The organism is uncultured Maribacter sp., from assembly GCF_947495965.1.
Taxonomy (GTDB): domain Bacteria; phylum Bacteroidota; class Bacteroidia; order Flavobacteriales; family Flavobacteriaceae; genus Maribacter_B.
Genome location: NZ_CANMBB010000001.1, coordinates 1 through 230,686, shown reverse-complemented (window position 1 = coordinate 230,686; position 230,686 = coordinate 1). Strand labels below are relative to the sequence as shown.

General features: G+C 32.1%; 202 protein-coding genes, 3 tRNA genes and 1 pseudogene (1 of these 206 cut by a window edge). 129 read left to right on the top strand and 77 right to left on the bottom strand.

Annotated features, from left to right (window positions below):
• Both rpsI and rplM read right to left on the bottom strand, forming a co-directional pair.
• Positions 1-4, bottom strand: partial view of a 30S ribosomal protein S9 gene (rpsI, locus tag Q0820_RS01025; protein ID WP_121063121.1) — the beginning only. Its footprint begins 383 nt before the window's first position; the window shows 4 of its 387 coding nt (coding positions 1-4); the start codon lies at positions 2-4; its stop codon lies beyond the left edge, outside the window.
• On the bottom strand, positions 4-459 hold the full coding sequence (gene rplM / locus Q0820_RS01020; protein ID WP_298484345.1) for a 50S ribosomal protein L13: 456 nt from the start codon (positions 457-459) through the stop codon (positions 4-6). Before rplM ends, rpsI begins: the two co-directional genes overlap by 1 nt.
• A 253-nt stretch (positions 460-712) precedes the next feature.
• On the opposite strand from rplM, the gene Q0820_RS01015 reads away from it, so the two are divergent.
• Positions 713-1,198: a hypothetical protein gene (locus Q0820_RS01015; RefSeq protein WP_298484344.1), complete on the top strand. Its 486-nt coding sequence runs from the start codon at positions 713-715 to the stop codon at positions 1,196-1,198.
• 60 nt (positions 1,199-1,258) lie between these two features.
• On the opposite strand, the gene Q0820_RS01010 is transcribed toward Q0820_RS01015, so the two are convergent.
• The 3 genes from Q0820_RS01010 to polA form a co-directional block, all read right to left on the bottom strand.
• Entirely contained in the window at positions 1,259-1,594 is a 336-nt protein-coding gene (locus Q0820_RS01010; RefSeq protein ID WP_298484343.1) for a T9SS type A sorting domain-containing protein, read from the bottom strand.
• A gap of 170 nt (positions 1,595-1,764) precedes the next feature.
• Complete coding sequence (locus Q0820_RS01005; protein ID WP_298484342.1) at positions 1,765-3,399, bottom strand: hypothetical protein; 1,635 nt, start codon at positions 3,397-3,399, stop codon at positions 1,765-1,767.
• Between the two features lie 109 nt (positions 3,400-3,508).
• Entirely contained in the window at positions 3,509-6,349 is a 2,841-nt protein-coding gene (gene polA, locus Q0820_RS01000) for a DNA polymerase I (RefSeq protein ID WP_298484341.1), read from the bottom strand.
• 304 nt (positions 6,350-6,653) lie between these two features.
• On the opposite strand from polA, the gene Q0820_RS00995 reads away from it, so the two are divergent.
• Together Q0820_RS00995 and Q0820_RS00990 are read left to right on the top strand one after the other, a co-directional pair.
• Entirely contained in the window at positions 6,654-7,883 is a 1,230-nt protein-coding gene (locus Q0820_RS00995) for a metallophosphoesterase (protein WP_298484340.1), read from the top strand.
• Between the two features lie 92 nt (positions 7,884-7,975).
• Positions 7,976-8,272 (top strand): thioredoxin family protein, encoded by a 297-nt coding sequence (locus Q0820_RS00990; protein WP_121063107.1) that lies wholly within the window; start codon positions 7,976-7,978, stop codon positions 8,270-8,272.
• Positions 8,273-8,353: 81 nt separating this feature from the next.
• On the opposite strand, the gene Q0820_RS00985 is transcribed toward Q0820_RS00990, so the two are convergent.
• Entirely contained in the window at positions 8,354-11,662 is a 3,309-nt protein-coding gene (locus Q0820_RS00985) for a DUF2723 domain-containing protein (RefSeq protein ID WP_298484339.1), read from the bottom strand.
• Positions 11,663-11,827: 165 nt separating this feature from the next.
• Between Q0820_RS00985 and Q0820_RS00980 the strand changes: the two genes are divergently transcribed.
• Positions 11,828-11,899, top strand: a tRNA-Gln gene (locus Q0820_RS00980).
• Between the two features lie 81 nt (positions 11,900-11,980).
• Here Q0820_RS00980 and Q0820_RS00975 read toward each other — a convergent pair.
• Positions 11,981-12,442, bottom strand: coding sequence for an RNA methyltransferase (locus tag Q0820_RS00975; RefSeq protein WP_298484338.1), 462 nt, complete (start codon positions 12,440-12,442; stop codon positions 11,981-11,983).
• 4 nt (positions 12,443-12,446) lie between these two features.
• Positions 12,447-13,778, bottom strand: a complete 1,332-nt coding sequence (locus Q0820_RS00970) for a cation:proton antiporter (protein ID WP_298484337.1) — start codon at positions 13,776-13,778, stop codon at positions 12,447-12,449.
• 234 nt (positions 13,779-14,012) lie between these two features.
• Here Q0820_RS00970 and rimP point away from each other — a divergent pair, with 234 nt between their 5' ends.
• Genes rimP through infB form a run of 3 tightly spaced genes read left to right on the top strand, consistent with a single transcriptional unit; the run spans position 14,013 to position 18,585 of the window.
• Positions 14,013-14,474, top strand: coding sequence for a ribosome assembly cofactor RimP (gene rimP, locus Q0820_RS00965; RefSeq protein ID WP_298484336.1), 462 nt, complete (start codon positions 14,013-14,015; stop codon positions 14,472-14,474).
• 13 nt (positions 14,475-14,487) lie between these two features.
• Positions 14,488-15,720: a transcription termination factor NusA gene (nusA, locus tag Q0820_RS00960; RefSeq protein WP_298484335.1), complete on the top strand. Its 1,233-nt coding sequence runs from the start codon at positions 14,488-14,490 to the stop codon at positions 15,718-15,720.
• Positions 15,721-15,762: 42 nt separating this feature from the next.
• Positions 15,763-18,585, top strand: a complete 2,823-nt coding sequence (gene infB, locus Q0820_RS00955) for a translation initiation factor IF-2 (protein ID WP_298484334.1) — start codon at positions 15,763-15,765, stop codon at positions 18,583-18,585.
• Positions 18,586-18,621: 36 nt separating this feature from the next.
• On the opposite strand, the gene Q0820_RS00950 is transcribed toward infB, so the two are convergent.
• A complete protein-coding gene (locus tag Q0820_RS00950; protein ID WP_298484333.1) occupies positions 18,622-19,005 on the bottom strand; it encodes an SPOR domain-containing protein in 384 nt (127 codons plus the stop codon).
• Between the two features lie 227 nt (positions 19,006-19,232).
• On the opposite strand from Q0820_RS00950, the gene Q0820_RS00945 reads away from it, so the two are divergent.
• The 9 genes from Q0820_RS00945 to Q0820_RS00905 all read left to right on the top strand — a co-directional run bounded on the left by Q0820_RS00945 (position 19,233) and on the right by Q0820_RS00905 (position 31,851).
• Positions 19,233-20,573, top strand: a complete 1,341-nt coding sequence (locus Q0820_RS00945; RefSeq protein ID WP_298484332.1) for a cytochrome c3 family protein — start codon at positions 19,233-19,235, stop codon at positions 20,571-20,573.
• 34 nt (positions 20,574-20,607) lie between these two features.
• Positions 20,608-23,721, top strand: coding sequence for a TAT-variant-translocated molybdopterin oxidoreductase (locus tag Q0820_RS00940; RefSeq protein WP_298484331.1), 3,114 nt, complete (start codon positions 20,608-20,610; stop codon positions 23,719-23,721).
• A 35-nt stretch (positions 23,722-23,756) separates the two neighbouring features.
• Positions 23,757-25,493 (top strand): NrfD/PsrC family molybdoenzyme membrane anchor subunit, encoded by a 1,737-nt coding sequence (gene nrfD / locus Q0820_RS00935; protein ID WP_298484330.1) that lies wholly within the window; start codon positions 23,757-23,759, stop codon positions 25,491-25,493.
• Positions 25,494-25,497: 4 nt separating this feature from the next.
• On the top strand, positions 25,498-26,028 hold the full coding sequence (locus Q0820_RS00930; RefSeq protein ID WP_298484329.1) for a DUF3341 domain-containing protein: 531 nt from the start codon (positions 25,498-25,500) through the stop codon (positions 26,026-26,028).
• Between the two features lie 2 nt (positions 26,029-26,030).
• Positions 26,031-26,591: a cytochrome c gene (locus Q0820_RS00925; protein ID WP_298484328.1), complete on the top strand. Its 561-nt coding sequence runs from the start codon at positions 26,031-26,033 to the stop codon at positions 26,589-26,591.
• Between the two features lie 15 nt (positions 26,592-26,606).
• Positions 26,607-27,941 (top strand): quinol:cytochrome C oxidoreductase, encoded by a 1,335-nt coding sequence (locus Q0820_RS00920; protein ID WP_298484327.1) that lies wholly within the window; start codon positions 26,607-26,609, stop codon positions 27,939-27,941.
• Positions 27,942-27,969: 28 nt separating this feature from the next.
• Positions 27,970-29,028, top strand: a complete 1,059-nt coding sequence (locus Q0820_RS00915) for a cytochrome c oxidase subunit II (RefSeq protein WP_298484326.1) — start codon at positions 27,970-27,972, stop codon at positions 29,026-29,028.
• 44 nt (positions 29,029-29,072) lie between these two features.
• Positions 29,073-30,899 carry a cbb3-type cytochrome c oxidase subunit I gene (locus Q0820_RS00910; RefSeq protein WP_121063077.1) on the top strand — a complete coding sequence of 609 codons (1,827 nt, stop codon included), beginning with the start codon at positions 29,073-29,075 and terminating at the stop codon, positions 30,897-30,899.
• Between the two features lie 127 nt (positions 30,900-31,026).
• Positions 31,027-31,851: a DUF2807 domain-containing protein gene (locus Q0820_RS00905; RefSeq protein ID WP_298484325.1), complete on the top strand. Its 825-nt coding sequence runs from the start codon at positions 31,027-31,029 to the stop codon at positions 31,849-31,851.
• Positions 31,852-31,887: 36 nt separating this feature from the next.
• On the opposite strand, the gene Q0820_RS00900 is transcribed toward Q0820_RS00905, so the two are convergent.
• The gene (locus Q0820_RS00900; protein WP_298484324.1) at positions 31,888-34,149 is read right to left on the bottom strand and encodes an acyl-CoA dehydrogenase; all 2,262 of its coding nucleotides are present in this window, start codon (positions 34,147-34,149) and stop codon (positions 31,888-31,890) included.
• Positions 34,150-34,268: 119 nt separating this feature from the next.
• Between Q0820_RS00900 and ruvB the strand changes: the two genes are divergently transcribed.
• The 32 genes from ruvB (at position 34,269) to tsaB (ending at position 76,943) form a co-directional block, all read left to right on the top strand.
• Entirely contained in the window at positions 34,269-35,291 is a 1,023-nt protein-coding gene (gene ruvB / locus Q0820_RS00895; RefSeq protein ID WP_298484323.1) for a Holliday junction branch migration DNA helicase RuvB, read from the top strand.
• 21 nt (positions 35,292-35,312) lie between these two features.
• A complete protein-coding gene (gene queG / locus Q0820_RS00890) occupies positions 35,313-36,233 on the top strand; it encodes a tRNA epoxyqueuosine(34) reductase QueG (protein ID WP_298485436.1) in 921 nt (306 codons plus the stop codon).
• 118 nt (positions 36,234-36,351) lie between these two features.
• Positions 36,352-39,096, top strand: a complete 2,745-nt coding sequence (locus tag Q0820_RS00885; RefSeq protein ID WP_298484322.1) for a substrate-binding domain-containing protein — start codon at positions 36,352-36,354, stop codon at positions 39,094-39,096.
• Positions 39,097-39,454: 358 nt separating this feature from the next.
• Positions 39,455-40,771 carry a sugar porter family MFS transporter gene (locus tag Q0820_RS00880; protein WP_298484321.1) on the top strand — a complete coding sequence of 439 codons (1,317 nt, stop codon included), beginning with the start codon at positions 39,455-39,457 and terminating at the stop codon, positions 40,769-40,771.
• 10 nt (positions 40,772-40,781) lie between these two features.
• A complete protein-coding gene (locus tag Q0820_RS00875) occupies positions 40,782-42,386 on the top strand; it encodes a glycoside hydrolase family 32 protein (protein WP_298484320.1) in 1,605 nt (534 codons plus the stop codon).
• A gap of 15 nt (positions 42,387-42,401) precedes the next feature.
• Positions 42,402-45,563: a TonB-dependent receptor gene (locus Q0820_RS00870; RefSeq protein WP_298484319.1), complete on the top strand. Its 3,162-nt coding sequence runs from the start codon at positions 42,402-42,404 to the stop codon at positions 45,561-45,563.
• Positions 45,564-45,576: 13 nt separating this feature from the next.
• Entirely contained in the window at positions 45,577-47,322 is a 1,746-nt protein-coding gene (locus Q0820_RS00865; protein WP_298484318.1) for a RagB/SusD family nutrient uptake outer membrane protein, read from the top strand.
• 90 nt (positions 47,323-47,412) lie between these two features.
• Positions 47,413-48,297: a carbohydrate kinase gene (locus Q0820_RS00860; RefSeq protein WP_298484317.1), complete on the top strand. Its 885-nt coding sequence runs from the start codon at positions 47,413-47,415 to the stop codon at positions 48,295-48,297.
• 300 nt (positions 48,298-48,597) lie between these two features.
• The gene (locus Q0820_RS00855) at positions 48,598-50,892 is read left to right on the top strand and encodes an NADP-dependent malic enzyme (protein WP_298484316.1); all 2,295 of its coding nucleotides are present in this window, start codon (positions 48,598-48,600) and stop codon (positions 50,890-50,892) included.
• A gap of 27 nt (positions 50,893-50,919) precedes the next feature.
• Positions 50,920-51,501: a Holliday junction branch migration protein RuvA gene (gene ruvA, locus Q0820_RS00850; RefSeq protein ID WP_298484315.1), complete on the top strand. Its 582-nt coding sequence runs from the start codon at positions 50,920-50,922 to the stop codon at positions 51,499-51,501.
• Between the two features lie 5 nt (positions 51,502-51,506).
• Positions 51,507-58,685: a cell surface protein SprA gene (gene sprA / locus Q0820_RS00845; RefSeq protein WP_298484314.1), complete on the top strand. Its 7,179-nt coding sequence runs from the start codon at positions 51,507-51,509 to the stop codon at positions 58,683-58,685.
• A gap of 101 nt (positions 58,686-58,786) precedes the next feature.
• Complete coding sequence (gene gcvH / locus Q0820_RS00840; protein ID WP_298484313.1) at positions 58,787-59,167, top strand: glycine cleavage system protein GcvH; 381 nt, start codon at positions 58,787-58,789, stop codon at positions 59,165-59,167.
• Positions 59,168-59,204: 37 nt separating this feature from the next.
• Positions 59,205-59,558 (top strand): VanZ family protein, encoded by a 354-nt coding sequence (locus Q0820_RS00835; RefSeq protein ID WP_298484312.1) that lies wholly within the window; start codon positions 59,205-59,207, stop codon positions 59,556-59,558.
• 56 nt (positions 59,559-59,614) lie between these two features.
• Positions 59,615-60,319 carry an energy transducer TonB gene (locus Q0820_RS00830; protein WP_298484311.1) on the top strand — a complete coding sequence of 235 codons (705 nt, stop codon included), beginning with the start codon at positions 59,615-59,617 and terminating at the stop codon, positions 60,317-60,319.
• Positions 60,320-60,437: 118 nt separating this feature from the next.
• Positions 60,438-61,241, top strand: coding sequence for an energy transducer TonB (locus Q0820_RS00825; protein WP_298484310.1), 804 nt, complete (start codon positions 60,438-60,440; stop codon positions 61,239-61,241).
• 217 nt (positions 61,242-61,458) lie between these two features.
• The gene (cyoE, locus tag Q0820_RS00820; RefSeq protein WP_298484309.1) at positions 61,459-62,361 is read left to right on the top strand and encodes a heme o synthase; all 903 of its coding nucleotides are present in this window, start codon (positions 61,459-61,461) and stop codon (positions 62,359-62,361) included.
• A gap of 2 nt (positions 62,362-62,363) precedes the next feature.
• On the top strand, positions 62,364-62,945 hold the full coding sequence (locus tag Q0820_RS00815; RefSeq protein ID WP_298484308.1) for a cytochrome c oxidase subunit 3: 582 nt from the start codon (positions 62,364-62,366) through the stop codon (positions 62,943-62,945).
• 99 nt (positions 62,946-63,044) lie between these two features.
• A complete protein-coding gene (locus Q0820_RS00810) occupies positions 63,045-64,019 on the top strand; it encodes a cytochrome c oxidase subunit 3 (protein ID WP_298484307.1) in 975 nt (324 codons plus the stop codon).
• Between the two features lie 49 nt (positions 64,020-64,068).
• Positions 64,069-64,452, top strand: coding sequence for a cytochrome C oxidase subunit IV family protein (locus Q0820_RS00805; protein WP_298484306.1), 384 nt, complete (start codon positions 64,069-64,071; stop codon positions 64,450-64,452).
• Positions 64,453-64,535: 83 nt separating this feature from the next.
• Entirely contained in the window at positions 64,536-65,162 is a 627-nt protein-coding gene (locus Q0820_RS00800; RefSeq protein ID WP_298484305.1) for a hypothetical protein, read from the top strand.
• A gap of 5 nt (positions 65,163-65,167) precedes the next feature.
• The gene (locus tag Q0820_RS00795; protein WP_298484304.1) at positions 65,168-65,875 is read left to right on the top strand and encodes an SCO family protein; all 708 of its coding nucleotides are present in this window, start codon (positions 65,168-65,170) and stop codon (positions 65,873-65,875) included.
• Between the two features lies 1 nt (position 65,876).
• The gene (locus Q0820_RS00790) at positions 65,877-66,410 is read left to right on the top strand and encodes a DUF420 domain-containing protein (protein WP_298484303.1); all 534 of its coding nucleotides are present in this window, start codon (positions 65,877-65,879) and stop codon (positions 66,408-66,410) included.
• A gap of 10 nt (positions 66,411-66,420) precedes the next feature.
• Positions 66,421-66,630 (top strand): hypothetical protein, encoded by a 210-nt coding sequence (locus Q0820_RS00785; RefSeq protein WP_298484302.1) that lies wholly within the window; start codon positions 66,421-66,423, stop codon positions 66,628-66,630.
• Positions 66,631-66,738: 108 nt separating this feature from the next.
• Positions 66,739-67,983: an ABC transporter permease gene (locus Q0820_RS00780; protein WP_298484301.1), complete on the top strand. Its 1,245-nt coding sequence runs from the start codon at positions 66,739-66,741 to the stop codon at positions 67,981-67,983.
• A gap of 3 nt (positions 67,984-67,986) precedes the next feature.
• On the top strand, positions 67,987-69,246 hold the full coding sequence (locus Q0820_RS00775; protein ID WP_298484300.1) for an ABC transporter permease: 1,260 nt from the start codon (positions 67,987-67,989) through the stop codon (positions 69,244-69,246).
• A gap of 34 nt (positions 69,247-69,280) precedes the next feature.
• Entirely contained in the window at positions 69,281-70,393 is a 1,113-nt protein-coding gene (locus Q0820_RS00770) for an efflux RND transporter periplasmic adaptor subunit (protein WP_298484299.1), read from the top strand.
• 103 nt (positions 70,394-70,496) lie between these two features.
• Positions 70,497-71,198, top strand: coding sequence for an ABC transporter ATP-binding protein (locus Q0820_RS00765; RefSeq protein WP_298484298.1), 702 nt, complete (start codon positions 70,497-70,499; stop codon positions 71,196-71,198).
• Positions 71,191-72,420 carry an ABC transporter permease gene (locus tag Q0820_RS00760; RefSeq protein WP_298484297.1) on the top strand — a complete coding sequence of 410 codons (1,230 nt, stop codon included), beginning with the start codon at positions 71,191-71,193 and terminating at the stop codon, positions 72,418-72,420. Before Q0820_RS00765 ends, Q0820_RS00760 begins: the two co-directional genes overlap by 8 nt.
• A 1-nt stretch (position 72,421) precedes the next feature.
• On the top strand, positions 72,422-73,684 hold the full coding sequence (locus Q0820_RS00755) for an ABC transporter permease (RefSeq protein WP_298484296.1): 1,263 nt from the start codon (positions 72,422-72,424) through the stop codon (positions 73,682-73,684).
• A gap of 32 nt (positions 73,685-73,716) precedes the next feature.
• Positions 73,717-74,874, top strand: a complete 1,158-nt coding sequence (locus Q0820_RS00750; RefSeq protein WP_298484295.1) for an efflux RND transporter periplasmic adaptor subunit — start codon at positions 73,717-73,719, stop codon at positions 74,872-74,874.
• A 32-nt stretch (positions 74,875-74,906) separates the two neighbouring features.
• Entirely contained in the window at positions 74,907-76,244 is a 1,338-nt protein-coding gene (locus Q0820_RS00745; RefSeq protein WP_298484294.1) for a TolC family protein, read from the top strand.
• Between the two features lie 18 nt (positions 76,245-76,262).
• Positions 76,263-76,943, top strand: coding sequence for a tRNA (adenosine(37)-N6)-threonylcarbamoyltransferase complex dimerization subunit type 1 TsaB (gene tsaB, locus Q0820_RS00740; protein ID WP_298484293.1), 681 nt, complete (start codon positions 76,263-76,265; stop codon positions 76,941-76,943).
• Positions 76,944-76,985: 42 nt separating this feature from the next.
• On the opposite strand, the gene Q0820_RS00735 is transcribed toward tsaB, so the two are convergent.
• Together Q0820_RS00735 and Q0820_RS00730 are read right to left on the bottom strand one after the other, a co-directional pair.
• Positions 76,986-77,186 (bottom strand): dodecin family protein, encoded by a 201-nt coding sequence (locus Q0820_RS00735; RefSeq protein WP_298484292.1) that lies wholly within the window; start codon positions 77,184-77,186, stop codon positions 76,986-76,988.
• Between the two features lie 64 nt (positions 77,187-77,250).
• A complete protein-coding gene (locus Q0820_RS00730; RefSeq protein WP_298484291.1) occupies positions 77,251-78,153 on the bottom strand; it encodes a NifU family protein in 903 nt (300 codons plus the stop codon).
• 123 nt (positions 78,154-78,276) lie between these two features.
• Here Q0820_RS00730 and Q0820_RS00725 point away from each other — a divergent pair, with 123 nt between their 5' ends.
• The gene (locus Q0820_RS00725) at positions 78,277-79,293 is read left to right on the top strand and encodes a type IX secretion system membrane protein PorP/SprF (protein WP_298484290.1); all 1,017 of its coding nucleotides are present in this window, start codon (positions 78,277-78,279) and stop codon (positions 79,291-79,293) included.
• Positions 79,294-79,357: 64 nt separating this feature from the next.
• On the opposite strand, the gene Q0820_RS00720 is transcribed toward Q0820_RS00725, so the two are convergent.
• Positions 79,358-80,527: a VWA domain-containing protein gene (locus tag Q0820_RS00720; protein ID WP_298484289.1), complete on the bottom strand. Its 1,170-nt coding sequence runs from the start codon at positions 80,525-80,527 to the stop codon at positions 79,358-79,360.
• A gap of 32 nt (positions 80,528-80,559) precedes the next feature.
• The gene (locus Q0820_RS00715) at positions 80,560-81,408 is read right to left on the bottom strand and encodes a DUF4349 domain-containing protein (RefSeq protein WP_298484288.1); all 849 of its coding nucleotides are present in this window, start codon (positions 81,406-81,408) and stop codon (positions 80,560-80,562) included.
• A 205-nt stretch (positions 81,409-81,613) separates the two neighbouring features.
• Here Q0820_RS00715 and Q0820_RS00710 point away from each other — a divergent pair, with 205 nt between their 5' ends.
• The 7 genes from Q0820_RS00710 to Q0820_RS00680 all read left to right on the top strand — a co-directional run bounded on the left by Q0820_RS00710 (position 81,614) and on the right by Q0820_RS00680 (position 92,815).
• Positions 81,614-83,809, top strand: a complete 2,196-nt coding sequence (locus Q0820_RS00710) for a histidine kinase (protein ID WP_298484287.1) — start codon at positions 81,614-81,616, stop codon at positions 83,807-83,809.
• Positions 83,809-84,537: a LytTR family DNA-binding domain-containing protein gene (locus tag Q0820_RS00705; RefSeq protein WP_298484286.1), complete on the top strand. Its 729-nt coding sequence runs from the start codon at positions 83,809-83,811 to the stop codon at positions 84,535-84,537. The genes Q0820_RS00710 and Q0820_RS00705 overlap by 1 nt, the downstream gene beginning before the upstream one ends.
• A 12-nt stretch (positions 84,538-84,549) precedes the next feature.
• Positions 84,550-85,065, top strand: coding sequence for a gamma carbonic anhydrase family protein (locus Q0820_RS00700; RefSeq protein WP_298484285.1), 516 nt, complete (start codon positions 84,550-84,552; stop codon positions 85,063-85,065).
• Positions 85,066-85,112: 47 nt separating this feature from the next.
• A complete protein-coding gene (gene fabD, locus Q0820_RS00695; protein WP_298484284.1) occupies positions 85,113-85,997 on the top strand; it encodes an ACP S-malonyltransferase in 885 nt (294 codons plus the stop codon).
• A gap of 161 nt (positions 85,998-86,158) precedes the next feature.
• Positions 86,159-89,875, top strand: coding sequence for a Calx-beta domain-containing protein (locus tag Q0820_RS00690; RefSeq protein ID WP_298484283.1), 3,717 nt, complete (start codon positions 86,159-86,161; stop codon positions 89,873-89,875).
• 5 nt (positions 89,876-89,880) lie between these two features.
• On the top strand, positions 89,881-90,885 hold the full coding sequence (locus tag Q0820_RS00685) for a type IX secretion system membrane protein PorP/SprF (RefSeq protein WP_298484282.1): 1,005 nt from the start codon (positions 89,881-89,883) through the stop codon (positions 90,883-90,885).
• Between the two features lie 13 nt (positions 90,886-90,898).
• Positions 90,899-92,815 carry an OmpA family protein gene (locus tag Q0820_RS00680; protein ID WP_298484281.1) on the top strand — a complete coding sequence of 639 codons (1,917 nt, stop codon included), beginning with the start codon at positions 90,899-90,901 and terminating at the stop codon, positions 92,813-92,815.
• Between the two features lie 4 nt (positions 92,816-92,819).
• On the opposite strand, the gene Q0820_RS00675 is transcribed toward Q0820_RS00680, so the two are convergent.
• The 5 genes from Q0820_RS00675 to mutS form a co-directional block, all read right to left on the bottom strand.
• Positions 92,820-94,079 (bottom strand): divalent metal cation transporter, encoded by a 1,260-nt coding sequence (locus Q0820_RS00675; RefSeq protein WP_366941643.1) that lies wholly within the window; start codon positions 94,077-94,079, stop codon positions 92,820-92,822.
• A 54-nt stretch (positions 94,080-94,133) separates the two neighbouring features.
• Positions 94,134-94,769 carry an ElyC/SanA/YdcF family protein gene (locus tag Q0820_RS00670; protein WP_298484280.1) on the bottom strand — a complete coding sequence of 212 codons (636 nt, stop codon included), beginning with the start codon at positions 94,767-94,769 and terminating at the stop codon, positions 94,134-94,136.
• Between the two features lie 113 nt (positions 94,770-94,882).
• Positions 94,883-94,969 (bottom strand) — tRNA-Leu (locus Q0820_RS00665).
• 41 nt (positions 94,970-95,010) lie between these two features.
• Positions 95,011-95,082: transfer RNA gene (locus tag Q0820_RS00660), tRNA-Gly, on the bottom strand.
• Positions 95,083-95,181: 99 nt separating this feature from the next.
• Entirely contained in the window at positions 95,182-97,764 is a 2,583-nt protein-coding gene (mutS, locus tag Q0820_RS00655) for a DNA mismatch repair protein MutS (RefSeq protein ID WP_298485434.1), read from the bottom strand.
• A gap of 180 nt (positions 97,765-97,944) precedes the next feature.
• On the opposite strand from mutS, the gene Q0820_RS00650 reads away from it, so the two are divergent.
• Positions 97,945-98,490, top strand: coding sequence for an RNA methyltransferase (locus Q0820_RS00650; RefSeq protein WP_298484279.1), 546 nt, complete (start codon positions 97,945-97,947; stop codon positions 98,488-98,490).
• 99 nt (positions 98,491-98,589) lie between these two features.
• On the opposite strand, the gene folK is transcribed toward Q0820_RS00650, so the two are convergent.
• Entirely contained in the window at positions 98,590-99,735 is a 1,146-nt protein-coding gene (gene folK, locus Q0820_RS00645) for a 2-amino-4-hydroxy-6-hydroxymethyldihydropteridine diphosphokinase (protein WP_298484278.1), read from the bottom strand.
• Between the two features lie 71 nt (positions 99,736-99,806).
• Between folK and sppA the strand changes: the two genes are divergently transcribed.
• The 3 genes from sppA to Q0820_RS00630 all read left to right on the top strand — a co-directional run bounded on the left by sppA (position 99,807) and on the right by Q0820_RS00630 (position 105,145).
• Positions 99,807-101,567, top strand: a complete 1,761-nt coding sequence (sppA, locus tag Q0820_RS00640) for a signal peptide peptidase SppA (RefSeq protein WP_298484277.1) — start codon at positions 99,807-99,809, stop codon at positions 101,565-101,567.
• A gap of 77 nt (positions 101,568-101,644) precedes the next feature.
• A complete protein-coding gene (locus Q0820_RS00635) occupies positions 101,645-102,358 on the top strand; it encodes a queuosine precursor transporter (RefSeq protein ID WP_298484276.1) in 714 nt (237 codons plus the stop codon).
• Positions 102,359-102,403: 45 nt separating this feature from the next.
• Positions 102,404-105,145: an AsmA-like C-terminal region-containing protein gene (locus Q0820_RS00630; RefSeq protein ID WP_298484275.1), complete on the top strand. Its 2,742-nt coding sequence runs from the start codon at positions 102,404-102,406 to the stop codon at positions 105,143-105,145.
• Position 105,146: 1 nt separating this feature from the next.
• On the opposite strand, the gene Q0820_RS00625 is transcribed toward Q0820_RS00630, so the two are convergent.
• Positions 105,147-105,941, bottom strand: a complete 795-nt coding sequence (locus tag Q0820_RS00625; protein WP_298484274.1) for a DUF2797 domain-containing protein — start codon at positions 105,939-105,941, stop codon at positions 105,147-105,149.
• A 113-nt stretch (positions 105,942-106,054) separates the two neighbouring features.
• Between Q0820_RS00625 and Q0820_RS00620 the strand changes: the two genes are divergently transcribed.
• The gene (locus Q0820_RS00620; RefSeq protein ID WP_298484273.1) at positions 106,055-107,569 is read left to right on the top strand and encodes a GH3 auxin-responsive promoter family protein; all 1,515 of its coding nucleotides are present in this window, start codon (positions 106,055-106,057) and stop codon (positions 107,567-107,569) included.
• 73 nt (positions 107,570-107,642) lie between these two features.
• Positions 107,643-108,200 (top strand): hypothetical protein, encoded by a 558-nt coding sequence (locus Q0820_RS00615; RefSeq protein ID WP_298484272.1) that lies wholly within the window; start codon positions 107,643-107,645, stop codon positions 108,198-108,200.
• A gap of 79 nt (positions 108,201-108,279) precedes the next feature.
• Here Q0820_RS00615 and clpX read toward each other — a convergent pair whose 3' ends face one another.
• The 6 genes from clpX to Q0820_RS00585 all read right to left on the bottom strand — a co-directional run bounded on the left by clpX (position 108,280) and on the right by Q0820_RS00585 (position 113,782).
• Positions 108,280-109,515 (bottom strand): ATP-dependent Clp protease ATP-binding subunit ClpX, encoded by a 1,236-nt coding sequence (clpX, locus tag Q0820_RS00610; protein WP_298484271.1) that lies wholly within the window; start codon positions 109,513-109,515, stop codon positions 108,280-108,282.
• 90 nt (positions 109,516-109,605) lie between these two features.
• Entirely contained in the window at positions 109,606-110,286 is a 681-nt protein-coding gene (gene clpP, locus Q0820_RS00605; RefSeq protein WP_298484270.1) for an ATP-dependent Clp endopeptidase proteolytic subunit ClpP, read from the bottom strand.
• A gap of 89 nt (positions 110,287-110,375) precedes the next feature.
• Positions 110,376-111,698: a trigger factor gene (gene tig, locus Q0820_RS00600; protein WP_298484269.1), complete on the bottom strand. Its 1,323-nt coding sequence runs from the start codon at positions 111,696-111,698 to the stop codon at positions 110,376-110,378.
• Between the two features lie 198 nt (positions 111,699-111,896).
• The gene (locus tag Q0820_RS00595) at positions 111,897-112,241 is read right to left on the bottom strand and encodes a phage holin family protein (protein ID WP_298484268.1); all 345 of its coding nucleotides are present in this window, start codon (positions 112,239-112,241) and stop codon (positions 111,897-111,899) included.
• Positions 112,242-112,295: 54 nt separating this feature from the next.
• Positions 112,296-113,072 carry an alpha/beta fold hydrolase gene (locus tag Q0820_RS00590; protein ID WP_298484267.1) on the bottom strand — a complete coding sequence of 259 codons (777 nt, stop codon included), beginning with the start codon at positions 113,070-113,072 and terminating at the stop codon, positions 112,296-112,298.
• Positions 113,069-113,782 (bottom strand): pyridoxine 5'-phosphate synthase, encoded by a 714-nt coding sequence (locus Q0820_RS00585; protein ID WP_298484266.1) that lies wholly within the window; start codon positions 113,780-113,782, stop codon positions 113,069-113,071. Before Q0820_RS00585 ends, Q0820_RS00590 begins: the two co-directional genes overlap by 4 nt.
• 92 nt (positions 113,783-113,874) lie before the next feature.
• Between Q0820_RS00585 and Q0820_RS00580 the strand changes: the two genes are divergently transcribed.
• From Q0820_RS00580 to Q0820_RS00550, 7 genes are all read left to right on the top strand, one after another.
• The gene (locus tag Q0820_RS00580; RefSeq protein WP_298484265.1) at positions 113,875-114,531 is read left to right on the top strand and encodes a CBS domain-containing protein; all 657 of its coding nucleotides are present in this window, start codon (positions 113,875-113,877) and stop codon (positions 114,529-114,531) included.
• Positions 114,532-114,534: 3 nt separating this feature from the next.
• Entirely contained in the window at positions 114,535-115,416 is an 882-nt protein-coding gene (locus tag Q0820_RS00575) for an NAD kinase (RefSeq protein WP_298484264.1), read from the top strand.
• Positions 115,417-115,531: 115 nt separating this feature from the next.
• Entirely contained in the window at positions 115,532-116,218 is a 687-nt protein-coding gene (locus Q0820_RS00570; protein WP_298484263.1) for a DUF6089 family protein, read from the top strand.
• Between the two features lie 103 nt (positions 116,219-116,321).
• A complete protein-coding gene (locus Q0820_RS00565) occupies positions 116,322-117,062 on the top strand; it encodes an isoprenyl transferase (RefSeq protein ID WP_298484262.1) in 741 nt (246 codons plus the stop codon).
• A gap of 4 nt (positions 117,063-117,066) precedes the next feature.
• Positions 117,067-119,694 carry a POTRA domain-containing protein gene (locus Q0820_RS00560; protein ID WP_298484261.1) on the top strand — a complete coding sequence of 876 codons (2,628 nt, stop codon included), beginning with the start codon at positions 117,067-117,069 and terminating at the stop codon, positions 119,692-119,694.
• A 92-nt stretch (positions 119,695-119,786) separates the two neighbouring features.
• Positions 119,787-120,602 (top strand): OmpH family outer membrane protein, encoded by an 816-nt coding sequence (locus Q0820_RS00555; protein WP_298484260.1) that lies wholly within the window; start codon positions 119,787-119,789, stop codon positions 120,600-120,602.
• A 57-nt stretch (positions 120,603-120,659) separates the two neighbouring features.
• Positions 120,660-121,169 carry an OmpH family outer membrane protein gene (locus tag Q0820_RS00550; protein WP_121062938.1) on the top strand — a complete coding sequence of 170 codons (510 nt, stop codon included), beginning with the start codon at positions 120,660-120,662 and terminating at the stop codon, positions 121,167-121,169.
• Between the two features lie 62 nt (positions 121,170-121,231).
• On the opposite strand, the gene Q0820_RS00545 is transcribed toward Q0820_RS00550, so the two are convergent.
• The 4 genes from Q0820_RS00545 to gcvP all read right to left on the bottom strand — a co-directional run bounded on the left by Q0820_RS00545 (position 121,232) and on the right by gcvP (position 126,770).
• Positions 121,232-122,083, bottom strand: a complete 852-nt coding sequence (locus tag Q0820_RS00545; RefSeq protein ID WP_298484259.1) for a glycosyltransferase family A protein — start codon at positions 122,081-122,083, stop codon at positions 121,232-121,234.
• Between the two features lie 11 nt (positions 122,084-122,094).
• Positions 122,095-122,625 (bottom strand): methyltransferase, encoded by a 531-nt coding sequence (locus Q0820_RS00540; RefSeq protein WP_298484258.1) that lies wholly within the window; start codon positions 122,623-122,625, stop codon positions 122,095-122,097.
• A gap of 64 nt (positions 122,626-122,689) precedes the next feature.
• Positions 122,690-123,751, bottom strand: a complete 1,062-nt coding sequence (locus Q0820_RS00535) for a 3-oxoacyl-ACP synthase III family protein (RefSeq protein WP_298484257.1) — start codon at positions 123,749-123,751, stop codon at positions 122,690-122,692.
• Positions 123,752-123,920: 169 nt separating this feature from the next.
• Entirely contained in the window at positions 123,921-126,770 is a 2,850-nt protein-coding gene (gene gcvP / locus Q0820_RS00530; protein ID WP_298484256.1) for an aminomethyl-transferring glycine dehydrogenase, read from the bottom strand.
• A gap of 140 nt (positions 126,771-126,910) precedes the next feature.
• Between gcvP and Q0820_RS00525 the strand changes: the two genes are divergently transcribed.
• Positions 126,911-127,729, top strand: coding sequence for a hypothetical protein (locus Q0820_RS00525; RefSeq protein ID WP_298484255.1), 819 nt, complete (start codon positions 126,911-126,913; stop codon positions 127,727-127,729).
• Here Q0820_RS00525 and Q0820_RS00520 read toward each other — a convergent pair.
• Both Q0820_RS00520 and Q0820_RS00515 read right to left on the bottom strand, forming a co-directional pair.
• Entirely contained in the window at positions 127,712-127,939 is a 228-nt protein-coding gene (locus Q0820_RS00520) for a hypothetical protein (RefSeq protein ID WP_298484254.1), read from the bottom strand. The genes Q0820_RS00525 and Q0820_RS00520 overlap by 18 nt on opposite strands.
• A 3-nt stretch (positions 127,940-127,942) precedes the next feature.
• Positions 127,943-128,497 carry a sigma-70 family RNA polymerase sigma factor gene (locus tag Q0820_RS00515; RefSeq protein WP_298485432.1) on the bottom strand — a complete coding sequence of 185 codons (555 nt, stop codon included), beginning with the start codon at positions 128,495-128,497 and terminating at the stop codon, positions 127,943-127,945.
• A gap of 81 nt (positions 128,498-128,578) precedes the next feature.
• Here Q0820_RS00515 and Q0820_RS00510 point away from each other — a divergent pair, with 81 nt between their 5' ends.
• On the top strand, positions 128,579-128,929 hold the full coding sequence (locus tag Q0820_RS00510) for a rhodanese-like domain-containing protein (protein WP_298484253.1): 351 nt from the start codon (positions 128,579-128,581) through the stop codon (positions 128,927-128,929).
• 20 nt (positions 128,930-128,949) lie between these two features.
• Here Q0820_RS00510 and Q0820_RS00505 read toward each other — a convergent pair whose 3' ends face one another.
• The 3 genes from Q0820_RS00505 to Q0820_RS00495 form a co-directional block, all read right to left on the bottom strand.
• Entirely contained in the window at positions 128,950-129,339 is a 390-nt protein-coding gene (locus tag Q0820_RS00505; RefSeq protein WP_298484252.1) for a response regulator, read from the bottom strand.
• Positions 129,340-129,353: 14 nt separating this feature from the next.
• A complete protein-coding gene (locus tag Q0820_RS00500; protein ID WP_298484251.1) occupies positions 129,354-131,609 on the bottom strand; it encodes a PAS domain-containing protein in 2,256 nt (751 codons plus the stop codon).
• Positions 131,610-131,805: 196 nt separating this feature from the next.
• Positions 131,806-132,801, bottom strand: a complete 996-nt coding sequence (locus Q0820_RS00495; RefSeq protein ID WP_298484250.1) for a hypothetical protein — start codon at positions 132,799-132,801, stop codon at positions 131,806-131,808.
• Positions 132,802-133,028: 227 nt separating this feature from the next.
• Between Q0820_RS00495 and Q0820_RS00490 the strand changes: the two genes are divergently transcribed.
• Complete coding sequence (locus tag Q0820_RS00490; RefSeq protein ID WP_298484249.1) at positions 133,029-135,581, top strand: hypothetical protein; 2,553 nt, start codon at positions 133,029-133,031, stop codon at positions 135,579-135,581.
• A gap of 64 nt (positions 135,582-135,645) precedes the next feature.
• Here Q0820_RS00490 and Q0820_RS00485 read toward each other — a convergent pair whose 3' ends face one another.
• The 3 genes from Q0820_RS00485 to Q0820_RS00475 all read right to left on the bottom strand — a co-directional run bounded on the left by Q0820_RS00485 (position 135,646) and on the right by Q0820_RS00475 (position 139,425).
• The gene (locus tag Q0820_RS00485) at positions 135,646-137,661 is read right to left on the bottom strand and encodes a M3 family metallopeptidase (RefSeq protein WP_298484248.1); all 2,016 of its coding nucleotides are present in this window, start codon (positions 137,659-137,661) and stop codon (positions 135,646-135,648) included.
• 119 nt (positions 137,662-137,780) lie between these two features.
• On the bottom strand, positions 137,781-138,266 hold the full coding sequence (gene purE, locus Q0820_RS00480; protein ID WP_298484247.1) for a 5-(carboxyamino)imidazole ribonucleotide mutase: 486 nt from the start codon (positions 138,264-138,266) through the stop codon (positions 137,781-137,783).
• A 4-nt stretch (positions 138,267-138,270) separates the two neighbouring features.
• Positions 138,271-139,425, bottom strand: a complete 1,155-nt coding sequence (locus Q0820_RS00475) for a 5-(carboxyamino)imidazole ribonucleotide synthase (RefSeq protein WP_298484246.1) — start codon at positions 139,423-139,425, stop codon at positions 138,271-138,273.
• Between the two features lie 116 nt (positions 139,426-139,541).
• Here Q0820_RS00475 and Q0820_RS00470 point away from each other — a divergent pair, with 116 nt between their 5' ends.
• From Q0820_RS00470 to Q0820_RS00460, 3 genes are all read left to right on the top strand, one after another.
• Positions 139,542-140,654: an adenylate kinase gene (locus tag Q0820_RS00470; protein WP_298484245.1), complete on the top strand. Its 1,113-nt coding sequence runs from the start codon at positions 139,542-139,544 to the stop codon at positions 140,652-140,654.
• A 26-nt stretch (positions 140,655-140,680) separates the two neighbouring features.
• A complete protein-coding gene (gene obgE, locus Q0820_RS00465; RefSeq protein WP_298484244.1) occupies positions 140,681-141,682 on the top strand; it encodes a GTPase ObgE in 1,002 nt (333 codons plus the stop codon).
• Positions 141,683-141,748: 66 nt separating this feature from the next.
• Positions 141,749-142,279, top strand: coding sequence for a DUF4136 domain-containing protein (locus Q0820_RS00460; RefSeq protein WP_298484243.1), 531 nt, complete (start codon positions 141,749-141,751; stop codon positions 142,277-142,279).
• A gap of 53 nt (positions 142,280-142,332) precedes the next feature.
• Here the strand turns inward: Q0820_RS00460 and Q0820_RS00455 are convergent, their stop codons facing one another.
• The 7 genes from Q0820_RS00455 to Q0820_RS00425 form a co-directional block, all read right to left on the bottom strand.
• Positions 142,333-142,707, bottom strand: coding sequence for a DoxX family membrane protein (locus Q0820_RS00455; protein WP_298484242.1), 375 nt, complete (start codon positions 142,705-142,707; stop codon positions 142,333-142,335).
• Between the two features lie 78 nt (positions 142,708-142,785).
• A complete protein-coding gene (locus tag Q0820_RS00450) occupies positions 142,786-143,796 on the bottom strand; it encodes a transglutaminase domain-containing protein (RefSeq protein WP_298484241.1) in 1,011 nt (336 codons plus the stop codon).
• Positions 143,796-144,515, bottom strand: coding sequence for a carboxypeptidase-like regulatory domain-containing protein (locus Q0820_RS00445; RefSeq protein WP_298484240.1), 720 nt, complete (start codon positions 144,513-144,515; stop codon positions 143,796-143,798). The genes Q0820_RS00450 and Q0820_RS00445 overlap by 1 nt, the downstream gene beginning before the upstream one ends.
• Positions 144,516-144,628: 113 nt before the next feature.
• The gene (locus Q0820_RS00440; RefSeq protein ID WP_298484239.1) at positions 144,629-150,688 is read right to left on the bottom strand and encodes an MG2 domain-containing protein; all 6,060 of its coding nucleotides are present in this window, start codon (positions 150,686-150,688) and stop codon (positions 144,629-144,631) included.
• Between the two features lie 195 nt (positions 150,689-150,883).
• Entirely contained in the window at positions 150,884-153,049 is a 2,166-nt protein-coding gene (locus tag Q0820_RS00435) for an OmpA family protein (protein ID WP_298484238.1), read from the bottom strand.
• Between the two features lie 8 nt (positions 153,050-153,057).
• Positions 153,058-153,999 (bottom strand): type IX secretion system membrane protein PorP/SprF, encoded by a 942-nt coding sequence (locus Q0820_RS00430; RefSeq protein WP_298484237.1) that lies wholly within the window; start codon positions 153,997-153,999, stop codon positions 153,058-153,060.
• Positions 154,000-154,035: 36 nt separating this feature from the next.
• Entirely contained in the window at positions 154,036-156,924 is a 2,889-nt protein-coding gene (locus tag Q0820_RS00425) for a gliding motility-associated C-terminal domain-containing protein (protein ID WP_298484236.1), read from the bottom strand.
• A 230-nt stretch (positions 156,925-157,154) separates the two neighbouring features.
• On the opposite strand from Q0820_RS00425, the gene Q0820_RS00420 reads away from it, so the two are divergent.
• On the top strand, positions 157,155-158,513 hold the full coding sequence (locus Q0820_RS00420; RefSeq protein WP_298484235.1) for a Mur ligase family protein: 1,359 nt from the start codon (positions 157,155-157,157) through the stop codon (positions 158,511-158,513).
• Positions 158,514-158,580: 67 nt separating this feature from the next.
• Entirely contained in the window at positions 158,581-158,763 is a 183-nt protein-coding gene (locus Q0820_RS00415) for a hypothetical protein (RefSeq protein WP_298484234.1), read from the top strand.
• On the opposite strand, the gene Q0820_RS00410 is transcribed toward Q0820_RS00415, so the two are convergent.
• A complete protein-coding gene (locus Q0820_RS00410; RefSeq protein ID WP_298484233.1) occupies positions 158,764-159,207 on the bottom strand; it encodes a DUF1569 domain-containing protein in 444 nt (147 codons plus the stop codon).
• Between the two features lie 61 nt (positions 159,208-159,268).
• Between Q0820_RS00410 and radC the strand changes: the two genes are divergently transcribed.
• The 6 genes from radC (at position 159,269) to Q0820_RS00380 (ending at position 164,923) form a co-directional block, all read left to right on the top strand.
• A complete protein-coding gene (gene radC / locus Q0820_RS00405; protein WP_298484232.1) occupies positions 159,269-159,967 on the top strand; it encodes a DNA repair protein RadC in 699 nt (232 codons plus the stop codon).
• 12 nt (positions 159,968-159,979) lie between these two features.
• Positions 159,980-161,275 (top strand): polysaccharide deacetylase family protein, encoded by a 1,296-nt coding sequence (locus tag Q0820_RS00400; protein WP_298484231.1) that lies wholly within the window; start codon positions 159,980-159,982, stop codon positions 161,273-161,275.
• Positions 161,268-161,957 (top strand): YjjG family noncanonical pyrimidine nucleotidase, encoded by a 690-nt coding sequence (locus Q0820_RS00395; protein ID WP_298484230.1) that lies wholly within the window; start codon positions 161,268-161,270, stop codon positions 161,955-161,957. Before Q0820_RS00400 ends, Q0820_RS00395 begins: the two co-directional genes overlap by 8 nt.
• A gap of 60 nt (positions 161,958-162,017) precedes the next feature.
• A complete protein-coding gene (locus tag Q0820_RS00390; protein WP_298484229.1) occupies positions 162,018-162,563 on the top strand; it encodes a hypothetical protein in 546 nt (181 codons plus the stop codon).
• Positions 162,560-163,993: a DUF5723 family protein gene (locus tag Q0820_RS00385; RefSeq protein WP_298484228.1), complete on the top strand. Its 1,434-nt coding sequence runs from the start codon at positions 162,560-162,562 to the stop codon at positions 163,991-163,993. Before Q0820_RS00390 ends, Q0820_RS00385 begins: the two co-directional genes overlap by 4 nt.
• A gap of 90 nt (positions 163,994-164,083) precedes the next feature.
• Positions 164,084-164,923: a hypothetical protein gene (locus Q0820_RS00380; RefSeq protein ID WP_298484227.1), complete on the top strand. Its 840-nt coding sequence runs from the start codon at positions 164,084-164,086 to the stop codon at positions 164,921-164,923.
• Here the strand turns inward: Q0820_RS00380 and Q0820_RS00375 are convergent.
• A complete protein-coding gene (locus Q0820_RS00375) occupies positions 164,920-166,197 on the bottom strand; it encodes a replication-associated recombination protein A (RefSeq protein WP_298484226.1) in 1,278 nt (425 codons plus the stop codon). The two genes, Q0820_RS00380 and Q0820_RS00375, sit on opposite strands and share 4 nt — an antisense overlap.
• Positions 166,198-166,277: 80 nt before the next feature.
• Between Q0820_RS00375 and Q0820_RS00370 the strand changes: the two genes are divergently transcribed.
• Complete coding sequence (locus Q0820_RS00370) at positions 166,278-167,009, top strand: rhomboid family intramembrane serine protease (RefSeq protein ID WP_298485430.1); 732 nt, start codon at positions 166,278-166,280, stop codon at positions 167,007-167,009.
• On the opposite strand, the gene rlmB is transcribed toward Q0820_RS00370, so the two are convergent.
• The 7 genes from rlmB to Q0820_RS00335 form a co-directional block, all read right to left on the bottom strand.
• The gene (rlmB, locus tag Q0820_RS00365) at positions 167,010-167,744 is read right to left on the bottom strand and encodes a 23S rRNA (guanosine(2251)-2'-O)-methyltransferase RlmB (protein WP_298484225.1); all 735 of its coding nucleotides are present in this window, start codon (positions 167,742-167,744) and stop codon (positions 167,010-167,012) included. It lies immediately after the preceding gene.
• An 80-nt stretch (positions 167,745-167,824) separates the two neighbouring features.
• Positions 167,825-168,322 carry a lipid-binding protein gene (locus Q0820_RS00360; protein ID WP_298484224.1) on the bottom strand — a complete coding sequence of 166 codons (498 nt, stop codon included), beginning with the start codon at positions 168,320-168,322 and terminating at the stop codon, positions 167,825-167,827.
• Between the two features lie 13 nt (positions 168,323-168,335).
• Complete coding sequence (locus tag Q0820_RS00355) at positions 168,336-169,046, bottom strand: hypothetical protein (RefSeq protein ID WP_298484223.1); 711 nt, start codon at positions 169,044-169,046, stop codon at positions 168,336-168,338.
• 58 nt (positions 169,047-169,104) lie between these two features.
• On the bottom strand, positions 169,105-170,565 hold the full coding sequence (locus tag Q0820_RS00350; protein ID WP_298484222.1) for a SusD/RagB family nutrient-binding outer membrane lipoprotein: 1,461 nt from the start codon (positions 170,563-170,565) through the stop codon (positions 169,105-169,107).
• Between the two features lie 15 nt (positions 170,566-170,580).
• Complete coding sequence (locus Q0820_RS00345) at positions 170,581-173,832, bottom strand: SusC/RagA family TonB-linked outer membrane protein (RefSeq protein WP_298484221.1); 3,252 nt, start codon at positions 173,830-173,832, stop codon at positions 170,581-170,583.
• Positions 173,833-174,171: 339 nt separating this feature from the next.
• A complete protein-coding gene (locus tag Q0820_RS00340; RefSeq protein WP_298484220.1) occupies positions 174,172-175,629 on the bottom strand; it encodes a SusD/RagB family nutrient-binding outer membrane lipoprotein in 1,458 nt (485 codons plus the stop codon).
• 9 nt (positions 175,630-175,638) lie between these two features.
• A complete protein-coding gene (locus tag Q0820_RS00335; RefSeq protein WP_298484219.1) occupies positions 175,639-178,683 on the bottom strand; it encodes a SusC/RagA family TonB-linked outer membrane protein in 3,045 nt (1,014 codons plus the stop codon).
• A gap of 393 nt (positions 178,684-179,076) precedes the next feature.
• Here Q0820_RS00335 and rpsL point away from each other — a divergent pair, with 393 nt between their 5' ends.
• The 38 genes from rpsL to ctlX all read left to right on the top strand — a co-directional run bounded on the left by rpsL (position 179,077) and on the right by ctlX (position 204,037).
• Positions 179,077-179,451: a 30S ribosomal protein S12 gene (gene rpsL / locus Q0820_RS00330; RefSeq protein ID WP_013305196.1), complete on the top strand. Its 375-nt coding sequence runs from the start codon at positions 179,077-179,079 to the stop codon at positions 179,449-179,451.
• Positions 179,452-179,472: 21 nt separating this feature from the next.
• Positions 179,473-179,949: a 30S ribosomal protein S7 gene (gene rpsG / locus Q0820_RS00325; protein ID WP_121062855.1), complete on the top strand. Its 477-nt coding sequence runs from the start codon at positions 179,473-179,475 to the stop codon at positions 179,947-179,949.
• 6 nt (positions 179,950-179,955) lie between these two features.
• A complete protein-coding gene (fusA, locus tag Q0820_RS00320; RefSeq protein WP_298484218.1) occupies positions 179,956-182,088 on the top strand; it encodes an elongation factor G in 2,133 nt (710 codons plus the stop codon).
• 10 nt (positions 182,089-182,098) lie between these two features.
• The gene (gene rpsJ, locus Q0820_RS00315) at positions 182,099-182,404 is read left to right on the top strand and encodes a 30S ribosomal protein S10 (protein ID WP_121062851.1); all 306 of its coding nucleotides are present in this window, start codon (positions 182,099-182,101) and stop codon (positions 182,402-182,404) included.
• 389 nt (positions 182,405-182,793) lie between these two features.
• Positions 182,794-183,411, top strand: coding sequence for a 50S ribosomal protein L3 (rplC, locus tag Q0820_RS00310; protein WP_298484217.1), 618 nt, complete (start codon positions 182,794-182,796; stop codon positions 183,409-183,411).
• Entirely contained in the window at positions 183,411-184,040 is a 630-nt protein-coding gene (rplD, locus tag Q0820_RS00305) for a 50S ribosomal protein L4 (RefSeq protein ID WP_298484216.1), read from the top strand. Before rplC ends, rplD begins: the two co-directional genes overlap by 1 nt.
• Before the next feature lie 5 nt (positions 184,041-184,045).
• Positions 184,046-184,336: a 50S ribosomal protein L23 gene (gene rplW / locus Q0820_RS00300; RefSeq protein ID WP_121062845.1), complete on the top strand. Its 291-nt coding sequence runs from the start codon at positions 184,046-184,048 to the stop codon at positions 184,334-184,336.
• A 9-nt stretch (positions 184,337-184,345) separates the two neighbouring features.
• Complete coding sequence (rplB, locus tag Q0820_RS00295) at positions 184,346-185,170, top strand: 50S ribosomal protein L2 (protein ID WP_298484215.1); 825 nt, start codon at positions 184,346-184,348, stop codon at positions 185,168-185,170.
• A gap of 13 nt (positions 185,171-185,183) precedes the next feature.
• A complete protein-coding gene (rpsS, locus tag Q0820_RS00290; protein ID WP_121062841.1) occupies positions 185,184-185,462 on the top strand; it encodes a 30S ribosomal protein S19 in 279 nt (92 codons plus the stop codon).
• A 3-nt stretch (positions 185,463-185,465) separates the two neighbouring features.
• On the top strand, positions 185,466-185,873 hold the full coding sequence (rplV, locus tag Q0820_RS00285) for a 50S ribosomal protein L22 (RefSeq protein ID WP_121062840.1): 408 nt from the start codon (positions 185,466-185,468) through the stop codon (positions 185,871-185,873).
• A 1-nt stretch (position 185,874) separates the two neighbouring features.
• The gene (rpsC, locus tag Q0820_RS00280) at positions 185,875-186,594 is read left to right on the top strand and encodes a 30S ribosomal protein S3 (RefSeq protein WP_298473311.1); all 720 of its coding nucleotides are present in this window, start codon (positions 185,875-185,877) and stop codon (positions 186,592-186,594) included.
• A gap of 20 nt (positions 186,595-186,614) precedes the next feature.
• Entirely contained in the window at positions 186,615-187,040 is a 426-nt protein-coding gene (gene rplP, locus Q0820_RS00275; protein ID WP_121062836.1) for a 50S ribosomal protein L16, read from the top strand.
• Positions 187,041-187,051: 11 nt separating this feature from the next.
• Positions 187,052-187,243, top strand: a complete 192-nt coding sequence (gene rpmC / locus Q0820_RS00270; RefSeq protein ID WP_121062834.1) for a 50S ribosomal protein L29 — start codon at positions 187,052-187,054, stop codon at positions 187,241-187,243.
• A 13-nt stretch (positions 187,244-187,256) separates the two neighbouring features.
• On the top strand, positions 187,257-187,514 hold the full coding sequence (gene rpsQ, locus Q0820_RS00265) for a 30S ribosomal protein S17 (RefSeq protein ID WP_121062832.1): 258 nt from the start codon (positions 187,257-187,259) through the stop codon (positions 187,512-187,514).
• A 1-nt stretch (position 187,515) separates the two neighbouring features.
• Positions 187,516-187,884, top strand: a complete 369-nt coding sequence (gene rplN, locus Q0820_RS00260; RefSeq protein ID WP_013993867.1) for a 50S ribosomal protein L14 — start codon at positions 187,516-187,518, stop codon at positions 187,882-187,884.
• Positions 187,885-187,897: 13 nt separating this feature from the next.
• Positions 187,898-188,212 carry a 50S ribosomal protein L24 gene (rplX, locus tag Q0820_RS00255; protein ID WP_298484214.1) on the top strand — a complete coding sequence of 105 codons (315 nt, stop codon included), beginning with the start codon at positions 187,898-187,900 and terminating at the stop codon, positions 188,210-188,212.
• Between the two features lie 2 nt (positions 188,213-188,214).
• Positions 188,215-188,766, top strand: coding sequence for a 50S ribosomal protein L5 (rplE, locus tag Q0820_RS00250; RefSeq protein ID WP_298484213.1), 552 nt, complete (start codon positions 188,215-188,217; stop codon positions 188,764-188,766).
• A 1-nt stretch (position 188,767) separates the two neighbouring features.
• Positions 188,768-189,037 carry a 30S ribosomal protein S14 gene (gene rpsN, locus Q0820_RS00245; protein WP_121062826.1) on the top strand — a complete coding sequence of 90 codons (270 nt, stop codon included), beginning with the start codon at positions 188,768-188,770 and terminating at the stop codon, positions 189,035-189,037.
• Between the two features lie 68 nt (positions 189,038-189,105).
• Complete coding sequence (rpsH, locus tag Q0820_RS00240) at positions 189,106-189,504, top strand: 30S ribosomal protein S8 (RefSeq protein WP_121062824.1); 399 nt, start codon at positions 189,106-189,108, stop codon at positions 189,502-189,504.
• A gap of 18 nt (positions 189,505-189,522) precedes the next feature.
• Entirely contained in the window at positions 189,523-190,065 is a 543-nt protein-coding gene (gene rplF / locus Q0820_RS00235) for a 50S ribosomal protein L6 (protein ID WP_298484212.1), read from the top strand.
• 10 nt (positions 190,066-190,075) lie between these two features.
• The gene (gene rplR / locus Q0820_RS00230; protein WP_121062820.1) at positions 190,076-190,429 is read left to right on the top strand and encodes a 50S ribosomal protein L18; all 354 of its coding nucleotides are present in this window, start codon (positions 190,076-190,078) and stop codon (positions 190,427-190,429) included.
• An 8-nt stretch (positions 190,430-190,437) separates the two neighbouring features.
• Positions 190,438-190,962 (top strand): 30S ribosomal protein S5, encoded by a 525-nt coding sequence (rpsE, locus tag Q0820_RS00225; protein ID WP_121062818.1) that lies wholly within the window; start codon positions 190,438-190,440, stop codon positions 190,960-190,962.
• Between the two features lie 11 nt (positions 190,963-190,973).
• Complete coding sequence (gene rpmD, locus Q0820_RS00220; protein ID WP_121062816.1) at positions 190,974-191,153, top strand: 50S ribosomal protein L30; 180 nt, start codon at positions 190,974-190,976, stop codon at positions 191,151-191,153.
• A 14-nt stretch (positions 191,154-191,167) separates the two neighbouring features.
• A complete protein-coding gene (gene rplO, locus Q0820_RS00215) occupies positions 191,168-191,620 on the top strand; it encodes a 50S ribosomal protein L15 (RefSeq protein ID WP_298484211.1) in 453 nt (150 codons plus the stop codon).
• A 16-nt stretch (positions 191,621-191,636) separates the two neighbouring features.
• A complete protein-coding gene (secY, locus tag Q0820_RS00210; protein ID WP_121062812.1) occupies positions 191,637-192,980 on the top strand; it encodes a preprotein translocase subunit SecY in 1,344 nt (447 codons plus the stop codon).
• A 3-nt stretch (positions 192,981-192,983) separates the two neighbouring features.
• Positions 192,984-193,199, top strand: a complete 216-nt coding sequence (gene infA / locus Q0820_RS00205) for a translation initiation factor IF-1 (protein WP_013751343.1) — start codon at positions 192,984-192,986, stop codon at positions 193,197-193,199.
• Between the two features lie 11 nt (positions 193,200-193,210).
• A complete protein-coding gene (ykgO, locus tag Q0820_RS00200) occupies positions 193,211-193,327 on the top strand; it encodes a type B 50S ribosomal protein L36 (protein WP_013621733.1) in 117 nt (38 codons plus the stop codon).
• Between the two features lie 2 nt (positions 193,328-193,329).
• A complete protein-coding gene (gene rpsM, locus Q0820_RS00195) occupies positions 193,330-193,704 on the top strand; it encodes a 30S ribosomal protein S13 (RefSeq protein ID WP_121062810.1) in 375 nt (124 codons plus the stop codon).
• Positions 193,705-193,716: 12 nt separating this feature from the next.
• The gene (gene rpsK / locus Q0820_RS00190; protein ID WP_121062808.1) at positions 193,717-194,109 is read left to right on the top strand and encodes a 30S ribosomal protein S11; all 393 of its coding nucleotides are present in this window, start codon (positions 193,717-193,719) and stop codon (positions 194,107-194,109) included.
• 85 nt (positions 194,110-194,194) lie between these two features.
• Positions 194,195-194,800, top strand: a complete 606-nt coding sequence (gene rpsD / locus Q0820_RS00185; RefSeq protein ID WP_121062806.1) for a 30S ribosomal protein S4 — start codon at positions 194,195-194,197, stop codon at positions 194,798-194,800.
• Positions 194,801-194,816: 16 nt separating this feature from the next.
• Positions 194,817-195,809: a DNA-directed RNA polymerase subunit alpha gene (locus Q0820_RS00180; protein WP_121062804.1), complete on the top strand. Its 993-nt coding sequence runs from the start codon at positions 194,817-194,819 to the stop codon at positions 195,807-195,809.
• A gap of 54 nt (positions 195,810-195,863) precedes the next feature.
• Positions 195,864-196,361 carry a 50S ribosomal protein L17 gene (gene rplQ, locus Q0820_RS00175; RefSeq protein WP_298484210.1) on the top strand — a complete coding sequence of 166 codons (498 nt, stop codon included), beginning with the start codon at positions 195,864-195,866 and terminating at the stop codon, positions 196,359-196,361.
• 97 nt (positions 196,362-196,458) lie between these two features.
• Entirely contained in the window at positions 196,459-197,562 is a 1,104-nt protein-coding gene (gene carA, locus Q0820_RS00170; RefSeq protein WP_298484209.1) for a glutamine-hydrolyzing carbamoyl-phosphate synthase small subunit, read from the top strand.
• 140 nt (positions 197,563-197,702) lie between these two features.
• Positions 197,703-198,995, top strand: coding sequence for a phosphopyruvate hydratase (eno, locus tag Q0820_RS00165; protein ID WP_298484208.1), 1,293 nt, complete (start codon positions 197,703-197,705; stop codon positions 198,993-198,995).
• Positions 198,996-199,118: 123 nt separating this feature from the next.
• Positions 199,119-200,660 carry a glycogen synthase gene (locus Q0820_RS00160; RefSeq protein WP_298484207.1) on the top strand — a complete coding sequence of 514 codons (1,542 nt, stop codon included), beginning with the start codon at positions 199,119-199,121 and terminating at the stop codon, positions 200,658-200,660.
• Between the two features lie 142 nt (positions 200,661-200,802).
• A complete protein-coding gene (locus Q0820_RS00155) occupies positions 200,803-202,092 on the top strand; it encodes a citrate synthase (RefSeq protein ID WP_298484206.1) in 1,290 nt (429 codons plus the stop codon).
• A gap of 94 nt (positions 202,093-202,186) precedes the next feature.
• Positions 202,187-203,098 carry a dimethylarginine dimethylaminohydrolase family protein gene (locus tag Q0820_RS00150; protein WP_298484205.1) on the top strand — a complete coding sequence of 304 codons (912 nt, stop codon included), beginning with the start codon at positions 202,187-202,189 and terminating at the stop codon, positions 203,096-203,098.
• Positions 203,099-204,037, top strand: a complete 939-nt coding sequence (gene ctlX, locus Q0820_RS00145; protein WP_298484204.1) for a citrulline utilization hydrolase CtlX — start codon at positions 203,099-203,101, stop codon at positions 204,035-204,037.
• A gap of 48 nt (positions 204,038-204,085) precedes the next feature.
• Here ctlX and Q0820_RS00140 read toward each other — a convergent pair whose 3' ends face one another.
• The 4 genes from Q0820_RS00140 to Q0820_RS00125 all read right to left on the bottom strand — a co-directional run bounded on the left by Q0820_RS00140 (position 204,086) and on the right by Q0820_RS00125 (position 208,529).
• Positions 204,086-204,778, bottom strand: a complete 693-nt coding sequence (locus tag Q0820_RS00140; protein WP_298484203.1) for a nitroreductase family protein — start codon at positions 204,776-204,778, stop codon at positions 204,086-204,088.
• Between the two features lie 22 nt (positions 204,779-204,800).
• A complete protein-coding gene (locus Q0820_RS00135) occupies positions 204,801-206,318 on the bottom strand; it encodes a sulfatase (protein WP_298484202.1) in 1,518 nt (505 codons plus the stop codon).
• 63 nt (positions 206,319-206,381) lie between these two features.
• A complete protein-coding gene (locus Q0820_RS00130) occupies positions 206,382-207,908 on the bottom strand; it encodes a BCCT family transporter (RefSeq protein ID WP_298484201.1) in 1,527 nt (508 codons plus the stop codon).
• A 243-nt stretch (positions 207,909-208,151) separates the two neighbouring features.
• The gene (locus tag Q0820_RS00125; protein ID WP_298484200.1) at positions 208,152-208,529 is read right to left on the bottom strand and encodes an ester cyclase; all 378 of its coding nucleotides are present in this window, start codon (positions 208,527-208,529) and stop codon (positions 208,152-208,154) included.
• 66 nt (positions 208,530-208,595) lie between these two features.
• Between Q0820_RS00125 and Q0820_RS00120 the strand changes: the two genes are divergently transcribed.
• Complete coding sequence (locus Q0820_RS00120; protein ID WP_298484199.1) at positions 208,596-209,567, top strand: LD-carboxypeptidase; 972 nt, start codon at positions 208,596-208,598, stop codon at positions 209,565-209,567.
• A 12-nt stretch (positions 209,568-209,579) separates the two neighbouring features.
• Here Q0820_RS00120 and Q0820_RS00115 read toward each other — a convergent pair whose 3' ends face one another.
• From Q0820_RS00115 to Q0820_RS00075, 9 genes are all read right to left on the bottom strand, one after another.
• Positions 209,580-210,059, bottom strand: a complete 480-nt coding sequence (locus tag Q0820_RS00115) for a GNAT family N-acetyltransferase (protein WP_298484198.1) — start codon at positions 210,057-210,059, stop codon at positions 209,580-209,582.
• A gap of 819 nt (positions 210,060-210,878) precedes the next feature.
• Complete coding sequence (locus Q0820_RS00110) at positions 210,879-211,832, bottom strand: 2OG-Fe(II) oxygenase (RefSeq protein WP_298484197.1); 954 nt, start codon at positions 211,830-211,832, stop codon at positions 210,879-210,881.
• A 423-nt stretch (positions 211,833-212,255) separates the two neighbouring features.
• A complete protein-coding gene (locus Q0820_RS00105; protein ID WP_298484196.1) occupies positions 212,256-213,092 on the bottom strand; it encodes an NmrA family NAD(P)-binding protein in 837 nt (278 codons plus the stop codon).
• A 105-nt stretch (positions 213,093-213,197) separates the two neighbouring features.
• On the bottom strand, positions 213,198-213,740 hold the full coding sequence (locus tag Q0820_RS00100; RefSeq protein WP_298484195.1) for an NAD(P)H-dependent oxidoreductase: 543 nt from the start codon (positions 213,738-213,740) through the stop codon (positions 213,198-213,200).
• Between the two features lie 4 nt (positions 213,741-213,744).
• Complete coding sequence (locus Q0820_RS00095) at positions 213,745-214,197, bottom strand: DoxX family protein (RefSeq protein ID WP_298484194.1); 453 nt, start codon at positions 214,195-214,197, stop codon at positions 213,745-213,747.
• Between the two features lie 22 nt (positions 214,198-214,219).
• Positions 214,220-214,858 carry a hypothetical protein gene (locus Q0820_RS00090; RefSeq protein WP_298484193.1) on the bottom strand — a complete coding sequence of 213 codons (639 nt, stop codon included), beginning with the start codon at positions 214,856-214,858 and terminating at the stop codon, positions 214,220-214,222.
• A gap of 53 nt (positions 214,859-214,911) precedes the next feature.
• A complete protein-coding gene (locus tag Q0820_RS00085) occupies positions 214,912-215,415 on the bottom strand; it encodes a Crp/Fnr family transcriptional regulator (protein ID WP_298485429.1) in 504 nt (167 codons plus the stop codon).
• A gap of 840 nt (positions 215,416-216,255) precedes the next feature.
• Positions 216,256-216,735: a DUF1772 domain-containing protein gene (locus tag Q0820_RS00080; RefSeq protein ID WP_298484192.1), complete on the bottom strand. Its 480-nt coding sequence runs from the start codon at positions 216,733-216,735 to the stop codon at positions 216,256-216,258.
• 480 nt (positions 216,736-217,215) lie between these two features.
• Positions 217,216-218,067 (bottom strand): AraC family transcriptional regulator, encoded by an 852-nt coding sequence (locus tag Q0820_RS00075; protein WP_298484191.1) that lies wholly within the window; start codon positions 218,065-218,067, stop codon positions 217,216-217,218.
• Positions 218,068-218,341: 274 nt separating this feature from the next.
• Between Q0820_RS00075 and Q0820_RS00070 the strand changes: the two genes are divergently transcribed.
• Positions 218,342-219,397: an IS110 family transposase gene (locus Q0820_RS00070; protein ID WP_298484190.1), complete on the top strand. Its 1,056-nt coding sequence runs from the start codon at positions 218,342-218,344 to the stop codon at positions 219,395-219,397.
• A gap of 325 nt (positions 219,398-219,722) precedes the next feature.
• On the opposite strand, the gene Q0820_RS00065 is transcribed toward Q0820_RS00070, so the two are convergent.
• From Q0820_RS00065 to Q0820_RS00055, 3 genes are all read right to left on the bottom strand, one after another.
• Positions 219,723-220,145 carry a hypothetical protein gene (locus Q0820_RS00065; protein WP_298484189.1) on the bottom strand — a complete coding sequence of 141 codons (423 nt, stop codon included), beginning with the start codon at positions 220,143-220,145 and terminating at the stop codon, positions 219,723-219,725.
• Positions 220,146-220,304: 159 nt separating this feature from the next.
• Positions 220,305-220,811: a hypothetical protein gene (locus Q0820_RS00060; protein ID WP_298484188.1), complete on the bottom strand. Its 507-nt coding sequence runs from the start codon at positions 220,809-220,811 to the stop codon at positions 220,305-220,307.
• A gap of 50 nt (positions 220,812-220,861) precedes the next feature.
• Positions 220,862-221,710, bottom strand: a complete 849-nt coding sequence (locus Q0820_RS00055) for a hypothetical protein (protein WP_298484187.1) — start codon at positions 221,708-221,710, stop codon at positions 220,862-220,864.
• Positions 221,711-221,875: 165 nt separating this feature from the next.
• Between Q0820_RS00055 and Q0820_RS00050 the strand changes: the two genes are divergently transcribed.
• From Q0820_RS00050 to Q0820_RS00040, 3 genes are all read left to right on the top strand, one after another.
• Positions 221,876-222,883 carry an AraC family transcriptional regulator gene (locus tag Q0820_RS00050; protein ID WP_298484186.1) on the top strand — a complete coding sequence of 336 codons (1,008 nt, stop codon included), beginning with the start codon at positions 221,876-221,878 and terminating at the stop codon, positions 222,881-222,883.
• Between the two features lie 583 nt (positions 222,884-223,466).
• Positions 223,467-223,610 carry an IS3 family transposase gene (locus tag Q0820_RS00045; protein ID WP_298484185.1) on the top strand — a complete coding sequence of 48 codons (144 nt, stop codon included), beginning with the start codon at positions 223,467-223,469 and terminating at the stop codon, positions 223,608-223,610.
• A gap of 142 nt (positions 223,611-223,752) precedes the next feature.
• Positions 223,753-223,887, top strand: a complete 135-nt coding sequence (locus Q0820_RS00040; RefSeq protein WP_298484184.1) for a hypothetical protein — start codon at positions 223,753-223,755, stop codon at positions 223,885-223,887.
• Between the two features lie 461 nt (positions 223,888-224,348).
• On the opposite strand, the gene Q0820_RS00035 is transcribed toward Q0820_RS00040, so the two are convergent.
• The 6 genes from Q0820_RS00035 to Q0820_RS00015 form a co-directional block, all read right to left on the bottom strand.
• Complete coding sequence (locus tag Q0820_RS00035) at positions 224,349-225,137, bottom strand: SGNH/GDSL hydrolase family protein (protein WP_298484183.1); 789 nt, start codon at positions 225,135-225,137, stop codon at positions 224,349-224,351.
• Between the two features lie 78 nt (positions 225,138-225,215).
• Positions 225,216-225,821 (bottom strand): Crp/Fnr family transcriptional regulator, encoded by a 606-nt coding sequence (locus tag Q0820_RS00030; protein WP_298484182.1) that lies wholly within the window; start codon positions 225,819-225,821, stop codon positions 225,216-225,218.
• A 298-nt stretch (positions 225,822-226,119) separates the two neighbouring features.
• A complete protein-coding gene (locus Q0820_RS16950) occupies positions 226,120-226,266 on the bottom strand; it encodes an integrase core domain-containing protein (RefSeq protein ID WP_366941642.1) in 147 nt (48 codons plus the stop codon).
• Positions 226,267-226,387: 121 nt separating this feature from the next.
• Positions 226,388-227,026: a helix-turn-helix domain-containing protein gene (locus Q0820_RS00025; RefSeq protein WP_298484181.1), complete on the bottom strand. Its 639-nt coding sequence runs from the start codon at positions 227,024-227,026 to the stop codon at positions 226,388-226,390.
• A 320-nt stretch (positions 227,027-227,346) separates the two neighbouring features.
• Positions 227,347-228,024: a M23 family metallopeptidase gene (locus tag Q0820_RS00020; RefSeq protein ID WP_298484180.1), complete on the bottom strand. Its 678-nt coding sequence runs from the start codon at positions 228,022-228,024 to the stop codon at positions 227,347-227,349.
• A gap of 804 nt (positions 228,025-228,828) precedes the next feature.
• Positions 228,829-229,662 carry a PIN domain-containing protein gene (locus Q0820_RS00015; RefSeq protein ID WP_298484179.1) on the bottom strand — a complete coding sequence of 278 codons (834 nt, stop codon included), beginning with the start codon at positions 229,660-229,662 and terminating at the stop codon, positions 228,829-228,831.
• 424 nt (positions 229,663-230,086) lie between these two features.
• Here Q0820_RS00015 and Q0820_RS00010 point away from each other — a divergent pair, with 424 nt between their 5' ends.
• Entirely contained in the window at positions 230,087-230,365 is a 279-nt protein-coding gene (locus Q0820_RS00010; protein ID WP_298484178.1) for a hypothetical protein, read from the top strand.
• Positions 230,301-230,686, top strand: a pseudogene (locus Q0820_RS00005) (group II intron reverse transcriptase/maturase); the annotation flags it as partial. The gene Q0820_RS00010 and the pseudogene Q0820_RS00005, both read left to right, overlap by 65 nt.

Below are 230,686 nucleotides of genomic sequence, written 5' to 3'. Positions count from 1 at the left end.
CCATTATTTAAATTCGTTTAAGTTAATAACAGTTGGTTTTTGTGCTTCTTGACCGTGGTTAGGACCTACATTAACTTTAAGGTTTCTAAATAGTTCAGCACCTAATCTAGTTTTTGGAAGCATTCCTTTTATAGCCTTTTCCACAATACGCTCAGGTGTCTTAGCTAACATATCTTTTACAGATGTGTGGCGTTGACCTCCTGGATATTCTGTATAACGGCTATAAGATTTAGTATCCCATTTGTTACCAGAAAGGGTAATTTTTTCTGCATTAATAATAACTACGTTATCTCCACAATCAACATGAGGAGTGTAATTTGTTTTATGCTTTCCTCTAAGTATTTTTGCTACTTTAGAAGCAAGTCGCCCTAACGTTTCTCCTTCAGCATCAACCAATACCCATTGCTTGTCTACGGTTGTTCTATTTGCTGAAACAGTCTTATAACTTAATGTATCCACTACTGCTATTTTTTTCTATTATACACTTCTTTCCCTTTAAGAGGGCTGCAAATGTACAACTATTAAGTTGAAATACAAATGGTTGTTTCTTATTATTTTTTATTTTTTTATTCCAGTTTGTGAATTTATTGATTTTCCTTTGTTTTATGTCTAGTTTGTTGTGGCTTTTATATAGTTCTGACAGTACAATATTGTTTGTTAGTTTACGTTTTGTTCTAATTACCAGTAAAATAAATAACCAAATACTAAACCAATGAAAAAATTAACATTTATTATAATTGCAATCGGAATTCTTTTTTCTTCTTGTTCCAAAGATGCACTATCTAACAAAGATTCTATTGTTGGAAAATGGGAACTTGTAGAATTTAATGTAGATGCAGAGGCTGCAGGTACATATATAAACTTAGCAGAAGATGCTTTAGAGAAACTTATAAAGGAAGATTGCGCTATCGTAACTTTTGAGTTTAAGGAAGATGCAACTTTAGTTAGTGAAAATGCAGTTAATTATCTTGAGATCAATGCGGGTGTTACAGGGTTAATAGTTGAATGCCCAAGTGCTAAGGATATAGAAACTACAGTATATACCTATAAAGATGGCGTTTTACAATTTAAAGATGAAAACGGAAAAGATATTAGTGCAAAAGCTTCCATAGAAGGAGATGTGATGACAGTAGATGCAGAAGGCTTGGATATACCTAATTTTAATACTAAAGGAGAGCTTATATTTAATAGAAAATAAGCAAGTTTATTTTAAAATATAAAAAAGCCGTTAAGTATTTTCTTAACGGCTTTTTTATGGTTACTTTTTTAAAAATTTTGTTTGTACATGCTCTTCATTGGAATGTATAGTAATCCTATATATGCCTGACGAAAGGGATGAAATAGGAATATTTATAGCGTTATTTTTTATTTCCCAGTTATGTTTTAATACGGTAGTGCCATAAGTATCTACTACTGTTATATTAGCGTTAGTTGCATTTTTTAGACCTAACACGTTTACTACATTTGTTGCAGGGTTGGGGAATACTTTTAAATTTTGTGTGTGTTTTTGTATCCTATGTTCAATAGTATTCTGTGCATTTGTATTAGAGTAAATGCATAAGAAAATAGTTGTTAGAATTAAGAATAGTCTCATTGTGTAAGTAATCGTAAAAGAAATTTAGAACCTTGAAGTTACAAATTCTGGATGTTTACATTAGCTATAGTTTATTTTTTTAAGTGAGATTTAACTTTTGTTATAAATAAAAGAGCCATATTATATTATAATATGGCTCTTTGTGCTTCTTAAAAATAAATCGAAGTTATTTACTTTTCGCAATTTTCATATGCTTTTATAAACTCTACTATGCTATTAGCATTATTCTCAAATTCTTTTTCTTTTACACGCTCTTTTAGTTCAGGACAGTCTTCTCCTAATAAGTTGCCAAGTTTTTTTCTAAATGCCATTAACCAACCAGAGCTTGAAGTAGAATACCCTTTTTTGTCAGTATTCTTTTTAATTATTAACTCTCTAGATTGGTATTCATAAAGATTAATTTTTTTAGATGCATAAATACGCTTTACATATTTGTAACTAGCTCTATCAAAAGAAGACATTGTTACTGCATCATCTGCTTCTTTAAATGGTAAAGTGTATCTTTTTTCTCCATTTCCTAAGACCAAAGTATTTACTTCGTGAGCGCCAAAATTTCTAAGTACAGGTTTCCCTTCTAAATCTTTTACATAGGTTTTTAAAATTCCAGCTAATTTGTCAATCTTTTTCATGTTAATATAGCCTGGTATGGTATCTCCTGAGTTAGTTATAACAAAAGAGAGAGAGTAGTCCGGGTCTGTTTTGGGGTCAAAAGGTTTGTCAGGGTCATTAGTATCTATAAATTGATTTGAAGATGCTCCGTAATAATCTGTTTTGTCTTCTGTTAAAATTTTAAGATGACGTGTATTGGTTTTGTTTATGGCAAATACATCTCTTAGTTCTATTGCTTTTTTGTCTAAAGACTTTCCGTCTGCTTTGTCGTAATCGTTTTCAATTATTTTTGCACCATAGGTAGCAGTTTCGTCTGGATTATCTAAATAATAATTTATCCAACCTATATTATAAAGCGAGGCGTATCGTAGTTTTTTAGATTTCCTATCCTTGCCTTCATATTTAGAGAGAATACTTTTATAGTATTCCAAGGCAGGCTTCACTTCTAATTTTAAATTATCTAGAGATTCATAGCTTTTCATTTTAGAAAAAGCCTCTTCTACTATTTTAAAATTAGTTTTATGGTCCTCGTACTCTGGGTGTTTTTTAGAGTCCAAAACCCATAAATTCTTTTTGGACTTTATTTCTTTATAACCAAAAAGACTTGATATTCTAGAGTTAACAGTGCTTATTACGTTTTTAATAAAGTTTATGCGTAGTGTTTTTATAGCGTTACTGTTTCTAAAAGCCCTAGCACTTTCATAATTATCAAATACTTTACTGCTTTTTGTTTTATTTCCATTAAATGTAAAAACTTCATTTATAGATTGGTCTGCAGAGGTAACTGTAACACTGCCTTCTGTTCTGTATTTAATGATTGTTTTATATTCTGTCCAGCGAGTAACTTTTCCATCTTTATCTGTTCTGCTCTTTGGTGTAGAATCTATATCATTGCTAATTAAAGTAACATCTATTAATTTGCTTTGAATGGCTATAAAAGCATCATTGTTTAATTTGGTGAAGCCAGATAATTTTATTTCACTTTCAAAGTATAATTCGGGCAAAGATTGTGTAAGTACTTCCGAGTTTAAAGATAGTACTGAAAAAGTGCGATTAGCATCATTTAAAACTGGTTTTTCGGGTAATCTTACGTAATTTATTTCAATTGGTTCTTTGTCTATATCTGTGCTTTGCGCTTGTGCAGAATAAAAAGATAAAAGGAATGTGAATGCTAAAAAAAAGGAACTTTTTTTCATAAAAACGTTGGTTAATGGTTACAATGTTGTAACGTAAATTTAACACTTTGCATTGCAAACCTTACTATTTTTCGATGAAATGATGTAATTCTCTAATGTTTTATGAATGTTAATGCGCCTCCAGCCAATTATCTCCTAAGCCAACTTCAACATCTAAAGGAACCGCTAATGTATAAGCATTTTCCATTTCTTCTTTTATTAAAGACTTTAAATTATCAAGTTCTGGCTTATAAACATCAAAAACCAATTCATCATGTACTTGCAGTAGCATTTTGGATTTGTAATTGCCCTCTTCAAGTTTTTTGTAAATATTAATCATGGCAATTTTAATAATATCTGCTGCGCTACCTTGTATTGGTGCATTTACTGCATTACGTTCTGCTGCGCCACGAACTATGGCGTTACTGCCATTAATGTCCTTTAAATATCTACGACGACCTAAAACAGTTTGTACGTAGCCATTATCGCGAGCAAAATTTACTAATTCGCTCATGTAGTTACGTAGTTTAGGGTAGGTTTTGTAATACGTATCTATAAGTTCTTTTGCTTCTCCTCTAGATAAATCTGTTTGGTTACTTAACCCAAAAGCAGATACACCATATATTATCCCAAAGTTTACAGTTTTTGCATTACTACGTTGTTCTCTTGTAACTTCTTCTATGGGAACATTAAATACTTTTGAAGCAGTAGATGCATGAATATCTTCTCCATTTTTAAATGCTTCAATCATTGTGGTTTCTTCACTTAAAGCAGCAATAATACGAAGTTCTATTTGCGAGTAATCTGCTGCTAGTATAGTGTAATCTTTATCTCTAGGTATAAAAGCTTTACGTACTTGTCTTCCTCTCTCTGTTCGGATAGGAATATTTTGTAAGTTAGGATTGTTACTACTTAATCTGCCTGTGGCGGCAACTGTTTGCATATAATCTGTATGCACGCGACCAGTACTTTCTTCAATCTGTTCTGGTAAGGCATCTACATAAGTGCTTTTTAATTTAGCAAGACCTCTGTAATCTAAAACATTTTGAATTATTTCATGGTCTTTTGCTAAATATGATAAAACATCTTCTGCGGTAGAAAATTGACCTGTTTTAGTTTTTTTAGGTTTGTCTACTAGTTTTAATTTATTAAATAAAATTTCTCCTAGTTGTTTTGGGGATGCAATATTAAATTCTTCGCCAGCAGCTTCATATATTTTTGAAACCAGAATATTAATATCATTATCTAAATCTTTAGAAAGAGAGTTTAAGAATGTCTTATCTAAGTTTATGCCTTCTAATTCCATTTTTGCTAAAACATGTAAAAGTGGAATTTCAATATCTTTAAAAAGACCATCTGTTTTAGCTTCAGAAAGTTCTGGTCTAAAGTGTTGTGCTAATTGGTAGGTAATATCTGCATCTTCAACAGCATATTCCGTTTGTTTTTCTAACGGAACCTCTCGCATGGATAACTGATTTTTACCTTTTTTTCCAATTAACTCGGTTATAGAAACTGGCGTATAGTTTAAATAGGTTTCTGCTAAAACATCCATATTATGACGCATATCTGGGTTAATTAGATAGTGAGCTAACATGGTGTCAAAACAAGGGCCTTTAACTTTTATATTGTATTTATCAAGAACCTTAATGTCATACTTTAAATTTTGTCCTATTTTTTCAATAGCCTCAGATTCAAAAAATGGACGTATCTCCTCTATAAGTTTTTGAGCTTCTTCTTTATTTTCGGGAAAAGGAATATAAAAGCCCTTTGTGGCTTCCCAAGAAAAAGCAATACCTACTAACTCAGCAGTTAGCGGGTTTAAGCCAGTTGTTTCTGTATCAAAACATACAGAAGTTTGCTTCATTAAATTTTGAACAAAAAGTTTCATGGCCATTCCTGGAGCAATACTTTGGTAAGAATGCGCAATATCTTTAATTGTTTTTCTGCTAGATACGGTTTCTAATGTTGCAGGAGAATCTCCGTCGTTGCCAAAAAGAGAAAACTGGCCTTGACCAGCTGGGTTGGCTTTTTTAGGGGCTGTTTTTTCTGTTTTTGATGGGGTTTCTGTGAGGTTTTCTTCTTCTTTTGGGGCAAAAAGCTTTAAGAACTGGTCTCTAAGTCTTCTAAATTCTAGTTCTTCAAAAATTTCTTGAACTTTTTCGCTATTGGGAGTAGAGAGCTTATAATCATCTGCTTTAAAAGTAACATCACAATTAATGTCTATTGTTGCAAGTTTTTTAGAAAGTAATCCTAATTCTCCATTGGCTTCTACTTTCTCTTTCATTTTGCCTTTTAGCTTATCGGTATTTGCTAAAAGACCTTCCATAGAGTCAAACTGTTCTATAAACTTTTTTGCAGTTTTATCGCCTACGCCTGGCAATCCTGGAATGTTGTCACTGGCATCTCCCATCATCCCTAAATAATCTATAACCTGTTCTGGTCTTTGTACGCCAAATCGTTTTTGAATTTCTGGAATTCCCCAAATTTCAATACCATTACCCATGCGAGCAGGTCTGTACATGAAAATATTTTCGGAAACCAATTGCCCAAAATCCTTATCAGGAGTAACCATGTAGACTTTGTAATTTTCTTTTTCGGCTTGTTTTGCTAAGGTTCCTATAATATCATCGGCCTCGTAGCCTGGTAAAACAACAACAGGAATATCCATAGCATTTAAAATATCTTGAATATAAGGTATGGCTATACGAATAGCATCTGGCGTTTCGTCTCTATTGGCTTTATATTCTGGAAATAATTCGGTTCTTTCTACGCTTCCGCCTTTATCAAAACATACCGCTAGGTGATCGGGTTTTTCTCTTCGGATAACATCTAACAAAGAATTCATAAACCCCATAATAGCAGAAGTGTCCATTCCTTTAGAATTTATTCTAGGGTTTTTAATAAGTGCGTAATATCCTCTAAAAATTAATGCAAATGCGTCTAGTAAAAAAAGTCTTTTTTGTTCTGCCATTAGTGTTATTGTTGTAGAATTTCAAAACTACGAATTAATGTGGTAAGGTATAAAATATTGTGTTTTTAATGTAAATTTTCATGTCTATTTTAAGAATGGTGTAGATAAAAATGAGGAATGTTTTTAAGGAGCGGAAAGGGTTTTCGACAAAAAATATGCTTATGTTACTTTCTTATAAAGTTTTACAAAGTGGGGAACACGAGTTTAAGTGTTATAGGAATAGGAGTGTAAAGCGTTAAATAAAAGGTAAAATATTAATAAAGAGTATTCTAATCAAATACATTTGCAAAAAAAAATAATAAGAATGATTCGTATAGTACTATTTACATTACTCTATTTAATTTTAGGATTATATGTTGTACAAGGCTTTAAAACTATAACAAAAAATCCGTGGATAGTTTACTTGTATATTGGTTTGTCTGTATTGGTGTTGCTTAATTTTTTATTTCAGTTTGTAGTTGTAGAGGGTTCCGGTGGGGCTTTAACTAGGGTGAAAACGTATGCCTTTAGTTTTTTTATAATTCTATTAGTGTTTAAGCTAGTGACAGTTATTTTTCTGTTTTCTGAAGATATTTTTCGTTTTTTATTTGCTGCTTATAATAAGTTTTTTGGTGGAGATAAAGTATTTAATATGCCTGATAGGCGTAAATTTATAAGTACACTGGCATTAGGTATAGCGGCAATTCCTTTTGGAGCATTGCTGTATGGAATGTATAAAGGAAAATATAATTTTAAGGTTTTAAAGTATGATTTAGAGTATGATGATTTACCGGATTCTTTTGATGGATATCAAATTACCCAAATATCCGATGTGCATAGTGGAAGCTTTGATAATCGTGAAAAAATTGAATATGCTATAAATTTAATTAACGAGCAAAAAAGTGATGTTTTATTGTTTACAGGGGATATGGTAAATAATAAAGCAGAGGAAATGCATCCTTGGAAGGACCTTTTTTCTACTTTGGAAGCTAAAGATGGAAAGTTTTCAGTTTTAGGAAATCATGATTATGGAGACTATGTTCAGTGGCCTTCTAAAGAGGCTAAAGAAGAAAATCTTAAGGAATTAAAAAAAATACAAAAGGAGATGGGGTTTCATCTTTTGTTGAATGATAGTAAGTATATAACTAAAGGAGAGGATAAGATAGCATTAGTAGGAGTTGAAAATTGGGGAAAAGGTGGATTTAAAAAAGCGGGAGATTTACATGAGGCTGCTTCAAAAATTAATAATAACGATTTTAAAATATTAATGAGTCATGACCCTTCGCATTGGGAGCAAAAGGTTATAAAAGACCCATACCACTATCATTTAACTTTAAGCGGGCATACACACGGAATGCAATTTGGAATTGAGATTCCTGGATGGATAAAATGGAGCCCAGTTAAATGGCGCTACACCTATTGGGCAGGTATTTATAAGGAGGCAGGACAGTTTATAAATGTAAACCGTGGGTTTGGATTTTTAGGGTACCCTGGTAGGGTAGGAATATGGCCAGAAATAACTGTAATAACCTTAAAGAGGAAAAAGTTAACATGAATTTAACCTATTGTATAGCTTGTAAATACCTATGTATTAGCGGTATTTTAACATTTTTTATTACATTTGGCTAATAATGCAAAGTTAAATATATGTCTAAATTTGGTGAACTAATAGATTTAAACGTTCCTGTACTGCTTGATTTTTACGCAGAATGGAATGATCAATCTACTGCCATGCATGCTATATTAAGAGATGTGGCCGCTGCCTTAGGAGATAAGGGAAAGGTTATAAAAATTGATGTAGATAAGAATAAAGAGCTAGCTCAGGCTTTAAGAGTAAAAGGCTTGCCTACTTTAATGATATACAAAAAAGGAGAAATGGTTTGGCGACAAAGTGGTGAGCAAGATGCTAATACACTTATTGGTATTTTAAACGAGTATTTATAAATTCTTCTATTTATTAAAAACAAAAACAAGGTGCATGTACACCTTGCTTTTTTATGCTTTTATTTAAGAGTAATGCATTAGTTATTGGCTAATGGTTTGTAAAGTGCTGTCTTTTATTTGTACAGTATCTTTTAAATCAGGGTTAGTTGTGTTAGGCTCTATAATAGGTTCTTCTACTATTTCATCCTTATAAAAGTGCTGAAACTTATCTATATATTCATTAAATATTAGAGTTTCTTTTTCAGCCATCTCGCGATCGTTATTAGAGATAAGAATATCTATATTCCTTCTATAAGCTTCCATGTCAGTAATGATTTCATCAATCTTACTATATTGTTCATCTAGCGTGGTGCCTGCATAATAGTCTAAGCGTTCTTGGTATTTAGTTTTTAGCTTATTAAATAAATCTCTAGCTTTTGTTGTTTCACCTACTTTATAGTAACCATCTACAAAAGGTTCTACAAAAGTGTAATACCCAAAGTAATCTACAGGCATTTGCGTAATAGAGAGGTCTATTATTTCTTTTGCTTTATCAATTTTATTTTCTTGTAATAAAGCTTCCGTAAGACGTGCTAAATTTCCTCTAAAGGATAGGCCTTGAATCCTTGTTTGCGTATCATGATAAATGTTTGCGCCAGAATTTCCCCAGTCCCAACCTTTTACTATAGAATACATTAAATCAGTATCAATGCGTCCCATGTCAAAAGAATTTTTTCTTTCTGTTTTAATAGGAACTAATTTATAGGCAAGGCCATCTAATTGTAAATAGTCTTTCATCCAAATAAATTCTGCATCGTCAAAACTTCCTCCAGAAAAATAGATAGGCCTTTTCCAATCATTATTTGCTAGAATGTCTAGCATCATCATACTCTTTTTGGTAATAGCAGAAGGTAGTTCAATATCAATATAATCAACTATTAATGCGCTATCTTTTGCTTTTACAAGTCCATTTTCAAGAACATTCTTTTTGTTTACAGGTATGCGTATTTTATTAGTTGGGTAATACACCATATTCTGTGTGTTTTCAGAATAAGCACTTAGGTCTCCACCTTGTTGTTGTAAAATGTATTTTAGTTTAGTACGTGGTTTGTCACTATCTATCCAGTTTATAAAATCTTTTACAGACCACCTGTTTTCTGTCATGCTTTGGTGGTATAATACATCTCTTGATCCCCAACGGTATTTGTTGTGGGTAATTTGTGATGGTATAGGGTCACTTTCATAAGCTTTCCTTTTCATTTGATCTACATACCAATCTGTTTCGAAAAGACTTGTACATATTATGCGAACATCGGTACGATACTTTTCAATTTCTTGCGCATACCATAGCGGAAAAGTGTCATTATCTCCTATGGTAAATAATATTGCTCCAGCATCTTTTTGGCAAGAATCTAAATAAGCTTTAGCAGAAGAATTTGCTGTAAATTTTCCGGATCTGTCATGATCATCCCAGTTTTGATATGCCATTAATGTTGGTACTGCTAAGAGACAAATAATGGTTATTGCGGGAGCTAAAATTTTTGGGGTTATTAATTTTTTAAGTTCAAAGAATAAGCCATATACACCTATACCTACCCAAATTGCAAAAATATAAAATGAGCCTACAAGGGAATAGTCTCTTTCTCTTGGCTGAAATATATATGGGTTTGTATAGAATTGGATAGCTAAACCAGTGAATAAGAAAAATACTAGTAAAGCCCAAAAATGTTTTGGATTTTTAGAAATCTGAAAAAACAAACCTACAATACCAAGAATTAGTGGTAAAAAAAAGTATGTGTTTCTTCCTTTGTTATTTAAAACATCAGAAGGTAGGTTTTCTTGACTTCCTAGTCGCCAGCTATCTATAGGAGTAAAGCCGCTAATCCAATTTCCATTGTCATTATATCTACCTTGAATATCATTTTGCTTACCCACAAAATTCCACATAAAATAACGTGTATACATGTAGTTAAATTGAAACTCTATCATGTATTTAATGTTTTGCCAAACAGTTGGTGGTTGCACCTCTATATATTCACTAAACCTTCTTAGGAAACTAATATATTGTTCTGTATCTATTTCTCCAGTCCTTAATCCTTCTTTAACTTGACTTACGGCTTTTCTTAATTCATCATTAGATTTTGTCATTTTAAAATCTAATGGTCCAAAATAGCGCATGTAATTTTCGGCGTGTTGTGTACTCCACATTCTGGGTAAAAAGCCAATATGCTTTTCATTTGGCCCAGGTAGTGCATTTTTGTAATGATTTACAATTACATATTTACCTAAGGCGTAGTCTTTTTCGTATTTTGGTTTTTCATCTCTTTCTGGACCAGCTTCTGCAAAAGCGTCGGAGTAGTATCCTCCAAAAAATGGGCTATCTACACCTGGATACTGTTCTCTATTGTAATACGCTAATAATGATCTAGCGTCTGATGGGTTATTCTCATTAATAACAACATTTGCATTAGCTCTTATGGGTAGCATTAACCATGATGAAAATCCTAAGAATAAAAATAAAAGACATAAAACTATGGTGTTTGCTGTTTTAAAGTTGTTTTTTCTAGTATAGTTTAATCCAAAATAGAAAGCTGCAACAAATAGTATTCCTATTATTATAGAGCCAGAGTTAAATGGTAGTCCTAAATTATTTACAAAGAAAACTTCTCCCCAACCAAAAACTTTTAAAACATAGGTTAAAGAAAATTTATAAACCAGCATTAAAATGGCAATAACAACCGCATTGGCAATAAGAAAGTTTTTTACAGTAGTTTTTTTATACTTTTTAAAATAATAAAGTAGGCCTATAGATGGTATAGCTAAAAAGCCCATAAATTGTATTCCAAAAGTTAAGCCAACTACAAAAGAAATAAGAATAATCCATTTACTTCCTCTGGGGTTTTCTAAATCATCCGTCCATTTAAGTCCCATCCATAGTAATAAAGCCATTATAAAACTAGCCATAGAATAAACCTCTGTCTCTACAGCATTAAACCAAAAACTATCAGAATAAGTAAAAGTTAAAGCGCCAACTAAACCACTTCCCAAAACTGCAATAGCTTTGCTATTTGTAAATTTTTTATCGGGATTAATTAATTTTTTAGTTAAGTTGGTTATGGTCCAAAACATAAACAATATAGTAAAGGCGCTAGATACACCAGATACAAAGTTTACCATACGAGCTATTTGTTCTGGTTCAAATGCAAACATAGCAAAGAAAGCACCTATCATTTGTAGTAATGGAGCTCCAGGAGGGTGACCAACCTGTAGTTTAGCAGATGTAGCTATATACTCTCCTGCGTCCCAGAAACTACTTGTAGGTTCTACGGTTAAAAAATATGTAATAAGTGCTATAGAGAAAACTACCCATCCTAAGATGGTGTCCCATTTTTTGAAGTTTTTAGAAAACATGTAATTCTAAGTTTTACCTGATGGCGAATTTACTAATTAATATAGATACAAAGGAATAATTTTTATAAACCTTAACAGGCTTTTTATGTATTTTTTAAATTATTATTTAAAAAATGCTTGTGCAAATGAAAGTTTGTTTTAAATTTGCACGCTCTTAATGATTATTGGCCCATGGTGTAATTGGCAACACTCCGGTTTTTGGTACCGTCATTCAAGGTTCGAGTCCTTGTGGGCCAACTAAAGTTTAAGATTAAATCCTAACATCCTAGATGTTAGGATTTTTGTTTTTTTATAAATACACTTTTTTAGCGGAATTTTTTACTGCATAGGTTTATTTCTGCTTCTGTCATAGAGTACTATGCTTCCTGCTACAGCTACGTTTAAGCTAAATTCAGAATTAAATTGAACTAGAAAATGGCAGCGTTCCATGGCTTCAATTGTTAGTCCATTGTCTTCTGCGCCTAATAAGTATACACAACGTTTGGGGTGAGAAAAGGTTTCTAGGTTTGCTGCATTTTTGGTTTTTTCTACGCCAACAATGCGTACTCCTTTTGGTAAATGTTCAAAAAAATCATTAAAATCTTTGTAATGGTAGTAAGGAAGTGATTTTACTGCATTATGGGTGTCGCAGGCTTGATTAGCATACCTTTTTCCGATTGTAAATATAAAACTGGCTCCTAAATTTTGAGCAGTACGCCATAAAACTCCTAAGTTTTCAGGTGTTTTTCCGTTTTGAATGCCTATTCCAAAAAAGGTGGTTGTAAAATTATTTGGTTGCATTTTATTATAGGGGTTGTTCTCCTTTAGGGGTTTTAAGTGTATTATCTTGGGATTCCATGTTTTCAATTGCATGGTCATCTGTATTGTTTAGTATGTCTTCAGCTTCATTTCTCTCCATAACTTCTTCATCTATCTCATCTAAAAGCGTATTCATTTTTCGTTTGTCTTTAATCATTGCCCAGGTCATAACTAAGCTAGTTGCAATTATTACAAAAAGTAAAATTCCAGACTCAAAAGTTGCCACTTGAGCTTCTTTGGGTATGTTGTAAAATAAGAGAACAGTAATAAGGCCTCTAGGAGCAATAAAAAGTTGAGGAGTTATATCTTTACCTAAGAAAATTTTCAAAATTATAAATCGGATAATATATATAGATGCTATAATTAATAAACTTACAAATACTACAGTAAGGTTAAATAATGAGGATAGGACAATTGTTATTCCAAAGATCACAAAGAAAAATGTACGAACTATGAATGCTGTTTCCAGGGTTATGATATGGAGTTCATGATAAATCTGGTGTATTCTCTCGCTTTCTAGAAATACTTTTGTTTTACCAGGAAAAAACAATTTTACATTAGCAATAACTAATCCAAAAATTAATATTATAATTAGAGAAGATAAGTGCATTTTTTTTCCAATAGCATAAAGAAGTAGTAGTACTGCAATCAATAAAAATTGTTTAGCTTGACTTTTTATGCGTTGAAAAACAAGGATTATCGCGTAACTAGCTATAAGCGCAATACCAATAGTTAAGGCAATGTTTCCTGCAAATGCTGTAACACCAGCATCCTCGGAAGGATTTAAGCCTCCAATTAAGAAATAGAACATCATTATACCCATAATATCAGAGAATGTACTCTCGTAAATATGAAATTCTTTCTTGTGTTCAGATAGTCCGCTAACACTAGGTATAATTATGGCGCTAGAAAGTATGGATAGTGGCGTGGCGTAAAGCCAAGCAGACTGCATACTCATGTCTTCAATAAAATAATGTAGTATTAGTGCTGCTACCCATGCAGAGCCTATTAATCCTAGTAAAGCAATGGCGGTAGCTTTTAGTATGGGTATTATTTTGCTTTTTTTAAGTTCTAATTCTAATGCGGCTTCTAGAACAATCATAATAAGCCCTACAATTCCTAGGAGTTCTAATGCGCCATCAAAATTTGGTAGATTGGGCATAAAAGATTTTAGGGCGTATTGTAAAATAATCCCAAGTACAATTAACATAAGTACAGATGGGATATTGGTTTTTTTAGAAATTCCGTTAAACCAAAAGGAAAGGACTACAATAAGAGAGGCTCCTATAATTAGGTTATAAGAAGAAAATATTTCCATAAAGTCAGGTGTAATGGTTAGTTAATGTTGGTTTAAAAATAGTATTTCTAAATTGTAATTTTAAAATAAATAACAAAGGATTGTAATATTTTACTAGTTATCTTGTTTTTAGGGTGTTAATTTAGTGCCTTTAGCATGTGTAAGAAAATAAAATTATTTGTATATTTGCAAAACTGAAAGGATATAAAGTATTCATGAGGGGACATTTTGTCCCCTCTTTTATTACTTAAAATTATGCTTAAACATAGAGTTAAAGAGTTATTAGAGGTTGCTTTGCAAGAAGACGAGTCTATTTTTTTGATAGATTTAGCAATTACATTAGACAATAAAATTAATGTGGTTATTGATGGAGATAACGGAGTTACAGTTAAGGATTGTGTAAGAGTAAGTAGAGCAATTGAGCATAATTTAGATAGAGAAGAAGAAGATTTCTCTTTAGAAGTAGCTTCGGCAGGAGCAGCTTCTCCACTGGTTATGCCTAGGCAGTATAAAAAAAATATAGGAAGAAAAGTAGAGGTAGAAACCGAAAATTCTTCTTATGAGGGTAATTTGACTGTTGCAAATGACGAGTCTATTACGCTAGAATGGAAAGCAAGAGAACCTAAGCCTATTGGTAAAGGTAAAGTTACAGTTCAGAAAAAAAAGGAAATTCCTTTTTCTGAAATTAAGAAAGCAAAAGTTGTATTAAAATTTTAATAGATAAGTAAAAATGGAAAATATTGCGCTGATTGAATCTTTCTCGGAATTTAAAGATGATAAATTTATAGACCGAGTAACGCTAATGGCGATTTTAGAGGATGTTTTTAGAAATGCTCTAAAAAAGAAATTCGGTTCGGATGATAACTTTGATATTATTATAAATCCAGATAAAGGAGATTTAGAAATTTGGAGAAATAGAATCGTAGTTGAAGATGGTGAGGTAGAAGAGCCTAATGAAGAAATATCTTTAGCAGAAGCTCGTAAGATTGAACCAGATTTTGAAGTTGGAGAAGATGTATCTGAAGAGGTAAAGTTAATAGATTTAGGAAGAAGAGCAATTTTAGCATTACGTCAAAATCTTATTTCTAAAATCCATGAGCACGATAATACTACTATATATAAGCAATTTAAAGATTTAGAAGGCGAAATATATACGGCAGAAGTACATCATATTAGGCATAAAGCAATTATTATGTTAGATGATGAAGGGAATGAAATAATTTTACCAAAAGACAGGCAAATACCTTCAGACTTCTTTCGTAAAGGAGATAATGTAAGAGGTATTATAGAAAGTGTAGAATTAAAAGGTAGTAAACCAACCATTATAATGTCTAGAACTTCTCCTAAGTTTTTAGAGCAATTATTTTTCCAAGAAATACCAGAAGTTTTTGATGGTTTAATAACAGTTAAAAAAGCAGTTCGTATTCCTGGAGAAAAAGCAAAAGTTGCTGTAGATTCTTATGATGACCGTATAGATCCTGTAGGAGCTTGTGTGGGGATGAAGGGTTCTCGTATTCATGGAATTGTTAGAGAATTAGGTAACGAGAATATAGATGTTATTAATTTTACAACAAATCCGCAATTATTAGTTACAAGAGCGTTAAGTCCTGCAAGAGTCTCTTCTGTTAAGTTAGATGATGAGAAAATGACTGCTCAAGTTTACTTAAGACCAGAAGAAGTTTCAAAGGCAATTGGTAGAGGGGGTCATAATATTAGATTGGCTGGTCAATTAACTGGTTATGAGATAGATGTGTTCCGTGAAGGAGTGGAAGAAGATGTGGAATTAACAGAGTTCTCTGATGAGATAGATGCTTGGATTATTGAGGAATTCAAGAAGATTGGAATGGACACTGCAAGAAGTGTTTTAGAGCAAGATGTTAATGATTTGGTAAAAAGAACCGATTTAGAAGAAGAAACAATTGTAGAAGTTGTTCGTATTCTAAAAGAAGAATTAGAAGATTAACTATATATTAGCAGTAATTTTTAAGAACGGCAATCAGTATTTATGGCAGATAATGCAAAAATAAGACTTAATAAAGTTCTTCGTGAACTTAATATTTCATTAGACAGGGCGGTAGATCACCTTAGTTCTAAGGGGCATTCTATAGAAGCAAGGCCTACTACTAAAATTTCTGATGAAGTTTATCAAGTCCTTCTGGATGAGTTCCAGACGGATATGAGTAAAAAAGTTGCGTCTAAGGAAGTAGGAGAAGAGAAAAGGAAAGAGAAAGAGGCAATTCGTGTTCAGTTAGAGCAAGAGCAAGAGGAAAGAAGACTTGTTCGGGAAAAGAGAAATGCTTCAGAGCGTATCATAAAAGCTAAAGTAGAGCTTTCGGGGCCCAAGACTGTTGGTAAGATAGATTTAAACCCTAAAAAGAAAGTTGCAAAAGTTGAGCCTGTTGAAGAAAAGTCAATCCCAGAAAAACAACCAGAAGCTCCAGTAAAGGAAGAGCCGGTAGTAGAGAAAAATGTTGAAGCTACTGAAGATAAAGTTGCAATAAAAGAAGAGGTTAAGCCTGTTGAGGTTGTAAAGGAAGAGGAAAAACCTCTGGCAAAGAAAGAAGAAGTAAAGGAAGTGGTTGCTCCTAAGGTAGAAGATAAAGAAGCGGCTACAGAAGAAACTGCATCTCCAGAAAATGAGAAAATAACCACGCAGTATAAAAAACTTAGTGGACCAAAAATTACTGGTGATAAAATAGATTTATCCAAATTTCAAAAACCAAAGAAAAAGAAGGAGGATACTAAAGATTCTAATGCAGGAGGAGATAAGAAAAAGAGAAGAAGAAGAATTGTAAGTAATAATTCTGGTGGGTCTGGTTCTAATAATAGAGGTCCAGCAAGACCAGGAGCTAGAGGAACAGGGCCAAGAGGTAACAATAACAAGGGTGGTAAGCGTTTTGCTCCTGTTGCTAAAGTGGAGCCTACAGAGGAGGATGTTCAAAAACAAGTGCGTGAAACCTTAGAGAAACTTCAAGGGAAGTCTAAAAAAGGTAAAGGTGCTAAGTATAGAAGAGATAAAAGAGATCAGCACCGTCAACAAACAGAGAAAGATCTTGAAAAGCAAGAACAGGAAAGCAAAGTATTAAAAGTAACAGAGTTTGTTACGGCTAGTGAAGTTGCTACCATGATGGAGGTTAGTACAACGGAAATTATTTCTGCGTGTATGTCTTTGGGTATGATGGTTACCATGAATCAAAGGTTAGATGCGGAAACATTATCTATTGTTGCTGATGAGTTTGGTTATGAAGTAGAGTTTATAACTGCAGACATTGAAGAAAGTATTGTTGAAGAGGTAGATGCTCCTGAAGATTTAGAAGCAAGAGCTCCTATTGTTACGGTAATGGGACATGTGGATCACGGTAAAACTTCGTTATTAGATTATATCCGTAAGGAAAATGTAATTGCAGGAGAAAGTGGTGGTATTACCCAGCATATAGGTGCTTATGGAGTTAGTTTGGAGAATGGTCAAAAAATAGCATTCTTAGATACTCCTGGTCACGAGGCCTTTACGGCAATGCGTGCTAGAGGTGCTCAAGTAACAGATATTGCTATTATTGTTGTTGCTGCAGATGATGATATAATGCCGCAAACTAAAGAAGCAATTAGTCATGCACAAGCTGCTGGTGTACCAATAGTTTTTGCAATAAATAAGATAGATAGGCCAACGGCTAATCCGGATAAGATTAAAGAAGGTCTTGCTCAGATGAATTTATTAGTAGAAGATTGGGGGGGTAAAATACAATCTCATGATATTTCTGCTAAAACAGGTACTGGAGTTAAAGAACTTTTAGAAAAAGTATTATTAGAAGCGGAGTTGTTAGAATTACAAGCAAATCCTAAGAAGTTGGCAAATGGTACTGTTGTAGAAGCTTTTCTGGATAAAGGAAAGGGGTATGTGTCTACTATTCTAGTACAGGCGGGAACTTTAAAAATTGGTGATTATGTATTGGCTGGTACCACTAGTGGTAAGATAAAAGCAATGCATGATGAAAGAGGGAATAGTATTAAGACTGCTGGTCCTTCAACTCCAATATCTATTCTTGGTTTAGATGGAGCTCCTCAAGCAGGGGATAAATTTAATGTTCTAGAAGATGAGCGTGAAGCTAAACAAATAGCTACAAGGCGTTCTCAGTTACAAAGAGAGCAGTCTGTAAGAACACAAAGACATATTACTTTAGATGAAATTGGTCGAAGAATTGCACTTGGAGACTTCAAGGAACTTAATATTATTCTTAAAGGGGATGTGGATGGTTCTGTGGAGGCTTTAACAGATTCTTTCCAGAAATTATCTACGGATGAAATACAAGTAAATATTATTCATAAAGGAGTTGGACCAATAACGGAGTCAGATGTGTTGCTTGCATCGGCATCAGATGCTGTTATAATAGGGTTTAATGTTCGTCCAATGGGTAATGCTAGGCAAGTTGCAGAAAAAGAAGAAATAGATATCAGAATGTATTCTATCATTTATGATGCTATTAATGATCTTAAAGATGCAATGGAAGGAATGTTGTCTCCTGAGATGAAAGAAGAAATTACAGGAACAGCAGAAATTCGTGAAACCTTTAAGATTTCTAAGATTGGAACAATTGCTGGTTGTATGGTTACAACAGGTAAGATATTTAGAAACTCTAGTATCAGGTTAATTAGAGATAGTGTGGTAATTTATACTGGAGAGTTTGCTTCTTTAAAGCGATTTAAAGATGATGTTAAAGAAGTAGCTAAAGGGTATGATTGTGGTCTTCAAATTAAAAACTACAATGATATAAAAGAAGGAGATATAGTAGAAGCTTTCCAAGAAGTAGCAGTTAAGAAAAAGCTTAAATAAGTAGCTTAATATCTTAAGAGAACAAAAAAAATCGACCTATTTGGTCGATTTTTTTGGTTTCAAAAGTATTGCTTCTGGATATTTTTTTCGTACCTCTTTAAATTTCCTTTCTGCTTCTAGTTTAGATTTAAATCTTCCTAATCTTACTCTGTATGTCGGGGAGTCAAAATCTATTTTAGAAGACAAAGTTGGGAAGTCTACTTCAACATTAGATTTTATTCTTTGTGCTCTAGCGTGGTTTCCAAAACCAACTTGAATCCTATAGTAATTAGAGCTAGAGTTGGCATCAGAGTTTGATGATTTGTAGAGGTCAAGAAGCTCGGTAATCTTATTGTCTTGAGTTATAGTTATTTGACCGTTTTGGCCAAATGTAGCTGTTGTAATAGATGTAAAAGCTATAATTGTTAGTAATGTTTTCATATTGATTTGTTTAGCGTAAATAGTAGCTTTGCAAAAGTAATTTTTAAATATGATTTATGTGTTTTTTCTCTTTATTTAGAATTGTTATAAATTGCGAATTATAAATACCTTAACATTTTCAAAATAAAGTCTATGTTGTATTTTTGCCATCGATTTAGGTAAAGATATGGTTATTCTAAAATGATAAAGCCATTATCATGCCAAATACCGATTGAAACATTCTATATATGAAAAAGGTTACATACCGCAATCAGATTTGTAAAGTATTAGGAGTAAGTTTTGTATTCTTTCTATTTTTTTCTGTTTCTCTTTTAGCTCAAGATGATGCTTCTGTGTCAGGAGGAGATGCTGTAAAAGGTAAGGCATTGTTTAATCAAAATTGTGCTGCTTGTCATTCTTTAACTCGTAAAATGACTGGTCCTGCTTTGGAGAAAGTGGAATCTCGTTTATCTGAGGATGAAGGGTTAGATAAGGAGTGGCTTTACGCTTGGATTAAGAATAGTCCTGGGGTTATTAAGTCTGGAGATGCTTATGCTAATAAAATTTATGCAGAGTATAATAATGCTGCAATGACAGCTTTTCCTACACTTTCAAATGCTGATATTGATAATATTTTAGCGTATACTGCTGCTGCTCCTGCTGCACCAGTTGTTCCGGCTGCAGGTGCTGCTGTTTCTACAGTGAGTTCTCAATCTTCTAGTATTTCTAATAATGTAATATTAGGGGCGCTTGTTTTTGTGTTTGCTCTTTTAGTAGTTATGTTGTTCTTGGTGAATAAGACTTTAAAACGTATAGCTAAGGCAAATGGTGTAGAATTAGAGGCGGAAAATTCAAAAAAGAAATTGCCTATTTGGAAAGCTTTTGCTCAAAATCAATTTTTGGTTTTAGTGACTGTTATTTTTATGATGTTAGGAGGGGCTTATTTTGTCTATGGTTATTTAATGCAAGTGGGTGTGGATCAAGGTTATGCTCCAATACAGCCTATTCATTATTCTCATAAAGTCCATGCTGGAGATAATAAGATTGAATGTAAGTATTGTCACTCATCTGCAAGAGTGTCTAAAACTTCAGGTATTCCTGCTTTAAATGTTTGTATGAACTGTCATAAGTCTATTTATGAGTATAAAGGTAATCCGGAAGGGCCATCTCCAGAAGATATTGCAAATGGGTATACTAATGAATTTTACACTGGGGAAATTAAGAAGTTGTATGCTGCTGTAGGCTGGGATGAGGAGTCTCAGAAATATACAGGAGAGAGTAAGCCTGTAGAGTGGGTTCGTATTCATAATCTTCCTGATTTTGCATATTTTAATCACTCGCAGCACGTAAGTGTAGCAGGGGTAGAGTGTCAAACATGTCACGGTCCTGTAGAGGAGATGGAAATCATGGAGCAATTTGCGCCATTAACAATGGGGTGGTGTGTAAATTGTCACAGAGAAACTAATGTTAAAGTGGAAGGGAATGCTTATTATGAAAAAATACATTCAGAACTTTCAAAAAAATATGGTGTAGATAAGCTTACTGCTGCTCAAATGGGTGGTTTGGAATGCGGAAAATGTCACTATTAATCTTAAGTAAAAGAAGCTAATTACATATATAAGTATGGCATCAAATAAAAAATATTGGAAAAACGAAGCGGAGTTAAATCCTAACGATTCCATTGTTGAAACCTTAAAACAAAATGAATTTGCAGAAGAAATTCCTGTAGATGAGTTTTTGGGTGATAAAGAGAATTTGTCTGAAACAAATACAAATAGAAGGGATTTTCTAAAGTATGTTGGTTTTAGTACAGCGGCAGCATCGTTAGCGGCGTGTGAAGGTCCTGTTGTTAAGTCTATTCCTTATGTAGTGCAGCCAGAAAATATTGTTCCTGGTGTAGCTAATTACTATGCTACTACTATTGCAAACGGATTTGATTTTGCAAATATCTTGGTAAAAACAAGAGAAGGTAGGCCAATTAAGGTTGAAAATAATACCGATGCTAAGGTTGGTGGCTTTGCAAATGCAAGGGTGCAAGCTTCTGTTTTGTCTTTATATGATAGTACAAGATTGCAAGGTCCTTCTAAAGGAGGAGAGGCTGTTGCTTGGGGTGCTTTAGATTCAGAAGTTACTTCTAAAATAAATGGTTTAAAAGATTCTGGGAAGCAGGTTGTGTTTTTGACGCAGTCTTATGCTAGTCCGTCTACTTCTAGATTAATAGAGCAATACAAGGTTACTAATCCAAATATTAACCATGTAGTGTATGATGCTATTTCTCAAGATGCTGCTTTAAATGCATTTGAGAAAAGATATGGTGAAAGGGCTCTAGTAGATTATGATTTTGAAAAAGCAGATATTATAGTTTCTTTCGGTGCTGATTTTATTGGAGATTGGCAAGGTGGAGGATATAATTCTGGTTATTCTAAAGGACGTGTTCCAAAGAATGGAAAAATGTCTAAGCATGTGCAGTTCGAGGCAAATATGTCTTTATCTGGTGCAAATGCGGATAAGAGAGTTCCTTTAACGCCTATGCAGCAAAAAGTTGCTTTAGCAAAACTATATGCTAAGTTATCTGGAACATCTGCAGGTGGAGAAATTCCTGCTTACGCAGAACAGGCTCTGGAGAGTATTGCTTCTGCAATTAAAAAGAATAAAAAAGGATCTGTTGTAGTAACAGGTTTGGATGATGTTAATGCGCAAGCTGTTGTTCTTGCTATTAATGAAATGTTAGAAAGTAGAGCTTATGATGCTCTAGCTCCTAGATATGTTAGACAAGGAAGTGTTAAGGCATTAAATACTTTAATTTCTGATATGAATTCTGGAAAAGTTGGTGTTTTGGTAATGGATGGGGTTAATCCTATGTATTCTTTACCTAATGCGGCTGAGTTTAAATCTGGTTTAGAGAAGGTTTCGTTATCTGTTGCTTTTTCAACAAACTGGAATGAAACTACAGAGTTAACTACATATATAGCTGCTTCAAACCATTATCTGGAGTCTTGGGGTGATGTTGAAATTAAAAAAGGGCATTATGGTTTAATGCAGCCTGCAATAAAAGAATTATTTGATACAAGACAATTTCAGAGTTCTTTATTAAAGTGGATGGGTAGTGATGTTACTTATTATGATTTTATTAAAGAAACTTGGACTTCTACTGTTTTAAACGGCGCTGATTGGAACAAGGCATTGCATGATGGTGTTTTTGTTGTGGATGCAGATATTGAGGCTATTGTTGTGCCTACTGCGGCTGTAGAGGGAGAAGAGCAGGTAGATGTTTTTGGTATAGGTTCAGCGGTTAGGAGTTTGTCTAATGCTACAAGTGGTGGAGATTTTGAATTAACACTATATTCTAAAACAGGAATGGGTGATGGGCAACAAGCTAGTAACCCATGGTTACAAGAATTTCCTGATCCAATTACAAGAGTTTCTTGGGATAATTATGTTACTGTATCTAAGGCAGATGCTGAGGCATTGGGATTAGAAAATCATAATGTTGCTAATGGCGGTATGGATGGTAGCTATGCAAAAGTAACAGTTAATGGTGTTGCTATTGATAGGGTTCCTGTTGTTGTGCAACCGGGTCAGGCTAATAAGTCTATTGGTCTTTCTTTAGGGTATGGTAAAAAAGTAGGATTAAAAGAAGAGATGCAGACAGGAGTTAATGCTTTTGCTTTGTATCAAGGGTTTAGTAATATTCAGTCAGTTTCTATTGAAAAAGTTGCTGGTAATCATGAGTTTGCTTGTGTTCAATTACACAAAACACTTATGGGAAGAGGGGATATTATTAAAGAAACTAGTTTAGAGATATTTAATACTAAAAATCATAAAGAGTGGAATCCTCAGCCAGTGGTGTCGTTAGATCACCAAGAGGTTCCTGCTACATCTGTAGATTTATGGGATAGTTTTGATAGGTCTATTGGGCATCATTTTAATATGTCTATAGATTTAAATGCATGTACTGGATGTGGTGCTTGTGTTATTGCCTGTCATGCAGAAAATAACGTTCCTGTTGTTGGAAAACAAGAAGTTCGTAAATCTAGAGATATGCATTGGTTGCGTATTGATAGGTATTATTCATCAGAAGAAAGTTTTGAAACTGATGATACTAAGAAGGAAGAATTTGATGGTCTTTGGGGAGATAAAGGGTCTCTTGGAGGTTTTGGAGAGTTAGAAGATCCTTCTGCAAATCCGCAAGTTGCTTTTCAGCCTGTAATGTGTCAGCATTGTAACCATGCTCCTTGTGAGACTGTTTGTCCTGTTGCTGCAACATCACATGGTCGTCAAGGTCAAAACCAAATGGCTTATAATAGATGTGTGGGTACAAGATATTGTGCAAACAATTGTCCTTATAAAGTGAGAAGGTTTAACTGGTTCTTGTATAATAACAATGATGAGTTCGATTACCATATGAATAATGACTTAGGTAAGATGGTTCTTAATCCAGACGTTAATGTTAGATCTAGGGGTGTTATAGAAAAATGTTCTATGTGTATTCAAAAAACACAAAAAACTATTCTAGATGCTAAAAGAGATGGACGTGTTATTAAGGATGGAGAATTCCAAACTGCTTGTTCTTTAGCATGTGGAGACGGAGCAATAGTCTTTGGTGATGTTAATGATAAGGAAAGTGAAGTGGCTCATTTAAAAGAGAGTAACCGTATGTATCACTTATTAGAACATGTGGGAACTAAGCCAAACGTATTTTACCATGTACAGGTAAGAAATACAAACGAAGCATAATCAAACAAATAAGAAAGTAACTATAATTAAAGTCTATGGCGTCGCATTACGAAGCACCTATAAGAAAAGCCCTAGTTGTTGGTGATAAAGGTTACCATGATGTAACAGTGGATATTGCTGCTCCTGTAGAGGGAAGAGCTAATAAGCATTGGTGGATTGTTTTTTCCATTGCATTGGTAGCATTCCTTTGGGGATTAGGTTGTATCATTTATACCATATCTACGGGTATCGGAACTTGGGGACTTAATAAGTCTGTAAACTGGGCATGGGATATTACTAACTTTGTTTGGTGGGTAGGTATTGGACATGCAGGAACATTAATTTCTGCGGTACTTTTACTTTTTAGGCAGAAATGGAGAATGGCAATTAACCGTTCTGCAGAAGCAATGACAATATTTTCAGTTGTTCAGGCAGGTTTGTTTCCAATTATACACATGGGTCGTCCATGGTTAGCATATTGGGTATTACCTATACCAAATCAATTTGGTTCTTTGTGGGTAAACTTTAATTCCCCTTTACTTTGGGATGTATTTGCAATTTCTACTTATTTGTCTGTATCCTTAGTATTCTGGTGGACAGGTTTATTACCAGATTTTGCAATGCTTAGAGATAGAGCTATTTTACCTTTTCAAAAGAAAATATATGGTCTATTAAGTTTTGGATGGAGTGGGCGTGCTAAAGATTGGCAACGTTTTGAAGAAGTGTCTTTAGTATTAGCTGGTTTGGCTACTCCTTTAGTACTTTCTGTGCATACAATTGTATCTTTTGATTTTGCTACCTCGGTAATACCAGGATGGCATACAACTATATTTCCTCCATATTTTGTGGCAGGTGCAATTTTCTCTGGATTTGCAATGGTAAACACCTTGTTAATTATTATGAGAAAAGTGTGTCATTTAGAAGCATATATTACAGTACAACATATTGAGCTTATGAACATAGTAATTATGTTAACGGGTTCTATTGTAGGTTGTGCTTATATAACGGAGTTATTTATGGCTTGGTATTCAGGAGTAGAGTATGAGCAATATGCTTTTTTAAATAGAGCTACAGGGCCTTACTGGTGGGCATATTGGTCAATGATGACTTGTAATGTATTTTCTCCTCAGTTTATGTGGTTTAAAAAATTACGTACAAGTATTATGTTCTCTTTCTTTATTTCTATTGTTGTAAACATAGGGATGTGGTTTGAAAGATTTGTAATTATTGTAACATCATTACATAGAGATTATTTACCATCTTCTTGGACAATGTTCTCTCCTACTTTTGTAGATATAGGAATATTCATAGGTACTATTGGGTTCTTCTTTGTATTGTTTTTATTGTATGCTAGAACTTTTCCAGTAATAGCGCAAGCAGAGGTTAAGTCTATTTTAAAATCTTCTGGTGAAAAATATAAAAAGCTTAGAGATGCGGGATTACCAACTTACGAAATCACAACTCCTTTAGTGGGTAATAAAGTTGACAAAGTTGTTGAAGAACAAATTAATGAAGTTATTGAGCCAAACGAAAAAGATGTGTCTGACTTGCTAGGAACATTAGGTTCTTTTAATGCAGATACGGATACTGCCGATGATTTGAAAAAAGTTAAAGGTATTGGTCCAAAAATGGAAGTAACATTAAACCAAATTGGAATATATACTTTTGCTCAAGTTGGTAAAATGACAGAAAAGGAATATAATCTATTAGATTCTATCACAGGTTCATTTCCAGGTAGAGCACAAAGAGATGATTGGGCAGGTCAAGCCAATAAATTAAATTCAAATAAATAAGAATATGGCATCTAAAGTTATACATGCTTATTATAATGATGATGAAGTGCTAATGCATGCAGTCAAAAAAGTTAAGGCAGCTAAACATCATATAGAAGAAGTTTTTTGTCCTTTTCCTGTACACGGTTTGGATAAAGCTATGGGCTTAGAGCCAACTAGATTAGCTATTACAGCTTTTTTATATGGTTGTGTTGGTATATCTGTTGCAACTTTAATGATGAATTATATCATGATTGAAGATTGGCCACAAGATATAGGAGGTAAACCAAGCTTTAGTTATATTGAAAATATGCCAGCTTTTGTACCTATTATGTTTGAACTAACTGTGTTTTTTGCAGCTCACTTAATGGTTATTACTTTTTATTTAAGAAGTAGATTGTGGCCTTTTAAAAAAGCTGAAAACCCAGATGTTAGAACAACAGATGACCTTTTCTTAATGGAGATTGAAATTCACGAAAATGAATCAGAATTAAGAGAGTTGTTAGCAGAGAGTGGAGCTGTAGAAATTAATATATCAGAAAAAAACAGTCATTAAATATGAACAGTTTTAATAAAATAATAGTTGTATTTGGATTAGTTCTTTTAGCAGCATCTTGTGCTGATAAGAGTAAGCCTAATTATCAATATATGCCGAACATGTATGAATCTGTTGGGTATGAAGCTTACGGTGAAGCAGATTTTTTACCTAATGGAATGGAGGCAAAAATGCCTGCAGAAAACACTATTTCTAGAGGATGGATTCCTTATGGCATAGAAAATACACCTGAGGGTAAAGAAATTGCAAGATTAAACCCTAGTCCATTAGATTCGTTACAAAGTGCATCTAATTTAGCAAAAGGTAAAGAGTTATACGGTATATATTGTGCCATTTGCCATGGGCCAAAAGGAAAAGGACAGGGTACTTTAGTGAAGAGAGAAAAAATATTGGGTGTTCCTAGTTATGCAGATGCAGCTAGAAACATAACTGTAGGTACAGCCTATCATACAGTGCAATATGGTTTAAACTCAATGGGTTCGTATGCTTCCCAAATGAATACAGAAGAAATGTGGCAAGTTTCTGAGTATGTAATGGCATTGAAACAAGATTTAATAAAATAATACATAGATAAGAATATGTACACGTTTTCAAACAGATTAAAAATTGCTTCATTTATATTAATGGCAGTTGGACTTATAGGTATCGCAGTAGGATTTATTTCTGCACCATCTACAGTTGAAGAAGCTAAAGCAATAGTTGCAAGTCATGATGCTCATGGAGATAGTCATGCTACAGAATCTCATGGAGCTGTTGATGCTCATAATACACATGAAGCTGTAAATGCACATGGTGCAGGACATAGTTCTTCTCATGATGAGCATTTATTACATCAATTACAAAACAAACCATGGGCAGCATTATATGTTGCAGCATTCTTCTTTATGATGATTGCTTTAGGAGTATTAGCTTTTTATGCTATACAAAGAGCTGCGCAAGCTGGGTGGTCGCCATTATTATTTAGAGTAATGGAAGGTATTACTTCTTACTTAGTACCAGGTGGTATTATTGTGTTTGTAATTTTAGTATTATCTGTTATGCATATGAACCATTTATTTGTTTGGATGGATGCAGATGTTGTAGCTCATGATCACTTACTACAAGGTAAAAAAGGATATTTAAATCCTATATTCTTCTTAATACGTGCAGCTATATTTTTAGCTGGTTGGATATTATATCGTGAGTATTCTAGAAAGTTATCTTTAAAACAAGATGAATCTAATGATGATTCTAACTTTAAATTGAATTTTAGAATTTCTGCAGGATTTTTAGTATTCTATCTTATTTCAGAATCAATTATGTCCTGGGATTGGATTATGAGTGTAGATCCACACTGGTTTAGTACTTTATTTGGGTGGTATGTATTTGCAAGTATGTTTGTTTCTGGTATAACAGTAATTGCATTGGTAACTATATATTTAAAATCTAAAGGCCATTTAGAAGATGTAAATGATAGTCACATTCATGATTTAGCTAAATTCATGTTTGGTATTAGTGTATTCTGGACATACTTATGGTTTTCACAGTTTATGTTAATTTGGTATTCTGATATTCCAGAAGAAGTAACCTATTATGTAACACGTATACAAGATTTTAAATTACCATTTTTTGGTATGATAGTAATGAACTTTTTATTCCCTGTTCTATTATTAATGAACAGTGATTATAAGCGTGTAAATTGGTTTGTTGTAATGGCAGGTGTTGTAATTCTTGCAGGACATTATTTAGATATATTTAATATGATTATGCCTTCTACAGTTGGTGACCAGTGGTTCATTGGAATACCTGAAATAGGAGCTGTATTATTTTTTGCAGGTTTATTTATATTCTGGGTATTTAGAGCTTTAAGTAATGCACCATTACAGCCAAAACGAAATCCTTTTATAGAGGAAAGTAGACATTTTCATTATTAATAAGTAAGGTATAATATTAAATCATACAATGACTACATTATTAACTTTAGTTGTATTAGTTCTAGTGGCAATTGCAATATCGCAAATGACCAAGATGTTCGAACTCTCACAACTCACTACGGAGAATTCTCAAATTGCAAATGATCAGGATAATAAAATCAATGGTTATTTATTATTTGCTTTTTTAATATTTATTTATGGTATTACCATTTTTAGTTTTTGGAAATACACTAAAGTATTATTACCAACTGCTGCTTCTGCGCATGGTGCGGAATATGATTATTTAATGTTGGTATCTTTTATCATCATATTTATAGTACAAACGTTAACACAAGCGTTATTACATTACTTTGGTTATAAGTATAGTGGAAAAAAAGGGAATAAAGCTTTATTCTATGCGGATAATGATAAGTTAGAGTTTATATGGACCATTATTCCTGTAATTGTTTTAGCAGGTTTAATTCTTTGGGGACTTTACACTTGGACTGAAATCATGGATGTAAATGATGAAGATGATCCTATTATTGTTGAATTATATGCGCAACAATTTAATTGGACCGCAAGATATGCAGGTGATGATAATGTACTTGGTGGTGCTAATGTAAGAATGATTGATATTGATAATGCTAATATATTAGGATTGGATCCTGCGGATAGTTATGCTGCAGATGATATTATTGTTAAAGAATTACACTTACCAGTTGGTAGAAAAGTGAATTTTAAAATGCGTTCACAAGATGTCTTGCATTCGGCTTATATGCCACATTTTAGAGCACAAATGAATTGTGTTCCTGGAATGATAACTGAATTTTCTTTTACTCCTATAACAACAACTGCTGAGATGCGATTAGATCCTGATGTAGTAGATAAGGTTAAAAGAACAAATGCTATAAGAGCTAAAAAAGCTTCTTTAGGCGAAGATAATTCTGATCCATGGGAGTTTGATTATATTTTACTTTGTAATAAGATTTGTGGAAAATCGCATTACAATATGCAAATGAAAATTATAGTGGAAACAGAAGAAGAATACAATAAATGGATAAAAGAACAAAAGACTTTTAAGCCATCTATAGCTTCTGTAAACTAATTACAAGTAAAATAATAAATTAACAAAAAAAATAAAGTTCGATTATGTCAGCAACAGCACATGCACAAGTAGATGGTCACGAAGAGGATCATGGACATCATCATCACAAAGAAACCTTTGTAACAAAATATATATTTAGTACAGATCATAAAATGATTTCTAAGCAGTATTTAATTACTGGTTTAATCATGGGAACTATTGGTATTGCAATGTCTATTTTATTTAGAATGCAAATTGCTTGGCCAGGAGAATCTTTCCCAATATTTGAAGCTGTGTTAGGAAAATGGGCTCCAGGTGGTGTAATGGATGCAGATATATATTTAGCATTAGTTACCATACATGGTACAATAATGGTATTCTTTGTACTTACCGCTGGTTTAAGTGGTACGTTTAGTAACTTACTTATTCCTTTGCAAATTGGAGCAAGAGATATGGCATCTGGTTTTCTAAATATGGTGTCTTACTGGTTATTCTTTTTATCTAGTGTAATAATGGTTTGCTCTTTATTTGTTGAGGCAGGCCCTGCAGCAGCTGGATGGACAATTTACCCGCCTTTGAGTGCATTACCAATGGCGCAACCAGGTTCTGGTATGGGTATGACGTTATGGTTGGTTTCTATGGCTATATTTATTGCGTCTTCTTTACTTGGATCATTAAACTATATAGTTACAGTTATTAACTTACGTACAAAAGGTATGTCAATGACAAGATTGCCATTAACAATATGGGCATTCTTTGTAACCGCTATTATCGGTGTTATTTCATTCCCAGTTCTTTTATCAGCAGCATTATTACTTATAATGGATAGAAGTTTTGGAACATCATTTTTCTTATCAGATATTTTTATTCAAGGAGAAGTTTTACATTACCAAGGAGGTTCACCTGTTTTATATGAGCACTTATTTTGGTTCTTAGGACACCCAGAAGTATATATTGTATTATTGCCTGCATTGGGTATTACATCAGAAGTAATGTCTACAAATGCTCGTAAACCAATTTTTGGATATAGAGCTATGATTGCATCTATTATAGCAATTGCATTCTTGTCTACAATAGTTTGGGGACACCATATGTTTATTTCTGGAATGAATCCATTCTTAGGATCTGTATTTACTTTTACAACATTATTAATTGCAATACCATCCGCGGTAAAAGCATTTAACTATATAACTACACTTTGGAAAGGTAATTTACAGTTAAACCCTGGGATGTTATTTTCTATAGGATTAGTTTCTACTTTTATAACAGGAGGTTTAACAGGTATTGTATTAGGAGATAGCACATTAGATATTAATGTTCATGATACCTATTTTGTGGTAGCACACTTTCACTTAGTAATGGGTATATCTGCTTTATATGGTTTATTTGCTGGAGTTTATCACTGGTTCCCTAAAATGTTTGAGGGGAAGATGATGAACAAAAACTTAGGATATGTACACTTTTGGATAACAGCAGTTTGTGCTTATGGTGTATTCTTTCCAATGCATTTTGTTGGTATGGCAGGGGTTCCTAGAAGATATTATCAGAATACAGCATTCCCAATGTTTGATGAGTTAACAGATGTGCAAGTATTAATGACTGTATTTGCTATAATTGCTGCAGGAGCGCAATTAATATTCTTATACAATTTTGTTAATAGTATCTTTAATGGTAAAAAAGGTTCATTAAACCCATGGAGTTCTAATACATTAGAATGGACTACACCACACGAACATTTTCATGGAAACTGGCATGGTCCAATTCCAGAAGTTCATCGTTGGGCATATGATTATAGTAAGGTAGATGCAAATGGGGAATATATTATACCTGGACAAGATTTTGTTCCGCAAACAGTTCCTTTGCAACCAGATGAAGAAGAAATGCATCACTAATTAGTTGTGTATTAAAATATAGTAAAGCCTAACTTTTATAGTTAGGCTTTTTTTTGTTGTAATTTGAAAAGTATATGGTTTTTTTATAATATATTACAGTAACCATTAACGTTTAAATTTATTTACAATGAAAAAAATATTAATTGTCACCTTATTGTTTTTTTGCGCCTATAGCTATGCGCAACGTAAACCTAAAATTAAAGGAAATAAGAATGTAATTGATGTTGCTCAAGAGTTACCCTCGTTTTCTAAAATTGAATTAAATGACGACTTAGATATTACTTTAAAAAGAGGAGATGTTGAAGGGTATGCTATTACAGCAGATGATAATTTAATAGACGTTTTAAAATTACGAGTAGTAAATGGAACACTTAAAATTAGTTCTTTCTATAAAATTACACGGAAAAAGAAATTAGATATTGTTGTAAGCTATGTAGATCTAAATACTATTGTTATGAGGACTGGAAGAATACGAATGAAGGATATAGTTGAGTCGGAAGAACTTTATGTAAACACATTTGAAGACTCTAAATTAGAATTAAATGCACAATCTCCTTACGTGGATATTAATATGGAAGGTAATAGTTCTGGTAATTTTAATATAGATAGTGATTCTTTACAAATAAATTTAAAAGACCGTATAGATGTTTCTATATACTCTACAAGTTCTACGAATTCAATTTTTATGACAGATACATCTTCTGCTAAAATGGATGGTACTACAGATGTATTAAATGTAAAACTTATAGGTTCTGCTAATTTAAAAGCAGAAAGACTCCAGGCAAGTACTGTTTCAGTTACTTTATCTGAATCTCCTAGTGCTAGAGTTTACGCGTCAGATGCAATAGAGTTGTCTTCATCAGGATCTTCTAAGACTTATTTTTATGGAGATGGTAAAATGGTTTTATTAGATTTTTTAGACACATCTGAATTACATAAAAAAAATAATTAATTTTTATACAATAATCTAGTTGCAACTGCTCCTATTTTATTTACTAATCGGAGCAGTTAAACAATACTCTGGTATTCCAAAACCATCTATAAGGGCATTTATGTGTGGTCTTAGTTCTGTGCTAAGCCTTTCTACGCGTTGCCTTATTGCCTTAGATTTTGTAGCCCCTATATAACCTTGTTCTAAATACCAACTGGCATCAATTCTTATTTCATGTAACGCATATAAAACACCTAGTTTTTTAAATAGGTAGGCGTATTTTTCATTTTTAATTTCAGTAATAGAATTATAATAAGATTCGTATGCTATTGCTATACTATATGCTTTTCCTAAACTTATTAAATGTGTTTGTACTTTTAAAAAAGCTTGATATGATGGAATCCCTTTTTTTATGTACCCCTGTATACGTTTGGCAATAGAATATGTTAATCTTCTAGTTCTATAGTTAAGAGCGTTTTTATGAAATTCTGGATCATATAAATGGTCTTTATCTACTTTGTTTGTATAAATAGGGTTGGCAGTTGTAACGGAATCATTTATCTGGTTGCTTAATAGTTTTAATACAGATAAAAAACCTGCGCTATTAAATTCTGCCTTAAAATCCGATAGTACACCTTTTGCTGCTAATTGTAGTAAAACAGTGTTATCTCCTTCAAAAGTTGTAAAAATGTCTACATCATTCTTTAAATCGGCTATTCTGTTCTCTATTAAATATCCTTTCCCTCCGCAAGCTTCTCTACATTCTTGGATAGTAGAATTTGCATACCATGTTATAATCGATTTTAAACCTGCGGCCTGTGTTTCTACTTTTCTTTTGTCTGAGGTTTCATTGCAATAGTCATACATCATTTTGTCTAAAGTAAAATGATAAACATATGCTTTTGCCACTAATGGGATTAATCGTAATTGGTGTGATGGATAATCCATTAGCAAATCTTCTTGCATTTTTTTATTGTCATTAAACTGCCTTCTTTGTAGCGCATGTTTTATAGCAATTGTTAAAGCCATTTTAGCACCACCTAAGCCAGCTCTGGCAACACAAATTCTTCCGCCAACAAGGGTCCCAAGCATGGTAAAAAATCTTTTATTAGGATTTTTAATGTTAGAATAATAAGAGCCATCATTTGTGATGGATCCATATTTATCTAATAAATTATCTTTTGGTACCGCGACTTGATTAAACCATATTTTGCCATTGTCTACACCATTAAGTCCTAATTTATATCCGTTATCAACAACATTTATTCCAGGTAGTAAGTTGTGGTTTTTATCTCTAAGAGGAACAAGAATTGCATGCACACCTTCATTTTTTCCATTCACAATGAGTTGCGCAAAAACAGAAGCCATTTTAGAATCTAATGCATTGCCAATATATTCTTTGTTGTCAATTTTACCTGGGGTGTGTATGATTATCTGGTTTGTTTTCTTATCATACGTAGCTGTTGTTTTTACACCTCTTACATTGGATCCGTGCCCTGTTTCTGTCATTGCAAAACAACCTAATAAAGATGCTTCTCCTGTATTTTTTAAATATAAATCATGATGCTTTTTTGTGCCTAGTTTTTGAATACTTCCGCCAAACAACCCAAATTGAACACCAAACTTAATAGCCATGCTACCATCTACATACATCATATGCTCAAAAATTGCAGCGTAACCTTCCATGTCTTCCGTTCCATTATAAGCTGTAGGGTACGCCATTGCTCCATAACCTTTGTTTGCAAGATGTTTTACTTGCTCTAATACTTTTTTTCTGTGAGCGCTTTTATCGCGAATAGTTTCCCAATGAAATATAGTAGCAGATAAATCTTCCCTAAAAGTATCTACTACTTTGGCTTGTTTGCCTTTTAAAATAGAATCTATAATTGTATTGTCATATTCTTTAGATACATTGTTAGTACTTATTTTAACCTCAAATAAATGATTATAGTGGTTAGGTTGCATGCCTAGGTTAAGTTCAATTTTCTTTAGACTTTCGTTAAAAGTACTTTCGGAAAAATAGGATGCAGTTATTTTTTGACTATAAAAAGTTAATGGATAAGACTCACTTTCTATTAATTTAATTTTAGAGGCGTCAATAATTTGCTTCCAAATTTTAACCTCTTTGTCTTTAAGAGAGGTTTCATTTTTTAACCAAGAAAGCAGTAGTTCTTTATCTAGATTTTCTAAAGTACTATCTTCCTCTAATGCATGTTTTACAACATTAATTTCAGAAGCAGATAATAAATCATCCGCCCAAATAATATAAAAAAAAGGAAGGTATTGTGTTACGCCTTTAGAGTATTGTAAATTTTTCATGAAATGAATTTACGATAATAATTAGATACTTTTTTTGCTTGTTAAAAAAAATATGAAGTTATAGTACTTGTTAATTCTATTAAACTAATAGCGCTTGATTTTTGCTATCTTTGTTTACTATGAATGAAAATTTAGATCCAACTACTGGTAATTTTTCTTCGGAAGAGTTTGATATAGAAAGAGCCTTAAGGCCGGTTACTTTTAATGATTTTACAGGCCAGGAACAGGTTCTGGAAAATCTAAAGATTTTTGTAGAAGCGGCTAACCAAAGAGGAGAGGCATTGGATCATACTTTATTTCATGGACCTCCAGGATTAGGAAAAACAACTTTAGCTCATATTTTAGCAAATGAACTTGGTGTAGGTATAAAAATTACATCGGGTCCTGTGTTAGATAAGCCAGGAGATTTAGCAGGTTTGTTAACAAACTTAGAAGAGCGAGATGTATTGTTTATTGATGAAATTCATAGGCTTAGCCCAATTGTAGAAGAATATTTGTATTCTGCAATGGAAGATTATAAGATTGATATTATGATTGAAACTGGGCCAAATGCGCGAACAGTGCAAATAAATTTAAACCCGTTTACACTAATAGGAGCCACAACAAGGTCTGGTTTACTTACAGCTCCTATGCGAGCTCGTTTTGGAATTCAAAGTAGGCTGCAATATTATTCTACAGAATTATTATCTACCATCGTAGAACGAAGCTCAGAAATTTTAAATGTACCAATAACTAATGAAGCAGCTATAGAAATTGCTGGCAGAAGTAGGGGTACACCAAGAATATGTAATTCCCTTTTAAGAAGAGTTAGAGATTTTGCTCAAATTAAAGGTAATGGTAGTATAGATATTGATATTTCTAAGTTTAGTCTAAAAGCATTAAATGTTGATGCACATGGGTTAGATGAAATGGATAATAAAATACTAACCACCATTATAGATAAATTTAAAGGTGGTCCGGTAGGAATATCTACTATTGCAACGGCAGTATCTGAAAGCCCAGAAACTATAGAGGAAGTGTATGAGCCCTTTTTAATTCAGCAGGGTTTTATAATGCGTACTCCAAGAGGAAGAGAAGTTACCGAGCAAGCGTATAAGCATTTAGGTAGAATAAAAGGAAATATTCAAGGAGGATTGTTTTAGAAATTAGGAATAGCACTTTTGATAAATATAAAAGAAAAGCATAGTGCATTAATAAAGGAAGAAGCTAAGCGTCTTGGTTTTCTTTCTTGCGGAATATCTAAAGCAGATTTTTTAGAGGAAGAAGCTCCAAGACTAGAAAAATGGTTGCAAGAGAATAGACATGGACAAATGCAGTACATGGAAAACCATTTTGATAAGCGGTTAGATCCACGTTTATTAGTAGAAGGTTCCAAATCTGTAGTGTCTTTGCTGCTTAATTACTATCCAGAAGAACAGCAAAATAAAGATGCTTATAAACTCTCTAAATACGCTTATGGTAATGATTACCATCATGTAATAAAATCTAAACTCAAAGAACTTCAGAATTTTATAAGCACAGAAATTGGAGAAGTTGGTGGTAGAGCTTTTGTAGATTCTGCTCCAGTTTTAGATAAAGCATGGGCGGCAAAAAGCGGTTTAGGGTGGATTGGGAAACACAGTAATTTATTAACCCAGCAAGTAGGTTCTTTTTATTTTATTGCAGAACTTATTTTAGATATAGATTTGGCTTACGATGCTAAAGTAACCGATCATTGCGGTACTTGTACAGCATGTATAGATGCTTGTCCAACACAAGCAATAGTAGAACCCTATAAAGTAGATGGTAGTAAATGTATTTCCTATTTAACTATAGAATTAAAAAACGAAATACCATCAGAATTTCAAAATAAAATGGATAATTGGATGTTTGGGTGCGATGTTTGCCAAGATGTTTGCCCTTGGAATAGATTCTCAAAACCGCATTCAGAGCCATTGTTTAATCCGCATCCAGATTTGTTAAGTATGAATAAAAAAGACTGGGAAGAAGTTACTGAAGAAGTTTTTAAAAAAGTATTTCAAAAATCGGCTGTGAAAAGAACTAAATTTTCTGGTTTAGCCAGAAATATTAAATTTTTAAAATAAAATTTCTTTTATTGATTTTAGATAAATTAAGCTTTTATATTTCTATTAAATGATGCTTTTTATTAAACAATACATTATTTTTAAAGCTGTTTCTTAATATCAAAACTAGCATTCTACAATGAAAAAAAAGCATTTTAATTTTTCTTTAAAATTCATTTTAGCTTTAATTATGCTGTTTTCTTTGTCTTGTAGTAATTCAGAAGAAAAAAAACAGATAATAGGTTTTTCTCAAACAGGTATTAATGATGAATGGCGAAAGTCTATGAATCAAGCAATGAAAATTCAAGCTGCTTTTTATCCTGAGTTTGAACTAAAGATTTTAGAAGGGCAAGATGATATTAATGACCAAATTAAAGATATTGAAACATTAATAGCTGAAAATGTAGATGTTTTAATAGTATCACCTGTACAAGCAGCTCCAATAACTCCTATTGTTGACAAAGCTTTTAAAAAAGGAATTCCAGTTTTAATAGTTGATAGAAAAATTAATGGAGAAAACTATACGGCTTATTTAGGTGCGGATAATTATCAGGTTGGTACAAATGCAGCAAACTATTTAGCATCCTTGTCGACAGAATCTAAAAAAATTATAGAGATTAAAGGATTACTTGGTTCCTCTCCAGCGTCAGAACGCAGTTCTGGGTTTAATAACGTTATTGGTAATATACCTAATTTAAATGTAATAAATAGAATTCAAGGGAATTGGGAAAGTTATTCAATAAAAGATAGCCTGTCTAAATTTTTAGATACTAATAAGAATGTTGATTACGTTTTTGCCCATAATGATAGAATGGCACTAGGTGCATGGGAAGTTTTAAAAGAAAAAGGACTTGAGAAAAACATCAAAATAATTGGTGTAGATGGTTTAAATGGTCCAAATGGTGGCATTAAACATGTTCAAGACAAAATGTTTATGGCTACTATTTTGTATCCTACTGGTGGAGAGGAAGCTATTAAGCTAGCTGTGAAAATACTAAATGGAGAAATAGTAGCTAAAAAAAACATCTTAGGTACTACGGTTATAGATTCTAGAAATGCTGATATTTTAAAGAATCAGTTCGATAAAATTACCCAACAACAAAATGATATTGAAAAACAACAAGATAAAATTCAATTACAAGAAAAAATATATTTTACCCAAAGTAACAGATTAAAAATTCTTTTGGGCTTGTTAATAACAAGTTTACTTTTAGCTGCTTATAGTATTTACTCTGCGTATAGTATTAGAAAGAAAAAACGTGAGTTAGAAATCCGTAATAATAAAATAACTATTCAACGTAATCAAATCAAGAAATTTGCAGAGGAGGTTAAAATAAGTAATGATGCCAAAGTGAATTTTTTTACAGGGCTTTCTCATGAATTTAAAACGCCAATAACACTTATTTTATCATCAATTGAATCGTTAAGTGAGAGTAATAGTATTAAAGATAATAAGCTTTTAAGAGAAGTTGGTTTAATTTATAATAACTCCAAGCGCTTGCTAAGGTTAATAAATCAATTATTAGATTTTAGAAAAATTGAAGACCGAAAATTTATTTTAAAAGCTTCTGAGACTAATCTATATGAGTTTTCAACTGGAATTTTCAAAGATTTTGAACGGGAAGCGCAAAAGCGAAATATAGATTTTTCAATTAAGACTAACGATAAAAGTTTAAAAATATTTATTGACAGAAATTTAATGGATAAGGTTTATTTTAATTTATTATCTAACGCTTTTAAATTTACACCTGATAATGGAAGCATACATATTAATATTGTAAATGAGACTAACAGTAACTTTTTAAAAATTCATTTTAAAGACAGTGGTATAGGTATTCCTAAAAAAGATTTGGAAAGTATTTTTCAGGCATTTTTTCAAGCATCAAATAATAATAAGGCAAGTTCAGGTATTGGTTTACATTTATCAAAAGAATTTGTTGAGATGCATAAAGGAACTATTGATGTATCTAGTAAGCATGGCACAGAATTTACATTAAAGCTTTACAAAGGAAATGCGCATTTAAGTTCGGATGAGATTGTCTATGAACCAGATTTGGTAGATAACTCTATACTAAACTTTAATTTAGATTTTGAAGAAAATGAGTTTGTAGAAATAGCTGATGGGGATAATAAGGAGCGTTATTCAATACTTATAATTGAAGATAATTCTGATTTAATTAAATATTTAAGAAATAAATTAATTAGTGAATATGATGTTTATTTATCCGATGGATCTGACGGTATTGAAAAAGCTTTTGAAATAGTACCAGATATTATTATTTGTGATATTAATTTATCTGATAAAACGGGTTTTGAAATATGTGAAGTTTTAAAGAAAGATTTAAGAGCATCGCATATTCCTGTAATAATGCTTACTGCATTAAATAATAAAGAGTCTTATATAAAAGGTTTAGAATCTGGTGCTGATTTATACCTTACCAAGCCATTTAGCTTTGCTGTTCTTAATCAGTCTGTTAGGACATTGATTTATAACCGAGAAAAACTTCGATATTATTTTATAAATAACATTCACAAAATAAATACAAACCAAAGTTTTGGCTCTATTGAACAGGATTTTTTGTCTAAAATAAATGAAATAATAACTGATAATTTAGATAATTCTAAATTTTCAGTTGAAAACTTGGCAGGTGCTTTAAACATTTCTAGAGTACAGTTATATCGGAAAACCAAAGCTATTATAGGCGTAACTATTAGTGATTATATCCAAAACATGCGCTTAGAAAAAGCAAAAAACCTTTTACAAGAAACCCAATTAACGATTTCTGAGATTGCATATGCTACAGGTTTTTCTTCTCCAAATTATTTCTCCACCAGCTTTAAAAATAAGTTTGGTAAATCTCCTAAGGAATATAGAGGTTCTTAATTCTATTATTACTCCGTATTTAATTCTTTTTTTATTAAAAAAAGTACGTTTATTTTTAGTATTTCAACATTTGTTTGCTTTAAATAAATGAAAATAACAAAATTACCACCTATTTTTTGTCAAATTGACATTTTAAATAATAAAAAGAAGTAACATTTTTGAAATAATAATGTAACAATTTTAGAACTTTAATATTTGTGTAAAATAATTAATATCTGTAATTAATTGAATATCAATTAATTATGTGTAATTAAGAAAAACGTGAGCAATTTTATAATGTATTGATACAAATGTAAAAAGGTCAAACAGCCTTTCTGCATAATTTGCAATCAGTTAATTACCAATTTTAAATATACACATGAATAATAAGATATTAATTTGGTCTATTACAGCTGCTTTGGCTGGTTTCCTTTTTGGCTTTGATACCGTAGTTATTTCGGGTGCTGAAAAGAAACTACAATTATTGTGGGGCTCGTCAGATATGTTCCATGGTGCAGTAGTTATAGGTATGGCATTGTGGGGAACTGTTGTTGGAGCTTTTTTTGGTGGTATACCTACCAATAAATTAGGACGTAAAACAACTTTAGTTTGGATTGGAGCCCTATATACAATTTCGGCTGTTGGTTCTGCTCTTGCTAATGATCCTATTACCTTCGCTTTTTTTAGATTTATTGGAGGCTTGGGAGTTGGGGCATCAACTATAGCGGCACCAGCATACATTTCAGAAATTGCTCCAGCAAAAGATAGAGGTAAATTAGTAGGTCTTTATCAATTTAATATTGTATTCGGTATTCTTATCGCTTTTTTATCTAATTACTTACTTAATAATATAGGAGAAACAGCCTGGAGATGGATGGTGGGTATTGAAGCAATTCCAGCAGCAATATATACACTTTTTGTACTAACCGTTCCAAAAAGCCCAAGGTGGTTGTTAACTAAGTTTAGAAATAGTGAGGCCGTTAGTGTTCTAAAAATTATTAATCCAAATCAAGATCCAGAGAAATTGATGATGGAGATTAAGGACGAAATGGATAATACAGTTCCTAATGAAAATATATTTTTAAAAAAATATAGATATCCTTTAATACTAGCATTTCTTATTGCGTTTTTCAATCAATTTTCTGGTATTAACGCATTACTTTATTACGCTCCTAGAATTTTAGCTGAGGCAGGGCTTGAGGAAAGTTCTGCACTGTTAAGTAGTATTGGTGTGGGGGTAACAAACTTGCTTTTTACACTTTTGGGTATTTTTCTTATTGACAGGTTGGGTAGAAAGCAACTTATGTATATATGCTCCTGTGGATATGTTATATCCCTATCATTAGTATCTGCGGCATTTTTTTTAAATTGGGAAGGCAGTTTTATGCCATTCTTTTTATTCCTCTTTATAGCTGCACATGCTATTGGACAAGGTACTGTAATTTGGGTATTTATTTCAGAAATTTTCCCTAATCATTTAAGAGGCTCTGGACAATCATTTGGTAGTTCGGTACATTGGGTGCTAGCTGCTGTAGTGCCTTCTCTAGTGCCTGTGTTGTTTTCAACTATAGGAGCTGGTATGGTATTTCTCATTTTTGCAATAATGATGGTATTTCAATTACTATTTGTTGCCTTTATGATGCCAGAAACTAAAGGAGTATCTCTAGAAGAATTAAGCAAAAAACTAATTAAATAAAATAAACAAGATGAAAGGCTTTAGAAAAACAAACCCAATTTTAATGCTTTTGGTTTTATCATGCCTTGTAGGATGCAAAGATAAAAGCCAAAAAGACCACAGTTTAAAAGAAGTATTGAATGAGTCTTTTTCAGAAGAAGAGTTATACCGCCCTAATTTTCATTTTACACCTAAAGCTAATTGGATGAATGATCCAAATGGTATGTTCTATTATAATGGTTATTATCATTTATATTTTCAATATCATCCAGAAAGTAATGTTTGGGGGCCTATGCATTGGGGGCATGCTATTAGTTCGGATATGATTACTTGGACTGAGCAACCAATAGCTATTTATCCAGATGAATTAGGAACAATTTTTTCTGGAAGTGCTGTGGTTGATATTAATAACAGTTCTGGGTTTGGTAAAGTAAGTAAATCAACACCTATTGTTGCTATATATACCAACTCTAAAAAATTAGAAGGAAATGATAATTGGAAGCAAACGCAAAGCATTGCGTATAGTAATGATGAAGGTAAAACATTTACTAAATATGAAAATAATCCGGTAATAGATAATGATAAAATAAAAGATTTTAGAGATCCAAAAGTAACTTGGGATGATGATAGAAGTAAATGGGTTATGTCGTTGGCTGTTGGTGATAAAATTTCATTTTACGAATCGAAAAATTTAAAAGAATGGGATTTTCTTTCAGATTTTGGACAAGAAATTGGCGGCCATGGTGGTGTTTGGGAATGTCCAGATTTGTTTAAGCTACCTGTTCTTGGAACAGATGAATATAAATGGGTGCTTTTTGTAAGTATTAACCCTGGAGGGCCAAATGGAGGTAGTGCTACGCAATACTTCATAGGAGATTTTGATGGTACTAATTTTACGTTGGATAAAGAATTTGAAAAAAGTATAAGTAAAGAACATAATTACTGGTTAGATTTTGGAAGAGATAATTATGCTGGAGTAACATGGTCTAATGCAATAAAAAAAGATGGAAGTAAACTTATGATCGGTTGGATGTCTAATTGGGATTATGCACTTAAAGTACCTACAGAGAAATGGAGAAGTGCAATGACTGTTGCTAGAAAGATACAATTGCAAAAAGATGAAAATGGCTATAGATTATTATCTAACCCAGTAGATGAACTTAATGCTTATAGAGATAAAAAATTTAAAAAGGAGAACCTTGTAATTGATGGAGAAACAAAAATTATAAGTTCTAGTAATATTGATTTAACTAGCTTGGAAATTAATTTTAAAACTTCCGAGCTAAATAAAGCAGGTTTTACTTTTAGTCTTACAAACAAAAGTGGAGATACATTGGCCTTTGGGTATAATCTAAACAGTAAAAGATTTTTCGTTGATAGAAGAAAAGCAGGTAAAACAGAATTTTCAGAAAAGTTTGCAGAAGTAGTTTCTTATGCTCCAAGAACTTCATTAAATAAAAATATTAAAGGAAAAGTTATACTGGATAAAACTTCTATTGAGCTGTTTTTTGATGATGGTGAAACAGTAATGACTGAAATATTCTTTCCTAATAGTCCATTTAATAATTTAACTATAAAATCCAAAGATCAGGAATTTATACTAGATAGCATTGAAATCAATAAACTTAAATATTAACTAAACTCAATTATTATGAAATGTAAAAAAGTTTTATTATTAACCCTGTTTGCATTACTAGGTCTTGTTGTTCAAGGGCAAGTTAGTGGTACAGTAACAGATAAAGAGGATGGTATGCCGCTTCCCGGTGTATCTATAGTAGTGCAAGGCACTACGCAAGGTACGGCTACCGATTTTGATGGAGGTTATACTTTAGAAAATGTGGAAGATGATGCTAAATTAGTCTTTAGTTACATTGGTTACAAAACTCAACAAATTGAAGTAAATGGTAAATCCACGATAAATGTTGCTTTAGCTGTTGATGCAGCTCAGTTAGATGAAATTATAGTAACAGGATATTCCAAAGAAAGAAAAGTTGATGTTACTGGGGCTATTACTGTTGTAGACCTTGGGCCAACAGAAGGAGTAAGTTTAAGTTCTGGTAGTGCTGTTCAAGGATTACAAGGTAGAGTTCCTGGAGTTTTTATTGAGAAATCTGGAGATCCAACAGGATCTGCAAATAACATCTTAATTCGTGGGGCAACTACACTAGGTAACAATGATCCGTTGTTTGTTATTGATGGTGTTCCAACAGTAAGACAAGATGTTTTTGCTAGTATAAACCCAAGTACTGTTGAGTCTGTTCAGGTACTTAAAGATGCATCAGCATCCTCACTTTATGGAGCTCGTGCAGGTAATGGAGTTATTATTGTTACTACTAAAAATAGTGCAAAAGCTGCGGGTGGAGAGAAATTTAAAGTTAGCATAAATTCAAACGTATCTGTTCTTTCTGAGAAGAAACAACGTTATGATATGCTTAATGCGCAGCAACGAGGCGAAGCGCTATGGCAAGCATCTGTTAACGATGGTGCTGATCCAAACGGAGGATATGGGGAGATATATAACTTTGACTGGAATGGAGATTTTAATAACCCCATTTTAAATAGTGTTACAGTACAACCATTTGTAGGAGGTGATACTAATGTTCCTGTAGGAGATACAGATTGGCAGAATGAAACCTATGAAACAGGTTATGTATTTAATAATGAAGTATCTGTTTCAGGTGGTACTGATAACTCTTTTCATTTATTCAATATTGGTCATTTAAGAAATACAGGTATTTTAAAACACACAGGTTACGAAAGAATTTCTGCAAAATTAAATTCTAATTTTAAATTGTTTAATAATAAATTAAGAGTTGGAGTTAACACACAAATGTTCACATCTGATGAAACATTAGCTTCTCCAGATGTTGGTAGTGCTCCTACTCCTGGTTTGGCAATTTCTTTAGCACCAACTTTACCAGTTTATGATGCTAATGGTAACTTTGCAGGCCCCATAGGTGCTGGTTATTCTGATAGAAACAATCCTGTCTTAATGCAGTATATAAATCGTTGGGATAATACAGATAGAACAACTGTATTTGGTAATGTTTGGGGTGAATTTGATATTATTAAGAATCTTACCTTTAGAACAAGTTTAGGCTTAGATTATAGCGATTTTCACAGTAGAGATATTGAGACTACTGTTAATAATGGATTCATAACAAGAAGTAATAATAGATTAATACATAACACAAGTAAGTTTACTAGTTTAGTTTTTACAAATACATTAAATTATCAACTAGAGCTTAATGATAAACATAAAATTGGTGTTTTATTAGGAACAGAATCTATTACTGATGATTTTCAAAGCGTTACTGCACAGGCAGATGGTTTTGCAGTTGAGACAGAATCTTTTTTTCAGCTAGATGCTGCAACTGGGGCTAGAACTAATACAGGTTCTTCAACAGGAAGTCGTTTACTATCTCAATTTGGAAAAATTAATTATAGTTTTGACGATAGATACTTAGCGTCTTTTACATTGCGTCGTGATGGGTCTTCAAGGTTTGGTCCAGATAATAGATATGGTGTTTTTCCTGCCGCAACTGTAGGTTGGAGAATTAATAATGAAAAGTTCTGGAAAGAAAACGATCTTGTAAATTCATTAAAATTTAGAGCGGGTTATGGCGAAGTAGGTAACCAAACTATTGGCGATGTAGCTCGTTTTGGGTTGTTTGAATCTAGATATGGAGCAAATCAGTTGCAGGCAACAGGAGATACATTTTTCTTTAACACTTTTTATAATGTTGGTACTGCTTATGATTTAAATGGAAATAATACAGGAAATTTACCTTCTGGTTTTGTATCTATTCAAGCTGCAAATTCTGAATTAAAATGGGAGACAACAAAAGAAATCAACCTTGGTGTAGATTTTACAATGTTTAACAATTCTTTGTTTGGGTCGTTTGATTATTTTACAAGAGAAACTTCAGATATCTTAACAATACCTCCGATTGCGTCTGCAATTGGTGAAGGCCAATTAAGAACATTAAATGGGGCAACTACAGAGGTAAAAGGTTGGGAATTATCTTTAGGATATTCCAAAACATTTGATAATGGTATATCATTTACAGTAGCTACCAACTTTGGAGCTTTTAAAGATAAAATAACTGAATTGCCAGCCGAAGTAGTTTCTGCTTTTCCTGGAACTGTCGATAATTCTATTATTGGTCATTCACAGTTCTCAATTTTTGGTTACAAAACCGCAGGCTTATTTCAAAGTCAGGCTGATATAGATTCTAGCCCTACACAAGTGGGAGCAAGACCAGGTGGATTAAAGTTTCAAGATTTGAGTGGTAATGGAAGTATAGGTCCTGAGGATAGAGATTTTATCGGAACAACTTTACCAGATTTAGAGTACGGTATTAGAATTGATATGGCATATAAAAACTTTGATTTTTCATTGTTTGGATCCGGTGTATCTGGAAGAATTGGACAAGATCCTTATATTTTCTGGAATAACTACGTACAAGGAAGAGAAAATGCTGGTCTTGGGGTGTTAAATGCTTGGACACCTAATAATACTAGCTCTAATATTCCATCAGCATCACTTGCGTTTAATGATACAAGAACTTCTGATTATTTATTTAGAAACAACTCTTATTTTAAAATAAGAAACCTGCAGTTTGGTTATTCGCTTCCAGAAGAACTTACTAATAAATTAGCAGGAATGTCAAGCTGTAGAATTTATTTTCAAGGAGAAAATCTGTTTTGGTTTACTCCAAAGGATTATATAGGAGCTGATCCAGAACGTACAGATGTGAATAGAATTCCAGTCCCTACAACACTTTCATTAGGACTTAACATTAACTTTTAAAAAAATGTCAAATATGAAAAACATAAAAAATATATTAATAGGAGTTGTGGCAGCATTAGTAGTGTTTGCCTGTTCTGAAGATTTTTTAGAATACGAACCAGAAGGGGTTTTATCTAACGAAAATGTGGCAACTGCAGAAAATGCTGAAGCTTTAGTTGTTGCCGCTTATGCTGGTATTGCAAATGATGATATGGTAGGGCCGTTAACAAGTATGTGGGTATACGGTAGCGTGCGTTCGGATGACGCCTATAAAGGCGGCGGTGGACGTGGTGATGTTGATGTAGTGGATAGATATGAACAATACAACTTAACAGTGGCTGATGATCCTTTGGATTGGATGACACCTAGAACTTGGACAAACTATTATGCGGCAATTTCAAGAGCTAATTTTGCTTTAGATGTTATTAACCAAATTCCTGATGCAGAATATGCGGATAAAACAACAAGACAAGCAGAACTTAGATTCCTAAGAGCGCATTCTCATTTTGTTTTAAAAACATTATTCAAAAAAATTCCTTATATAACCGAGGGTTTAACACAAGAAGAAATTTTACAAATTTCAAATGTTATTGATAATGATGAACTATGGAATAAAATAGCAGATGATTTCCTGTTTGCTTACAATAATTTACCTCAATCGCAAGACCAAGTTGGTAGAGCTGATAGAAATGCTGCTGCTGCTTATTTAGCCAAACTTCGTTTGTATCAGGCATATGAGCAAAATGAGACACATCAAGTTGTTAATATTAACATGTCTCGTTTACAAGAAGTTGTTGATTTTGCAGATGATGTAACAGGAGCATTAGAATCAGATTATGGAAATAATTTTCTCGATGGGTTTGATAATGGCCCCGAATCTATTTGGGCAGCGCAATTTTCTATAAATGATGGAACAACGGTAAGTAGAGTTAGTTTCGTAACAGGATTAAATTCTCCTCATGGTACAGGTTTATATGGGTGTTGTGGTTTTCATTTGGCAAGTCATAATATGGTAAATGCATTTAAAACTGATGCGGCAGGATTACCATTTTTTGATACCTTCAATGATGCTAATATTTTTGCAACAGTAGACGGTAATGGAGAAACACCATTAGAACCAGGAGTAACTCTAGATCCAAGAATTGACCACACTGTTGGTATTCCTGGTCGTCCATTTAAATATCGTAATACCCTTAATGAGGCAGGAGATATGATATACAACTTTAGCTGGGCTAGAGATCCGGGTGTATATGGTTATTTTGGAAATATGAAAGAACAACAAGCTCCAGATTGTTCTTGTTATGTTAAAGAAGGACCATTTGTAGGTACTTCTAAAAACATAGAGTTTATAAGATATGCAGATGTTCTTTTATTTAAAGCAGAAGCTTTAATACAAATGAATCAAGTAGACGATGGTATTAGTCTTATTAACGAAGTAAGAAGACGTGCTGCAGCTAGTACACAAAGACAAATAGATGCAGGAGCATCTGATGTTTATAACATTGGTGAGTACCCAATGGGTATGTCTCAAGACGATGCTATTAAGGCTTTAATGTTTGAAAGACGTTTAGAGTTTGGTATGGAAGGAGCAAGATTTTTCGACCTAGTTCGATGGGGCATTGCAGAGACTGTGCTTAATGATTATTTAGCAGTTGAAAAGACTAAGAAAGATTTTCTTGCAAATGCACAATTTACAGCAGGTAGGGATGAGTATTATCCTATTCCGCAACGAGAAATTGATTTTACAGGAGGGCTTTATGAACAAAACCCAGGTTATTAAAAAAGTTTGCTAATCTAAGGTTTGAGTTAGTTGTTATTCCGGAAGAAGTTTTTTTTTGACTTCTTTCGGAATTTTTTAAAAGTTAAAATTATGATGAAAATCACTTGTTTTGGAGAAGTATTATGGGATATATTTCCAAACCATAAAAAAATTGGAGGAGCTCCATTAAATGTTGCTAATAGATTAAATTCTTTTGGTAATGATGTTACAATAATAACGGCAATTGGACACGAAGAAAATGGATCAAAACTGTTGAATTTTATAAAAGAAAACAATATTAATGCTAGTTGTGTTCAAGTAAATAGGGAATATAAAACTGGTAAAGTAAAAGTTATGCTAGACCATAAAGGTTCAGCATCTTATGACATTAAATATCCAAGAGCATGGGATAAAATAAGATTGACAGAAATAAATAAAAAAGTTGTAAAAAATTCTGATGCTTTTGTTTTTGGTAGCCTTGTTGCAAGAGACGAAAGTTCAAGAAGTACTTTGTATGCTTTATTAGAGCTTGCTAAATATAAATTTTTTGATTTAAATTTAAGAACACCTTATTATACCAAAGAAGTGCTTTTTTATTTAATGGAAAAAGCAGATTTCATAAAATTTAATGATGATGAATTATATGAAGTAAGCAAATATATGGGGTCCAATTACAATTCATTAGAACAAAACCTAATGTATATTGCAGAAAAAACAAATACTAAACATATATGTGTTACTAAAGGAGAGCATGGCGCAGTTTTATTATATAATGAAAAATTATATTACAATAGTGGTTTTTTAATTAAAGTAGTAGATACAGTTGGCGCTGGTGATTCTTTTTTTGGTTCTTTAATTAGTCAGTTACTTAATAAGACATCTCCTCAGGAATCTTTAGATTTTGCATGTGCAGTAGGAGCATTAGTGGCTCAAAGTGAAGGAGCAAACCCAAAACTAACAGAATCTAAAATAAATACTTTTATTAATCCAAATTAAATTATTCTTTTAGTAAAAAAATAAAAGTAAAATCCATACTATATTTTTTATTCCCCCTAATCGTGTTAAAAGACCATCAATATTATTATAAAATAATTTTTCTATTTGCAAAATTAAAGTCTTTATGTTTTATTATAAACTATTTTAAAATTAAACATAAAATAAGCGATATAATTAAAGAATTTTCTATAGCATAATTTGTTTTATTACTAATCAATAGAAATACTAATAAAAAATATTACTGCCTAAGTAAGTTTTTACTAAAGATTACATTTAAATTTGTAGTTCTAAACTTTAGGTATGAGTAAACAAAGAAATAGAAGAGAAGCATTAATATATCATGCAAAGCCAATTCCTGGTAAAATAAAAATTGTTCCTACAAAACCTTATACAACCCAAAGAGATTTAGCACTTGCGTATTCTCCTGGTGTTGCAGAACCATGTTTAGAAATAGAGAAAGACAAGAATAATGCTTATAAATACACTGCAAAAGGAAATTTAGTAGCAGTTATATCTAATGGTACAGCGGTTTTAGGGTTGGGTAACATTGGTCCAGAAGCATCCAAACCAGTAATGGAAGGGAAAGGATTACTTTTTAAGATTTTTGCAGATATTGATGTTTTTGATATTGAAGTAGATACCGAAAATGTGGAGGAGTTTATACAAACTGTAAAAAATATAGCACCTACATTTGGAGGAATAAATTTAGAGGATATAAAAGCTCCAGAGGCTTTTGAGATAGAAAGAAGATTAAAAGAGGAATTAGATATTCCTGTAATGCATGATGATCAACATGGAACTGCAATTATTTCTGCAGCAGCTTTGTTAAATGCTTTAGAACTTACTGGAAGAAAAATAGAAGAAGCTCGTATTGTTGTTAGTGGTGCTGGAGCGGCAGCAGTGTCTTGTACAAGATTGTATAAGGCTTTTGGAGCAAGTGCAGAGAATATTGTAATGTTAGATAGTAAAGGGGTTATACGTAAAGACCGTGACAATTTAACAAAAGAAAAATTAGAATTTGCATCGGACCGTAAAATAGATACGCTAACCGAAGCAATGGTAGATGCAGATGTTTTTGTTGGTCTTTCTATTGCAGATATTGTAGACCCTAAAATGTTGCTATCTATGGCAAAGGACCCTATAGTTTTTGCAATGGCTAATCCAAATCCAGAAATAGGGTATGATTTAGCTTGTAGAACAAGGGAAGATGTGGTTATGGCTACGGGTAGATCAGACCATCCTAACCAAGTAAACAATGTGTTAGGTTTTCCTTTTATTTTTAGAGGGGCTTTAGATGTTAGAGCAACAAAAATTAATGAAGCTATGAAAATGGCTGCCGTTAAAGCTTTGGCAGAATTAACCAAGGAACCTGTTCCAGAGCAAGTAAACATTGCTTACGGAAAAACACGATTAGCTTTTGGAAAAGATTATATAATTCCAAAACCTTTTGACCCAAGATTAATATCTGAAATACCACCAGCAGTTGCAAAAGCTGCAATGGAAAGTGGTGTTGCTAGAGAACCAATAGAAGATTGGGATCGCTACAGAGAAGAACTTTTACAACGTTCTGGAAGTGATAATAAAATAGTAAGATTACTACATGATAGAGCTAGAAGAAATCCTAAGCGAATTGTTTTTGCAGAAGCCGAACATTTAGATGTGCTAAAAGCAGCTCAAATTTCTTATGACGAAGGAATTGCTATTCCAATTTTGTTAGGTAGAAAGGATATTATTAATGAGCTTAAAAAGGAATTAGAGTTTGACGCTGATATAGAAATAATTGACCCAAAACAAGATGAAGCTCAAGAAAAAAGAGAACTTTACGCTAAAACTTATTTTGAGAAAAGACAGCGAAATGGTGTAGGTATGTATGGTGCTCTAAGAAAAATGAGAGAACGTACGTATTATGGTTCTATGATGGTGGTAGTAGGAGATGCAGATGGGATGGTTACAGGGTATTCACGTGCATATCCATCTGTGGTAAAACCTATTTTTGAGATAATTGGTAGAGCAGCTAATGTTAAAAGAGTATCTACGGTACATATTATGGATACCAAAAGAGGGCCAATGTTTTTGGCAGATACCTCTATAAACATAGATCCAAATGCAGAAGAACTTGCAGAAATTACCCAAATGACAGCTAATGTAGCAACTACATTTGGTTTTACACCAGTAATTGCAATGCTTTCCTATGCAAACTTTGGCTCATCTGTAAATCCAAAGGCTAAAAAAGTAAAAGAAGCTGTTAGTATGTTGCATCAATCTAATCCAGATTTGATTGTAGATGGAGAAATTCAAACCGATTTTGCATTAAATAAGGAGTTGTTAGAAAGTAAATTTCCATTTTCAAAATTAGCAGGAAAAAAAGTAAACACATTAATATTTCCAAACTTAGAATCTGCAAACATTACATACAAGTTATTAAAAGAGCTTAATGGTACAGATTCTATAGGGCCAATTGTAGTTGGCTTAAAAAAGGCAGTTCATATTGTGCAACTTGGTGCAAGTGTGGACGAAATTGTAAATATGACAGCAGTTACCGTAATAGACGCTCAGGAAAGAGAGAAAAGAAAACAAGCAAAGCAGGCAGAATAAATAGAGTAACAAGTTAATACATAGTTTATGATTACGCATTTAAATGGAAAATTAGTAGAGAAAAATCCAACTTATGTTATAATAGAATGTGCAGGAGTAGGATATTTTGTAAACATATCTTTACATACATTTTCTAAAATTGCAGATGCAGAAAATATTCTACTATTAACACATTTACAAATTAAAGAAGATTCCCACACCTTATATGGTTTTGTAGAAAAGTCCGAGAGAGAAATATTTAGATTGTTATTATCTGTTTCCGGAATTGGTTCTAGTACAGCAAGAACCATGTTATCTTCATTAGAACCTTTGCAATTAAGAAATGCTATTGCAAATGGAGATGTAGCTTTAATACAGTCTGTAAAGGGGATTGGAGCAAAAACTGCACAACGAGTTATTTTAGATCTTAGAGATAAGATTTTGAAAGTTTATGATATAGACGAAGTTTCCACCAGTTCAAACAATACAAATAAAGATGAAGCGTTATCTGCTTTAGAGGTTCTTGGATTTGTCAGAAGACAAGTAGAAAAAGTGGTTGATAAAATCATGACCCAAGATCCTACACTTAGCGTAGAGAACATTATAAAACTTGCGCTTAAAAATTTGTAAAAAGTTTGAAACAAGGGGCAAAAAAAAATCTTAAATTATCATTTAAGTTTGCTTTCCTATTTGTTTTGTTTTTTGGGACAGTTGTTACAACTGTTGCACAAGATAATACAGGGGAAACAGCTAATGAGCAACAGGTAGATTCTGTGAAAACAGGGTTCGATTTGGGTAAAATTTTACTTGAAAACCCAGAAAGTATAGTCTCTAAGTACATTTATGATGCAGAGCTAGATCGTTATGTATATAATGAGAGTATAGGAGATTTTGATATTGGGTACCCAATAATACTTACTCCAGAGGAATATTTAGAATTAGTAAAAAGAGAAGGCATTAAGTCTTACTTTAAAGAAAAGTCGGATGCCTTTGCAGGTAAAAAAGCAGGGAGTGAAGAGGCTAAGAAAAATTTACTTCCAGTTTTTTATAAAGACAATAAATTTTTTCAATCCATATTTGGAGAAGGTGGTATAGAAGTAATACCACAAGGTTCTGTGGCAATGGATTTAGGTGTTATTTGGCAAAAAAATGATAACCCATCCTTATCACCAAGAAATAGAACAAATTTATCTTTTGATTTTGACCAGCGTATTAGTTTAAGTATGCTTGGTAAAATAGGAGAACGTTTACAAGTAACAGCAAATTACGATACCGAAGCAACTTTCGATTTTCAAAATATTGTAAAGTTAGATTACACCCCAACCGAAGATGATATTATACAATCTATAGAGGTTGGTAACGTAAATATGCCTTTAAATAGCTCTTTAATAACAGGAGCGCAAAGTTTATTTGGTGTAAAAACACAATTGCAATTTGGAAAAACTAGGGTAACAGCTGTTTTCTCGGAACAACGCTCTCAGAATAATACCGTTGTAGCACAAGGTGGTGGTACTGTAAATGAGTTTTCTATTACAGCTTTAGATTATGATGAGGATAAACACTTTTTCCTGTCTCACTATTTTAGAGATAATTATGATGAAGCTTTAGAGAATTACCCGTACATACGTAGTCAAATACAAATAACTCGTCTAGAAGTTTGGGTAACTAACCGTAGCCAACAAACATTAAATGTTAGAAATGTTGTGGCAATACAGGATTTAGGAGAAGCTTTAGAAGATAAAACAAGAATTGGGTCTCAAAATGGAGATCCATCTGGGTTTTTTAATAATCCTAGTAATAGGCTGCCTAGGAATGATGCCAATGATTATAACCCTATGGCAATAGGTTCTGGAGCTTTAACAGAATCTATTAGAGATATTGCAACTGTAGAAGCAGGATTTAATATTCCAGGATACCAAGTAAACCAAGGTTTTGATTATGCTATTTTAGAAAATGCGAGAAAATTAGAGCCTAATAGAGATTATGAGTATAATACCCAATTAGGGTATATTTCTTTAAATCAACGATTAAGCAATGATGAAGTTTTAGGTGTGGCTTTTCAATATACCTATAATGGAGAAGTATACCAAGTAGGAGAATTTGCAAATGGTGGGGTGGATGCAACAACAGTATCTGGGGGAGTAAACCCAATAATAGAAAATAATACGTTAGTTCTTAAACTATTAAAAAGTAATATTACCAATATTACGGATCCTATTTGGGACTTAATGATGAAGAATATTTATGCTACTGGAGCATATAGATTAAGTCAGGAAGATTTTAAAATGAATATTTTATATTCGGATCCTACACCAAGAAATTATATTACACCAGTAGAGCCTTTTCCGGCTCCAATTAATGGAAATAAAGATTTACAAGAAAGAATATTATTAGATGTTTTTAATTTAGATAGATTAAATACGTATAATGATGTGCAAAAAGGTGGAGATGGTTTCTTTGATTTTATCCCAGGTTTAACCGTAGATACGGAGAGTGGTAGAATAATTTTTACAAAAGTAGAACCATTTGGAGAGTTTTTATTTGATGAACTTGGTAGCGGAAACTATACAGATGAAAATTCATTTAATCAAAACCAAGAAAAATATGTCTTTAAAGACATGTATGAGTTAACTAAAGCTGCTGCACTTCAAAACCCAGAAAAAAATAAATTTTTATTAAAAGGACGTTACAAATCGGAAGGAAATAATGGAATTCCTATAGGGGCTTTTAATGTTCCTAGAGGTTCTGTTCGTGTTACTGCAGGTGGCCGTCAATTACAAGAGGGAATAGATTATACCGTAAATTACCAAGCGGGAACCGTACAGATTTTAGATCCAAGTTTAGAAGCATCAAACACGCCAATAAATATTTCTGTAGAAAATAATGCAGTATTTGGGCAACAAACAAGAAGGTTTACTGGTGTAAACGTAGAGCATCAATTTAATAAGAATTTTGTTTTAGGAGGTACATTTTTAAATTTAAATGAAAGGCCTTTAACGCAGAAATCTAATTATGGAGTAGAACCAGTAAATAACACCATTTTTGGATTAAATGGAAATTTCTCTACGGAAGTTCCATTCTTAACTAGAATGGTAAATAAGCTTCCAAATATAGATACTGATGTGCCTTCTAATGTTTCTATGCGTGCAGAAATAGCTTGGTTAAAGCCAAACTCACCAAAGAATGCAGATTTTCAAGGAGAAACTACAACTTATTTAGATGATTTTGAAGGGGCACAAGCTTTAATAGATATTAGAGCATCTTTAGGATGGACACTTGCTAGTACACCTTTAGAATTTGGAGAAGTTAAAAATGAAAGACTATATGGCTCTGGAGTTACAGATCCAGATAACCTTTTAAATGGTCACGGAAGAGCAAAAATGGCATGGTATACTATTGATCCAATTTTTTATACCAACCAAAGACCTTCTGGTATTAGTGATAGTGATTTATCTACAAATCCAACTCGTAGAGTTTTTATAGATGAAGTTTTTCCAGAGACGGATCAAGCTCAAGGGCAAACTAGAGTGCAAAGTACTTTAGATATGGCATATTATCCTAATCAAAAAGGGCCATATAATAATAACCCAGATTTTAGTGGAGAAAATTCTACAGATAAATGGGCAGGAATTATGCGTTCCTTAAGTAGTACAGATTTTGAGCAGTCTAATGTAGAATTTGTTCAATTTTGGGTGTTAGATCCGTATGTAGATGGTATAGCTACTAGTCCTGGGGAGTTAGTCTTGAATTTAGGAAATATATCGGAAGATGTATTAAGGGATGGTAAAAAGCAGTATGAAAATGGTTTGCCAGATACAAAGAATACGGAATCTACAGCTCCTACTTCCTGGGGAGAAGTTCCGCAAACGCAAGCTTTAGTGTATGCGTTTGATGCAGAAGAAGCGAATAGAACTATACAAGATGTTGGTTTTGATGGTTTAAGTGATGCTAATGAAGGTACTGTTTTTAATAATAATTCAGGAGCAGATCCTGCATTAGATAATTATGAATATTATATTAATAAAGAAGGTGGCATTTTAGAGCGTTATTTAAATTTTAATAACCCAGATGGTAACTCTCCTGTAGGAGTTTCTAATACTAATAGAGGTTCTACAACTTTGCCAGACGTAGAAGATATAGATAGAGATTTAACTATGAATACGGTAAATAGCTACTATGAATATAGAATAGAAATAAAACCTAACACTACTGTTAATGATAAATATGTAACAGATATAAAAGAAGGAATTACTCCAGAATTACCAGATGGTTCTAGTTTAAACCGTAGATGGATCCAATATAAAATTCCATTAAGTGATTTTTCTGAAGCTGTTGGTGGTATTAATGACTTTAGGTCGGTTAGTTTTATGCGTATGTATATGACAGGTTTTACTAGTCCAACAGTATTGCGTTTTGCTACTTTAGACTTAGTTCGTGGAGATTGGCGTACATATACAAAATCTTTACAAGAAGACGATATTGATAATAATGCAGCAGATGACGGTACAATAATAGATGTAAATACTGTAAACGTAGAAGAGAATAGTACAAGAAACCCAATACCTTATGTATTGCCTCCAGGAGTAGTAAGAGAGCAATTAAATAATAACAATACTATTATCCGTCAAAACGAGCAGTCCTTATCTTTTAAAGTTGAAAATTTGGAGTCGGAAGATTCTAGAGGTGTTTTCAAAAATTTAAACATAGATATCCGTCAGTATAAAAAATTAAAAATGTTTATGCATGCGGAGAAAATTAATGATGGTGATTATTCGGATAATGCTACGCCACTAGTTGGTTTCTTAAGAATTGGAACAGATTTTTCTGAGAATTATTATCAAATAGAATTGCCGTTACAGTTTACTCCTTTTAATGCAACGTCTGAAAGTGAAATTTGGCCAGATGTTAATCAATTAGAAGTTTCTGTTAGCGATTTAAATAAAATAAAATCAGAATTAATTGCAAGCGGTAATTTTAACGAAGCACAATATTTTGAAGTAGAAAACGGAACTATAACTCCAACAACAGAATTTGCGCCAAGAACCTTAGGAAGAATACGTGTTGGTATAAAAGGAAATCCATCTTTAGGTAGTATTCGTTCTATGATGGTGGGTATAAAAAACTTAGATAATTTAAGAGCTCGTGGAGAAGTTTGGTTTAACGAACTTCGTTTAGCTGGTTTGGATAATAATGGTGGTTGGGCAGCTGTTGCAGCGGTAGATGCTAATATTGCAGATTTTGCAAATGTATCTGCAACAGGTAGTAGAAGTACTTCTGGTTTTGGTGCCGTAGACCAAATGCCAAATGAAAGAGCTAGAGAAGATGCTATTTCTTATGATGTAGTTACCAATGTTAATGTAGGGCAATTGCTTCCAAAAAAATGGGGTATTCAAGTTCCTTTTAACTACGGAATATCAGAGCAATTAATTACACCAGAGTTTGATCCTGTTTATGATGATTTAAAGTTAGATGATTTAGTAGATGCTGCAGATACGGAACAACAAGCAGATGATATTTTAGAACAAGCAGAAGATTATACAAAACGTACAAGTATTAATTTAATAGGTGTTCGAAAAAATAGAGGGGAAGAAGCGGATGCTAATTTTTATGACATTGAAAATTTTACATTTAATTATTCTTATAACGAAACAAACCATAGAGATTTTGAGATTTCAGAACTAAGGGATCAAAATGTTAATACAGGTTTTGTTTATAATCATAATTTTAAACCAGTAGAGGTAGCGCCTTTTAAAAAGAAAGATTCTTTGTTTAACGGGAAGTATTTACAATGGTTAAAAGATTTAAACTTAAACCTTTTGCCAAGTAGTATATCAGTGAACTCTAATATTAATAGGCAGTTTAATAAGCAACGCTTTAGAGATGTGTTGGAGGAAGGTGTAGAAAAATTAGAGCTGCCAGAATTACAACAAAGAAATTATCAATTTAACTGGCAATATGCTGTAAACTATAGTTTAACAAAATCACTTAGATTAAATTTAACTGGTTCTAATAATAGTATTGTTCGTAATTATTTTGAAGAAGATGGTAATCCAGATTCTAGAATAGACGAAACATTAGAATTGTGGGATGGTTTCTTTGATATAGGAGAGCCAAATAGACATGCGCAAGAAATGCAGTTAAATTATGAAATACCTTTTAACAAGATACCAGCGTTAGATTTTATAAGTGCCCAGTATAGTTATACAAGTAATTTTGATTGGCAACGTGGTGGCGATGCATTGGCAGAGGTGGCTTCAGATGCATTAGGCTATCAAGCATCAATTAATACGGTGCAAAATGCAAATACGCATAACCTTACTGCGTCTTTAACTATGCAAAAATTTTATGACCTTTTAGGGCTTAAGAAGAGAACAGGTAAAGCATCTGCAAAAAATGCACTTGCCAGAAAAGATAAAGCAGGAAACACAAAAGAGGCTAAAAAGGAAAAAGGAAAAACAAGTGGCTTGTTTAATACAGCTGTAGATGTTTTGACTATGGTAAAGCGTTTAAATGTAAATTACAATGAGAGTAATGGTAAAGTGCTTCCAGGGTATACACAATCTATTGGTTTTATTGGTACAACAAGGCCATCTGTAGGTTTTATTTTTGGTAGCCAGGCCGATGTTCGTTTTGAAGCTGCTCGTAACGGTTGGTTAACTCCTTTTCAAGAGTTTAATGAGCAATATGTTGAACGTACAAATAAGCAGCTAAATATTACTGCAACTGCGCAACCAATAAAAGATTTAACAATAGATTTATCTGCAGATAGGCAGTATTCTAATAGTTACCAAGAAAGTTTTCAGGTTAATGATTTAGGAAACGGAGAGTATCAATATGAAAACTTATTAGGAAATAATTTTGGAAACTTTAGTATATCCACAATAATGATTGGTACTGCTTTTGGAAAAAGTGATGAATTTGATTCGGATACGTTTCAAGAATTTAAACAAAATAGAATTACTGTTGCTAATAGATTGGTTAGTGATCGTGGAGAAACAGTTGGAGCATTAGATGCAGATGGTTTTCCAGAGCGTTATGGTAAAACACAACAAGAGGTTTTATTACCAGCATTTTTTGCTGCATATACTGGGCAAAAAGCAGATAGAGTTAATTTAGATGCCTTTAGATCTATTCCTATTCCAAACTGGAATCTTAAGTATACTGGTTTAATGCGAAACAAATGGTTTAAAAAGAAATTTAAACGTTTTTCTTTAAGTCATGGTTATAGAGCATCATATAGTATTAATTCTTTTCAGACCAATCTAGAAAAGCAAAATGGAGATGTAAATTTAGAAAATGGAGATGTGTTGCCAGATAATATTATTAGTAATGTAGTTTTAACAGATCAGTTTAATCCATTAATGCGAGTAGATTTTGAAATGAAGAATTCTGTGAGTGTGCTTGCGGAAATACGTACAGATAGAGCTCTTTCTCTAAGTTTTGATAATAATTTACTAACTGAGATAAACGGAAAAGAATATACGGTAGGATTAGGGTATAGAATTAAAGATGTAAAATTTGTTACCAATATAGGAGGAGAAAAAACAAGACTTAAGGGAGATTTAAACCTTAAAGCAGATGTAACTCTAAGAGATAATATTACAATCATTAGAAACCTAGATATAGACAATAACCAAATTACTTCGGGACAAAATTTATTGTCTATTAAATTTACGGCAGACTATGCATTAAGTAAGAGTTTAAATGCGCTATTCTTTTATGATCATTCATTCTCTCAGTTTGCAGTTTCTACAGCATTTCCACAAACAACTATAAATGCAGGGTTTACGCTTAGGTATAATTTTGGAAACTAAGTTGTAATAGCTCTGTAGAAATCAGCTTAACTAAGTAGCTTATTTTTTTGAATACTGTTAAAGAATCTGTTACATTTGTTTCGCTAATTAAAATATATATTATGAATTTACCATCGGAATTAAAATATACAAAAGATCACGAGTGGGTTACTATAGAAGACGATGTTGCTACAGTGGGTATAACAGATTTTGCGCAAGGAGAGCTTGGTGATATTGTTTATGTTGAAGTAGAAACACTGGACGAAACTTTAGATAAAGACGAAGTTTTTGGAACTGTAGAGGCAGTTAAGACTGTATCGGATTTATTTTTGCCATTAAGTGGAGAGATAATAGCTTTTAATGAAGGTTTAGAAGAAGAGCCAGAAAAAGTTAATACAGACCCTTATGGAGAAGGTTGGATGATTAAAATAAAAATATCGGATGCTTCTCAAATAGAAGAATTGTTAAGTGCAGATGCTTATAAAGAGTTAATAGGTGCTTAAAAAAAGTATATATAGAATTTTATTTATAAGCTGGATGATGTTAGTAACATTTGCCAGCTTATTTTCTTTTTCAGAGAGTAGTACTCCAAAAATAAGTATACCTCATTTTGATAAAGTGGTGCATTTTGGATTTTATTTTGGAGCGGTTATTTTAGGTGTCTTTGCAGTAAGAGAACAAACAAAAGGAAATACAGCTTTAAATAAAGGGGTTTTATGGATGATTTTTTTTGCAATTATTTTCGGCATAGTTATTGAGATTTTACAATTAACATATACTTCTGATAGACAAGGAGATGTGTTAGATGTTTTAGCAAATAGTTTTGGTGCAATTTGTGGGGGAATAGCAATAAAAAGCTATTTTTCTAAGAAATGGGCGTTAAAATGGAAATAGTATTTGCATTTCTATTAAAATATTAGTTAAATTAGCAATCACTAAATTATATAAATATGGAACTTAAGAAGAATCCAAAAGCGGATTTAACAAAAAATAGTAGTTTATACTTTGTTATAGGACTAGCTGTAGTTATGTTAGTTGTTTGGCGTGCATTAGAATGGAAAACATACGAAAAAACTAATGAGTATGACGTTTCAATGAATGTTGATGATGATTTAGATGAAGAAGTTCCAATGACTGAACAAATAAAAACACCACCACCACCACCACCACCAGCTGCACCTGAAATTATTGAGGTAGTTGAAGATGAAGAGGAAGTGGAGGAAACTGTAATTGAATCTACAGAAACTAGTCAAGAAGAAGAAGTTATAGAGGTTGAAGATGTAGAAGTAGAAGAAATTGAAGAAGATATTGATGTACCTTTTGCTGTTATTGAAAACGTGCCAGTTTTTCCTGGTTGTGAAAACGAAAGCAATAAAAGAGCTTGTTTTAACAAAATGATGCAAAAGCACATTGGTAAAAACTTCCGTTACCCAGAAATTGCTCAAGAAATGGGTGTTCAAGGTCGTGTAAGTGTAATGTTTGTTATTCAAAAAGATGGTAGTATTGGTGGCGTTAGAATGCGTGGACCAGATAAAAACTTAGAGAAAGAAGCAGCTAGGATTATTAGTAAGCTTCCTAGAATGACTCCAGGTAAACAAAGAGGAAGAGCGGTAAGAGTACCATTTAGTATTCCAATTACCTTTAAGTTACAATAGAATATTCCATATATAATATTTAAAATCCCGAGCCTAGGCTCGGGATTTTTTTTTGGTACGCTTCTTGTGTTTTAACATAATTATAACAATCCCGGTAACGGGTCTAAAACGTAACATTATGAATAATAACACAGGTAATCCTGCAAATTCTCACGGCAATGAGAATAGCAGCAAGCGCAACAGAGTAAGCCATAAAAATGGCAAACACAGTGTAAATTTACAAAAAAGAGGTTCTACAAGATTTCAATTTGGTTTAATAATAGCTATGACCATAGTTTATTTTGCTTTAGAAGCGTCTTTTGAGTCTTTTCAAGGAAATGAGATGGTGTATACTGAATTAGAACCTGAAGTTTTGGAGTACTATCCAGACTTGAAGGATGTTAAGGTGGAAGTCCCAGAAGAAAAGAAAATCATAAAGCCAAAGGTTAAAAGTACTTCTTTTGAAATAATAGAAAATGATAAGGAGGTAAAGCCAGAGTTAGAATTTATAGATAAACCAAAGGATGATACTAGTGAAAATTTAAACCCTAATACTATTGAGTTTAAAGATCCTGATCCTATAATTGAGGAAGTAATTTTTATAGCAGTAGAAGATAAGCCTATTTTTCCTGGTTGTGAAAATGTTGGTAAGGAAGAGCGTTTGGCTTGTTTTACAGAGAAAATGCAAAATCATATACAACGTAATTTTAAGTATCCAGAAGAAGCGCAGGAATTAGGAATTAAAGGGAGGGTGCATGTTGGTTTTAAGATTGGAAAAGATGGGTATATATCAGATATACAACTTAGAGGGCCTCATAAATTATTAGAAAAAGAAGCTGCTAGGATTATTAGTAAACTTCCAAAAATGACACCAGGGAAACAAAGAGGAGAACCGGTTAGGGTTCCTTTTAGTATTCCAATAAATTTTAAGCTTAATCTATAATAATACTAAAATGCAGTAGCAACTACTATTGCTGCTGCATTTTGTTTTTAAAAATCCTGTTTTTATAATATTTAATTATAAGATTATTCTTTAAAATATTCGTTTTCACTAGATTAACTTTGTCGTAATGTTCTTTATATAAATATAAATACATGTAAATCGTTGCAAAAAATTAGACTTGGGGTTATATTTGCAGCCCTCAATTAGATGGTTTAAAATGAAAACAGCGGTTAGCACAGTAGAAACAAAGACCTGGTCTTTAATTTATGCTGATTTTAAGGAGATTACAAAAGCAAGGCTTGCTGTTAGTGTTGTGTTTTCTTCTATTGCTGGTTATTTTCTAGGAGCTTTAGAAATTAACTTCATTTCAATTCTTCTTTTATCATTTGGTGGTTATTGCATGGTAGGAGCTTCTAATGCTTTTAATCAAATAATAGAAAAAGATTTAGATGTTTTAATGGATAGGACTAAAAATAGACCTATTCCTGCAGGAAGAATGACGGTGAATAAGGCTTTAATTTTGGCAGTAATATTAACAGTTATTGGTATTATTTCTTTGTACATCTTAAACCCTAAAACGGCTATGTTTGGGGCAATATCTATTTTTCTTTATACTAGTGTTTATACACCTTTAAAAACAATAACTCCTTTATCTGTGTTTGTTGGTGCTTTTCCAGGAGCCATTCCTTTTATGTTAGGATGGGTTGCTGCTACAAATGATTTTGGTATTGAGCCAGGTACTTTATTTATGATTCAATTTTTTTGGCAATTCCCTCATTTTTGGGCTTTGGCATGGATGTTAGATGAGGATTATAAAAAAGGAGGTTTTAAAATGCTCCCTACAGGGAAAAAAGATAAAGGAACAGCACTACAAATTATAATGTATACTATTTGGATGTTGGTAATATCTGTAATTCCTGCGTTTGGTTTTACTGGGAGACTGCATTTATCTATACCAGCTGCAATTGTTGTTTTTGTTATGGGATTAGTAATGCTAGTTTTTGCATTTAAGTTATATGAAAAAAGAGATAATAAATCTGCTAGAAAATTAATGTTAGCAAGTGTAAGCTATATTACGTTAATGCAAATAGTTTATGTTATAGATAAATTTTTACAATAAAAATGGATTTAACACAAGGAACAGCAAAAGAAAAAAATGCAAGAGCAAAAATAATGATGCTCTGGTTTGGTATCATAAGTTTACTTATGGGCTTTGCGGGATGGACTAGTGCATACATAATTAGTAGTAGAAGAGAAGACTGGGTTACAGAAATTAATTTGCCGTCTTCCTTTTATATTAGCACGGCCGTTTTAATACTTAGTAGTATAACCTACATTTTAGCTAGGAGAGCCATTAAAAAAAGTAATGCTAAGAACGGAACTATGTTGTTATTTACAACATTAGGTTTAGGGATTGTTTTTATTGTATTGCAATTCAATGGTTTTTCTGAAATGGTAGCACAAGGGTATTATTTTACAGGGCCAACTAGTAGCGTAAAAATGTCTTATGTTTTTTTAATAGCAATGGTGCATATTGTGCATGTTGTTGCGGGTTTAATATCTCTGTTAGTTGTTATATATAACCAAGTAAAAGGTAAATACGATTCTGATAATATGTTGGGTGTAATTTTAGGTGCTAATTTCTGGCATTTTTTAGACCTCTTATGGGTGTATTTAGTACTGTTTATGACAATTGTTAAATAATATTTTTAAATAAAGTGAGTTTTGATAGGGATTCGGCTTTTCTAAAGAAGAAAAAAAAAGTATTTTTGTCCAAAATTCTAATAAAATAGTAATCTTTTTATGAATTCTACAGTAACAAGTACAAAAGAGAACGCATGGGCTGGTGGTGATAACCAACCTCTAGGAGCAAGTTATGGTAAAATGATGATGTGGTTTTTCCTTGTTTCGGATGCCTTAACATTTTCTGGTTTTCTTGCAGCATATGGTTTTTCTAGATTTAAGTTTATAGAAACTTGGCCAATTGCAGATGAGGTTTTTACACACGTTCCATTTACACATGGTAGTTATCCTATGATATATGTGGCGTTAATGACCTTTATTTTAATTATGTCTTCTGTAACTATGGTACTTGCTGTAGATGCAGGTCATAAAATGCAAAAGAATAAAGTAATATGGTATATGTTCCTAACTGTTATTGGAGGTGCTATTTTTGTTGGTTCTCAAGCATGGGAGTGGAATACGTTTATAAAAGGAGATAAAGGGGCTTTAGAAACAAAAGGTGGTAGAATATTACAATTTGTTAAAGCAGATTCTGGAGAAAGAGCTGCATTAAAAGATTTTGCAATAACTATCCCAGGAGAAAGAGTTGAACACGAAAACAAAAACGGAGTTTGGTTTTATGATGAAGGTTATATGCCAAGCTATACTGTTAAAGAAGTAGTAAAAGGATTTAAAGCAGATTCTAACATTTTAGTTCGTACGGAAACTATTAATGAAGAAGGGCATAAAACATTACTTTCTAGAGAAGAGTCTTTAAAGAAATTAGAAAGTGCAACACAAGTTGTGGAAGGAGCTAATCTTATACACAATGAATACGGTAGTAGACTTTTTGGAGATTTCTTTTTCTTTATAACAGGGTTCCATGGTTTTCACGTATTATCAGGGGTAATAATAAACCTTATTATTTTCTTTAATGTTGTAATAGGTACTTACGAGCGTAGAGGACACTATGAAATGGTAGAGAAAGTTGGTTTATACTGGCACTTTGTAGATTTAGTTTGGGTATTTGTATTTACATTCTTTTACCTAGTTTAATAAAAAATAGATATACATTTCATTTTATTGAAATTTTAAAGCATAAATAATGGCACACGAACACAAATTAGAAATATTTAGAGGTCTTTTAAAGTTTAAGAATAACACGCAAAAAATTTGGGGAGTACTTATCTTTTTATCTCTTGTTACTGCAGTAGAAGTTGTTTTAGGTATTATAAAGCCAGAATCTCTTACGGGAAACTCTGTACTAGGGATGAAATTATTAAACTGGATATTCATCATCTTAACATTAGTGAAAGCATATTACATAGCATGGGACTTTATGCACCTAAGAGATGAAAAATCTTCTTTTAGAAGAGCTATAGTTTGGACACCTATATTCTTAGTTATTTATTTAACATTTATTCTTTTAACAGAGGCCGATTATATTTATGAAGTTTATAAAGACGGTTTTGTTACTTGGAATTTCTAGAATATATATAGAATTAACAAATAAAAAAGACGGTTTAATCACCGTCTTTTTTATTTTTGTACAGTTATTTTATTAATACATATATGAAAAAAGTTTTTGTCTTAGTAGTGCTTTTTATACTACCTGTTGTTGCATATCTCTTTTTTGCATCTGGAGTAAATAACTTTGGTAAATTACCTATTCTTACAGAGAATATTAAAGACGTATCTTCCTTAAATACAGAAGTAACTTTTGCTAATAAGATATCTATTTTAGGATTTTTAGGTAGTAATGTAGAAGTTAAAAAAGGAGCAGCTTTTAATTTAAATCAGAAAATATATAAGCAATTTTTTGAGTTTAAAGATTTTCAATTTGTAATGATGGTTCCTGTAGGGGCAGAAGATAAAGTGGAAGAGCTTAAGAAAGAACTTGGAGGTTTAGTAAATATAGATAAGTGGAACTTTGTCTTTGCAGATACTTCTGAAATTAAAAATGTCTTTAATAGTTTGCAAACCAATATTAAATTAGATGCTAACTATTCCACTCCTTATGTTTTTATAGTGGATAAAGACCTAAGTTTAAGAGGTAGAACATCAGATGAAGATGAGGGTACTAAATATGGTTTTAACGCTAATTCTGTAGCGGAATTAAATAATAAGATGGAAGATGATGTAAAGATTATTCTTGCAGAATACCGTATGGCTCTTAAAAAGAACGCTGCAAATAGATAGTACTTATGAAAAAGAATTATACATATGTCTGGGTTTCTTTAATAGTTCTTGTTTTTGGAATTATTTTTATTCCAAGAATTATAGATAGGATCCAAACTGGTACTATTGTAGATAATGATAGAATGAGCCGTTTAGCATTTATAGATGTTAACGGGGAACATAGAAGTGTGCCAGAATTTTCTTTTGTTAACCAGGACAGTTTAGTTGTTACTAATAAAGACTACATAGGAAAGGTATATGTAGTAGAGTTCTTTTTTACTACATGCCCATCTATTTGCCGAGTTATGAATAAAAATTTGGTAGAACTTCAAGATGAGTTTAAGGAGTTTAAAGATTTTGGAGTTGCTTCCTTTACTATAAACCCTGAACATGATACTCCAATGGTTTTAAAGGCATATGCAGAGGAACATGGAATCACAAATTTAGACTGGAATTTGCTTACAGGAGATAGGGAAGATATTTATGAATTAGCTAATAAAGGTTTTTATATTTTTGCAAAGGAAAATGAGGAGGTTGCTGGTGGTTTTGAGCATTCAGGAATGTTTGCTTTAATAGATAAAAAAGGATTTATACGCTCTAGGCTAGATGCGGCTAATAACCCAATAATATATTACAGAGGAGCAATTACTCCAGAACAAGGAAAAAACGAGGAAGGAGAAACAGAACAAATTTCTATTTTAAAAGAGGATATTAAAAAATTACTAGCAGAATAAAATGTCTAATACAAATAAAGAAAAACAATTTAATAGGCTTATAACCATTGTATCTATTATAGTGCCAATTGTTGTTGCAATACTTTTTGGAGTTAAAATTCCTAATGTTAAACCATTGTCTTTTTTACCTCCAATTTATGCCGGAATAAATGGCCTTACTGCAATTCTTTTAGTAATTGCTGTTTGGGCAATAAAGAATGGTAATAAAAAATTGCATCAAAAATTAATGACTACCTGTATTGGTTTATCTCTTTTGTTTTTAGTGATGTATATTGGGTATCACATGACGTCAGATTCTACTTCTTATGGTGGAGAAGGTGTTGTAAAATATGTTTACTTCTTTATATTAATTTCTCATATTGTACTTTCTATAGTAATAATACCACTTGTATTGCGTACGTATGCTAAAGCATATTTAAATAAGTATGAGGAACACAGAAAATTAGCTAAAATTACTTTCCCTATTTGGTTATATGTCGCAATTACAGGAGTGGTAGTTTACTTTATGATTTCACCATATTATACGCATGTATAAAAATGTTAGTATGAAAAAAATAAGTGTAATTCTTTTTCTATTTTTTATTATTGCTCCAGACTTTTTGCAAGCGCAATGTGCTATGTGTAGAGCCGTATTGGAGAGCGGAGAGAATACTACTACTGCAGAAGGTGTAAATAATGGCATTGTTTATCTTATGGCTATACCGTATATATTGGTAGGTGGCGTGTTTTATTTTATCTACAAAAGAATGAAATAGCGTTTTGTGTTTTTTTTAACACTTTTTTACTGTAACAATTTTATCTTTTCGGAGTCTTATGGGTGCAGTACGTTTGTATTGTAATCATCAATCAATCAAAATCAACCTATGTTTGACATCGAAAGATGGCAAGAGATTTTTGATACCATTCAAAAAAATAAACTACGGACATTCTTAACTGGTCTTTCTGTAGCTTCTGGGATATTTATTCTGGTTATTTTATTGGGATTTGGACAAGGTATGCAAAATGGAATTGCCGCAGAATTTGAACAAGACGCAGCTACTAGTGTTTGGGTGTGGCCTGGTGTAACTACAATAGAATATAAAGGTCTTAATCCAGGAAGAAGAATTACTCTTACTAATGAGAACTACGAATTTTCAACCCACCTGTTAGAGGAAAATATAGAATACCAATCTCCTAGAATTTTTGTTAGAAATGTTTCGGTAAATTACGGAAAAGAAGCCTTAGCTTATGGTATTCAAGGGGTTTCTAGTCAGTTTCAACAAATAGAAAATGCTAAAATTACAGCAGGGCGTTTTATAAATTATCAGGATGAAATTAGTACAGGTAAAGTTGCCGTAATTGGAGAAAAAATAAGAAAAGATGTTTTTGGAGATTTAGAAACTCCAATAGGAGAGTTTATAGAAATTTCAGGAATTCCTTTTAAGATTATTGGTCAGTTTAAAGAAAAGGAAGATAGAGAAGAAGAAAGAATTTATATTCCAATAACTACAGCTCAGAAAGCTTTTAATGGAGGAGATAGGGTTAATAATTTATCTTACACTTTAACTCCGGCAGAAACTTTTGAAGAAACTGTTGCTCAAGCAATACAATTTAAAAAAGATTTAAAAGGGTATTTACAAAGTGCTCATACGATATCTCCCAAAGATGATAGCGCAATAGAAGTGTGGAGTGCTATGGAAGAAGCAAAAAGATTTTTTAACCTAACAAATAGTATAAAAATTTTCTTTTGGTTTGTTGGTGTGTGTACTATAATTGCAGGAGTAGTGGGGGTTAGTAATATTATGCTCATTGTTGTAAAAGAGCGTACCCGTGAAATAGGAATACGTAAAGCTTTGGGGGCAAAACCTTGGTCTATCGTTGGTATGATTTTGCATGAAGCTATTTTTGTCACCGCCCTCTCCGGATTTGCCGGATTAATATTTAGTATGGGGTTACTAGAAATTGTAGGGCCACATATAGAGGTAGATTATATTTTAAATCCATCTGTAAATTTTAATGTAGCCATAACAACAGTATTTGTATTAATTTTTGCAGGAGCAGTTGCTGGCTTTTTCCCCGCATGGAGAGCAGCAAGTATTCATACAATTGATGCCTTAAGAGACGAATAAAATATGTTTAATAAAGATCGTTGGAAAGAAATTTTAGAGGTGCTAACCAGTAATTGGTTTAGAACGGTTTTAACTGCTTTTGGAGTGTTTTGGGGTATTCTTATACTTATAATCCTATTGGCTGCGGGTAAGGGGTTAGAAAATGGAATTAAGTCCGATTTTGGGGATATTGCAACCAATACAATGTTTATGTGGACAAGAAACACCACTAAACCATACAAAGGCTTACCAAAAGGGAGGCGTTTTAATTTTAAGGTAGACGATGTGCAATCTATAAAAGATAATATTCCTAATCTTAGATTTGTTTCCCCAAGAAATAGGTTAGGTGGTTTTGGTGGAGGTAATAATGTTGTTAGAGGAATTAATGTAGGAGCATATAATGTTTATGGAGATTATCCAGAAATCATTAAACAGGAACCAATGGCTATAACTTCAGGTCGTTTTATTAATTACTCTGATATTAATGAGAAGAAGAAAATTGCCATTATTGGTGAGGGTGTAAAGACTGGTTTATACAAGAAAGGAGAAAAAGTTTTAGGTACTTATATAAAAATACAAGGAATTAGTTTTTTAGTAGTTGGCACCTATAAGAAAAAAAGTAACGATGGAGATGGAGAAGAAGCTCAAAAAGAAATATATGTTCCATTTACTGCTTTTTCGCAAGCATTTAATAGAGGAGATAATGTTGGTTGGATGGCTATAACTGCAAATGATGGGAGCTCAATTTCTAACCTAAAGGAACGTATTGTGACATTGGTTAAAGAAAATAGAAAAGTGCACCCAGAAGATAAAAGAGCGGTTGGTAATTTTGATTTATATGAACAATACAATAGAGTAGAAAGTCTTTTTGGAGCTATGCGTTTTATAGCATATTTCGTTGGGGTGTTAGTTTTGTTGTCTGGGATTATTGGTGTTAGTAATATTATGCTCATTGTGGTAAAAGAACGAACCAAAGAAATTGGTATTAGAAGAGCATTGGGAGAAGACCCATGGTCTATAAAATTACAAATCTTAATGGAATCTATTTTTTTAACCATAATATCTGGTATGGCAGGGATTACCTTTGGAGCATTATTTATTTATGGGATAAATAAAATGTTAGATATGAATGGGCCTGTAGATATGTTTGTAAATCCAAGTGTAAGTCTAGGAGTGGTAGTAGCTGCTTTAATGATATTAATTGTGTCAGGACTTTTAGCTGGTTTTATACCAGCGCAGAGTGCTATAAAAACAAAACCTATAGATGCTTTAAGAGCAGAATAAAATTGCAATCAAAATAAATATTAAAATTTTAAAAATGAAAAAATCAGTAACAATCATCATTTTACTATGCATTTTAATAACTTTTGGGGCTTCTATGTATTATTTGTATCAGAAAAATGCAGAAGACCCAACGGTATATCAAACAGAAATTCCTTCTAAAAAAACAATCATAAAAAAGACCATGGCTACAGGTAGTATTTTGCCTTTAGAGGAGGTTTTAATTAAACCAAACATCTCTGGAGTAATCGAAGAAGTATATGTAGAAGGGGGAGATTATGTTACATCTGGCGATTTGTTATGTAAAATAAAAGTAGTACCCAATTTAAATGCACTTAATGACGCTAGAAATACTATAGATGAAGCAAAAATAAGCTTGGATGATCAGCAAAGAAATCATTTAAGACAAAAGAGTTTGTATGATAAAGGAGTAATATCTAAAGTAGATTTAGAAAGAGCTCAGGTTTCTTATGACCAAGCTAAACAAGCATATAGTGCAGCTAATAAAAGATACGATATTGTAAAGACAGGTACAACAAGAGGTTTTGGTAATGCTGCAAATACATTAATTAGAGCAACTGTTAGTGGAATGGTGTTAGATGTTCCTGTAGAGGTAGGAAACCAAGTAATAGAAAGTAATAACTTTAATGAAGGAACTACAATTGCTTCTATTGCAGATGTTGAAAAAATGATTTTTGAAGGGAAAGTAGATGAGTCTGAAGTAGGAAAAATAAAAGAAGATTTGCCTTTAGAAATTACAATTGGAGCTATTGAAAATAAAACTTTTAATGCTGTCTTAGATTATATAGCGCCTAAAGGGGTAGAGGAAAATGGAGCAATACAGTTTGAAATTAAGGGGACGTTAAGTAAAAAAGACACCACATTTATAAGAGCTGGGTTAAGTGCTAATGCATCTATAATATTAGCTAAAGCAGATAGCGTTTTGTCTTTAAAAGAAGGGCTAGTACAGTATGATAGTAAAACAAAAAAACCTTTTGTAGAGATTGCAATTGGAGAACAAGAATTTGAACGTAAAGAAGTAGAGTTAGGAGTAAGTGACGGTATTTATGTAGAAGTAAAAGAGGGTGTTAATGAAGGAGATAAAGTAAAAGTTTGGAATGAAATAGAGTCCAATGAAGAGTCTAAGTAATATTTAACAAATAATTTTGAAAGAAAAACGTAACAATTCAGGAACTTAGAAGTCTAACTGTTATGTGTTTAAAAAATAGCCATCAAAAAATAAGATAACCATTATGATAGAAATAAAAGATCTTCACAAATCTTATAAAATGGGTAGCAATTCATTGCACGTGTTAAAAGGGATTAATTTTTCGGTAAAAGAAGGAGAATTAGTAGCTATTATGGGGTCTTCTGGTTCTGGAAAATCTACACTTTTAAATATTTTAGGAATGTTAGATGAGTTAGATGAAGGTTCTTATGATTTAGATGGTGTTCCAATTAAAAATTTAAATGAAACCAAAGCAGCTCAGTATAGAAATAAATTTTTGGGTTTTGTTTTTCAATCTTTCAATTTAATAAATTACAAAAGTGCTATGGAAAATGTAGCACTGCCATTATACTATCAAAAAGTAGGTCGTAAGGAACGTCAAGAAAAAGCGCTAAAATATTTAGAGCAAGTAGGTCTTAAGGAATGGGCAACACATTTACCTAATGAGTTGTCTGGGGGACAAAAACAAAGGGTTGCAATTGCAAGAGCAATGGCAGCGGAACCTAAAGTACTTTTGGCAGATGAGCCAACAGGGGCATTAGATAGTAAAACATCTTATGAGGTAATGGACCTTATTCAGAAAATTAATGACCAAGGGAATACGATTCTTTTAGTAACCCATGAGCCAGATATTGCAGACATGTGTAAACGTATTGTGCATTTAAAAGACGGAGTTATTATTGAAGACAAAAAAGTAGAGCAAGTAAGAGCATCTCAATATGTTTAGTAGAGACAACTGGAAAGAAATTTTTGAAACTATTCAAAAAAATAAACTTAGAACATTCTTATCTGGGTTTACGGTTGCTTTGGGTATTTTAATTTTTGTAGTTCTTTTTGGTTTTGGTAATGGTCTTAAAAACACTTTTTCTAAATTTTTTGAGGATGATGCGCAAAATATTATTACCCTTTTTCCTGGGCAAACATCAAAACCATATAAAGGATATAAATCTGGAAGACGAATAGAATTTGATAATTCGGATTTAGAAGATATTAAAACCAATTTCCCAATTTTTCTAGAATATATTACACCAAGAATATCAAGAAATGGTCTAGTAAAATATAAAAATGAATCTAATAATTATTCTACAAGAGCAGTAGCACCATCGCATCAAATTGCAGAGAAGACTATTATTATGAAAGGTAGGTATCTTAATACAAGAGATATAAAGGAAAAGAGTAAAACTGCGGTTATTGGCCGTCTGGTAGAAAAAGACCTATTTGGTGCAAAAAATGCAATGGGAAAATATATAGACATTTCGGGGAGCGCATTTAAAGTTATTGGAGTATACCAAGATGAGGGGGGCGATGATGAAGAAAGGCGTATTTATATACCATATACTACAAGGCAGTTAATAGAAAAAAATACAGATAAGGTAGACCAAATTATTGTAGCTTTTAGGCCAGAACTAGGGTATGCAGGAGCATTGGCATTAGATAAAGGTATAACAGAATTTATAAAGAATAAAAAGTTTATTAACCCTAATGATCAGAACGGTCTTTATGTTAGAAACGTTGCAGAGGGACTTAAAAACACCCAACAAATGGCTTTTGTTTTACAAATGATTGTTGGTTTTGTAGCAATAGGTACTATCATAGCAGGTATTATAGGTATTAGTAATATTATGGTTTTTGTAGTAAAAGAACGTACTAAAGAACTAGGTATTAGAAAAGCTTTAGGAGCCACCCCAAAAGCAGTAATAGGAACTATTTTATTAGAATCTGTTTTTATTACTACAGTTTTTGGTTTTATAGGAATGATTATAGGAATAGCCATTCTAAATTCTATGGGAGATAAATTAAAAGACCGTTTTATAACAGACCCTTACATTGATATGCCAATTGCAATTGGAGCAACAGTTTTGTTAATTATTTTCGGCGCAATTGCAGGGTATATACCAGCAAAAAGAGCAGCAAGAATTAAACCTATTGTAGCATTAAGAGACGAATAATATGAAGTTTTTATTTGACAGCAATACATGGCAAGAGATTTTTGGTTCTATAAGTAAGAATAAAACCAGAACAATAATTACAGTAATAGGTGTTCTTTGGGGTATTTTTATATATGTAGCACTTTCTGGTGCTGCTAAAGGTTTAGATAATGGTTTTGATAAAGCTTTTAAAACCGTAGCTATGAATAGTATGTTTGTTTGGGCACAAAATACAAGCATGCCGTATGATGGTTTTAAAACGGGAAGGCCTATGCAGCTTAAATTGGGAGATGTTGAAACTTTAGAAAATAGAATTCCTGAAATACAATATATAGCGCCAAGAATTACGCAAGGGCAATTTGGTTCTAAACCAGTATATACTGTTAGAGGCCAAAAATCTGGTTCTTATACATTAAATGGGGATTATCCTATTTATACAAAAATATCTACAAAAAAAATATTTGATGGAGGTAGGTTCATAAACCAAGAAGATATGGACCAAGCCAGAAAGGTTATTGTTATAGGGGAACGTGTGCAACAAGAGCTCTATAAAAAAGGAGAAGACCCTGTAGGCTCTTATGTTCGTGTAGGGAATGTATATTTTCAGGTAATAGGAGTACATAAACTAGCGCAAGGGGTAAGTTTCGACTCGGATAGTGCTATGTTTATTCCATTTTCTACGTATCGTAAATTGTATAATTCTGGAGATAATGTAGGGTATTTATGTATAGCTGCTTATGATGATGCAGATGTTGTACAGGTAGAAAAAGATATAAAAGCAATATTAAAAAGTACCCATAGAGTAAACCCTAAAGATGAAAGAGCATTTGGTTCTTTTAATTTAGGCGAACGCTTTGGTGAAATTATGGGTTTTGCAGACGGATTAACATTTATGTCCTTAGTAGTAGGTATAGCTACCATATTGGCAGGAGTAATAGGTATAGGGAATATACTTTTAATTTCGGTAAAAGAACGTACCAAAGAATTAGGAGTGCGTAGAGCATTAGGGGCAACCCCTTCAGAAGTAAGAAATCAAATTATATTAGAGTCTGTTTTTTTAACCCTTATAGCAGGAGTAGTGGGTATTATATTAGGTGCGGGCTTACTTAGTGGTTTAAATGCCTTTACTAAAGATGCAGACTTTCCATATGCCAACCCAACAGTACCCATACCTTATGTTTTAGGAGCTTTGGCAATCATGGTAATTTTAGGAACATTAATAGGTTTAATTCCAGCGCAAAGAGCAGTAAGTATTAAGCCAATAGATGCATTAAGAGAAGAATAATAAAACCAATCATAAAATAAACACAAATTAAAATGAACAAAACTGTAAAGTATATTCTAATAAGTCTTTTGGTATTAGGTGCGTTATGGGCTGCTGTATTTTTTATAAAATCTAATAGCAAATCTGCAATTACGTATGAAACTAGTAAACCATTTATTTCTAGTATAGAGAAAAAAACGGTAGCAACGGGAAAAGTTGTTCCAGAAGAAGAAGTAGAGATAAAACCTCAAATTTCTGGTATTATTCAAAAAATATATTTAGAAGAAGGGGCAAAAGTTAAGGCTGGAGATTTAATTGCTCTTATTAAAGTGGTTCCTAATGAGCAATCTTTAAATCAGTCCCGAGGTAGGGTTCGTAATGCAGAGTTGGCATTAAATAATGTTAAGATAGAATTTGATAGGAATAAAAACCTTTTTGATAAAGGCGTAATTTCTAGCCAAGACTTTAATGCAATTCAATTACAATACAACCAAGCACAACAGGAACTAAAAAATTCTAGGGCAGATTATCAAATTATTAGAGTGGGTTCTTCTGGGGGTTCTTCTAGTGCAAATACAAATATTAGAGCTACAGTGGCTGGTACAATTTTAGAAATTCCTGTAGAAGAAGGGGATCAAGTTATTCAAAGTAATAATTTTAATGATGGTACTACTATTGCTTCTATTGCAGATTTAAGTAAAATGATTTTTGAAGGAAAGGTAGATGAAGGTGAAGTAGGGAAATTAAAAGTAGGAACACCTTTAAAAATTAGCTTAGGAGCAGTTGAAGATGTAGAGTTAGATGCAAAATTAAAATTCATAGCACCTAAAGGTATAGAAGAAACAGGAGCTGTTCAATTTAGAATTGAAGGAGATGTAGAAATTAAAGAGGACCTTTTTATTCGAGCTGGGTATAGTGCAAATGCATCTATTGTATTAGAGAAAAAAGAGGATGTTCTTGTAATTCCAGAAGCATTACTACAGTTTGATAAAAAGACAGATGAACCTTATGTAGAAGTGGCTAATGGTAATGTAGAAGACCAAAAGTTTGAAAGAAAAAATATTGAAATTGGAATATCTGATGGAGTTAATGTAGAAATTATTTCAGGCATTACTGAAGAAGATGAGGTAAAACAGTGGAATAAAACAGAGCCTATTAAAATTGGTGATAAAGATAAAAAAGAGGAAGATTCCGAAGAAAGTGAAGAGTAAAAACATCAATCAATAATCAAAAATAATCAAAAATGAAATTTAAAATAACAACACTATTTTTAGTTTTAGTGCTGGGTATAGCTTCTGCGCAAGAAAAGAAATGGACTTTAGAAGAGTGTGTTACTTATGCAGTAGAAAACAACTTATCTATAGAACAGTTTGCCTTAGATCTAGAGAATACTAAAATTGAAGAATCTGATGCTTTTGGAAATTTATTACCAAACTTAAATGCATTAAGTTCTGCATCTAGCAATACAGGGTTTTCTATTAACCCTACAAATAATGCACCAACTAATACTACTGCTTTTAATGTGAATGGAAGCTTAAGTTCTAATATTACTTTGTTTAATGGTTTACGAAATATAAATAGACTACATAGAGCAAAATTAAACGCCATTGCAGGGCAATATAGATTAGATGATTTAAAGGATGATATTAGACTAAATGTTGCTAATGCTTATTTACAAGTATTATCTAACAAAGAAAATTTAAAAGTTTCTAGAGCGCAATACGCCGTTACAGAGCAAGATTTAAAAAGAATTAAAGAGCTAGTAGATTCTGGAGTTGTACCTAGAGGAGATTTATTAGAAATTGAAGCAACTGCAGTTAACCAAGAACAACAAATTGTAAACGGTGAAAGTAGAGTATTAATCTCTAGAATAAATTTAGCCCAGTTATTGCAAATTACAGATTATGAAAATTTTGATGTAGTAGAAGAAACTTTTGCTATTCCGCCTTCCAATATATTAGATAATTCTGCAAAAGATATTTTTAATAAAGCTTTAAGCTACAGGAATGATATTAGGTTTTCTGAATCTAATGTTTCTCTTGCCGAAAAAGATTTAAAAATAGCAAAAGGAGCTATTTACCCTACACTTTCGGGATTTGCTAATTACGGTTCTAGATATTCTGACGCAACTACTTTACCAGGAGGAATTTCTCCAAATTTTACAGATCAATTATGGATTTTTGATGGGGTTTCTTATGGTGCTCAGCTAAATGTTCCCATTTTTAATGGATTTAGTACTAAGAATAATATTAAAAGAGCAAAGATTCAGCTAGAAAAAAGTAAACTACAATATGAGCAAGATAAGTTAGATTTAGAATCCAATATACAACAGGCTTATGTAGATGTAAAAACCTTTTATAAAGCATATGAAGCAGCTGAAAAAACATTAGAAGCAAGAAGGTTGGCTTATAATTATTCTAAAGAACGTTTTGATGTAGGACTAATGAATGCTTTTGATTTTAGCCAGGCACAATCTAGAGTAGATAATGCAGAGGCAGATGTAGTACGTACAAAATATGATTATATTTTTAGATTAAAAATATTAGAATTCTATTTTGGTATTCCTATTGCGTTAAACTAGATTATATTTGTAGCCATTATGGCAATATTATTAAATTTAGAAACAGCAACAACTAACTGCTCTGTTAGTATAGCAAAAGACGGAGAGCTTATTATTTTAAAAGAACATAACTCTTCTAATTATTCACATGCGGAACAATTACACATGTTTATAGAGGAAGCTTTGCAAGAAGCTTCCTTGTCTATTAAAGATATAGATGCTATTGCGGTAAGTAAAGGCCCAGGTTCTTATACAGGTTTGCGTATAGGAGTCTCTGCAGCAAAGGGATTATGTTTTTCTTTAGGTGTTCCTTTAATTTCTATAGCTACGCTGGAAAGTATGGCGCATCAAGTAGTTTTAGAAGAAAATACTGTAATTATTCCGGTTTTAGATGCAAGAAGAATGGAAGTGTATTCTTCTGTTTTTAACGCTTCGTATTCAGAAATAAGAGAAACTCGTGCAGAAATTATTGACGAAAATTCTTTTAGTGAATATACAGAAAAAGGTAAAGTTATTATTGCAGGAAGTGGGGCCGAAAAGTGTAAAGAAATTTTAACACATCCTAATTTTATATGTAATACTACAGTTGTTCCTTCGGCAAAAGAAATGGCATCATTATCTTATCAGAAATTCAAAGACAAGAATTTTGAAGATGTAGCTTACTTTGAGCCTTATTACTTAAAAGATTTTGTTTTGTTGCAAAAAAAGAAAAAGGCATAAAAAAAGCGCCTAGTTAGGCGCTTTAAGAATAGTATTTGTAATTTATTTTACTTCAAAAGTAATTTTTAGGTTTACTCTAAAATCTGTAACCTCGCCGTCTTCTACACTTGCACTTTGGTCTTGTACATATACAGAACGAATGTTTTTTACACTTTTAGAAGCGTGAGAAACTGCTTTTTTAGTTGCATCTTCCCAACTTTTGCTAGAATTTGCTAATACTTCAATAACTTTTAAAATTGCCATAATTAATGATTTTTGTTTTCTCTAAAGTAAGAAAATAAAACAGAAATCCCTAAAAGCTAAATAGTTACCCGTTTACAGCAACTACCTCATTTATTTTATCACCCATCATATTTTTTAGCATAGTTTCTATCCCGTTTTTTAGTGTAAACGTTGAAGAAGGACAACCACTGCATGCACCTTGTAAAATTACATTTACAGTTTTAGTATCTTCTTCATAAGATTGGAATAAAATATTACCACCATCACTAGCAACGGCTGGCTTTACATATTCTTCTAAAATATCTACAATTTGTTTAGAAGTGTCATCTAGGCTTACTGCTTTTTCTACTTCTACAGGAGCAGCAACTTTTGTTTGCTGTTCTATAGTATCTGAAACCACTTGTTTTCCTGCTGCAATAAACTCTCTAATAAGCTCTCTTAAAGGCATAGTAATGTCTTCCCATTCTGCAACATCATATTTAGAAACCGAAACATAATTTTCATCAATAAAAACTTGTTTAACAAAAGGAAGTTGAAATAATTCTAATGCTAATGGGGAGTCTTTTGCTTCATCAATATTCTTAAATTCAAAAGCTGTTGCAACAATCTTTCTGCTAGCTACAAATTTCATTGTAGTTGGGTTAGGCGTAACTTCTGCATATACCGTTACAGCAACTGGTTTGCCTGTGTTCTCTTCTATAACAACTGGTTCACCAGAGTTTAAGTATTCTACTAATTGTTGTGCAACTTCATCCTTAACATCATCCCAGGCAACAATATCATACCTTTCTAAGCCAATAAAATTACCAGAAATATAAACAGTCTTAATAAAAGGAAGATAAAATAATTGTTGTGCTAAAGGCGAGTTTTTTGCTTCATCAATATTTTTAAATTCAAAATTAGTATGACTTGTTAATAGATGATTTGTTTCAAATTTTAATATGTTAGGATTGTTTGTGCTAACAACTGTAATAGTGTACTCCTTCATGAATCTGTATTTTACACAAAAATACAAAGTAATTCTTAGTTAACACTTGGATAATATTGTTGTATTTAACTCGTTATATTATATGTTTGCAAGGTGTAACAACCAATTAGCCCAATTTACTAGATGAAAAACCGCATTTTACTTCTATTTTCTTTCTTTGTGTTAAGTTTTAATTCTTATGCACAGGAGGGTATTCCAGTATATTTTGATTATTTATCCGATAATTATTATTTAGTATTTCCTTCCATGGCAGGTATTGGCGAAGGAGGTAAAATACGTGGTACGATACGTAAACAATGGTTTAATGTAGATGAAGCACCAAGCTTACAGACTCTAAATGCGCATTTTAGAATTGCAGATAGTGATAGTGGTATAGGTTTTATATTTCATAATGATGCTAATGGATATCATTCACAAACCGGTTTTAAAGCAACTTATGCTCACCATTTAAGAATGGGTAGTGAGGATGTTCGTATATTAAACCAATTATCTTTTGGTTTAAGTGCAGGTTATTTGCAAAGTAATTTAGATGAATCTGAATTTAGAAGTGTAATTCCGGATCCTATTATTAATGGAACTAATAATAGTGTTGGTTATTTTAATATTGATTTAGGAATGTCTTATAATTATAAAGATTTCTACGCACATTTTGCAATGTTAAATGCACTGAATAGTGATAGAAATTTGTATAATTCAAACGTAAATGTTGCTCCTGTTGTTGCAATCGATAATGTTAGACGATTTGTAGTAGGTACTGGATATATTTTTGGTAGAAATGAATGGCAAGTAGAACCTTCGGTATTATTCCAGTTAACAGATTTTACAAAAGAAAAGACTATAGATTTCAATGCTAAGGTTTACCGTGATGTAGATTTTGGAAGACTTTGGGCTGGTGTTTCTTACCGTAGAAGCTTTGATGGTGCTCAGTTTCAGTCTAACGGAACCTTTGGAGAACAAAGGTTGCAATTAATAACACCAATTATAGGAGCTAATATTAAGAATTTCTTAGTTTCTTATAACTATTCCTACCAAATGGGAGATATTCGTTTTGATAACGGAGGTTTTCATCAAATAACAGTAGGTTACGATTTTGGACAATCAGAACGTAAATATGATTGTTATTGCCCTGCAGCACAGTAAAAGGATAATGTGTTTACCTTAGAAAAGATAAACACATTATAAAACAAAACCTAACAATTAAATTTTATTGTTCCCATTTATAGTTTTTAGAGGCAGCTTGCTTTTGAATAGCTTTTAACATCGCATTTTCTAATTCTCCTTTTACATTTTCTTTTTGGTTTTTAGCAATATAAGAGTTTCTCTTTGTATTCAAATCTTGTATTTCTTTCTGAATTTTAACTCGCTCTGCCTTTTTCGCTTTAATGTAACTTTTAATTTCTGAGTTAGATTTTTCTTTTAGTTCCGAAGGTAAGTCTTCCTTTTTAATTTTAGAAACATCAAAAGAAGCATCATCTGCAGCATCTACTAAATCCCAGTTTTTATTTTTATATAATCTAGAACTTTTACTAACGGCACGTTTTACAGCAACAGCTTCTTCCATTTCCATAGCATTACTGTCTTGTATGCTTTGCATTTTATGTTTAGAAGCACCAAGTGAGCCATAGGAAATGTAGGTTTTGTTTAGCTTAGCGTTTAACTTTATAATTACCTCATCATAAGGGGTGTCTATATGTACCACTTTTTTATTGTGGTCAATTGCAATATATTCTCCACCGGTAAGCGTAGCTCCTTTTTTCCATTTGCTATTTATGCCTTGTTCGTAATTACCACAAAAGATAGTATTTACAATAACATCTTTTTCTTTAGCATTAGTAACTGCATCCTCATAATTTAATTTTCCTTGTGTAAAAGGTTCATTGCCAGCAATAAAAATTAGCTTTAGATTATCTTGGTTGTTTCCCCATTCTAATTGTTTTAATGAAGTTTGTATTACTTCACCACAATATTCTTCACCACCATTAGTAGTAAGCGAAAATAATTTTTCAGAAATTTCATCTAAATCGCCACTAAAATTTAATACTTGCTGTATGTATCCTTCTTTAGAAGATAAAGCATCATTCCCATATTGGTACAATGCAATTTGTAGATTTGGTTTTGCTTCATTTCCGCATTTTGCATGGGTAAATTTATTTACAATATCCCATAATTGCGCTTTGGCTTGGTTTATTAAACCATCCATACTATTACTAGTGTCTAATAACAGGGCAATCTTAACGGTATTGCTTGTAACAGGTTTTTCTGTAAGTGCCTGTGCATATATAGTTTTTGTTTTCTTTTTTGTTTCGCAACCAAAAGTTGTGGTGCAAATTAACGCCATAACTACAAGACTAAGAATAGAGTTTACTTTTTTCATTTTATTGTTTTTTAGAATTATTTTTTTTGATTTTAAGGTGTTTTTAATTTATTAATAGTGATACTAACTAAGTATGCGAAAAGAGCTAAAAAGGATAAAGCCGCCATTATTTTTATATACGTTTCTAATGTCCATTCTAAAGCAGATAATATTTTAGTTATTAGGGATGCATTTATCTTTTTACCTTCAGATAAAGTAAATTGTACGGTGCAAAATTCATTCTCGTCATCAAAATTACCAAGGCTAACCCCTAAATCTTGAAGCTGTTGTTCTATCTCTAGAATTCTATTTTCTAGCTGCATAAACTCATCAATCCTACCACCTTTAGCCTTTAACTCTAGCAGAGCTGTTCTAATTTTTTCGAGAGATAGTTTTTTAGCATTTAGCTCTTTGTATTCATTGGTTTTATCGGTTTTTGTAATTTGTTTAGCCGAAACAACACCTATTTTTATTAGACTTTGGTACATGTCATCAAAATTTTCGGGAGGTACACCAATAGAAAAGTTTAAATTTCTATTGCCGGCATTACCACTTTTGTTTTCATATTGTATTAAAGCTTTGTAGTTTTTTATCTGACTTCTAATTAATTTTTCATCCGAAATAAAATCTGATGTTCCAGAACTAATTTTTGCTATTTTTTCATACTTCTGGTCTATTCTAGTTTGTGTAACAGCGCTAGTGTTAGAGAATACTTCATGTTTTTTAGAAGCATAATTTTTTCTAACATCCCAAATGGTTTCAGAAATAAGCTGATTGTTAAATTGTATTGCAGTTTCTTTTTCGTTGTAACTATATATAAAACGTATTATAAACAGTGTTATAAAACCTCCGATTAGGAGCATTACATATTTTTTAAAATTCTGTTTTGTTTTTGTTGTCATTTTTTAGGTATTTGTGTTGGTTCAAATCTATGGGCAACTTATTTTATAAAAAATGAGGAATGAGGGAGAGTGCCTTTTCAATGCGTAAAAACATGTTTTAACTTTGTAAAGGCCTTAAAAAGGAGGTTTAAAGGCTAAAATGTAGCATAAGTCCATTTTTTAATGCCATATAAATCTGCTAAGTTTACGTTGTTATATAAAAAGCATGCAAAAAGCGCTATACATATTTATTATTCTATTTAGTTTTTGTTTTGGGAGCTATGCCCAAGATTTTAATACTAGAAAAGAAATAAAGGGTTCTGTAAAAGGAAAAGAAAATAGAACACCCATACGTAATGTTGAGGTGTCTACAAATAATGGGCAATATACTAGTACAGATAGTTTTGGGAAATTTAAGATTAAGGTTGCTGTAGGGGATGAAATTACATTTAGAAGTTCAGAAATAGAAACGGTATACTACATAGTTAAAAGCTTTGAAGATATAGATGTTTTAGTAGAAGGGTATTCTTTGCCATCTAAAAATACAAGAAGCACAAGTTCTTGGGAAGCAAGTAGTAGACATAAAATTTTATTAGATTCTGCAAAAAAATATAAAAAAGAAGATATAGCAAAGAGCATAGATTTTATTACCCAATCTATTGCAAGTTTAGGAAAGCGAGCCAATAAGGTGGAATTGGCAGAATCACTATCTCTCTTAGGAGAAGTGTACCAGCAACACAACCAAACAGATTTAGCAATTTCTAGTTATTTAGATGCTATTGATGCTTACAAATCTTCTAAAACATCTCTTTTATTAGGAAAAGCTTATGTGTTAAATGGAGAGTATAAAAAAGCTATTAGCACGCTAGATCCATTATTAAAAATTAAAAGTTTAGTGCCATTCCAAAAAGTTGCTTTGTATGAAGCAATAGGAGATAGTTACAAGGGTTTAGAAAATGTAAATCAGGCAGTGTCTTTTTATGAAGAAGGGTTACTTATAGCTAAGAAAAATCAGATAGCGCCAAAGTTGGCCGATTTAAATTCTAAAATTGCAGATGCTTATTCTAGTGATAACAGAAATGTAGAAGCAGAAGGATTTTATACAAATTCTTTAGAGTTATCTGAAAAACAAGCTCCGCAAAGAGCTATTCAAGAAAAAGAAAAAGTCGCCGATTTTTACAATAAAAAGAATAGGTATGATGAGGAAATTCAACTTCGTAAAGAAACTCTAGGAGAGCTAAATAGCTTTGGAAAAGTAAAAAAAAGTAAAGATTTAGGAGATATACCGGCAGACTCCATAACATCGCAAAGAGTAAACTATAAAATTGCTAATGCTTATGTAGCACAACGAAAATATGAAGAAGCAATACCGTATTTAGAAAAGAGTATTGTAGAGGCTAATGTAGAAGACGATTTGGTGGTGCAGAAAGATGCAACACGTAAATTATCGGAAGTATATAAGTATAAAGGAGATTTTAGTAAGGCTCTAGAAACCTATCAAGAATATGTAAAAGTGGTAGATACTCTCTATGTAAGAAAAGAACAAGAAATATCACAAGCAGCTAGGTTTAATAGAGAATTAGCATCGAAACAAAGTAGAATTTCTGGTTTAGAACAAGAAAGAGAATTATCGCAAAGCAAGTACGATTTGGCTTCTACCGAGCAGCAGCTATATCTGGTAAATAACAAACGTCAAAAATGGGTTATTTACTCTTTAATTATGGGCTTAGTATTAACCGCATTGGCAGCTTTTTTCTTTTATAGGAGTAATCAGCAACAAAAAATAGCAAATAATTTATTGGCTTTACGTTCTTTACGAACACAAATGAATCCACATTTTATATTTAATGCGCTTAATTCTGTGAATAATTATATTTCTAAGAATGATGAAAGAAGTGCTAATAGGTATCTAAGTGATTTTTCTACCTTAATGCGAGCAGTTTTAGAAAATTCTGAGGAAGACTTTATTCCGTTAACAAAAGAATTAGAGTTGTTAGAACTTTACGTAAAGTTAGAGCATTCTCGTTTTCCAGATAAATTTGCATATACGATTACTATAGATGAAAAAATAAATGTACCATCTTTTCAAATACCGCCAATGCTATTGCAGCCTTATATAGAAAATGCCATTTGGCATGGGTTACGTTATAAAGAAGAGAAAGGTTTTTTAAAAATAAATATAGAATATGTGTCTAATGAAGTTATACATATTACTATTGCAGATAATGGAATTGGAAGAAAAAAATCTGCGGAGTTAAAAACCCAAAATCAAAAAAAGCAGAAGTCTAAAGGAATGGGGAATATCAAAAAAAGAATAGCCATTTTAAATGAAATGCATAAAGATAAAGTAGATGTATCTATCTCTAATTTGCAAGAAGATGGTACAGGAACAAAAGTGCAATTTACACTCAAAAAAGAATAATGGAATTAAAAGCAATTATAATAGAAGACGAGGCAAATAGCAGGGAGATTCTTCGTAATTATTTACAAAAGTATTGCCCTAAAGTAGTCATGGTAGGCGAGGCCAGTTCTATACAAGAAGGCTTAAAATTAATAGAAAATAATACGTTAGATTTAGTTTTCTTGGATGTAGAAATGCCTTTTGGTAATGCTTTTGATTTGTTAGAGAAAGTTCCAGACCGGAGCTTTGAAACTGTTTTTGTTACGGCTTATAACCAATATGCAATGGATGCTCTTAATAGCCATGCGGCATATTATTTAATGAAACCAATAAATATAGATGAGTTAATAAAAGCGGTAGATTATGTTTGGGAAATAAAACAGAAGGAAGCACAAATATCGGATACTGTTTTAACCCCAAAAATAAATGGAGTAGAAGGTAAAATAACCTTGCCACAACAAGATGGTTTTCAAGTTCTTAATGTTACCGATATTTTATATTGCAAGGCAGATGATAATTATACTGAGATATATCTTGAAAATAAAAAAATCGTAGTTAGTAAAACTTTAAAATATTTTGAAGAAGCACTAAGTAAATTTTCCTTTGCAAGAATTCACAAGTCTTTTTTAGTAAATGTAAATGAGATTGTAAAATATAGAAAAGGAAAAGGAGGTAGTGTAGTACTTTCTAATGGTAAAGAAATAATAGTTTCTGCAAGTAAAAAGAAAGAATTGCTATCCTTTTTTTAAAAAGAATAAAATATGATAATAAAAACTGTTAAAGGAAAAACACCAGAATTTGGAGAAGATTGTTTTATAGCAGAGAATGCAACCATTCTTGGAGAAGTTACTATGGGAGACCAGTGTAGTGTATGGTATAATGCTGTTTTGCGTGGCGATGTTCATTATATTAAAATGGGGAACAAAGTAAATGTACAAGATGGTGCTGTAGTGCATTGTACTTATAAAAAATCGCCAACCACAATAGGTAATAATGTTTCTATAGGGCATAATGCTATAGTACATGGCTGTACCATAAAAGACAATGTTTTAATAGGAATGGGAAGTATTGTTATGGATGATTGTATTATAGAAAGTAATAGTATTATAGCTGCAGGAGCAGTAGTTACTAAAGGCACGCATGTAAAAGAAGGTACTGTTTATGCAGGAATGCCAGCAAAAAAAATTAAAGATATTAGTCCAGAGTTAAGTTCTGGCGAGGTAAATAGAATAGCAGATAATTATGTTAAGTATGCTAGCTGGTTTAAAGAAGAATAAGTAAGTTATTTTTAATATGTATTTTTGCCGCCTTAAACACGAATAAAATGAATGCATATATATTTCCAGGACAAGGAGCACAGTTTGTAGGCATGGGGTTAGACCTATTTGAAAAATACCCAATTGCGCAAGAATTATTTAACCAAGCTAATGCTATTTTAGGATTTTCTATTACAGACATTATGTTTGAAGGAACACCGGAAGAATTAAAACAAACCAAAGTAACGCAACCTGCAATTTTTCTTCATTCCGTTATTTTAAGTAAAGTAATGGGGGATGCCTTTAAACCGGATATGGTTGCTGGGCATTCTTTAGGGGAATTTTCTGCATTGGTAGCAAATGGAGTATTAAATTTTGAAGATGGCTTAAAGTTAGTTTCTCAAAGAGCTTTAGCAATGCAAAAAGCATGTGAAATAAAACCAAGTACAATGGCTGCTGTTTTACGATTAGAAGATAATGTGGTAGAAGAAATATGTGCTTCTGTTAGTGGAGTAGTTGTACCTGCAAATTATAACTGCCCAGGACAATTAGTAATTTCTGGTGAGGTAGAAGCAATTAATGAAGCTTGTGAAAAAATGAAAGAAGCAGGAGCTCGTAGAGCTTTGGTGTTACCTGTAGGTGGTGCTTTTCATTCCCCATTAATGGAACCGGCAAGAGAAGAGTTAGCCACGGCAATAGAGCAAACATCTTTTAATACCCCAAACTGTCCAATATATCAAAATGTAACTACAACAGCTGTTACAGATGCTGCTGAGATTAAGAAAAACTTAATTTCACAACTTACAGCACCAGTAAAATGGACACAAAGTGTACAAAATATGATAGCAGATGGTGCTACTTTATTTACAGAAATAGGACCAGGAAAAGTATTGCAAGGTTTAGTTAAAAAAATAGAGCCTATTGCAGAAACAAGCTCTGCAATTATAGAATAACTACCCTACAGCCTATAATATTGTATTTTATCCAAAAAAACTTGATTTAAGCAATTTCCTGAGGTAATGGCTTAAATTTTTAGTAATATTGACACCCAAATTTTACCCTATAAGTGCCTGTTTTGCTGTGGATTGAATTCGTGTTAATTCAAAAAACAGTTATGAAGTTGAAAGAAAATTATTTTTTTACAAACACTATAAATATAAAGAAATCAGTACACTTTTCTTTGTTTTTTATTATGTTGCTGTATTGTTTTGTTGGGCAATCGCAACAAGTAGTTTCTATAGCAAGGACAGGAGCGCATCCTAGAGAAGTAACACCAGAACCTTTAGTAAATGGAAGGTTCACAGTTACTAGAAGCATAATTACATTGGCATCTTTAGATGTAACTATTGCAATTGGAGGTACAGCAACACCTACAGCTGATTATAGCCCTATAACAACCAATGTTACTATCCCAGCATTTTCAGCAAGTACAACTGTTAGTTTGGCAGGTGTAGTAGATGATACAGATGTGGAAGGGAATGAAACTATAATAATAAGCGTAGTGAGTAATCCACCATCTTATACCGCTGCAACAGGTACTAATGGTTCTGCTACATTAGTTATAATAGATGATGATTATGAGCCAACATTAACAGCTACAGATGCTGCGGCAACAGAAGCCGCAGGAGTGGATAGAACAGGTGTGTTTACTGTAGATTTAGGTAGAGTTAATAGCACCGGTTCTGCAATTGTAGTGAGAGCAACAAGGTTTGGCACATCTACGGCAGTAGTTGCGGATTATACAGCTACGACATCTAATGTGTCTATAGCAAATGGAGCAAGAACAGGGATTATAACTATTACACCTGTTGATGATGCAATTGCAGAAGGCAATGAAACATTATCCTATAGAATACGTGCAGGTACTGGTTACGGGCTTGGAGCTGCGGCTTCTATAACAGCAGCAATGACTATTGCAGATAATGATACTGCAGGAGTAAATGTTTCAGCAATAAGTGGTAATACAACAGAGGCAGGAGGTACAGCAACCTTTAGAGTAACTTTAGATAGCCAACCTACAGCTGCAGTAAATGTTGCTTTATCTAGTTCAGATACAACAGAAGGAACAGTGCCTACAACAGTAAATATCCCTGTTGCTAATTGGGATACAGGAGTTCTTGTTACTGTAACAGGAGTAGATGATGTGCTAGTAGATGGACTGCAAAATTACAATATAATTACAGGTAATGTAACTTCTGCAGATGCAAATTATAACGCTTTAAATGGCGCGGCAGTTACAGATGTTCCAGTTACTAACGAAGATGATGATGTGTATACAGCAACCCTAACCGCTACAGATGCAACAGCTACAGAAGCTGCAGAAGTAGGGAGAGATGGTGTTTTTACAGTAGATTTAGGAAGGGTAAATACAACAGGTAACCCTATTGAAGTTAATTTTCAGATACTACCAAGTTCTACTTCTACAGGAGCAGATTATGCAAGTATTGGAACATCTGTATCTATTCCTAATGGGGACCAAACAGGTGTTATAACTATTAATCCTACTAACGATGCTATTTTTGAAGGTTCAGAAACTGTAGTGTTACGAATAATAGGAGGAGTAAATTATGAATCAGCAGTGCCAGCTTCTGCACGTACTGCTACTGTTACTATACAAGACGATGATACTGCTACACTTACAATAGAAGATGTAACAGTAAATGAGGATGTCGTTGGGGGTAATTTAGTGTTTACAGTAACTTTAGATAATGCTGTAGACGGTGGTACAACGGTTAGTTATACATTTTTAAACGGTACTGCAACTGGTGGTGGGGTAGATTATACAGGTGTAGCTAATACTGTAACTTTTGCAGGAACTGCAAGTGAGACAGAAACAATAGAGGTTCCAATTGTCGATGATACAGAATTAGAAGAATCGGAGACTTTTACTATTCGTTTAAATGGTGCTACAAATGGGGTTCTTATAGGTGGAGGAGGTACAGCAACGGGAACTATTGGTGATGATGATAATTGTGCGCCAACACCATTGTTAAGCCCAGATGCGCCAAGCGCAGAATTTTGTGGAGATATACAAGCAAACTTAAATGATTATACGGATTCAGCACCACCAGCTGGAATGGTTTTAACTTGGAGTCAATCTTCTAATCCGCTTAATGCGGGAGCTCGTTTAACAGCAGCAGAAAGTCAAAATGTAACAGTTCAAGGATCCTTCTTTGGTTATTTTTACGATAGTGCTAACGATTGTGCAGGAGGTGTTTTAGAAATTGAATTAATATCTAATGATATACCTACAATAATTTCTACAGCAGGAGAAACAAAATGTGATTCAGATTCAGGATTAATAACAGCAACTCCTAGTGATGGAGCATCTATACGATGGTTTGATAGACCAACTGGAGGAACACAAATAGGTGCAGGAAGCTCTTTTGTAACACCTATAGTGGATGAAAGCACATTTTTTTATGCAGAAGCTATAGCAAATGGTTGTCCTTCAATAGAAAGAATAGCTGTTGAGGTAACTATATTGGAAACTCCTTCATCAGGTACGGCTAGTAACACAACAGCATGTAATTTAAATTCTACACAACAACCGCTAAGTCTTATAGATTTAGATACGCGTTTAATAGGAGATGTAGATGAAGGGGAGTGGACTTTTGTATCAGGCCCGTCTACATTAGAGATTAATCAAGACAATGAAGTTAATTTCTTAGAAGAAGCAGTTGGGGAATATGTATTTAGATATACAACTACTGGAGCGCAAGCTCCATGTGCAAATAGTTCTACAGACGTAACTATTACGGTGGTCTCAGACTGCACACCAGACCCTATAGATTTAGAAGTTTTAAAAACATTAGATAACCCTAATGCTATAATAGGAGAGAATGTAATTTTTACCATTACAGTGAGTAATGTATCTACTAATGAAGCAAAAAATATAACTATAGGAGATGTTTTAGAATCAGGATTTTTATTTGTTTCTAGTGAAGCTTCTATAGGAATGTATGATGATGTAAGTGGTAATTGGATTTTTGAAAATTTGGAAGCAAGTGCAACCGCTACTTTAACTATAGAAGCTACGGTGGTAGCAGGAGGAGTTTACTCTAACACTGCAGAGTTATTAGAATCATTTCCATTAGATAATAACTTAGCAAATGATACAGCAACAGTTTCTTTAGAATTAGAAATTCCTGAAGGAACCGATTTAGAAATTACTAAAACGGCACTAAGTAGTAGGCCACTAGTAGGTGATGAGGTAGTATTTACTGTAACGGTAAAAAACAACTCACAAGAAGGAGAGAGCGTATCACAAATACGAATTTCAGAAGAAATTGATTTAGAAAATTTTGTACTTGCGGGAGAGCCAATAAGTGAGCCAGGGAGTACTTATGATATAAATACAGGTGTTTGGACTATTCCAACTTTAGCAAGAGGGGAGGAAGCTGTTTTAACAATTACGGTAACCGTACCCAACGAAGGGGTATTTACAAATACAGCGAGCTTGTTAAGTTCTTTTCCAGCAGATAGTAATGCAGAAAATAATGACTCAGTTGCGGAGGTTATGGTTAGTGTTCCTACACCAGCCGAAGAAGGATTTTTGTTTAACCAGTTTTCTCCAAATGGTGATGGTACAAATGATGTTTTAAAGTTTCAAGACACAGATGTGTTGCCAGATTTTTCAAATGTATCTATTACAATATTTGACCGTTATGGCAATGCTGTAGTAGAAAAAAATAATTTCACAGACACTATAATTTGGGATGGGTTGTATGAAGGAAAACAGTCTCCTGCTGGAACCTATTTTTATGTTTTAAATTTAGTAGATGAAGATGGTGTTGAGGTTAAAAAAGGCTGGATACAGTTAATAAGATAATGTATATGAAATATAAGATAGGCATGCAAAAGCAATTTTTGTTTGTTTCCATATTACTTTTGTTATTTAGTATAACATCGATTTTTGCTCAAAAAGAACCCCAGTATACGCAGTATATGTATAATATTGGGAGTTTTAATCCTGCCTATGTTGGTAGTGTAGAGTCTCCTGAGATAAGTGCAGCTTATAGAGCACAATGGATAGATATTGATGGGGCACCAAGAACAATACGTTTAGGTACAAACCTTCCTTTCCAAAATGAAAAAATGGGATTAGGAATTAATATTGTAAATGACCAAATAGGACCCTTAACACAGACTTTTTTAGATATAGCATATTCTTATCAAGTTAAAGTAACCGATGAAACAAAACTTTCTTTTGGTATAGATGCAGGAGGGTCTTTTCTAAATGTAGATTTCTCTAAAGGAACGTTTGAAAATCCTGGTGAACCAATTTTAGATAGAGAAACTGTTAATAAATTTTACCCTACCATAGGAGCAGGTCTTTTTATGTATGGTGATCAGTGGTATTTGGGGGCTTCAATTCCTAATTTTTTGACAGAAAGCGTATATAATGAGGATGTTGCTACTGTTGTAGAAGATAAAATACAATTTAATTTTGTTGGGGGGTATGTTTTTAATCTATCCGACGGACTTAAATTTAAACCTGCATTTTTAATAAATTCATTACAAGGGGCACCGGTTAACATTAATGTGTCGACCAATTTTTTAATTAAAGATGTGTTTACAGCAGGTGTATCCTATAGAGTAGATAATGCTTTTAGTGGTTTGGCTGGTTTTCAAATATCAAACACAATGTACATTGGATATTCTTATGATTACAGTACAAATCTTTTAGGAGACTTTAATAGTGGTTCGCATGAATTTATTCTTAAATTTTATTTAGGTAGAGGTTCAAGCTCAAATGGTACAAGTAAATCTTCTTCTAAAGGGGAGAAACAAAATGCAAAAGGAAAACCAAAACAAATTGATACTCCAAGATTCTTCTAAAGCTAATAAGAATATGAAATTTAGATATATTATAATAGTATTTTTAGTGGTAAGTAATTTGTCTTTTGGACAGAATAAAAAGTCTAAAGGAGATATATATTTTTATGAATATAATTTTGCTAAAGCTATACAAGAGTATCGTAAAGAAGAAATGAAATGGCCGCTTACGCAAGAACAACGATTAAAACTTGCAGATAGTTATTTTCAAACAAAAAATTTTAAAAACGCAGCGCAATTATATATTAAAATTAATAAAGAGAATGATACCATTTTATCTACATATAGGGTAAATAAAATGCTTCAGAGTTTATCTAAAAATAACCAAAAAGAAAGAGTTGATGCTTTTTTGCAATCTAAATCTCATTTGTTGTCTGAAGAATTATTTCAAAATTATCAATTTAATAAAGAATTGCTGCTTGGAGGTGAAAGCTCTCAAGATTTTAAAATAGAAAACCTTTCTATAAATAGTAGTCAAGCAGATTTTTCTCCATGTTTTTATAATGATAAAATTTTATTTAGTAGTAGTAGAATACTTAGTTTCAAAAAAGGTTCTAAAGGTAATTCAGAAGGTTTTTTAGATATATACATAGCTAAAGTAACTACTAAAGGAGATGTATTAACTCCTAATCCTTTTACTAGAACTCCAGAATTTAATTACCATGAAGCTACACCTTATTACTCAGAGGCATTAAAGAAACTTTTTTATATACGTTCTAACAGTAGTGGAGGTAATATGGCATTTAATGAGGAAGGTAAAAACTCTTTAGCTATAGGTGTCTTAGATACTACAAATACTTTCAGGTATTTATTAAAAGATTTAAGCACGTCATTTTATTATCCATTTTATGAAGTAGAGACAAATAGGCTATATTTTGCAGCTAATTTTAGTGATAGTTTTGGGGGTACAGATTTGTATTATGTAGAAACCAATAACGGGCAAATTATGTCTAGACCTATTAATTTAGGAGCTAAAATTAATACACCTGGAAATGAAATAGCGCCGTATATTCATGAAGGTAGTTTGTATTATGCGTCAGATATTTTTTATGGTTTTGGAGGGATGGATATTTATAAAACCAATATACAAGTTGATAAAAGCTTTAGTATACCAATTAATTTGGGGGATGGGATTAACTCTAAATCTGATGATTTTGGATTCATTGTGAAAAATGATAAAGCTAATAATTTAATAGGGTACTTTTCTTCCAATAGAGCAGGGGGAAAAGGGAAAGACGATATTTATAAATTTAGCGTATCTAACCAAATAGGTTTAAAAACTTTTGCTATTAAAGGTAGAGTAATAAATTCAAGAACACGTAGAGGTGTAGATAAAGCTTTTGTAAAGTTATTAAATGAAAAAGGAAATGTTATTAGAGAAATTTATACTAATGATGATGGAGATTATAGCATAGAGTTACCTTGGAAAAAACAAATAACTATAAAAACAGGTAAAGAAGGGCATTCTTCTTTTTCTGTTACTTATAATAAAGAAGGGATGATTGAAGCTCAAAAAGAACCTTTAAACATAGGGATTGTAGCTTTAAATGATTTAATTGAAGAAAAAGAAAGTAAAGAAATTATTAAACTCAATAAATTTTATTTTAATAAAGGTAAAAGTGATATAACACCTTTAATAGCAGCAGAGTTAGATAAGGTTGTTAAAGCTATAAGGAGTTTTCCTCAATTAAAACTAAGTATAGAAACCCATACCAGTAGTAAAGGGTATACTTCTACAAACAAAAAGTTGTCTCAAAAAAGGTCAGATGCTATAAAGTTTTATTTACTTAAAAAAGGTGCCTCTGTCTCTAATATAGTTGGTTCTATTGGTTATGGAGAAGAACAAATTATTAATAGATGTGTAAATGGAGCATATTGTTTAGACTTTTTACATAAACAAAATGAAAGAACTTTAATTGTTTTAGTGAAGTAAATTACTAAAATATAACAATCCAAAAGTAGTATATAGAAAATAACGATAGGAAAATTATACCTATATATGTTAATATTTTAAGGCCTTTACATGGTTGTTGTTGTACGTTGAGTTCTTCACTAATAACATTTTTTAAATTCATATATCCTATAATAGGGGCAACAATAAAAGAAACAAATGTAGCAAGAGCTACTAATTGTCCCATGTTTGCTCCAAAAGCTGCAATGACAGTAAAATTTATGAATGTTAGTACAATTACTGCAATTGTAAATAACTTTTTATTTGAATTCGTTTTTTTTATTTTGGGTTTTAATAATTGTAAAATATCTACACTAACTCTTGCAATAGCATCGTGAGCCGTCATACATGTACTAAACATAGTAGCAAAAGCAGCTAATGATATAAGAATGTAAGCCCAATTTCCAATATGTATGGTAAATAAATTAACTAGTTGATCAGCAAAAATAGCTGCACTACTGCTTAATAAGGTGTTAGTTCCGTATAGTGTAAGCCAACCTATTATTAAAAAAAGAATAGCCAATATAGAAGTTATGATATAACCAGTATTAAATTCTTGGAGACTTGTTTTAAGACTTGGTTTATTTCCTTGTGTTTTCCATTTTTCTTTACTCCATAAACTAACCCAACTAGAGGCTTCTACTGTTGTAGGCATCCATCCCATTAAACCTATTAAAAAAAGAATGCCAGCTTCGTTAAAAATTGGAGAAGGTTTATAGTTAAAAACTTGTGCTACTTGACCTTTATTAATTACTAATATAGTAGTTGCAAGAACTGCAAATAATAGTATGGTAACAACTATTTTTAAAGATTTTTCTAAAAAAGAATACTTACCAATAATTAAGAGAAAACTAATAAAAATAAAAAGAGATAAAGCAATTATAGGAATAGGTATAGATGAAATTTTTAAAAGATTAATTAAAAGCCCAGAGGTTACAATGTATAAAGCGGCTAAAATTGTAAAAGTACTTATGAATGTAATTAAGGCATAAAACACTAAATACCCTTTGCCACGGTTTAAATACCCTTCAATTAGGGTTTTATTTGTGGCATTTGTATAACGTACTCCGAACTCAAAAAAAGGATATTTTAGAACATTTGCAAGAATAATAGGTATTACCATAACCCAACCATATTTGGCACCTGCTTTGGTAGACATTACAAGATGTGATGTGCCAATAGCCATGCTAGCAAATAATAATCCTGGACCTATGTTTTTAAGGGTTTTTTTAAGGGAAGATGTCAAATTAGTAAGTGTTTGTTTGCTTTTAAAAATACTATAATTTAAAAAGCAATTTTTTTATTCTATTATTATTTTATCACCAAAAAACTTTGGTTGGGTATTAAACAATAAGTCTATAAATACTTTTACTCTAGCAAAATATTCTCTGAGATGTACTTTAAATCCAGATTTTCCTTCAATATCTTCTGCGTTATACCCAATAGCATTTAATCCTTTTTGCTTAGCAATATATATAGCTCTTTCATTATGAAATTTTTGAGATATTATAGTAACGGAATCTAAACCAAAAATAACTTTTGCTCTAACCATAGAGTCTAATGTTCTAAAACCAGCGTAGTCTAAAAATATTTTATTGGCAGGAATACCTCCTTTAATTAAATCTTTTTTAAAGCTATTGGGCTCATTGTAGTATATACTGCCGTTATCACCGCTAACTAAAACAAAATCTATTTTTTTTGCATTATAAAGAGCTATGGTTGCTTTAATTCTATTTGTATAGTACGGATTTGAAGCGCCACTACTAAGTTTTTTAGATGTTCCCAGAACAAGTCCTACTTTGTTTTTAGAGATTGTAGTAGTCTTAAAAAAGGTTTTGTTTTTTGCAGAAGAAATAATAATATAATTACACAATAAAAGTGTAATACACCCTAACATTATTAAAGTAATAAAAACAAATTTCAGCTTCTTTTTCATGTGTAGAGGTATTCAATCTTAAAGATAAGGAATAGTTTGTATAAAGGCTTTACTTGATTTTAAAAGTATTTATATAAAAAAACCCTTGAAAATCATAAGATTAACAAGGGTTTTGGTACTCGAGATGGGACTTGAACCCATACGGACTAATGTCCATTGGATTTTAAGTCCAACGTGTCTACCAATTCCACCACTCGAGCCTGTACTGTTATAAATAACAGCCAATTGGTATATTATACTGAGCGAAAAAAGGGATTCGAACCCTCGACCTCCACCTTGGCAAGGTGATGCTCTACCCCTGAGCTACTTTCGCATTATGTTTATGAACGAGTATCTGTTTCCAGATGCGGGTGCAAATTTAAGATAATTATATAAATTGCAAAGTAATTTTTAAGAAAAAATAGATTTTTTTTTAAGAAGTGGCTTTCTTCTTTTTTACAAGCAAGCGTTTAATTTCGTTTAACTTCATTAAAGCTTCTACTGGAGTTAATGTATCTATGTCTAAATGAGTGATTTCCTCTTTTATTTGTTCTAATAGTGGATCGTCTAAATTAAAGAAACTTAGTTGCATTTCATTTTGAGCAGATTGTAATTTATCTGTTAATTCTTCACTCGAATGTGATTTTTCGAGCTTTTTAAGAATTTTATTTGCTTTCAAAATTACTTGTTGTGGCATTCCGGCCATTTTTGCAACGTGTATTCCAAAACTATGTTCGCTACCTCCAGGGGTAAGTTTTCTTAGAAAAAGTACAGTGTCTTTTAATTCTTTAACCGATACGTTGTAATTTTTTATACGTTCAAAAGTGGTACACATTTCATTAAGTTCATGATAATGTGTTGCGAACAAGGTTTTTGCTTTTGCTGGGTGTTCGTGTAAATACTCAGAAATTGCCCAAGCAATAGAAATACCATCATAGGTACTTGTTCCTCGTCCTATTTCATCTAAAAGAACTAAACTGCGCTCCGAGAGGTTGTTTAAGATAGAGGCTGTCTCATTCATTTCTACCATAAAAGTAGATTCTCCCATAGATATATTGTCACTAGCGCCAACTCTTGTAAATATTTTGTCTACTAAACCAATTGTTGCAGCTTCAGCGGGAACAAAACTCCCCATTTGCGCCAATAAAACAATTAAGGCGGTTTGTCTTAATATGGCAGATTTACCACTCATATTTGGACCCGTAATCATTATTATTTGCTGTTGGGTTCTATCTAAGTGTACATCATTGGCAATATAAGTTTCTCCTAGGGGTAATTGTTTTTCAATTACAGGGTGCCTACCATTGGTTATAGATAAATCTGTAGATTCATTAATTTCTGGTAAAACATAATTATTTTCTTTTGCTAACTGTGTAAAACCACAAAGGCAGTCTAGCTGTGCAATTAGTTGTGCATTGTTCTGTACTGGAGCAATATATTCTTGCATCCATACTACAAGTTGCAAGAATAACTGTTGCTCTAAACTTAAAATACGTTCTTCTGCTCCAAGTATTTTGGCTTCATATTCTTTTAGCTCTTCGGTTATATAGCGTTCTGCATTAACTAAAGTTTGCTTACGAATCCATTCTTCTGGAACTTTATCTTTATGGGTGTTACGCACTTCTATATAATACCCAAATACATTGTTTGACGCTATCTTAAGGGAGCTTATTCCAGTTCTTTCGGTTTCTCTAGCAAGCATATTATCTAAATATTCTTTGCCAGAAAATGCAAGTCCTCTAAGTTCATCTAATTCTTCGGAATACCCTTTAGCAATAGCATTTCCTTTTAGGATATTAATGGGGGCTTCCTCACTAAGCATTTCTTTAATTTTACTTCGTAGTAAATCGCAACTGTGTAATTGGTCTCCTATAAGATTAAGAGCTTCATTCTTGGCATTTTTGGTAAGTTGCTTTAATGGAATAATAGATTCTAAAGAATTTTTAAGTTGAATGATTTCTCTAGGGTTTACTTTACCAGTAGATACTTTAGAAATTAAACGCTCTAAATCGCCCATTTGCTTTATCCAGTGCTGTAATTTATCTAAATCTTCTTCTTGTTTAGATAAATACGTAATAACCGCATGCCTTTTTTGTATTCTTTCTAAATTTTTGAGAGGAAGTGCAAGCCAACGTTTAATCATTCTTCCTCCCATAGGAGAAATGGTTTTGTCAATTACATCTAATAAAGTAACTGCATTTATATTATGAGATTGGTAAAGTTCTAAGTTTTTAATGGTAAACCTATCCATCCAAATATATTCATCTTCGGCAATACGTTGTAATTTATTTATATGCTGTAGTTGTTTATGTTGTGTTTCTGATAAATAATGTAAAACTACACCAGAAGCAATAGTACCATTAATAAGATGCTCCACGCCAAAACCTTTAAGTGTACTTGTTTTAAAGTGGTTAGTTAGGGTTTCTTTGGTATAATCTTCCTGAAAAACCCAATCTTCCATGAAAAAGGTATGAAACTGTGTTCCAAAAACGTCTAAAAATTCTTTTTTATGCGCTTTAGAAATAAGTATTTCATTAGGAGCAAAGTTTTGTAAAAGTTTGTCTATTTGTTCTTCAGTACCTTCAGAGGTTAAAAATTCTCCTGTAGAAATATCAACAAATGAAACACCTAATTTTTTTCTACCAAAATGAACAGCACATAAAAAGTTGTTAGTTTTAGCACTTAAAATATCATCATTTAAAGCAACCCCAGGAGTAACTAATTCTGTAACGCCTCTTTTTACAATGGTTTTGGTTTGTTTAGGGTCTTCTAACTGGTCACAAATTGCAACTCTTTGCCCAGCTTTTACAAGTTTAGGTAAATAGGTGTTTACAGAATGATGTGGAAACCCAGCTAGTTCTGTTTTTTCCCCTCCATTGTTTCTGTTTGTTAAGGTTATACCTAATATTTTGGATGCTTTAATAGCATCTTCACCAAAAGTTTCGTAAAAATCGCCAACCCTAAAAAGTAACATAGCATCTGGATACTTTGTTTTAATAGTGTTGTATTGTTGCATTAAAGGGGTAACCTTCTTTGTTTTTTCTTTAGCTGCCAATTGGTAATTTTTAAAGTATTTTTGTAACCTAACGAAAATAATATTTTCCTTATAGAATATACATCATTGTTGATATTTCAGGATAACTTAAAAAAAGCAACAGTTGTGTATTTTATTTTGGTGTTTTATTAATAGAAGTAAATGAGAAAATTAAAGAATGAAGAATTAGACCGCTTAGATATAGAAGGGTTTAAGAATGCTAATAAAACTCCTGTTGTTGTTGTTTTAGATAATATAAGGAGTTTAAATAATATTGGTTCTGTTTTTAGAACTTCCGATGCTTTTTTAATTGAGAAAATATACCTCTGTGGTATTACTGCAACTCCGCCAAATAAAGATATTAATAAAACCGCACTTGGAGCAACAGAAAGTGTAGCTTGGGAGTATAAAGAAAGTACACTAGATGTAATTCAGAATCTTAATGCGGAGGGATATACTAGTTTAGCAATTGAGCAAGCAGAAAATGCCACAATGCTTCAAGATTTTAAAGTAAAACCTAATGAGAAATATGTTTTAATTTTTGGAAATGAAGTAAAAGGGGTTTCACAAGAAGTGGTTAACATTTGCACTGGAGTATTAGAAATTCCACAATTCGGAACCAAACATTCTTTAAATATTTCGGTTAGTGCAGGTATTGTTATTTGGGATGTTTGGAGTAAAATTAAAGTAAAAAAAAACCCAACCTAAGTTGGGTTTTAGAGTAAAGTTTGAGTTAGTTAGTTGCATAAATGCTTCTGCAATTACGGCAATTGATTTAAAGTGTGCAAGGAATTTGCCAAAATTATGTTAATTTATTTGTTGAAATGCCAACTTTAAGACCTTATCTATAATTATTTGATAATCCTTTTCATTGGCTACAAAATCTAATTTAGTAACATCTATTACCAAACTATTTTCTTTGGGGTAGCCTTTAAGAAAATCAAAATAACCTCTATTAATTTTTTCTAGGTAATCGGTTTTAATACCTTGTTCATAGTCTCTTCCGCGTTTTTTTATGTTTTCTAAAAGACGTTCTGTTGTTTGGTATAGGTATACATAAATTTGTGGTTTTTTAACCTCCTTATGCATAAAATTAAATATTTTTCTATATAATTCATATTCGTCTTTTTGTAAAGTAACTTTAGCAAAAATTAGGGATTTAAAAATATCATAATCACTAACCATAAAGTCTTTAAAAAGGTCAAATTGGGAGGTGTCATCAGAGAATTGTTGGTATCTATCTGCTAAAAAAGACATTTCTAAAGGAAAAGCATACCTAGATTGGTCTTTGTAAAAATTTGGTAAAAAAGGGTTTTCTGCAAAGCGTTCTAATACGAGTTTTCCATTAAAATCTTTTGCTATCTTAGTTGCTAAAGAAGTTTTTCCTGCGCCAATATTACCTTCTATAGAAATGAACTGGGAAGTTGCTAATAACTTTTGCTTAGTACAAAAAAGGGTGTATTTTGTTTTTGTTAAAACACTTTTGTCTTTACATTCCTGTATTAAATTTCTAGTATCTTTTTTTAAAATTGGATGATAAAATTGAGGAGCAATATCTGCCAATGGTTTTAATACAAAAAGTCTTTCCTGTAATTTAGGATGTGGTATGGTTAAATTAGAGTCTGTTTGTACTATTGTATCGTAATAAACAATATCTAAATCTATGGTTCTAGATTGGTAACCAGTATTTGCAGACCTTTCTCTGCCTAATTTTTTTTCTATTTCTAATAAATTAAAAAGTAACTCTTCTGGATGTAATTCTGTTTGTATATGTAAACATGCGTTTAAAAAATTTTCTCCAGAAAATCCCCATGCAGGGCATTCGTACACTTTGGAGCATTTTTTAACAACACCAATCTTTTTAGTAATTAAAAAAATGGCTTCTTGTATGGTTTCTAGTCTATTGCCTAAGTTACTACCAATAGAAATATAAGTATCTGTTGTATTGTTCATAATCTTGAGGCAAAATAAGCAAAACAATTTCAATTGGTTATCTTTGTTAGCTAATATTAACAGCTTATTTAATGAATTTTTTAAGAAATCTACTAGCGGCTATTTTGGGGTGTATCATAGCTTTTGGGATTGTATTTATAATGTTTGTGATTTTTATTGCTTTATCTAGTAGTAATTCGGAAACTGTAGAAGTAAAGCCAAAATCTATTTTAGAACTACAATTACAGCAACCAATAAATGATTATGTAGGAGGAGATGAGGAAAATCCTTTTAAGGCTTTATTTCAAAAATCGGAAGATTTAGATAGAATTATTCATGCTATAAAAGTTGCAAAGAATGATAAAGACCTTGTAGGTATAAGTATAAATAATAATTTCTTAATGTCGGGTTGGGCACAAACACAATCTATAAGAAAAGCATTAGAGGATTTTAAAACTAGTGGTAAGTTTATTTATTCTTATGGAGATTTTTATATGCAGAAAGATTATTATTTGGCTAGTGTTTCGGATTCAGTTTTTTTAAATCCAGTTGGAGTTTTAGACTTTAAAGGATTATCTACAGAGGTTTTGTTTTATAAAGACTTGCAAGAGAAAACAGGCGTTAAAATGGAAGTGATTCGTCATGGAAAATATAAAAGTGCTGTGGAACCTTATTTAAATGATACAATGAGTGATGCTAATAGAACTCAAATAAAAGAGTTAATAGGGTCAGTTTGGAACTCAGTTGTGGATGATATTGCATTAAGTAGAAATATGACTGTAGAGGATATGAATACTATTGCCGATACTTTAGGAGGTAGAATGCCAAAACATGCAAAAGCTTCTAAATTAATTGATGCAATAACGTATTATGATGAATATGAAAAAAAGCTAAAAAATGCAGCTGGAATTGAAGAAGATAAAGAAATTAACCTTTTAAGTATTCAAGAGTATAGTGCTAAAGCAAATACTATAAAATTACATAAAGGGGAGCAAAAGATAGCTGTAATTTATGCGCAAGGAGAAATATTATACGGTGAAGGAAGTAATGAGGTAATAGGTCAGGGGCTTATTAATGAAGCTATTATAAAAGCAAGAGACGATGAAAAAATAAAAGCAATTGTTCTTCGTGTAAATTCTCCGGGCGGTAGTGCTCTAACTTCAGATATTATCTGGAGAGAAGTGATGCTAGCTAAAGAAGTGAAGCCTGTAGTAGTTTCTATGGGGAATGTTGCTGCTTCTGGGGGGTATTATATTGCTGCTGGTGCAGATAAGATATTTGCGGAACCAACTACTATTACAGGTTCTATTGGTGTTTTTGGAACCATACCTAATGTAAATGAGTTGGCTACAGATATTGGAATTAATGCAGAACAAGTTGGGACAAATAAAAATTCTGTTGGGTACTCTGTTTTTGAGCCAATGTCCGATAATTTTAGAGGAGAAGTACAAGAAAGTATAGAAACTACTTATACAACTTTTTTGGAGAAAGTATCTAGTGGAAGAGGGATTTCTATGGCACAAGCAGATAGTATAGCGCAGGGTAGAGTTTGGAGTGGTGTAGATGCAAAACGTGTTGGTTTGGTAGATGAGTTGGGAACTTTGGAGGATGCTATTAATGCAGCGGCAGCTTTGGCTAATTTGGAAAAATATGGAATTAAAAAGTTTCCTAAATATAAAACAGGAATAGAAAAATTAATGGAAGATATAGGAGGAGCAAGTATCTTTAATAAAGAAGAAATTATTTCTAAAGAAATTGGTCCAGAAGGGTATGCTATTTTAAAGGAGATAAAAAAAGCAATGAACCAAAAGGGAGTCCAAGTAAGAATGCCTTATACTTTAGATATTAAGTAGTAATATGTGTTATTATAAAGTAAAATGTAATTAATTCCTAAATCGTAGTTTTTTATTTTGTTTGCCTATTTTTGAATATGCTAAAATTAGAAGATAAGAGACTTGCTTATAAAATATATCTGTATCTAGGAGCTTTATTTATTACATCTTTAGTTGTTTCTAATTTAATTTTTCAAAAATTCTTTTATTGGAAACCTTTTGGAGATATTACTATTTTTGGAGCACCTTTATTTGAAATTTCGGTTGGGATATTACCTTACCCAATTACATTTTTAATAACAGATTTAATCTCTGAAATTTATGGAAAGAAAAAGGCAAACCAAATTGTTGTAGCTGGTATTTTTGCTTCATTCTTTTCTATGGGAATTGTATTGATAGCTAATTACGTTCCAGCAATAGATGCTTCTCCTGTTAATAATGCTATTTTTAACAATGTTTTTTCATTATCGCCGCTAGCTGTTCTTGCTTCTATGTTGGCGTATTTATTTGCTCAATTTGTAGATATCCAAATCTATCATTTTTGGAAAAAAGTAACCAAAGGCAAGCATTTATGGCTTAGAAATAATTTTTCTACGTTCTTTTCTCAGTTTATAGATACGTTTACGGTTGTTGGTTTATTATGTGTGTTTAAGGTGCTTCCATGGGATTTGTTTTTTGGATTAGTGGTTAGCGGATTTATTTTTAAGATAATTATAGCATTTGTAGACACCCCTTTTCTATATTTCTTCGTATATATTATAAGAAAAAGATTTAATCTGACAATAAATCAGGAAATAGACTTAGAGGCATAATTTTTTTTACTGTTTTTAATTTGTAATTGCATATTCTTATCATATATGAAAAAGAAAGTTTTTAAAATTTTTGGGATAGTATTTTTAGTAGTTATAGCAACACTAATTGCAGCACCTTTTTTTCTAAAAGGGAAAATTACAGATATTATTAAAAATAAAGTAAACCATAGTGTAGATGCTACCTTTGATTTTAGGGATGCTAACCTTAGTTTGTTCTCTAGTTTTCCTAACGCAAAAGTAAGTTTAGAAAATATTTCATTAGTTAATAAAACTCCTTTTGAAGGGGATACTCTTTTTTCTTCTAATAGCATAGAGTTAGAAATGTCTATAAAAGAACTTTTTAAAGACGCTAATGAGCCAATAACCGTAAAGAGTTTAGCTATAGACAAAGCACTTCTTAACATTCTTGTAAATGAGAAAGAAGAAGCTAATTATGACATTTCTAAAGGGGAGAAAGAAGAAAGTAATACAACCAACTCAGGAGAAAATTCTGGGTTTAGTTTTTCTATGAATTCTTACACCATTACAAATACAGATATAAATTATATAGATAAATCTACAGGAATAAGCTTAATGCTTAAAGATATGAATCATTCTGGGTCAGGAGATTTGTCCTTAGCAACTTCGGAACTAGATACACACACAGATGCTTTAGTGTCTTTTGAAATGGATTCTACCAATTATTTAAACAATAACAAGATAAAGTTAGATGCTATAATAGGGATAGATTTAGAAAAAAGTAAATACACTTTTTTAAAGAATAAAGCACTTATAAACCAGTTGCCTCTTGTGTTTCATGGGTTTATACAGGTTAATGAAAACAATCAAGAGTTAGATATTACTTTTAAAACTCCGTCATCAGATTTTAAAAACTTTTTGGCATTAATTCCAGAAGTATATTCCAAAGATATAGGCAATGTAAAAACCTCAGGAGATTTTACGGTAGAAGGAGCTTTTAATGGAGTAGTAGATGATACACATATTCCAAAATTTAATATAGCAATAGCATCTCATAATGCTTCCTTTAAATATCCAGATTTACCAAAAACGGTTCAAGACATAAATATAGATGTGGCTATAAATAATGATTCAGGTATTGCAGAAGATACTTATATAGATATTAATAAAGGAACCTTTAGGATAGATGAAGATACGTTTTCCGTAATAGCAAATATTAAAGAGTTAATGGGAAATACAAAAGTTAATGCCAAATTAAAAGGAATAATGAATTTGGCTAATATTTCTAAAGCATACCCTGTTCCATCGGATTTAGATTTACAAGGGCTTTTAAATGCAGATATAAGCACGGCTTTTGATATGGCCTCTGTAGAACAAGAAAAATATGAGAATACAAAAACACAGGGAACTTTACAGCTTAAAGACTTTGTGTATAAAAGTAGTGAAGTGCCAAATCCAATAAAACTAAATACTACATCGGTTACATTTAATCCTAAAACAGTTACCTTAAATACTTTGGAAGGAAAAACTGGAAAGACAGATTTTAAGGCAAATGGTACCATAGATAATTTATTGGGTTTTATGTTTAATGAGGATAAGGTAGAAGGGAACTTTAACTTAAACTCAAACACTTTTGCGTTAGATGATTTTATGGTTGCTGAAGAAGAAATGGGATCTGCAACTTCGCAAAACAAAACAACAGAACCTGGTTCTGGTGAAGAGAAAATTAAAATCCCATCATTTTTAGATTGCACCATAAATGCCGATGCTAAAACAGTATTGTATGATAATTTAACACTTACTAATGTTAAAGGTAGCCTTAAGATTAAAGACGAAAAGGCAACTCTAAATAATATGACATCTTCTATGTTGGGAGGTAAGGTTGGTTTTGGTGGCCAAGTATCTACCAAACAAGATATACCAACATTTGCAATGCAATTAGATTTAGATAAATTAGGCATTGCAGAGACTTTTAAATCTTTAGAACTTTTTAAAGTGTTAGCGCCAATTGCAAGTGCATTGCAAGGTAAGTTAGATTCTAATATAGAAATATCAGGAAACTTAACAGATGATTTTACACCAGATTTAGGTTCTATTTCTGGTAATGTTTTGGCAGAATTACTTTCTAATGATATAGATCCTAATAAAGCTAAATTACTTTCTTCTTTAACCAGTAATCTTAGTTTTTTAAAGTTAGAGGATATAGATTTAAAAGGAGTAAAAACTGCCCTAACTTTTGAAGATGGAAAAGTAAAAGTAAAACCATTTTTTATTAACTATAAAGATATAAAAGTGAATGTATCTGGCGGTCATAATTTTGATAGTAGTTTAGATTATAAAGCTACTTTAGATGTGCCTGCTAAATATTTAGGGACCGAAGTAACGAGCTTAATATCTAAAATAGACGATAGTAGTTTAGAGAATTTAACTATACCTGTTACCGCAAATATTGGAGGTTTGTATAATAGTCCAAAAGTATCTACAGATATGACTAGTGGAGTTAAAAGTTTAACAACTAAATTAATGGATATTCAAAAACAGAAATTAATTAATAAAGGAAAAGATAAGGCAAAAGATTTATTGTCGGATGTTTTAGGGGGTAGTGCTTCTGAAAATGACACAACACAATCTAAGGATAAAACCAAAGAAGGGGTAAAAGAGGTTTTAGGAGGTATTTTAGGTGGTAGTAAGCAAAAAGAATCTTCGGAAAATGCTTCAGAAACAAAAGTAGATTCTACAGCTGCTCCAAAAAAGGAAAAAGATGTAATAAAAGAAAAGGCTAAAAATATTTTAGGCGGACTCTTGGGTGGTAAAAAGAAAGAGGAGTAAACTAGTTAATAGTTAGTCCAACATACAATCCTTCATTTGCTCTAATGTTAAAAACAGTATTGTCTTCAAAAATTAGATATTGACCTTTAATACCAGTAAGTTTTCCTGTATAATTTGGAGTTTTGGATAAATTTAGACTTTTTACTTTTTCAGGATACGATAGTACAGGAAAATGTAAATGAGTTTCTAAATTAGAATCTATAAAGTACTCTTGGGTTTCTTTTGGAATATATTGTTTTAGTTTATTTCTCCATTCTACTAAATTTTCATCATCAATGGTATTAGTGAGCATTTTGCGCCAATTAGTTTTGTCTGCAACATGTTCTTTTAAAGCAACTTCAGTAATACCTGCTAAATATCTATTTGGTACTTCTACAATTTCTATAGCTTCATGCGCTCCTTGGTCTATCCATCTCGTAGGAACCTGACCTTTTCTAGTTACACCAACTTTTACATTACTAGAGTTAGCTAAATAAACAATATGGGCTTGTAATTGCGCTTTTTTTTCAAATTCTAAATCACGATCTTCTTTTCCTAAATGTGCAGTACTTAATTCTGGTCTCATAATCCAATCTCCAGCAGATGGAGTTTCAAAAAAGCAAGATTTGCAAAATCCCTGTCTATAAATGGCTTTGTCTAAATGGCAATTAAGACATTCATATTTAATAAAATCTATAGACAGTTCTTTGTTTAAAACTTGATTTACATTCAAAAAGTCATTATCAAAAATTAAATAATATTGAATAGGGTTTCCTATTTCTGTTTGCATTTTTTTTAAAACACCTTGGTATTGCATGATAAATAATTGAATTAAAAAATCTATTTGAAAATGATAACTTTTAGAACTAAATTTAGTGTCTATTTCCTAGTTTATAAAGAAATAGAAAAACAGGATAAAGATACCTAAAAATGCCTATACCATTATTTAATTCTATAGCTTCTTGGCTCTTAAAAAAGAGATTTCATCAAATAGAACTTTTTATAAAATATCCGGAGGAGGTGCAGGCTGAGGTTTTAAGTCAGTTAATTGAGTATGCCGAGGATACAGAAATTGGAAGAAGGTATGATTTTGCATCTGTAAAAAATTATCAAACATTTAGAGAGAGGGTTCCTATTATTTCTTATGAAGAAATACAGCCAATAATAGAACGTACAAGAAAAGGGGAGCAAAATCTTTTTTGGCCAACATCTATTAAGTGGTTTGCAAAGAGTAGTGGTACTACTAATGCTAAAAGTAAGTTTATACCTGTAAGTTCTGAAGCTTTAGAAGATTGTCATTATAAATCGGGAAAAGATTTGTTGTGTTTGTATTTAAATAATAATGAAAACTCACAATTATTTACAGGTAAGAGTCTAAGGCTAGGAGGGAGTAAAGAAATTTATGAAGATAATGGTTCCTTTTTTGGAGATTTATCTGCTATCTTAATAGATAACATGCCTTTATGGGCAGAGTTTAGTAGTACGCCAAGTAATAAGGTGTCTTTAATGAGCGAATGGGAAGATAAATTAAGAGCAATAATAAAAGAAACCACCCAGGAGAATGTAACTAGTTTAGCAGGAGTACCTTCATGGATGTTAGTACTTCTTAATAATGTAATAGAAGAAACTGGAAAAAACCACCTTTTTGAAGTTTGGGAAAATTTAGAGGTGTATTTTCATGGAGGTGTAAGTTTTAGTCCCTACATGGACCAGTATAAAAACTTGTTTCCAAGAAAGAGTTTTAAGTATTATGAAATTTATAATGCCTCGGAAGGCTTTTTTGCTATTCAAGATTCTAATTACGAGAAAGATTTATTGTTAATGTTGGATTATGGTATTTTCTATGAATTTATTCCAATGGAAACTTATGGTACTTTAGAACAATATGCTATTCCTTTATGGGAGGTACAAATGCATAAGAACTATGCTATTGTAATTACCACAAATTCTGGCCTGTGGCGTTATAGAATTGGAGACACGGTTCGTTTTACATCTTTAAAACCTTATAGAATAAAAGTTACTGGGCGCACAAAGCATCATATTAATGTATTTGGCGAAGAGTTAATTATAGAAAATGCCGAAGAGGCTTTAAAAAGTGTGTGTATTAAAACAGGAGCTAAAATTAAAGATTATACTGCGGCACCTGTATTTATGTCTGGAAAAGAAAAGGGAACACATGAGTGGGTAATAGAGTTTAGAAAACCTCCGGAGAAGTTAGATTATTTTATTGAATTTTTAGATAATGCATTAAAATCATTAAACTCTGATTATGAGGCAAAAAGATATAATAATATAACTCTTAAAATGCCAGTAGTTCATATTGCTAGAGAGAACTTATTTAATGATTGGTTAAAATCTAAAGATAAGTTAGGAGGGCAACATAAGATTCCAAGATTGTCTAATAAAAGAGACTACATCGAAGAATTACTTCATATGAACAATTAAATGTGGATTTGTTTCGTTTAATACTCATCTTAGGGTTCTAATCATTACAGAACTATAACTTAAACTAACAAATATGGCAGAAAGACTAGTTATTATATCCGACATGTGGGGAGCAAAAAAAGGTCTTTGGATTACATCTTATTTAGGATACCTTCAGCAATATTTTGATATTGTTTTTTATGATATTCAACAACTAGCAAACTTAGATTTAAAAGTAAATTCTGGAGAGAATATACATAAAGCTTTTGTGGAAGGCGGTATAGACATAGCGGTTGCACACTTATTAAAAAAAGAAAAAGAACCAAGTCATTATTTAGCATTTAGTACTGGAGGTACTATTGCTTGGAAAGCAACAAACTTAGGGTTACCTATGAAATCATTATATACTGTTTCTGCTACTAGAATTCGTTATGAAAACGAGAAGCCAGAAGTGCCAACTAAATTAATTTTTGGTGAAAATGACAGTTTTAAACCTTCTAAAGAATGGGAAGGGAAACTAGATATAGAGATAGAGTCTGTAGCTAATTTTGGTCATACTTTATATAGTGATGAAAAAATTATAAAAAAGGTTTGTAAAGACTTGTTGGATCAGGTAACTAAGTTACCTTCTAAATCTAAAAAGGCAGTTTAGAAAAACCATTTATTTGAAATAAAAAAAGCAAAGAATGTAAATTCTTTGCTTTTTTGTTTTTTAAGTAATTTTCTTAGGATTAAGAAACAGCTTTTAGTTTCTTAATAGTCTCATAAGATATTTTTTTCTCTGCGTAAGGTTTAGTAACCTTAAACTCTTTTTTATCACTGCTAGGTAACTCAAACATAGCATCTGTAAAAATAGCTTCGCAAAGAGAACGTAAACCTCTTGCTCCTAATTTATATTCTATAGCTTTTTCAACTATATATTCTAAAGCTTGTTCTGTAATAGTAAAAGTAATATCATCCATTGCAAAAAGCTTCTCATATTGTTTTATGATAGCATTTTTTGGCTCTGTTAATATTGCTCTTAGCGTTTTGGCATCTAATGGGTTCATGTGTGTTAAAACAGGAAGCCTTCCTATAATTTCAGGAATTAAACCAAACTCTTTTAAATCTTTAGGAATTATATATTGTAAAATATTTGTTTCGTCTAATTGCTCATCTGCTTTAGAGGCGCTATAGCCTACAGCTTGCATGTTTAAGCGCTTTGTAATTGCACGTTCTATGCCATCGAAAGCTCCACCGGCTATAAAAAGAATATTCTCGGTATTAACTTCGATAAATTTTTGATCTGGATGTTTTCTTCCGCCTTTTGGTGGTACATTTACAACCGTACCTTCTAATAATTTAAGTAGGCCTTGTTGTACACCTTCTCCAGAAACATCTCTGGTTATAGATGGGTTGTCGCTTTTACGGGCAATTTTGTCAATTTCATCAATAAAAACAATACCTCTTTCTGCTTTTTCTAAGTTGTAATCTGCAGCTTGTAAAAGACGTGTTAATATACTTTCTACATCTTCACCAACATAACCAGCTTCAGTTAAAACTGTAGCATCTACAATTGCTAAAGGAACATTAAGCATTCTTGCTATGGTTTTTGCCATTAAGGTTTTTCCTGTACCTGTTTGGCCAACCATTATAATATTGCTCTTTTGTATTTCTATCTCATCTTCCGCAGAAGAAGGTTGTAATAATCTCTTGTAGTGATTGTATACAGCAACAGACATTACTTTTTTAGTACGCTCTTGCCCAATGATAAAAGTGTCTAAAAAATCTTTTATCTCTATAGGCTTTTTTAAGACCAGCTCACTAGAAAGGTCATTGGTTTTGGTTTGTTTAGATTCTTCTGCTACAATGCCGTGGGCTTGTTCTATGCAGCGATCACATATATGCGCATCTAAACCAGCTATTAATAAGTTGGTTTCTGGCTTTTTACGACCGCAAAATGAGCATTCTAAGTTTTCTTTTGCCATATTAATTAGTACCTTTTCGTATACATAACGAAAGATTTTCTTTTTTGGTTTATCCTTTTTTATAAAGGAAGAGTATTTTAATAGTCGAAATTATTGCTTATCCCTAACCAAAATTTCATCAATCATACCATATTTTTTTGCTTCTTCGGCTTTCATCCAGTAATCACGATCACTATCGTCATGAACCTTGTCTATAGTTTGTCCTGAGTGCTGTGCTATTATTTGGTATAATTCCTCTTTTAATTTTAGAATTTCGCGAGCGGTAATTTCAATATCACTAGCTTGTCCTTGCGCGCCACCCATTGGTTGGTGTATCATTACACGTGAGTGGGTTAAGCCACTACGTTTTCCTTTTTCTCCTGCACATAAAAGAACAGCTCCCATAGATGCAGCCATACCTGTACAAATAGTAGCAACATCTGGTTTTATAAACTGCATAGTGTCATAAATTCCTAAGCCAGCATATACACTACCACCTGGAGAGTTAATATATATTTGTATGTCTTTAGAAGCATCTGCACTTTCTAAAAATAATAATTGCGCTTGTACAATGTTTGCAACTTGATCGTTTATACCTGTTCCTAAGAATATAATACGATCCATCATTAACCTAGAAAAAACATCCATAGCAATAGCGTTTAGTTGTCTTTCTTCTATAATATTAGGAGTCATATTTGTTGGGTACATGCTACTCATGATTTTGTCATAGTACATGCTGTTGATTCCTTGGTGATTTATGGCGTAATTCTTAAATTCTTTTCCGTAATCCATATTAGGTATTTATTCAAATTTATAACTAAAAAAAGGTGCCGAAAATAAATTTCCGGCACCGTAAAGATACTTATTTATTTTATGCAAAACTACCCGTAAACTTCTTTCACAAAGTTTTCGTATGTTACCTCTTTGGTCTTTAAGTTTACTTTTTCTTTATAAAGAGAAAGTAGCTTTTGACTCATTAATTGTTCTGATAATCTTTTTACTTCGTCTTGGTTACTTAAAACTCTAGAAGCAATATTATCTAATTCTTCTTCTTTTGGATCTAATTGTCCAAATTGTGCCATTTGACTTTTAATAAATCCTTTAGCGAATTCTTTTAACTCCTCCATTTGAATTTGAATATCATTGTCTTTAATGATTTTCCCTTCAATTAGTTGGTAGCGTAATCCTTTTTCAGATTTTTCAAACTCTTCAGCAGCTTGTTCCTCTGTTAACGGATTTTCACCCGTAGATTGTATCCACTTTGTTAAAAAATTTGTTGGAAGTTCAAATTTTGTATTTTCAATGAAGTATTCTGTGACGTCATTAAGCAATTTTTGGTCTGCTTGTTGCTCAAATTGTTTTTCAGAATCTTCTTTTATTTTTTCTTTTAATTCTTTTTCAGAAGTAACTATGTCTTTACCAAAAAGTTTATCAAATAACTCTTGGTCTAATTTAGCAGGTTCTCTTTCATTTATTTCTTCAATAGTGAAAGTAACTTCTGTATTTAAGTCTTTAGCTTTTTCTGCATCTACACCTAAAGTACTAGCTAATAAATGTTCTTCTTTTAAAAGACCTTTTGTTTTTAATGTAACAACATCACCAACTTTTTTGCCAACTAAGCTATCAATAGCTTTTTTAGCTTTTAATTTATCTAGCTCTAGTGTGCTTTTGTTCTCTATACCTTCTTCTTCATTAGTGAAAGTACCAGTTACTTCGTCTTTTTTACCTGCCTCTTCTTTGCTAACTAATTTCCCGTACTGCTTAGCAATACGTTCTATTTGTTCGTTAACCATTTTGTCATCGGCAACAATTTTGTAACTAGTAATTGCTTTCTTTGTTTTTAAAGCAACATCAAAACTAGGCGCTAGTCCTAATTCAAACTCAAAATTAAAATCGTCCTTGTCCCAGTCAAAACTTTCTTGTTGTTTTGGTAATGGGTTTCCAAGAACATCTAACTTCTCTTCAGTAAGATATTTGTTAAGGTTTTCTTGAATAAGTTTATTTACTTCGTCTACTAAAACAGCTTTACCGTATTGCTTTTTAATAAGCCCCATAGGTACTTGGCCTTTTCTAAAACCAGGGATATTTGCTTGTTTTCTGTAATCTTTTAAAATACTCTCTACTTTGTCTTGGTAGTCGTCCTTAGTAATGGCAACTTTTACAACAGCATTTAAATCGTCTATCTGCTCTTTTGTGATGTTCATTCTTAAATCTATTTTTGCATAAATAAAATGGTGTGCAAAAGTACTATAATTTGTAGAGCCTCACAACTTTTTAAACTACTGAATTTCAAACCTTAAACTTGGGCTTTATTTGCTCTATAATCTTGGTATAACTAGGAAGCGCTTGTTGGTATTTTAAAAGCTTGCTTTCTTGTGAATGTTCTTGAAGTAATTTAAGGGTTATTTACTTTCTTTTAGTAAAGAGAAAAGTATGGATTGTAGAAAAGATAAAAGTAAGCTAAATAGTACTGCAGACCAGAAGCTAGTTACATGAAAACCATCAATTAAATTGTCTGCTAAAAAAATAATAATAGCGTTAATAACTAGTAAAAATAGCCCTAAAGTTAATATGGTAACTGGTAATGTGAATATTACTAATATAGGTTTTACTATAAAATTAAGTAAGCTAAGGACAATTGCAACAATAATAGCGGTAATATAATTGTCTACCTGCACATTTGGTAAAAGGTTGGCTAAAACTATTACGGCTAATGCGCTTAAAAGTGTTCTTAATATTAATTTCATAGTTATTTTAAATAAGGTGTAATTCTTACTAAATATAGCGATTATTAATGGTTTCTACTTCTGATTTAAAAAAATACTAGATTTAGAAAAAAACTGTTTTGGGTTTTCGGCATGAAGCCAATGACCAGCATTATCTATGGTTTCTATTGTTGCTTTAGGAAAATGTAGTTTAATTTGAGGAGAATCATTTGGCATTATATATTCTGATTTATCTCCTCTTAAGAATAAAGTATCTCCATTAAAAACATCTAAGCTGCCAATGTTTTCTCCTATTTCTTCCATTTTATTGCTTAAAACTTTTAAGTTAAACCTAAAGCCTAGTTTTCCTTTTTCTTCCCAATACAGGTTTTTAAGTAAAAATTGGCGTGTACCAAAATCTGGTATATACTTTTCTAGCGCTAGGTCTGCTTCTTTTCTAGATGCAATCTTTTCTATAGATATGGCATTTAGGCCTCCTATAATATTTTCATGGTGTGGAGGGTAAAATTTTGGAGCTATATCCGCGATCAATAACTTTTTTACCATTTCAGGGTAAGAACACGCAAATTGCATGGCGGTTTTACCTCCCATAGAATGTCCTATTAAGGATGTACTTTGTATGTTATGATGATCAAGATAATTTTTTAAATCAGTAGCTAAGAGGTCATAATTAAACTCCTCCGAATGAAAGCTTTTTCCGTGGTTTCGTTGGTCTATTAAATGAACTTTAAAACCTTCTTCTGCATAACTGCTGCTTAATGTTTTCCAATTATCAGACATGCCTAAAAAACCATGTAAAATACATAAAGGTTGTCCTTCTCCTATTATTTTGGAATGTAATATTTGGCTCATTTTAATTTGTTTAAATACATATTTACAACATTTTCTAATCCTAAATAAAGCGATTCGCTTATTAAAGCATGCCCAATAGACACTTCTAGTAAATTAGGAATATTTTCTTTAAAATATTTTATATTGTCTAAACTTAAATCGTGTCCTGCATTAATACCTAGGCCTAATTTAGTAGCTAATATAGCTGCATTTGTAAAAGGCTTTATGCCTTCTAAATTGTTTTTGGCATAGTCATCTGCATAACTTTCTGTATATAATTCAATGCGGTCTGCTCCAACTTTTGCAGCGCCTTCAATCATCTTAGAAACAGGGTCTACAAAAATAGAAGTTCTAATATTGTTGTTTTTAAACGTAGAAATTACATCACTTAAAAAAGATTCATTTTTAATGGTATCCCAGCCAGCGTTAGAGGTTATTGCATCTATGGCATCTGGTACTAGAGTAACCTGTGTGGGTTTGGTTTGTAAAACTAAATCTATAAATTTTTGAATTGGATTACCTTCAATATTATATTCAGTGCTTACAATTTCTTTTAAATCTATAGCATCTTGGTAGCGAATATGTCTTTCATCTGGTCTAGGGTGTATCGTAATACCTTCTGCGCCAAAATTCTCAATATCCTTAGCTACTTTTAATAAATTGGGAACATTTCCTCCGCGAGAATTTCTTAGAGTTGCTATTTTATTTATGTTAACACTTAACTTAGTCATAGATATTATTTTAATTTAAAGCAGAGCAAAAATACAAATTAGGCATGCCTTTTGATATTTTAAATTAGTATTTTGCGTTATATTTTAAAGATATGCAGATTCAAACTCACATATTAACAAACATTCCTGTTTTTAAAGTAGAAGATTCTTTAAAAGCAGTAGTTAAATTTTTTAAGAATACAACTTTTTCTCACGTAGCAGTTAAAGAAAAAGGAAGGTTTTTGGGTGTCTTAAGTGAAGATGATTTAGAAAACTTAAAAGTAGATGAAAAAATAGAAGGGTATAGGTATAGTTTAGATAACTTTTTTACTCGTAAAGATGCTAATTGGTTAGATGTTTTAGAAGGTTTTGCTCGTAACGAAGCAAATTTATTACCTGTTCTTGGAGAAAATGAAGAGGTTCTTGGCTATTACGATTTAACAGATGTAGTTAGAGTTTTTATAGATACCCCTTTTTTTACAGAACCTGGGAATATTTTAGTAATTGCAAAAGGAACTAAAGATTATTCTTTTAGCGAAGTTGCTCAGATAGTAGAGAGTAATAATGCTAAATATATTGGTGGTTTTATTACAGAAATGATGAATGATGTAGTGCAAATAACCATAAAAATAAGTACCCAAAACTTTAGTGACATAGTACAAACTTTTAGAAGGTACAATTACAATATAATTTTTGGAAATAGTGATGATAAATTTTTGGAAGATTTAAAAGAACGTTCCGATTATTTAGATAAATACTTAAATGTTTAAGAAATGAAAGTTGCCATTTATGGTCAAACATACCAAGACAATGCTATAACGTATGTGTTAGAATTGGTAGAAGAGCTTCATAAGCAATCTGCCGAAATTTATTTTGAAGAAGAATTCCATTCTTTATTATTGGCTAAAACAGCTTCTAAAGCTTATGAAACTTTTACAGCAGAGTCAGGTTTAGATTCTTCATTTGAAATGTTTGTAAGTTTTGGAGGAGACGGAACAATTTTAAGAGCAACAACCTATGTTCGAGATTTAGGAATTCCTATAGTTGGTGTAAATACAGGTAGGTTAGGTTTTTTGTCTACATTTAAAAAAGAAGATGTAAGGAAGGTTGTAAAAGAGTTTGTTCAAGGGGCATATACTATTGTAGAGCGAAGTTTGTTAGAGATAAAAGCCGAAGGTTATGAGGAAGAATTTCAAGATTTAAATTTTGCTTTAAATGAAATTACAGTAAGTAGAAAAGATACTACCTCAATGATTACGGTAGAAACATATTTAAACAATGAGTATTTAACTTCTTATTGGGCAGATGGTTTAATAGTTTCTACACCAACTGGCTCAACAGGTTATTCTTTAAGTTGTGGTGGTCCAGTGATTGTTCCTACAGCAAAATCGTTAGTTTTAACACCAATTGCACCACATAATTTAAATGCAAGGCCATTAGTAATTTCAGATAACACGGTAATAAGATTAAAGGTTTCAGGTAGAGAAGAAAATCACTTAGTGTCTTTAGATTCTAGAATTGCTTCTGTAGAAAATGGAACCGAAGTTGAAATTAGAAAGGCCAATTTTACAGTAAAAATGATTGAGTATACTTCTGAAAGTTTCCTGAAAACACTTCGTAATAAATTATTGTGGGGAGAAGATAAAAGAAATTGAGAAGCTTGTAAAACAATAAATGCCTTTAAAAGCTGTTTATCTTGAGAGAACAGAACAAGAACAATTTTATAGTCTAAGCTATTGAAATTGTTATATTTGCAAACTTTTAAATTTTATGAAGAGAATTATTTTTGTAATCTTCGCTATTACTTGTTTAGGGTTAAATGCGCAAACCTATGAGGTTGGGGTGTTTGCTGGTGGTGCTAACACTATTGGAGACGTTGGTAGAACAAGCTATTTAGTCCCTTCTGGCTTAGCTTATGGAGGGCTTTTTAAGTGGAATATAAGTAAAAGATATGCTTGGCGAGCAAGCATTATTCGTGGTAGTTTTACAGCAGACGATTCTAAATCTAATATGTCATCAAGGCAACAAAGAGGATATGTAGTAGATAATTCTGTTTTAGAAGCTTCCGTAGGGTTAGAATTTAATTTTGTAGATTATAATTTACATCAATTAGGTCCGGCTTTTACACCTTATTTATATACTGGTTTCACTTATTTTAGATACGATTATAACTATTTTAATGGTGGTGTTTTGCAAGAAATTAACCAAAAAGATGGGGCGTTAGCTATACCAATGACAGTTGGTTTTAAGTATCGTATTAGTCAAATGCTTATTTTTGGTGCGGAAATTGGAGCTAGGTATACCTTTACAGATAATTTGGATGCCAGTAATCCTGAAGGTTCAAATTTTGAACCATTTAGATTTGGAAATATTTTTAGTGACGATTGGTACGTGTTTTCCGGGGTTACATTAACCTATACTTTTGGAAGAAAACCATGTGGCGATTGTTTTGAATAATAACTTTTAGGGGAAACCCAAAAGATATATAGGAGAAAGTAACCTTTAAAATTCGAGAGAATTCTCGAAGTATTTAAATCTCGATTATCGAGTAAAACTATACATGAGCACTATAGAAGAAATAAAAGGCCAAGAATTACCATCCCATTTAGCAATAATAATGGATGGCAATGGTAGATGGGCAAAGCAAAAAGGGAAATTGCGTGTTTTTGGTCATGAAAATGGAATAAAAACTGTAAGAAGAACAGTAGAGAGTTGTGTGAAAATAGGCATAGAGTATTTAACTTTATATACTTTTTCTACAGAAAACTGGAATAGACCTAAGTTAGAGGTTGAGATGCTAATGCGCTTGTTAGTAAGTTCCTTAAAGAAAGAATTAAAGACTTTTTTACAAAATAATGTTAAGTTAAATACAATTGGAGATGTTAACGCTTTACCTGTAAAAGTGCGTAAAGAGCTCCAAGAAGTAATGGCGAAAACTGAGGGTAATACAGGAATGACATTGACTCTTGCATTAAGCTATGGTTCTCGTGAAGAGATAAAAAATGCAGTGCAACAAATAGCCGTCAAAGTTAAAAATAATATAATTTCTCCAGAAAATATTGATGAAACCATTATAAATACTCATCTTTACACGCAAAATTTACCAGACGTAGACCTTCTTATAAGAACTAGTGGGGAACAACGTATAAGTAATTTTTTACTTTGGCAAATTGCATACGCAGAATTATATTTTATTGATGTATTTTGGCCAGATTTTACTGAAGAACATTTAGTAGAGGCACTTAAAAATTATCAGAACAGAGAACGAAGATTTGGAAAAACTAGCGAACAACTTAACTAGCAATATGTATAAGGGCATATTCCTAAAACCCTTTTTTACCATCCTATTTACTATTATTACGAGCTTGAGCTTTGCTCAAGAAACCACTTCTTATGAAGATGGTAAAAAGTATATACTGGGAGGTTTAAAAGTAACTGGCTTGCAAAGCTATAATGAGCAAACAGTTAAAACGTATACAGGTTTAAGAGAAGGACAACCTATAACACTTCCTGGAGAGCAAATAAGCGCTATAATTAATAAATTATGGGGACTAGAGCTATTTAGTGAAATAGACTTTTATATCACAAATATAGTAGAAGATAAAGTTTATTTAACCCTAAACATTATAGAAAGACCTACCTTATCTAAAATAACGGTTTACGGAGTTAAGAAAAGAAAAACAGATGAAATTCTTAAAGATACGGATCTTAAAAAAGGAAAGAAAATAACGCAAAGTTTAATAGCGAATTCTAAAAATTACTTGCAAAATAAATACAAGAAAAAAGGGTATTTAAACGCAAATGTTACCATTGCTACAGCAAAAGATACATCAGAAACCAATGCGCAGAGCATGGTGGTAAATGTAAAAAAAGGTGATAAAGTAAAGATAAAAGATATTGTTTTTGAAGGCAATAAAGAAATGTCTTCAAAAAGGCTAAGAAGAGCACTTAAGAAAACTAAAAAGAAGCAACTTGGACGTTTTTGGAAAAAATCTAAATTTATAAAAGAAGATTATAAAAACGACTTGTCTTTATTAGTAGATAAGTTTGCTGAAAATGGATATAGAGACGCTCGTATAATCTCAGATTCTATTCAGAAAGTAGATGAAAATAATATTATAATAAAACTAAAAGTAGAAGAAGGTAATAAATATTACTTTGGAGATATAGACTTTGTTGGTAATAGTGTTTATACAGATAGACAATTAAGTAGAGTTTTAGGAATTAAAAAAGGCGCAACTTACAATGGAGTAATGCTAAGAGAGCGTATTGCTGATGATTCTAAACCAGATGCCAATGATGTAACAAGCCTTTATCAAAATAATGGTTATTTATTTTCTAGTATAAATCCAGTAGAGGTTTCTGCAGAGAATGATACTATAAATTTTGAGATACGTATTATAGAAGGTAAAGAAACTTTCTTAGATCATATTACGGTTAATGGTAATGATAAAACGAATGACCATGTAATATTTAGAGAATTAAGAACAAGACCTGGTCAACGTTATAATAAGTCTGACATTATTAGAACAATAAGGGAATTAGGACAATTAGGTTATTTTGATGCAGAACAAGTAAAACCAGATATTATTAACCCGGATCCAAATGCTGGTACTGTAGATATAGCTTATAGTTTAGTAGAATCTGGATCTAGCCAAATAGAACTACAAGGTGGTTATGGCGGTGGTGGTTTTATAGGAACATTAGGACTTTCTTTCAGTAACTTTTCTATAAAGAACTTATTTAAAGGAAAAGAATATAAGCCTGTGCCAATGGGAGATGGGCAAACTTTTGCTTTGCGTGTACAAGCCAGTAGAACCTTTAGAGTGTATAGTTTAAATTTTGCAGAACCCTGGTTAGGAGGTAAAAAACCAGTGCGTTTTAATATGTCTTTATCTAGAACACAACAATTTAGAGCTACATTTGGGAACAACGGAAGAGTGCAAGTAGATAAAAATCAGCAATTTTCTATAACTGGTATTACGGCAGGTTTGGCAAAAAGGGTGCAATGGCCAGATGATTTCTTTACCATATCGCACTCATTAAGTTACCAATTATACGATTTTAAAAACTATAACCTTGGGTTGTTTAATTTTGGAAATGGAAAATCTAATTCTATAGCCTATACTCTAGGAATTTCTAGAAATGCTACCTCTGGAGGTAGAATTTTCCCAAGAGGAGGTTCTAATTTTGAAATTACAGCAAAATTTACACCACCATTTTCTTTAATAAATGGGAAAGATTATAAATCTTTATTAACAGCAGAAGATGTAAGAGACCCATCTTCAGATGGTGGTACAGCAATTACTGCTGCTGAGGATAACCAACTAGAGAAAGACGATCAAGAACGTTTTAAATGGCTAGAGTATTACAAAGTTAAATTTAAAGGAGATTGGTATACAACCTTATTAGGTAGTGCAGACCATTCTTTAGTTTTACGTACTAATGCAGAATTTGGCTTTTTAGGAAATTATAACAGTAATGTAGGTAATGTTCCTTTTGAGCGTTTTTATGTTGGTGGGGATGGCTTAGGAAACTTTACTTTAGATGGTAGAGATGTAGTACAGTTAAGAGGATATGAAAATCAATCTTTAACGCCTTATAGTACAAATTTAATTACAGGAAACTTAGATCAAGAGGGGGCGTTAGTGTATAATAAATTCTCCATGGAATTAAGATATCCATTAACCTTAAAGCCTTCTGCATCTATCTATGGTTTAGTATTTTTAGAAGCGGGTAATGCTTTCAACAATTTTCAAGACTTTAATCCGTTTGAGTTAAAACGATCGGCTGGTGCAGGATTGCGTATTTTTATGCCAGCATTTGGTTTACTAGGTATAGACTTTGGGTACGGATTTGATTCTGATGCACAATCTCCAGGAACCGGTGCTCACGGATGGGAAACACACTTCATAATTGGTCAACAGTTTTAATTTAAAACATAATGCTAAATTCTAAATCGTTCATTTCTATGGTTTTAGTATTTTTGGCACGATATTTTCAATAAGGTAAAACGATATCAATAATGAAATTAAAAATTAAAGTTCTTTTAGTATTAGTTGCAGGTTTGTTTTCTATTTGTGTAACAGCGCAAAGAGGTGTTAGAATTGCTTATGTAGATATGGAATACATTTTAGAAAATGTAGAAGAATATAGAGAGGCTACATCGCAATTAGAAACTAAAGTGCAAAAATGGAAAGTACAAATAGAACAAAAGCGTAGTGTTGTAGAGCAAATGAAAAAAGACCTCATGGCAGAAAAAGTATTACTAACGGAGGAACTTATTGCGGAAAGAGAAGAGGAAATACAAATACTAGAAAAAGAAATGATAGAGTACCAACAAGATCGTTTTGGTCCTCAAGGAGATTTAGTATTGCAAAAAAGACAGCTTATACAGCCTATACAAGATCAAGTTTTTAATGAAGTACAAACAATAGGGACAAATAAAAAGTACGATTTTATTTTTGATAAATCTGCGGATGTTGTAATGTTGTATTCTCAAAAAAGACACGATATTAGCGATTTAGTTTTACGAGGCATTGCTAGAACAAGAAAAATTAGCAAGCCTAAGAAAAAAGCAGCTAGAAGGTTAGTAGATGATTTTGATAGTAAAGAAGAATTAGAAAAAGAAATTAGCGATGAGCTAAAGGAAAGACAAGCAAAAGCAGAGCAAGCAAGTAAAGCAAGAGAAAAGTCTGCAGATGAAAAAAGAGCAGAGCAACTTAAATTGCGTGAAGAACGTAAAAAAGCATACGAAGAAAGAAGAAAAAAATTATTAGAAGAAAGAGAAGCTAAGAAAAAAGCAAAACAAGAAGAACGTAACACAGAAGAAGAAAACTAATTTTAATAACAAAAATTTAGTACCATTAATTAACACTCAAAATAGAAATTGAAAATCATGAAACAAGTAAAGAAAATAGCTGTAGCATTAGTATTATTCATAGCAGCAACAAGTTTTGTAAATGCACAAAGTAAAGTAGCACATATAGATGTAACACAATTGTTGTCTCAAATGCCAGAAATGAAAACAGCAGAGGCAGAGTTAAAAAAATTACAAGAAACGTACAACGCAGATATACAAGCGTCTATGACGGAATTGCGTAATAAGTTTACGCAGTATCAAAACGAAGCTGCTTCTAAATCTAAAGAAGAGAATGATAAAAGAGCTGTAGAGTTACAAGGATACGAGAAAAGTATTGGTGAAGCACAACAAGCTGCACAACAAGAATTCCAGAAAAAACAAGCAGAGTTATTTGCTCCAATTTCTGAAAAAGCTAAGGCTGCAATAGAAAAAGTAGCTGCTGCACAAGGTTACGACTATGTAATAGATGCACAAGCTGGAGGTGGTTTAATCGTTTCTAAAGGAAAAGACCTTTTAGTAGATGTTAAAAAAGAATTAGGTTTCTAAAACATTACTCTATAATTTATAAAAAAACCATCCAATTTAGGATGGTTTTTTTATGCTTCAATTTAGAATAATTTTTGTTTAATATTTTTCCACCTAAGTTTTCTTATGAAGTCTCCTTCTTCTTTAGAAACTAAAAAAGGAACTTTTTCTTTTTTAGCATTTCTATACCCCTCAAGATTATGAAAAAAAGTAGCACTTTTTTTCTGTTTTAAGGCCATTTTCAATGAAGCAATTATAGTGATCCAAAAACCATAGCGTAATGTGCGCATGGCTTTTCCTTGCAGTAACTTTGCTTTTTTGTTGTAAGCACCACCAGTAGGTCTTAAATGTTTAACTTGTAGTTGGTCTTTAGTGTATATTTCAAAGCCATGGTATTGCGCTAATAACTCATCTACCGTATCCCATCCCATGGCATTTTTAAGTCCGTTAATGGCTTTAAAACAAGTTTTAGAGTATGCTTTAAAAGCACCACGTACATGGTCTTTATTCATGGGGTGATTTAAAAGCCATTTGCCATCTTTAGTTTCTTCATATGCAAACCCTCCTGCAATACCAACTTTAGGATTGGTTTTAAATATATAGGCTATAGTTTCAAAATAATTTTCTGGGAGAATAATATCAGCATCTAACTTAACAATAAAATCATAAGAATTATCTAGTAACTCTAGTCCTTTATTAAAGGCATTTATAACTTTACTGCCAGGCATATGTTCTTTAGAAGAAGTGGTATTTAGCTTGGTGATAAAATTGTGTTTAGAAATATAAGTTTCAATAATTTCTTCTGTCTTGTCAGTAGAGTTATCATTTACAAGGATTACTTTTTTTGGACGTAGAGATTGTTTTAAAATAGAGTCTAATGTATAAGAAATGTACTGTTCTTCATTATGAGCGGGTATTACTATATAATAATCCATAATGTAGACTTTTAAACTTGTTTTATTTTTTCTGCATATACAATGTAGTATCTAGGAGTAAAAAAACGTAAAAGAGGCCTAATTCCAATTTTTTTAACAGGGTTGGTCCATTTTGCGCTATCTTTTATTTGCCAACCCGCTTTTTCTAAAAGCCAATCAAATTGCCAATCTTCAAATTCATGGTAATGCCTGTCCCAAGGGTCTGTTTTACTTTGATAAGCAGGGGAAAACCATAAACGCATTGGTATACTTGCCACTAATTTATCTGCTTTAATTTCTTTTAAGATAGTAAGCGGATTTAGTAGGTGTTCAAAAATTTCAAAAGCAGTTACTACTTCTGCATTAGAGGCTGTAAGATTTGAGAAATCTAAATCTATATCTTCTCCCTTAGTGTTTTCAACGGAATATCCATTTTCTATCATAATTTTAGAAAAAGGATTAGTAACCCCTAAATCTAAAATAGACTGGTTAGTGGAAATATGTTTTTCTAAGAATGTTAAGGTGTGTTTAAATCTTTTACTAGGAAAAGTCTTTTCGTACATCTACTATCATTTTTGATATGGTTACGAAGGTAAAAAATTAGTGTATACTTTACTAGGTGTTTTTTTAAACTCTGTATACTATAGCATTAATATTCATTCCAGCACCAACACTAGCAAAAATTACTACATCTCCTTTGTTTATATTTTGATTCTCAATTTGATTTTTATTAACCAAATCATATAATGTAGGTATGGTTGCTACAGAACTATTACCAAATTCCTCAATAATCATTGGCATTATTCCTTTTGGAACTTCATCTATGTTATAAAGTTTATAAAAGCGTTCTACTATTGCTTCATCCATTTTTTCATTGGCCTGATGGATAAATATTTTCTTTAAATCTTTGATAGGAATATTTGCGTTATCTAAACAATGTTTCATAGCTACAGGAACATTAGTTAAAGCAAATTCATATATTTTTCTACCAAACATTTTAATATATAGAGTATCATCTTCTATTTTGGTATTGTACGTTTTACCAAAGAAGAGATAATTTGCTTCGTCATTTGCATAAGTGGCGGAGTCATGAAAAAGAATTTCTCCTGCATTGGGGCTATTTTCTACAATTGTTGCGCCAGCACCATCCGAATAAATCATAGAATCACGATCATATTTATCTACAATTCTTGATAATGTTTCGGCACCAATTACTAAGCATTTAGTTGCAATTCCACTTTTAATAAAGGCATGTGCTTGTATCATAGCTTGTACCCATCCTGGACATCCAAAAAGAATATCATAAGCCACACATCTAGGATTTTTTATTCCCAACTTATGTTTTACACGGGTAGCTAAACTAGGAAGTGTGTCTCCTTGTACATTACCGTAAGTAACATCTCCAAAATTATGGGCAACAATGATATAATCTAAAGTTTCTTTATCAATACCAGCATCGTTAATAGCTTTTTCTGAGGCAAAAAATGCTAAGTCTGATGTGTTGTACTCTTTACTAGCATACCTTCTTTCGCTAATTCCAGTAATTGCTTTAAACTTTTTTATTATTACAGGATTTGGAGCATTTATTATGGTTCCGTCTGAGTTTAAAAATTGATGAGACTCAAAATCTTTATTTTTTGTTATTTGTGTTGGTAAATAACTTCCGGTTCCAGTAATTCCTATAGGCATATTCTTGACTTTTGTAGCAAAGCATACAATATAGTCAAAAGCGTATTTTTTATTATGCGTGCATAATAAAAAATACGATAGCCAGTAATCCTATTTTAAATACTTAAAAAAATAACAAGCCCTTTTGAATTAACAAAAGGGCTTGTTGTATAGGGCTTTTGGTAGTTTTTTATACTTCTGCGTATGCTTCAATAGGAATACAGCTACATATTAAATTACGATCGCCATAAGCATCATCCACTCTTCTAACCGATGGCCAAAATTTATTTTCCTTTACAAAGTCTAAAGGGAAAGCAGCTTTTTGTCTACTATATTCAAAATTCCAACTGTCGTTAGTTACCATTTCCAAAGTATGCGGTGCATTTTTTAGAACGTTATCTTTATTCTCAGAATATGCTTCTTCTATTTCTTGTCTTATAGATAGCATTGCATCACAGAAGCGGTCTAATTCTGGTAAGCTTTCACTTTCTGTGGGTTCTATCATTAATGTTCCTGCCACAGGGAAAGAAACCGTAGGAGCATGAAAACCGTAATCCATTAATCTTTTAGCAATATCGGTTACTTCAATGCCGTTTTGTTTAAATGGTCTACAGTCTATAATCATTTCATGAGCTGCTCTTCCTTTTTCTCCAGTATATAAAACATCATAACCACTACTTAATCTATTTTTTATGTAATTAGCATTAAGTATTGCAGTTATTGTAGATTGTTTTAATCCTTTTTCCCCAAGCATTTTAATGTAGCTGTAAGATATTAGGCATACTAATGAGCTACCCCATGGAGCAGCAGAAATAGCAGAAATTGCTTTTGAACCTCCTGTTTTTATTACTGGGTTTGATGGTAAAAAAGGAACTAATTGTTCTGCAACACATATTGGACCAACACCTGGACCGCCACCGCCATGTGGAATTGCAAAAGTCTTATGAAGATTTAAGTGACATACATCTGCGCCAATTGTTGCGGGGTTAGTAAGACCAACTTGCGCATTCATATTTGCTCCGTCCATATAAACTTGTCCGCCATGATCATGGATAAGTTTTGTTATTTGTTTAATAGAAGATTCAAAAACCCCATGTGTAGATGGGTAAGTCACCATTAATGCTGATAAATTTTTGGAATGTAGTTTTACTTTTTCTTCTAAATCTGTAACATCAATATTTCCTCTTTCATCTGTTTTAGATACAATTACTTTCATACCTGCCATTACTGCAGATGCAGGGTTAGTACCGTGTGCAGAAGCTGGAATAATACATATATTCCTATTCGTATCTCCATTAGATTCATGGTAGGCTCTAATAGCCATAAGTCCAGCATATTCTCCTTGCGCACCAGAGTTTGGTTGTAAAGATGTAGCTGCAAAACCAGTAATGGTAGAAAGATCGTTTTCTAGTTCTTTTAATACAATTTGGTAACCTTCTGCTTGTTCTATTGGAGCAAAAGGGTGTATGTTACCCCATTGGTTAGAACTTAATGGTAGCATTTGCGTTGCCGCATTTAACTTCATGGTACAAGAGCCAAGAGAAATCATAGAGTGGTTTAATGCTAAATCTTTACGCTCTAATTTTTTAATATAACGCATTAACTCTGTTTCGGAATGATAGGAGTTAAAAACAGGATTCTCTAAAAATGCAGAAGATCGTTGTAGTTCTTGTGCAATTTCTTTCTTATCTATAAAAGAAGTTATTTGTATCGTTTTATTTTCTTTTGCTTCCGAAAAAATAGTTACAATAGTATCTACATCAGCAATAGAAACACTTTCGTTTAAAGAGATAGAAATTGTATTGGCATCTACATAATAAAAATTAATTTCTTTTTGCTCTGCTAATGGCTTTATTACAGCAGACTCAGCTTTAATAGTAATAGTGTCAAAGAAGCTGGTATTTAGTTGTTTATAGCCTAATTGCTCTAAATTTGTAGCAAGGGTAACAGTAGCTGCGTGTATTTTATTAGCAATATATTTTAAGCCATCTGGGCCATGATATACTGCATACATTCCTGCCATAACAGCTAATAATACTTGGGCTGTACATATGTTAGAGGTAGCCTTATCTCTTTTTATATGTTGTTCTCTGGTTTGTAGCGCCATTCTAAGCGCTTGTTTGCCATCAGTATCTTTTGTAATACCAATTATTCTTCCTGGAATATTACGTTTGTAAGCCTCCTTTGTGGCAAAAAAGGCAGCATGTGGACCACCATAACCTAAGGGAATGCCAAAACGCTGTGTTGTACCAACAACAACATCTACACCAAATTCTCCTGGCGGTTTTAATAAGGTTAAACTTAAAATGTCTGCAGCAACTGCAACTTTTATATCCTTTTCATTAGCCTTAGAAACAAAAGAATCAAAGTTATGTACTTGACCGTTTTTTCCTGGATATTGTAATAATACTCCAAAAAAATCATTAGTAAAGGTAAACTCTTCATGATTACCAATAACTAATTCTATTCCTAATGGAGCAGAACGTGTTTGTAATAATGATAACGTTTGCGGTAGTACTTCCTCAGAAACAAAAAACTTTAAGATGTTAGCCTTTTTTTGAGCTCTGCTACGAACATCAAAAAGCATAGTCATAGCTTCTGCTGCTGCAGTACTTTCATCTAAAAGAGAAGCATTTGCAATTTCCATAGCTGTTAAATCACAAACTACTGTTTGGAAATTTAATAAGGCCTCTAATCTACCTTGTGCTATTTCTGCTTGGTAAGGTGTATATGCAGTATACCATCCTGGGTTTTCTAATATATTACGCTTAATTACAGAGGGGGTAAGAGATTCATGATACCCTAAGCCAATGTAAGATTTAAATACCTTGTTTTTATTAGATAGCGCTTCTAAATGACTTAGAAACTCGTGTTCGCTCATTGCTGGGGATAATTGTAAGTCTTGCTTAAGGCGAATATCATCTGGTATTGTTTCGTAAATAAGTTGTTCTAGATTAGTAACACCTATGCTTTGTAACATGTGTTTGTAATCTTCTTTTTTTATGCCAATATGGCGAGATGCAAATAAGTCTGTTCGCATATTCTGAATTAGTTTTTTTACTTTAAATAGTTTTGCAAAATAAGGAAATTATTTATGGAATTTTAGGACTCGGTAAAGGAAGAATACTAAAGTTTTTAACCAAAAACTAAGGTTATAAACAGTTTAGCTATTTTTGTTAAATGAAGGTATTAAAATCTCTTTTTAATTTTTACTTAGATGCTAGTATTCATGTTGCTTTAGCAGTAGTTTCTTTACTTTTAGCAACGGGCTTATTGTTTTCTATAAAAATTGATAATCATTTACTGTCCTTTGTCTTTTTTAGTACTATTTGTGGATATAATTTTATAAAATATGGGGTAGAGGCTAAGAAATACATTTTAGTTGCAAATAAATACCACAAAAACATTCAGTTGTTTAGCTTTATAGCTCTAGCTATTTGTATATATACTATTTTTTACCTGCAGTATAAAACCATTTTAGGTTTATTAGTTTTACTTGCTTTAACAGGTTTGTATGCTATTCCTGTTTTACCACACATAAAAAAGTTTAGAGATTTTGGCGGATTTAAAATTATATCTGTAGCTATGGTTTGGGCGGGAATAACAGTTATTATTCCTGTTTTAAATATAGATTTGCCATTAACTTGGGATGTTTGGGTAGAAACAATACAGCGTTTTATTTTAGTTTTAATTCTTCTTATTCCTTTTGAAATACGAGATTTAAAGTATGATTCTCCAGAACTTAAAACATTACCGCAACGATACGGAGTTACAAAAAGTAAAATAATAGGAGCTTTTGGAGTGCTAGTTTTCTTTTTATTAATTTATGTAAAAGACACTATTACAACAATAGATATTTTATCAAAAGGTATTTTGTTTTTAACGTTGGGAATTTTAATGTATGTAACCAAAAGAAATCAGAATAAATATTTTGCTTCTTTTTGGGTAGAAAGCATTCCAATATTTTGGTATATATTATTTTTATTTTTTCCCCTCTAATTTATTTTTCATAGCTATTTTGTCACTATCAGACAAAATATGAAGGTTAGCTTTATTACAAAGCGATGTTAATTCTGCATTTTTTTTACTGTGTTTAGAACAAGCCTTACACACAAAAAGATGGAATTTTAATTTTATTTTCTCCATTAAAGAAGCCTCATTATACTGAGCTTTGTTGCAAATTAATGCTGCCTTATCACAAGAAATCATACTTTAAAACCAATTTTTATTTAAACAATCCATGAGAGCAGTTCTAGCTCTATGAATCATAACCCACAAGTTAGACGGATTAATTCCTAATGCATTACAAATATCTTCAGTATCTATACCCTGAACTGTTTTCATAACAAAAACTTTAGATTGTTTTTTGGGTAATTTAGAAATACATAATTGTATGGCTTCACCCAATTCTTCATTCTCCAAAGCATTATTATTTATAGTACTAAAAGGGTCTGCTACTTGTTCTTCTAACCAATCTCCATCAGAATCACTATTAGCACTATAGTTCATACGAACTTCTGCCTTTCCTTTTTTAGAGTTTATTTTTCTGTAATGATCTATTACTTTTCTTTTAAGAATAGCTATTAACCATGTACGCTCTGCCGCATCTCCTTTATAATTTTTAGCAGATTTTAATCCTGCAAAAAAAGTTTCTTGTACTAAATCTTTTGCAATTTCTGCATCACTAACCCTAGTAACTGCGTAATTAAAAAGATAATCTGCGTATTGATCTACCCAGATATTTGGATTTAGTTGATGCGGAGCCATTCTATTATTTATTAATGCCAAAAGTAAAAGATTTTTATTTAATATGTTAATTTTGAGTTATTATCAAACAAATTAAATATTATGAAATTATTTTTCTTGTCTTTTACATTGTTGTTCTTATTTTTCTCTTGTTCACAAAATAAAGCATTACATATCACAGAATTTTCACGAAAAAATACGAATAATGCAATACTTATAGATGTAAGAACACCAATAGAGTATGCTGAAGGTCATTTAGAAAATGCCAAAAACATTAATTGGTTTGATAAGAATTTTGAAGAGCAAGTTAAATCTCTAGATAAAGAAGAAACTATTTATGTTTATTGTAAAGCTGGTGGGCGTAGTGCGAAAGCACAGCAGAAACTTCTAGATATGGGGTATAAAAATGTGATAAACTTAGAAGGAGGTTATTTGGCTTTTATGGCAAAATAACCTCTTTGTTGGAGTGTTTTTTAATCCAACTTTTCTAAAATATCTATTAATTGTTGTTGTCTTATTGGTTTTGTTAAATAGTCTGAAATATCATTTATTTGTGTTGCCTTTTCAATATCTACGGGATCCACAGAGGAGGATATCATGTATATGATGATATTTTTGGTAAGCTTAGACTTAATTTTTTCATATTCTTCCATAAATTGAAAACCATCCATTACCGGCATATTTATATCTAAAAAAATAATGTCTGGTAATTCCTCTTGGTTATTAAGATTATCTAGCATAAAATTATTAGCTTCTAAACCATCATTAAAAACTATAATTTCACCAATGGAATCTAAAGATTTTAGATTTAGAGACATGGTGTATTGATAAATTTCATCATCATCTATAATACAAACTTTCATTTTTTATTTTTTTATTAAAAATTTATATAAAAAGTAGTTCCAACATTTACTTCACTCTCTGCATAAATTTGGCCACCCATAGCTTCTACTTGAGTTTTTGTAATAAATAGACCAATACCAATAGCTTCTGGATGTCTATGAAAAACCTTATTTAACCCAAATAATTTATGACCATGCCTTTTTAAATCTATACCAAGTCCGTTGTCTTTAATAGATAAAGTAGTTTTTCCATTACTTACACTAGTTTTTATTTCAATTTCAGGCGTGCGGTCTGGCGACTTATATTTTATGGCATTACTTATTAAATTTAAAAATATACTTTCTAAATATATTTGATTGTACAAAATTGCTGTTTTTTTTGAAAAATCTTTATTTATTATAGTATTTGTTTTTAAAATTTCAGCAGCTAAAATTTCTTCTGTTTTTTTTAAGGTTTCTTCAAATAAAAGTTCTTGTTTAGTTACATCTATATTGTTGGTAACTTTTAAAGACTCGATTAAAGAATTTAATGTAACAGTAAGGTGGTTAATTACAATTTCAAATTTTTCAAAAAGAACCTCTTTTAAATCCTCATTACCTTCTCCTTTCCAAAGATCTAATAATGCATTTAAGTTACTTACAGGTGCTCTTAAATTGTGAGAGGTAATATGATTAAATTCTGCAAGTTGTTTATTTCTAGCGGTTAATTCTGCTGTAGATTTTTCGAGATTAGTATTTATTTCAATAATTTCTTGTTGCGCTTGTACTTGTTCTGTTATATCTTGACTGGAACCGATTATTTCTACAACTTCCCCATTTTTATTAGTCTTAACTGTGCCAACAACTTCAATAGTTCTTATTTCTCCATTTTTATGAATTACGCGATGATAAAATTTTTCTATTGCTTTGGTATTAATAAATTTTTCTTTTTGATTTATTAAATATTCTTTATCCTCTGGAGGTAAAAAGGATAGGAATTTACTAAAACTCATAGGGGTTCCAACTTTAACATCAAAAATACGGTACAAATTGTCGGACCATATAAATTTACTGCTAGGAACCTTTAAACGCCAATATCCAATTTTAATTAGCTGCTCTACAAAAGTTAAAAGTTGGTTTTTTTCTAATAATTCTATTTCTTTTTTCTTGCTTTCTGTTACATCTTGGCAAGAGCCTAATATTTCTATAACCTCACCGTTACTATCTGTAATTATCTTACCAACAGATTTAAGTGTTTTTACTTTTCCATTTTTTAATCGTATTCTATAGGTCGCATCTCTAAATTTCCCATCTTGCATCCCAGCTTTTAGGTTAGAAATTATAGTGTCTTTATCATCTTCGTGAATATAATTTATATAGGTTTCATATTTTACAGGTTCATTTTTATCATGTTCGTAGATATTATATAAATTATCAGACCATATTACTTTATTTGTTTTTGTACTCCAATGCCAATTACCTGTCATTGTCATTTTTTCTGAAATACGCAATTGTTGGTTTCTTTGTAATAGTTCTTTTTCTTTTTCTCTTATTATAGTTATATCTTGGCTTGTGCCTACAATGGATATAATTTTATTATTACTAATAGTAACCTCTCCTTTAAGATTAATTGTTTTGGTTACACCATTTTCTGTAATGATACGATGGGTAAAAAATAAAAGAGAATTAGGATTAATGGCTTTTTCAATTTGTGTATTAAAATAATATTTATCATCTGGATGAACATATTTAAAATACGTTTTGTAAGTTAAATTTCCTCCTTTTTTTAGATTAAATATTTTATAAAGATTATCAGACCAAGATTCTTCATTTTTCTGCAAATCCCATCGCCAATACCCTGTTTGAGTGTTGTTTTCAGAAAGACTTAAATGCTTGTATGTTTCTGTTAATTTTAATTTAGATTGTATTTTTTCTGTAATGTCTAATACGGTGCCATGAATTTTTATACAGGTGCCATTTTCAATAACAGGTTGGCCAAAAACTTGTAAGTATTTAGTATTAAATTCTTTGGTTTTTATTTTATGTACTAGGTTAAACGATTTATGGTGCTCTATAGCATTAGTATGCGCTGTTTTAAATTTTTCTTGCTCTTCTTTTTCTTTTATAAAGGTAAAAACATTAATTAATGTAGGCGAAAAGTCCTCAGGTACTTCATGCATTGCTTTTAATACACTATTCCAATAAATTTTTTGGGTTTTAGTATTAAATAGAAAAACACCAATATTTGCTACTTTATTAGCATTTTTTAATAGCTCTAAAATTTGGATATTATCAAATTCTTTATTCTTCAAAACTATTAGTTTTAGTGTTAAACTTTAGTAGGGTTATAGCAAAACTTTGTAAGAATAAAACTTAGCTATATTGTATGTATTATTCTACAATATATTAAAAAATACATAATGTTGTTAATGATGTGTAAATTTAGAATGGTAAAATATGTAAAAGGAAACTACCTTTTTTAGCTTTATTTAAATATAAAAAGATGTATTAATTTAATAAGATTAAATTACCTACAGCATTATTTAACTCTTCTGCCGTTGTTCCTGGAACCATGTCTTCATGGTAAAGAAAGCGTATAATTTCTTTTTCAACATCCAAAAAGTTGTTATTTGGGCTAATAGTAGAGCATAAGAAGCTTTTTTCCTCATCACATTTATTAGAGTGTCCAAGCCCTAGGGAATGACCTAGCTCATGTTTTAGTAAAGACTCTATTGGGCTAGATATCCAAATTCTAGAATTGTTAAGAGCAAGACCAGTACCAGAACTTATTGCGTAACCATCGTAGGTTTTACCATCAATTATCTCATGCATATCTGGCCATAAGGTTTCTATTTCTTCAGCATCTCCATAATATAAATGTACATTAGATTCTGTTTTGGTATCTACAATTGTAATAGCAAAATCACCTAAATTAAATAAAGCATTATATTGGTCTAATACACTTTGTACGGTTGCACGGTAGTCTGTACTTATTGTGCCGTCTAGAAAAATTTTCATTGGGGCTCCCCATTTTTGAATAGAACTTAGTGCGTTGGAGTCTTCCCATAAGGTTAAATATCTAAAGTAATCTACAAGCTCTTTTTGCTCTGTAGTTAAAATAGCATATTCCTCTATATTTTCTAGAGTTATAATAATGTCTTCATCTACAATAGTAGTACCATCAAAAACAGAGATAGTGGCAGAAATACTTGGTGTAGTTTCAAAATCTAGAATGGTATTCTCTCCTATGATAATTTCTCCGGTGGTTTCATTTATTATTAAATCGGCTTCAGATTGTATGGTATAGGTTAAAGCATCATTATCTTTATCGGTAGCTTTAATAGTACCAATACTGCTTTCAAAAACAGAATGTTCTTCAATACTAAAACTTTGATTAGCTGTAAATTCTGGATTGTTATTACCTAAATCATTAGATTCATTAGTAGAATCTTTACTACATGAAAAGATTAGTAAAGAAAAAATTGGGATTATAATTTTTTTCATAATTTTCTATTTGGGCTCAAATGTATTTAGCATATATAACTTAATAGTCCCTGTAAATAGGGTTTTTAATTACAGCTATTAGGTTTTTAAAACGGTAGGTTTAGTAATAAAATTGCATTTCTTTAAAATAGAGCTACTATTTTATAGTTATACTATTAAAAAATACCAATTTACAGGGATGCTTAGCGTTTTTTTTAGGGATATTTTTGTTAAAAATAAATTACAAGATGAAGGTAGTAAAGAGTTTAAAACAATTAATAATAGTTGTAATTGTAGTATTATATAGCACTACTAATTTATTAGCCCAGCAAGACACTTTGTGGTATGATTCTAAATGGAAGAAAACAACAAAAGAAAATGCAAGCTTTTACAGACCACCTGTAAAAGCAGAAGGAGCCTTTTTTAGAGTAAAAGATTATTACAAGTCTGGTGTTTTACAAATGAATGGTTTATCTAAATATGTTGATAAAGACTTTTGGGTAGGTAAAATTACTTGGTATAAAGAAAATGGAAAAGCATACCAAGAAGGCACTTATAAGAATAATAAGTTAGATGGAGAATATATAAGCTATATACAAGATAAAAAGATAATTTCTACCTATAAGAATGGCGCATATGTAAGCGGAGAAACAAATTTAAATTATAGTTCCTACTATATCTATTTTAAAGAAATTGAAGATGGTTATAAGAGAACATATCATAACGGAGATTTAAATGGGTTGCGTTACGAAGAGTATTTAGATAAGGATAACAAAAAAAAATATACAAAGTATTATGATAAAAATGGAATATTCTTAGGAGAGTCTAAATATTTATCTAACGGAAATAAAGCGGGTATAGAGGTGTATTATAATTACAATCCATTTTCTATATCTAGTATACAGTATTATTCTAAAGGAGGAGCTGTACTAGGTAAATCTGTATATTATAAAAATGGAAATATAAGAGAAAAATTTATTTCGGAACCAAACTACAAAACAGTTTATTATACTATTAAAGGAGAAGAATTAGGTTCTTTAACGTATAGTATGGCAAATTCTTATTTGAACCCTAGAAATGGGACGCAATATACTTTTAAATCTAATTATCCATACACAAAAAAGGAAGATAAAAAAGAAGAAGATTGGCTTTCTTACATTACTGTTTATGAAGAAGGAAAAATTGTTGAGTCTACAGAAAAGTATAAGAATGGTAAAATAAAATCCCTTTTTACATACAAAGATGGCACTAAGTTGCTAGATGTTTTTTATGATGAACAAGGGAAAGAAAAATCAAGATTAAGTTATAAAGATTACAAACCTTATAATGGAATACAATATAACAGAGATTCTAAAATAACATATGTAGACGGAGATTTAATTGAAGAGATAAAATACTACCCAGAAACTAAGATTAAATTCATGGTCTCAAAAGATAATTTAAAAACGTATTATGATAAAGAAGGAAAGGTTTTGGGAACCTTAACTATAAGAAGTGGGTCTTACGGATCTCCAGAAGATGGTGTTAAGTATAGTTATTATAATGGTGTTTATGATAGAATAGAAGAATATAAAGCAGGAAGAATAATAAAAGTCACTACGCTAAGAAAAGGGAATAATGATGCTTATTATAAAACTATTGAGATGTATGATTCTAGCGGTTATAATAGAGAGAAAGAAATAAGATTTTATAGTAATGGAAAGCCACAAAATAATACAGATTTTAAAAATTATAAACCAGCCTTAGGAGTTTATTTTAATGAAAAAGGAGAGGAGATTGGTAGCTATAATTTTAAAACGAAAGAGGGAAAACGTTATGAGTTTTTCTACGAATCTGACCAAATAAAAGAAGTAGAAGAAATAAAAAATGGAAAGTTAATTAGCGCTCTAGCTTATGAAAGGGTTTATAATTATGATAAGAAAGGCTATGAATATGTATTGATAAAAGATATAGATAGTTCTAAAGATGCCAAATTTTTTGATAAAGAAGGAAAGTTAATTGCTAAAGCTACTTTTAAAAATGGGGAATTATATAACGGTACTACTTTTGATGCAAAAGATAGGGTCTTGTATACTATAAAAGATGGTAAGAAAAATGGTGTTTACGAAAAGTATGATTATAATGCTAATGTGGTAGAAAAAGGTGCTTATAAGAACGATTTAAAAGACGGACTTTTTGTAACCTACAATACTACTGGTTCTAAAAAGTCATCTGTAAATTATGTTAATGGAAAACCAGAAGGAGACGCTATTTATTATAAAGAGGATGAAGTGCTAAGCAAAATGACCTATAAAAATGGTAAGCCATATAAAGGAAAAGTAACTAATTATAATTCTTATTCAGATACGTATCAAGAAGACACATACGTTGATGGAAGTTTAGTCAAATCTATAGATACTAAAAAGGATGGAAAAATAATAACAACATATACTAGCAAAACAAATAAAGAGATTGTTAAGTATAATTTAAACGATAAAAAGGTCTTAACTTATAATTTGCATAATGAAAGTTTAGAAGGAAAAGTTATTGGTTATGATGATGAAGGTAATGTGGAAAGAACAGCAGAATTTGAGAAAGGTAAATTAGTAGCTGGGAAAGTAAAAATAAAAGGACAATCTTACAATAATCCTTCTAGTTATGTTTTTTTAATAAGAACAGATACTACTTTTGCTATAGAGCAATATAATGAAGATGGCTTGGAATATAAAGCTTTTGAAAAAGTTGAAAAAGGAGTTCGTTTACAGCATTTATACAAGCTAGATTCTAAAACGGAATATATTTACCATACCGATTTATTATAAGAATTTAGTAAAAAAAAGCTCCATTAGTAGCACTAGTGGAGCTTTTTTTATTTTTAGTAGACGGTTATAACAAACCAGCACGCTCTAATAAAGCCTCTACTTTAGGTTCTGCGCCTCTAAAACGTTTGTATAAAACCATAGGGTTCTCTGTTCCGCCTTGGGAGAGTACGTTGTCTTTAAACTTTGTTGCAACCTCTTTATTAAATATTCCTTTTTCTTTAAAATATGCAAAAGCATCAGCATCTAAAACCTCTGCCCATTTGTAACTATAATACCCAGAAGAATACCCTCCTTGAAAAATATGAGCAAAAGCAGTACTCATACACGTTTCTTTTGTTTCTGGGTATAAATTTGTTCCTGTAAACGCTTTTGTTTCATGTGCTTTTACATTTGTAATATTTGTTGGGTCTGCACCATGCCAAGACATATCTAACAATCCAAAACTTAATTGGCGTAGCGTTGCCATACCTTCTTGGAAGGTGGCAGATTCTTTTATTTTTTGAACCAATTCCATAGGTATTAATTCTCCCGTTTCATAATGTGTAGCAAAAAGCTCAAGAGCTTCTTTTTCATAACACCAGTTTTCTAAAACCTGACTTGGTAGTTCTACAAAATCCCAATACACCGAAGTCCCAGATAAGCTAGGATAGGTTGTATTTGCGAGCATACCATGTAATCCGTGCCCAAACTCATGAAAAAGGGTAGTAACTTCATTAAACGTTAGTAAAGAAGGTTTGCTTTTAGTGGGTTTGGTAAAGTTACATACGTTAGATATATGCGGACGCACATTTTCTTCTCCTCTTTTGTATTGCGACTTAAATGAAGTCATCCAAGCACCACCACGTTTTCCTGCTCTTGGGTGAAAATCTGCATAGAAAAGAGAAATAAAATTCTTTTCTGCATCGTATACTTTATATGTTTTTACTTCTTCATGGTATTTATCAATATCAAAAACCTCTTCAAATTGTAGCCCAAAAAGTTTTTCAGACACTTTAAAAACACCATCAATTACGTTTTCTAATTTAAAGTATGGTTTTAAAATTTCATCATCTAGATTAAAAAGTTTTTGCTTTAATTTTTCAGAATAATAAGAGCCATCCCATTTCTGTAACTGCTCTATACCATCTAAATCCTTTGCAAAATCTTCTAATTGTTTAAACTCACGTTCTGCAGCAGGTTTTGCTTTTTCCAGTATCTCATTTAAAAATGCTTGAACTTTTTCTGGCGTTTCTGCCATACGCTCTTCTAAAACAAAATGTGCATGGGTTTTATAGCCTAAAAGATTAGCACGCTCATGCCTTAGATTTGCTATTTGCAGTACATTTTCTTGGTTATCTAAATTATCTCCTTTAAAACCTTTGCTGCCAAAAGCCAGAGTAAGTTCTTTACGTAGTTCGCGGTTACTAGCATACTTCATAAAAGGAATATAGCTTGGGTAATCTAAGGTAATTAACCAGCCATCTAAATCTTTAGATTTTGCTAATTGCGCAGCAGCCTCTTTTGCTCCTTCTGGGAGTCCATCCAAATCAGCTTCGTTAGTAAGATGTTTTTGGTACTTATTGGTTTCGGCTAAAATATTCTCGCCAAACTGTAATTTTAGTTTTGCAAGTGCAGCATCAATTTCTCTTAGTCTTGTTTTTTTATCTTCAGGCAGGTTAGCACCATTACGGCTAAAAGCTTTATATCTTTTGTCTAATAAAGTTTGTTGCTCTGTATTTAGTGTTAAGGAATCTTTTTGGTCATAAACCGCTTTAACTCTAAGAAATAAATCTTTGTTAAGTGTAATATCGTTCCCAAACTCAGAAAGTAAAGGAGATATTTCTTGCGCTATTTTCTGAATTTCTTCATTAGTTTCTGCGGAGTTTAGATTAAAAAACACAGATGAAATTCGGTCCAATTGCTGTCCAGAAAATTCTAAAGCTTCAATAGTATTTTCAAAACTCGGAGATTCTGTATTTTTTGTAATAGCATCAATCTCTGCTCTAGCATCTTTCATTGCCTGTAAAAAAGCAGGTTTAAAATGTTCGTTTTCTATAGTAGAGAAAGGAGCAGTATCAAAAGGAGATAAAAGTGGATTCATTTTTTTTTAAAATTTAAAAGATTAAGAGCAAGCACAAAGTCTATTTTTTAGTTTTGCTAATTGCTAATTGCTAATTGCTAATTGCTAATTGCTAATTGCTAATTGCTAATTGCTAATTGCTAATTGCTAATTGCTTTAGCTCCATCAATCACTTTTTGTTTTAAACCTTCTTTGTAAAGAATAATTTTATCTAAAACACATTTGTCACTAGCGCCAATAATTTGAGCTGCCAAAATACCAGCATTTTTTGCGCCATTTAAGGCAACCGTTGCTACAGGAACACCACCAGGCATTTGTAGAATAGATAAAACAGAATCCCAACCATCTATAGAGTTGCTACTTTTAACAGGAACACCAATTACTGGTAGCGGTGACATAGAAGCTACCATTCCGGGTAAATGCGCTGCACCACCAGCACCTGCAATAATTACAGTATAGCCGTTAGTATGGGCGTTTTTACTAAAATCAAATAATTTTTCTGGAGTTCGGTGTGCAGAAACTATGTCTACATCTACTTTAATATCAAAACCTTTTAAAATATCTATTGCATCTTGCATTACTGGTAGGTCGCTTGTGCTTCCCATTACTACTGCTACTTTGCTCATATCTTTATTTGCTTATAACTTTTATTGTTTCTTTTACTTGTTGTGCAATTTCTCTTGCCTTTATAATATCTTTATTTACTATGGTAACATGTCCCATTTTACGAAAAGGTCTTGTTTGTTTTTTACCATAAATATGCGGGGTAACACCTTCTAATTTAAGAATTTGTTCTATATTCTCATAAATAACATCACCAGTATAGCCTTCGGCACCAACTAGGTTTACCATAATACCGGCTACTTTATTTTCAGTACTTCCTAAAGGTAAATCTAAGATAGCTCTTATATGTTGTTCAAATTGATTGGTGTAACTGGCTTCTATAGTTTGGTGTCCACTGTTGTGTGGTCTTGGAGCAACCTCATTTACTAAAATTTGGTCATCTTCTGTCTGAAACATTTCTACAGCTAGTAAACCAACTTGCTGTATTTTATTAGAAACTTTTAGCGCTATTTCCTGTGCTTTTTTTGCTACATCTTCATTAATTCTTGCCGGGCAAATTACATATTCCACTTGGTTAGCTTCTGGATGAAACTCCATTTCTACCACAGGATAGGTAACTACCTCACCAGATGCGCTACGGGCAACTATTACAGATAATTCATTTTTAAAAGGAACCATTTCTTCTGCAATACATTCTACATTTGGTAAACCTTTTAAATCTTCTACCTTACGAACCACTTTTACCCCTTGCCCATCATACCCAAATTGGGCACATTTCCATACAAAAGGAAATTGTAATCCGCCATTTTCAATGCTGTCTTCTATTTCGCTAGTATATGCAAAACGGGAGAATGCAGCAGTAGGAATGTTATTATCTGTATAAAATAATTTTTGAGTAGCTTTATTTTGAATAATACGTAAGGCTTTTGTTGGCGGATATACTTTTACTCCTTCGTCTTCTAATTTTTCTAAAGCTTTGGTGTTTACATTTTCAATCTCTATAGTAAGTACATCTACACTTTTTCCAAAATTATAAACGGCATCAAAATCTAATAAATTCCCTAAAACAAATTCATTACAAGCAATTTTAGAAGGTGCATCTTCAGATGCTTCTAATACTTTAGTTTGTATGTCAAATTTTCGGGTTTCATACAGCATCATTTTGCCAAGTTGGCCGCCACCAAGAATACCTAATTTAAAATCTGAAGAAAAATAACTCATGTTTATACGCTACTTTAGTAAAAATAATAACAAAAATACAGCTAAATCTTAGAAACCAATTCTATAAAATCTAAAAACCACCCTCAAAATGTTATCTTTGCCAACTTAGTAAAGTTATGGGACTAATAAAACTTCAGGATAAAACCTTTAAACCTTTTTTAAGTGAAGCGCAAATTCTTGCAGCGGTAAAAAGTGTTGCAGATAAAATTGCTGCGGATTATAAAGATCAGAATCCAATTTTTGTAGGCGTATTAAATGGGTCTTTTATGTTTGTTTCCGATTTTTTAAAAGCCTATGATTTTCCATGTGAGGTATCGTTTGTGAAATTAAGCTCTTACCAAGGCTTAACCTCCACAGGGATAGTTGAAACGTTATTAGACTTACCAGAAAATATTGAAGGTAGAAGTGTAATTATATTAGAAGATATAATAGATACTGGAAGAACCTTAAAAGAACTTATTCATTTGTTTAGTAGAACAAATGTGAAAGAATTTAAAATAGCTACTTTATTTTATAAATCTAGCGTTTACAGAGGGGAATACCCTATAGATTATTTTGGATTAGATATTCCAGATAAATTTATTGTAGGCTATGGCTTAGATTATAACGAACAAGGTAGAAACTTAAAAGAAGTATATCAATTAAACCAAACCACTATGATTAATCTTGTCCTATTTGGAAAACCAGGAGCTGGGAAGGGCACTCAGGCCGAATTTTTAAAAGAAAAATATAATTTAAAACACATTTCTACAGGAGATGTCTTTAGATTTAATATCAAGAATGGTACCGAATTAGGAACATTGGCAAAATCTTATATAGATAAAGGAGAGTTGGTTCCTGATGAGGTTACTATTAACATGTTACAGGCTGAGGTGGAAAAAAATCCAGAAGTTGCAGGTTTTATTTTTGATGGTTTTCCTAGAACTACAGCACAAGCAGAAGCTTTAGATGCTTTTTTAGAATCTAAAGATATGGCTATAAACGCTACGGTTGCATTAGAGGCTAATGATGAGGTACTTATTCAAAGATTATTAGAAAGAGGGAAAGTTAGTGGCCGTTCGGATGATCAGGACGAAAACAAAATTCGTAATCGTTTTGAAGAGTATAATTTAAAAACTGCTCCTCTTAAAGAATTTTATGAAGAACAAAATAAATTCTATAGTGTAAACGGTATTGGTAGTATTACTGAAATCACAGAACGTTTAGCAGGCGTTATAGATAGTTTGTAGAATAACAGCAATAAGAATTTGTACGTATGACGGAGGGGAATTTTGTGGATTATGTAAGAGTGTTTTTAACTTCTGGTAACGGAGGTAAAGGCTCTGTACACTTACATAGAGAAAAGTACATAACAAAAGGTGGTCCAGATGGGGGAGACGGTGGCCGTGGTGGTCATGTTATTCTTAGAGGGAATAAAAACCTTTGGACACTAGTAACTTATAAGTTTAAAAAACATTTTAAAGCTACTCATGGAGAACATGGTGCAAAAAGTAGAAGTACTGGAGCAGATGGTAAAGATGTGTATTTAGATGTGCCATTAGGAACTATTGTTAAAGACCCGGAAACAGAAGAAATACTAAATGAAGTAACTTCTGATGGTCAAGAAATAATAATCTTAAAAGGAGGCATGGGAGGCCGTGGAAATTGGCACTTTAAATCTTCTACGAACCAAACACCTAGGTATGCGCAACCTGGTATGGAAGGAGAGGAAAGAGATTTTATATTAGAATTAAAAGTATTAGCAGATGTAGGTTTAGTAGGTTTTCCTAATGCAGGGAAATCTACTTTACTATCTGTAATAACCTCTGCAAAACCTAAAATTGCAGACTATGAGTTTACTACCCTAAAACCTAATTTAGGGATAGTTCAATATAGAGATTTTCAGAGCTTTGTAATGGCAGATATTCCTGGTATTATAGAAGGAGCTGCGGAAGGAAAAGGATTAGGACATTATTTTTTAAGACATATAGAACGTAATTCTACTTTGTTATTTTTAATACCGGCAGATAGTAAAGATATTGGTAAGGAGTATCAAATTCTTTTAGATGAATTACGTAGATATAATCCAGAATTATTAGATAAAGAAAGACTTATTGCAATATCTAAAAGCGATATGTTAGATGAAGAACTTATTGCAGAAATGAAGGTTGAGCTAGATAAAGACCTTAAAGGAGTTCCTTATATGTTTATCTCTTCGGTAGCGCAATTAGGCATTACAGAGTTAAAAGATAAACTTTGGAATATGCTTAACGTTTAATCGAAAAAATCTATTTATGTAGATTTTCGCACTCTTTTTTATGTACATTTATAAAAAGCATGTACTATGAAAAAGTTATTTTCTTTACTTTTTGTTCTTGTTTTATTTTCTTGTAACGCCGTACGTGTGCAGTATGATTATGAGAAGACTACAGATTTTACAAGCTACACTACCTATAATTATTTTTCAGACATAGAAACGGGCTTAAGCGATTTAGATACTAAAAGATTACTAAAAGCCTTAGATATTGCCATGCAAAGCAAAGGAATGCTTTTGTCTGAAGAACCAGATTTTTATATAAATATTGAAAGCAAAATATACCAAACCGCAAATGGAAATACGGTTGGTGTTGGGGTAGGTGGTACTGGTACCTCTATTGGCGGTGGCGTATCTGTAGGTATTCCTGTAGGGCAACCCAAAATGAAAAGAGAAATAACTTTTGATTTTGTAGATACTAAAAAGGATGTGCTTTTTTGGCAAGCTATAGGTGCCGATACTTACAAAGAAAACCAAACACCTGAACAAAGGGAATTGCATTTACAAGTTATTGTAAATAAAGTGCTAGATAAATATCCGCCTAAAATAAAGAAGAAATAAAAAAGGCTTCAATTACTTAAAGCCTTTTTTTGGACGATTCCGTTTTTTAAAATTTATGCCTTAAGCAAACCAGTGTACTGGTCTTTGTACCCATAAAGCATTATAACATTAAATACGATTAGAATTATGGAACCAGCTATAGTTGTTGGTTCTAATGTTCCGTGGTATAAAACTGCATTTACTGATATACTCATTAGAATAACCATAAGTAATGCACCAAATTTGTTTAAAAGTAAGGATAGACCCGCAATAATTTCAATAATAGCTACCATATGCATAGTTTTAGTAACCTCTAGGGCTTCTAAATAATTTACGGCATTTTCTGTTTCAGGCACAAATATTATAAAATCAAAAAACTTGTTAAGCCCAAAAAATAAAAGAAAAAGCCCATAAAGAATACGTAATACTAGAAATAATTTTGAATTCATACTACTTGGTTTTAGTTGTTGAACACTAAAAGTACGTAATATTTTTCTTTAAATTTTATAAGATTATTGTGTTTTCGACTACTTACGAGTTTTCACTGTATAGGTTGCAATTATTAATTCATCAACTTTAATGTGAACATCATAATGTCCTGTTTTATTAAATGTATGCGTTAGAATGCATTTATTTTTAATTAGTACAGTTTCTGGTGTACTAGTTTTAGAGCCACTGCCGTTAATAATAACCAAAGCTATTTCCTCATTTGTGAATGGTTTAGTTTGTAAAAGTTCAAAACGAACTGTTTTGTTTTTTTGACTTTCTATATGCATAACTTCTGGTGAAATAGGAATAACATCATTTGTGAAAGCTTCCTTATAAACTATAGGTCCGTTAATAAATTGAGCATAAGAGGGAACATTACTCATTAAAGTCCAATCTAAATCTAACGGATAATGATTTTTAATAAATATAGAAGGCTCTCCTAAAAAATACCCATCAAAGTAATCTGCTTTAAATTTAGGTTCTCCTTCTTCTAATAAGACTTTTCCGGCTGACCAGGTTGCATCGCATAAATACCATTTGCCATTAAGTTTTACTACATTCCAAGAATGATTTGGGAGACTATTTTTATCTATATTTAAGTTAGCTGTACGACCATAACCATTTATGATTTTACATTCTAAATCTACCAAACTAGCAAGTTCTTTTATTAAATAGGCATAACCTGTACAGGCAGTTTTCTTTTGGTTTAGTAGTTTTTTAAAAACCTTAGGAGTAAAACTAGAGTTCCATTTTAAGAAAGCTTCTCTGTCTTTTTTTATTTTGTTTCTATTCTTTTTTGTCCTTAAATAGGAAGAGTAGTCGTTTTCTATATTTATACAAACCCAGGTATAGATAGCTCTAAATTTTTCAACATCAGTATCTAGATTAGAAGTTAAATTTTGGGTGAGTAGTGGTAAGTTTTTTAAACTTTCACCTTTATAATTATGGGCAATGCTATCGGCTTTTTTAAAACTAATTTGTTTAAAATCGCTTCGTTGTCCAAAAGAAACTATAAAGGTGAATAGAAAAAGTATTGTAGTATATTTCATTATTTAAATAGACCAACAAATTTTTGAAAGATATTTTTCTTGGATTTATACACACCACCTACTTGTATTTCTCCCATAAGCTCAACATCTGTATTTGTAAAGTTTATGGTAATATTTATAGTGTCAGAAGTGCTTTCTTGTATTTTATATTCTTTAGTATCGTACCCTATATAACTAAAAACTAAAACATCATTAATGTCAAGTTTATTCGGGAATTCAAAATTACCGTCTAAATCTGTTACCGTTCCTTGTTTTGTGCCTTTTAAAACCACATTAACACCAGGTAGCGGAATGTTCTCTTCATCGAGTACAGTACCTTTTACTGTATATTGAGAAACTGTATTTATAGAAACATTACTTTGTTTAGTGTTAGATATTTCTGTTTTAAATATAGGTTCTAAACTTGCTATTTCTTGAGCATTTACGTTAGAAATAGCACATAATGCAAGTAAAGAAAAACCCGTGGTTGCAATTCCTTTGGAGAAAGATGTACGCATTGTATTATAGTTTTTAGTTTGTAATTGAGACGATTTAAAACGCCCACAAGTATTTGGCTTTGGTACTAAAAAATAATTGTTTATTTCTTCCTGTGTCATCGTTGTAAAATTTATTACTTCTTTTTCACAGGAGTTACAATAACCACCAAGTTCTGTTTTATTAAAGGTATTAAAATTTTCTTTACATGCTTTTTTAATGGTAATGTTACTATCATTTTTCATATTACTTTGGTTTTAGATTATACCTCTAATCTATACCCCAAAAAGTACTTTAAAAACTAGCATTTAGTGTATGACTATAATTTATACGTAAAAGCATCATTTCAGTTAGTTATCTATTTTACACTAACTCTTACTCCTTCGCTATGACTACTAAATTCTGGAGCATACATACTTTGTATGGTAGTTATACCATTGCTAAAATCTCCAGCATTATTTACACGTACATCATACTCAAAAACATAAACTCCTTTAGGTAAATAATCAAAAAAGAAATTAGTGCTTGCATCTTTAGTAGCTTCATAATACCCTAAACCATCTTGCCATTTATATTGCGAGAATACATTTATGGGTTCAAAACCTGCGGCACGCATATCTTTCATATGAATATATTGCATGGTTCTGTCTACTTTTAATTCTATACGAATTCGAACTAAGTCGCCTACTTTTACAGTAGATTTAGAATTAATTTCAGAAAGTTGTTCTCCTGTATCTGTATTCTTTTTTAGAAATAATTTTTTCTTTAATTGTAATGGCGTTTCTGCGGAGGTAATTTTATCCAAGTCTTCAAAATATTGCCAGTATAAGGCTCCCCAAGCAATACCATTTCCTTTTTTAGAAATATTAACTTCCCCTAAACTTGTGTCTATTTCGTTAGCATTCCATGTGGTTTTGTAATAGCCAGTTCCCGCTTCAGTTTTTACATTTTTTAGCTTTTCTGGAGCTATTTTATTTCCTCCAATTAAAACATCTACGGTTTCAGAAACAGAAAGCCAATCACTTCCTTGTAATACTAATGCATATACCGCTTCTGTAGTTGCCTTAGTGGTTTTCCATTGGTTGGTTTGTTTGTTTTTAAGTAACCAAATTTTAAGATTATCAACAGTAGTTATATCATTCTCTATCTCAGAAAAAGCTTCTATAAGTAATGCTTGCGTTTCAATAGGAGCTTGGTACCAATACCAAGAATTGGTGTTCTCTTTCCAATACATTCCTAGTTCCTCCGAAGTAATACTATTCTCTTTTAACGACCTTAGAATTTTAGAAGCTGTAGTAGCATCTTTAGCTCTGTGACTAATTAATGCTAACATTCCTTTTCTATACAAACTATTCGCTTTCCAATATTTCTTAGTTTGCCCAAGATAGTAATTGGTTATTTCGGTTACTTTTTTTGATGTTTTATACTCCATGAAAAAGCTTCGCATATACAAGTAATGAATTTGCGTACTGGTTAAGTGGTTGTCATTTATGTTAGAAGTATGTTTTTTCATGTACTCATACTCTTTCACAAACTGTTTGTCTAAATAGGCTATTGCTTTTTTTAGTATAGTATTTATTTCTTTCTTGTTATTGGTAACATTTAATTGTTTTAAATGACCTAAGCCAGAAATAATATGTTGCGTAATAAAACGATTTTCTCTACCACCTTTAAACCAAGACCATGCACCAGAAGACATTTGGTTTTTTTGTAGTTTTAATAGGGCAGAAGCTTGTTCATTTTGCATTTTGTTTAGATTAAACAATAATGCAATTCTTTTTTTCTGTTCTGTTTCGGACTGTGCATCTCTTAGCCAAGGGGTTTCTTGTATTAAAAGCGATTTTAATTCTTGGTTCTTCTCTAAATTACTAACCAAAGCATCAGAATTAGTCCACTGTTTAAATACTTCTTGAATTCTTGGGTTATTATTTGCAATATGGCTTGCTAATGTATTTGCGTAATATCTAGAGAAAGTCTGTTCGTTACATTCATAAGGATATTCCATTAAATAGGGAAGTGCCTGTACTGCATACCAAGCAGGGTTGCTTGTAATTTCTAAACTAAGTTTATGATGCGTTAAAGAGGTTGAAGTGTTGTCTTTAAGTTTTTCTAAAGTAAATGTTTTGCTTTGGTTACTACGAACCCACATAGGTAGAGTTTCTGTAACCAACATTCTATTGCTTAAAACAGGAAGTACATTTTGCTCTCCATCACTAAAATTAGCAGCTTTTGCGATTACCGTATATTGTACCCCTTGTATACCTTCTGGAATAAGTAATTTCCAAGAAACTTGGGTGTTATTTACAGAGTCTACCGTAAAAGGAAGTTCTGTTTTTGTTGCTATTAATTTATCAGAAATAGGTTTTCCTGTAATAACATCTATAAGTTTTAATTCTGCCATTCCAGACAGTTTTTTATTTGTTAGGTTTGCAATTTTACTACTAATAACTATTGCATCTCCTTCTCTTAAAAAGCGTGGTGCATTAGGTACTACCATAAGTTCTTTTTGGGTAACGGTTTGCATACTTGTAGTAGTGCTCTCTGCATTTTTTGTATGCGCTAATAATTGAAGTTTCCATTTTGTTAATGCTTCTGGTGTAGTAAAACTAAAAGTAACGTTCCCTTCTTTATCAGTTTTTAAATGCGGAAAGAAAAAGGCAGTTTCCTGTAAATTAGTACGGATTTTTACAGGCGTTTTTTCTTTAGATTTATCTTCTAATGGTTTTTTGTCTTTTGTTACCTCTTTCTTTTTTTGAGAGCTATAACCAACTACAACTCTTTCTTCCAATTTAGCTTCAGAATCTTCCATAGCAATTTCGGCAACTTCTTCAGAATCTTCCATCATATCCATAGAAGCCATAGGAGCACTACTTTTCATCATCCTTCTACTTCTGCCATAATATGCATATCCAAATTGTAATCCAAACCATTGAAAAGTATCGTAATATTGGTTTGTATAATTATATTCATTATTATATAAGTTATAGGCTGTAAAATAGTGTTGTCTAAAACTGGTATACCCGTTTGTAGAACATTGCGAATAGTAGTAAGGTTGTGCATTAGGGCTAAAGTACCAATTGTGTCCTCTAAAAGTATTTAAAGAAGCATCATACATACTCGCAAGTAATTCTGCCGATACTTTTTCTCCTTTAGCTCCTTTAATTTTAAATGCCCATGTTTCTTCTGCACCTGGTTGTAATTTATCTCTAAAGGTTAAAGTTTCTATTTCTAAATCTTTTTTAGGATATGGAATTGCAATAGCTATACTGCTACTTATAAAAGAGTTATATGCAGCAAAGCTATATCCAATAGAGAAACCTCCTAAGTCTTTTTTATTAACCGGAATACTAATAGTTTTACTAGTGCCACTTATATGTAGAATTTGAGTGTCAACAATTTTTCTATCTTTTTCAATGAATAATGTTACTTCTAAATCTTTAACATTAGAGAATAAGCTTAGTTTTACTTTATCACCAACTTTATAAGAAGATTTATCTGTTTTAATATGAAAAAGTTGATTATCGGCTAAAGTTTTGTCATTTTCACTAACTAGTGTAGTTTGCGAAATATCTTTTACAAGATTGCCAAATTTGTCCTTAGTTTCTAGCTCTATACGGTATTTTCCAGATTCCCAATCCTTAATTTTTCCCAGAGTTAATTCACTAGTTTCTTTGGTGTTAAAATTACTTTGCCAAACCATTTTTCCTTTTTCCCAAGTTTGTGGGTCATGTTCGTTTGCATAACTTTCATTAGGGAAAAGTTTTTTAAATTCCTCTTTACTCCATGCTTTGTAATCTGGAGCATTCCATGGTCTTTGCCTAAGAACAAATTTTGGAGCGTTTAGCTTATATATTTTAACAGACCCTTTTGCAGGAACTGCAGAACCATTAAGATTTTGAATGTAAACTTGTAGTGTATTGTCCTTCTTTTCTTTATCTAAAACATTTGGAATGTTAATGGTAGCTGTTATACTATGGTAACCTACTTGTACTATTGTAGAAGTGCTGTGGGTTTCACCATTAACATCAGTAACATCGGCGGTAATTTCATAGCTAAATGTAGGTAAGTCTTTTTTGTTTAATGTGTTGTCTGGAATGGCTTTAAAGGTAATATCATACAAACCACTATCATTTGTAGTTACTTCTCCATGAGCAATTTCTTGAGGTTCTATATTTCTATAAGGTCTATAACTCCAGTAATACCATCTAGGAAAATAAACAACTCTTTTTACCCTGTAACTAACTTTTGCATTGGTAATAGTACTACCTGCAAAAGCAACAGCTTTTCCTGTTACTTTAATACTATCATTAACCTTGTAAGTTTCTTTAATGGGATTAAAGGATGTTTCAAATTTTGGCCTTTTATATTCTTCTACAGAGAAATTTGTAGTACCATTTATAGCGATATTAGAAGAAGTTACATACATAGAAAAATTACCTGTAAGCCCGTTACTTGGGAGTATAAATTCTCCAGAAAAAGAGCCATACTCATTGGTTACATAATCTATTTTTTTAACCTCTTGGTAATTAGCGTCTCTGAGTGTAACGCTTATTTTAGTATTTGTAAGTAACCTAGATTGTTTTCCTTCTTTTTGTACGGCAATACATTTAAAATACAAAGGTTGCCCAGGTCTGTATATACTACGGTCTGTAAAAAGAAAACAAGAGTTTGTGGTTTTAGGAGTGTGTTCATCATATTTTTGATTTATATAAAATTCTCCAAAAAAAGCTTTGTCACTGGAGTTTTTGGCTTCGATACTAACATTCGTCCATGTTTCTTTGCCAAGAGGAATAGTAGCAAAACCTTGCGAGTTAGTTAGTACGTTTTTGGTCTTAATTGCATCACGATAATTTAAGTTATAGGTAAACTTTACACTAGTATTTGCTTGTGGTTTCCCATTTACTCTATTAATAATTTGGTATTTGTATTCCGTTGGAGTTTTAGTTTCTACAAGTGCTAAATTGGTAATTTGTACAGGGCTATAAGCAAAAGAAACCTTATCATCTTTAGATTCTGCTAAAAGTAAATAAAACCCTTTTTCTAATTCTGGTAGTAAAATTTCTGTAGTATGTGTTTGGTAATCCTCTTTATCTGTAAGTTTTGCATCCCATTGTTTATATGTTTTTAAAGTCTTAATAAAATCTAGCTGTTTTTTTTCAGGATATATTTTGTTAAGTTTTTGTAACTGAGAAGTATTTATTTTAATAGCGGAAAGCGCTAAATTTTCATAATTTTTATAAGAAACCAACAATTTAGAAGCCGTATTTATGGGTAAATAATTCTCGGTTGTTATTTGCATGCTTTTACCTAAAATTGTGGATTTTAAGGCACGACATTTATCTGCTCCGTAACTTTTAGGAAAGCTAGAAATGGTTTGCTCGCATAATTCTAAAGCCTCTTTTAATTTCCATTGATTTTTAGTTTCTCCAGTTGGGGAATATAAAGCTCCTAATTGTTGATACAGGCTTGCTATTTCATAATTATAAAGCGCAGAAACTTTATCTTTTTTATAACTTTCTGCACTGTTTTGAAGAGTGTGTAGGTATTTTAAATCTTTATCTTGCACTACAGCATTGTTGTGTACAAACTTTAATCGGTCTATATCTACAGGAACAAAAGCATCTAGAGTTTTATCTTTTGCATGGAAGCTTAGTAGTTCTTGGTATATTTCGAGTGCTCTATACTCTAAAGAGGTTTTGTCTTTGGTATCTATTTTTTCATGGATAAATATTGATGCATCACATAAATAATTATCCTTGTTAATTTCAAATTTATCTGCAGGTCTTGTGATACTAGTTTCATTAGACTTATAAAAATCTAATGCAGTATGTGCTAAAACGTCAAACAAAGTAGGTCTAAATAAATCAGATTTTTTTTGTTTATTTAAGATGGCAGAATACTCTGAAATTGGGGATTCTTGTAATTTTTTAGTATTAGATAGGGAATTAGAAAAATGAAGGTTTATTTCATGAAATAAAGTAGTTAAATCCCAAGTTCTAAAATCCTTACTATTTACTTTACTTTCTGTATTTGTTCTATTATAAAATTGGTACCTGTTTTGTTGAAAATATTGCCAATAAAGATTAGCTAAATAGCTTTCTAAAATGTTTTTAGTAGGGAAAGATGCTTCTTTAATCTGCGTATTAAAGTTGGCTATAATTTTTAGTTGTGCATCTTCCTCTAAAGTCATTGCATATTTAGAAGAATATAAAAGCGCTTTAATTTTTTGCGAAGTGTTATTTTCTTTATTCGCCTTCTTAGAAATAGTTTTTACTACCTCTAAAGCCGATTTTGTCAGTGACTCACTCTCTAATTGCTCTACTTTTTGCCATAAAACATCAAAAGAGCTATTGTTTTTTTGAGATTGCATCATTTGTGCAAAGAAAATTATAGTAAGTATTGTTATGGTATTTTTCATCTATATAAATTTACGTAACAAATATGAACCTTAGTAATAATCTTAGCAAGATTAAATGAGTCTAGTAGCTTTTTGAGTTAGGGAACGCAACATTTAGTACATTAGAAACCAAATTCTAACCTGGTTATAATAAAAAAAACTCCCATAACAACAGCAAGTTGTTATGGGAGCTTAATTTATAAAGTTAGTATTATGTTATTTCCAATCTACAATAACAAACTCACATCTACGGTTAATTTCATGTTGTTCTTCGGTACAGGATTCTTCCGTTTCACATTTAATTATAGGCATTTTTTCACCATACCCTTTTGCAGTTAGCCTTTTTTTAGAGATGCCTTGTCTTATTAAATATTCTAGTACGGAGTTAGAGCGTTTTTGCGAAAGTATTTTGTTGTAATTATCATTACCTCTAATATCTGTATGCGTACCAATTTCTAATTGTATACCAGGATTGTTTTTTAAGATTCTAATAATTTTATCCAATGCATCTTTGCCCTCTAAACGTATGTACCAAAGGTCATAGTCAAAATGCACTTTTGGTTCTGCTTTTATAACAATACGTTTTCCTTGTCTTACAACGGCAGGCTCATCTTGTATAGCTTTTTCAATACGTGCTTTACGTTCTTTCTCTGCTTTGATTTTTGCCTCTTCTTTGCGTTTTTCTTCTTGTTCTTTTGCTCTTTTAGCTTCCTCCTTTTTACGTTTTTCCTCCTTTATACGCTCTTCTTTAGCAAGTTTTTCTAGCCTTTCCTCTTCTTCTTTAGCTTTCTGGATTTTGTCATTCTTTTCTTTCTCTATTTGAGCAATAGATCGTAATTCTAAAGAACCATCTTTAACACTATTACGTTCTTTATCTGTAATAATAATTTTAGAATTGTCTTTATATCCTGTTTTTCTAGCTTTTACGGTATATTGTGCCATACAAGTAACAAAAAATTTAAATTCTGCCTTTTCTGATGCAGTTTGCGACTCTACTAATGTTCCGTCTTCTGTAACTAAATCTACCACAGCAAAAGCAATTGGTTTTTGTGAAGAAACTTCTGTAACAATACCAGCTATAAATTGGGAACAATCTTTAATGTCTAAAGGTTTTGTTTCTTCTAATTTATAAATATCATCACCACCAACACCTCCTGGTCTATTGGAAGCAAAGAAACCTTGGTTGTTATTTAAAGATATATTGAATGAAAAATCATCATAACCACCATTGATAGGTTTACCTACATTATTTGGTTTCTGGAAGGTGTCTCCTTGTTTTTTACTCACAAAAACATCTAATAATCCAAAACCAGCATGACCGTTAGAAGAGAAATATAAGTTGTTTTTTTTGTCGATAAACGGAAACTGTTCTTTCTTTTCTGTATTTATAGTAGCACCTAAGTTTTTAGGTTCTCCAAATTCTCCATTTGCATTTAAAGAAACCGCATATAAATCTAATGAGCCAAAACCTCCTGGCCTGTCTGATGCAAAATACATTATAGTTTCACTTGCATTTAAAGCAGGATGTTCTGTAGAAAAATCATCCCCATTAAATGGTAACTCTTCAATATTTCCCCATGAGCCATCTACTAGTTCTGCTTTATAAATTTTTAATCTAGATATTTTTTTACCATCTGTTTTCTTTTTCCCTTTAAGGAAGTTATTACGCGTAAAATAAATGGTTTTTCTATCTTTTGTTATTGCAAAAGTTGCTTCATGCATTTTTGTGTTAATAGTAGAGGAAAGGCTTACACTAATGCTATCTCCTAAAGTAATTTTATCTAGAGGATGTGTGTACATGTCTAAATAGTTTTCACTATTCCATCTATACCGTTTATTTAATCCTGGGATTGCTTTTTTCTTAGAAGCAGCATATATTATACTACTATCTACTCTAGTTGCACCAAATTCAGATTTTATAGTATTTAATGGTAGATTTTCTAATTTAAAACGCTCACCAATAGCATCTACATTTTCTAAGTGCCTTAAATCTTCTTTAAGTAAAGCAACTTTTTCTAGGTTGTTTTGGCTTTTATAATAGTCCATTAAAACCTCTGTTGCTTCTTCAAATTCTCCAACAGCTTTTAAGGTTTGGCTGTATTTAAAGAAATAACTTTCGTCTAAATTTTCTCCATAAACAGAAGTTAAATAAGAATACCATTTTGCTGCTCTTGGCAGTTGGTAAGTATTGTAATAACTGTCTGCTAAGTTTTTTACAACTTTAGAACTTTTATTTGTTTTTACAATTTCTGCATATAATGGAATAGCATCTGTATAAAAAGCTCTTTCAAAATACATGTTTGCTCGCTTTAATTCTTCTTGAGCAAATGAAACGGTCTGTAATAGACCCGTAAATAGTATAAATAGGAATATTTTTTTCATAGTATAGTTTAGTAGAATCTTGGAGATTTATCATATCCTCTTTGTAGACCAAGTAAATCTAAATCAAACAAAAGGAAAATTTCATGAGAACCTGCACTAAAATCACTTAGATTAGATAAGGTGTAATCATATGCGTAACCAGCTTTTAAACCAGGTAATATTTTCATGTTAAACATAGCATTTACAGCATCTTCTAATCTGTAAGATACTCCAGCCTCAAATTTATTATGAATTAAAGTATTTAAAGAAACATCAAAGGTAATAGGAGCTCCTTTTACCATTTTTGCTAACATAGACGGTTTAAGTTTAATATTATCATTTAGGTCATAAACATACCCTGCGGTAACAAAAACATGCATTTTTTCTGAGCCCACAGTACTAATTCCGTTTTGATTGTCTATGTGTTTAGAATTAAGTAAATTAGGAATAGAAACTCCGGCGTAAATCTTATCTCTATGGTAAAAAGCGCCTAAACCAACATTAGGGAAAGTACTATTTATGTTTTCATTAAAAGCAATATCATCTTGTGTTTCTGGTAAAGTAAAACCATTAAAATTGCTGTTAAAATTAGTAATACCAGCTTTAAGCCCTAAAGCTAATCTGCTTTCTTCATCTAATTTAAGACTATAGGCAAAATCTGCAAAAATGTTATTTTCTTTTAAAGCACCATCTCCAATTTCATCTTTTATGAAAGAAATTCCAGCTTCTACTTTTTCTGTAAGAGCAGCATGCGCAAAGAAGGTTAATGTTTTTGGTGACCCTACAGCAGAAGCCCATTGACTTCTGTATAATGTTCCAAAGTTTATTACACTAAGATTGTTCGTTGTATAAGCTGGGTTTATAACACTCATATTATACATGTACTGGGTATATTGTGGATCCTGTTGCCCTTTTACATAAGAGGAATGTAATAACAGCAGAAAGAAAAAATATAGAAATGTTTTTTTCATTATTATTTTATTAATGATAGTTGGTTGGTGTATAGTTTATCTATTAAGGTATAAGTCGCCTTGAATTGGGTTATAGCCTTCTTTATTGTAGTTTATTATATAAAAATAAACTCCGTTTGGTGCAACACTACTTTTGTTATTGGTACCATCCCAAGCAGGGTTATTTATATCTCCTTTAAACATGCTACTACCGTATCTATTAAGAATTTCTAAGGTAAAGTCAGGAAATATTATTTCTATGTTTGGAATAAAATACAAATCGTTTTTACCATCTCCGTTAGGGGAAAATGCATCTGGAATAAAAAAGTTGTATGCATCTGGTTCACAATTACTAAGAAGTATTGTTACTGCAAAACGTTCTGGGTTAATACAACCCGTAATTGGGTTATAGCTTTCTGCATAGTACATTGTATTTGCAACTAAGGGAGTACTACTATCTAATGGTGTAGTACTTTCTGCATCATTAAACCAACGGGTTTCGTAGGAATTAGAGTTTTCTAAAACAGCTAAATTAGTTACGGTTGGGTTGTCTAAACCACATAAACTTAATGTTGTAAACTCAAGAGTAGCTGGTTCTAATTCATGTACTATTGGTGTAACCTCTACACGATCTGTACTATGACAGCCGTTAGAATTTTCAGAGCTTGCAAAGTAGCTAATTCCGTTTTCTAAAATAGTAGTTTGGTCAAGTAAGTTACCACCAGTTAAAGCATCATACCAAACTGTAGTATCTCCGTTTGGAACATTTACACTAAGGTTACTTACTGTAGCGTTATCTGTAGCACAAAACTCTGGGTTAGTTTCTGTAACGGTAGGCCCTTCTGGATTAGTTAACATAGTAACTACCTGTACTCTATTAGATCCTTCACAATTATTATTTAAATCGGTATTAGATATAAAATAATCTTCTCCATTTACAAGAGCAGTTGTTATTGGTAAAATAGAAGTGTCTGTAGCGGTACTATAAAAAAGAATTGTTCCAGTAGCAGTAACACTAATATCTTCTAATGTTGGACCAGAACTAGTATAATTGTTTAAGCAAAAAGTTTGTAAGGCATCTGCAACTGGAGCGTCTGGAACGCCACCTCTTGCAAAGTTTTCTTGTAATTCAAAATCAAATTGTAATCTACAAGGTGTAGTATCATTTTGAGAGCTTCGTACACTAACTGTATAATTTCCTTGAGCAAACCCAGCAACATCTATTTGATAACTAGCAGTACCTCCAGAAAAGTTTATACTATTTTGTGTTAGTACATTATTTGATAATTGATCTATAACATCATAAGTTATAGAATACGTTCCACTTGTTAAGGTTGGAGCATCAATAAGAACATCAATTAAAGTAGCATCACAATTATCATCTACAACTAAATCTAATTGTATTTCTGATGGAGTAGGAGTAATAGAACTACTAGAGCTTAAAGTACATCCTAAATCTAAACCACCAACTACATCAAAATTAAAATCATAATCACCACCTTCTACAAAATTAGTTCCTGGTATAGTAAAGGATGCAGTACCATTTGTAAAACTAAGAGCATTTTCTGATAAGTTTGTTATTATGCCACTAGGACTAGCAATACTATAATCTATAGTATGAGTTTGATTTGATAAAACTTCTGTATTATCAAAAATATTCATGAAATCTACAGTTACGTCAGTATTAACACAACCATTTGTAGTTGTTGCAGATGGGTTTGTTATAAGGAAATCTACCGACGGGACTAGTATGCTAGGGCAAACTGTTTGACTAGGAGATGTACCTACTATGTTAGTAATATCTAGTGTTACGGTACTATTGGTTGGAGCAGTGCTTTTTTCAATATTAAAAGAACCAACGCCATTAGTTAAAATAGCACTAACTGTTTCTGTTTCTACCACTCCACTTAATCTGTACGTAATATCATAGGTTCCATTATATAAATACGTATCATCATAAGTTAAAGAAACCGGAAAAGTATCTTGAGATACACAATAGTTGTCTACGTCTAACGTGCCTATAAGAGTAGGTAGTATAGTTATGGTTACAATAGTAGAAGATTCTTGACATACTGGATGATAAGGTGTGGGATAAACTAAATAAGTAAAAGAATATTCGCCAATACCAAAATCGTTATATATTTGTTGAATATCTATAATGTTATCCGATAAATCGCTTAATTGGTTGGTGCCACTATTGTCTGACCAAGTACCTTCCGAGTCTTCATCTGTAAGTAAATCATTAAGGTTTACATTAGTATAAATAGAAAAATCTTCATTGTTACAAATGGTAAGACCTTGGGCTTCTCCAGATTCTGCTCTTGGGTGTACTTTTAATATTATAGTAGAAATGCTTTCTGGACAGCTACCTACTGGAGCTACGGTATAAGTAAAGGTGTAATTTCCTGGTCCGGCTTCCTCCGCATTAAAAAGATTATTATTTAAATGGCCTGTGAAAGTAGCAGGAGATTCTTCCCATAAACCATTAACGTCTGGTAAAATATCATTTACTTGGTCACCAAGAAACCTGTTTAAATCAACAGCAGCGTCATCACTACATGCATTGGCATCTCCTTCTATATTATCTTCCCCAGAATAGCCTCCTAAGTCTATAGTAACAGTAGCAGATTCTCCGCAAAGGTTATTAGTGTATGTAAAAACATGTGTTCCTGCGTAATGTATTCTCCAAAGATTAAGGATACCTGTGTTTTCTTGAAGAGCAAAATATACTGCAGGATCATTAGTACTCCATGTACCTCCTGGTAATTCTCCTATTAAGACATTGTTTAAATCATACGATTGGTTGTTGGTATCGGAATATTTATCACAAATAGTAACTGTAGAGCTAGTACCTGCACATTGTGCGTTTATGTCTACAGAAAAGTTTAATAGACACAAGAATAAAAGCCATTTAAAGTAAATGGTTTTTTGATTTAGTTTGTTCATTTGGTAGTGGTTATATAGTACTTGAAAACGCCAATGTAGTAGGATATGCTATTTTTTAACATCTTTTTGTTGTATAACCTTACAAAAGAGTTGTTAAATAAGAGAGAAGTATGGTTATACATCTTTAAAAAAGTGCTTTTCATCGATAATTATCTGCTATTATTAGGGTAGAATAGCCTTGATGTACTTAAGAGCTTTACTTATCTTTACGTTTTTTAACTATAAATTTTATGCAAATTCATTTTATTGCAATTGGTGGTAGCGCCATGCACAATTTAGCTTTAGCTTTAGAACACAAAGGATATAAAATAACAGGGAGTGATGATGTTATTTTTGAACCTTCTAAATCTAGACTAACTTCAAAAGGATTATTACCAGAATCTTTTGGTTGGTTTCCAGAGAAAATACATGCTGGCTTAGATGCTGTAATTTTAGGAATGCATGCAAAAGAAGATAATCCAGAGCTGTTAAAAGCTAAAGAATTAGGGGTTACTATTTATTCCTATCCAGAATTTTTATACGAACAATCTAAGAATAAAACGCGTGTGGTTATAGGAGGTAGCCATGGTAAAACAACTATTACTTCCATGATTTTACATGTGTTAAATTATCATGACGTTAATGTAGATTATATGGTTGGTGCACAATTAGAAGGATTTGACAGGATGGTGCATTTAACGGAAGAGAATGATTTTATTGTTCTAGAGGGTGACGAGTATTTATCTTCTCCTATAGATAGAAGACCTAAATTTCATTTATACAAACCTAATATAGCTTTGTTAAGTGGTATTGCTTGGGATCATATAAATGTGTTCCCTACCTATGATAATTATGTAGAGCAGTTTAAAATATTTGTAGATAGTATTGTAAAAGGCGGTAGTATAACATATAATATAGAGGATCCAGAAGTTAAGACTGTAGTGGAAGAATCGGAAAATTCTATACGTAAATTAGGATATACTACCCCAGAATATACTGTTGAAGACGGGCAAACATTATTAGAAACTCCAGAAGGACAAATGCCAATAGAAGTATTTGGAAAACATAATCTTAGCAATTTGGCTGGTGCAAAATGGATTTGTCAAAATATGGGTGTAGATGAGGATGATTTTTATGAAGCCATAGGAACTTTTAAAGGCGCCTCTAAAAGATTAGAGAAAATTGCAGAAAGAACTAACGCTGTTGCATATAAAGATTTTGCGCACTCGCCAAGTAAGGTTGCTGCAACTACAAAAGCAGTAAAAGAACAGTACCCAAATAGAAAACTAATAGCTTGTCTAGAGTTACATACCTATAGTAGTTTTAATCCAGAATTTTTAAAAGAATATAAAGGAGCATTAGATGCTGCAGATGAAGCGGTTGTTTTTTATTTACCAGAATCTGTAAAAATTAAAAAATTAAAAGAAGTAACTAAAGAGCAAATTTCCGAAGCATTTAGGAGAGATGATTTAAATATCCAAACTAATGCATCTAGTTTTAAGGAGTTTGTTTTTAATAAGAATTACGATAATTCAGTTTTACTATTAATGAGCTCTGGAAATTATGGTGGGTTAGATTTTGATGAGATTAAAGAGCTTATAAATACATAGAAAATAGGGCATTAAGTAATTCTGTCAGTTTTTTTAGTTTGGATTGTTTATTGTAATTAGTCTTGCTATGCAATCTAGACTACGTGTATATAAAGAAATCGTATTTTTTATAAAAAGAAGAGTATCTATAATTCTAGTTGCTTTTATACTAGGTATGTCTAATGTTATTTTAGAAGAAACAAGAATGATATATGATACTCGTAAAGAAATAGAGTTACAAGAAATTCAGGAGGAAGACTCCATAAAATAATTAAACACCAAATTGTCTTAAGTGGTGGTCCAAATGTTTATATTCCATTTTACCCCATTGGTCATGCGTTAATACCCCAAAAACGGGATGAGAATGCCATTTTTCTCTATTTTTTAATGCATAAAATTGGGTTACAAGTTCTTTTAGTTTTTCTACTTCCCTAGTAAAATCTTTCTCTTCTTTAGTTTTTAATGCAGGTGCTGTTGGCAAACTTTTACGCCAAGGTTTATCATTATACATAGATTTTTTAACAAATAGTTTAATAATAAAGTTTGCTTTCTTATCTGATTCTTTATTTTTAATAGCAATTTTTAAAGGATATTGACAATGCCATGCCATTTGACCTAGAGACATTTTTCCCCATTGTCTTTGAGAATTATCCTTTAAATTGTTTATTCTATGTAGCACTTCTTTGTAAGCGTCTTCGTTAAATAATGATTTCATAACACTGTTTTATTACAATGGAAATTTACATATAAATTTTTAAGTTCACTATCTTTAAGCCATGCAAGAAAAAGTAAGTTCGCTTTCTATTAAGCATTGGGCTGATGATGATAAACCTAGAGAAAAGTTATACCATAAGGGAAAATCTGTTTTATCAGATGCAGAATTAATAGCAATTTTAATAGGTTCTGGTAATAGAGAAGAAAGTGCGGTAGAATTATCAAAAAGAATTTTAGCATCAGTAAATAACAACTTAAATGAGTTAGGTAAATTATCTATAAAACAATTAACTCAGTTTAAAGGAATAGGAGAGGCTAAAGCTATTTCTATAATAGCGGCACTAGAATTAGGAAAAAGAAGAGGGGGAGAACAAGCAAAAAGTATTGTTAAAATTACTAGCAGTAAAGTTTGTTTTAACTTACTTCAACCTATTTTAGGAGAGTTACCACATGAGGAGTTTTGGATTATTTATTTAAATAATGCCAATTCTATTTTATACAAAAGTCAGTTAAGTAAAGGAGGTATAACAGGAACATTAGTAGATGTTAGACTGGTTATGCGGCAAGCATTAGAATATGGTGCTGTAGGGCTTATATTAGCACACAATCACCCTTCTGGAACGTTAAAACCTAGCCAAGCAGATAAGCAAATTACTCAAAAACTAAAAGTAGCAGCCCAAGCATTAGATATTAAAGTCTTAGACCATTTAATAATAACTGAAAAAGATTATTTTAGTTTTGCAGACGAAAGCATTCTATAATTTTTAGAGCCTATGTTATTAATATATACACATAAGATTACACCGCGACTTAGTTATATAATGCGGCATATGTTTACTAAGGTTTTAGGCATAAAAATTATACTTACAACTACGGTAGAAGATTTTATAAAGCATAAGGGGCCTAAAATAACCTATACGAAACAACCATTACAGAACGAGTTTTTTGTACGTAGTAATGATTTGCTTTTTGAACAAGGAATAAATGCTATAGATATTTCTATTAATGATTGGGATGGGGTACCAGCTTTTTTTGCAACAGGAGAGCGTAGTAGTATCCCTTTTGATGTTTTTTCGGCAAGCTTTTATTTGTTAAGTAGGTATGAGGAATATTTACCTCATGTTAAAGACATACATGGCAGGTTTCCTCCAAAAGAGAGTTTAGCCTATCAAAATAATTTTTTACAAATTCCTTTGGTAGATTTATGGGCTTTAAAGTTGTTAAATGCTCTTAAAGAAAAATTTCCAGATGTGGAGGTAGTTAAAAGAAAGTATAATTTTACTTCTATTATAGATGTTACTTCTTCGCATTGTTATGCGTACAGAGGAATTGTGAGAGGTATTTCAGGTTTCTTGTTGGATCTAGTTTATTTTAGATTAAAAAGAATTGCACAAAGAGTCACAGTTTTATTTAACCCAAGTAAAGATCCTTATAATAACTACCAGTACTTAATAGATTTGCATAAAAAGTATAACATAAAAAGTATGTTCTTTTTTCAGTTTGCATCTTATTCTACCTATGATAAAAATGTATCAACGAACAACAATAAATTTAAATTTTTAATAAAATCGGTTGCAGATTATAGTTTGGTATCTTTAGCTACATCTTATAGCTCTTTTGGTAATGTATCATTAATCAAAAAAGAAAAGAAAGAATTGTCTAGTGTTATTAATAGACCAATTAACTATTCTAGAATACGATATAATAGAGTGGATATTCCAGAAACTTATAGAAATTTAGTAGAAGCAGAATTTACAGATGATTATACTATGGGGTATACCTCAGAAATTGGTTTTAGAGCAGGTACTTGTACTCCTTTTTATTTTTATGATATTCCATTGGAAATACAACAACCTATAAAAATACACCCGTTTGCAGTACATGATTATGCCTTAACAAAAGAAAAGAGTGTAAAAGATATTTTATCAAAAGTTGCGGTAATAAAGTCTCGAGTAAAAGAAGTTAATGGTAGTTTTAATGCTATTTTTTCCAATGAGCTTTTAGGTGGAGATTCTAAAATAAATTGGTTAAAAATTTATACAGAAATTATAAAAAGTAGTAATGTTTAAAGAAGTGGTTACTGATGTTTTTTTTGATTTGGATCATACCCTATGGGATTTTGAAAAGAACTCTGGAATTACATTTGGTAAAATTCTTTTGGAGAATAAAGTAGATATTAAACTAGAAGATTTTTTAAAAGTTTATATCCCTATAAACTTAGAATATTGGAAACTTTTTAGAGAAGAGAAAATAACAAAAGAAGAACTTAGATTTTATAGGTTAAAAAAAGTTTTTGATACTTTAGAATACAAAGTGCAAGATCAACTTGTTCATAAACTATCTGAGGATTATATAGCCCATTTATCTTCTTTTAATCATTTATTTCCTAATGCAATAGAAATACTAGAATATTTAAAACCAAACTACAAATTACATATAATTACCAATGGTTTTCAGGTGGTGCAAGAAAAAAAATTAAAGAATTCTAACATTAGAGATTACTTTTCATATGTTATAGATTCTGAGATGGCGGGAGTGAAAAAGCCAAATCCAAAAATTTTTAAAATGGCTTTGGATAAAGCAAATACTATACCCCAAAAATCTATAATGATAGGAGATAGTATAGAGGCCGATATTTTAGGAGCAAAAGCTGTTGGTTTTCATACACTACATTTTAACGCACATAAAGAGTCAAGGCACGATTATTGTGATATGATTCATGATTTAAATGAAATAAAAAAATATTTATAGAGTTATAAATATAAGTGCTATTCTTTGCATTTTTTTTTATTCTTAACAATGTGCGCTAGTATGAAAAAATTGGGTGTATTTTTATCGCTTATAACACTTATGTTGTGTGTGGTTTCTTGTATGGAAGATCAAGACTTTGATCAATATAAAGATTTGAGTGTTGTTCCTGTTTTTGAAAGTAGCATCCTATATTTAGAATCTACTGAAGATGTTATAAATAATGTTCCTCCTGGTCCTTTTTATTCTCAAGATTTTAGTTTTAACGCTTTTTCTGAAGCTTTTTTTTCAGATAGAGTTTTAGATGGTGTAATTACGTATGAGATAGAAAACACTACAAGTAAACCATTATCCTTAACCTTAGAGTTTTTAAATGATGCTGATGAGGTTTTAGATTCTGAACCTTTTACTATAGACCCCGCGCCATCTGGAACTTTACAAAGAGATGTTGTTTATGGAGATACAGGAAAAAGCCTTGATATTATTAGAAATACTTCTAGAATTAGGGTCGTAGCTGTTAATGAAGGTGACAGTACAAGTACTTCTAATGTTTCCCCTCCGCTAGTAAAATTTAAATCTAGCGGTAAATTTAGCTTACGTATAAAATGAGAAAATATAGCATAATTTTTATTTTCATAGCTTTTGTATGCCATTTTGTTACTGGACAGAACAAGCAGTTGTTATATGATTTTTCAGAAATTCCGCAATCTTTGCTAATAAACCCAGGAACAGAAACAGACTTTCAGTGGTATTCAGGAGTTCCTATACTTTCAGGAATTTCATTACAAGCTGGTTCTTCAGGAATATCTGTAAATGACCTTTTTGCTAATGATGGAATAGATTTTAATGATAAAGTAAGAGACCGTTTAATTAATGGTATGAGTCCTAAAGATGATTTAAGTGGCACCTACCAAATAGAATTAATAAATATAGGGTATAGGGGTGCTGAAACAGATAATTTTTATTCTTTTGGAATTTATAATGAAGGAGACGCTATTGGTTATTGGTTTAAAGACTATGCCAAATTAGGTTTTGAAGGTAATGCCGATAATTTAAACAATAGGTTTAATCTTAGTCATTTAAAAACTAGAGGAGAAATTTTAAATGTTTTTCATTTTGGAGTTACAAAAGAGATAGATAATAAATTAACTTTTGGGGTAAGAGGTAAGTTGTATTCTGGAATAATAGATTTTACCTCCACAAAAAACAAAGGGTATTTTGTAACAACTGAGGGACAGAATAACTTATTATCTAATACTCTAAGCGCAGATTTAGAATTAAAGTCTTCAGGAATAATAACATTAGATCATGTTATAGATGGAGACAGTTCTGCTGGCGACATGATAAAGAGAGGTTTTTTTGGCGGTGATTTAGGTCTAGGAGTAGATTTGGGATTTACTTATCATTTAAACGAGCAGACCCTAATAACAGGTAGTTTATTAGATTTAGGTTTTTTGTATCATAGTACAGATGTGTTAAGCTATACTTTAAAAGGAAATGCTACTGTAGAAGGAGTAGAGATTATATTACCAGATGCTATAAATGATCCTAATACAGATTTTTGGCAAGATTTAGTAGATGATGTTGAGGGTTTAGTGCCATTTGAAGAAAATAGAAAAAGTTATATCACTTTTAGGCCAACAAAATTATATGGTTCTTTACGATATAATTTCGGAGAAACCGTACAATCAAAAGGAAGATTAGATTGTGATTGTAACCTTTCGGGTGGTAAATCTAACCGAACAAAATATGCTAATGGAGTAGGAGGGCAGCTTTATGTTATTAATAGACCAAGAGGGCCGCAGGCAGCTTTGTCTGCGTTTTATCAAAGACGTTTTGGAAACATAATGGCAGTAAAAACAACCTATACCATAGACAAATATTCTTTTTCTAATGTTGGGTTAGGTTTAAACTTGCAAGCGGGTCCAATAAATATGTATTTCATGGCAGATAATTTATTAGCTTATAGAAATATTGCTGCTAGTAATTACGCTTCTTTTCAGTTAGGAATTAATATCATATCTTGGGGTAAGAATTGATATAAATGTTAAAGGTTTAAATTTTAGTCTTATTATAGGCAAATTTGGCACATTTATTTCATATTACTAATAACTCTAAAGAATTTTATTTTGAAATATTTAATTTTATTTGCTGCGTTTACAATTAGCTTCTCTTCTATGGCGCAATCCGTTTTTGATGATTATAAATATATAGTAGTGCCAAAAAGGTTTACTAGTTTTAAGAAAGAAAACCAATATCAAACTAGTACATTGGTAAAACATTTGCTTACAGAAAATGGTTTTACAGCTGTTTATGAAGATGCTCTTCCAGAAGAACTTATAATAAATAGATGCATGGGTTTATATGTGAAATTAAATGATAACTCTTCTATGTTTAGCACAAAGGCCAGTATCTCTTTTGAAGATTGTGCTTCTAAGGAAGTTTTTATAACAAAAGATGGAAAAAGTAAAGAAAAAGAATATAAATTGTCTTACTCTGAAGCAATAAGAAGTGCAATGAAATCTTTAGATGTTGTTAATTATACGTATAAGGAACCCGTGAATGAACCTATAAAGGTTAGTTTTAAAAACGATGTAAAAAAGATGGATAACGCTGCTCAAGAATCTACTAGTAAAGTCCAGAAAACCCAAGTGGTAAAGCAAGAGGCAACTAAAGAGGAGCAAAGTTATAAGAGTGTTGCGCCAGTAAAATCTAATTATAAAAAGGCTGTGAAAAAAGCGATGCCTCTTGAATTTAATCCGGAAGAGGTATTGTATGCCCAAGAAATAACAAATGGCTATCAGCTAGTAGATAGTAGCCCAAAAGTTTGTTTAAAAATATATAAGACCTCTGTAAAAGATGTGTACTTAGCTTCTGGCGGTATTATTTATGGTAAAGATGGTAAGTGGTATTATGAATATTATCTAAATGATGTTTTAACTACAAAAGAATTAAATATTAAATTCTAGAAGTTATACTTGTCTTTCCATCTATTTTTTAAAAAATCTTTAAGCGTATTTTCTCTTTGGTTATTTCCTGGAGTATAAAAACTAGTGCCAGAAATTTCATTTGGTAAAAATTCTGCAGCAATAAAGTTGTTTTCATAGCTATGCGCGTATTTGTAATCTTTGCCGTAACCAATGTCTTTCATTAGTTTAGTTGGAGCATTTCTTAAATCTAAAGGAACAGATAAGTCTCCGGTTTGCTTTACTAATTGTTGTGCTTTTCCAATAGCTGCGTAACTAGCATTGCTTTTTGCAGAAGTGGCAAGGTAAATAGTGCACTGACTAAGAATTATCCGTGCTTCTGGATAACCAATAGTAGTAACAGCCTGAAAACAGTTATTCGCAATTACTAATGCAGTAGGGTTGGCTAATCCAATATCTTCAGATGCGGAGATTAATAAACGCCTAGCAATAAATTTTACATCTTCCCCTCCTTCTATCATTCTGGCAAGCCAGTAAACAGCAGCATTAGGGTCACTACCTCTAATAGATTTAATAAATGCAGAAATAATATCATAATGCTGTTCCCCTGTTTTGTCATATAAAACAGTATTTTTTTGAACTTTACTCATTACTAAATCATTAGTAATAGTAATGTTTTCCTCTTCTTCAGAATTTACAACAAGCTCAAATATATTTAAAAGTTTTCGGCCATCTCCACCAGATAAGCGCATAAGAGCCTCTGTTTCTTTTAAATTAATTTTTTTGCTTTGTAGTACAGTATCTTCTTTTATAGCTCTAATTAATAAAGCTTCTAAATCATTTTTATCAAAAGCATTAAGAATATAAACTTGGCATCTAGATAAAAGTGCCGGAATTACTTCAAAACTTGGATTTTCTGTGGTTGCTCCAATTAATGTAACCCATCCTTTTTCTACTGCGGCTAATAAAGAATCTTGTTGTGATTTACTAAAACGGTGAATTTCATCAATAAATAAAATTGGATTTTTAGCTGTGAATAACCCTCCAGACTGTTTAGCTTTATCTATAACTTCTCTAATATCTTTTACGCCGCTATTAATTGCACTTAGTGTATAAAAAGGACGTTTACTTTCTTCTGCAATAATGTTTGCTAAAGTAGTTTTTCCAGTTCCTGGCGGTCCCCAAAGTATTAAAGATGGTATAAGACCTTTTTTTATTTGATTTGTTAAAGACCCTTTTTCTCCTACTAAATGGTTTTGACTTATATAGTCTTCTAAGTTTTTTGGACGTACTCTTTCTGCAAGTGGCTCATTCATACCATAAAAGTAAAATAAAAAATAAGATGACAATCTTACAGGATTTATTAATTTGGATAATTTGTTGTAGTATAGTTTATATGTCTGAAAATAATTATTTTAAATTATCTAATAAAGTAGTTATAGCTCCATTTGTAGCTGTAATTAGTATTTGGTTAGTCTATTGGTTAGAGTTAGTTTTAAAAACTAATTTTAATCAATTTGGGGTGTATCCAAGAACCTTTACGGGATTAAGAGGAGTTTTGTTTAGTCCTTTTATACATGGCTCTTTAGAGCACTTATATAATAATACTATACCACTTGCAATTTTAATTACTGCATTATTTTATTTCTATAATAAAGTAGCATTTCGAGTTCTTATTGTTGGAACTTTAATTTCTGGAGTAATAACATGGCTTATTGCCAGAAATTCTTATCATATTGGAGCTAGTAGTATCATTTATTTATTAGCAAGTTTCATTTTTTTTAAAGGAATTTTTACTAAATATTATAGACTTGTTGCTTTATCACTAATGGTTGTATTTGTTTATGGGAGTTTATTGTGGTATTTATTTCCAATTAAAGAAGGTATTTCTTGGGAAGGACATTTAGGAGGTTTTATTGCTGGATTGTTTTTAGCAGTTGTATTAAAAGCAAAAACTCCTGCTCCTAAAAAGTATGTTTGGGAGCAGGAGGATTATAAAGAAGAGGATGACCCCTTTTTAAAACAATTTGATGAAAACGGTAATTTTGTAGAGCTAGAAAAAGAAGAAATTAAAGAAGAAATAAAAATTAATTATCACTTTAAAAAGAATACAAATAAAGAAGATTAACTATCTTCTTTGGCGTACTGCTTCATATAGAAATACTGCACAGGCAACAGAAACGTTTAAAGATTCTATTTCCCCTAATAAAGGTAATTTAGCAGCATAATCTGAAGCTTTAATTATAGAAGGTGAAATACCTCTGTCCTCTGCACCCATTATTATAGCAATAGGTTCTTTAAAATTTACATCATAAATAGTATTCTCAGTTTTTTCTGTCGCAGAAATTACTTTTATTCCAGATGCCTGTAAATGAAAAACAGCATCTTTTATATGATCAACTTTTGCAATAGGAACTTTAAAAGCGGCCCCAGCAGAAGTTTTTATAGTATCTGCAGTAACTGGTGCAGCTCCTTTCTTTTGGATAATAATACCATCTACACCGGTACATTCTGCAGTTCTAATTATAGCTCCAAAGTTACGAACATCAGATAGTTGGTCTAAAAGTAAAAATAGGGCAGGTGTTTCCTTGTTTTCTGTTTTTTCTATTAATTCCTCCATAGAATAAAAAGTTATTGGAGAAATATTTGCAACAGCTCCTTGATGATTGTTTTTTGTTAGACGATTTAGTTTCTCTATTGGTACGTAGGAAGAGTTAATTCCGTTTTTACGTATTAAACTTTCTAGTTCTCTATATAAATCACCTTTAAGGCCTTTTTGTAAAAAAACCTTATCAATTGTATTTTCAGATTCTATTGCTTCTATTATGGCTCTTATACCATATATATGGGTTTCTTTTTGCATGGGTTAAAGGTATGAATTTATAGTATAAAAAAACCACCTCAATTTGAGGTGGTTTTTTACAATTATTAAGATTTAAGATGCTAAGGTAAATCTTCTATTTTAGCAGTGCTTTTATATCCGGAATATTCCCAAATTTCTCCTGGAATATCCGAAAATTCAGCTTTAAAAGAAATACTGTCTACAATATCCCCACTCGGTGTTGTAGCACCTCCTTTTACAATTATTCCTTCAGTTATATCTACTGTCACTCCGTAATAAAGCTCATCTAGTGCCGTGCCTCCAAATGTCAAAGCTGCAAGGTCTAATGGAACTTGTGCTTTTAATCCCCAACTGTGTTCTTGATCATCTAACCACATTACGTTTGTGTCATTAGCTCCTGTGTTATAAATACTAATAGTATTAGTGCCAGCGTCATCACCGTTATAGATCATATCTACAACCCAAGTTCCAGTAACTTCACTAATAACGACATCATTCTCATCAGGTACTGATTCAACTTCACATGCAACAAAAGAAGTTACAAATAGAATAGTATTGAATATGAAGCTTAATTTTTTTACAATTATATTATGTTTCATTTTTTTATTTTTTTTAATTAAAGTAAATATCAGTTTGCGTAAAGACAGTTTCAAATGTAAAACCAAAACTCCATTCGACTGTAAGTGTAAGAGTTTTAGCAACCGGATCTACTGTTAAACTAGTAAATGTATTTACACCTCCGAATGTATTAGTAGTAACAGTACCTTCACTAGTAAAATCATTTGCAGCAATGTCATTGGCTTTAAGGATTAACCCTGGTGTTGCATAAGCTACACCAATTGCTCTTCCATATTCATACCAACCGCCTTGTGCGTCAGATATTGCATATCTATCGTCTCCTAAATCTTTAATTATAAAAGGACCATTATCTTGATAACCATCTGGAGAACTTCCGTTTCGTGAAACTGAAGCTGTATACATCCCAGCTATACTTGTTACAAGATCACCATTACATTCAGGATATAAAACTGATCTAAATCCAGTTGCAGGGATGTCATCGACATTGAAAGCGCTATAAGCCACGGAGTAACTATCAGGGCCATCTACCGAAGTTCCTCCAAAATATTTTCCGCTTACTTTGGTTTCTAAATTTATTTCTTTTCCTCCTGCGGATGCTACAGCTCCTGGGTCAGAATAAGAGGTTTCCATACAGTCAAGAACAACATCACCTCCTTCAAGTGTAATCAAAGGAAGAAAAGTTATTTCTGACATGTCATTTGAGCCAGGTGCATCAACACTGGGATCACAACTAATTAACATCAATCCTAGGATTGAAAACGTACATAATATTAATTTATATTTTTTCATCTTTATATTTTTTTTAATTATCCCAAAATATCGCATCTGTAATGCTCCTTTGTGGTAATGCATTTGGATTTAAACTTCTTTCAGACTCTGGGTATAACCATGCAGAAGGGTAGGTTCCAGCTGGTAATACAGACAATGGAGGGTTTTGGAAAATACCATCCGTGAATATTCTGCTAGTAGGTCTGTCAAATCTTCGAGATTCAATCCATCCTTCGTCCTCTTGCGTTCCGTTTAAAGATATCCATTTTTGAATACCTATCAAGTCAAGTTGGTCATCTAAAGTAGCAGCTCCGGCAAAATCTAATGTGCTAATATAAGATGCAGCATCAGCAACTTCCATATAACCAAAATTTAAATCAATCGCTGTAGAAAATGCTGTTTCGGCATCATCAGCTGTATTGTATCTTGCATCAGCCTCAGCTCTTAAAAACCAAACTTCCCAAGGACTCATTAAGATAACTGGTTTAGATGCTCCGTAAGAATAATCAGAAGCCAGACTATAATCAGTATCGGGTGCAGTAAAAGGCTCGTCGTCAATTGTTCCTTGGTCTATTCCGCGTAATGATCCTGCGGCTGTTCCTGTAGTAGCTTTGGTGTATAATACTTCAGCTCTTGGGTCATTTAGTGATTCTAGTAGATTCAATGATGCATTACTAGCAAAATAAAACATGCCTACTCCAAATTCTGCTCTTGCATACATTGGGTTTTGGTCACCAGAATTACCAGAATAAGGAATGAATGGCATATCATCAACAGATTCAATAAAAGTTCCGTTGCTAATAAGTGCCTGTACCTCAGCTCCTTGCGGATTTACTTCAGAAGTTCTCATTAAAATTCTTAACTTTAATGAATTTGCAAATTTTATCCATTTTGTTATATCACCTTGAAAGATAAAGTCATCTTCTCCTACGGTACCTGTTTCTGCCAATGCTAAATCAATTAAGGCTTGATCTAATAAGGTTCCCAATGCAGGATATATAATCGTTTCAGCGGAATCTGAATTTGGTGTTAATATGGACCCATCCTCAATAGCACCAGAAATTGCTTCTGTAAAAGGAATATCTCCAAAATGATCCACTAAACCTTGAAATAGATGCGCTTTTAATACATTAGCAATACCTCTATATGCTGCAGAATTACTATTCTTAGTAATGTAGTTTAAATCGGTAAGCGAGTTAGCATATGCACGTTGCCAGTAGCCATTAAAATCACCAGCTACAGAAACATATCGTTCTTCATTCCCAATGGAAACTCCAATACCCCATGTGTAGTATTGGCTCCAAACGAAAGATTCACTATAATTTAAATCTGATTCGACAATAAATCCCATAAAACCAATGGCGGAGCTTAATACTTGCGAGTCTCCAGCAGATGGGAAAGTGTTGGGGTCTATATTAACTTCTTCTAAACTATCATTACATGAAAAGCTCAGGGTTAATAATAGAATAAGAAATATATTTATTTTGTTCTTCATCGTATTATTTTTTTATTAAAATGATAATTGTAAGTTAACACCTATGCTTCTTGAAGAAGGCGTTTGTGTAGTTTCAATACCTTGGGCATTACCTGTTGTACTAGTAGTACCACTTGTACTAGTACTAATACCATTAACTTCTGGGTCAGCATATTTATTTTCATCAGGTAACCAATACATAAGGTTTTTACCAAATAAAGATAATCTAGCATTGGTAAAGAAAGTATTTTTTAACAATGATTCAGAAAAGGTATAGCTCAATTCCATTTCTCTTAATTTTACATAACTAGCATCAATTAATTGTGTTGAAACTGGTGCATCATAATTAGTAAAATAATCTTGCTCTGTAATTGCGACAATATTTTCACCGAAAGTACCGTCTCCATTATCAATTACTGAATTTGGAAAGATAAATGGTTCTCTATTATAAACTGTAGTGTTTACGTTAGTACCATTAAAATTAGTATTGTATTTAGTCTGAGAAGCAAATAGCCCTCCTTTTTTCATGTCAAATAGCATTCTAAACCCAAATCCTTTGTAATTTATATTTGTGCCAAAATTTAGCCTATAGTCGGGTTGGTTATCACCTAAGTATACGTCTTCATCAGTATATACTGGAAAGCCAGTATTAGCATCAACAATAACTTGGCCTTGATCATTAGTCTTGAAATCGTTACCTTTAAAAGTGCCATATGGCAAGCCTTCTTTAGCGACCATAGTAACTGTAGTACCAGCAGCAAAGCCAAAAGTACCAATTGTTAGCTCGTCTATATCTTCTGTAATTGTAATAACTTTATTATCATTTGTAGAATAGGCTCCAAATAATTCAAAATTTAAACCGTCAATCACACCATTAAGAGGTTTTAATGTTAGGTTTAATTCATGCCCTTTGTTCTCCATTCTACCAAGATTACTCACGGTTTGAGTGTAGCCAGTAGATCTTGGAAGGCTTATTGTAACAAGTTGTTCGTCATGAATAGAATGATAATAAGTGTAAGCTATATTAACTACATTTTTAAAGAACCCTAAGTCAGCACCAACTTCGTAAGTAGTTGTTAATTCAGGTTTTAAATCTGGATTTCCTATGGTATTTCCAATTGTAAATCCAGGTACACCATCTTTTGGGAAATTAAGTGCGAAATCACCTAAATCTCTAATTTGTGGATTACCAATAAAGTAGGAGTTTAGTAAGTATAGGTCAGCATCTTTACCAGATGTACCGTAACTACCTCTCAGTTTTGCAAAATTTAAAACGTCATTTTCTATATTAAATAAATCTGTTACTACAACAGAAGCACCAACGGCTCCGTATAAAAAGGAATTGTTTGATGTAGGAAGTGTAGAAGACCAGTCATTTCTAGCTGAAAGTTCTAAAAAAGCAGCATTTTTATAACCAAGAGTTGCATTCGCTAAAGCACCAAAAATTCTATATTTGGTTCTGCGCATCTCTGAATTAGGTTGTTGGCTACTGTTAGACAAATTGTATGTATCGGGAACTACTAAACCACCTACCGTAAATCCGGTTAAACTTTCACTAGTTCTCTGAAAGAAATTATAGCCAGCCGCTGCTGTTAGTGAAAGGTCTTCACTAAAATTTGTATTGTAATTAACCATAACTGTTGCGTCAAGATTTTCTACTTTAGTGTTGGAATTAATGTATTCTCCTAATGAACTATGTCTTGAGTTTCGGGTTGCAATTTCTAATCCATCGGTCCAAACCAATTGTTCAGCCGGTGTATAAGTTGGTGTCCATATATCGGTTTGGGTGTTTACAATATTACCACCAAAGCGCCCTGTTATCGATAAATTTTCTAGAAAATTATAAGTTAAAGAGGCGTTAGCTAACAAGTTATCGATATTTGCTTCGTTGCCATATTCGTTTAAGATATAATATGGGTTTACTGAAGAATATGATCCCCAGTAGCCGTCAATATCATGAAAAGGACTTTTATAGTCTCTCAATTCAGTAAATGGAATGTTAACTGGAGATTGTATAGCCATTGCATAAGCATTATTTCCTTCAAATGCACGCGATCCTTCTTGAGCAGTATTTTGCCTAACATTGGCATAACTAACTTTAAAATCAGATTTAAGTTTATCGCTTAATTTTGCAGAAGCGTTAAAGGATACATTATTCCTTTTGTAAGATGTGTTATCTAATGTACCGGTTTGATTGGTATTACCATAAGAGGCGTAATACGTAAAACCTTCATTAGAACCAGATAGGTTTACATTGTTGGTAATAGTATACCCAGTGTTAAAAAAGTCTTTTAACTGATTATTCACAGCACTATATGGCCTAGTTAAAGCTTCTAATGATCCATCTCCATCAGAATCAATAGGCGATGTCCATGGTCTTACAACACCATCTAGAGCTGGACCCCAAGACCAATTCTCACCAGAATCAATACTTGAATTATCAAACCCTTGTCCAAATTTACTTTGACGCTGTAAGTTAATAATTGCAGTTTCCATGGAAGTGGAACCGTTATAATTTACTTGCATTTTTTTGCCTTTACCAGTTTTAGTGGTAATAAGAACAACTCCTGAAGCACCACGTGATCCATAAAGTGAAGTTGCTGAAGGGCCTTTTAATATGGTCACAGACGCTATATCGTCGGGATTGACATCATTGAATCTATTACCAAAATCTGAATATCCAGTTGTAGAAGCTCCGGCACCTCCCGAAGAAGAGGTATTATCAATTGCAATACCATCAATAACAATTAAAGCATTGTTGTTACCGGTAAGTGACCCCGAACCTCTTAATACAATTTTTGTAGATGAACCAACTGAGCCTGAAGCAGTAGATAGATTTACACCAGCAGCTTTACCTCTTAAGGCTTCTAAAGCATTTTTGTTTGGTACAGAAAGCAAGTCTTCCGATTTTACAGTTTGGTTAGCATAAACCGTTGCCTTTGAATTTCTGTTAGAACCTAAGGCAGTAACAACAACTTCATCTAAAGCTTCTGCGTCTTCTTGCAATTTAACATTAATAGTGTTGGAAGCACCTACTACAGCAGTAGTAGTTTTTTGGCCAATGTAAGAAAACATAAGAGTTTGTCCTTCAGAAGCATTTATGCTATAATTTCCATCGAAATCTGTTTGCGTTCCAGATGTAGATCCTTGAATTACAATGTTAACCCCCGGTAAAGGAAGCCCATCTTGATCAGAAACCGTACCTGAAACTGTTTTTTCTTGCGCAAGTGTAACCTGCACAATTAACGCTAGGAGAAGCGTCAAAATCCCATTTAATTTTGTTCTCATTTTTAAATTATTTGAATTAGCTAGTAACAAAAGTCTTAATTAATTGTTAATTACGCAACTTTTATTTGTAATTAATTATGCGTGCATACTATTTAATCTGTAGTAAATTTATTGTTTTATTACTTTTTGAGTTAAAAATGTAACATTTAATAGTTTTTTATTTTTTAAATCACAAATTTTGGGACTGGATTTTATCCTTTTAAGAAAAACAGCAATACTATATTGTTAAATTGTTAAAAGCTAAATATTTAAAAAGTAGAAGGTTTGATGATATCATAAAAAACACAAAAGCCATTCTTTTATAAAAGAATGGCTTTTTGATAAGTTTATATTTGAATTTTATTTTTGGTTCCACCAAACTTTGTCAGATTTGTAATCTATATTTGGTACATTTTCTGTGTTATTTAAAATTGAATTTGTTGGATAAGGGAATCTTTCCGGTATTTGGGGGCTATAATTTACTATAGGCAATGGAACATCGGGGTATCCTGTTCTTCTGTAATCATTATAAGGTTCAATTTGCAGGAAATTTGCAATATACTTTTGTTCAATAATTATTTTTTGCGCTCCTTCTAAATTGTTTGGTATAGTTATATTGTTTATAAATGTATTTATATCACTTTCAGATAATGTTAGGACTCCATTTGTATTTAATTTTTCTAAGTTTGCTTTTACTGCATTTTTTAAAAATATTTCGGAATTACTGTAATCAGATTTGTGAGCATATGCTTCTGCTACAATAAATAGTAATTCATTATAGGTCATCCAATCTACATTGGTTGTGTTTTTTATAAAGTAATCATTTGTATTTAATTCTCCTTCAGCTTTTGAATTAGAAACCATAGAGGTTTCTGAGTTTTGGATTTCTGTTCCATTTTCTGCTCCAATAATATTACCGTCTTCTTGTTTTAGAGTATATGCATTTAACCTTGGGTCTGAATTAGAGGATAACATAGTAACAATAAATTTATTTATAAAAATATCTGTCCATTTATCTTCCCATTGTGCCCATGGGTTATTTGCATCTTCTTTGTCTTCAAACGCAAATCCAGCATCATCATCATTAGAAGAAAATCCATCCATAGCATATGCAAGAGCTAAATCTGCCTGATTTGTTCCTTTTGCATATATTAAGCGTAATGCATATCGAGCTCTAAGGCTGTTGGCAAGTTTTTTCCATTTGGATAAATCTCCTCCGTATAGTAAATCTTGGTTTGTGTTGGCGTTAGAGTTTATTGCAGCAGTTAAAGATGTGTTTGCTTCATTTAAAAGTTGGTCAATAGAATTGTATAAACTTTCTTGAGTGTCAAATTTAGGTTTCGTTATTTTTTCATTAAAAGCTTCAGACCACGGAGCCTCTCCCCAAAAGTCTGCTAAAATGGAAAGGGCATACGCTTGTATTATTTTTCCAATGCCAATGTATTGTTGGTTGTTTTTTTCTTCGGCTTTAATAATCATATTATTTGCGTCTTTTAAAACTCCAGTGTATAAACCAAATTGCCAAGTGTTGTTTATGTCTGTGTCATCTATAAAAAGAGTAGAGATACTTCTACTTGTACCATCGTCTGCTATTTGTTGCGTCCAAAGGCTTGATGTTCTTGCTGGGTAGCCTCCTGCTAGTTCGTAGGATAATTGAGTTGTTAGGCTAGGTAATATTACCTCTTCTGTAATTTGTGCCTCACTTGGAGAATCTGGATCAGTATTTACATCAAGATAATCGGAACAGCTTATAATAAGTAAACTTGCAAAAAGAAGTGGACTTAATTTATTTATAAATTTTATATTTATTTTTTTCATAATATTTTTTTAGAAAGATAGGTTAAGAGTTAAGCTATAACTTTTATTAGATGGTATTTGGAAATTTGTAATTCCTTGTCCGTTTCCACTTCCGTATAAGCTAAGTTCTGGATCGGACCCTGTAAAAGAGTCATCTGTCTTTATCCACAAGTTTCTACCTGATATACTTAATTTAGCAGAATTAAATCCTGTTTTAGTGATTAATTTAGATGGTATATTGTAAGCTAGAGTTACGTTTCTAAGTTTAATAAAATCTGTTTTTTGAACAAACTCTTCATCACCAGCATAGGCATTCCAGTAATTAAAATCTTTTTTTATTGGTATCGTGTTAATCGCTCCCGAGGATTCTATGATACCATCAATTATAACATCTTTTTCTCTATCTGCGGTTAATATAGATGTTCCATAGAATGAGGTATAAAACTCATCTAAATTATATATTTTGCCTCCCACTCTTATGTCCATTACTCCAGATAACTCAAATCCTTTGTATCTAATATTTGTGGTTAAGCCTCCTGTCCAATCAGGTGTTGCAGTTCCAGCATTACCTACATCTCCAAATTGAATATAGCCATCATCATCTAATAACAGCTGTCCTTCCTCATTTCTTTTATATAAGGTTGTCCAAATTACGCCGTAAGGTTCCCCTTTTCTAATAAAAATACCGGGATTTGTAAAGCCAGATAACCTAACAGATTCTACACCTTCTGCAAGTTCTATAACTTTACTATCATTTTTAGAGTAATTAACTCCTATGTCCCAGCTAAAATTTTTAGTTTCTATTGGAGTGGCACTTAAAGCTATTTCAATCCCTTTATTTTCAATGGATCCTGCATTTTTAAAAATGGAACTAAAACCTGTTTCTGCCGCTAATGGTACTTCAAAAATTTGGTCTTCGCTTTTTCGGTCATAATAATTAATTTCTATTCCAAGTCTGCTTTGAAAAAATTGTAAGTCGGCGCTTATTTCAACTTCATTTGTAAATTCAGGAGTTAATTCAGGGTTTCCTTTTATAGCACTCTGAACATAACTTCCTGACCCTTGAAACGGGAAGTTTATATTTCCTCTTTGTCCGTCTCCAGGGTTAGCCTTTATGTTTCCTGTTATTGTGGAGTATTCTGGAGCGTCTTTTCCTATTCTTGAATAGGAGCTTCTTAGCATGGCTCTATTAAGAGTGCCCTTTAAATCAAAAACTTTTGCTAAATCTATACCTAAACTTCCGGAATAATAAAAGAAGGAGTTTTTGTTTGATGGTAATGTGGAGGACCAATCATTTCTTCCAGTTAAAGTTAAAAATAGATAATCATCATAACTAAAATTTGCTTGACCATAAAAGGAATAGTTTCTCTTTATACTAGTTTGCTCATCGGTTTGTAAAGATGTTGTATTAGAAAGGTCATAAAAATCTGGTATAACAAATGAAGCGCCTTCAGCGTATAGGGAAGAGTTTTTTCTATCTAATAAATTATAACCAATTAAATAATCTGCAGTAATTTTTTCGCTAAAGTCTTTGTTTATGGTAAGGATTATATCTGTGTTAAAATCTCTATTTGTTCTATCTGTTTGCAAAACTCTCCCGCTAGAATAAGTTCCAATAATTCCAGAATTTTCAATGGATCTTGCGTTTGATAAGTTGTAATCCATGCTAGACGTGGCTTTAAGCTTTATCCATTCTAAAATATTGTATGTTAAAGATATAGATGGTTGGAATCTATTGGTTTTTGAAGTTAATCCGGTATTTTTTAATAAGTGATATGGGTTATTTCTATTTGTTCTGTACAAGCGTTGAGATCCGTCTTCGTTTGTAGCGGGTAACAAGTTATATGATATAGGTGCTCCGGCTATAGTCCACATAATAGAAGTTCTTCCATTTCCTTCAAAAGGCCTTTTGTTAATACTATTGGTGTAGCTTAATTTTGCGTTTACACTTAGTTTTTTGGTTATGTCATGAGAAGAATTAAATAAGAATGAATATCTGTCAAAAGAATTGGTAGGAACTGTTCCTTCTTGGTTAAAAATGCCTACAGATGCATAATAAGTTGAGCTTTCTGACCCACCTCTTACGCTTAAAGTATTGTCTTTTGTAATGCCAGTTCTAAATATGTCATAAGGGTTGTATTGCGGTATTCCTAACTCAGAAATTTTTGGCCCCCAGCTTAATGATGTTTGGTCTCCGGGTTCTCCAGTTCTATAATTTCCTCTAGAACCTTGAGCATATATTTGTTGACGCTTTGGTTCAATAATATTGCTAATAGTGGTGGAAGATTTAAAATTGAATTGTGCCGAACTGTTTTTGTTTCCTTTGTGTGTATCAATGACAATTACACCATTTGCTGCACGAGAACCGTATATTGCGGATGCTGCGGCTCCTTTAAGAATGGTAATATTTCTAATTTGATCAGGAGAAATGTCTATTGATCCTCCAGATGTGCTGCCATAGAATAATGCTTGGTCTTCATCTCTAGAATCAAACTGATTTTCGGTATTAGAAACGGGAATTCCGTCAATTACATACAAAGGGGTGTTGTCATAATTTAAAGAAGATACACCACGAATTAAAATTCTTGAAGATCCTCCTGCTAAACCAGATGAGCTATTTATTTGTACACCCGTAGTTTTCCCTGCAAGTGCGTTAACAAAATCTGTTTCATGAGCATCTAGTATTTTTTCAGCGTCAACTGTCGCTACAGAATATGCAAGCTTACTAGGGTTTTTACTTTGTCCTAAACCTATAACAACAACTTCTTCAAGTGCTTCGGCATCTTCTTCCATTGTTATGTTGATAGTGGTTTGCGATTTTATTGCTATTCTGATTTCTTTTTGTCCCAGATAGGAAAAGAGGATGGTTTGTCCTTGATTTCCATTTATAGAATAGTTTCCGTCAAAATCTGATTGTGTTCCGTTGGAGGTTCCTTCAATTAATATGTTTACTCCAGGTAGCGGTAGACCATCTTGGTCGAAAATAGTTCCGGAAATTGTTTTTTCTTGAGCAAATGAAATTTGCACAAGAAACCCTATAAATAGTATACAGGTTTTTTTTAAGATTTTTTTCATTCTATATTTTTTGATTGGTTATTTCAAAAGTGATAATTTCTTACTAAAGAAACAATTATTCTTATGTTACTAACATAATTAAAAATGTTTGTTATGTTATGTATATATGAGTTATGATGGAAATGCCTTCGTAAAATTTATATAATTTTTTCTGCAAGCCTAAATACGACACAATTGTAGGTTTTTTACTACATTACTTTAAAATAACGTTTAATTTTTCTTTTTATTTAGTAATAGTGATTTTTATGAATTTTCACTAGTTTTTTTGATATATATTTAGGGTTGGGAAAAAAACTTTGAAAATAAGTTGGTTAGGATTTGAATTTTATTTAAATATTACTACATTTGCCGACCCTTAAATAGGGGTAAGTTATATATACATATAAAAATAGTATGCCAACAATTTCACAATTAGTACGAAAAGGAAGGGCCACGATTACTAAGAAGAGTAAATCGGCTGCTTTGGATTCGTGTCCACAAAGAAGGGGAGTTTGTACACGTGTTTACACAACTACGCCAAAGAAACCAAATTCAGCAATGCGTAAAGTTGCAAGGGTTAGGTTAACCAATGGTAAAGAGGTAAATGCATACATCCCTGGAGAAGGACACAACCTCCAAGAGCACTCGATAGTATTAGTACGTGGAGGAAGAGTAAAAGATTTGCCAGGAGTTAGGTATCATATCGTAAGAGGTGCTTTAGATACTGCAGGTGTTGCAGGAAGAACGCAACGTAGATCTAAATATGGCGCAAAACGCCCTAAGAAGTAAACCACTTTTTAAAGAAAAGACATGAGAAAAAAACAGGCAAAGAAAAGACCATTGTTACCGGATCCAAGATTTAATGATCAGTTGGTAACGCGTTTTGTAAATATGATGATGTGGGACGGGAAAAAATCCGTTGCATTTAGTGTTTTTTATGATGCAATTGATATTGTAGAAGAAAAAAAGACTGACGAAGAAAAAACGGCTTTAGAGTTGTGGAAAGATGCGCTTTCTAATGTAATGCCTCACGTAGAGGTAAGAAGTAGAAGGGTTGGTGGTGCAACATTTCAAATTCCAATGCAAATTAGACCAGACCGTAAAATTTCAACTGCTATGAAGTGGTTAATTAGTTATGCTAGAAAGCGTAATGAAAAAGGTATGGCTCAAAAATTAGCAGCAGAAGTTTTAGCGGCTTCTAAAGAAGAAGGTGCAGCTGTTAAGAAAAGAGTGGATACGCACAAGATGGCTGAAGCAAATAAAGCATTCTCTCACTTTAGATTTTAATCAGAAATGGCAAGAGATTTAAAATACACAAGAAATATAGGTATTGCAGCACATATTGATGCTGGTAAAACCACAACAACAGAGCGTATATTATTTTATACGGGTGTTAGTCATAAAATAGGAGAAGTGCATGATGGTGCTGCTACTATGGACTGGATGGAACAGGAACAAGAAAGAGGTATTACAATTACTTCTGCGGCTACTACATGTGAGTGGCAGTTTCCAACAGAAAATGGAAAGCCAGCAAGTGATGCTAAAGGATATCACTTTAATATAATTGATACTCCTGGTCACGTTGATTTTACAGTAGAAGTAAACCGTTCATTAAGAGTTCTTGATGGTTTAGTATTCTTATTTAGTGCTGTTGATGGTGTGGAACCGCAATCAGAAACTAACTGGAGGTTAGCAGATAACTATAAAGTTCCAAGAATTGGTTTTGTTAATAAGATGGATCGTCAAGGGTCTAACTTTTTAATGGTTTGTAAGCAAGTTAAAACAATGTTAGGTTCTAATGCTGTTCCTATTGTTTTGCCAATTGGTGAGGAAGCAGATTTTAAAGGAATTGTTGACTTAGCTAAGAATAGAGCTATTGTTTGGCATGATGAAGGATTTGGTTCTACTTTTGATGTTATTGACATTCCAGAGGAGATGAAAGCTGAAGTAAAGGAGTATAGAGCTGCTTTAATTGAGGCTGTTGCTGAATATGATGAGGAGTTAATGGAAAAGTTCTTCGAAGATGAAGATTCTATTACAGAAGAAGAAGTGCATGCTGCACTAAGAGCTGCTGTAATGGATAGAGCAATCATTCCAATGATATGTGGTTCTTCGTTTAAAAATAAAGGAGTTCAGTTTTTGTTAGATGCTGTTTGTAGATATTTACCATCACCTTTAGATAAGGAAGATATTGTAGGTACAAACCCAGATACTGATGAGCAAATTTCTCGTAAACCTGATGTTAAAGAACCTTTTTCTGCATTAGCATTTAAAATTGCTACGGATCCTTTTGTTGGTCGTTTAGCATTCTTTAGAACATATTCAGGTCGTTTAGATGCTGGTTCATATATATTAAATAATAGATCCGGTAAAAAAGAACGTATTTCTCGTATTTACCAAATGCACTCTAATAAACAAAATGCTATTGATTTTATCGAAGCAGGGGATATTGGTGCGGCTGTAGGTTTTAAGGATATTAAAACTGGAGATACTATGTCAGATGAAAAACATCCTATAGTATTAGAGAGTATGGATTTTCCTGATCCAGTAATTGGTATTGCTGTGGAGCCTAAAACTAAGGCAGATGTGGATAAGTTAGGTATGGCTTTAGCTAAATTAGCAGAAGAAGATCCAACGTTCCAAGTTAAGACTGATGAGGCTTCAGGACAGACAATTATTTCTGGAATGGGTGAGCTTCACTTAGATATTATTGTAGATCGTTTAAAGCGTGAGTTTAAAGTTGAAGTTAATGAAGGTGAACCTCAAGTTGAATATAAAGAAGCTTTAACTAGAACTGCATCACATAGAGAAACTTATAAAAAGCAATCTGGTGGTCGTGGTAAGTTTGGTGACATTGTATTTGAAATGGGTCCTGCGGATGAGGATTTCAAAGGTCCAGGATTACAGTTTGTTGATGAAATTAAAGGTGGTCGTATACCAAAAGAATTTATTCCTGCGGTAGAAAAAGGATTCCAAGCGGCAATGAAGGATGGTCCTTTAGCTGGTTTTGAAATGGATGCAATGAAAGTTGTTCTTAAGGATGGATCTTTCCACCCTGTGGATTCTGATGCATTATCTTTTGAGCTTGCTGCAAAAATGGGATATAAAGCTGCAGGTAAAGCTGCTGGTGCTGTTATAATGGAGCCAATAATGAAACTAGAGGTGTTAACTCCTGAGGAGAACATGGGTGATATTGTTGGGGATTTAAATAGAAGAAGAGGTACTATTAGCGATATGAGTGATAGAGCTGGTTCTAAAGTAGTAAAAGGTACTGTGCCATTATCAGAAATGTTTGGTTATGTTACTTCTTTAAGAACACTTTCTTCTGGTAGAGCAACATCAACTATGGAATTTGCACAATATGCAGAAACTCCATCAAATATATCAGAGGCGGTTATTAAAGCATCAAAAGGATTAACTGTATAAATTTTAGAAGATGAGTCAAAAAATTAGAATAAAACTAAAATCTTACGATCATAGCTTGGTGGATAAATCTGCTGAAAAAATCGTAAAAACGGTTAAGACTACAGGTGCTGTTGTGACAGGTCCTATACCTTTACCAACACATAAAAAAATATTTACGGTATTGCGTTCTCCGCACGTAAATAAAAAGTCTAGAGAACAATTTCAATTAAGCTCTTATAAGAGATTATTAGATATTTATAGTTCTTCATCAAAGACAATAGACGCTTTAATGAAACTAGAGCTTCCTAGTGGGGTCGAAGTAGAGATTAAAGTGTAATTACATAAAATGTAATATAGATTTTAATAAAAGCCTAGAAATTTAATTTCTAGGCTTTTTTCTTTACTAATGTTTGTACTGTGTTTATTGGTTTTTCGCATGTTTAAGTACTTTTATTTATTGGGAATAGTTTTCCTTTGTAAATATCTTTAAATATAGTTTGGTAAACCGAAAAATATTCCTATTTTTGCCGCCACTAAAAACCTCTTTAGGTGTATAAAGTGTACATGTCCTGAGCTGCGTGCGAAGGAAAAACGGAAAAAACAAAATTCAGGGTTGAATTAGTTTTGACCCTTTTTTTATGTGTAAAAGTTTAGAGTAATACGAATAATTAATATAAACGGAGATAGGGTTTATTTTTTAAATCAAGTATCCATAATTTAAAACAAATGTCTGGGTTAATAGGAAAAAAAGTAGGCATGACTAGTATTTTTGACGAGAATGGTAAGAATATGCCATGTACCGTTATAGAGGCTGGGCCATGTGTGGTTACCCAAGTCAGAACCGAAGAGGTAGACGGGTATAATGCCCTTCAACTTGGTTTCGATGACAAGGCTGAGAAACGTGCTAATAAGGCTGAAACAGGTCACTTTAAAAAAGCAGGTACTTCACCTAAGAAAAAAGTCGTTGAATTTCAAGAATTTGAAGGAGAGTACAAATTAGGAGACACTGTAGGTGTTGATGTTTTTGTAGAAGGTGAATTTGTTGATGTTGTAGGTACATCAAAAGGAAAAGGTTTTCAGGGTGTTGTTAAGAGACATGGCTTTGGCGGTGTTGGTCAAGCAACTCACGGTCAACATAACAGATTAAGAGCTCCTGGTTCTATTGGTGCGGCTTCGTATCCTGCTAGAGTTTTTAAAGGTATGAAGATGGCTGGAAGAATGGGTGGTGATAGAGTTACTGTTCAAAATCTTAAAGTATTGAAAATAGTTCCAGAAAAAAATCTTTTAGTAGTAAAAGGTTGTGTTCCTGGACATAAAAACGCTTACGTAACTATTCAGAAGTAATGAAGGTAGCAGTTTTAGATATTAAAGGAAAAGAAACGGGTAGGAAAGCAGAGCTTTCGGATTCAGTTTTCGCAATAGAGCCAAATAATCATGCGGTATACTTAGATGTTAAGCAGTATTTAGCGCATCAAAGACAAGGTACGCATAAGGCTAAGGAAAGAGGAGAGATTGCTGGTAGTACTAGAAAGATTAAGAAACAAAAAGGTACTGGTACAGCTCGTGCGGGTAGTATTAAATCTCCAATCTTTAGAGGTGGTGGTCGTATTTTTGGCCCAAGACCTAAAGATTATACGCAGAAGTTAAATAAAAACGTTAAGCGTTTGGCTAGAAAATCTGCACTAACAATTAAATCAAAAGAGAATGCAATTGTTGTTCTTGAAGATTTTAGTTTTGATACCCCAAAAACAAAAGATTTTATTCAGATTCTTAAGTCTTTAGGATTGGAAAACAAAAAGTCTTTGTTTGTGTTGGGTGATTCAAATAATAGTGTATATTTGTCTTCGCGTAATTTAGAGCGTTCTGAAGTTGTAACTAACTCAGAATTAAGTACTTACAAGATATTAAATGCAAATAATATTGTATTGCTTGAAGGTTCTTTGGAAGGAATTGAAGCAACTTTAAATAAATAGGAAACATGAGTGTGTTGATAAAACCGATAATAACTGAGAAAATGACCGCAGATAGCGAGTTGTATAATCGTTATGGTTTCTTTGTTAGTCCAAAGGCTAATAAGATTCAAATAAAAGATGCTGTTGAGGCAACTTACGGTGTTTCCGTAAAAAAGGTACGTACTATGAACTACGGGCCTACTAGAAAGTCACGTTACACTAAGACAGGTGTACAGCATGGAAAGACAAATGCTTTGAAAAAAGCTGTTGTTGATGTAGCTGAAGGTGATATAATTGATTTTTACAGTAATCTATAAAGACCAGAGATGTCAGTTAGAAAATTAAAACCAATCACTCCTGGACAGCGTTTTAGAGTAGTAAATGGATTTGACGCCATTACTGCTGATAAGCCGGAGAAAAGCTTGCTTGCTCCGTTAAAAAAGTCGGGAGGTAGAAACAGTCAAGGAAAAATGACAATGCGCCATAGAGGTGGAGGTCATAAAAGAAGGTATCGTGTAGTAGATTTTAAAAGAGATAAGCAAGATGTTGCTGCTACGGTAAAATCTATTGAATATGATCCAAATAGAACAGCATTTATTGCTTTGTTGGAGTATGCTGATGGAGTAAAAAAATATATAATTGCACAAAATGGTTTGCAGGTTGGTCAGAAGGTATCTTCAGGTCAGGGGTCTGCGCCAGAAGTCGGTAATGCGCTTGCTTTAAGTGAAATTCCACTGGGAACTGTTATTTCTTGTATAGAATTACGCCCAGGTCAAGGTGCTGTTATGGCTAGAAGTGCAGGAACTTTTGCGCAATTAATGGCGAAAGATGGTAAGTTTGTTACTGTGAAAATGCCTTCAGGAGAAACTAGATTAATTCTTTCTGGTTGTATGGCTACAATAGGAGCTATTTCTAATTCTGATCACCAATTATTGGTTTCTGGTAAGGCTGGTAGGTCAAGATGGTTAGGTAAGAGACCAAGAACTAGACCGGTAGCAATGAACCCTGTGGATCACCCAATGGGTGGTGGTGAAGGTAGAGCTTCTGGTGGTCATCCAAGATCAAGAAACGGAATACCTGCTAAAGGATTCAGAACTCGTTCTGAGACTAAGAGTACAAACAAGTATATAATAGAACGTAGAAAGAAATAAAAAGTAGAAAGAAATGGCACGTTCACTAAAAAAAGGACCTTATGTTCACTATAGTTTGGATAAGAAAATCCAACAAAACGCAGCTTCTGGAAAAAAGTCGGTAATTAAGACTTGGTCTAGAGCTTCAATGATAACACCTGATTTTGTAGGTCTTACTATTGCAGTACATAATGGAAGGCAATTTGTCCCTGTTTTTGTAACTGAAAATATGGTAGGTCATAAATTAGGAGAATTTTCTCCAACACGATCTTTTAGGGGTCATGCGGGAGCAAAGAATAAAGGAAAAAAGTAAGCTATGGGAGTTCGTAAAAAACAAATGGCCGAAAGAATAAAGGCTGAAAAACAAAAAGTAGCATTTGCTAAACTTAACAATTGTCCTACTTCTCCAAGAAAAATGCGTTTAGTAGCAGATTTGGTAAGAGGTAAGAAAGTTGAAAGCGCATTAGCTACTCTAAGATTTAATCCTAAGGAGGCTTCTAGAAGGTTGGAGAAATTATTACTTTCTGCAATTGCAAATTGGCAAGCAAAGAATGAAGATGCTAATGTTGAAGATGCTGATCTTATAGTAAGTGAGATTAGAGTGGATAGTGGTAGTATGTTAAAAAGATTACGCCCTGCACCTCAAGGAAGAGCACATAGAATTAGAAAACGTTCCAACCATGTAACATTGGTTGTTGGATCTAACAATAATACACAAAGCTAGAATGGGACAAAAGACAAATCCAATTGGAAATCGTTTAGGAATCATTAGAGGTTGGGAATCTAACTGGTACGGTGGTAATGATTATGGAGATAAGTTAGCAGAGGATGATAAAATTAGAAAATATATTCATGCTCGTTTATCAAAAGCAAGTGTATCTAGAGTTATCATAGAGCGTACTTTAAAGCTTATTACTGTTACGGTTACTACGGCAAGACCTGGTATCATAATTGGTAAAGGTGGACAAGAGGTAGATAAGCTTAAAGAAGAGCTTAAAAAAATTACCTCTAAGGAAGTTCAGATCAATATATATGAAATTAAAAGACCTGAGTTAGACGCTAATTTAGTTGCGGCAAGTGTAGCAAGACAAATTGAGTCTAGAATTTCTTTTAGAAGAGCAATTAAAATGTCAATTGCTGCTGCTATGAGAATGAATGCAGAAGGAATTAAAATTCAAATTTCTGGACGTTTAAATGGTGCAGAGATGGCTCGTTCAGAGTCTTATAAAGATGGACGTATTCCATTATCAACTTTTAGAGCAGATATTGATTATGCTTTACATGAAGCTCATACTACTTATGGTAGATTGGGAATCAAAGTTTGGATAATGAAAGGTGAAGTATATGGAAAGAGAGAACTTTCTCCATTAGTTGGAATGCAAAAGAGCCAAGGTGGAAAAGGTGGAAAAAATGATGGTGGAAGAAAGCCACGTCGTAGAAAGTAATTTTTTAAAGAAGTAAGAAAATGTTACAACCAAAAAGAACGAAGTTTCGTAAAATGCAGAAGGGCCGTATGAAGGGTAATGCCGGAAGAGGGCATCTGCTTTCAAATGGTATGTTCGGTATAAAGTCCTTGGATACATCTTTTTTAACATCCCGTCAAATTGAAGCTGCTCGTATTGCTGCTACAAGATATATGAAGAGAGAAGGGCAGTTATGGATAAAGATATTTCCAGACAAGCCTATTACAAAAAAGCCTTTAGAGGTACGTATGGGTAAAGGTAAAGGTGCTCCAGAATATTTTGTGGCTGTTGTAAAACCAGGTAGGGTTTTATTTGAGATAGCAGGAGTATCTATTGATATAGCTAAAGAAGCATTACGTTTGGCTGCGCAAAAATTGCCAGTTAAAACTAAGTTTATTGTGGCTAGAGATTATACTGTTCAAGATTAAACGTAGGAATCATGAAAAAACAAGAAATAAAAGAATTGTCCAACCAGGAACTTACGGAGAAGTTGGTGGAGTTAAAAAAGCTTCATGCTGATTTAAAGATTGCGCATTTTGTAACGCCTCTAGAAAACCCACTTCAGATAAGAAAAGTTAGAAGAACAGTAGCTAAATTGGCTACGGAATTAACTAATAGGGACAACCAATAATTGGTTCTGCTTTATGGAAAAAAGAAACTTAAGAAAAGAGAGAATAGGAGTGGTAACTAGTGATAAAATGGAAAAATCCATTGTTGTTGCAGAAGTTAAAAGAGTTAAGCATCCTATGTACGGTAAGTTCGTGTTAAAAACAAAGAAATATGTTGCACACGATGAAAAGAACGATTGTAATATTGGCGATAAAGTCAAAATTATGGAAACACGTCCTTTAAGTAAGAACAAGTGTTGGAGACTAGTAGAAATCTTAGAAAGAGCTAAATAATATGTTACAGCAAGAATCTAGACTAAAGGTAGCAGATAATACCGGAGCAAAAGAAGTTTTGACTATACGTGTACTCGGTGGTACAAAAAGAAGATATGCTTCAATTGGCGATAAAATCGTTGTTACTGTTAAGGAGGCAACTCCAAACGGTGGTATTAAAAAAGGAGCAGTTTCTACAGCGGTAGTTGTAAGAACTAAGAAAGAAGTAAGAAGACCTGATGGTTCGTATATACGTTTTGATGATAATGCGTGTGTATTGTTAAATCCAACTGGAGAAATGAGAGGTACACGTGTTTTTGGGCCTGTAGCTAGAGAACTTCGTGACAAACAATTTATGAAAATTGTATCATTAGCCCCTGAGGTACTATAATATATTCAGTACAATGAAGAAATTAAAAATTAAAACAGGAGATACAGTTAAAATTACTGCTGGTGACCATAAAGGTACAGAAGGTAAAGTTTTAAGTGTAAATCTTCAGAAGAACAAGGCAATTGTTGAAGGTGCTAATATGGTATCTAAACATGAAAAGCCTAGTGCAAAAAATCCTCAAGGAGGAATTGTTAAAAAAGAAGCTCCAATACATGTTTCTAATCTTTCTTTAGTTGATCCTAAATCTGGTGATTTAACTAGAGTAGGTTATGAGTTAAGAGATGGTAAGAAAGTTAGAGTTTCTAAAAAATCCAATGAAGTAATTTAGTTATGGCTTACGTTGCAAGATTAAAAACAGAATATACAGAGCGTATTGTAGGTGCTCTTAAAGAGGAATTTGGTTATAAAAATATAATGCAAGTTCCTAAGTTAGAAAAGATAGTTGTAAGTAGAGGTGTAGGAGCTGCAGTTGCTGATAAAAAGTTAATTGATCATGCAGTTGATGAGATGACTATTATTACTGGGCAGAAAGCCGTTGCTACTATGTCTAAGAAGGATGTTGCTTCTTTTAAATTACGTAAAGGTATGCCAATTGGTGCTAAAGTAACTTTACGTGGAGAAAGAATGTATGAATTTTTAGATAGATTAGTTACTAGTGCATTACCTAGGGTACGTGATTTTCAAGGAATTAAAGCTACTGGTTTTGATGGAAGAGGAAATTATAGTTTAGGTATTACAGAACAAATAATATTTCCTGAAATTAATATTGATAAAATTAATCGTATTAATGGTATGGATATTACTTTTGTGACTTCTGCAAACACGGATAAAGAAGCAAAATCATTATTAACCGAATTAGGATTACCTTTTAAAAAGAACTAGTATGGCTAAAGAATCAATGAAAGCCCGCGAAAGAAAAAGGGCAAAAACTGTAGCTAAATATGCTGAAAAAAGAAAAGCTTTAAAAGAAGCTGGAGATTATGAAGCGCTACAAAAATTACCTAAAAATGCATCACCAATACGTATGCATAATCGTTGTAAGCTTACTGGAAGGCCTAAAGGATATATGAGAACTTTTGGAATTTCAAGGGTTACTTTTAGAGAAATGGCTAATCAAGGTTTAATACCAGGTGTTAAAAAGGCAAGCTGGTAATTATATAGAGTATTAACTGGTTTCAGGTTTAACAATATCGTTAAAAACCGTCACCGAAATAAATAAAAATGGTAACTGATACTATAGCAGATTATTTAACAAGAATTAGAAATGCCAGCAGAGCAGGGCATAGAGTGGTAGATATACCATCTTCTAATGTTAAAAAAGAAATAACTAAAATATTATTCGATCAAGGATATATTTTAAGTTATAAATTCGAACAAGATAAAGTACAGGGGTCTATAAAAATAGCTTTAAAATATAATAAAGTTACTAAAGAGCCTGTAATTAAAAAATTACAACGTGTTAGTAAACCTGGTTTACGTAAATATGTTGGAAAACAAGACTTGCCAAGGGTTCTTAATGGACTTGGTGTAGCTATAGTGTCTACTTCTCATGGAGTAATGACTAGTAAGCAGGCGCAAGATGAAAATGTAGGTGGCGAGGTATTATGCTACGTTTATTAATATTTAAAGATTTAAAAAATGTCTAGAATAGGTAATAATCCAGTAGCAATACCAGAAGGTGTAACTGTTGAAGTAAAAGATAGTGTTGTTACTGTAAAAGGTAAATTAGGAGAGTTAACTCAAGAATTTTCTGGAGTTTCTATAAATGTAGAAGAAGGTGAAATAAAAGTTACTAGATCATCTGACTCTAAAGATCAAAAAGCAAAGCATGGTTTATATAGATCATTAGTTTTGAATATGGTTGATGGTGTCTCTAAAGGATGGACAAAAGAACTAGAGCTTGTTGGAGTTGGTTATAGAGCAAGTAATCAAGGTCAAAAGTTAGATTTAGCCTTAGGATTTTCTCATAATATTGTTATTGATTTAGCTCCAGAAGTAAAAGTGGAAACAATATCTGAAAAGGGTAAAAATCCAATAGTTAAATTAACTTCATACGACAAACAATTGGTTGGTCAAATTGCAGCAAAAATTAGATCATTCCGTAAGCCAGAACCATACAAAGGAAAAGGTATTAAGTTTGTTGGAGAAATATTAAGAAGAAAAGCCGGTAAATCAGCTTAAGAATAGCATTATGAAATTATCAAAGACACAAAGAAAATATAGAATTCGTAGAAGAATACGAAAAGTTTCTTCTGGTACGGCAGAAAGACCTAGATTATCCATTTTCAGAAGTAATAGTGAAATATACGCTCAGTTAATAGATGATGTAAAAGGTATTACGTTACTTGCAGCATCTTCTAGAGATAAAGCAATAGATTCTAAAGGAAATAAATCAGAAATTGCAAAATTAGTTGGAAAAGCAATTGCTGAGAAATCTTTAAAAGCTGGTTATGATAAAGTAGCTTTTGATAGAGGTGGGAATTTATATCACGGAAGAGTTAAATCTTTGGCCGATGGCGCAAGGGAAGCAGGACTTAAATTTTAAATAGCATTATGTTTCAAAAATATAAAAACGTAGAGACAGTTAAACCAGGAGGTTTAGATTTAAAAGACAGATTAGTTGGTGTACAAAGGGTTACCAAAGTTACTAAAGGTGGTAGAGCTTTTGGCTTTTCTGCAATAGTAGTTGTAGGAGATGAGAACGGAGTAGTTGGTCATGGTCTTGGAAAATCTAAAGAGGTAGCAACTGGAATTGCAAAAGCAATAGAAGATGCTAAAAAGAATTTAATTCGTATTCCTTTAAATAAAGGAACTTTGCCTCACGAACAAAAAGGTAAATTTGGCGGTGCTAGAGTATATATACAACCAGCATCTCATGGTACCGGAGTAATAGCAGGTGGAGCTGTGAGAGCTGTATTAGAGGCTGTAGGAGTTCAGGATGTATTATCTAAATCTCAAGGATCTTCTAACCCGCATAATGTTGTTAAGGCTACTTTTGATGCTTTATTGCAATTAAGAGATGCTAAAACAATAGCTCAAGAAAGAGGAGTTTCTTTAGAAAAAGTTTTCAAAGGATAAAGAAGGATATTATGGCAAAGATTAAAGTAACACAAATACGTAGTAGTATTAAAAGACCTTTAAACCAAAAGAGAACATTAGAAGCTCTAGGTTTAAAAAGAATAGGACAGGTAGTTGAGCATGATGCAACTCCTAGTGTTATAGGTATGGTAAATAAAGTTAAACACTTAGTTTCTTCAGAAGAAGCTTAATATATATTAGTGTAATGAATTTAAGTAATCTAAAACCAGCTGAAGGATCTATTCAAAGAGACGGTAAGCGTATAGGTAGAGGTCAAGGATCAGGTAAAGGTGGTACTGCCGCAAGAGGTCATAAAGGTGCTAAATCTAGATCTGGTTATTCTAAAAAGATAGGTTTCGAAGGTGGTCAAATGCCATTACAAAGGCGTGTGCCTAAGTTTGGTTTTACCAATATTAACCGTAAAGAATATAAAGGAGTTAACTTGTCTACTTTACAAGAGTTAGTAGATAATAAAGTTATTAAAGATGAGCTTACTTTTGACTCTTTAGTGGAAAATGGTTTAGTAGGTAAAAATGATTTAGTTAAGATATTAGGAGGGGGAGAATTAAAAGCTTCGCTTAAGGTATCAGTTCATAAATTTACAGCAACAGCAAAAGCGGCAATTGAAGCGGCAGGAGGTGAAGCAATAAGTTTATAAGTATAGAATAGACACTATGAAGAATTTTTTTGATACAATATCTAATATCTGGAAAATAGAAGAACTAAGGAATAGAATATTAATTACTTTAGGTCTTTTATTGGTTTACCGTTTTGGTTGCCAAATAGTACTTCCGGGTATTGACTCTACACAGTTAGCGTCGCTTGCTTCAAGTACGGATCAAGGTATTTTTGGATTACTTAACGCTTTTACTGGAGGTGCATTTGCTAATGCTTCAGTTTTTGCTTTAGGTATTATGCCTTATATCTCTGCTTCTATTGTAGTGCAATTAATGGGTATTGCTATCCCTTATCTTCAAAAACTTCAAAAAGAAGGAGAAAGTGGAAGAAAAACTATAAATCAAATTACAAGATGGTTAACCATTGGAATATGTATTGTACAGGCGCCAGCTTACCTTTATGGATTAGAAGCATTTGGTGTTAGAGACAGTGCATTTTTATTAGGTAAAGGTTTAGATTTCATGGTTCCTGCTGTTATTATTTTAGTTTCAGGTTGTGTGTTTGCAATGTGGCTAGGAGAAAAAATAACAGATAAAGGTATTGGTAATGGTATTTCTTTATTAATAATGATAGGTATTATTGCTACCATGCCACAATCTTTTGTTCAAGAATTTTTATCTAGAACTACTAATAATAATGGTGGTTTAATGTTTATTCTTGTAGAGGTTATAGTTTGGTTCTTGGTTATATTAGCTAGTATTTTATTAGTAATGGCTACTCGTCAAATACCGGTGCAATATGCTAGAAGAACTGCTTCTGGTGGTTATGAAAAGAATGTTGCTGGTTCAAGACAATATATTCCATTGAAGTTAAATGCATCTGGTGTAATGCCAATAATATTTGCACAAGCTATTATGTTTGTTCCTGGTTTAATTGGGCAAGCTTTTGATGAGACTTCTGCAGGGCAATGGATGCAAGTACAATTTGCTGATATTTTTGGATGGGCATATAATTTATTATTTGCTTTCTTAATTATCATATTCACATATTTTTATACTGCTATTACTGTTCCTACGAATAAGATGGCAGATGATTTAAAGAGAAGTGGAGGATTTATACCAGGGATAAGACCTGGAAAAGAAACTGGAGATTTTTTAGATAAAATAATGTCTTTAATTACGTTACCTGGATCTATATTTTTAGCTTTGCTAGCTGTTTTACCAGCAATTGTAGTAAAACTTATGGATGTACAGGCAGGATGGGCTATGTTTTATGGAGGTACATCACTATTAATTATGGTTGGTGTTGCTATAGATACAGTACAACAAGTAAATTCTTACTTGTTGAATAGACATTACGATGGATTAATGAAATCTGGTAAAAACAGAAAAGTAGCATAATTTATGGCTAAACAAGCAGCAATAGAACAAGATGGCTCTATAATCGAAGCATTATCAAATGCGATGTTTAGAGTAGAGTTAGAAAATGGACATGTAGTAACGGCTCATATTTCTGGTAAAATGCGTATGCATTACATTAAATTGCTTCCAGGCGATAAAGTAAAATTAGAAATGAGTCCTTATGATTTAAGTAAGGCTAGAATCACTTATAGATATTAAGATAGATAGAGATGAAAGTTAGAGCATCAATAAAAAAGAGAAGTGCCGAGTGCAAAATTGTGCGTAGAAAAGGCAGGTTGTATGTAATCAACAAAAAGAATCCTAGATTTAAACAAAGACAAGGATAGTTATGGCAAGAATTGCAGGTATAGACATACCAAAACAAAAAAGAGGCGTAATTGCCTTAACTTACATTTTTGGAATTGGTAACAGTAGAGCTAAAGAAATTTTAAAAGTAGCTCAAGTTAGTGAAGATACAAAGGTATCGGATTGGAATGATGATGAAATAGGTCGTATTAGAGATGCGGTTTCTTCTTTTACAATTGAAGGGGAATTACGCTCAGAGACTCAATTAAACATCAAACGTCTAATGGATATTGGATGTTATAGAGGAATACGTCATAGATCTGGTTTACCTTTAAGAGGTCAAAGAACTAAGAATAATTCTAGAACCAGAAAAGGAAAAAGAAAAACAGTTGCTAACAAGAAAAAAGCAACTAAATAATAATTAGGTATTATGGCAAAAGCAAATGCTAAATCTACTAAAAAACGTAAAGTTATAGTAGAGTCTGTGGGTGAAGCTCACGTTACTGCTTCTTTTAACAATATCATTATTTCGTTGACAAATAAAAAAGGAGATGTTATATCTTGGTCGTCTGCGGGTAAGCTTGGTTTTAGAGGTTCAAAAAAGAATACTCCTTATGCTGCTCAAGTAGCTGCAGAGGATTGTTCTAAAGTTGCTCATGAAGCAGGTTTAAGAAAAGTGAAGGTTTATGTAAAAGGACCTGGAAATGGTAGAGAATCTGCTATTCGTTCTATTCATAATGCAGGTATAGAAGTAACAGAAATTATTGATGTTACTCCAATGCCACATAATGGGTGTAGACCTCCAAAAAGAAGAAGAGTTTAATTAATTTATTATTTCATAGAGAGTGTAGTTACGATTATCGAAGGATAAGCCTTAATTCATAATCACACTTTCAAATTTTTAGAAAATGGCAAGATATACAGGACCAAAAAGTAAAATCGCTCGTAAGTTTGGAGAAGCGATTTTTGGAGACGATAAGTCTTTTGAAAAGAAAAATTACCCTCCAGGACAACACGGAAATAACCGTCGTCGTGGAAAAAAATCTGAATACGCTGTCCAGTTAATGGAAAAGCAAAAAGCAAAATATACTTATGGTATATTAGAGCGTCAATTTAGAGGTATATTTGCAAAAGCAAATAGTAGTAAAGGAGTTACCGGTGAAGTTTTACTTCAATTATGTGAATCTAGATTAGATAACGTAGTTTTTAGAATGGGTATCTCTAACTCTAGAAGAGGAGCTAGACAGTTAGTATCACACAGACATATTACAGTAAACGGTGAGTTGGTAAACATACCTTCTTATTCTTTAAAAGCTGGTGATGTTGTTGGTGTAAGAGAAAAATCTAAATCTTTACAAACAATTCAAGATGCATTATCATCAAACAATAATGTATACGAATGGATGACATGGAATTCTGAAACTAAACAAGGAACTTTTGTTTCTGTTCCAGAAAGAATGCAAATTCCAGAGAATATCAAAGAACAATTAATAGTCGAGTTATACTCTAAATAAACAACACCAATCGAATATGGCATTATTTAATTTTCAGAAACCCGATAAAGTAATAATGATCGATTCCTCTGATTTTGAAGGCAAATTTGAATTTCGCCCTTTAGAACCAGGTTATGGATTAACGGTTGGGAACGCATTAAGAAGGGTATTACTTTCTTCATTAGAAGGTCATGCTATTACTTCTGTTAGAATTGATAAGGTAGAGCATGAATTTTCGGTTATACCGGGAGTTGTAGAAGATGTTACCGAGATTATATTAAATTTAAAACAAGTACGTTTTAAAAAGCAAATTGAAGATTCTGAGGCAGAAGTTGTATCTATATCTGTAAGTGGTAAAGATCAATTAACTGCTGGAGATTTTCAAAAGTTTATTTCTGGTTACCAAGTTCTTAATCCAGACTTAGTAATTTGTAATATGGATGCTAAAGTTAGCATTAATATGGAAATTACAATAGACAAGGGTAGAGGATATGTACCAGCTGAAGAAAACAAAAAATCTGGAGTAGCTTTAGGTACTATTGCTATTGACTCTATATTTACACCAATAAAAAATGTAAAATATAGTATTGAAAACTTTAGAGTAGAACAGAAAACAGATTACGAGAAATTAGTTTTTGAAATCGTTACAGATGGTTCTATTCATCCAAAAGATGCTTTAACAGAAGGTGCTAAAGTTTTAATACATCACTTTATGTTATTTTCTGATGAGAGAATAACTTTAGAAGCTGATGAGATTGCACAAACAGAAACATATGATGAGGAATCCTTACATATGCGTCAGTTACTAAAAACAAAATTAGTGGATATGGATTTATCTGTAAGAGCACTAAATTGTTTAAAAGCTGCAGAAGTTGATACATTAGGAGATTTAGTTTCTTTTAATAAAAATGATTTAATGAAGTTTAGAAACTTTGGTAAAAAGTCTTTAACGGAATTAGAAGAGTTGGTTATCAACAAAGGATTAAGTTTTGGTATGGATTTATCAAAATACAAATTAGATAAAGATTAATTTTACTTCTGTTAGAAGAGAAAAGCTCTGATAAGGAAGAAAATAGAATAAATAATGAGACACGGTAAAAAAGTTAATCATTTAGGAAGAAAAGCTGCCCACAGAAAAGCAATGTTGGCAAATATGGCTTGTTCCTTAATTGAACACAAGAGAATTAATACTACAGTAGCTAAAGCAAAAGCTTTAAAGCAATTTGTAGAGCCTTTAATTACTAAAGCAAAAGCAGAAAATAATAAAACTGCAGATAAAGGAACACATAACAGACGTATTGTTTTTAAGAATTTAAGAGACAAGTATGCTGTTTCTGCTTTGTTCAGTGAGGTTTCTGAGAAAGTTGGAGAAAGACCGGGTGGTTATACTAGAATTATTAAACTAGGAAATCGTTTAGGAGATAATGCAGATATGGCAATGATAGAGTTAGTAGATTTTAACGAACTATATAATGCTGGTAAACCTGCTAAGAAAAAGTCTACAAGAAGAGGTAGAAACAAAAAAGTTGATACTCCTCCTGTTGCTGTAGCTGAAACTAAAACAGACGATTCAGAAGAGTAGTATGTTAAAAGAAATATTTTTTATGAAAGGATAAGTTATTTATAACTTATCCTTTTTTTTATGTTTTTATATTATATTAAAATTCATATTTAAGTTTATGAAATACCAAACTAAGAAAAAAGCAATTGTATTATTAGCAGATGGTACCATTTTTCACGGGAAATCTGTAGGAAATTTAGAAGGAACTTCTTTTGGAGAAGTTTGTTTTAATACTGGAATGACTGGTTATCAAGAAATATTTACAGACCCTTCGTATTTTGGGCAACTAATGGTAACTACAAATGCTCATATTGGAAATTATGGGACAAATAAAGATGAAATAGAATCTGATTCTGTTAAAATATCTGGACTAATATGTAAAAATTTTAGTTATGAATATTCTAGAGACCTTGCGGATAAAAGTTTAGAAGAATTTTTAGGAGATAGTAATCTTTTTGCAATATCTGATGTTGATACAAGAGCATTAGTTAGTTATATTAGAGATAATGGTGCTATGAATGCTGTAATTACTACTGAGGTTAATAATTTAGAGCCTATAAAAGAGCAGTTAGCAAAACAACCTAGTATGAAAGGTCTTGAGCTTTCTTCTAAAGTATCTACTAAGGAACCTTACTTTTACGGGGATGAGAATGCTAAGTATAAAATATCGGCTTTAGATATTGGAATTAAAAAAAATATACTCAGAAATTTAGCAAAGAGAGATGCTTATATAAAAGTATTCCCATACAATACTAGTTTTTCTGATATGGCTTCATGGGATCCAGATGGTTATTTTATTTCTAACGGACCTGGTGATCCAGAACCATTAGTAGAAGCAATTGAAACTGCTAAAGGATTAATAGATAGTGGTAAACCTTTATTTGGGATATGTTTAGGACATCAAGTAATTGCACTTGCAAATGGAGTTTCTACTTACAAAATGCATAATGGTCATAGGGGTATTAATCATCCAGTTTTAAATCTTGTTACTGGTAAAGGAGAAATAACGTCTCAAAATCATGGTTTTGCTATTAATAGAGAAGAGACAGAGGCAAACAGTAATTTAGAAATTACGCATGAACATTTAAATGATAAAACGGTTGCTGGAATTAGAATAAAAAACAAGCAAGTTTTTTCTGTGCAATATCATCCAGAAGCTAGTCCAGGACCTCATGATTCTGACTACCTTTTTGATGATTTCTTTGAAATGATTAAGAAATAACAAATAAGAGATATATAGTTTAAATAATCGTTATTTTTTGACTAAAATCAGCATTAAAATAAACCATAAAAAATAGGGTTTTGTATCTTTGTATTTTGAAAGATATAAAGTAAAATAACCATAAATAATAAAAAAAACACATGAGTATTATCCTAAGTGTACACGCAAGACAAATTTTAGATTCTAGAGGTAACCCAACTGTAGAAGTGGATGTAATAACAGAAAACGGTATAATGGGTAGAGCAGCAGTTCCTTCTGGAGCATCTACAGGAGAGCATGAAGCTGTAGAACTACGTGATGGTGGTGATAATTTTATGGGTAAAGCAGTTTTAAAAGCTGTTAGTAATGTAAATGGAGCTATAGCAGAAGAGGTTTTAGGAATGTCTGTTTTTGAACAGAATCTTATAGACCAAACAATGATAGATTTAGATGGAACACCAAACAAATCTAAATTAGGAGCAAATGCTATATTGGGAGTTTCTTTAGCAGTTGCAAAAGCAGCCGCAAATGAATTAGGACTTTCTTTATATAGATATATTGGAGGGGTAAGTGCAAATACATTACCTGTACCAATGATGAATATTATTAATGGAGGTTCACACTCCGATGCTCCTATTGCTTTTCAAGAATTCATGGTAATGCCAGTAAAAGCAAAATCTTTTTCGCACTCTATGCAAATGGGAACAGAAATTTTTCATAACCTTAAAAAAGTATTACACGATAGAGGTTTAAGCACCGCAGTTGGTGATGAAGGTGGTTTTGCACCAAATCTTGCAGGTGGTACAGAAGATGCATTAGATACTATTGCAAAAGCTGTAGAAAAAGCAGGATATAAATTAGGTGACGATGTAATGATAGCTTTAGATTGTGCAGCAGCAGAATTCTATGTAGATGGTAAATATGATTACACTAAGTTTGAAGGAGATAAAGGAGTTATACGTACATCAGAAGAGCAGGCGCAATATTTAGCAGATTTATCTACAAAATATCCTATCATATCTATAGAAGATGGTATGGATGAGAATGACTGGGATGGATGGAAGTCTTTAACAGAGAAGATTGGAGATAAAGTACAATTAGTAGGGGATGATTTATTTGTAACCAACGTAGAGCGTTTATCTAAAGGAATCAAAAATGGAATTGCAAACTCTATTTTAATTAAGGTAAACCAAATTGGAACTTTAACAGAAACTATTTCAGCTGTAAACATGGCTAAAAATGCGGGGTATACCTCTGTAATGTCTCACCGTTCTGGAGAAACAGAAGATAATACAATTGCAGATTTAGCTGTTGCATTAAATACAGGACAAATTAAAACAGGATCAGCTTCACGTTCAGACAGGATGGCTAAATACAACCAACTTCTTAGAATAGAAGAAGAATTAGGTAGTATGGCTTATTACCCACAAGAAAAAGCATTTAAAATAAATTAATTTTAATATGCTACTTTAAAAAAAAGTCTCTCTAATGTTTTAGAGAGACTTTTTTTTTGGTAGCCTTCATAAGATTGTCTATCTTTTATATATCATTTTTTGTAACCTTTTTTTAATAATACTATGAATAATTTTCTTTTTGTCGCAGCAGAGAATGATGCATTATATAATTGTAAAGCTGGCGGGATGGGTGATGTAGTCAGAGATGTACCACGTCAAATTGCATCTCGCGGGGATAAAGCCCATGTAGTTGTTCCTTCTTATGGTAGATTACACCAAGAAGGCACTCTAAAAACAACATTAACTTTTAACTTAAGAAGTACAACATACATTGCAGAATTGTATGAAGTAAACCCAAAGAAAAATTTTGATAATATTCATTATTATGTTATCCATCACCCAGAAATTGAAGCAGGAGATATAGCTCATATTTATCACAATGATCCCACAGAGCCTTTTTATACAGATGCTATTAAATATTTTATATTTTGTACGGCAGTTGCAGAAGCAATAAAAAATGAAGCATTTGGGAAAATAGATATAGTTCATATGCATGATTGGCATACAAGTCTCCTATTGTTTTTAAAGAAGTTTCATGGAGGTTACAGAGTTTTAGAAAAAGCTCGGTTTGTTTATAGTATTCACAATCTTGCTATACAAGGGATAAGACCTTTTGAAGATAATTACTCTTCCGTAAAAAACTGGTTTCCAGATATTCCTTATGATACAGAAAGTTTAAAAGATTATCGCTATTCAGATTGTATAAACTTAATGGCAGTGGGCATTCGTTTTGCCGATGCCGTACATACAGTATCTCCTTCGTATAAAGAAGATATTTTAAATGCAAGTAACCCTCCGGAGTTTATTGGTGGGGAAGGTTTGGAAGAAGATTTAAAAAAAGCAGATAATGAAGGTAGACTAATAGGAATTCTTAATGGTTCTAATTACAAAAATATTAGAACAGCAGAAAAAGGAAAAATATATTTAATTACTATTAATGCCATATTTAAATGGCTGCAAGAAGAGTCTAAGAAATATAAAGCGGATTTTTTAGCGCATACCGGTGAAAAAATGGCTAAATACCTTTTAGAGCCTCCAGAATTTATTTGTTCTAGTGTGGCACGTTTAACAGAGCAGAAATTCTATTTTTTTAAGAGATCACCTGATGCGTTTGTTGAAATTTTAAAAAAGCTTAAAAAAATAAACGGAGCTTTTATTTTGTTAGGAACAGGGGCTCCAGATTATGAAGAACTTTTTAGAAAAATAAGCTATGAGCATGAGAATTTTATTTTTATAAATGGTCAATCTGAAGATGTTATAGATGCTATTTATTTAGAATCTAATTTATATTTTATGCCTAGTTTGTTTGAGCCTTGTGGAATAAGTCAAATGCTAGCTATGAGAAACGGTAACCCATGTTTAGTTCACCATACAGGAGGTTTAAAAGATACAGTATCACATTTAAAAACAGGTTTTAGTTTTGATGGAACTACTTACGAAGAAAAAATAAAGAATATGTTAGCGGTTTTTGATCTTGCATTAAACACATATTTTAAAGAAAATGTAAAGTGGAAAAAAATTCAAGATAATGCAAAAAAAATGCGTTTTACATGGGAGAAATCTGTAGATGAGTATTATAAATTACTCTATTCTATAAATCAATAATAAACCACCTATATTTTTAAATTTCTTTTAATTTGTACTAATTCTAAAACGATATAGTGCCTAGTTTTGTTACGTTTTTATATTGCTAAAACCCAAGGTTTTTTGTAGCTTTACGAACCACGAAAATTAAGTAAATAAATTCATGTCGGATAAAGCAATTTTAGAGTATAACGGAGAAAAATATGAGTTTCCTGTAATAAAAGGAACGGAAGAAGAATTAGCTATAGATATTAAATCCTTGCGTTCTGCATCTAAGGGATTAATAACTATAGATCCAGGATATAAAAATACAGGTTCTTGTGAAAGTGCCATTACATTTTTAGATGGTGAAAAAGGAATTTTAAGGTATAGAGGTTACTCTATTGAAGAATTAGCAGAAAAAGCAGATTTTTTGGAAGTTGCTTATTTATTAATTTTTGGAGAATTACCAAACTCTGAGCAGTTAAAGAATTTTCATGAAGATATAAAAGAAGAGTCTCACATAGATGAAGAGATGAAAAAAATTCTTCACGGTTTTCCAAAATCTGCACATCCAATGGGGGTATTATCCTCTTTAACAAGTGCGCTAATTGCATTTAACCCTAGCTCTGTAAATGTTACCTCAGAAAAGGAAATGTATCATGCCATTGTTAGAATATTAGCAAAGTTCCCAGTTTTAGTTGCTTGGACAATGCGCAAGAAAAAAGGATTACCTCTTGATTATGGAGATGATGCATTAGGTTATGTAGAGAATATACATAAAATGATGTTTAAAAAACCTACACAAGATTATGTAAAGAATCCTATTATAATTGACGCATTAGATAAACTATTAATATTACATGCAGACCATGAGCAAAATTGTTCAACATCTACTGTGCGTATTGTAGGTTCGTCACATGCTGGATTATTTGCTTCTTTATCAGCAGGTATTTCTGCTTTATGGGGACCTTTACATGGAGGTGCTAACCAAGCTGTTTTAGAAATGTTAGAAGCAATAGAGGCAGATGGGGGAGATACTAAAAAGTATATGGCAAAAGCTAAAGATAAAAGTGATCCATTTAGATTAATGGGCTTTGGACATAGAGTGTATAAAAACTTTGATCCAAGAGCTAAGATAATTAAAGTTGCAGCAGATGAAGTTCTTGCAGATTTGGGTATTAATGATCCAATTCTAGAAATTGCTAAAGGATTAGAAAAAGAAGCATTAGAAGACCCTTATTTTGTAGATAGAAAGTTGTATCCTAATGTAGATTTTTATTCTGGTATTATATACAGAGCGCTAGGAATTCCTACAGAAATGTTTACTGTAATGTTTGCTTTAGGGAGATTGCCAGGATGGATTGCTCAGTGGAGAGAAATGCGTTTAAATGGAGAGCCAATTGGTAGACCAAGACAAATTTATACCGGAGAAAATCTTAGGCCATTTAAAAAACTTGACGACAGAAAATAAGATTATTATTTTTTTAATATTTTAAAGCCCTTTTTTTAAAAAAGGGCTTTTTTTTAGTAAAAAAGTAATTCTATATTTGTTTCAAATTTTTTATATGTTACATTTAAATGTTACAGATGAAACATCTGTTTTAAAGGCAGTAGTACTAGGTACTGCGGAAAGTTGTGGCCCTACTCCAAAACCTGAAGAGGCTTATGACCCTAAATCATTAGAGCATATTTTAGCAGGAACATATCCTATAGAAAAAGATATGGTTCTAGAAATGGAGGGCTTTGCAGCTGTTTTTAAAAAGCATAATGTTACAGTATATAGACCTGAAGTTCTAAAGGATTGTAATCAAATTTTTTCTAGAGATATAGCATTTGTTATAGGGAGCAAATTAATTTTAGCAAATATTTTACCAGATAGGGAAAAAGAAATTGATGCAATACTACATGTATTAGATAAAATACCAGAAGAGAGTATTATTAGACCACCAGAGGAAGTACACGTAGAGGGTGGTGATGTAATGCCATGGAAAGATTATATTTTTATTGGCACCTACACTGCAGAAGATTATTCAGAACATATTACAGCTAGAACAAACAAAGCTGCTGTAGATTTTATTACAAAACAATTTCCAGAGAAAACTATAAAATCTTTTGAGTTACGAAAATCTAAAAATGCTAAAGAAAATGCATTACATTTAGATTGTTGTTTTCAGCCAATTGGTAACGGGAAAGCTATTTTGCATAAGAACGGATTTTTAGTAGAAGAAGAGTACCAATGGTTGGTAGATTTTTTTGGGGAAGAAAATATTTTTGAAATTACTGCAGATGAAATGTATCAAATGTTTAGTAATGTTTTTTCTATATCACCAGAAGTTATAGTTTCAGAAAAAAGTTTCATAAGATTAAATAATTGGTTAAAAAAACAAGGTTTTATAGTAGAAGAAATAGCGTATTCCGAAATTTCTAAACAAGAAGGCTTGTTACGTTGTAGTACATTACCATTAATACGAGAATAAATGATGCAAATATCAAATACAATTTTAATGATTCGCCCAGTTAACTTTCGTAAGAACGAACAGACAGCGGTGAATAATTACTTTCAAGAAGATATAAATCTTGATGAGAAAACTGTTATTAAAAATGCTCAAAAGGAGTTTGATGCTTTTGTAGAAGTTTTAAGAGCTAAAGGGGTAAATGTTGTAGTTATAGAGGATACAAAAACTCCAGATACTCCAGATTCTATTTTTCCTAACAATTGGATTTCTTTTCACTCTAATGGTACAGTAGGTTTGTACCCTATGTTTGCAGAAAATAGACGAAATGAAAGAAGAGAGGATATTTTAACCACTTTAGAGGAAAAAGGGTTTATTATAGAAAACTTGATGGATTATACTTCGGCAGAAGAAGACAATCTATTTTTAGAAGGTACAGGTAGTTTACTTTTAGATCGTGTTAATAAAAAAGCATATTGCGCTTTGTCTGATAGAGCAAATGAAGAACTTATTATTGAGTTTTGTGAAGATTTTGACTATTTGCCAGTTATTTTTAGCGCCTATCAATCTGTAGGAGATAAACGTATGCTTATATACCACACAAATGTAATGATGTGTTTAGCAGAGAACTTTTCTGTTATTTGTTTAGACGCTATTGATGATAAAAAAGAGCGTAAAAATGTTGTTAAACATTTAAAAGAAAATGGGAAAGAAGTAATTGCAATTTCAGAAGAACAAATACATCATTTTGCGGGTAATATGCTTCAAGTTTTAGGTGCAGATAATAAAAGGTATTTAGTGATGAGTTCTGCTGCTTATAACTCTTTAAATAGTGCACAAATAAAAAGTATAGAAAAGTATTGTGAAATCCTTCACAGTTCATTAGAAACAATAGAAACATGTGGGGGAGGAAGTGCTAGATGTATGATGGCAGAGGTGTTTTTACCGCAAGAGTTAGATTAAAACAAATGATATAAATAAAAAATAGGGCTCTATATTAGAGCCCTATTTTTATTCGTAAAACTCAGCTATTTTGTCTAAAGGTTTTCTTTCAATATTTGGAACATAAGTAGGTTCTTTTGGATACCCTACAGGTAATAATAAAAAAGCTCTTTCATTACTTGGTCGGTTTAAAAGTTTGGCTAAAAAATTCATAGGACTAGGAGTATGTGTTAATGTAACCAAACCGGCATTATGAATGGCTGTAATTAACATACCGCATGCAATACCAACAGATTCATTTACATAATAATTATTTATTTTTTCTCCATTATCGCTAATATCATGTACTTTTTTAAATGCTATAATTAGCCAAGGTGCTTTTTCTAAAAAGGGCTTGTGCATATTAGTTCCAAGAGGTTCTAAATCTTTTTTCCAACGGTCACTCATTCTACTTTCGTAACTTTCTTTCTCTTCAATTTCTGCGGCTTCTCTAATCTTAGTTTTTAAATTAGGGTTTGCTACAGCACAAAAGGTCCATGGTTGTTTATGAGCTCCAGAAGGAGCAGTAGAAGCTGTTTTAATTAACGTTTCAATTACTTCTTTAGGAACAGGAGAATCAGAATATTCCCTAACCGATCTTCTTTTGTCTAAAAGTGAATAGAAATCTTTACTTTGTTTAATAAGTTCTTCTTTTGGCAAAACATTACTTTGGTAAGCTACATGTTTATGACCATTAATAATAATATGAGATTTAGTAATCATTCTTAAATATACTATTTTAAACTCATTCCATATCTGGATTTGTTAAAATTTTCCCTTCGGCTTGGGCTTTCATATATACCGCTTTAGAAGGTCTTGGTCTTATACGATATTTTGTTGGAAGTCCAGTTTCTCTAAAAAAATCGTCCGGAGTTCTTACTGTAGGAAGTACATCATTTGTAGTATTTCTTATTTTTTCTAACCTAGATTTCATATCCTCTAAAACACTACTATATTCTGGATTGTTTGCTAGGTTATTTAACTCGTAAGGGTCTTTAACAATATCAAAAAGTTCATCAACATCTCTAGGGGTTACAAAACATTTTAGTTGTGCTTTGTTTAATGTTCCTTTTTCTTTTTCTTCAAGCATACTTTGCCAACCAAGACCTCTAATAATATCTGCAGAGGGAGTATTTGGTAAATCTGAGTAGTAATTTTTTATATACTTAAATTGTTTTGTGCGTACAGCTCTGGTATAATCTTCAAAATCATGAAAATGATCTTCTGCATAAATTTCTTCATGTATAGAAACACTTGTGTTTTCAATGGATGGTAAAATACTAGTACCATTAAACTCTTTTAATGGTTGTAGGCCTGCTACTTGCATAAAGGTTGGAGCAATATCTACAGAACTTACTAACTCATTATTTATTTGGCCTCCTTTAATTTTTGCTGGCCATTTTATAATCCAAGGTGTTTTTATGCCGCCTTCATATAGTGTGGTTTTATCTCTAGGGAAAGCTCTCCCATTGTCTGATATAAAAAGTATAATTGTATTTTCTGCTACATTTTGTTTTTCTAATTCAGATACTACTTTTCCTATGTAGCTGTCCATTCTAGAAATTTCATCATAATAAAGGGCAAAATCTTTTTTAACACCATCTGTATTGGGAACATAAGGGGGTAAGTTCACATCTTCCGGGTTATGTGGATTGTCACTAATACCTTCATAAAAAGGTCTGTGCGCATCATACGCAGCTAGCCAAGTAAAGAAAGGTTGGTCTTTTGGCCTTTCCTTTAGTAGTTTAATCCAATCATCGCAACCACTACCATCTCCCACTAATTTTCTATCTATTCCTTTTAGTCCAATATTATCATTCCATTGCATTTCATATAATGCATCAAAATCATCGGTTACCGCTTCTCCTAAATGATATTTTCCTGCTAAACCTGTCCAATAACCAGCATTTTTTAATTCTTGAACAAATGTTCTTTTTCCTTCAGGTAAAGGCCATGCTAATTGTTCTGCATCAGTATTATGGGGATATAAACCAGAAATAATACTAGTTCTGCTAGGACTACAAGAACTTGTGGTTAAAAAAGCCTGATTAAATAACATACCATCTTTAGCAAGTTGGTCTAAGTTTGGGGTTCTAATATTTTTATTACCATAAGGGCCAATATCATCCCAATTTACATCATCTGCTATTATTAAAACTATATTTGGTTTTTTAGCGGGAACATTTTCTTTTTTTTCTTGACAAGAAAATAGAGAGCATATTACAAGAAAAGAAAATAAATGGTAAAGTTTATTAGTATGCATTTTTAAATTAATTGGTTTATTTCACTAATGTAATGTTATTTATTCTTAGGATTAAAAACAGAGTTATATATCTAGTTTATTTCTAGGTACTTTTTTCTTAATAATCATTTTTTTTAAAAATAGGCCAGCCATAATTATCATAAAAAAAGAAAAAGGTAAAGAAGTAATAATTAGTAGTTTTTGGACAGTGCTAAGAATATCTATATTGGGTTTTACATTTGCTAAAACTAATAAGGCAAGGGTGGCAAAAAAAATAAATATAGACCAGAGTAATCTGTGTTTTTTACTTGGGTTTTGTTTACCGTTATCTGTAAACATGCTTAAAACAAAAACAGCAGAATCTACCGAAGTAACTAAAAAACCAATTAATAAAATTATAGAAGTAGTATTTAGAAGACTGGGCATTGGGTAATTTTCTAAAAATATAAATATAGAGGTAAAAACATTATTAAACTCTCCATTATAGCTTCCCCAATCTTGGACTAAGTTAAATACAGATTGACCAAATACAGAAAACCAAAAAAAAGTACCTAAAGATGGAATTATTAATACACCTAATAGTAATTGCCTTAAGGTTCTTCCTTTAGAAATACGTGCTATAAATATTCCAGTAAAGGGAGCCCAAGCAATCCAAAAAGCCCAGTAATAAAATGTCCAGTTGGTTAAGAAATCTATACCAGGATTAAATTTCCCTATTGCTAAACTTAAAGGGATGAAATCTTTTAAATATGCTAGCGTAGCATTACTAAAGGATTTTAAAATTTCATAAATATCACTAGTAAAAAAGATAAATAGCAACAAAAGTAGGGTTGCTAAAATGTTTCCCTTAGAGAGTAACTTAATTCCTTTGTTTAAACCTTTCCAGGCAGATAAAAAAGCGAGTGTACAAATAATTAATGTTAGTATAAGAGTAGTTTTAAAACCAAAGTTTAGTTCTGTTAAGTGGGTTAGGCCGCCAGTAATTTGTGTGGTGCCAAGGCCAACAGCTGCAATAAGGCCAAAAACTGTTGTAATAATAGTAAGTATGTCTATACTTCCTTTTGCAATTGGGTTTTTTATAGATTCTTCTATTGTGGCGCTAATTTGTACTTTTTTGCGGTCTACAAATAGAGCGTAACCCATAACCATTGCAAATAATCCGTAAAAAGCCCAGGCAGTAAACCCCCATTGGTAAAAAGTAAATTCTAACGCTAAGATATTAGATTGCAAATCACTTTTAAAAGGAGGATTTTGTTGCATATAAACTGGTTCTTGTACCGCCCGTAATAAAATTCCGGCACCCATTCCTGCACTATAAAGCATGGCAACCCAACTCCAGGTAGAATGTTCTGGTTTACTAGTGGGGTTCCCTAACTTTTTATTTCCTAAAGGGGATAAAGCAATGCTTAATAAAAACAAGACACAGCCTAGTCCTAGGTATAAATAAAAATAGCCAAAATAATTTCTTACCCATGTAGATGAATATTCAATAATTTCATAAGTGGTTGTAGTTGCAAAAAAAGCATACAAACATAGTATTGCTAAAATACCAATAGCAATACTTAAAACTGGTCGTTTTTGGAAGGTTGAAAAAAGATTTCTTGGTTGCAATTTTTAGTATTAAGGTTTAGGAAAAGTTTGTAGGTACAAATTTAAATTCTTTTCTTTTTTAAGCATTTTCTCATTGAATTTAGGTTTTTATAAGAGGTTGCATTTTATCTATAGCTTTCTTTTTTAATGTTTTTTACTTAGGATTGTAACCCGTCTAAACTGTACTTTTCTTGCCAATTTTCATTCTCATTATCCGAAAACAAAACTTTGTTTTTTTTCATCATCATTCCGAGGCTAATTTTATTAGTACATAGTGTTATGGTTGGCAGACTCTTTTGGGATTTGTTGAATAGCATCCCAATGTTCACATATTTTACCATTTTCATTAAACCTAAAAAAATCCATAGTTATATATTGGTCATTGTCTGGCCAGGTTTGGTGGGTGTGTAAGGCTACCATATTTCCTTCTGCTACTGAGCGTACAAATTTTATGCTTTTCTCAGGGTATTCTTTTTGCATCCTTTCAAAATAATCTATAAAGCCTTGTGTGCCATCTGCAACATCAGGATTATGTTGTATATATTCAGAACCTACATACTGTGTTATTGCTTTTTTAGGATTACCTTCATACGCTGTTTTGTAAAAGTTAATAGCATTTTGTTTATTTTTATCTAAGTCCATAATGTTTGTTTATTAAGAAGAGTATTAAAGATACTCTATTCTTGGTTTTTATTTTATATGTTTTTTATGAAGTATTTTTTTCTATTTATTGTTACGCTAGTAAACGCACAAACTAAATCTACTTTAGTTACACCGCCTTATTTACAAAAAGGAGATACTATTGCAATTTTAGCACCTGCAGGCATTATAAAAGCATATAAGAGACCAGCTATGGAAAGTGCAAAAAAGTTGGCAGAAAGTTGGGGTTTAAAAGTTGTTTTTGGAACTAATTTGTATAGTCAGAATAATCATTTTGCGGGTACCGATGAGCAACGTTGTCAAGATTTTCAAGATGCCCTAGACAATCCTAATATAAAAGCTATTTGGTGTGGAAGAGGCGGATATGGTTCTGTTAGGATTATAGATAAATTAGATTTTAGTAAATTTTTAAAGCACCCTAAATGGGTTATTGGTTATTCTGATATTACAGCTTTTCATAGTCATTTGCATACTTTGGGAGTAGAAACATTACATGCAATGTTAGGAAGCAGTATGCAAGATAAAGCAGAGGATATACCGCATACTATAGAAACCTTTAGAAAGGCATTATTTGGAGAGATTTTGCAGTATAAAATACCTTCTTCTAAATATAATAGAAACGGAAAAGTTACAGGGAATTTAGTTGGCGGTAATATTGCAATTTTATCTTCTATGTTAGGGTCTCAAAGTCAAATTTCTACCAATGACAAGATACTTTTTATTGAAGAAGTAGGAGAATACAAATATAGTATAGATAGAATGTTACAAAGCCTTAAACGTGCCGGTTATTTTAAAAATGTAAAAGCTGTGGTTGTAGGTGGTATGACAAAAATTAGAAAAAATACAACCCCTTGGGGAACCTCAATAGAACAATTAATTTCTGATGTTGTACCCAATACCATACCTATTCTTTTTAATTTTCCAGCAGGTCATGACCCTGATAATAGGGCTTTACTTATGGGGAGAACAGCAGAAGTTACTATTACTGATAAATTTTCAACAATTACTTTTGTTCCTTAGAATTTTATATACTTAATTTTCTTCCTTGCTATTAAACCTCATTTTTAATAAATCTGGTTTAAAACCTCTTTTTTTATATGCTTTAATAGCACTATCATTTTCAGCATAAACATCTAATTGTATTTCATGTATTCTTCTTTTTTGGGACCAATTTATTAAAGAATCAATTATTTTTCCATTTATACCTTTTCCTCTATGGCTAGGCATCACATACATAAAGCCTAAATAAGCATATTTGGCTGGTTTTTTATAAACAGCAGAATCTTTTATTAAAGCATACCCTGACCCAACAATTTCGTGGTTTATGACAGCTACAACTAAATAAGTGTTTTCTTGTTCTATAAAGTTTTTAATATTGTAGTACGATATAGGGTCTTCTTTTAAATTAGGAGCAAATGGACGTTCATAACGTATAACTTCTTGCTCAAAGCCTGTTAGAATAGAAAGGTCTTTTATAGTTGCTTCTCGTATTTCTAAACTTTCTTTTTTCATTTTAGTTAATTCTGTTTTTTTGTTGCGAGCTTTTTGTCTCTTAATTCGTAAAAAGCTGGGAATTAATTATATGTAGGGGTTTAGTGTTTGGTTATTTTTAGTCAAATAGCTCAGGATATATTCTTTTAGATATGTTAGCAGCGTAATTTTGGTATTCAGAACTTATATAGTTGCCTAAGTTTTTATTTAATATTATGTTTTCTATTCGTAAACAATTCTTAAAGTCTATTTCGCTAACCTCGTAATTATTTCCGTCCTTTTGTCCACTAAAAGTTAGTTTAATTTGTCCACTTCCAATCCAACAAAAACAAGGAGTCCTTTTTAAATTAATATCCAAAGGTTGTTCAAATTCGGGAAAGTCTTTTATTGTACTTTTAAATTTTAGATATTCCTCTACCTTATATTTTTGACCAATAATTGCTTTTTGATGATTTTTAGGTGTTTTTTTTAGTTTAATTTGAAGTTCATTTAATATTGTAAATAATTCATTCTTAGTATCATATTTGAGCCAAATACCAAACGCATCTCCATCATTTGCGTGACCGCCCCAGGCTCTTTTGTAAAATCCATATTTTAACTTTCTATTTCATTCTTTTATAACAGCCCGAGAATGTTTTTCGAATAAATATGGTTCTGAAATTTTTTCAATTTTCATTGGAAAGTAAAAACAGTAATTTATAAATACAATAGTGGGTTAAATGTACCTAAAGGATTATTACTAATCTTTAATATAAATACTTATTTTTACTGTAGCGTAAAACCCACTACTGTGTTTATATAATTTTCTCCGCAAGCAATTCTAAAATTTTTTACTTTTTTTTAAAATGGAGCAGAACTGTCTTTAGGACTATCTGGTACACTCCAACGCTGGCGAGCAGTAGCATTTTCTGGTGCATCTACGGTAGGTGTTGTATTACTGAAACTACCGTAGCTATTTGTGCCACCACGTGGAATTTGCATGCGATCACCGTATAACCAAACTACTAAATTATTACGTTGGCCACTAGTAATTGGATGGGTAGCATGTGGTACGTTACCACGATGTATTATGGCTTTTCCAGGTTCAAAAATAGTCTGTACCGTTTGTCCTGTGGTTTTATCATGAAAATCTACCTGCGAACCTGTAAATTCTTCATCTGGTAAATTAATATTAATATTTAAGGTGGCAGATGAAGCATCTGTGTGTGCATGCAAATCTTTATCCTTATCAGGATTATACTGTATAGAAAAACCAAATGTTTGGTTATCATAACCATAAGTGCCAAGTAACAAACGTGCAATTGGACGCATATAGCGGTTCATAATATCATTGTAAAATATCTGAAAATTTGGTGCAGCAAGATGCCCTTCTGAACGAGGATCAAGCATAAAACCATAGCGATTTAATTGGATGCCGTACGGTGGGCGTGCAGGAATTTTTGAATTTGCTGCAGCTTCTAGATAATTACGGAATTCTGCTAAACGTTCCAAGTCAAAAAATTGTGCGGTATAAACACCTGGAATAATTTCTTCCCATAAATCTGCAACTGCATTTTCTTTTTTTGGATTTTCCCAGGCATCATTTATAGCCTGTCGCAATCGTGGGTCAAGTAACGTTTCATCAGGAACTAATAAATTATCTTTGTTATCTATTTCCCATTCTGCCCATGCATCTTCGAGCATTTTTCGGTTATTGTCCCAAAATTGTGAGACAGATATTTCACGTTTTAGCATAGCTTCGCGAGAAGGTACTGTGAGTGCACGAACATGTGCAAGTGCTTTATTATTTTTCATTATTGTTATGTTTTTAATTATAGTGTAAAGATAGAACTAGCAAATGCCAGCCGTTAGGTAATAAAAAGGGGATTTTTGGTAAAAAACGAAGATTTGGATGCTTTTTACTCTATAAACATCAATAACTTACTTAGGATTTTTATTATTTTATAAATAGTACAATAACAAACTAACGTTTACTTTCCGTAATGCACGTAGTGGCATTTTTTGGGTTTTAATTTTTACGTCAAAGCTATCCTGGCACTTTGGCATTCGTAAGTAGACTACAAACAAGTAATTGTTTATAAACGTTATTGTGTTCTTGTTTTAGTAGTAGAGAATTTATTGGCAATACTTTTCGGAAAGTAAATTACAAAATAAAAAAGAATAGCGCCTTGAATTAAGATTCAAGGCGCTATTACTTAAAGACTTTTTTGGCAATGGTTATGTAACATTTACCGGATTCCAAATATCAGTTCTAGCTGTTTCTTGAGCATATTCCAAAAATGGTTTTGCTTTTCTGCCTAAAACACGTTCAATATCATGAACTACCAGTTGATTATTTGGATTAGTTAAAACATGACTAAATAAATACTCTATTAACCACACAACATCATCAGGTATTTGCATTTGTCTCATGCCATCTATATACTGCTCTAGTGTGATATCGTAAAAATTTAATTTTCTTTTACTAGTCTTTGAAATGATATTAACAATATCTTTAAAAGTGATTAATTCTGGACCTGTTACCTCAATGATTTCACCATTATATGAATCATCAAGTAACACAGTTGCAGCTACTTCTGCAATATCGTTGGCATCTACAAATGGAATTAAAACGTCTGACAATGGTAAAGCCACTTCTCCCGACAATATTGGGTCTAAAAAGAAACTTTCGCTCCAATTTTGGTTAAACCAAGAAGCTCTAACTATGGTATAATTTAAACCCGAATCCATCACTATTTTTTCACATGCTTCTGCTTCGGTTTCCCCTTTTCCAGAGAGCAAAACCATTTTTTTAACTCCTAATTCTTTTGCTAAATAGGTTAAGCTATGTATGGCTTCTTTGGCTCCTGGAACGGCCAAGTCTGGATAGTAAGTTACGTACATGCGTTCTACACCATTTAAGGCATTTGGCCAAGTGTCTTTATTATTCCAATCGAAACTTGGTGATGCATTTCTTGAACCAATACGAGGTTTTATACCTTTGTTTTGTAGTTGTTCTACGACTCTACGACCCGTTTTTCCCGTTCCTCCGATAATTAAAATGTTACTGTTCATAATTTGATTTTTTTATTTGATTAATACTTTGCTCCAGAAATCTGAAGCATTTTTTGATTGTTTTTAAATGATGGTACAAATCTAAAGTAGCTATGAGCCAATTACTTATTCAAAAGGAATTATGATTTGTTTGAAAAGTTGCATTTTTTGAATCAGTTCTTCATTTAAGTCTGTATTTGAAATACAATCGTCCGCGAAATTGTCAAAGAAACTAGGTAAGGAAAAATCTGCAACAACCTTTGCACCTAAAAAAGGAAAATAATTGACGGCAGTTTGTAATACAGTTGTTCCACCACGATCACCAGGCGATGTTGCCATTATGAGAATGGGTTTATCTCTCCATACTTTTATATTTGCACGAGACAACCAGTCTAATATATTTTTAAATACAGCTGTATAGGCTCCATTGTGTTCTGCCAGTGCTATTATAAATCCATCAGCGTTATCAAATATTTTATTAAGTTTTTTAACGGCTGTTGGTATACCATTTTCATCTTCGAAATCGGTACCATAAATAGGTAGTACATAATCGTTTAGGTCAATGGGAATAAGTTCTACATCTTTTAGTAAATATGATGTGTAAGACAGTAACTTTTTGTTTATTGAATTCTGACTATTACTACCTGCGATTGTAATTATTTTTTTCATTTTTCTATTTTTTTGAGATTAAACCATCTATGGACCATTTTCCGCTACCATTAACGAGGATGCTAAAGGCAAGTCCTATAATTAAAAGTGAATATTCGTAGCCTTCTCCTGCTTGGTTACCAAACCAGTTCATAAAGAAACCATGCTCTAGCTGTGCGGTGATAATTATACCAGTAAACATTCCCATAATTGTTATGGCCCAAAACCTAGAGAAGAACCCTAAAATCAAAGAAATGGAACCAAAAAACTCAATCATGATAACTAAAAAAGCTATAATATTAGGCAAACCCATTTGTGTGGTAAGCGACTCCATAGTTGCGGAATAGCCATATCCACCAAATAGCCCTAATAATTTTTGTGCACCATGAGGAAATATTATGAAGCCTAGTGTCCATCTTGCGATGCTAAATCCAATATTTAAATTTGTTTTTAAAAGTTGTGTTACTAATTTTTTCATAATGATTAAGATTTAAAATTTATTATATAGTTATTCGGTAATAAAATCCGAGAGATGTTTTTCTTGTAGGCTTCAATCCGTACTGGTCAATATCTAAACCAATACCTAACTGATGGTCATAAAAAGACACTCCTATCCGTAACTGTTGATAGCTTCTTGAATGTGTTTTAAACTTATCCCAAATGGTTAATAACTGGCCGTTTAACCATAATGATATATGGTCTTTTAGAGGTTTGCTATATTGAATTTGTACAAATACTTCTGTGTAACTAGCATTAGTTTGCTTTGAGTACGCCAATGTTGGCATTACTACAAATAATAGGTGTGAATTATTGCATGTGTATTTTGCAGATAGCCGTTTTGAATAGCCAGCAAAGCTATTATAGTATATGGAAGGACCAATGGCAATAGTTTTGGTAATATTCCAAAAGATTGTGGGTTGTACACCAACCTCATCAAATTCCTGATTTTCTTGTTTAAACTTTTGGAAAAAAGCCAGTGTATTTAGACTCAATGTCTGACTCTTATTAATTGGAAAACTTGAGAATAAGGTAAAATCTGTTTTATCAAATCCTGAAAACAATTCTACCTGAGTAAATTGCGCTTGTAAGGGATTAAAAAAACCAATGATTAAAAGAGTACTGATGATAACTTTTTTCATGCTTCAAAATTCCGAATGGAACACATGAAAAAAAATGAACTAGTTTAAGACTTTTACCTTCGGTTGACTTTTGTGATGATTTTACTCATAAATTCTGGTGTTATACCAATGTAACCAGCTAAGTCTTTCTGAGTAATTCTATTAACAATATTTGGGTATTTTGTTTTGAACTTGATATATCTCTCCTCTGCGGTTAATGAAATGCCATGATTTGAGCGTTTTATATAATTTATTAATGACTTTTGATATAGCATGCGATAAAATCGTTCAAACTTTGGTATTTCTTGAAATAACAATTCATAATTAGCTCTAGAAATACCAAACAATTCAGAATCTTCGGTAGCTTTTATAAAATAAGGTGTTGGCTCCTTGGTCATAAAGCTCGCCATGTCGCCTGTCCAATAATCTTCTACAGCAAACATAGAAATGTGTGGTGCGCCATCATCATCTAGAGTGTATACTTTTAGGCATCCTTTAGTTATAAAATATTCAAATGATGTTATATCACCTGCTTGCATTAAAAAAGACTTCCGCTTTACACTTATTTCTGTAAGCAATGAAAGGTACTTCTGTTCTTCTAATTCAGTTAAATCAATGAATCTAGAGATATTATTTAAAATTAAGATATGTGATGCTTTGTAGTTCAAGTTTGGTTTTTGCTAATTATTGCCAAATGTTTGTGTATGATTTGTAGCCAGCTTATAGATGCTACTTTTCGGAAAGTAAATTACAAAATAAAAAAGAATAGCGACTTGAATCTTATTTCAAATCGCTATTATTAAAGACTTTTTTGGCAATGGTTATGTAACATTTACCGGATTCTAAATACCAGTTCATTATTTGGATTAGTTAAAACATGACTAAATACTCAGTTAACCACACAACATCATCAGGTATTTGCATTTGTTTCATGCCATGTATATTCTGCTCTTACTTGATGTTGTAAAAGCCCATTTTTCTTTTACTTGTCTTTGAAATGATGTTAACAATATCTTTAAAAGTGATTAAGTCTGGACCTGTTACCTCAATAATTTAACCAATATAAAAATCATCTAGTAGTACAGTTGCTACAATTTCTGAAATACCATTGGCATCTACAAATGGAATTAAAACGTCTGAAAATGGTAAAGCCACTTCTCCCGATAATATTGGGTTTAAAAAGAAACTTTCGTATCAATTTTGGTTAAACCAAGAAGCTCTAACTATAGTATAATCTATACCCGAATCCATCGCTATTTTTTCACAAGTTTCTGCTTTGGTTTCCCCTTTTTCAGAAGACAGAACCATTTTTTCAATGCTATTTAAAGCATTTCCCCAAGTATTTTTATCATTCCAATCAAAGCAGCCGTTTTTCCACTTCCTCCGAAAACTAAAATGTTCGTTTTTATGTTTTTAAATTATCTTTTAATAAATATTGTTATAAGTAATAATATGAAGGAAATAATACTTGAAATAGTTCTAATAGTATGATACCGATTCCAAGCGCTTTCATAATAGGCTCTAAAGTTTTTTAATTCTAATATGCTCAATTTGGTAATGTTTAATGTTTCTAATTCATTGTTTAAAGGAACATTCCCAAAGGCTGTAATACTAAAAGTGCCAATTAGATAAATGAATGCTGATGCCATGACCAACCAAAATATAGGTTTGGTGTTAAACTGTACATAAGCGCACATGGCTAATGTAATTAGGCTGCCAAAGAATACAATGAAGAATACTGGGTTTAAAATTTCTTTATTAATACTCTGCATGCTTTCCAAATAAGTAAAATCACTTACTTTTTTTGTTCCTAATATGACCGAAACGGACCAGGCGAAGAAAAAACCTGTAGAAAGTGCGTTCAATAAAACTGTTATAAAAAGAACCGTTGTTTTCATGCTTTTATCTTTTTAGTTAAATGGTTTCCGAAATAAAATACAACGAAGTAAAATTCTACTATGATAATGTAAAACAAAGGGGTTCCGAAAAATTCAGAATAACTTCCACCATTGGGAATTATAAATACAGGAACTGTAATTATTACATCTAGTAGCGTAGCTATAATAACAAATGTAAGTCCTAATGTAGATGGTTTTAGATAACTTTTTGTATAGAATAAATATGTTCCTAAACATGCACTAGGTAGTATACCTAATGCCAATACGATATTAGATTGTAGTTCGGGATTTTCTAAAATCGGGAGATAAAATGATAATAGGTAAAAGCTTACACCTAAAATCCAAACGAGCATACCACATATAACGCTAAATAAATATTTGCTAATCATAATCTTTTGTTTTTATATTATGATACAAATCTATTGTAACTATAAGTTAGCTACTTATTCAGAAAGTATTATGATTTATTCGAAAAGAACTTTATACTTGACTAGGTCTGTAGCCAAACTTTTTTTCAAAAGCATTAGAGAAAGAACCTAAACTATCATAACCTACAGCCCAAGCGGCTTCTTGAATAGTTTTTTGCTCGTTCTTAATTAAATTGTAAGCTTTCTTCAAACGTTCGTTTTGTAGGTATTTAAAAACAGGAACGCCAAACTGCGCTTTAAATTCTATTTTAAGCTTATTAGTGTTAATGCCAATTTTATTAGCCAATTCTGTTAAGGAAGGAGGGTTTTCTAAATCGGATATTAAAATGTCTTGTGCAAGATTAATTTTTTCTATTTGCGAAATATCAAGTTTTACGTTTTGTTGTTTAGCCAATTGTCCAAAATAATGAGAAAGCAACGCCGTGATATGACTTTTGTAAAATAGCATTTTAATTTCACCTTCGTAAGTATTGCTAAAGAACTGTTCAACTAACTGAAACATTTCTGGGCTCATATTGAATATTGGACCTTCAACATAATGATCTTTTGGGTGAATTAATTGATGTAAAAATTGTTCCAAGAATTGACCTTCACCATTCGGCAATTTGTCTATGTTTCTTATTGTTGTAGCGATTACTAAACATTGCAGTGATTTTAGTTTGGAAACATGATGTTCAAACTCTACCATATTATCTGCATAAAATGATAGTACCATACCTTTCGTGTGATGAAATTCTTTGGCTTTTCCATCAAATTTTACGTTAAGTCCAACATCACCTGCACCATAAAAGGCGATAGCTATTACAGGCTCATCAAAAAAACATGAATCTACTAAATTATTATCAGTAGATGCTTCTTCCAACAAGATGGTGTAATCATTAATATCTATTATTTCACGATTCATTCTTATGAATTTATCAATCGAGTTTCATTATTACCAACGCCTGAGCTATGATTAGTGCGTGAGCAAGGAAATTTTTGGTTTGCATCTGCGCAAGAAGCTAAAGCTCATTGTTTTTTTCTTTTCCAAGACTACCCCGATGCTTCGGGGCATAAGATTTAGCGACATTATAAATATACACAGAACTTTTGATTTTGCCCTAAAGTCGGCATTACGTTTAGAATTGATGAAAAAGCAGTAATTCGAGTATCTTTAAGATGAACAAAAAATTAAAGAAATGAAAACTCAAATTACTGCTGTACCGAAGTTATATATTGGCATTGACATACACAAGCGAAGTTGGAAATTTCATTTTTCGACAGATTTGTTTGCAGGTAAATCTTTTAGCATGTCTTCTTATCCAGATAAACTATTGAATTATGTTAGGAAACATTTTTCGGACTACGAAGTAACCACTGCTTATGAGGCCAGTTGCTGTGGTTATTATGCGCATCGTTGTTTTGAGAGTTATGGTTGGCGGAGTTTGGTAGTTAACCCTGCCGATATTCATAGAAAAGGTAAAGAACGCCATACAAAGACAGATAAGATAGATGCTCAGTTAATTGCTAGAGAACTTAAAGATGGTCGTTTAGAAAGTATTATAATTCCAGATAAGAAACGCGAGGAACTTCGAAGTCTTTTTAGAAGAAGAAATGATTTAGTAAAGGATTTCAGAAGGGTGAAGAGTTATATCAAGATGCAGTTGTTGTATTTTGGAATTAAGGAGCCTGAGGAGTTCGATAATGACCATTGGAGCCATAAGTACCGTAATTGGTTAGATGATATAATGTTCGAATATCCTACGGCGAAGGCAACTTTAGATAGTCGTATGCGTTTTTTCCGATTTGTAGACCAAGAGTTACGAGATGTTTCTACGGAGCTTAGAAGATACTGCAAGGTACATTATAAGAAAGATTACACGTTGCTTAGAAGTATACCAGGAATAGGCGGTATTGTGGCTTGTGGTATATTAAGTGAGTTAGGAGATTTAAGACGTTTTAAAAATATTAAACATTTGGCAGGTTATGTAGGTCTGTCTCCAAGTGTATATCAAAGTGGCGATAATCAGAGAACAATGGGAATGACCCCAAGAGCCAACCGTTTATTGCGTAGTTATTTTGTGGAAGCTTCCTGGCAAGCAATCCGAGCAGACCCTGTTATGCAGGGGTATTATCGTAAACATCAAGGCAAGAATGTGAAGCGTATCATTGTTAAAGTCGCTAGGAAGTTACTAAGTAGAACTTTGGCTGTTATAAAGACCGAAGTCCCTTATACGATAGGGGTTATAGAATAATGAAAAACAAAAGAATAAAAGAAAGAAATAATAAGGATAACAAAGCTCTAAAACAGTAGTAAGAACCGTATCACAAAACAAAACCCGTGGCCTGTATTATTCAGTATCACATTTTTAGCAAGTGACCGGTTTTATTATAATTTATAATCATACAAATGCCGGTGACGTTTCAGGTTTCGAACCGATCACATATAGGAGTGCGAGCAAGTTATATTAAAAGAAAAAAAGGCGGTTTAAGGTAAATAAGAAAATATTAATTAAATTTAGAGAACTGGACGAAGGCTTTTCATAGGAGGTTTTGTTGTAAGCTGGATTTTCCGTCCTGCTAGGTATAATATTCTCCATCCCAAGGTTCTTGAAATGAAATAGTGTTGCTAGGAAATAAATCAATACTAACTGATTCTTCATTAGGAATCAAACCACATTTTATTCCATCAATATTTATTTCGAAGGTTTCAACTTCAATATTGCATAATGTAACTTGTCTCAATTCCGCAACTAATTTTTCCATTTCTTCCCATACACTTTGCGTTTCACTATCCTTTTCTGTAGACCAGTATTTATATTCAGAAAATTTACCGTTTTTGTCAAATAAATAAAGAATTGCAAGCTCTATTCGATACTTGTTTCTCTCCTCAGGGGTTAATTCTCTAATTGGTTTTTTATGGGCAAAAGTTACACTTCCAAAGAATAATTTATCGTCTCTAGTTTTTCCAAGATAATGAGTGTGGTATTCTTCCATTCGCATTATGGGAATTCGCTTAGGTATTTTTGATTCGGTATTTTTTGATTTCTTAAATATGTTGAACATTCTATAATTTTTAGCTTGCTTTTTACCTCAGTTCTTTGTTATGCTTTGTTTTTATTTTCATAATATATGATAGGATAAAAAATTACAAGTTTAATTTTATTCAATTTTCCGAGCTATTTTTTTGTGCTTGGCTTTAAATACTCCTTTCGCGTAAGAAGAAACGATAGCATTAATTCCTGTCGATTGAATTTTTAGAACATCTTTAATTTTGCAAGTAGAATTAGTTAAGGGGTTTATTTCAAAATAATTATCCCAGTGTGGCACCATAAAGCCATGTTCTCGAGATTGAATAATTAAACTATCAGAATCAATTGTTTCAAATGAAATATGGTGTTTTCCAAAGGGAATAAAGCCATACATGTAAAGAATAAAAGTGTAATTTTTATTTAATTCCCAATTTTCAATTTTTTTATTATCACGTGTGGGAGAAAGCTTAGCTTGAGGGTTAAGATTTTCTAACCATCCAGAAGGTTTTTGATACAGTTTCCAAACTTCCTTTGCAGAGCAATTTAGGGTAGTTTCAAAAGTAAGTTCTTTTCCTTTTTTACTTTTCTGATTAGGATAATCAAAAGTGATATTTTCTTTTTTTACAGTTGTTTTCATAAGAGTACAGCTAGTTGTAATTAATAATATTAGATATAGAATTACTTGTTTCATTTGGTGTCAATTTGTTTTTTTACTTTAGATATTGGATAGAGTTCTTTCTCATCAAATCTGCCCAGAGTAAAATTCTCAATAGTTATTTGATGAAAAAACTTATCAGTAGTATCCTTTTTTATAACTCCATTATCTAGCATTACAGGCATATTAAAAGGAACCATAAAACCATCAATATTTCGGTAATCTTGGTAAGCTATTGAGCCATATTTTTTACGAGTAATAGGGTTTTTATTTTCACGTAGAGTGTACACACAATAGTCAACTAGTTTGGTTTGTGTGTTAATCCAAACTATGTATTGGTCGTAATCGGGGTTGGGAGCTTCGCTCAGCCAACTAGCGAAAACAAGGTCATAAGATATTCCTTTCTTAGTTTTTTGACCGTAATAGCGTTTTATTGGAGCTTTATATAACCTATAAGGAAGTTCCAAGAAATAATGATAGATTACCAGACCAAAAGCTAGCTTTTTCTTTTTTTCGATTTCATACTTTTTAATCTCTTCACTATCCTTACTTTTTTCATAGTAATTCCAGGATTGTATCCCTATCAAATCTCCTTCTTTTTCTCCATTCAAGAATAAACCAGTACCATCAAAGGTGTTAAAATTATGCCTGAATTTGATAGTAGTTTTCTTTTCTGGCCATATTTTAGCTATATTTCCTATAATACCTGGCCAGTAATCGGTAGCTGTAAATTCAAACGTGTTTTTTGATTTTAAAACATTGAATCCTTGTGCTGAAATAACTTCATTTAATTTTTGAGTCGCAATTTTTTCAGATTGTTCAATGTCTGTCAGTGCTTCTTTACTAAGGTTTGCAATTTTACAGCTTGTTATAACTAGCATTATAAAGTTTACTACCAGAATACTAGATTGTTTTTGCGTCATGGTTTATTTTTTTTATACAAAAATAATTTAGATGGATTGAATTTGATTAATATATAACGACATATAATTGATAATTTGCGACATTTATTTAATAGGTTAAAGAAATCTATTAAATTGCAAGCTATGAAAGAATTGTACATATCAAAACTACTAGCAGAAAGCCTTCTGCTTTATACCGAGAGAAATTTAATAGATAAAGAACTAAATTTTGGAAATACGATTAAAGATCTTTTAGCTATAAATGAGACTTCAGCAATTCCTTACGAAGATTATGCACGATTTTATGAATATACTATCAATGCCTCCAAAGATTCTTTGTTTGGGCTTCATCAAGGCGAAAAATTCAATTTAGCAGCATTAGGAATTGTAGGTCAAATTATTCAGGTGAGTCCAACAATTAGAGTAGGAATTGAAAAGTGCTGTGGACATTTTAATTTAATTAGTAACGTGCTTCAGATAGAGTTTCAACTTAAAGAAAATCATCTTCTGCTAGTGTTCAAATTACATCCCGAAGCTAAAAATAAATTTCCATTAGCAACTAAACACCTTGTTTTATCCTCTATGGTTTTCGCTTATAAAGAGTTGGAGTTTTTAACTCTTTATAAAACATCGCCTCTAGAGGTAAAGATTGATTTTGAATCGATAAAAAAGAAATCATTTGATAGAGTATTTAATACTTCAGTAGAATTAGAGTCTGATGTTAATCAAATGAAATTTAGAATAGAAATTCTGGAACAAAAAATTGTATTTTCTGACTATGAACTGTTACAAGTATTGGAAAATGTTGCCTGTGCCAGGTTTCAATCACAATATCAATCCGATAACTTATCAGGAGTAATTACTTCAATGATTTATTCTCTTTTGAACCCATATATTCCAAGTTTTGAGTTGATAGCTGATAACTTAAATATGTCTCCCCGTAACCTCCAAAGAAAGCTAAAAGAGGAGGGAACCTCTTACTCAAAATTAGTAACTGAGGTAAAAAAAAAATTAGCAGTAGATTATTTGAAAAAAAATTTGAGTATTAAAGAAGTTTCTTACTTAATGGGCTATTCAGAATCAGGTACTTTTGTTTCTGCATTTAAAAAATGGTATGGCAAAACACCAGGTCATTTCAAATTACTGCTATAAAGTCGTATATAAGTATTTTCTCCCATACCGTTCTTTGAATAGAGGAATATGGTATTTAATGTCACGTCCTAAAATACGGTTATAGATAAACATGGAGTTACTACATTTGTTTGGACGGTAGGTTAAGCTTTAAATTAATAGCTTAATCCACAATAAAAACAAAAAGAAGCCATTACGAAAAGACATTTAAAATAATGGCGGTTGAATTAGTTAATTCAGGAAAGAGTACTTGATAGATTAGTAATGATTTAAGTATAGGTCTGAAATTACTATCGAGATGGTGTAGGGAGTTTAATGCAAACTCTACGGGTAGTTTTTCAGTAAATGGTCGCCCTAATTTAACATCAGAACAAAAAGAAATAATGGAATTAAAGAAAGCATTTAGAGATGCAGAATTAGAGCGTGACATCTTAAAAAGGCAGTAAGCATCTTCTCTAAGAACGTATAGATATTTTTAGTTTTATAGATACTTACAAAGTAGCGTATCCTATTCTAGAAGATGTATAAAGTATTAAAAGTAGGTAAGAGTGATTATAGCTTTTAGTGTAAAGGACTGATTTCTAATAGAGAAAAAGAAAATAATATGTTGTTACAAGAAATACTAAATATTTATAATCAGAGTAATGGTAGTTATGGTAGTGCTCGAATACAGGAGGAATTATATCAACTAGGATATAAAGTATCTTGTCCAAAAGTAGCTATAGTAATGAGGAATAATAACATATAAAATAAGATTAGAAAAAAATGGATACTAACTACGGATACCAAACATAGTGCTCCAACAACTCCTTATTTGTTGAATAGAAATTTTATAGTTGATTTACCAGGGATGGTATGGGTCTCAGATATTACCTATGTAAATACTAAAAATGAATGGGGTATATCTAACAGTAGTAATTGATTTGTTTGATCGTAAAGTAATTGGTTGGTCAGTAAGTGCAACTATGAAAGCAGCCGAAACATTTATTGAAGCATTAAAAATGACACTCTACAATAGAAATTGAAATAAGTATTTGATATTTCATATAAATAAAGGAGTTCAATATGCTTGTGGTGATTTTTAAAAAATCATAAATAAGAATAATATAATCCAAAGTATGAGTAGAAAGGGAAACTTTTAGGATAATGCAGTCGCAGAATCTTTTTTCAAAACAATTTTAAATCTAAAAGAGAAGCAAGAACAGAGATTTTTAGATACTTAGAAATATGGTGTAATAGAAAAATAAGACATTCTAGTCTAGGATATAAAACCCTTTAGAAATGGAAAGGCTGTATCTCATTAACTATGTAATTTTTAAAAAATGCAGCATAACTTATTGTCCGACTTTTTGTTGCAATTCCAGACATAAAATGAAAAAAACTCAAAGAATCAAGTTGTTGAATCTATAAGCTAGAATAATATTATTTTAAATTAAAGAAGAATATATTTGTTTTCTACCTCAGTTCTTTATACATAAGATTCATTCTAAATCATTCTGTTTTTAATGTCGTTGTTTTCTATAATAAAATTGAAAATATCCTTTCCCCAAATTTGATATGCTAATTTTGAGGCGTGGAATTTATCTCCATCACTAAAAAACTCACTTGAATGAGCGTCTAAATTATATCTTTTTTTGTAATCGTTGTACATAATTTTACTAGAGCAATAGAAAACACCGTCCATATTTTTTACTAGTGATACTAGTTCATTACTATAAAAATCAAGCTGATTACCCATAGTATATTTAATTAAAGAAGTAAAAGCTGGTATTTCTTTTACTGGTGGCATATTAATAAAAACTATTGGCTGGTGTTTAAATTTAACTCTTAAATCAGCTATCAACATTTTTACATTATTTATCCATTTTTTGGGACTAGTTAATTTAAATGCATCATTTCCCCCAACGCCAACAACAATAAGATTCAATCCATCTTCCTGTATGTTAGGAATTAGTCTATCCTTAACTTTTAAGGCAGTAAAACCACTTTTGGCATAAACTTTCCAAGAGATATTGCTACTATAATGTGATGCTAATTCTTTAGCAAGTGTGCCAACAAAGCCTTCTTTATGACTATCAACACCAACACCTGCCATACTGCTATCTCCTATCGTTATTAGACGAAGTGTTTGTTTAGAATCTTTAATAATTTCTCCTTTAATTCCTTTTGCTTCTGGTAGCCTTGGCGTATTCGCTCTTATTTTCTTTCCTTGATAATAAAGTATTGGCAATAAAGGTGTTGTAGCTATAGTATTTAATAAATATTTGAAATTCATTAGATAATTTTTTTAATCTAACAAAAATGAATTATTTTAATATGTATTGGCTGACACATTTGTGTCAATATTACTTTACTAAAGTAATTTCTTTCTAATTCGAGTTAAGGTTTGCCTTTTAATTCCTAAAAATGAAGAAAGGTGTGTTATTGAAATACGATTAAGGATATCGGTATTTTTTGAAATGAAGTTAATATATCTCTGTTCAGCATTGTGAAACAGAAATTCATTAATTCTACTTTGGGTTTTAATTAGATGCTTTTCAGCAATTAATCTGCCATATTTTTCGCAATTTTTAAACTTTGAATAAGATTTTTCTATAGAAGTATATGGTATATTGATTAATAAACAAGGTTCTAAAGTTTCAATATAAAATGTTGAAGGTTTTTGACTTATAAAAGAACTATAATCCGTAGCATAATTATTCTCTTTAATAAAAGCAATTGTTATATCCTCACCTTTATCATTTATGTAAAAACTTCTTAATAGACCTTTACAACAGAAAGCTAGGTTATCTTGAATTTCATTAGTTTTTACGTATAATTCTTTAGTCTTTAATTTGATTATTGTAATATTTTGGAACATATAACTTATTTCCTCATAACTTAATTCAGGGCAAACTTTCCTCAACGCTTTGGAATATTCATCAAAATACTTGATATTGTTTTCAGTTTCTATCCCCATCGAGTATGTTCGTTAATATACATAGTTTACAAAAGTTATAAATTAGAGTTTACACTAAGTTACTTTCTAATCTTACTGATTATTCTTTCTTTCTAAACACATGTTCGTAAAAAAAACTAAAAATACGTTTCTATAAAACACCCTCCAAATACCATTACCAATTTCTAGAGCACCGATGTGTTTACCTTGGAACGAAGCGGAAAGGTAAATCTAATAGTAAGCCTTTTATCTGATATCTCCATTTTGTGTTACTTTTAAGACTTTCATTTTGGAATCGTAATCAAAGTGTGGAATTCTTTCAGGGAAAGATTTTTGTTAAAAACTCATGTGCTGAAGCAGGTGTTTTCATGTTCAATGCTTCATGAGGTCTTAGGTTGTTATATTCTTTTACAAAGCTGTTCAAGCGTCTTTGTTGCGCTGTCATGTTATAAGCTGAAGGATTCAAGTAGCCTTTAAATCCCTTTGCATACGTTCATGCCGTCCGTTCTGTTCCGGGTGTGCTGGGTCTGAAAACACAGGCATGATTCCGAGTTCTATGAGCCAATACGATAATCTAGTAAATCTTTTTATAGCGGCCACGGAACCAAATGCGCTTCCATTGTCAGTATGGATTTGTTCAGGAATCCCGAATTACCTAAAAACCCTTTTGAATTCGCTTTTTGCAGAGTCAAGGTTTTCTTTATAATGTCTTTTTGCGGTAAATACAAATCGGCTCTTTGAGTCTGCAATTGTAAAGGGATGGTAATAGATTTATTCCCCATAAGGAACTTGCCTTTATAGTCTGCATTCCATACTTCGTTACAATGTTTTGGGTCAAAGATGGGGTGTATTGGCTTTACTCTTCTAAGTCTTTTTTGAGGTGACACCAAACCGTGTTTTTTAAGGATGTTGTGTACAGTCAAGACCGTTGAGATTATTTCCTGATGAAAATCTTTATACAACAGGGTATGTAATTTTTTAGCACCCCAGAGCTTGTGTTTTTCTTTTAGGAAAAGGATGCGCTCCACTACTTTTTCGTTGGTCGAATTTGGGTGTGGTCTTCGAGGTTTTCTAGATAGTTCCCTTAATCCCTCATAGCCTTTATTTTCAAATCGAGATATGATTTTATAGGCCGTTGGTCTTGAAATATCAAAACATTTGTAAAGCTCTGTGATGGTATATTTTCCCGTTCGCCATTCACAGATAAATTCAATTTTTTGTTCCATAATCGTCTGTTTTTTCTAAGGCATAGCATCTGAATATTGGTTTCAAATGCAACTTAAAAAGTGTAAACGATGTTTCTATAATTTTGTAAAGGATGTTTGTATATTTTACCAAATAACTGCTAACGGTTGAGCTATGAACAGTACAGGAGCAAACTGGCGTTTGCTTTCCGCCACGCACATAGCAAAATCTTTTGGTTTTGATTTATTTTTTCTTGTCCAAAGCAAAATCCAAAAGATTTTCCGGACTACATAAAAACACACAAACCCAGCGATTAAGCCCAAAGCCCGTATTGTTTATAGGTTTTTTTGTAAAATGGTTTTTATTTTTTCTTAACAATTTGATTTTTTATTGGCTCACCTCTTTCTATAAGTACATCATTAGCATAATAATTTAGAAATTGCGCAGGTAATCCTTCACCATTATGCAGGTTTTTTGTTGTTTGCATATGATAATGCAAATGAGGTTCAGTTGAATTTCCACTATTTCCTGTTTCTCCTAATTTTTGGCCTTTAACAACCTGATCCCCTACATTTACAATTATACTACCTTGTTTAAAATGCGCTATAAAAGAATATTCATCATTTTGATGATTAATTACCACATAGTTTCCTGCTAATTGGTTTGGGTTTAACTCGCCTGGAGTGTTATCTATAACTGTATTTTCTACTAATATAACTATTCCATTTCCAGGAGCGAAAAGAGGTTTGCCAAAACAATAGTAGTCTTCATTATCTTTTCCATCTCCTAAATATGAACTGCCATTTATCTTTTGAAAAGCATCGATGGCAAATCTTTGTTCCCTAACTGAGGCGTGATGATTTTCACTTAAATTTCTACCTCCGTGGGCTATTAACCATTCCCCATTGAAAGGTAATTCTAAATTAATTTTTGTGTTGTAATTTAGATAGTTGCTTTGTGCTTCCTCTAATTCATCTATACAATTTACCGTTAGAATCCCTAATAGTACAATTATAATTCCTTGCTTCTTTATTCTCATGATTTTTGATTATTTGTTTTTTATATAGACAAGTCATTTTTCAAAAGGTTGCATATTAAATATATTTTTAGAATTTTAGGAACTATTATAAATTTTTAACTTTACGATGTGGTTAGAAGTAAATTTAATAACGAAACTTTTTTTAGAAATTAGAAATCTGAAAACAATGAAGGTATATCATATACCCTGCTTAAAGAGAAGTCAATGTCTAATCCTGAAATATGGATACAAGTTAAAATTGAATTTACGCTGTTAATTTGTATACCATATTTGGTTTTTAAAGTCTAAAGATAAATGTAATCTTATTTCCTTCTTTAAAGCAAAATCCCAAAGATTTTGCGACTTCATAAAAATACGCAAACCCTGCGACTAAACCCGAAGCCATTATTGTTTATAAGTTGTGTTAGCTTTACTTTTTCTCCAGTCTATAAGTAACATATTTTTACCATACGCTATATGGAATACTATTATGGGTGATTTATTAAATAGCCAATACTTTCCTTAAAGTCGGATAAAAGCTTTTTTACATGCACCTTTTTTGCATCATAATTTGCCGTGTAATTTGAAGTTAAAAGTTCAGGTTTTAAAAACAGTTTTATAATTTAAGAATGAAAATAAGCGGCAACTAAAGTGAATTTTTAACTAATTTGTTTTTCAAAAAAGTATATGCCACACTTGGCGAATAAACCATTTTCGTTTTTAAGTTGTATGGTTCGACCTGAGGTTCTTAATATCATGTCGCCGTTATTTACGAACATGAAACAAGCTTCGTCTTTTTGAAAACATTTTTCAATTCGGTTAAATTCACCCATCACCCTTTTCAATTTCTGACTCTTCAATCTCTTTTTCATAACAGTTTTTATGATATCTTTCACTAACATAACTTAAGAGAGCTCCAATATCTTTACTTAAGTCCTTTAAGATACGTTTTGAATTAATCTTTTCTTGAATTAATTCTGAAGTTATAAAGTCAAAATAGAACCCTTTCTTCTCAAGGAATTGCGGAATTGAAGAAAGAACTTCTAGGTTATTTATCTTATATTCTTTTAGAAGATTTTGAAATATTTCATTTTCCCCAAATCCTTTATCTTTAGTTATAAATGTAATAATACCTTTATCGCTTTTTATTTTTCTACGCCCAATTTTTGTTATTCTTTCTTCATTTTCTCGTCTCGCAAAGTTCAAAACAGAATCCCAAATTAAGTAATCTCTTATCTGAATGTTACTATCCTTTGACTCCTTACTATTTAATATAAACTTGGTTAATTCAAGTCCATTAATTAGTGTTGGTCTCACGATAGCAATCCTCAAATTATGAATTGGGTCTTTTTGTAAAGTTGATCTGAAATTTTCAATAGCTTTTAGCAATTCTTTGTTTGCACCATTTTCAATTTCTTTTGGGGAATTAAAATATGGGTCACGAATTAAGTCCTTACTAGCTTTAATGTAAGAGTTTGTTTTTGAGGTAATTAATGTCTCGTAATAATTACTAAATTCTTCTACAACTATATCTGACAACAAGACTTCACCATCTGTGTTCATTGTAAATGCGTGTAGATTCTTATAATCCAAATTCTCATTGAATTTGAGCCCAAGTTCTCTATATATCGATGTGTCTAATACAATGTAATTACCCATTTTTTAAATGTTGCCCAACGTTCCCGGCTATGATTTCGGACTGGGAAAGTATACGCTAACCAGTCAGCCAGAGATAAATTTTTAGAATTATTATTTTACATAGAAAAAGCGCTTAGCCCAGTTTGAAATATAGCCATTGTGTGTGCCCAGCATGGGCATCTTTAATTTATCGAAAGATAACTAATTCATCTAGAGGGTGCAAGTCCCTTATGCGCAGGAGTAACGTCTTGAAGCATTAGTAAGTCGCAAGGGTGGTGATCGTGAGGTTACATCTGAAGGAAGCGAGACTACAAAGCTTGGTACTGAGGCACACGAACCGTATACAGAGGCATAATTACTTGGGTAAGCAAGCACATCATTGTAACGCCCAAAAGAATACTAAAAGGGTAGTTATGTAGATACGGCAGGGATTGAGCGAAAGAAGATGTCCTTACCTGGGGAGGTCTCCAAAGCTACGAGTTGGCGTATTGGAGAAGTCAGCAGAAGTCATAGTACTTATGGGAAACGAGTTGTGAATAGAAACCACAGAGGACTCACAAATAAGGAAGGACAGAACATTAAATTAGGTTGGAATTCGACTAGGATGCAAAGCAAGCCTATTCTTAAACCAACAGGAGATTACAAATTATTAATTACCTATGATAGGAAAAGTATTAGCAGCAGGCAACCTAGACAGAGCAGCACGACAAGTGATGCAAAATAAAGGTTCAAGTGGCATCGATGGTATGAGAACCACGGCACTATCGGATTATATCAGAGCACACCGAGGCGTTCTACTAACATCAATCGATGCTCATAGCTATATACCATCCCCAATCTTAGGAGTAAGTATTCCAAAAGGCAAGGGAAAGTCTCGTTTATTAGGAATCCCAACAGTAGTAGACCGATGGTTACAACAGGCAGTAAATTTTCAATTAATGACCAAATTCGAGTACGAATTTGAACCAGTTAGTTATGGATTTCGCCCGCAGAAGAACATCCAGAAAGCTGTACTACAAGCTCAGGCATATATCAATTCAGGTTA

Bases quoted from the DNA above. Each gene is read 5' to 3' on its own strand.
- Q0820_RS01015 (WP_298484344.1), top strand. From the start codon at position 713: ATGAAAAAATTAACATTTATTATAATTGCAATCGGAATTCTTTTTTCT.
- Q0820_RS01010 (WP_298484343.1), bottom strand. From the start codon at position 1,594: ATGAGACTATTCTTAATTCTAACAACTATTTTCTTATGCATTTACTCT.
- Q0820_RS01005 (WP_298484342.1), bottom strand. From the start codon at position 3,399: ATGAAAAAAAGTTCCTTTTTTTTAGCATTCACATTCCTTTTATCTTTT.
- polA (WP_298484341.1), bottom strand. From the start codon at position 6,349: ATGGCAGAACAAAAAAGACTTTTTTTACTAGACGCATTTGCATTAATT.
- Q0820_RS00995 (WP_298484340.1), top strand. From the start codon at position 6,654: ATGATTCGTATAGTACTATTTACATTACTCTATTTAATTTTAGGATTA.
- Q0820_RS00990 (WP_121063107.1), top strand. From the start codon at position 7,976: ATGTCTAAATTTGGTGAACTAATAGATTTAAACGTTCCTGTACTGCTT.
- Q0820_RS00985 (WP_298484339.1), bottom strand. From the start codon at position 11,662: ATGTTTTCTAAAAACTTCAAAAAATGGGACACCATCTTAGGATGGGTA.
- Q0820_RS00975 (WP_298484338.1), bottom strand. From the start codon at position 12,442: ATGCAACCAAATAATTTTACAACCACCTTTTTTGGAATAGGCATTCAA.
- Q0820_RS00970 (WP_298484337.1), bottom strand. From the start codon at position 13,778: ATGGAAATATTTTCTTCTTATAACCTAATTATAGGAGCCTCTCTTATT.
- rimP (WP_298484336.1), top strand. From the start codon at position 14,013: ATGCTTAAACATAGAGTTAAAGAGTTATTAGAGGTTGCTTTGCAAGAA.
- nusA (WP_298484335.1), top strand. From the start codon at position 14,488: ATGGAAAATATTGCGCTGATTGAATCTTTCTCGGAATTTAAAGATGAT.
- infB (WP_298484334.1), top strand. From the start codon at position 15,763: ATGGCAGATAATGCAAAAATAAGACTTAATAAAGTTCTTCGTGAACTT.
- Q0820_RS00950 (WP_298484333.1), bottom strand. From the start codon at position 19,005: ATGAAAACATTACTAACAATTATAGCTTTTACATCTATTACAACAGCT.
- Q0820_RS00945 (WP_298484332.1), top strand. From the start codon at position 19,233: ATGAAAAAGGTTACATACCGCAATCAGATTTGTAAAGTATTAGGAGTA.
- Q0820_RS00940 (WP_298484331.1), top strand. From the start codon at position 20,608: ATGGCATCAAATAAAAAATATTGGAAAAACGAAGCGGAGTTAAATCCT.
- nrfD (WP_298484330.1), top strand. From the start codon at position 23,757: ATGGCGTCGCATTACGAAGCACCTATAAGAAAAGCCCTAGTTGTTGGT.
- Q0820_RS00930 (WP_298484329.1), top strand. From the start codon at position 25,498: ATGGCATCTAAAGTTATACATGCTTATTATAATGATGATGAAGTGCTA.
- Q0820_RS00925 (WP_298484328.1), top strand. From the start codon at position 26,031: ATGAACAGTTTTAATAAAATAATAGTTGTATTTGGATTAGTTCTTTTA.
- Q0820_RS00920 (WP_298484327.1), top strand. From the start codon at position 26,607: ATGTACACGTTTTCAAACAGATTAAAAATTGCTTCATTTATATTAATG.
- Q0820_RS00915 (WP_298484326.1), top strand. From the start codon at position 27,970: ATGACTACATTATTAACTTTAGTTGTATTAGTTCTAGTGGCAATTGCA.
- Q0820_RS00910 (WP_121063077.1), top strand. From the start codon at position 29,073: ATGTCAGCAACAGCACATGCACAAGTAGATGGTCACGAAGAGGATCAT.
- Q0820_RS00905 (WP_298484325.1), top strand. From the start codon at position 31,027: ATGAAAAAAATATTAATTGTCACCTTATTGTTTTTTTGCGCCTATAGC.
- Q0820_RS00900 (WP_298484324.1), bottom strand. From the start codon at position 34,149: ATGAAAAATTTACAATACTCTAAAGGCGTAACACAATACCTTCCTTTT.
- ruvB (WP_298484323.1), top strand. From the start codon at position 34,269: ATGAATGAAAATTTAGATCCAACTACTGGTAATTTTTCTTCGGAAGAG.
- Q0820_RS00885 (WP_298484322.1), top strand. From the start codon at position 36,352: ATGAAAAAAAAGCATTTTAATTTTTCTTTAAAATTCATTTTAGCTTTA.
- Q0820_RS00880 (WP_298484321.1), top strand. From the start codon at position 39,455: ATGAATAATAAGATATTAATTTGGTCTATTACAGCTGCTTTGGCTGGT.
- Q0820_RS00875 (WP_298484320.1), top strand. From the start codon at position 40,782: ATGAAAGGCTTTAGAAAAACAAACCCAATTTTAATGCTTTTGGTTTTA.
- Q0820_RS00870 (WP_298484319.1), top strand. From the start codon at position 42,402: ATGAAATGTAAAAAAGTTTTATTATTAACCCTGTTTGCATTACTAGGT.
- Q0820_RS00865 (WP_298484318.1), top strand. From the start codon at position 45,577: ATGAAAAACATAAAAAATATATTAATAGGAGTTGTGGCAGCATTAGTA.
- Q0820_RS00860 (WP_298484317.1), top strand. From the start codon at position 47,413: ATGATGAAAATCACTTGTTTTGGAGAAGTATTATGGGATATATTTCCA.
- Q0820_RS00855 (WP_298484316.1), top strand. From the start codon at position 48,598: ATGAGTAAACAAAGAAATAGAAGAGAAGCATTAATATATCATGCAAAG.
- ruvA (WP_298484315.1), top strand. From the start codon at position 50,920: ATGATTACGCATTTAAATGGAAAATTAGTAGAGAAAAATCCAACTTAT.
- gcvH (WP_298484313.1), top strand. From the start codon at position 58,787: ATGAATTTACCATCGGAATTAAAATATACAAAAGATCACGAGTGGGTT.
- Q0820_RS00835 (WP_298484312.1), top strand. From the start codon at position 59,205: ATGTTAGTAACATTTGCCAGCTTATTTTCTTTTTCAGAGAGTAGTACT.
- Q0820_RS00830 (WP_298484311.1), top strand. From the start codon at position 59,615: ATGGAACTTAAGAAGAATCCAAAAGCGGATTTAACAAAAAATAGTAGT.
- Q0820_RS00825 (WP_298484310.1), top strand. From the start codon at position 60,438: ATGAATAATAACACAGGTAATCCTGCAAATTCTCACGGCAATGAGAAT.
- cyoE (WP_298484309.1), top strand. From the start codon at position 61,459: ATGAAAACAGCGGTTAGCACAGTAGAAACAAAGACCTGGTCTTTAATT.
- Q0820_RS00815 (WP_298484308.1), top strand. From the start codon at position 62,364: ATGGATTTAACACAAGGAACAGCAAAAGAAAAAAATGCAAGAGCAAAA.
- Q0820_RS00810 (WP_298484307.1), top strand. From the start codon at position 63,045: ATGAATTCTACAGTAACAAGTACAAAAGAGAACGCATGGGCTGGTGGT.
- Q0820_RS00805 (WP_298484306.1), top strand. From the start codon at position 64,069: ATGGCACACGAACACAAATTAGAAATATTTAGAGGTCTTTTAAAGTTT.
- Q0820_RS00800 (WP_298484305.1), top strand. From the start codon at position 64,536: ATGAAAAAAGTTTTTGTCTTAGTAGTGCTTTTTATACTACCTGTTGTT.
- Q0820_RS00795 (WP_298484304.1), top strand. From the start codon at position 65,168: ATGAAAAAGAATTATACATATGTCTGGGTTTCTTTAATAGTTCTTGTT.
- Q0820_RS00790 (WP_298484303.1), top strand. From the start codon at position 65,877: ATGTCTAATACAAATAAAGAAAAACAATTTAATAGGCTTATAACCATT.
- Q0820_RS00785 (WP_298484302.1), top strand. From the start codon at position 66,421: ATGAAAAAAATAAGTGTAATTCTTTTTCTATTTTTTATTATTGCTCCA.
- Q0820_RS00780 (WP_298484301.1), top strand. From the start codon at position 66,739: ATGTTTGACATCGAAAGATGGCAAGAGATTTTTGATACCATTCAAAAA.
- Q0820_RS00775 (WP_298484300.1), top strand. From the start codon at position 67,987: ATGTTTAATAAAGATCGTTGGAAAGAAATTTTAGAGGTGCTAACCAGT.
- Q0820_RS00770 (WP_298484299.1), top strand. From the start codon at position 69,281: ATGAAAAAATCAGTAACAATCATCATTTTACTATGCATTTTAATAACT.
- Q0820_RS00765 (WP_298484298.1), top strand. From the start codon at position 70,497: ATGATAGAAATAAAAGATCTTCACAAATCTTATAAAATGGGTAGCAAT.
- Q0820_RS00760 (WP_298484297.1), top strand. From the start codon at position 71,191: ATGTTTAGTAGAGACAACTGGAAAGAAATTTTTGAAACTATTCAAAAA.
- Q0820_RS00755 (WP_298484296.1), top strand. From the start codon at position 72,422: ATGAAGTTTTTATTTGACAGCAATACATGGCAAGAGATTTTTGGTTCT.
- Q0820_RS00750 (WP_298484295.1), top strand. From the start codon at position 73,717: ATGAACAAAACTGTAAAGTATATTCTAATAAGTCTTTTGGTATTAGGT.
- Q0820_RS00745 (WP_298484294.1), top strand. From the start codon at position 74,907: ATGAAATTTAAAATAACAACACTATTTTTAGTTTTAGTGCTGGGTATA.
- tsaB (WP_298484293.1), top strand. From the start codon at position 76,263: ATGGCAATATTATTAAATTTAGAAACAGCAACAACTAACTGCTCTGTT.
- Q0820_RS00735 (WP_298484292.1), bottom strand. From the start codon at position 77,186: ATGGCAATTTTAAAAGTTATTGAAGTATTAGCAAATTCTAGCAAAAGT.
- Q0820_RS00730 (WP_298484291.1), bottom strand. From the start codon at position 78,153: ATGAAGGAGTACACTATTACAGTTGTTAGCACAAACAATCCTAACATA.
- Q0820_RS00725 (WP_298484290.1), top strand. From the start codon at position 78,277: ATGAAAAACCGCATTTTACTTCTATTTTCTTTCTTTGTGTTAAGTTTT.
- Q0820_RS00720 (WP_298484289.1), bottom strand. From the start codon at position 80,527: ATGAAAAAAGTAAACTCTATTCTTAGTCTTGTAGTTATGGCGTTAATT.
- Q0820_RS00715 (WP_298484288.1), bottom strand. From the start codon at position 81,408: ATGACAACAAAAACAAAACAGAATTTTAAAAAATATGTAATGCTCCTA.
- Q0820_RS00710 (WP_298484287.1), top strand. From the start codon at position 81,614: ATGCAAAAAGCGCTATACATATTTATTATTCTATTTAGTTTTTGTTTT.
- Q0820_RS00705 (WP_298484286.1), top strand. From the start codon at position 83,809: ATGGAATTAAAAGCAATTATAATAGAAGACGAGGCAAATAGCAGGGAG.
- Q0820_RS00700 (WP_298484285.1), top strand. From the start codon at position 84,550: ATGATAATAAAAACTGTTAAAGGAAAAACACCAGAATTTGGAGAAGAT.
- fabD (WP_298484284.1), top strand. From the start codon at position 85,113: ATGAATGCATATATATTTCCAGGACAAGGAGCACAGTTTGTAGGCATG.
- Q0820_RS00690 (WP_298484283.1), top strand. From the start codon at position 86,159: ATGAAGTTGAAAGAAAATTATTTTTTTACAAACACTATAAATATAAAG.
- Q0820_RS00685 (WP_298484282.1), top strand. From the start codon at position 89,881: ATGAAATATAAGATAGGCATGCAAAAGCAATTTTTGTTTGTTTCCATA.
- Q0820_RS00680 (WP_298484281.1), top strand. From the start codon at position 90,899: ATGAAATTTAGATATATTATAATAGTATTTTTAGTGGTAAGTAATTTG.
- Q0820_RS00670 (WP_298484280.1), bottom strand. From the start codon at position 94,769: ATGAAAAAGAAGCTGAAATTTGTTTTTATTACTTTAATAATGTTAGGG.
- mutS (WP_298485434.1), bottom strand. From the start codon at position 97,764: ATGCAACAATACAACACTATTAAAACAAAGTATCCAGATGCTATGTTA.
- Q0820_RS00650 (WP_298484279.1), top strand. From the start codon at position 97,945: ATGAGAAAATTAAAGAATGAAGAATTAGACCGCTTAGATATAGAAGGG.
- folK (WP_298484278.1), bottom strand. From the start codon at position 99,735: ATGAACAATACAACAGATACTTATATTTCTATTGGTAGTAACTTAGGC.
- sppA (WP_298484277.1), top strand. From the start codon at position 99,807: ATGAATTTTTTAAGAAATCTACTAGCGGCTATTTTGGGGTGTATCATA.
- Q0820_RS00635 (WP_298484276.1), top strand. From the start codon at position 101,645: ATGCTAAAATTAGAAGATAAGAGACTTGCTTATAAAATATATCTGTAT.
- Q0820_RS00630 (WP_298484275.1), top strand. From the start codon at position 102,404: ATGAAAAAGAAAGTTTTTAAAATTTTTGGGATAGTATTTTTAGTAGTT.
- Q0820_RS00625 (WP_298484274.1), bottom strand. From the start codon at position 105,941: ATGCAATACCAAGGTGTTTTAAAAAAAATGCAAACAGAAATAGGAAAC.
- Q0820_RS00620 (WP_298484273.1), top strand. From the start codon at position 106,055: ATGCCTATACCATTATTTAATTCTATAGCTTCTTGGCTCTTAAAAAAG.
- Q0820_RS00615 (WP_298484272.1), top strand. From the start codon at position 107,643: ATGGCAGAAAGACTAGTTATTATATCCGACATGTGGGGAGCAAAAAAA.
- clpX (WP_298484271.1), bottom strand. From the start codon at position 109,515: ATGGCAAAAGAAAACTTAGAATGCTCATTTTGCGGTCGTAAAAAGCCA.
- clpP (WP_298484270.1), bottom strand. From the start codon at position 110,286: ATGGATTACGGAAAAGAATTTAAGAATTACGCCATAAATCACCAAGGA.
- tig (WP_298484269.1), bottom strand. From the start codon at position 111,698: ATGAACATCACAAAAGAGCAGATAGACGATTTAAATGCTGTTGTAAAA.
- Q0820_RS00595 (WP_298484268.1), bottom strand. From the start codon at position 112,241: ATGAAATTAATATTAAGAACACTTTTAAGCGCATTAGCCGTAATAGTT.
- Q0820_RS00590 (WP_298484267.1), bottom strand. From the start codon at position 113,072: ATGAGCCAAATATTACATTCCAAAATAATAGGAGAAGGACAACCTTTA.
- Q0820_RS00585 (WP_298484266.1), bottom strand. From the start codon at position 113,782: ATGACTAAGTTAAGTGTTAACATAAATAAAATAGCAACTCTAAGAAAT.
- Q0820_RS00580 (WP_298484265.1), top strand. From the start codon at position 113,875: ATGCAGATTCAAACTCACATATTAACAAACATTCCTGTTTTTAAAGTA.
- Q0820_RS00575 (WP_298484264.1), top strand. From the start codon at position 114,535: ATGAAAGTTGCCATTTATGGTCAAACATACCAAGACAATGCTATAACG.
- Q0820_RS00570 (WP_298484263.1), top strand. From the start codon at position 115,532: ATGAAGAGAATTATTTTTGTAATCTTCGCTATTACTTGTTTAGGGTTA.
- Q0820_RS00565 (WP_298484262.1), top strand. From the start codon at position 116,322: ATGAGCACTATAGAAGAAATAAAAGGCCAAGAATTACCATCCCATTTA.
- Q0820_RS00560 (WP_298484261.1), top strand. From the start codon at position 117,067: ATGTATAAGGGCATATTCCTAAAACCCTTTTTTACCATCCTATTTACT.
- Q0820_RS00555 (WP_298484260.1), top strand. From the start codon at position 119,787: ATGAAATTAAAAATTAAAGTTCTTTTAGTATTAGTTGCAGGTTTGTTT.
- Q0820_RS00550 (WP_121062938.1), top strand. From the start codon at position 120,660: ATGAAACAAGTAAAGAAAATAGCTGTAGCATTAGTATTATTCATAGCA.
- Q0820_RS00545 (WP_298484259.1), bottom strand. From the start codon at position 122,083: ATGGATTATTATATAGTAATACCCGCTCATAATGAAGAACAGTACATT.
- Q0820_RS00540 (WP_298484258.1), bottom strand. From the start codon at position 122,625: ATGTACGAAAAGACTTTTCCTAGTAAAAGATTTAAACACACCTTAACA.
- Q0820_RS00535 (WP_298484257.1), bottom strand. From the start codon at position 123,751: ATGCCTATAGGAATTACTGGAACCGGAAGTTATTTACCAACACAAATA.
- gcvP (WP_298484256.1), bottom strand. From the start codon at position 126,770: ATGCGAACAGACTTATTTGCATCTCGCCATATTGGCATAAAAAAAGAA.
- Q0820_RS00525 (WP_298484255.1), top strand. From the start codon at position 126,911: ATGAAGGTATTAAAATCTCTTTTTAATTTTTACTTAGATGCTAGTATT.
- Q0820_RS00520 (WP_298484254.1), bottom strand. From the start codon at position 127,939: ATGATTTCTTGTGATAAGGCAGCATTAATTTGCAACAAAGCTCAGTAT.
- Q0820_RS00515 (WP_298485432.1), bottom strand. From the start codon at position 128,497: ATGGCTCCGCATCAACTAAATCCAAATATCTGGGTAGATCAATACGCA.
- Q0820_RS00510 (WP_298484253.1), top strand. From the start codon at position 128,579: ATGAAATTATTTTTCTTGTCTTTTACATTGTTGTTCTTATTTTTCTCT.
- Q0820_RS00505 (WP_298484252.1), bottom strand. From the start codon at position 129,339: ATGAAAGTTTGTATTATAGATGATGATGAAATTTATCAATACACCATG.
- Q0820_RS00495 (WP_298484250.1), bottom strand. From the start codon at position 132,801: ATGAAAAAAATTATAATCCCAATTTTTTCTTTACTAATCTTTTCATGT.
- Q0820_RS00490 (WP_298484249.1), top strand. From the start codon at position 133,029: ATGAAGGTAGTAAAGAGTTTAAAACAATTAATAATAGTTGTAATTGTA.
- Q0820_RS00485 (WP_298484248.1), bottom strand. From the start codon at position 137,661: ATGAATCCACTTTTATCTCCTTTTGATACTGCTCCTTTCTCTACTATA.
- purE (WP_298484247.1), bottom strand. From the start codon at position 138,266: ATGAGCAAAGTAGCAGTAGTAATGGGAAGCACAAGCGACCTACCAGTA.
- Q0820_RS00475 (WP_298484246.1), bottom strand. From the start codon at position 139,425: ATGAGTTATTTTTCTTCAGATTTTAAATTAGGTATTCTTGGTGGCGGC.
- Q0820_RS00470 (WP_298484245.1), top strand. From the start codon at position 139,542: ATGGGACTAATAAAACTTCAGGATAAAACCTTTAAACCTTTTTTAAGT.
- obgE (WP_298484244.1), top strand. From the start codon at position 140,681: ATGACGGAGGGGAATTTTGTGGATTATGTAAGAGTGTTTTTAACTTCT.
- Q0820_RS00460 (WP_298484243.1), top strand. From the start codon at position 141,749: ATGAAAAAGTTATTTTCTTTACTTTTTGTTCTTGTTTTATTTTCTTGT.
- Q0820_RS00455 (WP_298484242.1), bottom strand. From the start codon at position 142,707: ATGAATTCAAAATTATTTCTAGTATTACGTATTCTTTATGGGCTTTTT.
- Q0820_RS00450 (WP_298484241.1), bottom strand. From the start codon at position 143,796: ATGAAATATACTACAATACTTTTTCTATTCACCTTTATAGTTTCTTTT.
- Q0820_RS00445 (WP_298484240.1), bottom strand. From the start codon at position 144,515: ATGAAAAATGATAGTAACATTACCATTAAAAAAGCATGTAAAGAAAAT.
- Q0820_RS00440 (WP_298484239.1), bottom strand. From the start codon at position 150,688: ATGAAAAATACCATAACAATACTTACTATAATTTTCTTTGCACAAATG.
- Q0820_RS00435 (WP_298484238.1), bottom strand. From the start codon at position 153,049: ATGAAAAAAATATTCCTATTTATACTATTTACGGGTCTATTACAGACC.
- Q0820_RS00430 (WP_298484237.1), bottom strand. From the start codon at position 153,999: ATGAAAAAAACATTTCTATATTTTTTCTTTCTGCTGTTATTACATTCC.
- Q0820_RS00425 (WP_298484236.1), bottom strand. From the start codon at position 156,924: ATGAACAAACTAAATCAAAAAACCATTTACTTTAAATGGCTTTTATTC.
- Q0820_RS00420 (WP_298484235.1), top strand. From the start codon at position 157,155: ATGCAAATTCATTTTATTGCAATTGGTGGTAGCGCCATGCACAATTTA.
- Q0820_RS00415 (WP_298484234.1), top strand. From the start codon at position 158,581: ATGCAATCTAGACTACGTGTATATAAAGAAATCGTATTTTTTATAAAA.
- Q0820_RS00410 (WP_298484233.1), bottom strand. From the start codon at position 159,207: ATGAAATCATTATTTAACGAAGACGCTTACAAAGAAGTGCTACATAGA.
- radC (WP_298484232.1), top strand. From the start codon at position 159,269: ATGCAAGAAAAAGTAAGTTCGCTTTCTATTAAGCATTGGGCTGATGAT.
- Q0820_RS00400 (WP_298484231.1), top strand. From the start codon at position 159,980: ATGTTATTAATATATACACATAAGATTACACCGCGACTTAGTTATATA.
- Q0820_RS00395 (WP_298484230.1), top strand. From the start codon at position 161,268: ATGTTTAAAGAAGTGGTTACTGATGTTTTTTTTGATTTGGATCATACC.
- Q0820_RS00390 (WP_298484229.1), top strand. From the start codon at position 162,018: ATGAAAAAATTGGGTGTATTTTTATCGCTTATAACACTTATGTTGTGT.
- Q0820_RS00385 (WP_298484228.1), top strand. From the start codon at position 162,560: ATGAGAAAATATAGCATAATTTTTATTTTCATAGCTTTTGTATGCCAT.
- Q0820_RS00375 (WP_298484226.1), bottom strand. From the start codon at position 166,197: ATGAATGAGCCACTTGCAGAAAGAGTACGTCCAAAAAACTTAGAAGAC.
- Q0820_RS00370 (WP_298485430.1), top strand. From the start codon at position 166,278: ATGTCTGAAAATAATTATTTTAAATTATCTAATAAAGTAGTTATAGCT.
- rlmB (WP_298484225.1), bottom strand. From the start codon at position 167,744: ATGCAAAAAGAAACCCATATATATGGTATAAGAGCCATAATAGAAGCA.
- Q0820_RS00360 (WP_298484224.1), bottom strand. From the start codon at position 168,322: ATGAAACATAATATAATTGTAAAAAAATTAAGCTTCATATTCAATACT.
- Q0820_RS00350 (WP_298484222.1), bottom strand. From the start codon at position 170,565: ATGAAGAACAAAATAAATATATTTCTTATTCTATTATTAACCCTGAGC.
- Q0820_RS00345 (WP_298484221.1), bottom strand. From the start codon at position 173,832: ATGAGAACAAAATTAAATGGGATTTTGACGCTTCTCCTAGCGTTAATT.
- Q0820_RS00340 (WP_298484220.1), bottom strand. From the start codon at position 175,629: ATGAAAAAAATAAATATAAAATTTATAAATAAATTAAGTCCACTTCTT.
- Q0820_RS00335 (WP_298484219.1), bottom strand. From the start codon at position 178,683: ATGAAAAAAATCTTAAAAAAAACCTGTATACTATTTATAGGGTTTCTT.
- rpsL (WP_013305196.1), top strand. From the start codon at position 179,077: ATGCCAACAATTTCACAATTAGTACGAAAAGGAAGGGCCACGATTACT.
- rpsG (WP_121062855.1), top strand. From the start codon at position 179,473: ATGAGAAAAAAACAGGCAAAGAAAAGACCATTGTTACCGGATCCAAGA.
- fusA (WP_298484218.1), top strand. From the start codon at position 179,956: ATGGCAAGAGATTTAAAATACACAAGAAATATAGGTATTGCAGCACAT.
- rpsJ (WP_121062851.1), top strand. From the start codon at position 182,099: ATGAGTCAAAAAATTAGAATAAAACTAAAATCTTACGATCATAGCTTG.
- rplC (WP_298484217.1), top strand. From the start codon at position 182,794: ATGTCTGGGTTAATAGGAAAAAAAGTAGGCATGACTAGTATTTTTGAC.
- rplD (WP_298484216.1), top strand. From the start codon at position 183,411: ATGAAGGTAGCAGTTTTAGATATTAAAGGAAAAGAAACGGGTAGGAAA.
- rplW (WP_121062845.1), top strand. From the start codon at position 184,046: ATGAGTGTGTTGATAAAACCGATAATAACTGAGAAAATGACCGCAGAT.
- rplB (WP_298484215.1), top strand. From the start codon at position 184,346: ATGTCAGTTAGAAAATTAAAACCAATCACTCCTGGACAGCGTTTTAGA.
- rpsS (WP_121062841.1), top strand. From the start codon at position 185,184: ATGGCACGTTCACTAAAAAAAGGACCTTATGTTCACTATAGTTTGGAT.
- rplV (WP_121062840.1), top strand. From the start codon at position 185,466: ATGGGAGTTCGTAAAAAACAAATGGCCGAAAGAATAAAGGCTGAAAAA.
- rpsC (WP_298473311.1), top strand. From the start codon at position 185,875: ATGGGACAAAAGACAAATCCAATTGGAAATCGTTTAGGAATCATTAGA.
- rplP (WP_121062836.1), top strand. From the start codon at position 186,615: ATGTTACAACCAAAAAGAACGAAGTTTCGTAAAATGCAGAAGGGCCGT.
- rpmC (WP_121062834.1), top strand. From the start codon at position 187,052: ATGAAAAAACAAGAAATAAAAGAATTGTCCAACCAGGAACTTACGGAG.
- rpsQ (WP_121062832.1), top strand. From the start codon at position 187,257: ATGGAAAAAAGAAACTTAAGAAAAGAGAGAATAGGAGTGGTAACTAGT.
- rplN (WP_013993867.1), top strand. From the start codon at position 187,516: ATGTTACAGCAAGAATCTAGACTAAAGGTAGCAGATAATACCGGAGCA.
- rplX (WP_298484214.1), top strand. From the start codon at position 187,898: ATGAAGAAATTAAAAATTAAAACAGGAGATACAGTTAAAATTACTGCT.
- rplE (WP_298484213.1), top strand. From the start codon at position 188,215: ATGGCTTACGTTGCAAGATTAAAAACAGAATATACAGAGCGTATTGTA.
- rpsN (WP_121062826.1), top strand. From the start codon at position 188,768: ATGGCTAAAGAATCAATGAAAGCCCGCGAAAGAAAAAGGGCAAAAACT.
- rpsH (WP_121062824.1), top strand. From the start codon at position 189,106: ATGGTAACTGATACTATAGCAGATTATTTAACAAGAATTAGAAATGCC.
- rplF (WP_298484212.1), top strand. From the start codon at position 189,523: ATGTCTAGAATAGGTAATAATCCAGTAGCAATACCAGAAGGTGTAACT.
- rplR (WP_121062820.1), top strand. From the start codon at position 190,076: ATGAAATTATCAAAGACACAAAGAAAATATAGAATTCGTAGAAGAATA.
- rpsE (WP_121062818.1), top strand. From the start codon at position 190,438: ATGTTTCAAAAATATAAAAACGTAGAGACAGTTAAACCAGGAGGTTTA.
- rpmD (WP_121062816.1), top strand. From the start codon at position 190,974: ATGGCAAAGATTAAAGTAACACAAATACGTAGTAGTATTAAAAGACCT.
- rplO (WP_298484211.1), top strand. From the start codon at position 191,168: ATGAATTTAAGTAATCTAAAACCAGCTGAAGGATCTATTCAAAGAGAC.
- secY (WP_121062812.1), top strand. From the start codon at position 191,637: ATGAAGAATTTTTTTGATACAATATCTAATATCTGGAAAATAGAAGAA.
- infA (WP_013751343.1), top strand. From the start codon at position 192,984: ATGGCTAAACAAGCAGCAATAGAACAAGATGGCTCTATAATCGAAGCA.
- ykgO (WP_013621733.1), top strand. From the start codon at position 193,211: ATGAAAGTTAGAGCATCAATAAAAAAGAGAAGTGCCGAGTGCAAAATT.
- rpsM (WP_121062810.1), top strand. From the start codon at position 193,330: ATGGCAAGAATTGCAGGTATAGACATACCAAAACAAAAAAGAGGCGTA.
- rpsK (WP_121062808.1), top strand. From the start codon at position 193,717: ATGGCAAAAGCAAATGCTAAATCTACTAAAAAACGTAAAGTTATAGTA.
- rpsD (WP_121062806.1), top strand. From the start codon at position 194,195: ATGGCAAGATATACAGGACCAAAAAGTAAAATCGCTCGTAAGTTTGGA.
- Q0820_RS00180 (WP_121062804.1), top strand. From the start codon at position 194,817: ATGGCATTATTTAATTTTCAGAAACCCGATAAAGTAATAATGATCGAT.
- rplQ (WP_298484210.1), top strand. From the start codon at position 195,864: ATGAGACACGGTAAAAAAGTTAATCATTTAGGAAGAAAAGCTGCCCAC.
- carA (WP_298484209.1), top strand. From the start codon at position 196,459: ATGAAATACCAAACTAAGAAAAAAGCAATTGTATTATTAGCAGATGGT.
- eno (WP_298484208.1), top strand. From the start codon at position 197,703: ATGAGTATTATCCTAAGTGTACACGCAAGACAAATTTTAGATTCTAGA.
- Q0820_RS00160 (WP_298484207.1), top strand. From the start codon at position 199,119: ATGAATAATTTTCTTTTTGTCGCAGCAGAGAATGATGCATTATATAAT.
- Q0820_RS00155 (WP_298484206.1), top strand. From the start codon at position 200,803: ATGTCGGATAAAGCAATTTTAGAGTATAACGGAGAAAAATATGAGTTT.
- Q0820_RS00150 (WP_298484205.1), top strand. From the start codon at position 202,187: ATGTTACATTTAAATGTTACAGATGAAACATCTGTTTTAAAGGCAGTA.
- ctlX (WP_298484204.1), top strand. From the start codon at position 203,099: ATGATGCAAATATCAAATACAATTTTAATGATTCGCCCAGTTAACTTT.
- Q0820_RS00140 (WP_298484203.1), bottom strand. From the start codon at position 204,778: ATGATTACTAAATCTCATATTATTATTAATGGTCATAAACATGTAGCT.
- Q0820_RS00135 (WP_298484202.1), bottom strand. From the start codon at position 206,318: ATGCATACTAATAAACTTTACCATTTATTTTCTTTTCTTGTAATATGC.
- Q0820_RS00125 (WP_298484200.1), bottom strand. From the start codon at position 208,529: ATGGACTTAGATAAAAATAAACAAAATGCTATTAACTTTTACAAAACA.
- Q0820_RS00120 (WP_298484199.1), top strand. From the start codon at position 208,596: ATGAAGTATTTTTTTCTATTTATTGTTACGCTAGTAAACGCACAAACT.
- Q0820_RS00115 (WP_298484198.1), bottom strand. From the start codon at position 210,059: ATGAAAAAAGAAAGTTTAGAAATACGAGAAGCAACTATAAAAGACCTT.
- Q0820_RS00110 (WP_298484197.1), bottom strand. From the start codon at position 211,832: ATGAAAAATAATAAAGCACTTGCACATGTTCGTGCACTCACAGTACCT.
- Q0820_RS00105 (WP_298484196.1), bottom strand. From the start codon at position 213,092: ATGAACAGTAACATTTTAATTATCGGAGGAACGGGAAAAACGGGTCGT.
- Q0820_RS00100 (WP_298484195.1), bottom strand. From the start codon at position 213,740: ATGAAAAAAATAATTACAATCGCAGGTAGTAATAGTCAGAATTCAATA.
- Q0820_RS00095 (WP_298484194.1), bottom strand. From the start codon at position 214,197: ATGAAAAAATTAGTAACACAACTTTTAAAAACAAATTTAAATATTGGA.
- Q0820_RS00090 (WP_298484193.1), bottom strand. From the start codon at position 214,858: ATGAAAAAAGTTATCATCAGTACTCTTTTAATCATTGGTTTTTTTAAT.
- Q0820_RS00080 (WP_298484192.1), bottom strand. From the start codon at position 216,735: ATGAAAACAACGGTTCTTTTTATAACAGTTTTATTGAACGCACTTTCT.
- Q0820_RS00075 (WP_298484191.1), bottom strand. From the start codon at position 218,067: ATGAATCGTGAAATAATAGATATTAATGATTACACCATCTTGTTGGAA.
- Q0820_RS00070 (WP_298484190.1), top strand. From the start codon at position 218,342: ATGAAAACTCAAATTACTGCTGTACCGAAGTTATATATTGGCATTGAC.
- Q0820_RS00065 (WP_298484189.1), bottom strand. From the start codon at position 220,145: ATGCGAATGGAAGAATACCACACTCATTATCTTGGAAAAACTAGAGAC.
- Q0820_RS00060 (WP_298484188.1), bottom strand. From the start codon at position 220,811: ATGAAAACAACTGTAAAAAAAGAAAATATCACTTTTGATTATCCTAAT.
- Q0820_RS00055 (WP_298484187.1), bottom strand. From the start codon at position 221,710: ATGCTAGTTATAACAAGCTGTAAAATTGCAAACCTTAGTAAAGAAGCA.
- Q0820_RS00050 (WP_298484186.1), top strand. From the start codon at position 221,876: ATGAAAGAATTGTACATATCAAAACTACTAGCAGAAAGCCTTCTGCTT.
- Q0820_RS00045 (WP_298484185.1), top strand. From the start codon at position 223,467: ATGTTGTTACAAGAAATACTAAATATTTATAATCAGAGTAATGGTAGT.
- Q0820_RS00040 (WP_298484184.1), top strand. From the start codon at position 223,753: ATGAATGGGGTATATCTAACAGTAGTAATTGATTTGTTTGATCGTAAA.
- Q0820_RS00035 (WP_298484183.1), bottom strand. From the start codon at position 225,137: ATGAATTTCAAATATTTATTAAATACTATAGCTACAACACCTTTATTG.
- Q0820_RS00030 (WP_298484182.1), bottom strand. From the start codon at position 225,821: ATGGGGATAGAAACTGAAAACAATATCAAGTATTTTGATGAATATTCC.
- Q0820_RS00025 (WP_298484181.1), bottom strand. From the start codon at position 227,026: ATGGAACAAAAAATTGAATTTATCTGTGAATGGCGAACGGGAAAATAT.
- Q0820_RS00020 (WP_298484180.1), bottom strand. From the start codon at position 228,024: ATGAGAATAAAGAAGCAAGGAATTATAATTGTACTATTAGGGATTCTA.
- Q0820_RS00015 (WP_298484179.1), bottom strand. From the start codon at position 229,662: ATGGGTAATTACATTGTATTAGACACATCGATATATAGAGAACTTGGG.
- Q0820_RS00010 (WP_298484178.1), top strand. From the start codon at position 230,087: ATGTCCTTACCTGGGGAGGTCTCCAAAGCTACGAGTTGGCGTATTGGA.